Origin of the sequence: Salinisphaera dokdonensis CL-ES53, assembly GCF_040361215.1 — a bacterium.
Lineage (GTDB): Bacteria > Pseudomonadota > Gammaproteobacteria > Nevskiales > Salinisphaeraceae > Salinisphaera > Salinisphaera dokdonensis.
The window spans coordinates 171,790-402,475 of the sequence record NZ_APND01000003.1; the positions used below are offsets into that span (position 1 = coordinate 171,790).

The 230,686-nt window shown below is 63.2% G+C and carries 207 protein-coding genes and 1 riboswitch (1 of these 208 cut by a window edge); of the genes, 115 read left to right on the forward strand and 92 right to left on the reverse strand.

Translation table 11 applies throughout. The features are described from left to right. On the forward strand, positions 1 to 632 hold the 3' portion of the coding sequence (locus SADO_RS10395) for a GNAT family N-acetyltransferase (RefSeq protein ID WP_353111135.1). It extends 160 nt beyond the left edge of the window; only the last 632 of its 792 coding nucleotides appear in the window; its start codon lies beyond the left edge, outside the window; its stop codon occupies positions 630 to 632. Further along, on the forward strand, positions 568 to 1,392 hold the full coding sequence (locus tag SADO_RS10400) for a lysophospholipid acyltransferase family protein (protein ID WP_353111136.1): 825 nt from the start codon (positions 568 to 570) through the stop codon (positions 1,390 to 1,392). Before SADO_RS10395 ends, SADO_RS10400 begins: the two co-directional genes overlap by 65 nt. On the opposite strand, the gene phaZ is transcribed toward SADO_RS10400, so the two are convergent. The 3 genes from phaZ to SADO_RS10415 form a co-directional block, all read right to left on the reverse strand. After that, positions 1,343 to 2,329: a poly(3-hydroxyalkanoate) depolymerase gene (gene phaZ, locus SADO_RS10405; RefSeq protein WP_353111137.1), complete on the reverse strand. Its 987-nt coding sequence runs from the start codon at positions 2,327 to 2,329 to the stop codon at positions 1,343 to 1,345. The genes SADO_RS10400 and phaZ overlap by 50 nt on opposite strands. Before the next feature lie 114 nt (positions 2,330 to 2,443). Then, entirely contained in the window at positions 2,444 to 3,322 is an 879-nt protein-coding gene (locus SADO_RS10410; RefSeq protein ID WP_353111138.1) for an alpha/beta fold hydrolase, read from the reverse strand. Further along, on the reverse strand, positions 3,306 to 5,012 hold the full coding sequence (locus tag SADO_RS10415) for a PHA/PHB synthase family protein (RefSeq protein WP_353111139.1): 1,707 nt from the start codon (positions 5,010 to 5,012) through the stop codon (positions 3,306 to 3,308). The genes SADO_RS10410 and SADO_RS10415 overlap by 17 nt, the downstream gene beginning before the upstream one ends. Before the next feature lie 128 nt (positions 5,013 to 5,140). Here SADO_RS10415 and SADO_RS10420 point away from each other — a divergent pair, with 128 nt between their 5' ends. The 3 genes from SADO_RS10420 (at position 5,141) to SADO_RS10430 (ending at position 10,007) form a co-directional block, all read left to right on the forward strand. Next, complete coding sequence (locus SADO_RS10420; RefSeq protein ID WP_353111140.1) at positions 5,141 to 6,511, forward strand: YihY/virulence factor BrkB family protein; 1,371 nt, start codon at positions 5,141 to 5,143, stop codon at positions 6,509 to 6,511. Between the two features lie 46 nt (positions 6,512 to 6,557). Then, positions 6,558 to 8,213 (forward strand): AMP-binding protein, encoded by a 1,656-nt coding sequence (locus SADO_RS10425; RefSeq protein WP_353111141.1) that lies wholly within the window; start codon positions 6,558 to 6,560, stop codon positions 8,211 to 8,213. 132 nt (positions 8,214 to 8,345) lie between these two features. Beyond that, positions 8,346 to 10,007: an AMP-binding protein gene (locus SADO_RS10430; protein ID WP_353111142.1), complete on the forward strand. Its 1,662-nt coding sequence runs from the start codon at positions 8,346 to 8,348 to the stop codon at positions 10,005 to 10,007. 64 nt (positions 10,008 to 10,071) lie between these two features. On the opposite strand, the gene SADO_RS10435 is transcribed toward SADO_RS10430, so the two are convergent. The 5 genes from SADO_RS10435 to minC form a co-directional block, all read right to left on the reverse strand. Further along, on the reverse strand, positions 10,072 to 11,328 hold the full coding sequence (locus SADO_RS10435) for a putative manganese transporter (protein WP_353111143.1): 1,257 nt from the start codon (positions 11,326 to 11,328) through the stop codon (positions 10,072 to 10,074). A 105-nt stretch (positions 11,329 to 11,433) separates the two neighbouring features. Continuing rightward, positions 11,434 to 13,062: a GMC family oxidoreductase gene (locus SADO_RS10440; RefSeq protein ID WP_353111144.1), complete on the reverse strand. Its 1,629-nt coding sequence runs from the start codon at positions 13,060 to 13,062 to the stop codon at positions 11,434 to 11,436. Between the two features lie 35 nt (positions 13,063 to 13,097). Beyond that, the gene (minE, locus tag SADO_RS10445; RefSeq protein WP_353111145.1) at positions 13,098 to 13,364 is read right to left on the reverse strand and encodes a cell division topological specificity factor MinE; all 267 of its coding nucleotides are present in this window, start codon (positions 13,362 to 13,364) and stop codon (positions 13,098 to 13,100) included. Between the two features lie 3 nt (positions 13,365 to 13,367). Then, on the reverse strand, positions 13,368 to 14,174 hold the full coding sequence (gene minD, locus SADO_RS10450; RefSeq protein ID WP_353111146.1) for a septum site-determining protein MinD: 807 nt from the start codon (positions 14,172 to 14,174) through the stop codon (positions 13,368 to 13,370). 3 nt (positions 14,175 to 14,177) lie between these two features. Next, positions 14,178 to 14,951, reverse strand: a complete 774-nt coding sequence (minC, locus tag SADO_RS10455) for a septum site-determining protein MinC (protein WP_353111147.1) — start codon at positions 14,949 to 14,951, stop codon at positions 14,178 to 14,180. 120 nt (positions 14,952 to 15,071) lie between these two features. Between minC and SADO_RS10460 the strand changes: the two genes are divergently transcribed. The 8 genes from SADO_RS10460 to SADO_RS10495 all read left to right on the forward strand — a co-directional run bounded on the left by SADO_RS10460 (position 15,072) and on the right by SADO_RS10495 (position 27,976). After that, the gene (locus tag SADO_RS10460; protein WP_353111148.1) at positions 15,072 to 16,526 is read left to right on the forward strand and encodes a circularly permuted type 2 ATP-grasp protein; all 1,455 of its coding nucleotides are present in this window, start codon (positions 15,072 to 15,074) and stop codon (positions 16,524 to 16,526) included. 1 nt (position 16,527) lies between these two features. Further along, positions 16,528 to 17,454, forward strand: a complete 927-nt coding sequence (locus SADO_RS10465; RefSeq protein ID WP_353111149.1) for an alpha-E domain-containing protein — start codon at positions 16,528 to 16,530, stop codon at positions 17,452 to 17,454. Between the two features lie 59 nt (positions 17,455 to 17,513). Then, the gene (locus tag SADO_RS10470) at positions 17,514 to 18,575 is read left to right on the forward strand and encodes a zinc-binding metallopeptidase family protein (RefSeq protein WP_353111150.1); all 1,062 of its coding nucleotides are present in this window, start codon (positions 17,514 to 17,516) and stop codon (positions 18,573 to 18,575) included. A 49-nt stretch (positions 18,576 to 18,624) separates the two neighbouring features. After that, positions 18,625 to 19,494 carry a DMT family transporter gene (locus SADO_RS10475; RefSeq protein WP_353111151.1) on the forward strand — a complete coding sequence of 290 codons (870 nt, stop codon included), beginning with the start codon at positions 18,625 to 18,627 and terminating at the stop codon, positions 19,492 to 19,494. After that, positions 19,491 to 20,399 carry an alpha/beta fold hydrolase gene (locus tag SADO_RS10480; RefSeq protein ID WP_353111152.1) on the forward strand — a complete coding sequence of 303 codons (909 nt, stop codon included), beginning with the start codon at positions 19,491 to 19,493 and terminating at the stop codon, positions 20,397 to 20,399. Before SADO_RS10475 ends, SADO_RS10480 begins: the two co-directional genes overlap by 4 nt. A 95-nt stretch (positions 20,400 to 20,494) precedes the next feature. Beyond that, complete coding sequence (locus SADO_RS10485; RefSeq protein WP_353111153.1) at positions 20,495 to 22,966, forward strand: acyl-CoA dehydrogenase; 2,472 nt, start codon at positions 20,495 to 20,497, stop codon at positions 22,964 to 22,966. Positions 22,967 to 23,410: 444 nt separating this feature from the next. Beyond that, positions 23,411 to 26,956 (forward strand): Ig-like domain-containing domain, encoded by a 3,546-nt coding sequence (locus tag SADO_RS10490; protein ID WP_353111809.1) that lies wholly within the window; start codon positions 23,411 to 23,413, stop codon positions 26,954 to 26,956. A gap of 87 nt (positions 26,957 to 27,043) precedes the next feature. Continuing rightward, positions 27,044 to 27,976, forward strand: a complete 933-nt coding sequence (locus SADO_RS10495; protein WP_353111154.1) for an OmpW/AlkL family protein — start codon at positions 27,044 to 27,046, stop codon at positions 27,974 to 27,976. A gap of 140 nt (positions 27,977 to 28,116) precedes the next feature. Here SADO_RS10495 and SADO_RS10500 read toward each other — a convergent pair whose 3' ends face one another. The 7 genes from SADO_RS10500 to SADO_RS10530 are packed head-to-tail and all read right to left on the reverse strand — an operon-like array spanning position 28,117 to position 37,859. Continuing rightward, entirely contained in the window at positions 28,117 to 28,668 is a 552-nt protein-coding gene (locus SADO_RS10500; protein ID WP_353111155.1) for a PqiC family protein, read from the reverse strand. Next, entirely contained in the window at positions 28,665 to 29,648 is a 984-nt protein-coding gene (locus SADO_RS10505; RefSeq protein ID WP_353111156.1) for an MlaD family protein, read from the reverse strand. Before SADO_RS10505 ends, SADO_RS10500 begins: the two co-directional genes overlap by 4 nt. Next, on the reverse strand, positions 29,649 to 30,482 hold the full coding sequence (locus SADO_RS10510; RefSeq protein WP_353111157.1) for an ABC transporter ATP-binding protein: 834 nt from the start codon (positions 30,480 to 30,482) through the stop codon (positions 29,649 to 29,651). Positions 30,483 to 30,484: 2 nt separating this feature from the next. Beyond that, a complete protein-coding gene (locus SADO_RS10515; RefSeq protein WP_353111158.1) occupies positions 30,485 to 31,624 on the reverse strand; it encodes an MlaE family ABC transporter permease in 1,140 nt (379 codons plus the stop codon). Positions 31,625 to 31,655: 31 nt separating this feature from the next. Continuing rightward, a complete protein-coding gene (locus tag SADO_RS10520) occupies positions 31,656 to 33,221 on the reverse strand; it encodes an efflux transporter outer membrane subunit (protein WP_353111159.1) in 1,566 nt (521 codons plus the stop codon). Continuing rightward, positions 33,214 to 36,405, reverse strand: coding sequence for an efflux RND transporter permease subunit (locus SADO_RS10525; protein WP_353111160.1), 3,192 nt, complete (start codon positions 36,403 to 36,405; stop codon positions 33,214 to 33,216). The genes SADO_RS10520 and SADO_RS10525 overlap by 8 nt, the downstream gene beginning before the upstream one ends. Positions 36,406 to 36,407: 2 nt before the next feature. Next, the gene (locus SADO_RS10530; protein ID WP_353111161.1) at positions 36,408 to 37,859 is read right to left on the reverse strand and encodes an efflux RND transporter periplasmic adaptor subunit; all 1,452 of its coding nucleotides are present in this window, start codon (positions 37,857 to 37,859) and stop codon (positions 36,408 to 36,410) included. A 126-nt stretch (positions 37,860 to 37,985) separates the two neighbouring features. Here SADO_RS10530 and SADO_RS10535 point away from each other — a divergent pair, with 126 nt between their 5' ends. Continuing rightward, on the forward strand, positions 37,986 to 38,672 hold the full coding sequence (locus SADO_RS10535; RefSeq protein WP_353111162.1) for a TetR family transcriptional regulator: 687 nt from the start codon (positions 37,986 to 37,988) through the stop codon (positions 38,670 to 38,672). A gap of 13 nt (positions 38,673 to 38,685) precedes the next feature. Here the strand turns inward: SADO_RS10535 and SADO_RS10540 are convergent, their stop codons facing one another. The 6 genes from SADO_RS10540 to tkt all read right to left on the reverse strand — a co-directional run bounded on the left by SADO_RS10540 (position 38,686) and on the right by tkt (position 46,166). Next, positions 38,686 to 39,552, reverse strand: a complete 867-nt coding sequence (locus tag SADO_RS10540) for a SanA/YdcF family protein (protein ID WP_353111163.1) — start codon at positions 39,550 to 39,552, stop codon at positions 38,686 to 38,688. Between the two features lie 94 nt (positions 39,553 to 39,646). Next, on the reverse strand, positions 39,647 to 40,825 hold the full coding sequence (locus SADO_RS10545) for a vWA domain-containing protein (RefSeq protein WP_353111164.1): 1,179 nt from the start codon (positions 40,823 to 40,825) through the stop codon (positions 39,647 to 39,649). Between the two features lie 40 nt (positions 40,826 to 40,865). After that, positions 40,866 to 41,708, reverse strand: coding sequence for an AAA family ATPase (locus SADO_RS10550; RefSeq protein WP_353111165.1), 843 nt, complete (start codon positions 41,706 to 41,708; stop codon positions 40,866 to 40,868). A gap of 162 nt (positions 41,709 to 41,870) precedes the next feature. Beyond that, entirely contained in the window at positions 41,871 to 43,052 is a 1,182-nt protein-coding gene (locus SADO_RS10555) for a phosphoglycerate kinase (protein WP_353111166.1), read from the reverse strand. Positions 43,053 to 43,092: 40 nt separating this feature from the next. Then, entirely contained in the window at positions 43,093 to 44,100 is a 1,008-nt protein-coding gene (gap, locus tag SADO_RS10560; protein ID WP_353111167.1) for a type I glyceraldehyde-3-phosphate dehydrogenase, read from the reverse strand. Between the two features lie 74 nt (positions 44,101 to 44,174). After that, positions 44,175 to 46,166, reverse strand: a complete 1,992-nt coding sequence (gene tkt / locus SADO_RS10565; RefSeq protein WP_353111168.1) for a transketolase — start codon at positions 46,164 to 46,166, stop codon at positions 44,175 to 44,177. A gap of 503 nt (positions 46,167 to 46,669) precedes the next feature. On the opposite strand from tkt, the gene SADO_RS10570 reads away from it, so the two are divergent. Then, the gene (locus SADO_RS10570) at positions 46,670 to 47,713 is read left to right on the forward strand and encodes a ferritin-like domain-containing protein (RefSeq protein ID WP_353111169.1); all 1,044 of its coding nucleotides are present in this window, start codon (positions 46,670 to 46,672) and stop codon (positions 47,711 to 47,713) included. Between the two features lie 166 nt (positions 47,714 to 47,879). Then, a complete protein-coding gene (locus SADO_RS10575; protein ID WP_353111170.1) occupies positions 47,880 to 48,956 on the forward strand; it encodes a potassium channel family protein in 1,077 nt (358 codons plus the stop codon). Here SADO_RS10575 and SADO_RS10580 read toward each other — a convergent pair. Then, a complete protein-coding gene (locus tag SADO_RS10580; protein WP_353111171.1) occupies positions 48,928 to 50,097 on the reverse strand; it encodes a pyridoxal phosphate-dependent aminotransferase in 1,170 nt (389 codons plus the stop codon). The genes SADO_RS10575 and SADO_RS10580 overlap by 29 nt on opposite strands. Before the next feature lie 87 nt (positions 50,098 to 50,184). Beyond that, positions 50,185 to 50,332: riboswitch (FMN riboswitch) on the forward strand. Positions 50,333 to 50,412: 80 nt separating this feature from the next. Between SADO_RS10580 and ribB the strand changes: the two genes are divergently transcribed. The 5 genes from ribB (at position 50,413) to SADO_RS10605 (ending at position 54,906) form a co-directional block, all read left to right on the forward strand. After that, the gene (gene ribB, locus SADO_RS10585; protein WP_353111172.1) at positions 50,413 to 51,054 is read left to right on the forward strand and encodes a 3,4-dihydroxy-2-butanone-4-phosphate synthase; all 642 of its coding nucleotides are present in this window, start codon (positions 50,413 to 50,415) and stop codon (positions 51,052 to 51,054) included. Positions 51,055 to 51,127: 73 nt separating this feature from the next. Then, positions 51,128 to 51,946 carry a MerR family transcriptional regulator gene (locus tag SADO_RS10590; protein WP_353111173.1) on the forward strand — a complete coding sequence of 273 codons (819 nt, stop codon included), beginning with the start codon at positions 51,128 to 51,130 and terminating at the stop codon, positions 51,944 to 51,946. A 120-nt stretch (positions 51,947 to 52,066) separates the two neighbouring features. Beyond that, positions 52,067 to 53,017, forward strand: a complete 951-nt coding sequence (locus tag SADO_RS10595; protein WP_353111174.1) for an alpha/beta fold hydrolase — start codon at positions 52,067 to 52,069, stop codon at positions 53,015 to 53,017. Between the two features lie 9 nt (positions 53,018 to 53,026). Beyond that, entirely contained in the window at positions 53,027 to 53,923 is an 897-nt protein-coding gene (locus SADO_RS10600) for a metal-dependent hydrolase (protein ID WP_353111175.1), read from the forward strand. Between the two features lie 65 nt (positions 53,924 to 53,988). Beyond that, positions 53,989 to 54,906 (forward strand): metal-dependent hydrolase, encoded by a 918-nt coding sequence (locus SADO_RS10605; protein ID WP_353111176.1) that lies wholly within the window; start codon positions 53,989 to 53,991, stop codon positions 54,904 to 54,906. Between the two features lie 72 nt (positions 54,907 to 54,978). Here SADO_RS10605 and SADO_RS10610 read toward each other — a convergent pair whose 3' ends face one another. After that, on the reverse strand, positions 54,979 to 55,656 hold the full coding sequence (locus tag SADO_RS10610) for a TetR/AcrR family transcriptional regulator (protein ID WP_353111177.1): 678 nt from the start codon (positions 55,654 to 55,656) through the stop codon (positions 54,979 to 54,981). Positions 55,657 to 55,831: 175 nt separating this feature from the next. Here SADO_RS10610 and SADO_RS10615 point away from each other — a divergent pair, with 175 nt between their 5' ends. Then, positions 55,832 to 56,644: an SDR family NAD(P)-dependent oxidoreductase gene (locus SADO_RS10615; RefSeq protein ID WP_353111178.1), complete on the forward strand. Its 813-nt coding sequence runs from the start codon at positions 55,832 to 55,834 to the stop codon at positions 56,642 to 56,644. Between the two features lie 95 nt (positions 56,645 to 56,739). Here the strand turns inward: SADO_RS10615 and SADO_RS10620 are convergent, their stop codons facing one another. The 6 genes from SADO_RS10620 to fadI form a co-directional block, all read right to left on the reverse strand. Beyond that, positions 56,740 to 58,191, reverse strand: coding sequence for an NAD-dependent succinate-semialdehyde dehydrogenase (locus SADO_RS10620; protein WP_353111179.1), 1,452 nt, complete (start codon positions 58,189 to 58,191; stop codon positions 56,740 to 56,742). Between the two features lie 211 nt (positions 58,192 to 58,402). Continuing rightward, a complete protein-coding gene (locus SADO_RS10625) occupies positions 58,403 to 58,966 on the reverse strand; it encodes a thioredoxin family protein (RefSeq protein ID WP_353111180.1) in 564 nt (187 codons plus the stop codon). Positions 58,967 to 59,037: 71 nt separating this feature from the next. After that, positions 59,038 to 60,234 carry a CaiB/BaiF CoA transferase family protein gene (locus tag SADO_RS10630; protein WP_353111181.1) on the reverse strand — a complete coding sequence of 399 codons (1,197 nt, stop codon included), beginning with the start codon at positions 60,232 to 60,234 and terminating at the stop codon, positions 59,038 to 59,040. Between the two features lie 49 nt (positions 60,235 to 60,283). Beyond that, on the reverse strand, positions 60,284 to 62,530 hold the full coding sequence (locus SADO_RS10635; protein WP_353111182.1) for an acyl-CoA dehydrogenase: 2,247 nt from the start codon (positions 62,528 to 62,530) through the stop codon (positions 60,284 to 60,286). 48 nt (positions 62,531 to 62,578) lie between these two features. Next, complete coding sequence (fadJ, locus tag SADO_RS10640; RefSeq protein WP_353111183.1) at positions 62,579 to 64,834, reverse strand: fatty acid oxidation complex subunit alpha FadJ; 2,256 nt, start codon at positions 64,832 to 64,834, stop codon at positions 62,579 to 62,581. A gap of 58 nt (positions 64,835 to 64,892) precedes the next feature. After that, the gene (fadI, locus tag SADO_RS10645; protein WP_434547899.1) at positions 64,893 to 66,239 is read right to left on the reverse strand and encodes an acetyl-CoA C-acyltransferase FadI; all 1,347 of its coding nucleotides are present in this window, start codon (positions 66,237 to 66,239) and stop codon (positions 64,893 to 64,895) included. 186 nt (positions 66,240 to 66,425) lie between these two features. Between fadI and SADO_RS10650 the strand changes: the two genes are divergently transcribed. After that, positions 66,426 to 67,040: a TetR/AcrR family transcriptional regulator gene (locus SADO_RS10650; protein WP_353111184.1), complete on the forward strand. Its 615-nt coding sequence runs from the start codon at positions 66,426 to 66,428 to the stop codon at positions 67,038 to 67,040. A gap of 674 nt (positions 67,041 to 67,714) precedes the next feature. Then, positions 67,715 to 68,398, forward strand: a complete 684-nt coding sequence (locus SADO_RS10655) for a PEP-CTERM sorting domain-containing protein (RefSeq protein WP_353111185.1) — start codon at positions 67,715 to 67,717, stop codon at positions 68,396 to 68,398. A 129-nt stretch (positions 68,399 to 68,527) separates the two neighbouring features. Here the strand turns inward: SADO_RS10655 and SADO_RS10660 are convergent, their stop codons facing one another. Genes SADO_RS10660 through SADO_RS10670 form a run of 3 tightly spaced genes read right to left on the reverse strand, consistent with a single transcriptional unit; the run spans position 68,528 to position 71,912 of the window. After that, a complete protein-coding gene (locus SADO_RS10660; protein ID WP_353111186.1) occupies positions 68,528 to 70,099 on the reverse strand; it encodes a flavin-containing monooxygenase in 1,572 nt (523 codons plus the stop codon). Further along, the gene (locus tag SADO_RS10665) at positions 70,096 to 71,019 is read right to left on the reverse strand and encodes a ferritin-like domain-containing protein (protein ID WP_353111187.1); all 924 of its coding nucleotides are present in this window, start codon (positions 71,017 to 71,019) and stop codon (positions 70,096 to 70,098) included. Before SADO_RS10665 ends, SADO_RS10660 begins: the two co-directional genes overlap by 4 nt. A 32-nt stretch (positions 71,020 to 71,051) precedes the next feature. Further along, entirely contained in the window at positions 71,052 to 71,912 is an 861-nt protein-coding gene (locus SADO_RS10670) for an SDR family NAD(P)-dependent oxidoreductase (RefSeq protein ID WP_353111188.1), read from the reverse strand. A gap of 412 nt (positions 71,913 to 72,324) precedes the next feature. Here SADO_RS10670 and metK point away from each other — a divergent pair, with 412 nt between their 5' ends. The 3 genes from metK (at position 72,325) to metF (ending at position 76,021) form a co-directional block, all read left to right on the forward strand. Further along, positions 72,325 to 73,500, forward strand: coding sequence for a methionine adenosyltransferase (gene metK, locus SADO_RS10675; protein ID WP_353111189.1), 1,176 nt, complete (start codon positions 72,325 to 72,327; stop codon positions 73,498 to 73,500). 97 nt (positions 73,501 to 73,597) lie between these two features. Beyond that, the gene (ahcY, locus tag SADO_RS10680) at positions 73,598 to 75,022 is read left to right on the forward strand and encodes an adenosylhomocysteinase (protein ID WP_353111190.1); all 1,425 of its coding nucleotides are present in this window, start codon (positions 73,598 to 73,600) and stop codon (positions 75,020 to 75,022) included. Between the two features lie 123 nt (positions 75,023 to 75,145). Further along, the gene (gene metF / locus SADO_RS10685) at positions 75,146 to 76,021 is read left to right on the forward strand and encodes a methylenetetrahydrofolate reductase [NAD(P)H] (RefSeq protein WP_353111191.1); all 876 of its coding nucleotides are present in this window, start codon (positions 75,146 to 75,148) and stop codon (positions 76,019 to 76,021) included. Between the two features lie 90 nt (positions 76,022 to 76,111). Here metF and SADO_RS10690 read toward each other — a convergent pair whose 3' ends face one another. Next, positions 76,112 to 76,600, reverse strand: a complete 489-nt coding sequence (locus SADO_RS10690; RefSeq protein ID WP_353111192.1) for a MarR family winged helix-turn-helix transcriptional regulator — start codon at positions 76,598 to 76,600, stop codon at positions 76,112 to 76,114. Between the two features lie 209 nt (positions 76,601 to 76,809). On the opposite strand from SADO_RS10690, the gene SADO_RS10695 reads away from it, so the two are divergent. Then, positions 76,810 to 77,763: a D-2-hydroxyacid dehydrogenase gene (locus SADO_RS10695; RefSeq protein ID WP_353111193.1), complete on the forward strand. Its 954-nt coding sequence runs from the start codon at positions 76,810 to 76,812 to the stop codon at positions 77,761 to 77,763. Positions 77,764 to 77,805: 42 nt separating this feature from the next. Here SADO_RS10695 and SADO_RS10700 read toward each other — a convergent pair whose 3' ends face one another. Together SADO_RS10700 and SADO_RS10705 are read right to left on the reverse strand one after the other, a co-directional pair. After that, complete coding sequence (locus tag SADO_RS10700) at positions 77,806 to 78,408, reverse strand: DUF938 domain-containing protein (protein ID WP_353111194.1); 603 nt, start codon at positions 78,406 to 78,408, stop codon at positions 77,806 to 77,808. 10 nt (positions 78,409 to 78,418) lie between these two features. Next, entirely contained in the window at positions 78,419 to 79,114 is a 696-nt protein-coding gene (locus tag SADO_RS10705) for a class I SAM-dependent methyltransferase (RefSeq protein ID WP_434547900.1), read from the reverse strand. A gap of 38 nt (positions 79,115 to 79,152) precedes the next feature. Between SADO_RS10705 and SADO_RS10710 the strand changes: the two genes are divergently transcribed. The 10 genes from SADO_RS10710 (at position 79,153) to SADO_RS10755 (ending at position 90,650) form a co-directional block, all read left to right on the forward strand. Beyond that, positions 79,153 to 79,923: a metallophosphoesterase gene (locus SADO_RS10710; RefSeq protein WP_353111195.1), complete on the forward strand. Its 771-nt coding sequence runs from the start codon at positions 79,153 to 79,155 to the stop codon at positions 79,921 to 79,923. A gap of 508 nt (positions 79,924 to 80,431) precedes the next feature. Next, positions 80,432 to 81,214: a bifunctional hydroxymethylpyrimidine kinase/phosphomethylpyrimidine kinase gene (thiD, locus tag SADO_RS10715; RefSeq protein WP_353111196.1), complete on the forward strand. Its 783-nt coding sequence runs from the start codon at positions 80,432 to 80,434 to the stop codon at positions 81,212 to 81,214. Next, the gene (thiE, locus tag SADO_RS10720; protein WP_353111197.1) at positions 81,211 to 81,870 is read left to right on the forward strand and encodes a thiamine phosphate synthase; all 660 of its coding nucleotides are present in this window, start codon (positions 81,211 to 81,213) and stop codon (positions 81,868 to 81,870) included. The genes thiD and thiE overlap by 4 nt, the downstream gene beginning before the upstream one ends. Continuing rightward, complete coding sequence (hemL, locus tag SADO_RS10725) at positions 81,867 to 83,192, forward strand: glutamate-1-semialdehyde 2,1-aminomutase (RefSeq protein WP_353111198.1); 1,326 nt, start codon at positions 81,867 to 81,869, stop codon at positions 83,190 to 83,192. Before thiE ends, hemL begins: the two co-directional genes overlap by 4 nt. Before the next feature lie 17 nt (positions 83,193 to 83,209). After that, a complete protein-coding gene (locus SADO_RS10730; RefSeq protein WP_353111199.1) occupies positions 83,210 to 85,291 on the forward strand; it encodes a VTT domain-containing protein in 2,082 nt (693 codons plus the stop codon). 60 nt (positions 85,292 to 85,351) lie between these two features. Next, positions 85,352 to 86,314, forward strand: a complete 963-nt coding sequence (ftsY, locus tag SADO_RS10735; RefSeq protein WP_353111200.1) for a signal recognition particle-docking protein FtsY — start codon at positions 85,352 to 85,354, stop codon at positions 86,312 to 86,314. Between the two features lie 22 nt (positions 86,315 to 86,336). Further along, complete coding sequence (ftsE, locus tag SADO_RS10740; RefSeq protein ID WP_353111201.1) at positions 86,337 to 87,002, forward strand: cell division ATP-binding protein FtsE; 666 nt, start codon at positions 86,337 to 86,339, stop codon at positions 87,000 to 87,002. 4 nt (positions 87,003 to 87,006) lie between these two features. Next, the gene (ftsX, locus tag SADO_RS10745) at positions 87,007 to 88,005 is read left to right on the forward strand and encodes a permease-like cell division protein FtsX (protein ID WP_353111202.1); all 999 of its coding nucleotides are present in this window, start codon (positions 87,007 to 87,009) and stop codon (positions 88,003 to 88,005) included. A gap of 117 nt (positions 88,006 to 88,122) precedes the next feature. Beyond that, complete coding sequence (rpoH, locus tag SADO_RS10750; protein ID WP_353111203.1) at positions 88,123 to 88,998, forward strand: RNA polymerase sigma factor RpoH; 876 nt, start codon at positions 88,123 to 88,125, stop codon at positions 88,996 to 88,998. 32 nt (positions 88,999 to 89,030) lie between these two features. Beyond that, a complete protein-coding gene (locus SADO_RS10755) occupies positions 89,031 to 90,650 on the forward strand; it encodes an OpgD/OpgG family glucan biosynthesis protein (RefSeq protein ID WP_353111204.1) in 1,620 nt (539 codons plus the stop codon). Between the two features lie 18 nt (positions 90,651 to 90,668). Here the strand turns inward: SADO_RS10755 and SADO_RS10760 are convergent, their stop codons facing one another. The 3 genes from SADO_RS10760 to SADO_RS10770 all read right to left on the reverse strand — a co-directional run bounded on the left by SADO_RS10760 (position 90,669) and on the right by SADO_RS10770 (position 94,686). Then, the gene (locus SADO_RS10760; RefSeq protein ID WP_353111205.1) at positions 90,669 to 94,058 is read right to left on the reverse strand and encodes a mechanosensitive ion channel domain-containing protein; all 3,390 of its coding nucleotides are present in this window, start codon (positions 94,056 to 94,058) and stop codon (positions 90,669 to 90,671) included. Positions 94,059 to 94,187: 129 nt separating this feature from the next. Further along, on the reverse strand, positions 94,188 to 94,529 hold the full coding sequence (locus tag SADO_RS10765) for a hypothetical protein (protein WP_353111206.1): 342 nt from the start codon (positions 94,527 to 94,529) through the stop codon (positions 94,188 to 94,190). Further along, a complete protein-coding gene (locus SADO_RS10770) occupies positions 94,513 to 94,686 on the reverse strand; it encodes a hypothetical protein (RefSeq protein WP_353111207.1) in 174 nt (57 codons plus the stop codon). The genes SADO_RS10765 and SADO_RS10770 overlap by 17 nt, the downstream gene beginning before the upstream one ends. A 184-nt stretch (positions 94,687 to 94,870) precedes the next feature. Here SADO_RS10770 and SADO_RS10775 point away from each other — a divergent pair, with 184 nt between their 5' ends. Further along, positions 94,871 to 95,566, forward strand: a complete 696-nt coding sequence (locus tag SADO_RS10775; RefSeq protein WP_353111208.1) for a TetR family transcriptional regulator — start codon at positions 94,871 to 94,873, stop codon at positions 95,564 to 95,566. 117 nt (positions 95,567 to 95,683) lie between these two features. Here SADO_RS10775 and SADO_RS10780 read toward each other — a convergent pair whose 3' ends face one another. From SADO_RS10780 to SADO_RS10790, 3 genes are all read right to left on the reverse strand, one after another. Next, entirely contained in the window at positions 95,684 to 96,277 is a 594-nt protein-coding gene (locus SADO_RS10780) for a DUF2059 domain-containing protein (RefSeq protein WP_353111209.1), read from the reverse strand. After that, positions 96,246 to 97,997: an assimilatory sulfite reductase (NADPH) hemoprotein subunit gene (cysI, locus tag SADO_RS10785; RefSeq protein ID WP_353111210.1), complete on the reverse strand. Its 1,752-nt coding sequence runs from the start codon at positions 97,995 to 97,997 to the stop codon at positions 96,246 to 96,248. The genes SADO_RS10780 and cysI overlap by 32 nt, the downstream gene beginning before the upstream one ends. 70 nt (positions 97,998 to 98,067) lie before the next feature. Next, positions 98,068 to 99,909, reverse strand: a complete 1,842-nt coding sequence (locus SADO_RS10790) for an assimilatory sulfite reductase (NADPH) flavoprotein subunit (RefSeq protein ID WP_353111211.1) — start codon at positions 99,907 to 99,909, stop codon at positions 98,068 to 98,070. Between the two features lie 211 nt (positions 99,910 to 100,120). Between SADO_RS10790 and SADO_RS10795 the strand changes: the two genes are divergently transcribed. Next, positions 100,121 to 100,726, forward strand: a complete 606-nt coding sequence (locus SADO_RS10795) for a transglycosylase SLT domain-containing protein (RefSeq protein ID WP_353111212.1) — start codon at positions 100,121 to 100,123, stop codon at positions 100,724 to 100,726. A 48-nt stretch (positions 100,727 to 100,774) separates the two neighbouring features. Further along, the gene (locus SADO_RS10800) at positions 100,775 to 101,116 is read left to right on the forward strand and encodes a YqcC family protein (RefSeq protein ID WP_353111213.1); all 342 of its coding nucleotides are present in this window, start codon (positions 100,775 to 100,777) and stop codon (positions 101,114 to 101,116) included. An 8-nt stretch (positions 101,117 to 101,124) separates the two neighbouring features. On the opposite strand, the gene cyoE is transcribed toward SADO_RS10800, so the two are convergent. The 4 genes from cyoE to SADO_RS10820 are packed head-to-tail and all read right to left on the reverse strand — an operon-like array spanning position 101,125 to position 104,324. Further along, positions 101,125 to 102,048, reverse strand: coding sequence for a heme o synthase (gene cyoE, locus SADO_RS10805; protein WP_353111214.1), 924 nt, complete (start codon positions 102,046 to 102,048; stop codon positions 101,125 to 101,127). Next, complete coding sequence (locus tag SADO_RS10810; RefSeq protein WP_353111215.1) at positions 102,041 to 103,045, reverse strand: COX15/CtaA family protein; 1,005 nt, start codon at positions 103,043 to 103,045, stop codon at positions 102,041 to 102,043. The genes cyoE and SADO_RS10810 overlap by 8 nt, the downstream gene beginning before the upstream one ends. A gap of 14 nt (positions 103,046 to 103,059) precedes the next feature. Continuing rightward, positions 103,060 to 103,635, reverse strand: coding sequence for an SCO family protein (locus tag SADO_RS10815; RefSeq protein WP_353111216.1), 576 nt, complete (start codon positions 103,633 to 103,635; stop codon positions 103,060 to 103,062). Then, a complete protein-coding gene (locus SADO_RS10820; protein WP_353111815.1) occupies positions 103,632 to 104,324 on the reverse strand; it encodes an SURF1 family protein in 693 nt (230 codons plus the stop codon). The genes SADO_RS10815 and SADO_RS10820 overlap by 4 nt, the downstream gene beginning before the upstream one ends. A gap of 48 nt (positions 104,325 to 104,372) precedes the next feature. Between SADO_RS10820 and SADO_RS10825 the strand changes: the two genes are divergently transcribed. Beyond that, on the forward strand, positions 104,373 to 104,579 hold the full coding sequence (locus tag SADO_RS10825) for a twin transmembrane helix small protein (protein ID WP_353111217.1): 207 nt from the start codon (positions 104,373 to 104,375) through the stop codon (positions 104,577 to 104,579). 63 nt (positions 104,580 to 104,642) lie between these two features. Here SADO_RS10825 and SADO_RS10830 read toward each other — a convergent pair whose 3' ends face one another. The 8 genes from SADO_RS10830 to bioB all read right to left on the reverse strand — a co-directional run bounded on the left by SADO_RS10830 (position 104,643) and on the right by bioB (position 113,308). Then, positions 104,643 to 105,521, reverse strand: coding sequence for a cytochrome c oxidase subunit 3 (locus SADO_RS10830; protein WP_353111218.1), 879 nt, complete (start codon positions 105,519 to 105,521; stop codon positions 104,643 to 104,645). Positions 105,522 to 105,781: 260 nt separating this feature from the next. Next, the gene (ctaD, locus tag SADO_RS10835) at positions 105,782 to 107,419 is read right to left on the reverse strand and encodes a cytochrome c oxidase subunit I (RefSeq protein ID WP_434547901.1); all 1,638 of its coding nucleotides are present in this window, start codon (positions 107,417 to 107,419) and stop codon (positions 105,782 to 105,784) included. A 34-nt stretch (positions 107,420 to 107,453) separates the two neighbouring features. After that, a complete protein-coding gene (gene coxB, locus SADO_RS10840) occupies positions 107,454 to 108,944 on the reverse strand; it encodes a cytochrome c oxidase subunit II (protein WP_353111219.1) in 1,491 nt (496 codons plus the stop codon). Positions 108,945 to 108,987: 43 nt separating this feature from the next. Then, the gene (locus tag SADO_RS10845; protein ID WP_353111220.1) at positions 108,988 to 109,473 is read right to left on the reverse strand and encodes a DUF2244 domain-containing protein; all 486 of its coding nucleotides are present in this window, start codon (positions 109,471 to 109,473) and stop codon (positions 108,988 to 108,990) included. 64 nt (positions 109,474 to 109,537) lie between these two features. Beyond that, the gene (gene bioD, locus SADO_RS10850) at positions 109,538 to 110,221 is read right to left on the reverse strand and encodes a dethiobiotin synthase (protein ID WP_353111221.1); all 684 of its coding nucleotides are present in this window, start codon (positions 110,219 to 110,221) and stop codon (positions 109,538 to 109,540) included. Beyond that, positions 110,218 to 111,003, reverse strand: a complete 786-nt coding sequence (locus SADO_RS10855) for an alpha/beta fold hydrolase (protein ID WP_353111222.1) — start codon at positions 111,001 to 111,003, stop codon at positions 110,218 to 110,220. The genes bioD and SADO_RS10855 overlap by 4 nt, the downstream gene beginning before the upstream one ends. Further along, the gene (gene bioF / locus SADO_RS10860; RefSeq protein WP_353111223.1) at positions 111,000 to 112,208 is read right to left on the reverse strand and encodes an 8-amino-7-oxononanoate synthase; all 1,209 of its coding nucleotides are present in this window, start codon (positions 112,206 to 112,208) and stop codon (positions 111,000 to 111,002) included. The genes SADO_RS10855 and bioF overlap by 4 nt, the downstream gene beginning before the upstream one ends. After that, on the reverse strand, positions 112,205 to 113,308 hold the full coding sequence (bioB, locus tag SADO_RS10865; RefSeq protein ID WP_353111224.1) for a biotin synthase BioB: 1,104 nt from the start codon (positions 113,306 to 113,308) through the stop codon (positions 112,205 to 112,207). Before bioB ends, bioF begins: the two co-directional genes overlap by 4 nt. A 67-nt stretch (positions 113,309 to 113,375) precedes the next feature. Here bioB and SADO_RS10870 point away from each other — a divergent pair, with 67 nt between their 5' ends. Further along, the gene (locus SADO_RS10870; RefSeq protein WP_353111225.1) at positions 113,376 to 114,092 is read left to right on the forward strand and encodes a double zinc ribbon domain-containing protein; all 717 of its coding nucleotides are present in this window, start codon (positions 113,376 to 113,378) and stop codon (positions 114,090 to 114,092) included. A gap of 15 nt (positions 114,093 to 114,107) precedes the next feature. Here the strand turns inward: SADO_RS10870 and SADO_RS10875 are convergent, their stop codons facing one another. The 7 genes from SADO_RS10875 to SADO_RS10905 form a co-directional block, all read right to left on the reverse strand. Continuing rightward, complete coding sequence (locus tag SADO_RS10875; RefSeq protein WP_353111227.1) at positions 114,108 to 116,045, reverse strand: CASTOR/POLLUX-related putative ion channel; 1,938 nt, start codon at positions 116,043 to 116,045, stop codon at positions 114,108 to 114,110. Positions 116,046 to 116,094: 49 nt separating this feature from the next. After that, positions 116,095 to 118,230, reverse strand: coding sequence for an ATP-dependent DNA helicase RecG (gene recG / locus SADO_RS10880; RefSeq protein ID WP_353111229.1), 2,136 nt, complete (start codon positions 118,228 to 118,230; stop codon positions 116,095 to 116,097). Beyond that, a complete protein-coding gene (locus tag SADO_RS10885) occupies positions 118,208 to 118,603 on the reverse strand; it encodes a RidA family protein (RefSeq protein ID WP_353111231.1) in 396 nt (131 codons plus the stop codon). Before SADO_RS10885 ends, recG begins: the two co-directional genes overlap by 23 nt. A 683-nt stretch (positions 118,604 to 119,286) precedes the next feature. Beyond that, positions 119,287 to 121,449 carry a RelA/SpoT family protein gene (locus SADO_RS10890; RefSeq protein ID WP_353111233.1) on the reverse strand — a complete coding sequence of 721 codons (2,163 nt, stop codon included), beginning with the start codon at positions 121,447 to 121,449 and terminating at the stop codon, positions 119,287 to 119,289. A gap of 151 nt (positions 121,450 to 121,600) precedes the next feature. Continuing rightward, a complete protein-coding gene (gene rpoZ / locus SADO_RS10895; RefSeq protein ID WP_353111235.1) occupies positions 121,601 to 121,918 on the reverse strand; it encodes a DNA-directed RNA polymerase subunit omega in 318 nt (105 codons plus the stop codon). Between the two features lie 60 nt (positions 121,919 to 121,978). Beyond that, the gene (gmk, locus tag SADO_RS10900) at positions 121,979 to 122,596 is read right to left on the reverse strand and encodes a guanylate kinase (protein ID WP_353111237.1); all 618 of its coding nucleotides are present in this window, start codon (positions 122,594 to 122,596) and stop codon (positions 121,979 to 121,981) included. Between the two features lie 8 nt (positions 122,597 to 122,604). Then, positions 122,605 to 123,468 (reverse strand): YicC/YloC family endoribonuclease, encoded by an 864-nt coding sequence (locus SADO_RS10905; protein WP_353111239.1) that lies wholly within the window; start codon positions 123,466 to 123,468, stop codon positions 122,605 to 122,607. 168 nt (positions 123,469 to 123,636) lie between these two features. On the opposite strand from SADO_RS10905, the gene rph reads away from it, so the two are divergent. The 9 genes from rph (at position 123,637) to SADO_RS10950 (ending at position 132,661) form a co-directional block, all read left to right on the forward strand. After that, positions 123,637 to 124,359 (forward strand): ribonuclease PH, encoded by a 723-nt coding sequence (gene rph / locus SADO_RS10910; RefSeq protein WP_353111241.1) that lies wholly within the window; start codon positions 123,637 to 123,639, stop codon positions 124,357 to 124,359. A gap of 4 nt (positions 124,360 to 124,363) precedes the next feature. Further along, positions 124,364 to 124,981: an RdgB/HAM1 family non-canonical purine NTP pyrophosphatase gene (gene rdgB / locus SADO_RS10915; protein WP_353111243.1), complete on the forward strand. Its 618-nt coding sequence runs from the start codon at positions 124,364 to 124,366 to the stop codon at positions 124,979 to 124,981. After that, the gene (gene hemW / locus SADO_RS10920) at positions 124,959 to 126,146 is read left to right on the forward strand and encodes a radical SAM family heme chaperone HemW (RefSeq protein ID WP_353111245.1); all 1,188 of its coding nucleotides are present in this window, start codon (positions 124,959 to 124,961) and stop codon (positions 126,144 to 126,146) included. Before rdgB ends, hemW begins: the two co-directional genes overlap by 23 nt. Before the next feature lie 17 nt (positions 126,147 to 126,163). Further along, a complete protein-coding gene (locus tag SADO_RS10925) occupies positions 126,164 to 126,352 on the forward strand; it encodes a CPXCG motif-containing cysteine-rich protein (protein WP_353111247.1) in 189 nt (62 codons plus the stop codon). Between the two features lie 127 nt (positions 126,353 to 126,479). After that, positions 126,480 to 127,742, forward strand: coding sequence for a malic enzyme-like NAD(P)-binding protein (locus SADO_RS10930; RefSeq protein WP_353111249.1), 1,263 nt, complete (start codon positions 126,480 to 126,482; stop codon positions 127,740 to 127,742). A gap of 46 nt (positions 127,743 to 127,788) precedes the next feature. Further along, entirely contained in the window at positions 127,789 to 129,084 is a 1,296-nt protein-coding gene (locus tag SADO_RS10935; protein ID WP_353111251.1) for a citrate synthase, read from the forward strand. Positions 129,085 to 129,165: 81 nt separating this feature from the next. Then, on the forward strand, positions 129,166 to 130,431 hold the full coding sequence (locus tag SADO_RS10940) for a PqiA/YebS family transporter subunit (protein WP_353111253.1): 1,266 nt from the start codon (positions 129,166 to 129,168) through the stop codon (positions 130,429 to 130,431). Beyond that, positions 130,428 to 132,074, forward strand: coding sequence for an intermembrane transport protein PqiB (gene pqiB / locus SADO_RS10945; protein WP_353111255.1), 1,647 nt, complete (start codon positions 130,428 to 130,430; stop codon positions 132,072 to 132,074). The genes SADO_RS10940 and pqiB overlap by 4 nt, the downstream gene beginning before the upstream one ends. Continuing rightward, on the forward strand, positions 132,071 to 132,661 hold the full coding sequence (locus tag SADO_RS10950; RefSeq protein WP_353111257.1) for a PqiC family protein: 591 nt from the start codon (positions 132,071 to 132,073) through the stop codon (positions 132,659 to 132,661). The genes pqiB and SADO_RS10950 overlap by 4 nt, the downstream gene beginning before the upstream one ends. 119 nt (positions 132,662 to 132,780) lie before the next feature. On the opposite strand, the gene rho is transcribed toward SADO_RS10950, so the two are convergent. Next, entirely contained in the window at positions 132,781 to 134,040 is a 1,260-nt protein-coding gene (rho, locus tag SADO_RS10955; RefSeq protein ID WP_434547908.1) for a transcription termination factor Rho, read from the reverse strand. Between the two features lie 373 nt (positions 134,041 to 134,413). Then, the gene (gene trxA / locus SADO_RS10960) at positions 134,414 to 134,740 is read right to left on the reverse strand and encodes a thioredoxin TrxA (RefSeq protein ID WP_353111259.1); all 327 of its coding nucleotides are present in this window, start codon (positions 134,738 to 134,740) and stop codon (positions 134,414 to 134,416) included. A gap of 340 nt (positions 134,741 to 135,080) precedes the next feature. Between trxA and SADO_RS10965 the strand changes: the two genes are divergently transcribed. Next, positions 135,081 to 136,391 carry a DEAD/DEAH box helicase gene (locus SADO_RS10965; RefSeq protein ID WP_353111261.1) on the forward strand — a complete coding sequence of 437 codons (1,311 nt, stop codon included), beginning with the start codon at positions 135,081 to 135,083 and terminating at the stop codon, positions 136,389 to 136,391. A 71-nt stretch (positions 136,392 to 136,462) separates the two neighbouring features. After that, entirely contained in the window at positions 136,463 to 137,263 is an 801-nt protein-coding gene (gene cysQ / locus SADO_RS10970; RefSeq protein WP_353111263.1) for a 3'(2'),5'-bisphosphate nucleotidase CysQ, read from the forward strand. Positions 137,264 to 137,272: 9 nt separating this feature from the next. Here the strand turns inward: cysQ and SADO_RS10975 are convergent, their stop codons facing one another. From SADO_RS10975 to SADO_RS10985, 3 genes are all read right to left on the reverse strand, one after another. After that, positions 137,273 to 137,737 carry a universal stress protein gene (locus SADO_RS10975; protein WP_353111265.1) on the reverse strand — a complete coding sequence of 155 codons (465 nt, stop codon included), beginning with the start codon at positions 137,735 to 137,737 and terminating at the stop codon, positions 137,273 to 137,275. A 342-nt stretch (positions 137,738 to 138,079) separates the two neighbouring features. Further along, positions 138,080 to 138,715: a hypothetical protein gene (locus tag SADO_RS10980; RefSeq protein ID WP_353111267.1), complete on the reverse strand. Its 636-nt coding sequence runs from the start codon at positions 138,713 to 138,715 to the stop codon at positions 138,080 to 138,082. 30 nt (positions 138,716 to 138,745) lie between these two features. Beyond that, positions 138,746 to 141,124, reverse strand: a complete 2,379-nt coding sequence (locus SADO_RS10985; protein ID WP_353111269.1) for a penicillin-binding protein 1A — start codon at positions 141,122 to 141,124, stop codon at positions 138,746 to 138,748. Positions 141,125 to 141,465: 341 nt separating this feature from the next. On the opposite strand from SADO_RS10985, the gene pilM reads away from it, so the two are divergent. From pilM to SADO_RS11075, 18 genes are all read left to right on the forward strand, one after another. Next, positions 141,466 to 142,494 carry a type IV pilus assembly protein PilM gene (pilM, locus tag SADO_RS10990; protein ID WP_353111271.1) on the forward strand — a complete coding sequence of 343 codons (1,029 nt, stop codon included), beginning with the start codon at positions 141,466 to 141,468 and terminating at the stop codon, positions 142,492 to 142,494. Then, a complete protein-coding gene (locus SADO_RS10995) occupies positions 142,491 to 143,105 on the forward strand; it encodes a PilN domain-containing protein (RefSeq protein ID WP_353111273.1) in 615 nt (204 codons plus the stop codon). Before pilM ends, SADO_RS10995 begins: the two co-directional genes overlap by 4 nt. After that, complete coding sequence (locus SADO_RS11000; RefSeq protein WP_353111275.1) at positions 143,102 to 143,743, forward strand: type IV pilus inner membrane component PilO; 642 nt, start codon at positions 143,102 to 143,104, stop codon at positions 143,741 to 143,743. The genes SADO_RS10995 and SADO_RS11000 overlap by 4 nt, the downstream gene beginning before the upstream one ends. After that, entirely contained in the window at positions 143,740 to 144,249 is a 510-nt protein-coding gene (locus tag SADO_RS11005; RefSeq protein WP_353111277.1) for a pilus assembly protein PilP, read from the forward strand. Before SADO_RS11000 ends, SADO_RS11005 begins: the two co-directional genes overlap by 4 nt. A gap of 14 nt (positions 144,250 to 144,263) precedes the next feature. Further along, positions 144,264 to 146,387, forward strand: a complete 2,124-nt coding sequence (locus SADO_RS11010) for a type IV pilus secretin PilQ (RefSeq protein WP_353111279.1) — start codon at positions 144,264 to 144,266, stop codon at positions 146,385 to 146,387. A 46-nt stretch (positions 146,388 to 146,433) separates the two neighbouring features. Further along, positions 146,434 to 148,164, forward strand: a complete 1,731-nt coding sequence (locus tag SADO_RS11015) for an Ig-like domain-containing protein (protein ID WP_353111281.1) — start codon at positions 146,434 to 146,436, stop codon at positions 148,162 to 148,164. A gap of 45 nt (positions 148,165 to 148,209) precedes the next feature. Then, the gene (gene aroK / locus SADO_RS11020; RefSeq protein ID WP_353111283.1) at positions 148,210 to 148,740 is read left to right on the forward strand and encodes a shikimate kinase AroK; all 531 of its coding nucleotides are present in this window, start codon (positions 148,210 to 148,212) and stop codon (positions 148,738 to 148,740) included. After that, complete coding sequence (locus SADO_RS11025) at positions 148,737 to 149,258, forward strand: RDD family protein (RefSeq protein WP_353111285.1); 522 nt, start codon at positions 148,737 to 148,739, stop codon at positions 149,256 to 149,258. The genes aroK and SADO_RS11025 overlap by 4 nt, the downstream gene beginning before the upstream one ends. Next, positions 149,255 to 150,358, forward strand: a complete 1,104-nt coding sequence (aroB, locus tag SADO_RS11030) for a 3-dehydroquinate synthase (protein WP_353111287.1) — start codon at positions 149,255 to 149,257, stop codon at positions 150,356 to 150,358. Before SADO_RS11025 ends, aroB begins: the two co-directional genes overlap by 4 nt. 258 nt (positions 150,359 to 150,616) lie before the next feature. Continuing rightward, positions 150,617 to 155,074, forward strand: a complete 4,458-nt coding sequence (gltB, locus tag SADO_RS11035; RefSeq protein ID WP_353111289.1) for a glutamate synthase large subunit — start codon at positions 150,617 to 150,619, stop codon at positions 155,072 to 155,074. Positions 155,075 to 155,158: 84 nt separating this feature from the next. Then, complete coding sequence (locus tag SADO_RS11040) at positions 155,159 to 156,595, forward strand: FAD-dependent oxidoreductase (RefSeq protein WP_353111291.1); 1,437 nt, start codon at positions 155,159 to 155,161, stop codon at positions 156,593 to 156,595. 74 nt (positions 156,596 to 156,669) lie between these two features. Continuing rightward, the gene (gene pyrF, locus SADO_RS11045) at positions 156,670 to 157,398 is read left to right on the forward strand and encodes an orotidine-5'-phosphate decarboxylase (protein WP_353111293.1); all 729 of its coding nucleotides are present in this window, start codon (positions 156,670 to 156,672) and stop codon (positions 157,396 to 157,398) included. A gap of 116 nt (positions 157,399 to 157,514) precedes the next feature. After that, positions 157,515 to 158,561 carry a uroporphyrinogen decarboxylase gene (gene hemE / locus SADO_RS11050; protein WP_353111295.1) on the forward strand — a complete coding sequence of 349 codons (1,047 nt, stop codon included), beginning with the start codon at positions 157,515 to 157,517 and terminating at the stop codon, positions 158,559 to 158,561. A 227-nt stretch (positions 158,562 to 158,788) separates the two neighbouring features. After that, positions 158,789 to 159,724, forward strand: coding sequence for a 1-acylglycerol-3-phosphate O-acyltransferase, YihG family (yihG, locus tag SADO_RS11055; protein ID WP_353111297.1), 936 nt, complete (start codon positions 158,789 to 158,791; stop codon positions 159,722 to 159,724). Next, complete coding sequence (locus SADO_RS11060; protein WP_353111299.1) at positions 159,721 to 160,473, forward strand: SDR family NAD(P)-dependent oxidoreductase; 753 nt, start codon at positions 159,721 to 159,723, stop codon at positions 160,471 to 160,473. Before yihG ends, SADO_RS11060 begins: the two co-directional genes overlap by 4 nt. Before the next feature lie 3 nt (positions 160,474 to 160,476). Continuing rightward, complete coding sequence (locus tag SADO_RS11065; protein ID WP_353111301.1) at positions 160,477 to 160,668, forward strand: hypothetical protein; 192 nt, start codon at positions 160,477 to 160,479, stop codon at positions 160,666 to 160,668. A gap of 163 nt (positions 160,669 to 160,831) precedes the next feature. After that, entirely contained in the window at positions 160,832 to 161,689 is an 858-nt protein-coding gene (locus SADO_RS11070; RefSeq protein WP_353111303.1) for a cytochrome c oxidase assembly protein, read from the forward strand. Further along, on the forward strand, positions 161,686 to 162,291 hold the full coding sequence (locus tag SADO_RS11075; RefSeq protein ID WP_353111305.1) for an SCO family protein: 606 nt from the start codon (positions 161,686 to 161,688) through the stop codon (positions 162,289 to 162,291). Before SADO_RS11070 ends, SADO_RS11075 begins: the two co-directional genes overlap by 4 nt. Positions 162,292 to 162,315: 24 nt before the next feature. Here SADO_RS11075 and SADO_RS11080 read toward each other — a convergent pair whose 3' ends face one another. From SADO_RS11080 to SADO_RS11095, 4 genes are read right to left on the reverse strand one after another with little or no spacing between them, the layout of a single operon-like run. After that, positions 162,316 to 163,671 carry an MFS transporter gene (locus SADO_RS11080; protein ID WP_353111307.1) on the reverse strand — a complete coding sequence of 452 codons (1,356 nt, stop codon included), beginning with the start codon at positions 163,669 to 163,671 and terminating at the stop codon, positions 162,316 to 162,318. A gap of 18 nt (positions 163,672 to 163,689) precedes the next feature. Continuing rightward, positions 163,690 to 164,925: a class I SAM-dependent methyltransferase gene (locus SADO_RS11085; RefSeq protein ID WP_353111309.1), complete on the reverse strand. Its 1,236-nt coding sequence runs from the start codon at positions 164,923 to 164,925 to the stop codon at positions 163,690 to 163,692. Next, positions 164,915 to 165,700: a DUF1365 domain-containing protein gene (locus SADO_RS11090; protein ID WP_353111311.1), complete on the reverse strand. Its 786-nt coding sequence runs from the start codon at positions 165,698 to 165,700 to the stop codon at positions 164,915 to 164,917. Before SADO_RS11090 ends, SADO_RS11085 begins: the two co-directional genes overlap by 11 nt. After that, complete coding sequence (locus SADO_RS11095) at positions 165,693 to 166,949, reverse strand: NAD(P)/FAD-dependent oxidoreductase (protein WP_353111313.1); 1,257 nt, start codon at positions 166,947 to 166,949, stop codon at positions 165,693 to 165,695. The genes SADO_RS11090 and SADO_RS11095 overlap by 8 nt, the downstream gene beginning before the upstream one ends. Before the next feature lie 256 nt (positions 166,950 to 167,205). Between SADO_RS11095 and SADO_RS11100 the strand changes: the two genes are divergently transcribed. Both SADO_RS11100 and SADO_RS11105 read left to right on the forward strand, forming a co-directional pair. Continuing rightward, positions 167,206 to 168,177, forward strand: coding sequence for a malate dehydrogenase (locus SADO_RS11100; protein WP_353111315.1), 972 nt, complete (start codon positions 167,206 to 167,208; stop codon positions 168,175 to 168,177). A gap of 246 nt (positions 168,178 to 168,423) precedes the next feature. Next, the gene (locus SADO_RS11105) at positions 168,424 to 169,305 is read left to right on the forward strand and encodes an FkbM family methyltransferase (protein ID WP_353111317.1); all 882 of its coding nucleotides are present in this window, start codon (positions 168,424 to 168,426) and stop codon (positions 169,303 to 169,305) included. A gap of 130 nt (positions 169,306 to 169,435) precedes the next feature. On the opposite strand, the gene SADO_RS11110 is transcribed toward SADO_RS11105, so the two are convergent. The 3 genes from SADO_RS11110 to glpK are packed head-to-tail and all read right to left on the reverse strand — an operon-like array spanning position 169,436 to position 172,660. Continuing rightward, positions 169,436 to 170,296, reverse strand: coding sequence for a hypothetical protein (locus SADO_RS11110; protein ID WP_353111319.1), 861 nt, complete (start codon positions 170,294 to 170,296; stop codon positions 169,436 to 169,438). A 1-nt stretch (position 170,297) separates the two neighbouring features. Further along, positions 170,298 to 171,143: a hypothetical protein gene (locus SADO_RS11115; protein ID WP_353111321.1), complete on the reverse strand. Its 846-nt coding sequence runs from the start codon at positions 171,141 to 171,143 to the stop codon at positions 170,298 to 170,300. A gap of 17 nt (positions 171,144 to 171,160) precedes the next feature. Further along, positions 171,161 to 172,660, reverse strand: a complete 1,500-nt coding sequence (gene glpK / locus SADO_RS11120; RefSeq protein ID WP_353111323.1) for a glycerol kinase GlpK — start codon at positions 172,658 to 172,660, stop codon at positions 171,161 to 171,163. A 66-nt stretch (positions 172,661 to 172,726) separates the two neighbouring features. On the opposite strand from glpK, the gene SADO_RS11125 reads away from it, so the two are divergent. Both SADO_RS11125 and SADO_RS11130 read left to right on the forward strand, forming a co-directional pair. Continuing rightward, a complete protein-coding gene (locus tag SADO_RS11125; RefSeq protein ID WP_353111325.1) occupies positions 172,727 to 173,689 on the forward strand; it encodes an alpha/beta fold hydrolase in 963 nt (320 codons plus the stop codon). A 9-nt stretch (positions 173,690 to 173,698) separates the two neighbouring features. Beyond that, positions 173,699 to 174,520, forward strand: a complete 822-nt coding sequence (locus SADO_RS11130; protein WP_353111327.1) for a DUF547 domain-containing protein — start codon at positions 173,699 to 173,701, stop codon at positions 174,518 to 174,520. 30 nt (positions 174,521 to 174,550) lie between these two features. On the opposite strand, the gene SADO_RS11135 is transcribed toward SADO_RS11130, so the two are convergent. From SADO_RS11135 to arsS, 3 genes are all read right to left on the reverse strand, one after another. Further along, on the reverse strand, positions 174,551 to 175,318 hold the full coding sequence (locus tag SADO_RS11135) for an anti-sigma factor (protein WP_353111329.1): 768 nt from the start codon (positions 175,316 to 175,318) through the stop codon (positions 174,551 to 174,553). Then, positions 175,318 to 175,881: a sigma-70 family RNA polymerase sigma factor gene (locus tag SADO_RS11140; protein ID WP_353111331.1), complete on the reverse strand. Its 564-nt coding sequence runs from the start codon at positions 175,879 to 175,881 to the stop codon at positions 175,318 to 175,320. Before SADO_RS11140 ends, SADO_RS11135 begins: the two co-directional genes overlap by 1 nt. A 195-nt stretch (positions 175,882 to 176,076) precedes the next feature. Continuing rightward, entirely contained in the window at positions 176,077 to 177,036 is a 960-nt protein-coding gene (gene arsS, locus SADO_RS11145) for an arsenosugar biosynthesis radical SAM (seleno)protein ArsS (RefSeq protein ID WP_353111333.1), read from the reverse strand. 106 nt (positions 177,037 to 177,142) lie between these two features. Here arsS and hemB point away from each other — a divergent pair, with 106 nt between their 5' ends. From hemB to SADO_RS11195, 10 genes are all read left to right on the forward strand, one after another. Beyond that, entirely contained in the window at positions 177,143 to 178,147 is a 1,005-nt protein-coding gene (hemB, locus tag SADO_RS11150) for a porphobilinogen synthase (protein WP_353111335.1), read from the forward strand. 2 nt (positions 178,148 to 178,149) lie between these two features. Further along, positions 178,150 to 179,439: a glycosyltransferase family 4 protein gene (locus SADO_RS11155; protein ID WP_353111337.1), complete on the forward strand. Its 1,290-nt coding sequence runs from the start codon at positions 178,150 to 178,152 to the stop codon at positions 179,437 to 179,439. Beyond that, on the forward strand, positions 179,363 to 180,127 hold the full coding sequence (locus SADO_RS11160) for a class I SAM-dependent methyltransferase (protein WP_353111339.1): 765 nt from the start codon (positions 179,363 to 179,365) through the stop codon (positions 180,125 to 180,127). Before SADO_RS11155 ends, SADO_RS11160 begins: the two co-directional genes overlap by 77 nt. 525 nt (positions 180,128 to 180,652) lie before the next feature. Beyond that, positions 180,653 to 181,570, forward strand: a complete 918-nt coding sequence (locus SADO_RS11165; RefSeq protein WP_353111341.1) for a glycosyltransferase family 2 protein — start codon at positions 180,653 to 180,655, stop codon at positions 181,568 to 181,570. Positions 181,571 to 181,770: 200 nt separating this feature from the next. Continuing rightward, the gene (locus tag SADO_RS11170) at positions 181,771 to 182,361 is read left to right on the forward strand and encodes a lipopolysaccharide kinase InaA family protein (protein WP_353111343.1); all 591 of its coding nucleotides are present in this window, start codon (positions 181,771 to 181,773) and stop codon (positions 182,359 to 182,361) included. Positions 182,362 to 182,413: 52 nt separating this feature from the next. Beyond that, a complete protein-coding gene (locus SADO_RS11175; RefSeq protein ID WP_353111345.1) occupies positions 182,414 to 183,094 on the forward strand; it encodes a class I SAM-dependent methyltransferase in 681 nt (226 codons plus the stop codon). Between the two features lie 52 nt (positions 183,095 to 183,146). Beyond that, on the forward strand, positions 183,147 to 184,103 hold the full coding sequence (locus tag SADO_RS11180) for a glycosyltransferase family 2 protein (RefSeq protein WP_353111347.1): 957 nt from the start codon (positions 183,147 to 183,149) through the stop codon (positions 184,101 to 184,103). A 177-nt stretch (positions 184,104 to 184,280) separates the two neighbouring features. Then, positions 184,281 to 185,360, forward strand: a complete 1,080-nt coding sequence (locus tag SADO_RS11185) for a glycosyltransferase family 2 protein (protein WP_353111349.1) — start codon at positions 184,281 to 184,283, stop codon at positions 185,358 to 185,360. A gap of 6 nt (positions 185,361 to 185,366) precedes the next feature. Further along, complete coding sequence (locus SADO_RS11190; protein WP_353111351.1) at positions 185,367 to 186,125, forward strand: class I SAM-dependent methyltransferase; 759 nt, start codon at positions 185,367 to 185,369, stop codon at positions 186,123 to 186,125. Between the two features lie 1,039 nt (positions 186,126 to 187,164). Continuing rightward, complete coding sequence (locus SADO_RS11195; RefSeq protein WP_353111353.1) at positions 187,165 to 187,518, forward strand: hypothetical protein; 354 nt, start codon at positions 187,165 to 187,167, stop codon at positions 187,516 to 187,518. 12 nt (positions 187,519 to 187,530) lie between these two features. On the opposite strand, the gene SADO_RS11200 is transcribed toward SADO_RS11195, so the two are convergent. The 3 genes from SADO_RS11200 to SADO_RS11210 are packed head-to-tail and all read right to left on the reverse strand — an operon-like array spanning position 187,531 to position 191,239. After that, positions 187,531 to 188,661, reverse strand: a complete 1,131-nt coding sequence (locus SADO_RS11200) for a glycosyltransferase family 4 protein (protein WP_353111355.1) — start codon at positions 188,659 to 188,661, stop codon at positions 187,531 to 187,533. Further along, positions 188,658 to 189,899, reverse strand: a complete 1,242-nt coding sequence (locus SADO_RS11205; protein WP_353111357.1) for a glycosyltransferase — start codon at positions 189,897 to 189,899, stop codon at positions 188,658 to 188,660. The genes SADO_RS11200 and SADO_RS11205 overlap by 4 nt, the downstream gene beginning before the upstream one ends. Next, a complete protein-coding gene (locus SADO_RS11210; RefSeq protein ID WP_353111359.1) occupies positions 189,896 to 191,239 on the reverse strand; it encodes a glycosyltransferase in 1,344 nt (447 codons plus the stop codon). Before SADO_RS11210 ends, SADO_RS11205 begins: the two co-directional genes overlap by 4 nt. Here SADO_RS11210 and SADO_RS11215 point away from each other — a divergent pair. From SADO_RS11215 to SADO_RS11240, 6 genes are all read left to right on the forward strand, one after another. Then, positions 191,224 to 192,315: a hypothetical protein gene (locus SADO_RS11215; protein WP_353111361.1), complete on the forward strand. Its 1,092-nt coding sequence runs from the start codon at positions 191,224 to 191,226 to the stop codon at positions 192,313 to 192,315. The two genes, SADO_RS11210 and SADO_RS11215, sit on opposite strands and share 16 nt — an antisense overlap. Next, the gene (gene waaF / locus SADO_RS11220; protein WP_353111363.1) at positions 192,312 to 193,421 is read left to right on the forward strand and encodes a lipopolysaccharide heptosyltransferase II; all 1,110 of its coding nucleotides are present in this window, start codon (positions 192,312 to 192,314) and stop codon (positions 193,419 to 193,421) included. The genes SADO_RS11215 and waaF overlap by 4 nt, the downstream gene beginning before the upstream one ends. Then, a complete protein-coding gene (gene aroE / locus SADO_RS11225; protein ID WP_353111365.1) occupies positions 193,418 to 194,257 on the forward strand; it encodes a shikimate dehydrogenase in 840 nt (279 codons plus the stop codon). The genes waaF and aroE overlap by 4 nt, the downstream gene beginning before the upstream one ends. Positions 194,258 to 194,276: 19 nt before the next feature. After that, positions 194,277 to 194,774, forward strand: a complete 498-nt coding sequence (mntR, locus tag SADO_RS11230) for a manganese-binding transcriptional regulator MntR (protein WP_353111367.1) — start codon at positions 194,277 to 194,279, stop codon at positions 194,772 to 194,774. A gap of 54 nt (positions 194,775 to 194,828) precedes the next feature. Next, positions 194,829 to 195,479 (forward strand): deoxyribonuclease V, encoded by a 651-nt coding sequence (nfi, locus tag SADO_RS11235; RefSeq protein WP_353111369.1) that lies wholly within the window; start codon positions 194,829 to 194,831, stop codon positions 195,477 to 195,479. Between the two features lie 107 nt (positions 195,480 to 195,586). Beyond that, the gene (locus SADO_RS11240) at positions 195,587 to 196,156 is read left to right on the forward strand and encodes a hypothetical protein (RefSeq protein WP_353111371.1); all 570 of its coding nucleotides are present in this window, start codon (positions 195,587 to 195,589) and stop codon (positions 196,154 to 196,156) included. An 811-nt stretch (positions 196,157 to 196,967) separates the two neighbouring features. Here SADO_RS11240 and SADO_RS11245 read toward each other — a convergent pair. The 6 genes from SADO_RS11245 to hisI form a co-directional block, all read right to left on the reverse strand. After that, a complete protein-coding gene (locus SADO_RS11245) occupies positions 196,968 to 197,864 on the reverse strand; it encodes an ATP synthase subunit B family protein (RefSeq protein ID WP_353111373.1) in 897 nt (298 codons plus the stop codon). Positions 197,865 to 197,944: 80 nt separating this feature from the next. Then, entirely contained in the window at positions 197,945 to 198,721 is a 777-nt protein-coding gene (tatC, locus tag SADO_RS11250; RefSeq protein WP_353111375.1) for a twin-arginine translocase subunit TatC, read from the reverse strand. Then, a complete protein-coding gene (gene tatB, locus SADO_RS11255; RefSeq protein ID WP_353111377.1) occupies positions 198,718 to 199,119 on the reverse strand; it encodes a Sec-independent protein translocase protein TatB in 402 nt (133 codons plus the stop codon). Before tatB ends, tatC begins: the two co-directional genes overlap by 4 nt. Before the next feature lie 16 nt (positions 199,120 to 199,135). Next, entirely contained in the window at positions 199,136 to 199,441 is a 306-nt protein-coding gene (gene tatA / locus SADO_RS11260) for a twin-arginine translocase TatA/TatE family subunit (RefSeq protein ID WP_434547902.1), read from the reverse strand. Between the two features lie 26 nt (positions 199,442 to 199,467). After that, on the reverse strand, positions 199,468 to 199,809 hold the full coding sequence (locus tag SADO_RS11265) for a phosphoribosyl-ATP diphosphatase (protein WP_353111379.1): 342 nt from the start codon (positions 199,807 to 199,809) through the stop codon (positions 199,468 to 199,470). Next, positions 199,802 to 200,233, reverse strand: a complete 432-nt coding sequence (hisI, locus tag SADO_RS11270; RefSeq protein ID WP_353111381.1) for a phosphoribosyl-AMP cyclohydrolase — start codon at positions 200,231 to 200,233, stop codon at positions 199,802 to 199,804. Before hisI ends, SADO_RS11265 begins: the two co-directional genes overlap by 8 nt. Before the next feature lie 110 nt (positions 200,234 to 200,343). Here hisI and trkA point away from each other — a divergent pair, with 110 nt between their 5' ends. The 10 genes from trkA (at position 200,344) to SADO_RS11320 (ending at position 208,782) form a co-directional block, all read left to right on the forward strand. After that, positions 200,344 to 201,723: a Trk system potassium transporter TrkA gene (gene trkA, locus SADO_RS11275; RefSeq protein WP_353111383.1), complete on the forward strand. Its 1,380-nt coding sequence runs from the start codon at positions 200,344 to 200,346 to the stop codon at positions 201,721 to 201,723. A 15-nt stretch (positions 201,724 to 201,738) separates the two neighbouring features. Next, positions 201,739 to 203,208: a TrkH family potassium uptake protein gene (locus SADO_RS11280; RefSeq protein ID WP_353111385.1), complete on the forward strand. Its 1,470-nt coding sequence runs from the start codon at positions 201,739 to 201,741 to the stop codon at positions 203,206 to 203,208. A gap of 43 nt (positions 203,209 to 203,251) precedes the next feature. Then, entirely contained in the window at positions 203,252 to 203,578 is a 327-nt protein-coding gene (locus tag SADO_RS11285; protein WP_434547903.1) for a tetratricopeptide repeat protein, read from the forward strand. After that, positions 203,578 to 204,546: a homoserine kinase gene (locus tag SADO_RS11290; protein ID WP_353111389.1), complete on the forward strand. Its 969-nt coding sequence runs from the start codon at positions 203,578 to 203,580 to the stop codon at positions 204,544 to 204,546. The genes SADO_RS11285 and SADO_RS11290 overlap by 1 nt, the downstream gene beginning before the upstream one ends. Then, a complete protein-coding gene (gene dtd / locus SADO_RS11295) occupies positions 204,543 to 204,980 on the forward strand; it encodes a D-aminoacyl-tRNA deacylase (RefSeq protein ID WP_353111391.1) in 438 nt (145 codons plus the stop codon). Before SADO_RS11290 ends, dtd begins: the two co-directional genes overlap by 4 nt. 87 nt (positions 204,981 to 205,067) lie before the next feature. Further along, on the forward strand, positions 205,068 to 205,661 hold the full coding sequence (hisB, locus tag SADO_RS11300; RefSeq protein WP_353111823.1) for an imidazoleglycerol-phosphate dehydratase HisB: 594 nt from the start codon (positions 205,068 to 205,070) through the stop codon (positions 205,659 to 205,661). 30 nt (positions 205,662 to 205,691) lie between these two features. Continuing rightward, a complete protein-coding gene (gene hisH / locus SADO_RS11305) occupies positions 205,692 to 206,336 on the forward strand; it encodes an imidazole glycerol phosphate synthase subunit HisH (protein ID WP_353111393.1) in 645 nt (214 codons plus the stop codon). Positions 206,337 to 206,402: 66 nt separating this feature from the next. Next, on the forward strand, positions 206,403 to 207,146 hold the full coding sequence (gene hisA / locus SADO_RS11310; RefSeq protein ID WP_353111395.1) for a 1-(5-phosphoribosyl)-5-[(5-phosphoribosylamino)methylideneamino]imidazole-4-carboxamide isomerase: 744 nt from the start codon (positions 206,403 to 206,405) through the stop codon (positions 207,144 to 207,146). Further along, the gene (gene hisF / locus SADO_RS11315; RefSeq protein ID WP_353111397.1) at positions 207,143 to 207,928 is read left to right on the forward strand and encodes an imidazole glycerol phosphate synthase subunit HisF; all 786 of its coding nucleotides are present in this window, start codon (positions 207,143 to 207,145) and stop codon (positions 207,926 to 207,928) included. Before hisA ends, hisF begins: the two co-directional genes overlap by 4 nt. A 143-nt stretch (positions 207,929 to 208,071) precedes the next feature. Beyond that, entirely contained in the window at positions 208,072 to 208,782 is a 711-nt protein-coding gene (locus SADO_RS11320) for an SIMPL domain-containing protein (RefSeq protein WP_353111399.1), read from the forward strand. Between the two features lie 58 nt (positions 208,783 to 208,840). Here SADO_RS11320 and SADO_RS11325 read toward each other — a convergent pair whose 3' ends face one another. From SADO_RS11325 to def, 4 genes are all read right to left on the reverse strand, one after another. Continuing rightward, positions 208,841 to 209,407: a type 1 glutamine amidotransferase domain-containing protein gene (locus SADO_RS11325; RefSeq protein ID WP_353111401.1), complete on the reverse strand. Its 567-nt coding sequence runs from the start codon at positions 209,405 to 209,407 to the stop codon at positions 208,841 to 208,843. A 96-nt stretch (positions 209,408 to 209,503) separates the two neighbouring features. Continuing rightward, positions 209,504 to 210,841, reverse strand: a complete 1,338-nt coding sequence (gene rsmB, locus SADO_RS11330; RefSeq protein WP_353111403.1) for a 16S rRNA (cytosine(967)-C(5))-methyltransferase RsmB — start codon at positions 210,839 to 210,841, stop codon at positions 209,504 to 209,506. Continuing rightward, on the reverse strand, positions 210,834 to 211,760 hold the full coding sequence (gene fmt, locus SADO_RS11335; RefSeq protein ID WP_353111405.1) for a methionyl-tRNA formyltransferase: 927 nt from the start codon (positions 211,758 to 211,760) through the stop codon (positions 210,834 to 210,836). The genes rsmB and fmt overlap by 8 nt, the downstream gene beginning before the upstream one ends. A gap of 55 nt (positions 211,761 to 211,815) precedes the next feature. Beyond that, positions 211,816 to 212,337, reverse strand: coding sequence for a peptide deformylase (gene def / locus SADO_RS11340; RefSeq protein ID WP_353111407.1), 522 nt, complete (start codon positions 212,335 to 212,337; stop codon positions 211,816 to 211,818). A gap of 120 nt (positions 212,338 to 212,457) precedes the next feature. On the opposite strand from def, the gene SADO_RS11345 reads away from it, so the two are divergent. From SADO_RS11345 to SADO_RS11385, 9 genes are all read left to right on the forward strand, one after another. Next, a complete protein-coding gene (locus tag SADO_RS11345) occupies positions 212,458 to 213,603 on the forward strand; it encodes a LysM peptidoglycan-binding domain-containing protein (RefSeq protein ID WP_353111409.1) in 1,146 nt (381 codons plus the stop codon). A gap of 10 nt (positions 213,604 to 213,613) precedes the next feature. After that, positions 213,614 to 214,735 carry a DNA-processing protein DprA gene (gene dprA, locus SADO_RS11350; RefSeq protein ID WP_353111411.1) on the forward strand — a complete coding sequence of 374 codons (1,122 nt, stop codon included), beginning with the start codon at positions 213,614 to 213,616 and terminating at the stop codon, positions 214,733 to 214,735. A gap of 50 nt (positions 214,736 to 214,785) precedes the next feature. Next, positions 214,786 to 215,256, forward strand: a complete 471-nt coding sequence (locus tag SADO_RS11355) for a Smg family protein (protein WP_353111414.1) — start codon at positions 214,786 to 214,788, stop codon at positions 215,254 to 215,256. A 148-nt stretch (positions 215,257 to 215,404) separates the two neighbouring features. Further along, a complete protein-coding gene (locus SADO_RS11360) occupies positions 215,405 to 217,939 on the forward strand; it encodes a DNA topoisomerase I (RefSeq protein WP_353111416.1) in 2,535 nt (844 codons plus the stop codon). 67 nt (positions 217,940 to 218,006) lie between these two features. After that, complete coding sequence (locus SADO_RS11365; RefSeq protein ID WP_353111418.1) at positions 218,007 to 218,579, forward strand: L-threonylcarbamoyladenylate synthase; 573 nt, start codon at positions 218,007 to 218,009, stop codon at positions 218,577 to 218,579. Positions 218,580 to 218,596: 17 nt separating this feature from the next. Next, entirely contained in the window at positions 218,597 to 219,541 is a 945-nt protein-coding gene (gene hemF / locus SADO_RS11370; RefSeq protein WP_353111420.1) for an oxygen-dependent coproporphyrinogen oxidase, read from the forward strand. Between the two features lie 5 nt (positions 219,542 to 219,546). Then, the gene (locus tag SADO_RS11375) at positions 219,547 to 220,506 is read left to right on the forward strand and encodes a hydrogen peroxide-inducible genes activator (protein ID WP_353111825.1); all 960 of its coding nucleotides are present in this window, start codon (positions 219,547 to 219,549) and stop codon (positions 220,504 to 220,506) included. 46 nt (positions 220,507 to 220,552) lie between these two features. Next, positions 220,553 to 222,502: a transglycosylase SLT domain-containing protein gene (locus SADO_RS11380; protein WP_353111422.1), complete on the forward strand. Its 1,950-nt coding sequence runs from the start codon at positions 220,553 to 220,555 to the stop codon at positions 222,500 to 222,502. Between the two features lie 16 nt (positions 222,503 to 222,518). Continuing rightward, positions 222,519 to 223,742 (forward strand): multifunctional CCA addition/repair protein, encoded by a 1,224-nt coding sequence (locus tag SADO_RS11385; protein ID WP_353111424.1) that lies wholly within the window; start codon positions 222,519 to 222,521, stop codon positions 223,740 to 223,742. A gap of 10 nt (positions 223,743 to 223,752) precedes the next feature. Here SADO_RS11385 and SADO_RS11390 read toward each other — a convergent pair whose 3' ends face one another. The 3 genes from SADO_RS11390 to folB form a co-directional block, all read right to left on the reverse strand. Then, the gene (locus SADO_RS11390; protein ID WP_353111426.1) at positions 223,753 to 224,559 is read right to left on the reverse strand and encodes an undecaprenyl-diphosphate phosphatase; all 807 of its coding nucleotides are present in this window, start codon (positions 224,557 to 224,559) and stop codon (positions 223,753 to 223,755) included. A gap of 274 nt (positions 224,560 to 224,833) precedes the next feature. Then, entirely contained in the window at positions 224,834 to 225,337 is a 504-nt protein-coding gene (folK, locus tag SADO_RS11395; RefSeq protein WP_353111428.1) for a 2-amino-4-hydroxy-6-hydroxymethyldihydropteridine diphosphokinase, read from the reverse strand. Then, entirely contained in the window at positions 225,334 to 225,690 is a 357-nt protein-coding gene (gene folB / locus SADO_RS11400; protein WP_353111430.1) for a dihydroneopterin aldolase, read from the reverse strand. The genes folK and folB overlap by 4 nt, the downstream gene beginning before the upstream one ends. Positions 225,691 to 225,911: 221 nt before the next feature. On the opposite strand from folB, the gene SADO_RS11405 reads away from it, so the two are divergent. Next, positions 225,912 to 226,826 (forward strand): AEC family transporter, encoded by a 915-nt coding sequence (locus SADO_RS11405; protein WP_353111432.1) that lies wholly within the window; start codon positions 225,912 to 225,914, stop codon positions 226,824 to 226,826. Here the strand turns inward: SADO_RS11405 and tsaD are convergent. Next, a complete protein-coding gene (gene tsaD, locus SADO_RS11410; protein ID WP_353111434.1) occupies positions 226,823 to 227,860 on the reverse strand; it encodes a tRNA (adenosine(37)-N6)-threonylcarbamoyltransferase complex transferase subunit TsaD in 1,038 nt (345 codons plus the stop codon). The two genes, SADO_RS11405 and tsaD, sit on opposite strands and share 4 nt — an antisense overlap. Positions 227,861 to 227,968: 108 nt before the next feature. Here tsaD and rpsU point away from each other — a divergent pair, with 108 nt between their 5' ends. From rpsU to dnaG, 3 genes are all read left to right on the forward strand, one after another. Continuing rightward, positions 227,969 to 228,184 (forward strand): 30S ribosomal protein S21, encoded by a 216-nt coding sequence (rpsU, locus tag SADO_RS11415; protein WP_006915178.1) that lies wholly within the window; start codon positions 227,969 to 227,971, stop codon positions 228,182 to 228,184. An 87-nt stretch (positions 228,185 to 228,271) separates the two neighbouring features. Further along, entirely contained in the window at positions 228,272 to 228,715 is a 444-nt protein-coding gene (locus SADO_RS11420; RefSeq protein ID WP_353111437.1) for a GatB/YqeY domain-containing protein, read from the forward strand. Positions 228,716 to 228,869: 154 nt separating this feature from the next. Further along, positions 228,870 to 230,633, forward strand: coding sequence for a DNA primase (gene dnaG, locus SADO_RS11425; protein ID WP_353111439.1), 1,764 nt, complete (start codon positions 228,870 to 228,872; stop codon positions 230,631 to 230,633). The last annotated feature ends 53 nt before the right edge of the window (positions 230,634 to 230,686 follow it).

Consider the following 230,686-nt stretch of genomic DNA (forward strand, 5'->3'; position numbering starts at 1 on the left):
TGGAAACCGACGCGTTCGACCGCCACTGCCAGCATCTGCTCGTCCACGACAGCGCGAGCGGCGAGCTGCTTGCCAGTACCCGCCTGCTCGACGGCGATGTGGCTCAACGCCTCGGCGGCTTCTATTCCGAATCGGAATTCGAGATGGGCGCGGTGCTCGATCGCCCCGGTCGATTTCTGGAACTCGGGCGCACCTGTGTGGCCTCACATGCGCGCCAGGGTGCGGTGATCGCTGCACTGTGGTCGGGCGTGGGCGCCTTCGTGCGCGAGGGCAATTACTCGCACCTGATGGGTTGCGCTAGCATCGACGCCCGCGATGGCAGTGATCGCGCACACCGGCTGTTTGCCGGGCTGCGCGGCGCGGAGCTCTCTGACGCGGATGCCCGTGTCGTACCACGCCGTGTGCTGCCCAGCCCGCGCGGCGAAACATGCCAGTACGCGCGTCCCCCGCTGCTCAAGGCCTATCTGCGTCTGGGCGCGACCGTGGGCGGGGCCCCGTACTGGGACGAAAATTTTCATGTCGCGGACTTGTTCATGCATCTGCAAGTCGCTAACTTGTGCCCGCGATATGCGCGACACTTCCTTCACCGCCCCGCCGCGACCGCTGATCGGTCGCCTCTCGCTGTGCCTTAAAGGCCTGCGTCTGGCTGCATTGCTGCTGCTGGGCGTCATCCTGCTGCCCGCCGTTCCACTGATCGGCAACCGATCCTGGCATCTGGTTCGCTGGTGGCACGGACGCATGCTGCGCGTGCTGAATATCGAAGTGGAGATCGACGGCGAGCTGCCTGTGGGCCCGACGTTGATCGTTGCCAATCATTGCTCGTGGCTGGACATCATCGTGCTCGGCCACGCGTTCAATGCATCGTTCGTGTCCAAGGCCGAGATCGGCGGCTGGCCGCTGGTGGGCTCGTTTGCACGCGCTGCGGGCACGCTATTCCTAGCGCGCGGCGCCGGCAAGACATCCGAGACCTCGGAAAAAATCCGCTCGGTACTGGCCGCCGGGCGTTCGGTGCTGTTCTTCCCCGAAGGCACGACCACCAGCGACCCCCAGCCCAAGCGTTTTCACGCACGGCTGTTCGCGGCGGCAATCGACGGTGGCTACCCGGTGCTGCCAGTCGCCCTGCGCTATTGCGACGACACCACTCCGCCGGACATGCATCACGCGCTTGCGCCCTGGGTGAACGAGGCCTCACTCGGGCCGCATTTCAAGGATATGTTCCGGGTGCACGATATGCGCGCGCAGCTGCGTCTATGCGCGCCGATCGACCCGCGCGGCTTCGACCGCCGCAGCCTGGCCGAAGCCAGCTACATGGCGATCAGTCATCGTCAGTCCATGGCGGCGATCAAGGCTCGGCGCGAGGCAGCGGCTCGGCGGCCGCGGTCAGCGGCTTGAGCAAGCCGTCAGGCGCCAGATTCTGCGCCGCGTAGTAGTCCTGCCCATCAGTGCCATCGTAGCGGCGCTCGTTGATGAAGCGCTTGATCACCGCCGCGCTTTCGTTGGCCCGCACCAGCAGGAACAGATGCCCGCCGCCGCGCACGATGTGAAGATAGGACTTCGGGATCAGCCAGTAAAGCAGACGGATGTTGACCAGCGGCATCACCGGGTCATCGTCGCCGCCCATGATCAGCGTCGGGCAGCGCAGCCGGTGCAGGCGATGCACGCTGGTCCAGCCCAGCCCGGCGAGCAGCTGGTTGATATAGCCACGCTTGGACGGATCGGGTGAGAAATGGCCGTTGCGCTCGAGCAGTTCCGGGCGCCGGCGCATGAGCCCGCCGTAGAGCGCGGGCGCAAGCTGGGCCAGCGTTTCGTTCTTCTGGAAGCGGCGCGCATTGGTCAGTCGCTTGAGCACATTCGAGCGCGCCGGCAACGCCAGCATGCCGGTAGACGTGGCCGCGAGAACCAGCCGGTTCGTGCGTTCCGAAAAATCGAGCGCGAACTGCTGGGCCAGCGCGCCACCCCAGGACACCCCGGCGACGTTCACTGGCATGTCGTAGCCGAGCCGGTCGAGCAGCTTGGACGACAGCTTGGCCAGCCAGCGATAGCGATGCGGCAGGTTCAAGGCGGGTGAGTCGCCCGCTCCGGGCATGTCGAACACGATGACCTCGACATCGTCGAGCGCGTTGATCAGCGGCAGGGTCATATCGAGATTGGCGCCGATGCCATTGAACAGCAGCATGGGCCGTCCGCGCCCGCGCCGCACGCCGACACGCAGGCGCACGCCGTCCACATCGACAAACTCGACGTGCATCCGCGTGCGCCGGCGCAATACGCTCAGGCTGGGCGGCAGGCTGGGTCGCAATGCCGACTTATCCGCGACGACCGCGCTCACCGTATTCCTCGTGCTTCACTCCCGCTCCTCAGTACGTCCCGGGCGCTGGCCCGGGAACTACGATTTATGCCGCACTGCAATATACCGAGTCTTTCACACGGCTGCTTGCCGCGTCTAGAACGTACTGTCTTGATCGGCCGCGCTGAGGGCGAATTTAGATTCCAGAAACTCGTCGAGCTCGCGCACGACTTCGTCGGTACGTTCGAGGGCGAACCAGTGCCCTCCGCCACGAATGATCTTCAGGCGCGCCTGCGGCATCAGCAGCCCGAGTACACGCGCGTTCACCATCGGCACGATCGCATCGTCGTCACCGGCGATAACGAGCGTTGGCACGTTGAGCCGATGCAACCAGGGCAAGCTGCTGTACCCGGCCAGCGCGTAAAGCTGTGCGGCATAGCCGCGCCGCGTGGGCGTAGTCGCGCGCGCCATGGCAGTGGCTACTGCCCCGCATTCGTCGTTGCGGCGGCCGCCAAAGACCGTCCGTGCGTTCTGCCCGTCCGGCGCGACCGCGCTGAGCGCGCCCGGGCGCGCGAGACGCATGAGGCTTGCCACGCGACCAGGAAACATCAGCTGCCCGCTTGAAGTCGCTGCGAGCACCAGCCGCCGCACCCGGTCGCGGTGATCGTGCGCGAACTGCTGGGCGAGTAGTCCGCCCCAGCCTATGCCCATGATGTCGACGGCACCGGTCAGTTCGAGCTGGTCGAGCAGGCCCGCCAGTAGACGCGCAACACCCGACATGCGGCGAATGGAGCGCACGTCTGCCGAAGTGCCGATACCCGGCAGGTCGAAGCACAGCACCGGGCGATCGAGCGCCGCGACGAAATCATCCAGCACTTCGAGATTGGCCGCGAAATCGTTGCACAAAACCAGCGGCGTACGTGCATCGCGGCCCGCGTTAGCACCCTCGTCTGGGCCGGGCGAAAAGACGGTATGCAGCCGTTCGCCGTCGATGGCGACGTGCTCGATAATACGCCCCTCAGATTTGGCGGACATAGCGTCCCGGGGCAGGTTCGACCGGATCGTAGTCATCGTTGCCGTAGACCGTGGGTGCGGGGATTCGTTCGCCGCCGTGGCTTTCACACCAGCGCACCCAGGCCGGCCACCAGGACCCACGCTGCTCGTGAGCGCCCCGTCGCCAGGCCGCCGGGTCGAGGCTGTAGTCGTCGTTCACGTAGAAACGTGCGTTGTCGTCATCCGGCGGGCACAGGATCGACTGCACATGCCCCGCCGACCCGAGCACGAAGCGCATATTCGAGCGAAACATCTGCATGGATCGATAACAGGCCTGCCACGGCGTGATGTGATCGCGCGCGCCGGCCACCACGAACACGTCGCGGTCGATCAGCCGGATATCGATATCCACGCCGTCGATAGCGAAATCGCGGCCGCTGCGCAGCCGGTTGTTGCGATAGATCATCAGCAGGTCGGCATGCAGCGCGGCCGGCAGGCGCGTGGTGTCGCTGTTCCAGTACAGCACGTCGAAGGCCGGCGGCTCGTTGCCCAGCACGTAGTTGTTGACCACGAAATGCCAGATCAGCTCGTTCGGCCGCAGCCACGCGAAGGTGCGTGCCATGTCGGCGCCGTCGAGCACACCGGAGAACTGCGAGCGCGCCAGTGCGGCGGTGACGGCAGTCTCGTCAGCCACGCGGGCCAGCCGGCGGCTGCGCGGCGAATCGAGCATCGTGACCAACAAAGATAGACAAGCGATCTTGTCTTGCTGGCCCTGCCCGGCCAGCCACGCCGCGGTGACCGCGGCCGTCAATCCACCGGCACAGGCGCCGAGCAGTTTGACCGGCTGTTCGTCAGTGATCTCGCGCACGACTTCGATCGCGCGTGCCGTCGAGCGGACATAGGTCGCCAGATCCCAGTCGCGCTTGGCCGCGGTGGGATTCCGCCAGGAAATCGCGAACACCTGCTGGCCGGATTCCAGCGCGTGGCGGATAAAGCTCTTCTCGGGCGACAGATCGAGCACGTAGTACTTGTTGATCTGTGGCGGGCAGACAAGAACCGGCTGGGAATCGACCGTTTCGGTGCGCGGGCTATACTGAATCAGTTCGAAGACTTCGTTACGAAAGATCACCGCGCCTTCGGTCGTGGCCAGGTTGTGGCCGATACGGAATGCGGTCTTGTCCACTTGCCGGGGCAGGCCACGGTTGTGGCGCAGGTCCTCTAGCACATGGCGCACGCCGGACACGATCGAACCGCCGCGTGAACGCGCCGCGGCGTCGTAGAAACCCGGATGGGTCACAAAAAGATTCGTCGGCGCGCCGGCAGCGACCAAGTGCTCGGCCACGAACAGCAGGCGTCGACGCTGGTCGGCGCCTACACGCAGGCCGTGAACCAGTTCGAGCAGCGCGCTGGACCAGGCCAGATAGCCCTGCAGTACGCGCCGGAACACCGCGTTCTCCTGCCAGGCCGGGTCGGCAAAACGACGGTCGCTCGGATCCGGACGCAGCCGGGAACGGCCTACCGCAATGCGAGCCATTTCCAGCGACAGACTCGCCTGGGCACGCGCCACGGCTATCGGGTGCGCCGCCAATACCTTGAGCAGTTCGCCGCCCGAAGCGATCGCCTCGCCCCAGCGCGATCCCACGAATGCATAAGCGCCGGTGAGATCGCGTAGCGCGCGCGGCGAACTGTCGCCGCTGGGGCTTATATCCTGATCGGGGACTGCTGCTTCCATAAGGGGTCTGGTGTCAGGGGCCGGTGGGCAAAGCCCTTCGCGACGCGTCTATGGGCGTCAACCATACGAAACGGTATGGTCGACATGGTTACAATGCCGCTCGACCGACTTCAAGGGCAACTCAACGCATGCTCAGTGGGATAAGCAACCGCTTCAATACTGCCATCTGGCAGCCCGAACTCGAGGACATGAGCGCGCCCAGGCGTTGGGGCGTCACGACTGTCCGGCTCGGCCAGGTTCTGCTGCGCGATATCCAGAATGGCGAGATTACCATGCGCGCCATGGGGCTGGTTTACACCACCCTGCTGTCGCTCGTGCCCTTGCTGGCGCTTGCTTTCTCGATGCTCAAGGCCTTTGGTGTCAACGATGCACTGCGTCCGGTGCTGCATCGTTTTCTTGCGCCACTGGGCGCCCAGGCCGACGAGATTATCGAGAAGGTCGTCGGGTTCGTGGAGAACGTGCAGGTGGGTCTGCTCGGAGCGATCGGCGTCGTGATGCTGATGTATTCGGTGATCAGCCTGATCCAGAAAGTCGAGAACGGCTGTAATTACATCTGGCAGGTGCGCAAGCCCCGGTCGCTGGGTCGCCGGTTCACCGAATATCTGAGCGTGCTGATCGTCGGCCCGATCATCATCGTCGCAGCCAGCAGCATGACGGCGTCGCTGTCGAGCAATGCCGTCGTGGGCTATCTCGCGACGGTCGAACCGTTCGGCACCTCGCTCTACATGATCGGCCGGATCGTGCCCTACGTGCTCTACAGCATCGGCTTCACCTTCCTGTTCGCCTTCATGCCGAACACCAAGGTCAATATCCTGCCGGCGATCGGCGGCGGCGTATTCGCCGGCGTACTCTGGCAGACGGCCAGCCTGGGCTTTGCGCTGTTTGCCTCCAATGCCGGCAACGTCAACGCCGTCTATTCGAGTTTCGCGATCCTGATCCTGTTGCTGATCTGGCTGTACGTGTCCTGGCTGATCATGCTCACCGGATGCCGGGTGTCATTTCTGCTCCAGCACACGGAGCAACTGACCCGAAAGCCCTACCCGCCACGCCTGGGCGCAGCCGATCGCGAAGAAATAGCACTTCTGATGATGGGCCTGATCGGCTATAACTTCATGCAGGGCAACGCGCCGTGGCAGGTCGCGCGGCTATCGCGTTACCTGCGCGCCGCACCGGATCATGTCTATGCCATAGTCGATCAACTGGTGGCCAAGAACATGCTGATAGAAACGGGCGACACGACCGTGACACTGCTGCCGCGGCAGGATATCGAGTGCCTGAAGGTGAACGATATTCTCGAGGCAGTGCGCAGCGGTGATCCGGCGGCGGCGCCGAGCCCACGGGACGATCGGCTCCACCGGGAAGTGGGCCAGTGGATTTCACAGAGCGTAGAAGCAAGACGGAATACTTACGGGGCGCTATCACTCAGGGAACTGGTCATCGCCAGCATGCGTGACGGCGGACTACAGGACAGGGACAAGGGGAACCAGCCGGCGAGCTGACGGGGGGTCAGACACCGGCTGAACCAGATGCCGTTTGGGAGGGCACATGGAAAAGAACTGGTTCGAAAATTATCCAATCGGGGTTCGGAACACGATCGATACCGAGGCCTTCGGTTCGGTCGCCGCCATCATTGAGCACAGCTGCCGCCAGTACGCGGATCGCAACGCGTTCTCGAACATGGGAGCGACACTCACCTATGCCGGCATCGACAAGGAGTCGACCGCATTTGCTGCTTATCTGCAGCAGACTCTGGGCATGCGCAAGGGCGAGCGCATCGCGATCATGATGCCCAACTGCCTGCAGTACGCCACCGCCCTGTTCGGGGCGCTGCGCGCGGGGCTTATCGTGGTCAATATCAACCCGCTCTACACGGCGCGCGAGCTCGAGCATCAACTCAACGATGCCGAAGTCAAGACGCTGATCGTGATGGAAAATTTCGCCGCCACGCTGGAAAAGATCTACGACAGCGTACCGGTGGAGACGGTCATCACCACCCAACTCGGCGACATGCTCTCGCCGATCAAGCGCGCGCTGACCAACTTCGTGGTCAAGCGGGTCAAGAAGATGGTGCCGAACTGGAGTCTGCCCGGCGCGACCGACTTTCCGAGCGCTCTGGCAGCCGGTCATCGTCAGACCTTCGAGCCGGTGGATATCACCCGCGACGATCTGGCGTTCCTGCAGTACACCGGCGGCACCACCGGACCGGCCAAGGGCGCCATGCTCAGCCACGGCAACGTGGTCGCCAACGTCCTGCAATGCCAGGAATGGTTCAAGCCAGAGATGAGCTCCGAAGGCGAGCTGATCATTACGGCGCTGCCGATGTACCACATCTTCGCGCTGACCGTGAACACCCTGGTCTACTTCTCGGTCGGCGGCCACAACGTGCTGATCACCAATCCGCGCGACATGCCGGGATTCGTGAAGACGCTGAGCCAGTACCCGTTCTCGGCGATCACGGGCGTGAATACGCTCTATAACGGCCTGCTCAATACCGAAGGCTTTTCGGATCTGGATTTTTCCACGCTCAAGTTCTCGATGTCGGGCGGCATGGCCACCCAGCAGCCGGTCGCCGAGCGCTGGGCTGAAGTTACGGGCAAGCCGATCATCGAGGGTTATGGCCTGTCGGAAACCGCGCCGGTCGCGACCTGCAACGCGCTGAACGTCAAGAGCTTCAATCATTCTATCGGCATGCCAATGCCGTCGACGGATATCGACATCCGCGATGACGACGGCAACGCTCAGCCGATCGGCGAGCCGGGCGAACTATGCGTACGCGGCCCGCAGGTCATGCAAGGGTACTGGCGCAAGGACGAAGTCAACGCCGAGGCGTTCACCGAGGACGGCTTCTTTCGTACCGGCGACATTGCTCGCCAGGACGACCACGGTCTGTTCTATATCGTCGACCGCAAGAAAGACATGATTCTCGTGTCGGGCTTCAACGTCTATCCGAACGAGATCGAAGATGTGGTGGCCGGCCATCCCGATATTCTGGAGGCGGCCGCGGTCGGTGTGCCGGACGAGAAATCGGGTGAGGCGGTCAAGCTGTTCGTGGTCAAGAAGAACCCGGGTCTCACCGCAGAAACGGTGCGCGAATATTGCCGCGAGAATCTGACCGCCTACAAGGTCCCCAAGCACTACGAGTTCATCGAGGAAGTGCCGAAATCGAACGTCGGCAAAATTCTTCGCAAGGAATTGCGCTAAAAAACCGATAACCGCATCGAACCGGCCGCGATCACCGCCTCTCGCAGTGATCGCAGGCCGGGCTGATATACTTTTTTCATGCGTCAGCGCCCAAGTCGCGCTGACCAATACTGCAGATCATGAGGAGAATTCGTGGATAAAATCTGGCTGAACCGCTACCCCAAGGGCGTTGGCGCCGACATCGATACCGAGTCGACCGACACGCTCGTCAATATCATCGAGGATGGCTGCCGAGACTTCCGTGACAAGGTCGCGTTCAGCAATATGGACTGCGACCTGACCTACGGCGAGCTGGACAAGCTCAGCCGCGATTTCGCGGCCTACCTGCAGAACGACCTCGGCTTTGCCAAGGGCGATCGCGTCGCGATCATGATGCCCAACCTGCTCCAGTACCCGATTGCCCTGTTCGGCATCCTGCGGGCCGGCATGGTGGCGGTGAACGTCAACCCGCTTTATACCGCCCGCGAACTCGAGCATCAGCTCAGCGACGCTGGCGCACGCGCCATCGTCATTGTCGAGAACTTTGCCGCCACGCTCGAGCAGGTACGCGACAAGGTGGCGCTGGAAGCGGTGATCACGACCCAGATCGGCGACTGCCTGCCCACCATCAAGCGCACGCTGGTGAACTTCGTGGTCAAGCGCGTCAAGCGCATGGTGCCGAGCTTCAGCCTGCCCGGCGCGGTCACCTTCAACGACACACTCAAGAAAGGTGCCAGCGCGCAGTTCAAGCCGGCGGACGTCAAACCCGACGATATCGCCTTCCTGCAGTACACCGGCGGCACCACCGGCCTGGCCAAGGGCGCGACCCTGCTGCACCGGAACATGGTGGCCAACATCGCTCAGGCCGGGCAGTGGCTCGACCCGTGGACCGAGCGCGGCCAGGAAGTGATCATCACGCCCCTGCCGCTCTACCATGTGTTCGCGCTCACGGCGAACTGCCTGGTGTTCCTCCAGCAAGGCGGCAAGAACATCCTCATCACCAACCCGCGCGATATTCCGGCGCTGGCCAAGGAGTTCGAAAAACACCAGCCGACGGCATTCACTGGCGTGAATACGCTATTCAATGCGCTGGTCAACGACGAGAACTTCGCCAAGCTCGACTTCTCGCGCCTCAAGCTCACGCTGGGCGGCGGCGCAGCGGTACAGAGGGCAGTGGCCGAGAAGTGGAAGAAGATCACCGGTATCCCGTTGATCGAGGCCTACGGCCTGACCGAGACCTCCCCGGCCGCCTGTATTAACCCGCTCGATCTGGACGACTACAACGGCTCGATCGGCCTGCCGATTCCGTCCACCGAAGTGGTCATCCGTGACGACGACGGCAACGATCTGCCCACCGGCGAGCCCGGCGAGCTGTGCATCCGTGGCCCGCAGGTGATGCACGGCTACTGGAACAAGCCGGAAGAGAACGAGAAGACCTTCTTCCCCGACGGCTTCCTTCGCACCGGCGACGTGGCCAAGATGGACGAGCAGGGCTTCTTCTATATCGTTGATCGCAAGAAGGACATGATTCTGGTGTCCGGCTTCAACGTCTACCCGAACGAGATCGAGGACGTCGTCGCCCAGCATCCGAAGGTTCTCGAAGCCGCCTGTATCGGTGTCGACGACGAGAAATCGGGCGAAGCCGTCAAGATCTTCGTGGTCAAGAAGGAAGACAGCCTGACCGACAAGGAGCTGATCTCCTTCTGCCGCGAGCAGCTCACGGGCTACAAGGTACCCAAGCAGGTCGTGTTCATCGACGAACTGCCGAAGTCCAATGTGGGCAAGATCTTGCGCAAGGATCTACGCGACAAGTAGCACAGCCAGCATTACCGCTGGCAGAGGCCGCCGGTCCTTTCGGATCGGCGGCCTTTTTTTATGCCTAATAGCCAAGGGCGAAAGCGGTATAGCCGACAAGCAACGCCGGTATCGCCGAGTAGGCAGTCGCCAGAATCGCGGCCCGGGGCGTGAGCGCAATCGCCGGGAACAGCGCATCGCCGTCGTTACTGATCGCGTTGGCCAGCAACGCCGACATCGGGACCGCTCCGCTGAGATAAAGCGTCGTCAGCAGGATTTGCGGGCCACAGCCGGGAATGAAGCCCACGAGTACGCCGGCCAATGGCATCAAGGGCCCGGCGATCTGGAACCAGCTCTCAGGCTCGGCACCGGTGAAGGCCACCCCAAGCTCGAACACCAGGAAGGCGGCAATCACCCAGACGGTCACGAAATTGGTATCGGTACGGGCGCGGCGCGTCCAAGCCATCAGACCCCGCATCTCGACATTCGCACGCAGCGGTCCCCCGTCGCCGGGATTGGCCAGAGCCGAAACCGAAGAGGCTTCCTCCGCACGGGCCTGAGTGACATCCCCTATTCGGCCCGCCCACATCGCCAGCGCCAGCATGGCACCCACAAAACCCAGCCACGTCACGGGCTCGTAAACCGACCACGCGCCGAACCATGTGTTCGGCTCCTGCTGGAACGCGATAGCGAGCGCGAACGGCACACCCATCGCCCAGAGCGCCAACCAGCTGCGATCGAGCCAGCGAGGTGCCTCTACCCCGCTACTTCCACCCATTTTCAGAGTCGCGCTGCTGCCTTCCGGCGCGGCCTCGTGGCGCATGAAACGGGGGCCGTGGATCGCATCGACCAACCAACCGCACAGAATGGCGCACACCAGACTGATGCCCAGCACGACGCCGGCCGTCTGAGGCGCGGCCGCGATCAGCAGGAAGGCCGCATCGCCCATGGTCGCGACCAGAACGGCCACGAGCGCGCCGAAACCGATCCGACCGTTGACGAACTGGGTAACAATCACGATCGCCCCGCCGCAGCCCGGCAACATGCCCAACGCCGCGGCAATCGGCACCTGTGCGATCCCGGCATTGGCCAGACGCGTGTCGAGATTGATCGCGAATCGCTGCTCGATCGCGTAGAGCAGAAGCAGCGTGGCCGCGACGAACACGCTGACCTGCAGGTACGCCTCCGCGAGCGTGTCGCGCACGAGAAAACCGGTTTCCGTACCGCTCATCACGGCAGAAACCAGCAGTACCGGCACAATCCAGCGCCAGCCGCCGAGTGCCAGGAGCGCCGGAAAGCGCGTCCGTGCTTCGTATATAGCAGCCTGCGTCAATTCTTTCATCGGCGGCCCATGTTTAGCCTTGGCTAAGTCTTGAGGCCAAAGCTATACGAAGTCGCAGCGCCTGGCAAGCGCTGCGACGGCTACCGATTGACGAACAAGGTGCTGCTAGGCGGCAGCGTCTTCCAGAATCATGTCGGCGGCCTTTTCGGCGATCGCCGTGGTCGGGGCATTGGTGTTGCCGCCGACGAGCGTCGGCATGATCGACGCGTCCACCACGCGTAGGCCCTGCATACCGTGGACCTTCAGACGATCATCCACGACGGCTTCGTCGTCATGCCCCATGCGGCAGGTGCCCACGGGGTGATAGATCGTCTCGGCGCGTTCGCGGATAAACGTCTCGATAGCCGCGTCGTCCACCACGTCCGGCCCGGGCTCCAGTTCGCGGTCGCGATGCGCGGCCAACGGCGGCGCCTGCAGAATCTGGCGTCCGATCTTCACTGCCTTGACCAGTTGGGCGAGATCGTCAGGATGATCGAGATAGTTGGGATCGATCAACGCATCAGCCATCGGATCGGCACTTTTCAGGCCGATCCGCCCACGGGATTTCGGCCGCAGGTCACATATGCGCAGCGTATAGCCGTGGTGCTTGATCGTATTCCAGAGGTTGTGACCGTGATCCTGTTCAATCGTGGCGATGAAATGCAGCTGCAGGTCGGCGAGTTGATTCGACGGATCGCTCTTGGCGAAACCGCCGGACTCGGCCACGTTGCTGACGAGCTGGCCACGGCCATGCACAAAGTACTCGTAGGCCGCCTTGGGGGCGTCGACTAACAGGAATTTCGGGCTCAGGCGCAGGCTCAGCTTCGTCTTTTCGAGCTCGACGACGCTGACGTCCAGATGATCCTGCAGGTTACGGCCGACGCCTTTCAGCTCATGGATCAAAGGAATACCGTGCGGTTCGATCTCCTCCGCCGGCCCGACGCCGGAGAGCAGCAACAGTTGCGGCGAGTTGATCGCGCCGCCGCACAACAGCACCTCGCGCCGGGCGGTGAGCGTGCGATCGCCGCCAAACCAGCCTTTTTTGTAGGTCACGCCGGTCGCCCGCTTGCCCTCGACCAGAATCTTCTTGGCGCGGGCACGGGTGATGACCGTGAGATTCTTGCGATGCGCGACGGGGTGCAGGAAGGCGTCGGCATTACTACAGCGACGGCCATTGTCCTGCGCCACGCTGTACAGGCCGAAGCCTTCTTCGGTCGCGCCGCCGAAATCGTCGTTGCGCGGGTAGCCACAGGCCACGGCCGCTTCGACAAAGGTATGGCTCAGCGGATTGACATGGCGCAGCGAACTGACGCAGTAACCACCCTCGCCCCCGTGATACTCGCTCTCGCCACCCTCGTGCTTCTCCGACTTGCGGAAATAGCCGAGCATGTCGCGAAAGCCCCAACCGCGATTGCCAAGCTCTGCCCAGTGGTCGTAATCCCAGGCGTTGCCACGGGTATAGCACTGGGCATTGATCGAGCTGGAGCCGCCCAGCGTCTTGCCGCGCGGCCAGAACATCTCGCGCCCGTTCATGTTCTTCTGCGGCGCGGTGTAGTACGCCCAGTTGAACATCTTCGACCACATCAGACCGATGATCCCGATCGGGATATGGATCAGCGGGTTCCAGTCGCCCGGGCCCGCTTCCAGCATGCACACGGAAACATTCGGATCGGCGCTCAGCCGATTGGCAAGCACGCAGCCGGCGGAGCCGCCCCCCACGATGATGTAGTCGAACCCTTGCTCTTCCGTGGACATCGCGGCTCCTCCTGCCGTTTTATGTAGTGCTTGTTCTAGTGCTTGGCTTCTTCGGGCAGCGTGATGTTGAGCTCCAGCACCTCGAGATCGCCTTCGCGTTCGATCTCCATCTGCACGGCGTCATCGCCTACCTGCACGTACTTGCGCAGCACGGCCAGCAGATCCTGCTGCAGCTGCGGGAAGTACGCGGGATGATCACCACCGCCGGTGCGGCGATGGGCAACCACGACCTGAAGCCGTTCCTTGGCCGTCTGGGCCGAGGTCTTCTTTTCGTTATTACGAAATACGTCGAGCCAACCCATGGTCTACCTCCCCATCAGCCGGTCTAGAAACTTCTTCTTGGCCTGGGTGAACCGCATCGGCCGGTTCTCACCAAGAAAGCGCGCCACCATGTCCAGATAGGCCTGACCGGCGTCCGCGTTCTCTTCCATGGCCACCGGCATGCCGGAGTTCGATGCGTTGAGCACCTTTTCGGACTCCGGAATCACGCCGAGCAGCGGGATGCCGAGAATATCGTTGACGTCGTCCAGCGACAGCATTTCGCCCTTGCCGACACGGCTGGGCGCATAACGCGTCACCACAAGGTGTTCCTTGACCGGCTCGCCGCCTTCGATCGCACGCTTGGTCTTGCTCGAAAGCATGCCCAGCACACGATCGGAGTCACGCACCGAGGAGACCTCGGGGTTGGTCACCACGAGCGCTTCGTCGGCGTAGTACATCGCCATGATCGCGCCGGTTTCGATACCGGCCGGCGAATCGCAGATGATGTAGTCGAAATCCTCGGCAAGCTTGTTGAGCGTGCGCTCGACGCCTTCCTGGTTGAGCGCATCCTTGTCGCGCGTCTGCGACGCCGCAAGGATATAAAGCTTCTCGTGCCGCTTGTCGCGAATGAGGGCCTGCTTGAGGTTGGCCTCGCCGCTGATGACGTTGATGAAGTCGAACACCACCCGGCGTTCACACCCCATGATCAGGTCGAGGTTACGCAGACCGACATCGAAATCGATGACGACGGTCTTGTGCCCCCGCATGGCAAGTCCGGCTGCGAAAGAGGCGGCGGTCGTGGTCTTGCCGACCCCACCCTTGCCGGACGTGACGACGATGATCTTTGCCACTCTTTACTCCTGCAATTCGATGCTCAAGTTATCGTTTTCCAGACGTACTGCGACGGCTCTGGAACGTACCCCCTCTTCTATCGCATCGGCCACCTTGTAGCAGCCCGCGATCGCGACCAGATCGGGTTCGAAGCGACGGCAATAGATCCGCGCTTCGGTGTCTCCGGTGGCACCCGCCAAGGCGCGCCCCCGCAGTGCACCATAAATATGTATGTGGCCGTCCGCCAGCACTTCCGCGCCTTCGCTCACTGAAGTGGCGATAACGAGGTCCCCGCCGCGGGCGTAAATCTGCTGACCCGAGCGTACCGGCTTGGTCACCAGACGGGTGGGCGTACGTGGCGGCTCTTCGCGGCTGACCGGCGCTTCCTTGGCCGCCGGCGCCTCGTCGGTCGAGGCATTATCCGCGCCATTCGCATCGCTTGGCTCGCGCTTCTTCGCCGAATCGGCAGCAGCGGCGCCGCGTGCGGGAGATGCCATCACGCCCAGGCCGGCAGCCTCGGCAGCGCTGCGGGCCTGTGGGCCCGGGTCGAGAATACCGACCGGCACCATTCCAGCGCGGCGGATGATTTCGCTCACCTCGGCGAGGTCGGGCACCGCGTCGGGTATCGACAGCAACACCGGCATGTGTTCGAAAAATCCCGGCGCGCGCTCCAGCTGCGCCTCGATCTGACTGGCGATCCGGCCGCCGTCGGTTTCACGGACTTCGAGTACCGTGAGGGTCATCATCCGACCCTTGAACACGACGCCAGCATCGGCCGCGGTAGGTGTGTCCGCCATGCCCGAATTACTCTGAAAACAAGCCGGGGAGTCTAGCACGCTGCTTGCGCATTACGGTCTGTGTCTTGCATAGAAATATGCTTGGGGATCGACTACACAAAAAACGGGAAGAAGCTATTCATGAATGCACTGTGGCAGGACTATCGCAGTCCCGGCTTCTTCGACGAAGTCTTCGATGACTCGGGTACGCCCCGCCGGGCGGCGCAATCACTGGTACGCCATCTCGGCGAGTTCAATAACGAGGAGCTCGATAACCGGCGCATGGCAGCCGACCTGTCCATCAAATCGATGGGCATCACCTTCACCGTGTACTCCGAAGCCGGGATGATCGACCGGGCCTGGCCGTTCGACGTACTGCCACGCACCATCAGCCGCCGCGAGTGGGATCGCGTTCGCGAGGGCCTCCAGCAACGCGTAGCTGCGCTCAACCTCTTCATCGCCGATCTCTACGGCAAGCAGCAGATCATCAAGGACGGCGTCTTCCCGCGCGAGGTGCTCGCGCAGTCGGTGAATTTCCGCCCGGAGTGTGTCGGCATCCGGCCGCCCGGCGATATCTGGGCGCATATCTGCGGCTCGGACTTGGTGCGCGACGGCGCCGGGGATTTTTATGTCCTCGAGGACAACCTGCGCGTGCCCTCGGGCGTGTCGTACATGGTCGAGAACCGGCTGGTATCCAAGCGCGTTTTTCCCGAGCTGTTCGCCCAGACCGACATTCTCCCGGTCGACGACTACCCCAGCGAACTGCTGGACTCGCTCAACGCGCTATCGCCGCGCCAGGACGTCACGCCCAATGTCGCCCTGCTCACGCCGGGCGTATTCAATTCGGCTTTCTTCGAGCATGTCTGGCTGGCCGGCCAAATGGGCGCCGAACTGGTCCAGGGCAGCGATCTGTACGTGGATCGCGACGACTGTGTCTATTCGCGCACCATTTTCGGCCCGCAGCGCGTCGACGTGATCTACCGACGGGTGGACGATGCCTTCATCGATCCCGAGGCCTTCCGGGCAGATTCGATGCTCGGCACGCCCGGGCTGATGCGTGCCTGGCGGGCCGGCAACGTGGCGATTGCGAATGCACCCGGCGCGGGCGTGGCCGACGACAAAGTGGTCTATGCCTTCGTGCCGCAGATCATCCGCTACTATCTGGACCAGGACGCCAAGCTGCCGAACGTGCCCTCCTGGCTGTGCATGGAAGAAAAACAGCGCGACCACGTACTCGCCAACCTGGACTCGTTGGTGGTCAAGCCCGCCAACGAATCCGGTGGCTACGGCATGCTCATAGGCCCACGCTCCACGGCCGACGAACGCGACCAGTTCGCCCAGCTGATCCGGCGCAACCCGCGCAACTACATCGCCCAGCCCACGCTGGCGCTATCGACCGCGCCGACGCTGATCGAAAACACCGCGCGCCCCCGGCATGTCGATCTGCGGCCTTTCATCGTCTCGCGCCCCGGCGACGACGCCTACGTGACCATGGGTGGACTCACCCGCGTGGCGCTGCGCGAGGGCTCGCTGGTGGTGAACAGCTCACAGGGCGGCGGCAGCAAGGACACCTGGATCGTAGAGGACGAGGACTGACATGCTTTCACGAATTGCGCAGAACCTGTTCTGGACGGGCCGCTACCTGGAGCGCGCGGAATCCACCGCCCGCCTGATCAATGCCACCACCCTGCTGCTGCTGGATATGCCGCGCCAGACCGAATTCGACTGGCGTGCGCTGGTCGAGATCGTCGGCGCGGATGACCTGTTTGCCGAACGCTACCCGGACGACAGCGAAGCCAGCGTGATGCGCTTTCTCGTGGCCGATCGGGGCCACCCCGGCTCGATCGCGAGCGCGCTGGCCATGGCGCGCGAGAACCTGCGCAGCGCGCGCGATCTCGTGCCGCGCGAGGTATGGGAAGAGATCAACGGCCTGCACCTGTATATCGCCGACGAGGGCCAGCATGTAGAGCATCGGCTGGCCCGCTCGCGTGTGGTGGAGCGCGTCGTCCATGGCGCACGCCATATCGCAGGGATGATCGAGTCCGGCATGAGTCGCGATGCCGCCTACGACATGCTCAGCCTCGGGCTGTCCCTGGAGCGTGCAGACATGACGACGCGCATCATCGATGTGCGTAGCGGCGATCTGCTGGTCGACGAGAGCACCGATCTACGGCCCTACCAGACCGTGCAGTGGATCAGCGTGCTCAAATCACTGAGTGCATTCCAGATGTATCGCCGCCATGTACGCGTACGCGTCACTGGCCCGGGCGTCGTACGATTCCTGCTGGCGGATACCGCGTTCCCGCGCTCGGTGCGCTTCTGTCTGGAACGTGCCGGCAAGCGACTCCTGCGCCTGCCGATGCCCGGCAAATGCAGTACTTGTGTCGAAGACGCTATACATGTGCTCGGTAGTGCCGATCTGGGCACGCTCAAGGGCCATCGCCTGAGCGAGTTTCTTGATCGCATGCAGATCGAACTGAGCAACATCCACAACGCGATCCAGGCGCGATACTTCCAGCACTGAAATCACTCGGCGATACCTCTTTCGCCCTCATCTACCGCTTGCAGGACCCCCGAAACGCGATGCGCGACTTCTATTGCCAATGCGGCAACTCGATCTTCTTTCGCAACACCCGCTGCCTGGTCTGCCAGCGCCAGCTGGGGTTCGCGCCCGAAGCCCGGATCATGACCGCGCTCGAGCCGCTCGACGCCACGCGTTGGCAGGTGCCGGCTGCCGGCCGTATCGAGGGCCGCATCTATAGGCGGTGCCAGAACTACGCGCAGTACGACATCTGCAACTGGCTCGTGCCGGATGAGTCGCCGCATCATTTCTGTGCGTCATGTCGGTTGACCCGCACCATTCCGGACCTCGGGCCACCACGCCATCTCGAACTCTGGAATCGGCTGGAAAGTGCCAAGCGGCATCTGATCTTCAATCTCTACCAACTCGGCCTGCCGATCGTCGGCCGCGCAGAGGATCCCGATTTCGGCCTGGCGTTCGACTTCCTTGCCGACGCCGACGCCGAAACCGAGTTCACCGAGGCCCTGGCCGGGCGCGACCCGATCGCCACCGGTCATGCCAACGGCGTGATCACCATCAATATTGCCGAAGCGGATGATGTGGCGCGGGCGCGCATGCGGGAGCAGATGGGCGAGCACTACCGGACGCTGATCGGCCATTTCCGCCACGAGGTCGGACATTACTACTGGGCGCGCCTGATCGATGGCGGCGCGTGGATCGACGAATACCGCGACATGTTCGGCGACGAGCGCGCCGATTACGGCCAGGCCCTGCAGGCCCATTACGACAACGGCGCGCCACCCGACTGGCAGGAACGGTTCGTGACCCCCTATGCTTCGGCTCACCCTTGGGAGGACTGGGCCGAATCGTGGGCACACTATCTGCACATACGCGACACGCTGGACACCGCCACCGAATACCAGCTCGTGCGCTCGCCACCCTGGGAACAGGACCCGCGCGATTTCGACGCGCTGATGCATCGCTGGACCCATCTGGCGATCGGCATGAACGCAGTCAATCGCAGCATGGGGCTCGCCGATGCCTATCCGTTCGTGCTCAATGCCGGCGCGCGCGCCAAACTGGATTTCATCCATCGCGTGATCGAACCCTTCGAGACCGCCTGACGCCCCGCATTCATCCGGGCCCGGCCGCCCCGCTTTCGGGCAGCGCGGCTTGAGCCCGCGCCTGTTCGGCCTGGCGCTCACGGGCGCCGGCGTGCTGGTGCTCAGCCCGGATTCCATTCTCATCCGCCTGCTGGGCGCGGACGTGGCGACCACCCTGTTCTGGCGTGGCATAGCGATGGCCATCGGGCTCGGCGGTTTTCTGCTCATCCGCGAGCGCGGCCGAACCGCCGCGATTACCGCCCAGATGCGCAATCCGCTCGGCTGGGGACTGGCGCTGCTGTTCGCGCTGAGCAATATTCTGTTCGTGATCACCGTGGCGAACACCACGATCGCCGATACGCTTGGTTGCCTTGCCACCGCATCGATCTTCGCCGCGCTGTTCAGCGTGATCTTCCTTAAAGAACGAGCGCCGCTACGCACCTGGATCGCGGCCGCGGCCATTGCCGGCGGGCTGTTACTGATAGCGCTCGGCGGCGCCGGGAGCGTGCTCGGGCGTCTGACCGGCATTGCCACGGCGGTCGTGTTCGGCGCCACCTTCGTGGTCATGCGCGCGACCGGACGCGGCGATACACTGCCCGGTCTGGCACTCGGCGGTGCCTTGATCGCCTCGGCAACGGCCGTGTTCGCCGCACCGTTATCACTGTCCACCCAAGGGTTCGCGGCGCTTGCCGGCCTCGCCGTGGTGCTGCCTACGGCATTTGCGCTGATCGGCCAGGGGCCGCGCTACTTGCCGGCGCCGGAAGTCAGCCTACTGATGCTGCTGGAAACCGTGTTCGGCACGCTCTGGGCCTGGCTATGGCTCGCCGAAGTGCCCACCCGGCCGACGCTGCTCGCCGTGGGAATCATCCTCATCGCTCTCACATTGTTCTATTGGCGCCAGGCTGTGGCCGCGCGTCGTCTGCAGGAAGCCACCCCATGAGCCTGATCGACAACATCACTTTCCATACGCTCGGCGAATTGCGGTACGCGGTACGCGAAGCCGGCACCTCCGAAGGCGAACCGTTGGTGCTTCTGCACGGGCTGATGGATACGGGCGCGGGTTTCGATGCCCTCGTCAGCGCCATGGAGTCGCGCGCGCCGGGTCGGTATCGCTTTATTGCGCCCGACTGGCGCGGGCACGGTGATACGGCTGCCACGCACGACAGCTATTGGTTCCCGGCCTACCTGCTCGATCTGGAACGTCTGTTGGATGTCGTAGTGGGCCGCGGCCCCGACAATGCCGTCACCCTGGTTGCCCACAGCATGGGCGGGCAGATCGCCAGTCTCTACGCCGGCACCCGGCCCGAGCGCGTTTCGCAACTGATCACCCTCGACAGCCTGAACGTGCCCGACAGCGACCCGGCGAACGTGCCCGATCGTTATCGGCGCTGGCTGGACGCCCATGCCAATCCGCCCGCCACGAAGGTCTACGACGATCTCGACACCGCGATCTCACGGATCGGGCGGCGCTATCCCGAGCTGAGCGCCGACCAGACCGACTTCCTCGCCCGCCAGTGGACCGCCGAAGAAGATGCGGCCGGTCGTCGCCGCATGCGTGTCGACCCCTGGCATCGCGTCCCGTTGCCCTATGCCTTTCGTGCCAGCGAGGCGATGGCGCTGTGGGCCGAGGTGACCGCCGCCGTGCTGTGTATCGACGGCGGTGATTCGCCCGCGCGCTATTTCTGCGACGACGAGGAAATGCAGAAGCGTCGCGCCTGTTTTGCCGATCTGGAACGGGTCGTCGTCGACGGCTGCGGCCACATGCTACACCTGCAAAAGCCCGACGCCGTGGCCGCCGAGATCTGCGCATTTTTCGACACAGGCAGCCAGGCGAATAGCGTGTAGCACGAGAACCCGGCGTTTGCCCGCGCCTGGCGCGTGGCCTAGGCTGCGAGTGAAGTCCGACACCGGCCGGTGTGGCCCGGCCATGGAGCCCCGTCATGACCGCAGTGGTCTGGATCGTCGTATTCCTCGGCGCCTTCATCGCGCTGGCCTATCACCGCGTGAGTCTGAAAACGGCGACCGCAACCACCGCCCTGCTGCTTGCGGCCTGCACGCTTACCAGCACCGGCTGGATCGTCGGCATCGTGCTTTGGCTGGTCTTTCTCGCGATCGCGGTGCCGCTCAACGTCGACTCGATACGGCGGCCCTATATCACGCGCCCGGTGCTGGATATCTTCCGCGAGGTACTGCCGACGCTGTCCGCGACCGAACGAACGGCGCTCGATGCCGGCACCGTCTGGTGGGAAGGCGAGATGTTCTCTGGCGCACCCAACTGGCGCCGGCTGGAACGCCTGCCAGCGGCCGAGCTTTCAGCCGAAGAACAGGCGTTTCTCGACGGCCCGGTCCAGCAGCTGCTGGATCTCTGCGATGAATGGCAAATCACCCATGAGGACGCCGACCTGTCCCCCGAAGCCTGGCAGTTCATCAAGGAAAACAAGTTCTGGGGCATGATCATCCCCAAGCGCTACGGCGGCCTGGAATTCTCGGCCTATGCGCATTCCTGCGTGCTGGCCAAGGTCGGTAGCGGGCCGGCCGGCGGTACCGTCGGTCCGATCGTAGCCGTGCCCAACTCGCTCGGTCCCGCCGAACTGCTGATGCACTACGGCACGGACGCGCAGAAGGACCACTACCTGCCGCGGCTTGCGGTCGGCGAGGAAATCCCCTGCTTCGGGCTGACCAGCCCACACGCCGGCTCGGACGCCGGCGCGATTCCGGACAAGGGCGTGGTCTGCACCGGCGAATGGAACGGCGAGGAAATCCTCGGCATGAAGCTGACCTGGGAGAAGCGCTATATCACGCTCGCCCCGGTCGCCACGGTGCTGGGGCTGGCCTTCAAGATGTATGACCCGGACGGTCTGCTCGGCGGCGAGACCGAACTGGGCGTGACCTGTGCGCTCGTACCCGCAGACACCCCCGGCGCCCATGCCGGGCGGCGACATTTCCCGGCCAGCGCACCGTTCCAGAACGGTCCGACCTGGGGCACCGAGGTGTTCGTACCGCTGGATTACATCATCGGTGGCCGCGAAATGATCGGCCAGGGCTGGCGCATGCTCATGGAATGCCTGTCGGTCGGCCGCTCGATCTCGCTGCCCTCGGGTTCTACCGGCGATGCGATTTCCAACGCGCGTCTCACCGGCGCCTATGCCGTCGTACGCCGGCAGTTCAATGTCTCCATCGGCGAATTCGAAGGCATACAGGAAGCTTTGGCGCGTATCGGCGGCAAGACCTATGCCTGCGAATCCGTGCGCCGGTTTACGTCGAACGCGGTCGATCTGGGCGAAAAACCGTCCGTGGCCTCCGCGATCGCCAAATATCACGTGACCACCATGGCCCAGGACGTCGCCAAGGATGCGATGGATGTCCACGCCGGCAAGGCCGTCATGCTCGGGCCCGGCAATCCGGTGGCCCGCAGCTTCCAGGCCGCGCCGGTCAACATCACCGTCGAAGGCGCCAACATCCTCACGCGCAGCATGATGATCTACGGCCAGGGCGCGATCCGCTGTCATCCCTACGTGCTCGACGAAATCGAGGCCGCCAACAACCCGGATCGCGACACCGCGCTCGCCGATTTCGACGGCATCTTCTACAGCCACATCGGCCATGACCTTGCCGCGGCGGCACGGTCGCTCGTCATGGGGTTCACCGGCGGTCGCGGCACGACCGCGGGCAAGGTCGCCGAACTGGCGCCCTATTACCGGGCCATGAATCGCTACTCGGCCAACCTCGCCCTGCTTTCGGATATCGCGATGGCCACGCTGGGAGGCAGCCTGAAGTTTCGGGAAGCGCTGTCCGCACGTCTGGGCGACGTGCTGTCCCAGCTATATATCGCCAGCGCCACACTCAAACGGTACGCCGAAGACGGCGCCCACGCTGAGGACCTGCCGCTGGTGCAATGGGTGTGCGAAGACGCCTTTGCCACCATCGAATCACGCATGGCGGGCGTGATCCGGCACCTGCCGAACCGGCCCGCCGCCTGGCTCGCGGGCTTTCTCATATTCCCGCTCGGCCTGCATGCGCGCGTGCCTGGCGACGCGCTTGGTCAGCGCATCGCGCAGCTGTTGCAGACGCCCGGCAAGATCCGCGATCGCCTGACACCCCGCTGCTATATCTCGCAGAACGAATCCGAAGGTATCGCCCTGTTCGAGCGCGCCATGCAGGCCACGATCGGCTGCTCGGATCTCCTCGGGAAAATGACCAAAGCCCGCAAGGACGGCCGCATCACCGCCGACCACCCCCGCGATCAGATCGAGCAAGCGCTGGCGGCCCATGTGTTCGACGAAAGCGAGACCGAACGCATGCGCGAACTCTACGCGCTGCAGATGGCCGTCATAAGCGTGGATGATTTCGATCCCGCCGAAATGCGGTCCGTGCGCAAGAAAAACAACGACGACAGCTCCCGCGCCGCCTGATAAAAGCAGGGTTACGCGATTTCGCCCCGCGGCATCAGGCCGCGGAATCGATCGTGAATCAACGTTTTGGCGGGGCCTTTCGAAAAAACGTCTGAACCATGTCGCGAAAGCCGCTATCGCGAACGAGTTTGCGCGCAGCGACGCCTACACAAGCGCATCGTCGCATCAATGGCGTTCGTGATGCCGACCGCGGCAGTGAACCGATGGCGGGGTTTCGCGGGGAAAACCGTCCCGAAAACCCTGTAATTACGGGCCGCCGAACACGCAGCGAGACCTCCCTGCCCGATTGCTGCAATGCGACAGATTCCCATTGCATTCAATATTTTCCCGGCACGTGTGGCGTGCAGTTCGAATCTCGTTTATTGTCACGTACGGGGCATTCTAAAAAGAACGCGTGTCGCAATTGACACGCCACACAGCAAGGGAGACAAAGCCGTGCTATCGATGCATTCCCGTCGGATGCGTTGTGCCGATTCTGCTCAGAATTCGGACACCATAACGCCCGCCCGCGCCTACACCGCGCGCCATCCGCGCTCCGGTCGCCTCGCGGTCGCAGCACTTCTCATCGCGGCAGCGGCCGTTCTGCCCGCCTGTTCCAGCGGCGGCGGCGGCGACAATGGTGAGCCGAACCCGCGTGACGAAGTCACCGCAAGCGGACTGAACTTTACCTACCCGTTCAACGGCCAGCAGGATGTCGTACTCGATACCCAGATGGTCGTGAACTTCGATGGCGAAGTCTCCGGCCGCACCGAAAACGCGCTGGAACTACAAATCGATGGTGAGACTGCGCAGCCGCAGATCGCGGTCGAGCAGGATGAAGATCAGCCGAATATCCTGCGTTTGACCTACACAGGCGACCTGCAGCCGGCTCAGACCTATTCGGTCGTTGCTACGCGCAGCCTTTCCGGCGGCAACACCGCGTTCGCCGACGGCGACACATTGTTCCAGTTCACCACGCGTCCTGCCGAAGGGCGCCCGGCCGACAGCGACAACCTCGAGGTTGTGAGCACGACCCCGGGCGACACCAATCCGGTCACTGATCGTACGTCGATTGTCACGACGTTCAGTACGTTCCGCGTCATTCTGAACGAACCGGTCGACCCGGCAACCGTGGATGCCGAGAGCTTCACCGTCACCGGCGACAACGGTCCTGTGGAAGGCCGTATTACTGCGCTGGGTCGTTATCTGGTATTCGACCCGATCGACGATCTGGAAGCCGGCAACTACACGATCACGGTCGCCCCCTCCGTCACGTCGCAGTTCGGCAAGACCCTGACCAGCGCCTATACGGCAACGCGTAGCGTTATCGATCCGGGGGAGCTGATCAAGGCCAACCTTGAGCTCACCCCTTCGGAGGATAACGTCGGCGATCTGCCAGCCAACAGCCTTAACGGTCTGGCGATCAACAACGTCAACATCGACTCCCAGCTGATCGGCTCTAACGACCAGCCGGCAAGCGCTTCTCCCCAGCGTAATACCGTTCAGACCGAGCTTCCGAAATCCGGCGCGCAGGGCTTCGGCGATGTCATCCCGGCCACCATCCGCGCCGGCCAGAAGATTCAGCTGACCGGACTTCGTCTGTTTTTGAACGGCGATGTTGAAACCTCGATTAACCCGAGTGGCCCGATCGATGTCAACTTCATCAGCGACGTCGACGTGACCCTCATGTCGAACGACTACCGCAATATCGAAACCCCCACGGCGGTCCGTCTGCGTTTCGATCTGGGGATCGGCACGCTGATCACCACGCCTGCTGGCACGCCGGAAAATATTATTGAGTCACTTGCCAACGGCGTCTTCAACCAGAGTGCGCTGAACATTCAGGCGGCCGGTCTGGCGACCCCCATGCCGAATGGCGACCTTAAGATTGCAACCCTCGGCACGTTCCCGATCAACGTGAACCGTACCGACAATGCCACCGTGGATCTCGAGCTCACGTTGCTGCTGCCCAACGAGGCATTCGAAGAGCAGGACGAGCTACTTGAGGACGAAACTGCGCCAATCCTGACAGCCCAGTCGCCCAGCGCTTGCCTCTACGCCTTCGGCTCCCCCGCCTATAACGCTATTTACGCGAATAACGGCGCGGCGCCGACCGCACTTCCCGAACAGCTGTGCCTCGACGGCAACCCCGGCGATGACGACAGCGCCGCGATCAACAGCTTCCCGATCGACTCGAGCCCCGCAATTACCTTCAGCGAGCCGCTCGATCCGGATACTGTCAATGCGCAAAGCATTCAGTTCACGGGCGGCGGCGTTACCGTGCCCGCGACCTATCGTGTGGAAGGCTTCAGTGTCGTCATCGACCCGGTCAACCTGCTCGCACCGAGCACGCAGTATCAGATCACGCTCAACGGCGGTGACACGCTTCGGGATCTGGCCGGCAATCCGGTGAGTTTCGAAAACCCGCTCGGCCCGCGTCAGACAATTGCTTTCACTACCGAACCGTATGTCAATTCGAGCGCGACGCCGCCGCTGCTCGGGACGTTGTCGCCGGGCATTCCCTGCGCCCTGGAAGGCGGCGATTTCCAAACCAACGGCGACACCGCCGGCCATTGCGTAGGCGATGATCCCGGCGATGACTCAGCATCGGACAACTTCCCGGTCTTCGAACATCCGGCGAATGTCGCAATCGACGGCTTTTTCTCGAAGTTCGTGGATACCGAGTCCATCGTTCTCGCCGACGGCTGTCTCGTGGGCGGCACGGGGAACACCGTCACCAACGCGACCATCGCCATTCAGGAAATGGATGACACCGGCGCGTGCGTGGGTGTTGTGCCCGGCGAACTCGCGTTTTCCAATACGACGGGTACCAGCAGCGCCCTGGGTAGTGCGGGCGAAGGTATCTATACGCGCGCCTTCTCGTTCCGCCCGAGTGCACCTTTCGAAGAGGGCATGCGCTACTGGACGGTTATCTGTGGCACGGAAGGTACGGCCTGTACCACCGCCAATCAGATCACCGGCGTGGACGGCAATGCGCTCAATACCGATCCGTTGAATGGCACCGGTTCCACGGCCCAATCGGCGGCAACGCAGCCCGCGGGCGGGCCGACAATCATCATGCCGTTTGATGTAGTTGCGCCCACCGAGGACTATTACGCCAATCAGTTCACCCTGCCGGAGGCGGACACGAACGGTAACGGTCAATTCGACGACGCCGAAATCGCTCAACAGGCTAACCGCGCGCTTGTCGACTTGAGTTCGGGTGGCATCCCTATCGGCCAGTACCAGACGTATTTGTCGCTCACGCGTCCGATCGCGATCGGCGAGTCGGTCGACGGCTGTGAAGACGATCTGGGTGACTTCGGTGCGGATACGCTCTCGGTCGAAACTGACGCCTGCATTCAGGTTGCCTTGCTGCCGGGCGGCGTCAATTCCCTGACCAGTATCAATCTGGGCGCCGATGTCGTGAGCAATCTGCTATCCGGTTTAGGTGAGGACACAAGCCCCGTCGCCGACATCCCGGTTCTAGGACCCATTCTCGGCGGTCTTGGCACAACCCTCGGCGAGGTCACCGGGGTACTTCTGGACGGAGAAACCGGGTTACTACCCAACCTCCTAGACGGTTTAGGCCTTGCAGATGTGGCCGAACCGCTGCAGACCGGCCGCATTCTGCTGCGCTTCCCGAATGAGGAAGGTGGCGAGGACGGCGTGGCACAGTCGGGCTATATCGTCGAAAAATGCTCTGGCACGATCGCTGGCCGCGCATACGACTACGAGCCCTGCTTCGTTGCCAATCTCGACCTGATTGCGAACGCGCCGGATGCGCAAGTGCTGTCGGTCGATCAGCAGACGTTCACAACGGCCATCGTCGGTCCGGTGACATTCGAACAGAATGGCCGTCTGGTTATTTCGCTTCAGAATCTGGACGACATCACGCTGGACGCAACGGCGGTGATTCTGCCGGCTCAGGCGACGATCGCTCAGGGCAACCTGAACTTCCAGCTGGTCGGCTCACCCACCCACGGCGGCCGGGAATTCCCGGATCGCTAATCACTAGCGCTCGATGATCGATCCCGGCCGCGGGGCGCAGCCGGGATCCTGACTCTCTACAAGACAAACGAGACAAGGAGAAGGGAGATGATTCAGGACAACATGTCCGTACGTCGTGCGCTGGGGAAGCGAGCGGCCGTAGCGATTCTGGGCTGCGCCAGCCTGCTTGCCGCGGGCAGTGCCCTCGCTCAAGGCCAGATGCGCGACGACGATTCGTCCGATACCGTCGAGGACAAGGGCAGCCTGCTGCACCAGGTCTTTGAATATACGAAGAACAACAGCTATTTCCGTGTCGGCGTACTGCACTTCCAGTACTACGGCACCAGCTCGCGACTCAAGGTCGAAAACGCCCAGGGCCTGGCAGCCCAGGGCTTCGGGTCCGGTGAAAGCCGCCTGGACCACACGGGCTCGTCCACCGGCAACCTCACCACGCTCGGCGGTACCTTCGGTATGTATATTCCGAAGACGGGCAAGCATCTGGCCATGGAAGTCACGCTCGCGCCGCCGCTCAAGCTGGACTTCGAAGTCAGCAAGAATGCGATCGACGAATCGCTCGCGCCCGAAACGAATGGCGGCCTGCAAACAGGGATCCCACCGCTGGGTCAGTCCATCGGTACCCTCAAGGCCCTGCCCCCAAACCTGACGATCGTTTATCGGCCGTGGGTGGACACGATGTTCCAGCCCTATATCGGTGCCGGCGCGATGTATCTCTACACTTTTGACACCGACGTGAACAACGAAGTGCTCAACGCCTATGGCAACGAGCCGACGCTGAACCTGACCAAGCCGGTCGCCTGTGTGGGCCAGCTCGGCATGGACATGAAGCTGACCGAGAAGATGTTCCTGACAGCCGATGTGAAGTACGTCGGTTGTGCCGAGGTGGAAGCCAAGGTGAACAATATCGTGGTCAACGCGCCCAATCTCAGCCCGACTGTCGGGCCGATCAATGTGGGTACCGTGAGTTCGACAAACGACTTCAAGGCCGTGCTCTACCAGCTGTCGTTCGGTATGCATTTCTAACGCAGGCCTAGCCTGTAGCGAGGCCATAAAGAAAAAGGCCGCCCAGTTGGGCGGCCTTTTTTGTGTGCGCTCCTGCCGAATAACGCGACTATCGAGTTTCTCGACTCAACGCAGATGGGCGATCCGCGACGCCCGCCGTATCAGCCCGCCTTGGCGACAATTTCGAATGCAAGTTCCCGGACCGCATCCGACATGGCCTGACCGATCGCGGCCGCATCGCGTGGCCTGGCCGGCAATGCCTGCTGGATCACGGTGTTATCGCGAGCGACCACGGTTTCGGATTTCGATTGGGTGACCTTCCAGCGCGCAGCAAGCACCACCTGCCCGGACGGCTGGGGCTCGAAGGCATCGACCACGACATCCACTTCGTAATCGCGCCCGCGATCGTCCACCAGTTTTTCGTCGATGGTCTGCTGGAGCAGCCGTGTCATGGCCACCGGCAACCGCTCCGCCCATTTGGCATTCGGCATACGCGTAAGCACGTACTCATCGGTACGCAGCTGAATATCATAGTTGTCCAGATATTCCGGTACACGCACCCGGCGCACCTGCCAACTGCTCGCCTGGCTGTTCGCGCGGGCGGTCTGCGGCGGTGATAGCAAAACCTGTTGTAACGGCGGTACACCACTACAGGCCGCAGTGGTCGCCACGAACAGCGCAGTCACACCGCCACGCACTAGCTCTCTCATCATCGCTGGCCTCCACCGAAGAGCAAAGCGTTGGGGTCACGTTCGAGTGTCTCGGCAAATCGCCGCATGGAGGACGCACCGGCCGACAGATCCCGGATCGCGCTTTCCACGTCCTGGCGCGTACCCGAATTGGGGTCGGTCAGATCCTCTAGATTCTCCGAGAGCTGCTGCAGATTGGCGCTGGTCGCTTCGGCGTTGTCGAGCAGCCGCGTGAGCTGTTCGTCACGCGATTCGATCTGCGTGTTCACGTTATCGGTTAGCGCACGCACGCTCTCGAGCGTTTTTTCGAACTGGCGACTGTTCATGTAGACGGCATCACGCGCGGCCGCGATCGCCTCGCGCGTGGTCGTCGTGGTCTTTTCGAGATTCGGGCCCATGCGGTTGAGCAACTGATCCATGTCGTTGGCCAGAGTGACCACCGATTCCATGGTCTCGTTCACCGTTTCGAGCGTGTCCTTCCACGGCAGCCCGGTCACCGTATCCTTCAGCTGCTCGATCTCGGAGGGTACAGCCGGGATTTCCGTCAACTCCATGTCGTCGCGGTTGGCAACAAACCGCGGCTTCGTATCGGGTTGAAAATCCAGGTTCACGGCCAATTGCGAGGTCACGTAACTCCAGACGACGAGTTGCGCGCGCAAGCCGCGACGCACCAACTCCTCGGTGGTCACATCCGAGCTCGTCGGCGAGCCGTTCATCATGACCGTGTTGTTGCCGGCCATCTCGATCGTGACGCCGATACGCGCCTTGCCCACGTTCGGATCGAGCCGCAGCTGCACGTTCTTGACCGTGCCGACCTGCACGCCGCGAAACAGCACTTTCGAACCATTGCTTAGACCGAGCACGGACTGGTCGAAGAAGATGATCGCCTGACGGCTGTTGGATAGCAGACGATTGCCGCCGAGAGCGAGCACCCCCACGACGACCAGCGCGATCGCGCCGAACATGAACAGCCCGATTACGGTGTAGCTGCGATTGCTTGCCATCTAGAGAACCTCTGATCTGGCCGGAAACTCCGGACCGTCGCCCTCGGCGCGCGTGCTGGCGTCCAGCGACTGGCGATTGAGAAAGGCGCGCACACGCGCGTGTTCCGCGTTGTCCGCCAGTGCGCGCGGATCGCCGTGGGCGATCGCGCGGCGGCTTTCATTGTCGAGATAGATGCTGTCGTCGGCAATCGTGAAGATGCTCGGCAGCTCGTGGGTTACGGCGATCACACTCAGCTGCAGCGCGTCGCGCAGATTCATGATCAGCGAATCCAGCCGCTGCGACGTGATCGGGTCGAGGCCCGCGCTGGGCTCGTCGAGGAACAGATAGTCCGGATCCAACGCGATCGCACGGGCCAGGCCGGCCCGCTTCTGCATGCCGCCGGACAGCTCGCTCGGCATGCGCGACTCCTGGCCGGCCAACCCCACCAGCGCGAGCTTGAACGCCACCTGGTCGCGGATTTCCGCAGCACTCAGGCGCGTATGCAGCTGTAGCGGCAGCCCCACGTTTTCGCCGACCGTCATCGAACTCCAGAGTGCGGTGCTCTGGAACAGCACACCGATACGCCGTTGCAGCGCCCGGCGCTCGGCGACGTTCTCGGTCCAGAGCCGCTGGCCGTCGAAGGTGATGTCGCCCTGCGCCGCCTGTTCGAGATCGATCATGTGCCGCAGCAACGTACTCTTGCCGCAGCCCGACACGCCCATGATCACGAAGATGCTCGCCGGGCGCACATGAAACGACAGTTCATGCTGAACGACCGTCGAACCGTAGGCCAGCGTGAGGTCGCGCACGACCACACCGGAATCCGGCGGGCGCGTTCGATCGAGAACCGCCATCGCTAGACCCCCAACGCGTTGGTGCACAACGCAAAGATGGCGTCGATCACGATGATCCCGATGATCGACACCACAACGGTACGTGTGGCCGCGCGGCCCACTTCAGCCGCGTTGCGTCCCGCGCGCATGCCCAGATAACAGCTGGCGAGCGCGATGAGAATGCCGAAGCAGACAGCCTTCACGAAACCGATCACGAAGTGGCGCGCGGCGACGGCGTCCTGTAAACGGCCGAGAAAACTCGCCGGCGAGGTATCCAGCACCAGATCGGCGACGATCATGCCGCCGCCGATGCCGAGCGCGGCGGCGTAGAGAAACAGCAGCGGCATCATCAGCGTAAGCGCGGTGAGCCGCGGCAACACCAGAAACTCGAAAGGCGAGACGCCGATCATGCGTAGCGCATCGATTTCCTCGTTGGCCTCCATGGTGGCCAGATGCGCCGCAAACGTCGCCCCGATACGCCCGGCCATGATGAACGCGGTCATGATCGCCGCCATCTCGCGCGCCACCGCGATCCCGACAAGATCAGCCAGATAAAGGCCTGCCCCGAACGCCGCCAGCTGGACCGCGCCGACGAAACCGAGCACGGCGCCGATCAACAGGTTCACGATCGTGACTACCGGCAGCGAAGACGCGCCCGTTTCGCGCAGCAGCGCCATGAAATCCACCCACCGGGCCTGCGCCTTGCCGACGCTGAGCCGCGGCGTGGCCACGAAGGCGTTGCCGACCATCTCGGCGGCCCGGGCGAACGCTTCCATACGGTTGCGCCCCGCCACGCCCAGCCGCGTGAGCCAGTGCGCGCGACGGCCCGACGCCGCGTCCGCAGCGGGTGGGCGCGCAAGCGCGACCAGAGACGAAACGCTCGCCGGCAAGCCGGTGAACGCCACCGCGATCTCGCGGCTGTGCAGCCCCTGACTCACGGCATAGACGAGCGCGGCCACGCGCGGGTGCGCGCTTTCCAGATCGTGCCCTTCGATGGTTATCGGCGCTTCACTGTCGCCGCGCGCGGCAACCAGCTCGGCGACCAGACGCTGCGAGGTCGGCAATCGCGACGCGCCGCCCCAGTCGCCGCCCAGCACGAGAGCCGCGGCGCCGTTGCGGGATTCGATACGATAAAGCCGGCTGTGCGACGCGCTTTGCGGCACGGATTCTCGCGAGATCTCGAAGCGGATACCGCTATTCTGACACGGGCTGCGCGGCCGGTTCTTCCGACGCCTCCCGCGGCGTGTCTTCGTCGCTGCGGTAAACGTCTCGGGCGGCTTCGAGTTCATCGTTCAGCGAATCGCTGTTTTCTGTCCAGCCACCGCCGAGCGCCTTGAACAGATTCGCGGTCGCGGTGAAGCGATCGCGGATCGCCTCCGCCAGATCGAGCTGACTGTTGAACAGCTGACGCTGCGCGTCGAGCACCTCGAAATAGGCGGTACGGCCCACGTCGTAGCGCACGTTGGCGAGTTCCAGCGTCTCGCGGTAGGCATCGACCTGTCGCTGCACCGACTCCAGCCGGCGATCCGTGAGGTTCACCGCCACCAGCGCATCGCGCACTTCCGAAAATGCCTGGCGCACCGTCTGCCGATACATGATCTCGGCCGCATCCTTCTGCGCGATCGCGGTGTCGTAGTTCGCCTGTCGCCGCCCGAAATCGAAGATCGGCGCCGTGATCGCACCGGAAATGCTTTGTGTTTCGGAGTACGGCTCGAACAGATCGTCCACATCGAGCGCTTCGGTACCGATCATCGCCGTGAGGTCGAAAGTCGGAAAGAACCGCGCCTTGGCGACGCCGATGCTGGCGTTGGCCGCGATCAGTGACGCCTCCGCGGCGCGGATATCCGGCCGGCGCTCGACCAGCAACGAGGGCATGACGACCGGCAGATCTTCCGGCAGGTGCACGTCCTCGAACGAACCCGGCTCGACGTTCGATCCCGCCATGATCTCGCGCGGCGTATGGCCGGTAAGCACCGCGAGCGATGAGCGCAGCTCGCTGGCCTGCTGCTGCAGCGGCGGCAGCTGCGCCTGAGCGGTCTCTAGCAGGGAGCGCGTTTGCAGCAGCGTCAGCTTGTCGATCGCACCGTACTTGTAGCGCTGCTGATCCAGCTCCAGGCCCTTCTGTCGGGTCTTGATCGTCTCCTGGGTGACCCGGATCTGGCGCTCGAGCGCGCGCAGGGACATGTAGTTGGTGACCACGTCGCTGACCACGCCGAGACGGATCGAATCCTGCGTATACGCCGACGACAACAGCTGTGCGCGCGCCTGCTCACTGGCACGGCGCAGGCCGCCGAACACGTCGAGCTCGTAGCTGAGCGTGGCCGCGACCGAGAAGTAGTTGTAACGCTGCCCGGCCGCCTGGGTGGAACCCGAGCCCGAGGATGCGCCGCCGCCCGCACCACCGCTGCCGCCACTGCTCGCGCCGAGATAGCTGGTCTTCTCTCGTGCCGCCTGCGCCTGGCCCTGAATCGACGGAAACAGGTTGGCGTTGGCCAGACCCAACTGCGCACGCGCCTCGCGGAAACGCGCGGCCTGCAGGGCCACGTCGAGGTTGTCGTCCAGCGCGTCGTCAATCAGTTCGTTGAGGACCGGATCGCGATAGCGCGTCCACCAGTAGGCCATGGCGTCCTGCTGGGTCTTGCTCAGCAGCGTGGCATCGAGCGCCGAGTCCGGCAGATCCATCGTCGGGCGCTCGTAGTCCGGGCCGAGCGTACACGCCGACAGTCCGGCCACCGCAAGCAGCAGAATGGCCTTACGCATTGTCATGTCCCTCGTCGTTGGCGTTGCTCGTAATCTTGCCGTTGTCTTCATTTTTTCTCTTACGCCCAATCACGCTAGACACCTTTGCGCTGCCACGTTCCACAAGGTCGTAGAACATCGGCACGAACAGAATCGCAAAGAATGTCGCCGCGAGCATGCCGCCGATCACGGCCGTACCGATCGCGTTGCGGCTGTTCGCCGACGCGCCGGAGGCGATGGCCAGCGGCACACAGCCAAGGATGAACGCCAGCGACGTCATCACGATCGGCCGGAAACGCAGCTTGGCTGCCTCGTAGGCCGCAGCCGCGGGCGACTTGCCTTGATCGCGGCTGATCACGGCGAACTCCACGATGAGAATCGCGTTCTTCGCCGCCAGACCGATAAGCACCAGCAGACCGACAGAGAAATACAGGTTGTTGTCGATGCCCCGCAGCCACACCGCCACGAAAGCGCCGAGCGCCGCGAACGGCACCGCGGTAATCACCGCTAGCGGCAAGGTCCACTTCTCGTACTGCGCGGCGAGGATCAGGAACACCATGACCATGCCGAACAGCACCGCAATGCCCCCCGAGCCGGCGGCAGTTTCTTCCTGGTAGGCGGTGCCGGTAAAGCTGAGCTGGTAATCGTCGCCACCCAGCACGTCGGAAACCACCGACTGGATCGCCGCATTCGCCTGCCCGGAACTGTAGCCGGGAGCCGGCGAACCCATGATCTTGGCCGACGGGAAAATATTGAAACGCTCGACCACGTCGGCTGCGAGGCGCCGTTCCGTGCTGACCAGCGAGCTGACCGGAATCATGTCGCCCGTGGTCGTGGAACGCACGAACACCTTGGACAGATCCTCCGGCTTCTCGCGATACGGCGCGTCCGACTGGATATTGACCTGCCAGTTACGCCCCAGATAGGTGAACTGGTTGACATAGAGCGAGCCGAATGTCGCCTGAAGGGTCGCGAACAGCTGATCGATCGGCACGCCCAGCGTCTTGGCTTTCTCGCGATCGACATCGAGCTTGTAGCGCGGCACGTCCGTGGTGAGCGTGGTGCGCACCTGCGACAGCTCGGGCCGCTTGTTGGCCTCGGCGACCACGCGGTCGGCTGCGTCCTTAATCGCGTTGAAGTCGGCACCGGAGCGGCTCTGCAGATAGCCTTCGAAACCACCCGTGGTCGACAGGCCGATAATCGGCGGCGGATTGAAGGCAATGATCTGCGCATCGGGTATGCCGGCGCTGAGGCCGAATGTCTGGCCGACCAGTGAAAATGAATCCTGGCCCCCGCCGGTGCGTTCGCCCCAGTCCTCGAGCGTCAGAAAGGCAATGCCCGCGTACGTCCGGCGCGCGCCGGCAAGGAAGTCGTAGCCGGCAACGCCAACGATATCGGCGACGCCCGGCATGGCCTCGAGGCTCTGGTCGATGAGATCGTCGCGCACGTCCTCGGTACGCTGGAGCGACGCGGCCGGCGGCAGGGTATAGGTCGCGAAGATATAGCCCTGGTCTTCCTGCGGCAGCAGACCGCCCGGCACCTGGGTCGAAACCAGCCAGGTCGATACCAGCACGCCGACGAACAGCAACACACCGAACACGACACGCTTGAGCAACAGGTCGACACCCCAGAGATAGGCGCCGGTTGCCTTGTCGAACATCGCATTGAACTTGCGGAAGAACCAGTTCGGCTCCTTTTCGCGCGGCTTGAGAAACGCCGCGCACAAGGCCGGCGTGAGCGTGAGTGCCACCAGGCCCGAAATCGCGACCGAAACCGCGATCGTGATCGCGAACTGTCGGTACATTTGGCCGGACAGCCCGCCAAGAAAACCGACCGGAATGAACACGGCAGAAAGCACCAGCACGACAGCGATCACCGGGCCGCTGACTTCTTCCATGGCCTTGATCGCGGCCTGCTTGGGCGACTTGCCCTCCTCCTCCATGATGCGTTCGACGTTCTCGATCACGATGATCGCGTCGTCGACCACGATGCCGATCGCGAGAATCAAACCGAACAGCGTCAGCAGGTTGATCGAGAATCCGAGTGCGAACATGCCCGCGAAGGTGCCGATGATCGACACCGGTATCGCAAGCAATGGAATCAGCGTCGCGCGCCAGTTCTGCAGGAAAAGGAACACCACCAGCACGACGAGAATGATCGCCTCGATGAAGGTGTGTTCCACGTCGGTGATCGAGGCATCGACGAACTTGGTGGTATCGAACGGAATCTCGTATTCCAGCCCGTCGGGCAGGTTCGCGCCCAGCTCTTCCATGCGCGCGCGGATGCGCTCCACGGTGGCCAGCGAGTTCGCGCCCGGCGCGAGGTAGATCGCAAACGGGACCGCGGGATTACCCGAGAACGAGCCGCTGGTGCTGTAGCTCTGCGCCCCGAGTTCGACACGCGATACATCCCCCAGACGCAGCACCTGGCCGTTTTCCTCGGTGCGCAGGATGATGTCCTCGAACTGCTCGGCGTTGGAGAAGCGACCCTCGGTGCTCGCCGTATAGGTGAACGCAATCTCGTTGTCGTTCGGCATGCCGCCGAAGTTGCCGGCCGCGAACTGCGAGTTCTGCTCGGCAAGAGCGGCCTGCACGTCGGCCGGCGTGAGCTCATAGCGCGCCATCTTGCTCGGGTCGAGCCAGATGCGCATGGAATAATCCTGCGAACCGAACAGACGCGCATCGCCCACACCTTCGACACGCTTGAGCGCGTCGATGATGTTCACCAGCGCATAGTTGCTGATGTAGGTGGTGTCGTAGCTCTGGTCCGGCGAGAACAGCGTGAGCACGGTGAGAATGTTGCTCGAGCGCTTGTCGACCTGAACGCCGGTATTGCGCACCGTCTGCGGCAGCTGGGACAGCGCCGCCTGCACGCGGTTGTTGACGTTGATCGTGTTCTGGTCCGGATCGGTACCGATCGCAAACGTCACGGAGATTTGCAGCGTGCCGGCGTCGGAGGCCGTCGAGGTCATGTAGAGCATGTCCTGGACGCCGTTGATCTCCTGCTCGATCGGCGCTGCCACCGTTTCGGCAATATCCTCCGCGCTGGCGCCCGGATAGGTCGCCTGCACGACGACTTCCGGCGGCACCACGTCCGGATACTGCGAGATCGGCAAGCTGCGCATGGCCATCAGGCCCGCGAGCGTGATCACAATCGACAGAACGGTCGCGAATACCGGCCGTTCGATGAAGAAACGCGAGATCATGGTTAGCTGCCTCGACCGACGTTGGCGGCATACGCGTTATCGGCGGCGTAATGCCCATGCGCGCTGGTGCGCAGACGCGGCTGCTGCATTTTCTGCAGGGGCTCGCGCGGGCTCAGCCGAAGCCGTAGCGACGGATTGTCGATGCCGGCCAGCGCATCGCTTGCGGCGTCGTCATCATCCGAGGATGCCGACTCGCCCGTCGTCTGCTTGCCCGAATCGCCTTCACCGCTCTGCCCCTGGCCCGGGCTCTCGCCCTGGCCTTTCGGCTGGCTCTGGTTCGCACCCGCGCCATTGGGCGCATCTTCCGGTTTGACCTTGACCGAGGCGCCCGGCTTGACCTGACCCAGGCCGGAGACGATCACCTGCTCGCCGCCGGACAGGCCGGACTCGACCAGCCGGCCGTCTTCCGCCGCCGGACCCAGCGTCACCGACACCGGTTTCGCCTTGCCGTCTTCGACGATGAACACCTGTGTTTGCTGCTCGCCGTCCGAGACCGCGATATTCGGCACCACGATCGCGTTGTTGCGCGTATCCAGACGGATGCGTGCGCGCACGTACCGGCCCGGCATCAGCGCGTTGTTGGTGTTCTTGACCACCGCCCGCAGCTGCACGGTGCCGGTTTCCGGATTGATGGTGCTCTGGGTGAAGTCCACGACACCCTTGGCCGAAAACTCGCTGCCGTCGGGCAGGATAATCGTGGCCTCGCGCGTACGCTCGTCGGTGCTTCGGTTGCCCATGGCGGCGAGCGCGGTGCGACGCGCGATCGCATCGTCTTCGGGCAGCGCGAACAGAATCTGCACCGGGTCGAGCTGGGTGATCGTCGTGAGCTGCGTGCCGCTGCTCACCAGGGCGCCTTCGTCCACGTCGCGCAGGTTGGTCACGCCCGTCAGCGGCGCTTCGACCTTGGTGTAGCCGAGATCGATCTGCGCGGCGTCCAGGTTGGCCTGAGCCTGCTGCATCATGGCGCGCGACGTTTCCAGCTGCGACAGGGAATCGTCCCGCTCGGCTTCACTCACGGCATCGACTTCGTAGAGACGACGCACGCGATTCCATGTCCGCTGCGCCTGATTCAGGCTGGCCTTGGCGCTCGCCAGCTCGGCCTTGCGCTGGTTGACCACGGCCTGGAACGGCTTGGGGTCGATGGTGAAGAGCATGTCGCCCTTTTCGACGATCTCGCCTTCGTTATAGAAGCGCCGTTCGAGAATGCCCTCGACGCGCGCGCGAACTTCGACCGTCCGCCGGCCGCGCACGCGCCCCGGATATTCCGACATCACATCCACGGTGTGCGGAATCACCGTCTTCACATCCACCGGCACGGGCGGCTGCTGCTGTTGTTGCTGGCCCTGCGGGCTCTCGCCGCCGCAGGCCGCGAGCGCCACGGTCAAAGCGAGCATCCATGAAGCGCGCAGACCGAGCGAGCCGCCACGAGCGGGCGCTGAATACGAGTGACGCATAGAGGTCTTCCCCAGGAAACCGGAAAACTAGGTGAACATAGCATTAATCATACATACATTCGGGTATGTATGTAAGTGGCAATTTGCGCTACTATGAATTCACTAACATGGCCGAGTGACGACGGGATGGCACGCCGAACCAAGGACGAATCCGCACAGACGCGCGAACGCATTCTCGATGCCGCGGAAATCGAGATGCAGGCACGCGGCGTGTCGCAGACATCGCTCGATCGCATCGCCAAACGAGCACAAGTCACGCGTGGCGCCATCTACTGGCACTTCGCAGACAAGCGCGCCCTGCTCGAAGCCATGGTGTCGCGTACCCACCTCCCCCTGCGCGATCTGCGCCAGTGTTTGAGTCAGCACATTCCCGGCAGCGAGCCGCTTCGGCTGCTGCGCGAAATGATGCGCCACGGTCTGGAGCGGCTGGGTAACGATGCCCAACACCGCACCGTCTGCCATATCGTGATGCATCGTTGCGAAGTTACGGAACACGGCCACCCGGCCGATGCGGTCATGCGCGCGATGTTCGAGGATGCGCGTGCCGTGTTGCTTTCATTGTGCAACGAAATCGCCGAGCTCGGCCAGCTTCGCGACGGGCTCGATGCGCGCGACGCCACCCATATGATCATGGCGTTCATGTGCGGCAACTATGAGTGCGTGCTGCGCCACCCCGAGACCTACGACGCCACGCGCGACTGGACGCCAATGATCGACGCGCTGCTGCGCGGCGTCTTCGATACGCGTGAATTGCCCGACGTCGATCTGACGCCGGCGGCCCAGGAAGCGGTCTGCCGCGAGACCTGCGGCTGAGCACGCCGCGACGCTAGGGCGCCTGCGCCGAGTCGTCAGCCGCCGTGTCGTCGTCCAGGCCTTCCGACCGCGAGTCGCTATCCGCGGCGCCCTTTTCGTTCGATGCCGGGGGCGGCCAGCGCTGATTATCCGGCAGCGGTGTATTGAACAATGGCCCCATCAGCTGCTGGCGCACGAGAAAATCGAACGGCGCGACCGGCTCGATATCGATTGGCCGCTCGGGCCCGAGAAAACGCGGCCGCTTGGAAAGCAGAAACAGATCCACCACTGCCTTGAAGCGGGCGAGATATTCACGCGCCTCGGCACGCAGCGGCTGGCGCCGATCCTCCTGCGGCCTCGTGTAGGCCACCGCCCGCACGCCGTAGTGATGCGCGATGAACAGCGCGCGATAGTCGTGGTATCGCTGCGAAATCACCACGAAGCTTTCCAGACCGAAGATGCGTCGTGCCCGAACGATCGAATCGAGGGTTCGAAAACCGGCGAAGTCGAGCGTGAGCGCCGCGTCGGGTACGCCGAGCCCCCGCAACGCCTGGTACATCTTGCGCGGCTCGTTGTAAGTCCGATCCGGATTGGCGCCGGACACGAGCAGATGCCGCACATGCCCCGCGGCATAAAGCTCGGCAGCCGCCCGCATGCGATGCGTGAACAGCAGATTCTGATTGCCATAGCGCGTGTACGGGCTGGTGCCGAGCACCACGCCCACATCGTGAACGCCCAGCCGCGCCATGTCGTCGATGATCAGGTTTCGCGTGGCGGAGACGACCCAGGCATTGGCCGCCATGAACACGAGCAGCACACAGCCGACGCCCGTCAGCGCGAAGCGCGCGAGCCGGTTCACAGTCGAACCACTCGAGATTAAGGATCGGAAAAAGGCGGTCATGACGTCGCTACCGGCGTGCCGGGGCACGCAGAACATGGCGAAAGCCTAACAGGCCGGAAGTCACCCCGGGGTGACTTCCGGCCTGTCGCGCACGCTAGTCGGCCAGGCGGTCGATCGCGGCTTCCAGGCCGTCAAGCGTCATCGGATACATACGATCGCCCACCAGTTCACGGGTCATCTGGATCGAGGGCGTGTAGTCCCAACGCTCTCGTGGCTCGGGGTTGAGCCAGACCATGTCGGGGAAGCTTTCCATCAGGCGTTGCAGCCACACCGCGCCGGCTTCGGCGTTCCAGTGCTCGACCGAGCCACCGGGATAGGCGATCTCGTACGGGCTCATGGTCGCATCGCCCACGAAGATCGCCTTGTAGTCCGACGTGTAGGTATGACAAACGTCCCAGGTCGAATGCTGCTGCGTTCGGCGGCGGCGGTTGTCGCGCCACAACCCCTCGTACGGGAAGTTGTGGAAATAGTAGTACTCGAGATGCTTGAACTCGGACTTGGCTGCCGAGAACAACGACTCACATGTCGCGACGTGATCGTCCATCGAGCCGCCGACATCGAAGAAGATCAGCAACTTGACCGCATTGCGCCGTTCCGGGCGCATATGCAGATCGAGATAGCCTGCGTTCTTGGCAGTCGAACGGATCGTGCGATCCATGTCCAGTTCTTCGGCCGCGCCTTCACGGGCGAAACGGCGCAACTTGCGCAGCGCCATCTTGATGTTGCGGGTGCCGATTTCCTGGCCGCCATCGAGATTGGCGAACTCGCGTTTGTCCCACACCTTCACGGCGCGGCGATGGCGCGAGCTGTCCTGACCTATACGAATACCTTCCGGATTGAAGCCGTAGGCGCCGAACGGCGACGTGCCGGCGGTGCCGATCCACTTGCTGCCGCCTTCGTGGCGTTCGCCCTGCTCTTCCAGACGCTTCTTGAGCGTCTCCATGAGCTTGTCCCAGCCACCCATGGCCTCGATCTGGGCCTTCTGCTCGTCGCTGAGCTCGAGCTGCTTCATCTTCTCGAGCCACTCGTCCGGTATATCGGTGGTCAGATCCTCGGTCGCGGTCTGGATACCGTCGAAGTAATGGCCGAAGACCTGATCAAACCGGTCGAACTTGGTCTCGTCCTTGATCAGCGACGCGCGCGACAGATAGTAGAAGTTCTCCACGCTCATGCCGCCGACGTGATGATCCAGCGCCTCGAGCAGCGTCAGGTACTCGGTGACCGACGGCTTGAGGCCGGCATCGCGTAGCTCGTAGAAGAATTCGATCAGCATGACGAACGCCGGGCGCGGGTTGGATTACGCGCCGCGACCACTAGCGGCGCGTCATGAACGCGAGGCGCTCGAACAGATGGACGTCCTGCTCGTTCTTGAGCAGCGCGCCATGCAGCGGCGGCAGCGCGTCGCGGGCATTCTTGGAATGCAGCGCATCGGCCGGGATGTCCTCGGCCAGCAAAAGCTTCAGCCAGTCGAGCAATTCCGAAGTCGACGGCTTCTTCTTGATACCGGGTACGTCGCGCACATCGAAGAACAGGTCCATCGCATCGGAAAGCAGGTTCTTCTTGATGTCCGGGAAATGCACGTCGACGATCTCGCGCATCGTGTCCTTGTCCGGGAACGAGATGAAGTGGAAGAAGCAGCGGCGCAGGAAAGCGTCGGGCAATTCCTTCTCGTTGTTGGACGTGATGATGATGATCGGGCGATGACGCGCTTCGATGGTCTGGTGCGTCTCGTAGACGTCGAACGCCATGCGGTCGATCTCGCGCAGCAGATCGTTCGGGAATTCGATATCCGCCTTGTCGATCTCGTCGATCAACAGCACCGGCTGGGTATCGCAGGTGAAGCATTCCCAGAGCGGCCCCGGCACGATGTAGTTGGCGATATCGTGGACCTTCTCGTCACCGAGCTGCGAGTCGCGCAGGCGCGAAACCGCGTCGTACTCGTAGAGGCCCTGCTGCGCCTTGGTGGTCGACTTGATGTGCCACTGGTAGAACGGCTTGTCGAGCGCGACCGCGACTTCCTCGGCCAGCATGGTCTTGCCGGTGCCCGGCTCGCCCTTGATCAGCAACGGGCGCTGCAGGGTGGCCGCGGCATTGACCGCGAGCTTGAGATCATCGGTGGCGACGTAGCGTTCGGTCCCGGTGAATTGGGTGGTCATAAGCGGTTCGCTTGTTTGGGGTTCGCGCTCGAAGCGCGCAAACCACTAGTGTCGTGTAATTGAAACGGCTTTTCAATTTGAGCACAGCCGCGACAAGCCATTGTGTGCCTGCCGCCCGTGCGTGTTGAAAAGAGCGCGAGCGCAACGGCGCTCGCGCGTATATCAGCCCGCTGCGCGCTGCTCGAGCACGGCGATGGCTGGCAACGTCTTGCCTTCCAGAAACTCCAGGAAGGCGCCGCCGCCGGTCGAGATATACGAGACATCGTCCTCGATGTGGTATTTCTCGATGGCCGCGAGGGTATCGCCGCCGCCGGCAATGGAGAACGCATCGCTGCGAGCAATCGCCCGGGCCAACACGTGGGTGCCGCCGCCGAACTGATCGATCTCGAACACGCCCACCGGGCCGTTCCAGACGATGGTACCGGCATTCACGAGGATGTCGGCAAAGGCATCGCGGGTCGCCGGGCCGACGTCGAGGATCATCTCGTCGTCTTCCACTTCGGCAACCGGACGGACTTCAGGATGCGCCTCGGGCGAGACTTCGGTGGCCGCGATCACGTCCGTCGGCAGCGGAATATAACCGCCACGCGACTTGATCTCGCGATCGATCAGGCGGGCGGCACCGACCAGATCGGGCTCATGAAGCGAAGCACCGACATTGTGACCCGCCGCGGCCAGGAACGTATTGGCGATACCGCCGCCCACGATCAACTGATCGGCCACGTTGGCCAGGCTTTCCAGCAATTCCAACTTGCTGGATACCTTGGAGCCGCCGACGATCACGACCAGCGGCCGTTTCGGATCGCTGAGTGCAGCCTCCAGTGATTCGACCTCGGCCGACAACAGCGGCCCGGCACAGGCTACGGGGGCGAAGCGTGCCACGCCCTCGGTCGAAGCCTGAGCCCGGTGGGCCGTTCCGAAGGCATCCATCACGAACACATCGCACAGTGCCGCCATGCGCTTGGCGAGCGCTTCATCGTTGGCCTTTTCGCCCACGTTGAAACGCACGTTCTCGCACATGACGATCTCGCCCTCGCCCACCTCGACACCGTCGAGCCAGTCGGAGGCAAGCGGCACATCACAGTGCAGCAGTTCGGACAGGTAGCGGGCGACCGGCGCGAGACTGTGCTCGTCATCCGGCTGCCCTTCCTTCGGGCGACCGAGGTGCGACATGACCATGACGCGTGCACCGGCATCGAGTGCCGCCTTGATCGTAGGTACCGACGCCTTCAGGCGGCCGGCAGAACTGACCTCACCGTTGGCAAAAGGCACGTTCAGATCCTGGCGGATCAGCACACGCTTGCCGGCGAGATCGACGTCTTCCATCTTGAGCATGGCGCTCATGTCGCGCTCCTCGGTTGCTGTATTCGACTTGGCGACTGGATCAGCCGGCCTTGGCCAGCGCCAGCGCGGTGTCGAGCATGCGGTTGGAGAAGCCCCATTCGTTGTCGTACCAGGCGCAGATCTTGATCAGCTTGCCACCGGCGACCTTGGTCAGCGGCGCGTCGACGGTCGAGGAAACCGGGTCGTGGTTGAAGTCCTGCGACACCAGCGGCGCTTCGCTGTAGGCCAGCACGCCCTTGAGCTCGCCTTCGGCGGCTTTCTTGAGCACGGCGTTGACCTCTTCGATGCTGGTCTCCTTCGAGACCTGGGCGGTCAGGTCGACCATCGACACGTTGATCGTGGGCACGCGCACGGCGAAGCCGTCGAGCTTGCCGTTGAGTTCCGGCAGCACCAGGCCAACAGCCTTCGCGGCGCCGGTCTGGGTCGGGATCATGCTCTGGGTGGCGCTACGCGCACGACGCAGATCCTTGTGATAGACGTCGGTGAGCACCTGGTCGTTGGTGTACGAGTGGATGGTGTTCATCAGCCCGTATTCGATACCGAAAGCGTCATGCAGCGGCTTGACCACCGGCGCGAGGCAGTTGGTGGTGCAGGACGCGTTCGAGATGATCTTGTCGTCGGCGTTGATGGTTTCATGATTGACGCCGTAGACGATCGTCTTCATGTCGCCGGCCGGCGCGGAGATCAGCACCTTCTTGGCGCCGCCGTCGAGATGCGCGCTGGCCTTCTCCTCGCTGGCGAACAGACCGGTGCACTCGAGCACGATATCCACGCCCAGATCACCCCAGGGCAGATCGGCCGGGTTGCGCTCGGCGAGCACCTTGATCTTGTCGCCGTTGACGACGAGGTTGTCGCCTTCGATGGAGACTTCGCCCGGGAAGCGGCCGTGCGCGGTGTCGTACTGGGTCAGGTGCGCGTTGGCCTCGGCATCGCCGAGGTCGTTGATCGCGACGATTTCGATCTCGCTGTTGCGACCCGATTCATAGAGTGCCCGCAGCACGTTGCGCCCGATACGACCGTAACCGTTGATCCCGACTTTGACTGCCATAACTACCTCTCTGTCGAACTGGCCAATATACGAATGGCCTGAAGTACTGAAATGAATACGTGCGTGGCTGCTAACTAGCCCTGCACCTGTGCGTTGAGCGCCGCGGCGACCGCATCCGCGGTCAAACCGAATTCCGCATAGACCTGATCGGCCGGCGCCGAGGCGCCGAAATCGTCGACCCCGAGAACCTGTCCGGTCGGGCCGACGAATCGATACCAGGAATCGCTGACCCCGGCCTCGACCGCAACGCGCGCGGTCACGGCAGCCGGCAGTACCGATTCGCGATACTCGGCGCTCTGGGCGTTGAAGGCCTCCACACAGGGCATGGACACGACCCGCACGCCAGCCACCTGATTCGCCGCGGCGACAGCAAGCTCGAGCTCGGAACCGGTAGCGATCACGATGGCCTTGAGCTCGCCCTCGGCTTCGCGCAGGACATAGCCGCCATTGGCGATCGCGGCGACCTGCGCCGCATCGCGCGGCTGGTGATCAACGTCCTGACGCGAAAGTGCCAATGCGGTCGGGCCGTTTACGCGCTCGATCGCGGCCTGCCAGGCCACGGCGGTTTCCACGTCATCGCCAGGGCGCCAGACATGCAGATTCGGAATCAGACGCAGGCTGGCGATGTGCTCAACCGACTGATGGGTCGGACCGTCTTCGCCCAGGCCGATCGAGTCGTGGGTATAGACCAGAATATTGCGCGAGGCCATGAGCGCGGCCATGCGCACGGCGTTACGCGCATAGTCCGAGAACGTCAGGAAGGTCGCGCCGAACGGGGTGAAGCCGCCGTGCAGGCTCAGGCCGTTGGTGATCGCGGTCATCGCGAACTCGCGCACACCGTAATAAACATAGTTGCCGCTGTAGTCGGCAGCACTGATCGGCACATGGCCCTTGAAGTCGGTACCGTTGGATCCCGACAGGTCGGCTGAGCCGCCGATCAGCTCCGGCAGTTCCGCCGCATAAGCCTCGATCGCAGCCTTCGATGATTTGCGCGTGGCCGTGCGCTTGCCCTCGGCTTGCACCTTTTCAATAAAGGCGCGGCACAGCGCCGGCCAGTCGCGCGGCATGTCGCCGGCCATGCGGCGTTCGAACTCGGCCGCATCCTCCGGGTACTTGGCGGCATATGCAGCGCGCGCGTCCTGCCAGTTCTTTTCGGCGGTCGCGCCCTTGTCGTGCTTGTCCCACGCCGCGTATATATCGTCCGGCACGGCAAAGCGTGTCTCGTCCGCCCAGCCGATCTGCTGGCGGGCGGCGGCGATTTCGTCGTCACCCAGCGCCGCACCATGAACGCCGGCGGTGCCCTGCTTGTTGGGCGAACCCCAGCCGATCACCGTCTTGCAGCAGACCAGCGTCGGCCGGCCGGTTTCCTTCTTGGCCGTGTCGATGGCGATCTTGATCTCTTCGGCATCGTGACCGTCGACGTTGCGGATCACCTGCCAGCCATAGGCCTCGAAACGGGCCGGCGTGTCGTCAGTGAACCAATCCTGGACTTCCCCGTCGATCGAGATGCCGTTGTCGTCGTAGAACACGACGAGCTTGCCCAGGCCGAGCGTGCCCGCCAGCGAGCAGGCCTCGTGGGAAATGCCTTCCATGAGGCAGCCGTCGCCGGCAAAGCACCAGGTGTGGTGATCGACGAGCGTGGCGTCGTCGTGATTGAAGCGTGCGGCGAGCGCTGCTTCGGCCAGTGCCATGCCGACGGCGTTGGCCAGACCCTGCCCGAGCGGGCCGGTCGTGGTTTCCACGCCCGGCGTCATGAAGTTTTCCGGATGCCCCGGGGTTTTCGAATGCAGCTGTCGAAAGTTCTTGATGTCGTCGAGCGACACGTCGTAGCCGGTCAGATGCAGCGCGGCATACTGGAGCATCGACCCATGCCCGTTGGACAGGATGAACCGGTCGCGGTCCGCCCAATCCGGGTTGCCGGGATTCATCTTGAGATGGTCGTTGAAGAGCACCTCGGCGATGTCGGCCATGCCCATGGGCATCCCGGGATGGCCGGAGTTGGCCTGCTGGACGGCGTCCATCGACAGGATGCGAATGGCGTTGGCTAGATCACGACGGGCTGGCATCGACAATCCTCTGGCGCAGCTTGACAAAGGCCGGCCATTGTCTATTAAAGCGCCTGCCCCGGCAACACGGATTGCAGAGAGCACTACTCACCCGGGGCGCCCTTTTTGCCGTTGGACACCGCGGGCGCCGCGTTCGCGACGGGCCCTTTGGCTACCGATACAAACCATTTGACTTTGTTTTCATTCGACAGAAAACGATAAGCCAAAGCGATGATCCACGAGAAATAAAAATTATCGTTTTCAAGTCGTTGGGCCAAATTTCCCATTCAAACCTAGTAGCAGACCGATGAACGGCAGGGATGCGGCGATGCAGCATTCGCTAACTGCCATTCGGCAAAGGATTTTCCTGTGCTAGGTTCAACAAGCGGGTATCCGGGTTACCCACGGGAGATTCAGGTGCGAGGGCTCGATCGTTCAACTAGTCGACCCGGTTTTATGCGCACCGTGCCCGGCAGTCTCACAACGGCTGAATACTATAAATACTCAATGGAGGGCTTTCGGGCATGACCGACAAAACCAAAATCACAGAAAACACGAATGTATGGGACGCCAAAACCGGCGCGCCCGTCAGCAAGAGCCGTCGTAGCTTCCTTGCCAACGCCGGCATGTACGGCGTCGGTCTGGCCGGCAGCGCCATGCTCGGCGCCTGCAGCGACAGTGACAGCTTCGCCCAGAACGATGACGACCCCAACACCGTCGTCATCAACGGCCCGACCGATCAGGCCGTGCTGAATTTCGCGCTCAACCTTGAGTATCTGGAAGCAGAATACTATCTGCGCGCCCTGACCGGCTCGGGCCTGCAGGACGGCGACCGCGGCATGAATCCCGGGACCGTTCTGGTCAAGGACAACCCGATGGTCAACTTCCAAACGCCGCTGATCGAGCGCTATGCAGCGGAAATCGCGGGCGACGAATTGGCCCACGTGAAGTTCCTTCGCAGCGCGCTTGGGTCGGGTGCGGTCGCCGCGCCGCAGATCAATCTGCAGTCCTCGTTCAACACGGCGGCCTCCGCTGCGGGCCTGGGCGACAGCTTCGACCCGTTCGCGAACGAGCTCAACTTCCTCATCGGCGCGTTCATTTTCGAAGACGTGGGCGTGACCGCTTACAAGGGCGGCTCGCCGTTCATCCGTAACCGCACCTTCCTCGAAGCGGCTGCTGGCCTGCTCTCTGTCGAGGCTTATCACGCTGGACTGGTTCGCACCGTTCTTGAATCGCGTGGCGACGAGATCTTTACCGGCAGCACGACCGTGCGCGACGTCGTCGACAGGATTTCCGGCGCCCGCGACAGTGTCGACGGCGACGATGACCTTGACCAGGGTATCGGCGAGAACACGACCATCACGATCTACGGCACGGACTACCCATCCACCAACATTGTGCCGACCGATATGAACGGCCTGACGTTCTCGCGTAACCCGCTGCAGGTACACAACATCGTGTATCTCACGCCGATGGCGGTCAGCCCCAGTGAAGGCTCGGTACCCGAGACGGGCTTCTTCCCGATGGGCACCAACGGCACGCTGACTGCGAGCGCCGACAACAGCTAACCCTGCCGGGGAAGCTGCTTCGACACGCCAGCGTGTCGGTACAAGAGCCCCGGCCTCGGCCGGGGTTTTTTATGGCCTGCGAAAGGCGTTGGCTGTCGGCCCCTGCATGCTCACAACATCTACGGATGGCAGTCGGCGCGGGACCTTTTAGCATGTTCAGGAAAAGATGCTTCAGGCCACGATCCGCATGCTCGACAACCATCCCCTGCTCGCGCTTCTTGGCGCCGTGCTTGTACTTGCCGTCGCCTACGATGGCGCGCGTACAACGCTTTCGGCTTCGGCCTCGGGGCCGATCACGCGTCGACTGAGCGCGGTGCTCTGGGGAGCGTTGCTCTTCGTTCATCGCCGGCGTCCGCGTCACACCATGCTCGAGCGTGCCGGCACCTGGATAACCCTGTCGCTCATCGTGACTTGGGTGCTGCTGGCCTGGCTGGGCTGGGCGCTCGTGTTCTGCGCCACACCGGGGGCGGTTCAGAACTCAACCACGATGCTTTCGGCAAGCTTCTTCGACCGCGTCTATTTCGCGGGCTTCACGCTGACCACACTAGGCGTCGGCGATTTCGCACCCAAGGGAATCGTCTGGCAGCTATTGACCGTAATTGCCGCAGGCAACGGCCTGCTGCTGTTCACCATGTCGATAACCTACGCCATCCCGATCATCTCGGCGGCCACCGAGAAACGCCAGCTGGCGCTTGCGATCAACACCCTCGGCGAAAGCCCGCTGGCGATCTGCCGCAATACGGTCGGCGACGGCGACTTCGACGTGCTGCGCAGCCAGCTCGAGCAGATCGAGACCGCGATCGCCGATGCCGGGCAGAAGCATCTGGCCTATCCGATCCTGCATTACTTCCATAGTGCGGACACCATGACGGCCCTGCCGCTGGCACTGGCACGTCTGGACCAGACCCTGACCATTGTCGACCACGCAGCGCCTCAGCTACCGGCTGCGACACGTGCACGTATCGCCATCACCCAACGCACCATCGAGCGTTTCATGGCGACGCTGGAAAGCGCGTTCATCCGGGCGAGCGACCAACGACCGGATATACCAGATCTCGACGCCGTGACCGACCTGCCCTTTTTCGAGACCGACGCCCAAGCGCTGCAGAACCGGCTGGCCTCGCTCGAACGGCAGCCGTTGATGCATGCCTATGTGCGCGACGATGGCTGGCGCTGGGAAGCTGTCTGGGATGCGGAAAATGCCGACGAAGCCGCTACCGGCGAAGCGCCGCCGTCGCGTTGAGCGCAGCCAGGCGCGCCGCACCGGCTTCCAGCGTCGCATCGTTCTTGGCGAAGCACAGTCGCATCAGGCGACTCTCCGGCGGTGTTTCGAAGAACGGGCTCAGGGGAACGGCGGCGACACCGACCTCGCGCACCAGCCACTGCGAGAACGTGGCGTCGTCGACATCGCGGACCGCCGAGTAATCGACCAGCTGAAAATAGCCGCCCGGCACGTCCTGCAGCACCAGTGGCGTATCTGCCAGTAGTGCGCGAAAACGGTCGCGCTTGTCCTGGTAGAACGCCGACAGTTCCAGATGATGCTCCGGCTCGGCCTCGAGCATTTCTGCCAGCGCCCATTGCGCCGGTGCAAAGCTGGCGAAGGTCAGATACTGGTGAACCTTGCGAAGCTCGGCGGTAAGCGCGGGCGGCGCTACGCAATAGCCGATCTTCCAGCCGGTGCAGTGATAGGTCTTGCCGAAGGAGCTGATCACGAAACTGCGGGCCGCGAGTTCCGGGTGCCGCGACATGCTCTGGTGCAGCGCGCCGTCGAAGACCATGTGCTCGTAGACTTCGTCGGACAGGATCAATACCGACGTGTCGCGCAGCAGCGCGGCCAGTCGATCGAGATCGTCAGCTGTGAGCACCGCGCCGGTGGGATTGTGCGGCGAGTTGACGATCAGCATCCGCGTACGCGGCGTGATCGCATCAGCCAGGCGCTGCCAGTCGATCGAGAACTCCGGCTGCAGCAGAGGCATGCGCACGGCGCGCGCGTTCTGGAGCTCGATCGCCGGCACGTAGCAGTCGTAGGCCGGGTCGAGCACGATCACCTCGTCGCCGGCGCGCACGGTGGCGGCGATAGCGGCGAAAATCGCCTCGGTCGCGCCCGAGGTCACAGTAACTTCCGTACCGGGATCGGTTGACCTGCCGTAGAGCGCCTCGGTCTTGTACGCGATCTGCTCGCGCAGTGCGGCAACACCGATACCCGGCGGATACTGGTTGCGCCCGTCAGCAACTGCTCGGGCGAGCGCTTCGCGTAGACGCGCCGGCGGCTCGAAATCCGGAAAGCCCTGGCCGAGATTGATGGCCTCGCATTCCTGGGCGAGCTGGCTCATCACGCTGAAGATGGTGGTGCCGACCTGCGGCAGCTTGCTTTCGATCTGCATGGACGATCCGGCGCGGGAAACAACCCCGAATGCTAGCACTGCGGCGAACAGCGTCTGTCCGGCACGCATACGATCGGCTATACTCGCCGCCGTCTTCAGGGCGGGGTGCAATTCCCCACCGGCGGTATGTCGTTTACGACGAGCCCGCGAGCGCTTCGATCTCCCCGATCGAAGGTCAGCAGATCTGGTGCGATGCCAGAGCCGACGGTCACAGTCCGGATGGAAGAAGACGCATGGCGGCAAGCCGGTCTGGTTCCGGCGCACGCCTGAAGCGCCTGTCGCCCTGAAACGTTGACTCATTGCAGAGGACGTTTCATGTCTTACCACGACTTCAAGAATCATCCGCGGCTTGCTGCTGCCATCGCGGCCTACCGTGCCGGCGACCCGGTGCTGTTGCTCGACGACGCCGATCGCGAGAACGAAGCGGATATCGTTGCCGCCGCCGAAAACCTCAAGACCGAGACCATGGTCCGCATGATCCGTAACGGCAGCGGCATCGTCTGCCTGTGTCTGGATCAGGCCAGCGCCGATGCGCTCGAACTCGAGCCCATGGTGCGGGACAACCAGGCGCGTCACGGGACAGGCTTCACCGTATCCATCGAAGCCGCCGACGGCGTGACCACCGGCGTATCCGCAGTCGATCGCGTGCGCACCATTGCTGCTGCCCTCGCCTCGGTCGACGGCCCGCGCGAGATCGTCAGCCCCGGCCATGTCTTCCCATTGCGCGCGCGCGATGGCGGCGTACTGGAACGTCGTGGCCATACCGAAGGCTCGCTTGATCTGGCAGTCCTTGCCGGTCTGCGCCCGGCGTCGGTGCTGTGCGAACTCATGAACGACGACGGCACGATGGCCGGCAACGACGATATCCAGCGTTATGCCCAGGCCCATAACCTGCCGGTGCTGACGATCGAGGAAATCGCCGCCTACCGTGCCGAAAACACGGCGCGTTGCGCCTGATCTGCCACGTGCACAACGGCGTCATGACGCGGTTGCGGATGACGCAACCCCGACGGCCGGCTATCCTTCGGACATGAGACGCGTTTCCAGAAAATCACGTTCCGACACGACCGAGCCGGAAAACGAAGCTCCGGCGGCTGTCACGCCGCCGGAATTCTCGATCGATGCACTGGCCCGCGAGACGGGCAGCACGGTCCGCAACATCCGCGCCTATCAGGATCGCGGACTGTTGCCACCGCCCGAACGGCGGGGCCGCAAGGGCATCTACAACGATGCCCATCTATCGCGACTGCGCATCATCAATCGTCTGCTCGAACGCGGCTATACGCTGGCCAACATATCGGAGCTGATCGAGAGCTGGGAACGTGGCAACGACATTGGCCGGCTGCTGGGCCTGGAGACCGCGGTCGCCAGTCCCTGGACCGACGAAGTACCCGACTACATGACAATGCCGCAGCTGCTCAAGAAGTTTCGCGGCAACTTCTCGCGCACCGCCCTCAACAAAGCGATCGAGCTGGACGTGATCCGTCCGGAAGGCATGCGCTACCGCGTGCCGAGTCCGCGCATGCTGCATGCCGGTGCCGAGCTTGTGGCGGTCGGCATTCCCCTCGAAGAGATGCTCGACGTGGTTGCCTATCTGCGCCGCAACGTGGAACAAGCCGCCGACGAAATGGTGCGCCTGGTGGCCATCCACGTATTCGACAAGTACGGCGAGGGCCAGCTGCCGCCCAAGGACGATATGCCGGAACTCGCCGACCTGGTCTGGCGGTTCCGGCCGCTCGTGGAAATGGCGGTACTGCCCGAAGTGGCACGCGCCATGGGCAAGGCCGCGGACCAGCATCTGGGTGACCGCCTCGCCCTGCTCATGGAGCACCTGCACGACGCGCGTTAGCGCGGAAAACGTCGGTATGACGGGTTTCTTCATGCGCTGATGCCGCAGCGCAGCAACTCAGTTGCGCGGCACGACGCTTTGTGACACCGTCTGATGTAACGATTACATCAGGCGTGGCATATGCGCGATTCCAACGGCAACAACGAGGCACAGGACAAGGCTGTCTTCGTGCGCGGCGATGGTGTGGATATCGCCTGCCACGTGGCCGGCCCTAGCGGTGCACCCGTGCTCGTGTTCGTGCACGGCTATCCGGACAATCACGAAGTGTGGGACCGGCTGGTGACCGAGCTCGCCTGTGACTACCGCTGTGTACGCTACGACGTGCGTGGCGCAGGCGAGTCGAGCCGGCCCGCCCAGACATCCGCCTACACGCTCAATCATCTCGAAGCGGACCTGAAAGCCGTTGTCGACTGGGCCAGCCCCGACGCGCCCGTGCATCTGATCGGCCACGACTGGGGCTCGATACAGACCTGGGAGGCCGTCACCAACCCTGCCCTGGCCGAGCGGATCGCCAGCTACACGTCGATCTCCGGGCCCTGTCTCGATCATGTCGGCCATTGGCTACGCAGCCAGTGGCGGGACGACCGCGCCGGGCTGCTCAAGCAGATGCGCAAGTCCTGGTACATCCTCGCCTTCCACGTGCCGCTCGTACCCGGCTTGCTGTGGCACAGCGTGCTCGGCCGACGCTGGCCGGCAATCGCCAAGCGCATGGAAGGTCATGCGTTGCCGGAAAACCCGACCCAGACTCGCGATGGTGCGATCGGCATTCGCTTGTACCGCGCCAATATTCTCGAACGTCTGCGCCATCCGCGCGAGCGCTACGCTCAGGCTCCGGTACAGGTAATCACCCCACAGCGCGACCCGTTTGTCGGCCCGGGGTTCGTGGTCGGGCTCGAGCGCTGGGTGGAGTCGCTGACCGTCACCCCGATCGACGCCGCGCATTGGGCGATGCAGACCCACCCGCAGACGATTGCCGCGCACTGCCGCGAGTTCGTCGCCAGCCATAGCGAGAAGAAGCCGAGCACACCCCGACAAGAATCGACCGGTGCGCGTGCCCGCCCGCAAGCCTGAGGAGTTTTCATGAGCAAGACCACGGCCGACATCAACAGCGAATTCACCGGTTACAGCGGCCCCGTCATGCCAGAGCGGCGCGACCTGCATTTCCTGCCGCCGGGCGACCGCATCTGCAACTGGCATCAGGCCGGGCCGAACGTGACCCAGTTCATGAACGCCCTGAGCCTGTTCTTCCCTGCCGGCGAGCGCATGTTCATCGACGCCATACGCGCCTACCGCGACGACATACCGGACCCGGACCTGCGCAAGGCGGCCACCGCGTTCATCGGTCAGGAAGCGATGCACTCGCGCGAGCACATCGAATACAACCAGCTCATGGACGCGGCCGGTCTGCCGGCCAGCGAACTGGACGAACAGGTCTGGGCGCATACCGAGTACGTGAAAAAGCACAGCAGCAAGGTCACGCCATTGCTCATGACGATCGCGCTGGAACACTTCACCGCGCTCATGGGCGATACCTTGCTGCGTCATCCCGAGCAGATGGCCGGCTCGCAGGAAGACTACGAGCGCATGTGGCGCTGGCACGCACTAGAGGAAGTCGAGCACAAGGCCGTGGCCTACGACGTGTACGAGAAATGCGTCGGCCGCGGGCCGAAAGCCTATGCCATGCGCAGCGCCATCATGCTCACCACCACTGCCACCTTCTGGCCGCACGTGATCCTGTTCTATCGCCGCCTGGCCGCCGCCGACCCGGCATGTGTGAAGGCCGGCTGGCGCGGCCATCTGCATCTGGCGAATTTCATGCTCGGCCGGCCCGGTTACCTGCGCAAGCTGTTGCCGGAGTATCTGGCCTATTTCAAATACAGCTTCCACCCGTGGCAGCAGAACAATGCCGACCTTCTCGCCGAAATCGACGCACTCGTCGACGACGCCGAATCGGCCTACGCCAGCCAAAAGACCTGAACCCGCGACATTTTCGAACAACGCGCCGCAAGCGGCGCACCCATAACCCATCCAAGGAGGGCGACATGAGCAAGAACGCAACTGACATGGATAAGAACACGCGCCAGACCGAGCGCGAGATCCCGCACAGTGACAACGTCACGGTCATGCCCGAGCGGCGCGACCTGCACTTCCTGCCGCCGGCCGATCGCATCTGCGACTGGCATAAGGAAGGTCCGAACGTCACCCAGTTCATGAACGCCATGTCGCTGCTCTTCCCGGCCGGCGAGCGCATGTTCATCGACGCGGTGCGCAGCTATCGCGACGAGATTCCGGATCCGGATCTCAAGAAAGCCGCAACCGCCTTCATTGGCCAGGAGGCGATGCACTCGCGCGAACACATCGAGTACAACGAGCTGCTCGAGAAAGCCGGCCTGCCCGCTCACAAGCTGGACAACTTCACCTGGAATCTGCTCGAAGGCATCAAGGCCCGCACCTGGAAGTCGATGCCGCTGGCCGCAACCATCGCGCTCGAGCACTACACCGCACTCATGGGCGACATGCTGCTGCGCTATCCGGAAATGATGCAGGGCTCGCAGGAGGACTTCGAACGCATGTGGCGCTGGCACGCACTAGAGGAAGTCGAGCACAAGGCCGTGGCCTACGATGTGTACGAGAAATGCATAGGCCGTGGCCCGCGCAACTGGGCCGAGCGCAGCTTCGCGATGACGCTGGCAACCGCGCTGTTCTGGCCGGTGCTGATGACCTTCTACTGGCAGATGGCGCAGGCCGACGAGAACTGCCGCAAGCAGGGCTGGCGCGGCCATCTGAAGCTTGCCAACTTCATGTTCGGCAAGCCCGGCTTCATCCGCAAGATGCTTCCGGAGTTCGCCAGCTACTTCAAGTACAGCTTCCATCCCTGGCAGCAGAACAATGCCGACCTGCTCGCCGAGATCGACGGGCTGGTCGACGATGCCGAGGCCGCCTACGCCACTCATCACTAGGTATCGAACCTGACCGGAGATCGATTAAACGGCGCGGCCAACACCGCGCCGTTTTTCATGGGCGCTGCCCTTCTAGACCTCTCCTTCGCCGTCTAGGATCTGCTCCTGTGACTGACGCGCCATCGCCACATAAAGCGCAAGGCTCGACTCGACCACCACATCGAGCGCGTCCCGATAACCGTTGATCGTCCAGTACATAGCGATATGAATGGTCGAGCCGACCAGCCCGGTCGAAAGGATACGAGCGTCGGTACCACTGCCCTCGCCGAGCGCGAAGATGGCGCCGAGCAGCTCCTGCAACGTGCGGGTGAAGTTCTGTGTCGTTTCGCGATACAGCCGATCGATATCGCCACTGATCCCGAATATCTCGATCAGCAGGATTCGCGCCGTCCCGGGCTGGCGGTACATCGTGTCGAAGAACACATGCAGGCCCGCGCGCGCGGTCGCCTCGGGATCGAGTGGCGCGGCGTCGATGGCAGCAACGACGTCATCCTCCAGCCGCTTGACCAGCGTCTTGTAGACCTCGGCGAAAAGCACTTCGCTGTTTGCGAAGGACTCATAGAAATAGCGCTCGGTCAGAGCCGCTTCCCGGCACAGGGATTTCACCGTAGCGGCGCGAAAGCCGTCGCGGCCGAATACGGCAATGCCGGCCTCCACGAATTGTGCACGCCGCTTGCTGCGACGCTCGTCCAGGCTGCGCCCGCCGTAGGCACGTCCGCTAGAACGCGATGAAGAGGGTTGTGTCGTCATGCCGCCATATTGACATTATTCGCTGTCAAACGTAATTTGACATTACTCATTGTCACTTACTCGTCGTACTACTCGCGGCGCATGAGCGATCCTTGATGTCGAGCACTTCGTGCCATTGCGCGGCGGCGCGATAGCACGCCGAAGCCGATCGCCCTCAGCAGAAAAGGCAAAACCGATGAAGAACCTCAATAACAAAGTGGTGGTGATCACCGGCGCCGGCTCGGGCATCGGTCGCAGTCTCGCCGAGCAATGCGCGCGCCGCGGCGCCAAGCTCGCGCTTTGTGACGTCAACGCCGAGGGCCTGGCCAAGACGCGCGCGAACTGTGGCAGCGCCCCGGTTCTGACAGACACCGTCGATGTTTCGGACCGCGCCGCGATGGACGCCTTCCGCGATCGCGTGGTCGCCGAGTACGGACGTGTCGACCTCGTGGTCAACAACGCGGGCGTGGCCCATTCCCAGACCATCGAAAACACCAGCTACGAGGATTTCGAATGGATCATGGGCATCAACTTCTGGGGCGTGGTCCACGGCACCAAGGCGTTCATGCCGGAACTCAAGAAGAACGCCGGCAGCGCGCTGGTGAACATATCCAGCGTGTTCGGCATCATCAGCGTACCCACCCAGGGCACCTACAACGCCACCAAGTTCGCCGTGCGCGGCTTCACTGAAGCACTGCGCCACGAAACCGCCGACAGCGGCCTGCACGTCATGTGCGTGCACCCGGGCGGCATCAAAACCGGCATCGCCCACGCCGCGCGTTTCTATGTCGGGCCCGATGGCAGCAGCGATCAGTCCAAGACGGCGACCGAGTTCGTCGACAAGCTGGCACGCACGACGCCCGATCAGGCCGCCCGCAAGATCCTCTCCGATCTGGCCAAGAAGAGAGGCCGTTGCCTGATCGGGGTGGATGCCCAGATCATCTCCGCAATTTCGCGGCTCGTGCCGGTCAACTACTGGCGTCTCATGGGGCGCCTGATACCCAGCTGAGATCGGGCACGCAATAAAAAGCCGCGCAGATTCCCTCTGCGCGGCTTTTTTATGGCCTGTTAAGGCCGTTCAGAACCGTCTGGCCAAACGATCGATCAGATCGCAGCCGTGGTCACGAAACGCGTCTCGAGATATGACTCGATCGCCTCGCTGCCGCCTTCCGAGCCGTAACCGGAATCCTTCACACCACCGAACGGCGTTTCCGGCAATGCCAGCCCGAGGTGGTTGATCGAGATCATCCCGGCTTCGATCTCCTGGCCGATACGATGCGCCGTCTTCATCGACGACGTGAACGCATAGGCGGCCAGCCCGTAGGGCAGACGGTTGGCCTCGGCGATCGCCTCGTCCGTGTCCTTGAAGGTGCTGAACGCGGCCACGGGACCGAACGGCTCCTCGTTCATGATCTTCATCTCGGGGGTGAGATTGGTCAGCACCGTCGGCTCGAAGAAATAACCCGGGCCATCGGCTGCCTTGCCGCCGAGACGCACGTCCGCACCCTGGCTTTTCGCATCGTCTATCATGTCGCCGACCGCGCCCGGACGCCGATCGTGCACGAGCGGGCCCATACGGGTGTCGTCTTCCAGGCCATTGCCGACCTTGATCGAACCGGCCGCCTTGACGAACTGGTCCACGAATTCCTCGTACACGCCTTCCTGCACGAGGAAACGCGTCGGCGAGATGCACACCTGCCCGGCGTTCATGAACTTGCCGATGCTGGCCATCTTCACCGCCGCTTTCATGTCGGCGTCGTCGAAGATCATGGTCGGCGCGTGGCCGCCCAGTTCCATGGTATTGCGCTTCATGTGCGCACCGGCCATGGCGGCGAGATGCTTGCCCACGGCAGTCGAGCCGGTAAACGAGATCTTGCGGATCACCGGGTGCGGAATCAGGTATTCCGAAATCTCAGCAGGCACGCCGTAGACCAGGTTCACTACCCCGGCCGGTACGCCGGCATCCACATAACAGCGGATGAGTTCGGCGACCGAGGCCGGTGTTTCTTCCGGACCCTTGAGGATGATCGAGCAGCCTGCGGCCAACGCAATCGAGACCTTGCGTACCGCCTGGTTGAGCGGGAAGTTCCACGGCGTGAACGCCGCGACGGGCCCGACCGGATGCTTGCTCGCGATCTGCTGCACGTTGTCCGCACGCGCCGGGATCACACGACCATAGACGCGCTTGCCTTCCTCGGCGAACCAGTCGAGCGTGCCGGCTGCGCCCAGCGTTTCGCCGCGGGCTTCGGCCAACGGCTTGCCCTGCTCGATGGTCATCAGCCGGGCGATATCATCGGCGCGTTCGCGCAGCAGCGCCGACGCCTTGTTCAGGATCGACGCGCGCTTGACCGCGGGCGTGCTGCGCCACTGCTTGAAGCCGGCATCCGCGGCTTCCAGTGCCGCGTCCAGATCCGCCTGGCGTGCGTGGGCGTGGTGCCCAATAGTCTCCCCCGTTGCCGGGTTGATCACCGGCAGCGTGTCGCCGCCGGCCGCGGCTTTCCACTCGCCGTTGATCAACAGCGAGACATCGGGATAGGTCTGGGTATTGCCGGTCATGCTCTCTCCTCTAAACGCTTGGCGCCTGTTATAAACCGGTGCAAACCATACACCGCAAGCACCGTACGCGTCCCTCGGGCATAACCGTATCGATCCTCTGGGCGTTCAATAAGCGACAGCCGCTTCGCGCTGCCAGCTGCCCGCTCAGGGCAACATGAAACCCACGCAAGGAATGCCGCGCCTGCGAACAAGCGCGGCTTTGAGAGTCAGATCAGGCGGCCTTCCACTTGATGCTGCAGCCCTGGCTGGGAACCTGCACATCGGCCGGGATCATGTCACCGTCGAGCAGCGCGTCCAGGGACGCGCGCAGTTCGGCGCCGGTAACCGCAATGCCGTTTTTCGGCCGCGACTCGTCGAACTGTCCGCGATAGGCACATTTGCCGTCGGCATCGAAGACGAAGAAATCCGGCGTGCAGACCGCGTCGTAGGCCTTGGCGACTTCCTGGCTTTCGTCGTAGAGATAGGGAAAAGCGAACTCGCGGCTTTCCGCAAAGACGCCCATCTGCTCGGGGCCATCTTCAGGCCGCGTGCTGATGTCATTCGACGAGATCGCCACAAAACCCACGCCCTGCGGCTGGTAGTGGTTCGCCACCGCCACAACCTCGTCGATGAGGTGAAGCACGTAGGGGCAATGGTTGCAGATGAACATCACCACAGTGCCCTTCTCGCCGGCGACATCCGCGAACGAGACGGTCTGGCCGGACACCGTGTCCGGCAGCGAAAACTCGGGTGCTTTCTTGCCCAGCGGCATCATGGTGGAATCGGTGAGGGACATTCGCGTTCCTTGTCTGGTGTAATGCCTCGCAGTCTATCCATTCCGCCGGAACAGCCCCAAATCGCGAAGGGCTACCGGCGATTGAGCAGCCGCTCGTTATCCGCGCCCAGGGCGGGGCTTGGCGCCAGTGCGTCGCGCGCGCTGCCGTCGAACTGCAGCGGGCAGCCAAGCGCGTCGCCCTGCTGCATGCCGCGCGCCCGGGTCTGCTCATGCGCGAGTGCTTCTTCGAGCGTGAGCACGGGCGTGGTGCAGGCGTCGGCGCCGTCCAGCAGCGCCACCCAGGCATCACGAGGCCGGCTACGAAACAGCGCCGCCAAACCCCAGTGCACGGGCTTGGTGAGTACGCGCGCTCGACGCGGATCGGAAAGCGCGTCGCTGACTTTGTCCGCCCAGCCTGATGTTTTTCTAGCGGACGACGAGGGTCGCTTTTCGGCCGATTTTGGTTTTGGTGTTTGGCTCGACCCGCGCGCTTTATTCGGAGGCAACGGATTCAGTTTTGCGAGCAAACGCGCAAAGAATTTCGGCTCGAGCGCGCCGACCGCCAGATAGCGCCCGTCGCGACATTTATAGACACGGTAGTTGGGCAGCGCGCCGGTCAGGATGTCGGCCCCTCGCGGCTGGGTCTGTCCTAGATCGGCCCGCGTCGCCATGGCCACCGATTGCAGCGCCAGCGAACCATCGAGCATGGCCGAATCCACGAAACTGCCCTGCCCGCTCGCCCGTGCACCGATCACAGCCGACAGCACGCCCACGGCACAGGTCAGCGCGCCACCGGCCAGATCGGCGATCTGCACGTTCGATATACCCGGCGGCCCTCCGGCTGTGCCGTTCTGGTCGAGCACGCCGGACAACGACAGATAGTTCAGGTCATGCCCGGCCGCATCGCGCAGCGGCCCGGTCTGGCCATACCCGGTCAATGCCGTGTAAACCAGCTTCGGGTTGATCGCAGCCAGCGTGTCGTAACCGCAGCCCAAGCGTTCCATCACGCCCGGGCGGAACGATTCGATCACCACGTCGGCATCGGCAACGAGGCCCTTGAAGGCCTCGACGTCTGCCGCGTCGCGCAGATCCAGCGTGATCGAGGCCTTGCCGCGATTGACCTGCTCGAACAACGCCGGCGACAGGCTACGCGCGTAGTCGCCGCCGTCCGGGTCCTCGATCTTGATCACTTCGGCGCCCAGCTGGGCGAGCAGCTGCGTCGCATGCGGGCCCGGCAGCAGCCGGGTCAGATCCAGCACGCGCACGCCCTGCAGCAACGAATTGCTCATGCGCGCAGCCCTTCATGGGGATCACGAACGGCAACTCGAAACATAAGACCTACGCGGCCTTGCGGCGCGGGTCGCTCGGGTTGCTGACTGCACGAGCGAAGAATTCGTCTTCGTCGAACACATCGACTTCGATCGCCGCCAGGCGAGCCGTGCGGGCCGCATCGACACGCGCCGCCTCGTCCGCATCGAGTACCCCAGCTTCGAGAGCGGCCTTCGCCAGGGCGTCGGCATCGCCAGCCGGCAACCGTCCGTCCTTCTGTGCGGTCTTGACGCGTTCCAGCAGCGGCGCGACTTCATGCACCCGCGTAAAGGCATCGAACAGCCTGCCCACACCGGAATCCGGGTTTTCGGGCATGAAGATATCGGCGTTCAGTCGACGCGACTGCGCATCGATACGCTGGGACACGCCCGCCGAGGCCACAGCCATATGATCGTCCGGCAGACGGGCCAGACGATTGATCCGCAGCAATGGCAGCGACACAGCGCGCAGCACCTTGCCGAGCGGGCCGTCGAAGTTCTCGTAGATACCTTCGAACGCCTCCTGCACCTTGGCGAGACTCAGGCGCAACGAGTAATGCACCAGTGCCAGATCGGCCGGCTGGCGGCCTTCGGCCTCGAAGCGCCGCAGGGTCGAGAAGCCCAGCAGCATCCAGGCCAGCGCATCGGCATAGCGACCGGTGAGATTACCGCGCACCTTGAGTTTGCCGCCGACGAAGAAAAGTGCCAGATCGGTAAAGAAGGCAAATCGCGACGCGGCCCAACCAAGCTTCTTGTAGTAACGCTTGGTGGCCTTGTCGACGTCCGGCACGCGTACGAATGCGCCACGGGTGAGGCCATGGCCGAGCGTCCGGCCCATGTTCGCGAAGAAGTGGCCGATCCAGCCGCGCATGCCTTTTGAAAACGCCTTGGCGTCGTCGTTTTCGACCGCGTGAACGACATTGAGCGCATGCGGGTGGCACCGGATCGCGCCCTGGCCGAAGACCATGAGCGTACGCGTCATGATGTTCGCGCCTTCGACGGTGATCGCGACCGGTGCGCTGCAGTAACCGCGCCCGATGATGTTGTTCGGCCCCTGCATCACGCCGGCGCCCGAGAACACGTCCATCGCATCCGTGCCGCATTGACGCGCGAGCTCGGTCGTGTAGGCCTTCATCACGCCGGAAACCACCGGCGGGTTGATGCCGTCATCGACGGCCGTGCAACCGAAAACGCGCGCGCCCTCGGTCATGTAGGCCAGCGCGTTCAGACGGCCGATGGGCGTGGCCACCCCTTCCATGCGCCCGATCGGCAGGCCGAACTGCTGGCGCACCATGGAATAGGCACCGGTCACAGCGGACACCGTACGGATGCTGCCGATCGCGCTCGCCGGCAGCGACACCATGCGCCCGCCGGCGAGACTTTCCATGAGCATGCGCCAGCCGCTGCCGGCCATGTCACGGCCGCCGAGAATATTGTCGGCATTCACAACCACGTTCTCGCCGACGAGCGGGCCGTTGGGGAAAGCTTCGCCGATCGGCTCGTGCCGATCACCTTGTTTGAGCCCCGGCGTGCCGCCGTGAATGAGCACGACGGTGATGCCGGGCGCCTCGCCCTTGCCGAGCAGGTTGTCCGGATCACGCAGCACACAGGCCAGCGAGATCAGGTTGGCCACCGGCCCAAGGGTGATATAGCGCTTGCGGAAATTCAGCCGCAGGGAGACGTCGCCCTTGTCGTCGCGAAAGGCTTCGGCATCAGCTGTGATCGAGGCCGCGTCGGAGCCGGCGGTCGGCTCGGTCAGGCCGAAGCACGGCAGGTATTCGCCACTGGCCAGCCGCGGCAGGTAATGCTCTTTCTGATCATCCGTACCGTATTCGACCAGCAGCTCGGCCGCGCCCAGCGTGTTCGGGATTACGACGTAGGTCGAGAGAATGCCCGAATGCGGCGTCACCTTGGCCATGATCGCCGAGCGCGCCAGCGTGGAGAACTGCTTGCCGCCGTAAGCCTTGGGGATGATCAGGCCGAAGAAGCCCTGTTCGGCCATGTAGTCGACGATGTCCTGCGGCACGCGGCGGCTGAGCGCGATCTCGTTGCAGTCGGCGCGCGACAGCAATTCGTTGACCGGACCATCCATGAAGGCCTGCTCTTCGGCGCTGAGCCTGCCGTAGCGCGAATCGAGCATGCGGCGGAAATCCGGGTGGCCGCTGAAGAATTCCCCGTCGATCCACACGTCGCCGGCTTCAAGCGCCTGGCGTTCAGTATCGGAAATCCTGGGCAGGACGTTGTTGGCCTGCATCCAGTGCATGAGCTTTTCGAACATGGCTAGCCTCCGGGCTATGCGTAACGAGTCGGCGACAGGCGCCGCGAATCAGGAATAGAAGCGGCGATGGGATTCGGACTGCGCCTTGGCCATCGTCTTGAGAATCGGTGCCGGCTCGAAGCGCGGGCCGTGCTTGTCGGCCAGGGCGTTGAGCCGGTCAACGAACAGCGCCACGCCCATCGTGTCGATATAGCGAAAAGGCCCGCCGGTGAACGGCAGGAAGCCGAGGCCGAAGATCGCGCCGATATCGCCGTGCATGGGCTCGGTGATGATCTGCTCGGACAGGCAATGCGCCGCCTCGTTGGCGAACAGCAACGTACAACGCTCGACGATCTCGGCATCGTCGGGGCGGCGGCCGCCGTCACGCTCTTCCGCGAGCAGCTTTTCGAGCTCGGCGTTGACCGGCCGCTTCTCGCCTTTCTTCTTCTTCACCGTGTAATCGTAGAAGCCCTTGCCGGATTTACGGCCCAGATGGCCGGCCTCGATCATCTTCGCCGATGCGTTGGGGGCTGACATGCGCTCGCCGAAGGCGGCCTCGAGGATCGGCCCGACCTTCACGCCCACGTCTACGCCAACCTCGTCGAGCAGCGTCATCGGGCCGACCGGGAAGCCGTGATTGACCAGCGCCTCGTCGATCTGACGCACGCCCGCGCCTTCCGCGAGCAGCCGTGACGCCTCGTTCAGATAGGGAGACAGGGCCCGGGTGGTATAGAACCCCGGCCCGTCGCCCACCACGATCACGGTCTTGCCCTGGGCCTTGCCGAACGCGACCGCGGTGGCGATCGTCTTCTTGGATGTCTTCTCGGTGGCGATGATTTCGAGCAGCGGCATTTTCTCGACCGGCGAGAAGTAATGCAGGCCGATGACGTTTTCCGGCCGCTTGGCCTTCGCCGCGATCTCCGAGATCGGCAACGACGAAGTATTGGTGGCAAAAATGCAGTCACTGTTGCCACGCGCATCGGCCGCGGCTTCCACATCGGCGAGCATCGCCTGCTTGAGTTCCAGATCCTCGAACACGGCTTCGATCACCATGTCGCACGCACCGATACCGCTGTAGTCGGTGGTGCCGGTGACCTGGTAGCGACAGCGATCCGCCTGCGCCCGGGTCATCGCCTTCTTCGCGACCCGCTTGGCATAGAACGCGTTGATCTGCTGCATGCCACGGGCAAGGCCTTCATCGCTGACGTCCTTTAGACGGACCGGCAGACCGGCCTTGTCGATCGTGACCGCGGCGATGCCCGCGCCCATCAAACCGGCGCCGAGCACGCCGACCTGGCGCACTTCTCTGGGCTTCACATTCTTCGCGACAAAAGTCGCTTTCTTGAGCGCTTCCGTGGCGTGATAGACGTGACGCAGCGACTTGGACACTTCGGTCATCGCCAGCTCGCCGAACGCCCTGGCCTCGGCGGCATAGCCGGCCTTGACGCCCTTGGCATAGCCGGTCGCGACCACATCGATGATGCGTTCCGGCGCCGGGTAATGGCCGTGCGTCTTGGCGCGCAGCTGCTTGCGCGCCTGATCGAACAGCACGCGTCGCCCGGCGAAGTTATCTTCTAGCGCGGCAGCCGTGAGCCCCGCAACGCCCCCGCCGACACGCTCGCGCGCCCGACCGATCACCGAGGGCGAACTCGTCAGCGAGCGCTTGCCTGCAGAACGGGCCCGGCGAATGGCCTCGTCGAGCAAGGATTCCGGCGGGACGACGCCATCGACAAGTCCCAGTTTCTTCGCCTGGGCCGGGCGCAGCTTGCGGCCGGTAAGCATGAGATCGAGCGCGGCCGGGATACCCACCAGCCGCGGCAGGCGCTGCGTGCCGCCGGCCGCCGGCAACAGGCCGAGCATGACTTCCGGGACGCCGAGCGCGGTCGCCGGCGTATCCGCGGCAATGCGCACATCGCAGGCCAGCGCCATTTCGAGCCCGCCGCCGAGACAGCTGCCGTCGATCGCGGCGACGACCGGCACATGCAGTTTCGACAGCCGCTTGAAGCCGGCTTGACCTGCCAACGACAAGGCTTCGACCTCGGCGGCCGACTTCACCTGGCTGAACAGGCCGATATCGGCCCCGGCCATGAACGAACCGGGCTTGTCGGAGATCAGCACCAGGCCGATGATCTCGGTGTCGCGCTCGATCGCTTCGAGTACGCGGTCGAACGCGTCCGCGAATTCCGCCTTGATCGTGTTCTGGCTCGCGCCCGGTACGGCAAAACGCAGGACGGCGATACCGTCGTCGCGTTTTTCGAGTTTGAAGATGTCGTCGCCGGCCGGCGCGGAGGCCGCGGCCTGCTTCGTTGCTGTCGCTGTACTCATGTTCTGGTCGCTCTCGATTCTCAAAGGGGGCGTGAAGCCAAGGCGTCCGGGGCCTGCGCTAGTCTCGCTCGAGGATCATGGCGGCGCCGATACCGCCGGCAGCACAGGCGGTGGTCATCGCGAGTCCACCACCCCGGCGCTTGAGCTCATGCGCGGTCTGAATGAGGATGCGCGCGCCGGTGGCGCCGAACGGGTGGCCGAAGGCGATCGAACCGCCGTTGACGTTGAGAATGTCGCGATCGATCGTGCCGAGCGGGCCGCGGCCGGACATCTCCTTGAGATAGGTCTTGGATTCCATGCCGCGGATATTGGCCTCGACCTGGGCGGCGAAAGCCTCGTGCATGTCGATGAGCGTGAGATCGGATAGCGACAGGCCAGCGCGCTCCAGAGCCACCGGCGCGGCCAGCACCGGCCCCATGAGCAGATCGCGTTCCGGCGTCTTGGCCGCAAACGCATAGCTGCGGATATAGGCAAGCGGCTCGTAGCCCAGCGCTTTCGCGCGCTCTTCGCTCATCAGGATCATTGCCGCCGCGCCGTCCGTCAGCGGGCTGGCATTGGCGGCAGTCACGCTGCCCAGCTTCTTGTCGAATACCGGCTTGAGCTTGTCGTAGCCCTCGCGCTGGCTGTTCTTGCGCACCAGGTTGTCGTCGGACACCGGCACGGTCTTGCCGCCGGCGTTCACGAAGGCCGTCATGCGTTGTTCATCCAGCCGCCCGTCAGCCAATGCGGCTGCTGCGTTGCTATGCGACGCATGGGCCAGATCGTCTTGCTCGGCGCGGGTCACGCCCCAGGTCTTGGCCATCTGCTCGGCCGATTCGCCCATGGTCTTGCCGGTGGAGTATTCCGTGATCGACGGCTTGCGCGGAATCAGGTCCTTCGGACGCAGCCGCGACAACACCTTGAGCCGGTCGCCGTTGGTGCGTGCCTGGGAAGCGTCGCGTAGCGCATCCGACAGGCGTTTGGACAGCGGTACCGAGATATCGGAGGTCGAATCCGTTCCACCGGTCATCACGATATCGGCATGACCGAGCGCGATCGCGTCAGCACCGCTAGCAGCGGTCTGAAAACTGGTCGCACAGGCCCGGGTGATGGACCAGGCGTCGGTACGCGGGTCCATGCCGGAAGCCAGCACGATCTCCCGGGCGATGAACGGCGCCTCCGGCTTCATTACCGTCATGCCGAAAATGGCCTGCTCGATCTCGCTCGCGGCCAGGCCGGTACGCGCCAGCACTTCGGCTGCCGCCATCGCGCCCAGATCGACGGCGTCAGCGTCCCGGAAGGCGGTTGCGATACGGGCGAACGGGGTTCGCACGCCGGCCACGATAGCGATACGACCGCCCGGCCCTTTCATCGCCCAGGAATCCGATCGCCCCGTGCTTTGGGTGTTCGCGCTCTCTGCCGCCATGAGACTGTCCTGTTCGATTATTCAAAGACGTGTCGTAACACTGGTTACACTTGCTGCGCCGCACTAAAGCGACGTGGTTTCGCGTATTGATAGTCTTTGTCATCACTTGATGTCAACAATAACGGAAAACTAAATTTTCTTTTTGTTGTAGTGTAACCATATGTACACCCGCCGAATGCCCGCACGATGAGCGATCCAACAAAGACCTACCGGCCAGCAACCACGGCCGCCACCGCGGCTGCGCGCGAACGAATCGAGTCCGCTGCGCTCGATCTGTTTGCCGAACGCCCTTTTCACGAAGTCCGTCTGGACGAGATCGCGCGCGCCGCCCGCGCGTCGCTGCAGACCATTTATCGTCATTACGGGGACAAGCAGGCCCTGCTCGATGCTTGCGTGCTCAACTGGGCGAACGCGCTCGCCGCGCGCATGACCGACCATCTGGTGGGTATCGAGACGTACAAGGACCGGCTCAGGAAAGTGTTCTGGGTGGTGCTCGACTTCTTCGAGCAGCATCCAAAGGTCGCGCGCATGATCCTGGGCTCGGTCTACCCGGGCGCGATGCGCTACGACGTCACCGACGAACAGCGCCGGCTGACCAACCTGTTCATGGAAGTGCTGGCGGAGGGCCGCGAACGCGGCATTCTCAACGACCAGGTCAGCGAGGCAATCCTGCTCGACTATTTCTATGGCGTGCTCGCACGCCTGATCCAGATGCAGAACCTGCGCCAGCAGGAGCCGTCGCTGACCGACCAGGTCAACGTGCTGTTCGAGATGCTCTGGCGGGCGATTGCCAAACCGTAGACAACGCACCGAAACAGCCACCGATGGTTCAGGCAGTCGTTTGCGCATGCCGCGAGCGACTGCCCATGGGTCGGGCGACCACAGGCGCTCGAAGCGAAGTGTTGTCGGCCGTTCTTACAACACGCTCGTCGCGATGCGCGCAGGACACATACCAAGCATCCACTTTTACGTCGCTCGGCACATCCAGCCGCCGCGCGGACGGCGCCGATCAAGTATTGCCGAGAAAAATGCGCCTTCGTATGCCGATACGCCGGCGCACAAGAATGTTGAGAAAAAGACTTTCTCGACCCGCGAATCCGTCGATGCGCTGGCTCGACTATCGACCAAGGGCCTAATTCGCGCGATCTGCAGCACAGTTTGTGTCTGGAATTCTTTACAAAACCAGACTCGCCAGTCGGAAAGGATGACAGCGCATGTCACATAGGCAGTGGATATGCATGTGGCGTGACTGCTCCGATAGCAGGGCCTGTCCGAGCCTTCCTGTCAGCCACGGCGGCACTCGACTGTCGAAACCGACGACATCGCCTGTCGACAAATGTTACGCAATCGGGCTCGCGCTGCCTCAATCGCATTGCAAGTGATTGAGCTGCCTGCGATTCACCGCATGGCAAGACAATTGCTAACAGGGATCAGCCGCGCTCGTCGGCTCTTGCTCTAAACATTTGAGGATCTCCATGCTGAAATCATTCGCCACCGCGGCAGCGCTGCTCGCCGGCCTCGCCTTTACCGGCATCGCCTCCGCCACGCAGATCGACTTCTTCAATGCCGCGGGCGCTGACGTAAACTTCGGCCATCAGTCCACGTTCGATGATTTGCGCGTGCGGGCATTTCGCTACCGCGCGCCGTTCGCCCAGACCGATAACTACCGTGAACGGGATCTGTTCCAGTACAACGGCGATGGCCGATTTGCCGGCAGGCCGGACCGATACGGCGTGGGCGTGTCAGTCGATGCGAATCAGCGCAACGTGCTGGGCGTCAATGAATTTCTGGCCATAGATTTCGCTCGCTACGCGCGGAACAACGCCGGCTTCTTCGAGAACAATCTGCTGTTCACGATTGGCTCGCTCGACACCAACGATGTGGTCGATTTCTTTATCGGGCAGCCGAACCACGAAAGCTCGATCCTGTTCGGCTCGCTGAGCGGCGACGCGAACGGCCTCGGTTTTGGAACGTTCCAGATCGCCGGGAGCGAGTTCATGCGCCCGAACGGGGGCTTCAGCAACCTCTATCTCGTCGGAAATACCGGCGGCGTGGTGCTGCAGTCGGTCCGGGACCTGCCGGAACCGAGCCTGCTGGCCATGTTCGCTTTCGGCCTCCTCGGCCTCGGCTACGTGGCACGCAAGCGCAGGAACGTCTAACCGAAACCAACCGGACCAGCCTTGAATCCGGCGAAGCCGGGTCGCTCGCGACCCGGCTTTTCGTGACCCCATGCAACTCGCCCGGCACACCATAAGCGGCGCGCTGATCCCGACCGAGGGTGATGAGCGTCAACCGGCCACCGTTCGCGAGAACTCGGGGTTGTAGCGCCGTGCTTCATAGTCTTCGTTGACAAAACACGCCATCTGTTTCCTGTACTGGGTGGCGAAGCCCGGATACATGGTGGCGTTGAAGCCGTCCTCGGTGAGATACCAGCTCGAACACCCCGAGTTCCAATTAGTCTTTGCGAGGCGTTTTTGCAGCTCGACATTGTGCTTTGCCTGCGCCTCTTCGCGAACATCCAGTGCGCGTAGATCGTATTCCAGAATCGTGCTGATGCCCTGCACGATGTAGTCGATCTGCGGCTCCATATAAGAGAGTGCGGAATTGTGACCCGGCCCGGAATTCGGACCAAAGGTCATGAACAGGTTCGGATACCCCGAAACATTCACGCTCTTGTATGCCGTCGCACCGCGCGCCCATTCGTCGTCGAGCTGGCGACCATCCACGCCGGTGATCGGGAACGGTGCCGCGGCCTTGGGCACTGCGAAGCCGGTAGCGAAGACGATGCAATCGACCTGATGCTCGATGCCCTCGGCAGTACGAATACCCTTTTCGCAGATCTTGTCGATCGGCCACGTGTAGAGCTTGACGTTGTCACGCATGAGCGCAGGGTAGTAGTCGTTCGATATGAGCAGACGTTTGCAGCCGATACGATACTGCGGGGTGAGCTGGCGACGTACCCAGGCGTCCGGAACCTGTTGACGCAGGTAAGCCTTGGCCAAGCCTTCGAGTAGCCGCGTGACCGGCGTGTTCCAGATCACACCGCTGGCCATGGCCTCATGTGCATAGAACAGTGCATTGCGGAACGCGGTCTGGCTGGCGGGCAGTTTCTCGAACAGCGTCTTGTTCCAGTCGGGCGCTTCGTAATCCAGCCGCGGCAAAATCCAGGCCGGCGTACGCTGGAAGACCTTGAGGAAATCCACCTGCTTGGCGAGCTTCGGCACGATCTGGTTCGCGCTCGCACCGGTGCCGACTACGGCGACACGCTTGCCGTCGAAATCGTAGTCGTTGTCCCAACGGGCGCTATGGACAATCTTGCCGCCGAAGCGGTCGATGCCGGGAATGTTGGGCAGCGACGGGTTGGCGAGCGCGCCCTGGGCTGAGACCACGCAACGCGCGTAGACGTTTTGCTTGCCGGCAATATTGATCGTCCAGATGCCGCGCGCCTCGTCGAACTTGAGGCCTTGGACGTCATGCCGAAAACGCATCAACGGTCGCAGGTCGAAACGATCGACCAGGTGATGGATATAGTCGAGAATCTCAGCGCTGCCGGAATAGCCGCGCGACCAGTTCGGGTTCTGAGCGAAAGAGAACGAATAGAGGTTGGACGGGATGTCGCAGGCCGCACCTGGATAGGTATTGTCCCGCCAGGTACCGCCGATGTCGTCTGCACGTTCGAGAATCGCGATATCGGTGATGCCCTGTTCGCGCAGGCGAATGGCCGTGCCGAGCCCGGAAAAGCCGGCGCCAACGATGGCGACATCCAGCACTCGTGTTCTGCGTGCCGCAGGCGTCTTGCGCGCGGCCCCTGTCGTGGCCTGGGCCTTTTCCGGCGCCGCGTGACCGTTGACTGCACTCATGCCGCGCTCTTGTAGGTGAGTTCCTTGACCCAGGTCGGCACCGGGCGCAGCAACGCACGCGGGTAATAGTCTGTGAGCCGAACCATGGCATCGACCGGTACGTGATAGAGCTTGTTGCCCCGGTCGACCACCAGCCGGCCGTGGCGGCTGATCAGCTGGAACCACGGATTACGGCGCCCATCCTCGGTACGGCCACCGATACGTTCGTACTTCTTCATTGCCTTGTAGAGTTTTTCTTCCGGCAGCCCCATCGCGGCGACGTTGTCGCGCATGCGAGACAGCAACGGCAGGTAGGTTGCGATACCGACGATCAAACGCGGATTGAGCACGGTGCCCATGAAGTTTAGGCCCAGGCGATACGCCTTGCCGTGGCCCTGCATCTCGAGCACGTGGAAACCCACGCCCAGATGTCGGGATTCGTCATCGTTGATGCGCTTGAAGGCGTCGTGGCAAACCGGATCGTCGACCTGCTCCAGCAGGAAGGTACACAGCGCGCCGTCGAGGGCGACTTCCAGCATGGGGATCACCGACCCCAGCACTTCCAGCGGCATCTTGTCGGACTGGGTATCCAGCCAGTCAATTACCAGCCGCAGGTTGATGTTGGGCAGCGGAATCTCGTCTTCTTCGAGCATGCCCCAGCGACGCATGAGAGCCATCTCAGCGTTGGCGTGGCGCTGCTCCTCGGCATGGAAATAGGTATACATCTCCTTGAGCGTCGGGTCTTCGGCCTTGCGCGCCATCGCCGCAAAGCCTCGGGCGCCGACATGTTCGATCCACATCAGATCAGACATGAAGGCCTTGAGCTTGGGCCACTGTTCGTCGGTGATCAGCTCGGCGCCTGGAGCATCCCAGTCGATGTCGGCCAACGCCCACTGACTTGCCTTGACCTTGGCAAGCATTTTTTCGAGATCGATATCCATGCCGGTCTCCTCCCAGTATCAATTAGGACTACTTATTCAGCACCCGACGCGTGAGCGCGATCGGGCGTGTCGTTTGCGGCAAACCGGTTGATGAAACCGGCGCCCTTGGTATAGCCGGCGGGCAGCAGACGCTTGAGACGCCAGACCAGGCGCGCATCGAACTGCGGCAATACATAGAGATGGCCTCGATCGAGGCCGGCCAGCGCGCTCCTGACCACGCTTTCTGCCGGCACGCCGGTCCAGCGCATCAGGTTGTCGGCGATCTTCGACGATGACGCGCTGATCCGCCCGGCCTTCATGATGTTGGTCTGAACGAAGGTCGGGCACAGCGCGGTGACGCGGATGGGCGTGTCTGCCAGTTCGGCGGCGAGGGTTTCGGTGACGGCCAGCACGGCCGCCTTGCTCGCGTTGTAGGCGCCCATACGCGGCGCGGCTGCAAAGCTTGCGGTAGAGGCCACATTGATGATGCCGCCCCGCCCGGCCTCGCGCAGCCTCGGGGCAAACACGTGACAGCCGTGGATCACGCCCCACATGTTTATGTCGAGCACCCATTGCCAGTCCGCCATCGTCATCTCGCCGATCGCGTGACCTCCCGCGCCCACACCGGCGTTATTGATCACCAGATCCGCCGGGCCGCCGAACCAGTCTTCTGCCGTTTGGGCGAGCTTTTCCACGTCGCCGAGCTTTGTTACGTCACAGACGGTGGCCAGCGCGTGACCGCCCTCGGACTCGATACGCGCGACGGTCACTTCGGCCTGTGCCTGGTCGATATCCGAGCACACGACAGCACCACCACGGGCAGCCAGTTCGATGGCGAAGGCCTGGCCTATACCGCTACCGGCGCCGGTGATGACGGCGCGGGCGCCCTTGGAAAGTCGCTTGGATCGAAACATGACGCCTACCCCGATTGATTTCTGTCGTTTATCAGTGTGACATTACTTGATGTAACGGTACGTTGACCGAAAGAGAAACGCAATCGCCTTCAGCAGCGCGCGTCGATTCGCTGCGGAACGCAGTTTTCAACGAGCAGGGCCCGGGGAAGCCGGCGGCGCGGAGAGCCGGTTTCTGAACGAATCAGCGAGGGCGCTGCCTTAGGCAGCAACGGCAACTGTCTGCCACACATCACTATTCAGAGCCGTCCGGCCACAACATGGTGGCGATACGGCATTGGCCGCTCGCGCCCGCCCCGCCTGGATTCTCCGGCGTGGTGACGCGCGAAGCCGCCCGGTCATCGGTTTGTCATGGAAACCGGCGAAGGTCTTCCGTATACTCAAATCCGTTCATCCGGATAGAGAGATAACGTCTATGAGCCGACACCTGTTCACTTCCGAGTCCGTCACGGGCGGCCATCCCGACAAGCTGTCCGACCAGGTTTCGGATGCGATTCTCGACGCCTATCTCGCACAGGATCCGACTGCCAAGGTCGCTTGCGAAACCGCGACCAAGACTGGCCTCGTGATGGTCTTCGGCGAGATCAAGACCGACAGCGCCAAGAACGTCAACGTGCCGGTGGAAAAGATCGTGCGCGAGACCGTTCGTGACATCGGCTACACCAGTTCCGATATGGGCTTCGACGCCGATACCTGCGCGGTGATGAACGTGCTCGGCGAACAGTCGGCCGATATCAACCAGGGCGTGGACCGCGGCGATCCCAAGGAACAGGGCGCCGGCGACCAGGGCCTGATGTTCGGCTATGCCTGTGACGAGACCGACGTGCTCATGCCGGCACCGATCACCTATGCACATCGTCTGGCCCGTCGCCAGGCCGAGCTGATGAAATCCGGCAAGCTCGACTGGCTGCGTCCGGACGCCAAGTCCCAGGTCACCTTCGAATACGAAGACGGCAAGCCGGTGGCGATCAACGCGGTCGTACTCTCCACCCAGCATGACCCGGGCATCTCGCAGGCCGATCTGAAAGACGCGGTCCAGGAAGAGATCATCAAGCCGGTGATCGGTGAATGGCTCACCGACAACCCGACGATCCATATCAACCCGACCGGCAAGTTCGAAGTGGGCGGCCCGCTGGGCGACGCCGGCCTGACGGGGCGCAAGATCATCGTCGACACCTATGGCGGCATGGCTCGCCACGGCGGCGGCGCGTTCTCCGGCAAGGACCCGTCCAAGGTCGACCGCAGCGCTGCGTATGCCGCGCGCTATGTGGCCAAGAATGTGGTCAAGGCCGGCCTCGCGTCGAAGTGCGAAGTCGCGCTGTCCTATGCCATCGGCGTCGCTGAGCCGACCTCCATCTGGGTCGAAACCTTCGGCACCGGCAAGGTCGACGACGAGAAGCTGACCCGGCTCATTCGTCAGCATTTCGACCTGCGCCCCTACGGCATCCTCACGATGCTGGACCTGCAGCGCCCGATCTACTACCCGACCGCGGCCTATGGCCACTTCGGTCGCGAAGACGTGGATCTGCCTTGGGAGCGCACCGACAAGGCCCAGGCCCTGGCCGAAGACGCCGGTCTCCAAGCCGCCTGAACCGACCGAATCACTTTTCCCGGTCGCGGCCGGCGGCGCGCTTCAAGCGGCGCGCCGCGCCGTGACGTCAAACCGATTTCATCAGGAGTAACCGAACATGAGCACACCTGCCGAGAAGATCGAACAGGATTACGTTGTCGCCGACATCTCGCTGGCGCCTTGGGGCCGCCGCGAGATCGAGATCGCCGAAACCGAGATGCCGGGCCTTGTCGCCCTGCGTGAAGAGTTCGGCGAACAACAGCCGCTCAAGGGCGCGCGTATCGCCGGCTCCCTGCACATGACCATCCAGACCGCCGTGCTGATCGAGACACTCGTCGCCCTCGGCGCCGAAGTGCGCTGGGCGTCCTGCAACGTGTTCTCGACCCAGGATCACGCCGCTGCCGCGATCGCGGAAACCGGCGTGCCGGTCTATGCCTACAAGGGCGAGTCGGCCGAGGAGTACTGGGAATATGCGCACGCGATCATGGACTGGCATGACGGCGGCCTGCCCAATCTGATCCTCGACGACGGTGGCGACGCCACCACGCTGGCCACCTTCGGCGTCAAGGCCACCGACGATCCTTCGCTGCTCGACAACCCGGGCTCGAACGAGGAAAAGGCGCTGTTCAAGGTCATGAAGAAGCGCCTGGCGGAGCAGCCGGACTTCTACAGGAATCTCGGCAAGGCGATCACCGGTGTCTCCGAGGAGACCACCACGGGCGTGCATCGCCTGTATCACCTGGCCAAGGAAGAAGGCGGCCTGACCTTCCCGGCGATCAACGTCAACGACTCGGTCACCAAGTCAAAGTTCGACAACCTCTACGGCTGTCGTGAATCGCTGGTCGACGGCATCAAGCGCGCAACCGACGTGATGGTCGCCGGCAAGGTGGCCATCGTCTGTGGCTATGGCGACGTCGGCAAGGGCAGCGTGCAGTCGCTGCGTGGCCTGGGTGCGACCGTCTGCGTCACCGAGATCGACCCGATCAACGCCCTGCAGGCGGCCATGGAAGGCCTGCGTGTGGTGGATCTGGAAGATCCGGGTGTGGTCGAACAGGCCGATATCTTCGTCACTGCCACCGGCAACTACCACGTGATCAACCACGATCATCTCACGCGGATGAAGAACGAGGCGATCGTGTGCAACATCGGTCACTTCGACAACGAGATCGACGTGGCCTCGCTCGAGCAGTACGAGTGGGAAGAGATCAAGCCGCAGGTCGATCACATCACCTTCCCGGACGGCAAGAAGATCATCCTGCTGGCCGAAGGTCGTCTCGTGAATCTCGGCTGTGCCACCGGCCATCCGAGCTATGTTATGTCGAACTCCTTCACCAATCAGGTGCTGGCCCAGATCGAGCTCTGGAACCATCGTGACCGCTACGAGAACAAGGTCTACGTGTTGCCCAAGCATCTCGACGAGAAGGTCGCCAAGCTGCATCTGGCGCGGGTCAACGCCAAGCTGACCAAGATGACGCCGGAACAGGCCGACTATCTGGGCGTACCGGCCGACGGCCCGTACAAGCCGGACCATTATCGCTATTAAGGGCCGCGCGGCCGCCTGATAGCGCAGGCCAATGAAAGGACCCGGCCCGCGCAGCGCGTGGGTCGGGTTTTTTTATGCCGTGGCAGGTCGTTGGGGCCAAGCTACGGCAAGTGGATGGACTTCATGACGCATATCTCGCAGAACTCTTTCAGTATCGAATTCTTCCCGCCCAAGGGCCCGAAAGGCGCCGCACGGCTGGAAAAAGCACGCGCTGAACTGGCCACGCTGGGGCCGGATTTCTTCTCGGTGACCTTTGGCGCCGGCGGCACCACCCGCTCCGGCACGCTGGAAACGGTCCGACAGAGCATGGACAGCACCGGCATTGCCACCGCGCCGCATCTGTCGTGTATCGAAGGCACTCACGAATCGATCGGCGAACTGCTCGACAACTACAAGAACGCAGGCGTCGAGCGCATCGTGGCCCTGCGCGGCGACCTGCCCGAGGGCATGGAGCAACCGGGCGTGTTCAGCTATGCCAACGAGCTGGTCGCGCATATCAAGGAACGCCACGGCGACGCGTTTCATCTGGAAGTCGGCTGCTATCCGGAATACCACCCGCAGGCACCGACGCCGGCGGCGGATATCGACAACTTCGTGCGTAAGGTCGAGGCGGGCGCCGACTCGGCGATGACGCAGTACTTCTATAACGCCGACGCGTATTTCAACTTCATGGAAGAAGTCACCGCCAAGGGCGTGGATATCCCGATCGTGCCCGGCATCATGCCGATCACCGATTTCGGCCAGGTATCGCGCTTCTCGGCGATGTGCGGGGCCGATATCCCGCGCTGGATTCGCCAGAAAATGGAAGGTTATGGCGATGACAAGGCGTCGGTACAGGCCTTCGGCCACGAAGTTGTGACACGCCTGTGCGAACAGCTGCTGGCCGGCGGTGCGCCGGGCCTGCATTTCTACAGCTTGAACAAGGCGGCCCCGACTATGGGGCTGTGGCGGGAGCTGGGCTTGCCGGTACCCGAAGGCCGGTCCAGCCAGGCGGGCTGAATACCGCGCCTGTTATTGAGGTGGTCGCCGCGGCGTATGCTGCCGGCGACCGCCGCTTTTCCGCTGGCCCGCTCGAGGCGAGCCGCGCAATCAGGCGTCGTTGAGCTCGTCTCGCATGGCGTCGTTGAAACGCGCGGTCAGACGGGCGAATTCCTGACGCTCCTGCTCCGACCACTCGTCGAACGCCAGTTCTACCCGCTCCAGGCGCCGATCACGCACACGCGACGCGGCATCGCGGCCGGCATCGGTGATGGTGACGAAACCGCCACGCCGATCGTCCGGGTTGTCGAGCTTATCGACCAGCCCGGCCTGCTTCATCGCCGCCACCTGACGGGTGACGGTCGACGCGTCGAGATTGACCTGCTCGGCGAGCGCACCGACCGACTGGCGATCCTTGCGCTCCAGCAGGATCAGCAACAGGTAGTGCGCACGCTCGAGCCCGAAATTGAAGCGCCGGCGGGCGGCTTCCAAGCGGCGGACAAGAAACGCCAGCTCGTACTCCAGTGCTTCCACGGACGGGCAGTTCTTGGGCAGATGGTTACCCAACGACTCGTCGTTTTCTTCTGTCCTGCGGATCATGATTGATTCGTCAGCCTCGGTTGAATACCCGGAAGATGTCTAATTCCGCCCCCTTTCGGCGAACGCTTGCATCTTACACGATGTGTTCGAAAGATGATTCCACACCGTGCTCCACCGAGCGAAAGCGCCATGCAATCGCCGGCTGGCGCAGCGTTTTCGCCGCGCCTCGGTTACGATTACGCATTATATATCGAAATTAAGGAGTTGCGATGCAGGGCTGTTTTCTGGATGCCGGTTCCATGGGCGACGGCCTCACATGGTCGAGTCTGGAGTCCAGCGTCGAGTCATGGCACTGGCACCACAACACGACGCGCGAGACCGTTGCCGAGCGCCTGCAGGGTGTCGATATCGCGGTCACGAACAAGGTCGTGCTCGATGCGGAAACCATTGCCGGGGCCGATCGCCTCAAACTGATCTGTGTGGCGGCGACCGGCTTCAACAACGTCGACACCGCAGCCGCGGCCGAGCACGGGATTCCGGTGGTAAACGTCACGGGCTATGCCACGCCGGCCGTATCGCAGCACGTGCTCTCACTCATGCTCGCGCATGCCACACGCTGGGCCAGCTACGACGCCGCCGTGAAGCGCGGCGATTGGTCGGCAGGCCAATTCTTCTGCCTGCTGGACTACCCGATCGAAGAGCTGGACGGGCAGACCCTCGGCCTGGTCGGTCATGGTGAGCTGGGCCAGGCGGTGGCGCGTCTGGCCGAGGCGTTCGGCATGCAGGTGCTGGTCGCCGAACGCCCCGGTGCGACAACTGTGCGCGAAGGACGCGTGGCCATCGACGAGGTCTTCGAGCGCGCTGACATGATCAGCCTGCACTGCCCGCTTACCGAGGACACCCGGCATCTGATCAACGCGGATGCCCTCGCCCGGATGAAGAACTCGGCTTTTCTGATCAATACCGCGCGAGGCGCCATTGTCGACAGTGAGGCGCTGATTGAGGCATTGCGCAACGGCACGATCGCAGGCGCGGCCCTGGACGTTCTCGATCAGGAACCGCCGCCCGCTGATCATCCCCTGCTCGATCCGTCGATTCCGAACCTGATCGTGACCCCTCATACCGCCTGGGGCAGCCGCGGCGCGCGCCAGCGCATGCTCGAAGGCGTGGCGGCAAATATCGACGCGTTTCGTGCCGGCGAACAACGCAACCGGGTGAACTAGGCACGAAGAAAGCGGCGCGGCGTTCAGTCGCGCCGGGCTTCTTCAAGCGATTGACTTGCGCCAGATCAATAGACGGTTATCGCTTGGCATGGCGATATCGTCGACGAGCGACAGCCCGCCGCGGGTCGCGAGCGCATCGAGCGCTTCGATCTCGCGCAACCCCATCGCCGGATCACGCGCCCGCAGCGCCGCGTCGAAGTTTGCGTTACCGGGCTCCGGCGTGACGCCGGCGCGCAGAAACGGGCCATAGAGACAAAGCAGGCCGCCGGCGGCGAGCACACGACCCGCGCCGGCGAACAGCGCCTGCACGGCAGCCCAGTCCATGATGTGGGCCACGTTGGCACCATAGACCGCATCGAACGGGCCGGCCGGCCAATCGCCACGCACATCCAGCGCAAGCGGCGCCGGCAGATTGAGTTCCTTTCGATCGGCAAGTGCTGCGACCAGGCGCCGATGGTGGCCCGGCGCGTCGCTGGCCTGCCATACGATATCCGGCAGGCGCTCGCGGGCGTGGCGCGCATGGGTCGCATCACCCGCGCCGACTTCGAGCACGCGGCAGGCACCGCCCAACCAGGGAACCAGTGCATCGAATATCGGCCGCTTGTTGCGTTCGGCCGCGCTGTCGTCGCCTATATGAGTGCTCATCCGTGTCTGATCATCGCTTGCGCGCCAGAGTGAGGCCGTCGCCGATCGGCACCAGGCTGAGATCGATACGCTCGTCGCCGTGCAGATAGCGATTGAAGTCGCGGATCGCCTGCGTGTCGGTACTGCTGTCGTCGGGGTCGATCACTCGCCCGTGCCAGAGCGTGTTGTCGGCGATGATCAGCCCGCCGCCGTGCACGAGCGCGAGTGCACGCTCGTAGTAGTCGATATAGCCGGCCTTGTCGGCGTCGATGAACACGAAGTCGTACTGCCCGGCCATGCCGGCTGCGATCTCGTTATCGAGCGTGGCAAGGGCTGGCCCCAGCCGCAGTTCGATACGATCGGCAACGCCCGCGGCAGCCCAGGCCTGCTGCGCACGCTGTGTGATTTCAGCGTCGGTATCACAGGCCAGTAGTTGGCCGCCCGCTGGCAGGCTTTGCGCAATCCAGAGGCTCGAGTAGCCGGCATAAACGCCGATCTCGATGCCGCGCCGCGCACTCATCAGCTGTAGTACCAGGCTGATCAGCTGGCCCTGTTCCGGGTCGACCTGAAGATTGCCATTATCCTGAGCGGCGGTGACGCGCCGGTTGTCGGCCATCACTTCCGTCTCGCGCACGCTGGCATGGCGCAGATAAGTAAGCAGTTCGCTGTCGAACATGGGTTCTCCCCGCAGGCCGAGCCCGGCGCCCTGCCCGTAACGTGTCTTCATGGCAGCATACGCGCAAGCCGAGACCGGGTTAACCGCGTATGTCCAAACCGATCCACGTCGTTCATCTGACCGACTTTCACCTGCTCGCCGAGGCCGGCGCGCGCCTGCACGGCTGGGACGTCGAGCGCGCTTTCGACACCGTGCTGGACGACGCCCTGCAGCAGATCCCCGATGCCAGCGCGTTCATTCTCGGCGGCGATCTGGTCGACGATGAAACGGCAGTCGGCTACGCACGCCTGAACCGGCGACTGGCCACGCTCGATCGCCCGGTACTCGCCATGGCCGGCAATCACGACGATCCAATCGCCATGCAGAAGCAGTTGCGTTGCGCAGTCGTACACGGCGTTCTGACTATCGGCGGCTGGCAACTTGTCGCGCTCGATAGTCATATCGATGGCAGTGAAGCGGGCCGTATCGGCCCAGAGCAACTCGATCGGCTCGACGCGCAGCTGAGCCGGTCTGCCAATCCGACGGTGGTTTTCGTGCATCACCCGCCGTGCCCGGTCGGCAGTGCCTGGATCGATGCCATCGGCCTGGAGGACAGCGCCGCACTCGCCGCGGTAATAGAGCGTCACGCGCACGTCGGGGCGATCGTGTGTGGCCACGCCCATCAGCAGGCCACGCTTGAGTTCGCCAACCGGCCCTGCCTGATTACGCCGGCGACCATGCGCCAGTTCCTGCCAAGGTCCGAGACCTTTGCCGAAGACACGCTACAAGTGCCGGGCTACCGGGTACTCACACTCGGTGCCGATCAGAGCCTGAAATCCAGAGTCGCGCGTGTTGCTTTGGCACAAGGAGCCTGTGGATAAAACTGGGGAAGAATTGCGGACGCGCCACGCATTCCGGTCGACACGAACGACCCCAGCCTGGCCGGCTCGACAATAAAACGTCCATACCATTTAAATTCAGATGCTTAGGAAATACCGCAGTGTGACGTTTTGCGTCATATCAGACCTTTCGGGTACCGGCAACCGCGTTGACAATGTGCATAACCTGCATTTTGGAGCAGACACTCGTTGAGCAAATCAAGCTAAACAACTGAGCTAAAACGCTAAAGAACAGAAATGCACAAAAGCTGTGGATAAGTGTGTGGAAAGCACCCGCACGAGTGCCGTTAAAGGGCATATTCTCAGTAGTTTCCCCGAAGCGGCGATTTTGTAACCAGCTCGACACACTCTATTAAAATCAAAAACTTACAAATTTTACCCGCTACCTGAAAAGACAAGGGAAAAAATTTTCGTTCGTCGATAAACATGCCATTGCTTCACTGTGCATAAGGCTCTTGGCCGTACCGGCCCGATGTTAGACTCCGCAGCCATGAAAAGACCCAATATTCTGGTCATTGCAGGCCACGACCCGAGCGGCGGCGCCGGTATTCAGGCGGATATCGAGGCGGCGGCCGCGAATGGCGCCCACGCGGCCACCGTGATCACCCTGCTGACCTGCCAGGACACCACGAACGTGCATGGTGTAGAAGCGGTGGACACCGCGTTTTTCGCTCGCTGTCTCGACACCGCCCTGGCCGATATGCGCTTCGATGCCATCAAGATCGGCGTCGTCGCAAACGTGGAACAGGTCGAACGCATCGTGGCAGTGGCACGACAGCTACCGCATGTCCCGTTGGTGGTCGACCCGGTCCTGCGCGCGGCCGGCGGCGGCACGCTCGCGGATGACTCGGTCGGCCAGGCACTCAGAGACACGCTCTTCGCGCATGCCGATGTCGTTACACCCAACGCAGGCGAGGCACGCCTACTATGCGATGGTGACAACGATATCGACCGTTGCGGCGCGCGCCTGGCCACGCACGATACCTGTGCGCTGATTACCGGCGGCGACGAAGGCGACGGCGAGGTCATCAACCGCGAGTACGTGGCCGATCGTTCACCGGTCGCCCACGCCTGGCCACGTTTGCCGGGGGTCTTTCACGGCTCGGGCTGCACGCTTGCCAGTGCAATCGCAGCCCAGCTTGCCCACGGCCATGACCGCCCGACGGCCATCCGCCGAGCCCAGGCTTACGTCTGGCGCACGCTCGATGCCGCGTTCGCGGCCGGCCATGGCCAGCGTATTCCGGCCCGTATCCAGCCCACGCCCGACGCATGACGGTGCGCGGCGTCTACGCCATTTATGACCGCACAACCCTGGCCGACGATGCACTCGACCGGGTCGACGCGATACTCGATGCCGGCACGCCCTGGCTCCAGTATCGCGACAAACGCGATACGGCGCCGGACCACGCGCTGGCAAAGGCGCTGCGCGAGCGCACCCGCGCCGTCGGTGCCGCGCTCATCGTCAACGATGACTGGCGCCTCGCCCGGGATATCGGCGCCGATGGGGTCCATCTCGGCCAGAGCGACGGCAGCATTGCCCAGGCACGCATGGCACTTGGGCCGAAGGCGATCATCGGCGTGAGCTGCTCGGATCGTATCCAGCGGGCCCGCGACGGCATCGCCGCCGGCGCGAGCTATATCAGTTTCGGGCGTTTTTTCGACTCGCGTACCAAGCCGGACGCGCCGCCCGCCGCGTTGACGGTGCTCGGCGAAGCCCGCGCGCTCGGTGTGCCGGTGGTCGCCATCGGCGGCATCGATACGCACAATGCGGCCGATGTAATTGCTGCGGGCGCCGACCTGGTCGCGGTGTCCGGTGCGTTGTTCCACGCCCCAAACAGCAGCGAAGCCGCCCGGCAACTGGCTGCGCTATTTGATACGCAGCATGCCCGCGCGCCCCAGGGACATGACTTTTCAGGAGATCTTTTATGACTCAGACCGCGAACGCTCAATGGCAACGCCCCGGCCCCCGCTCGGCCGAACTGTTCGAGCGCGCCGCGCGTGTCACGCCCGGCGGCGTGAACTCGCCGGTACGCGCTTTTTCGGGCGTCGGCGGCACGCCGGCGTTCATCGACCACGCCAGCGGCGCGTATATCTACGACGTCGATGGCAATGAATATGTCGACTATGTCGGCTCTTTCGGGCCGATGATCCTCGGCCATGCCCATCCGGCCGTGGTCGAGGCCGTCCAGCAGCAGGCCAGCAAGGGGCTGTCCTTCGGGGCCCCCACGGGTCTGGAAACCGAGCTCGCCGAGCTGGTCTGCTCGATGGTCGATTCGATCGAATCGGTCCGCATGGTCAATTCGGGTACGGAAGCGGCGATGACCGCCCTGCGCCTGGCACGCGGGCATACCGGCCGCAAGAAAGTGATCAAGTTCGCCGGCAACTACCACGGTCATGTCGACGCGCTGCTGGTCAACGCCGGCTCGGGCGCGCTCACGCTCGGCATCCCCGGCTCGCCGGGCGTGCCCGAGGCCGTGGTACAGGACACGCTGGTCGCCACCTACAACGATCTCGACTCGGTCGCCGAGGCGTTCAAGGCGCACGGTGACGATGTCGCCTGCGTAATGGTCGAACCGGTCGCCGGCAACATGAACTGCGTGCCCCCGGAAGACGGCTTCCTGCAGGGCCTGCGCGATCTCTGCGACGAGTACGGCGCACTACTGGTCTTCGACGAGGTGATGACCGGCTTTCGCGTGCATCCCGGCTGTGCGCAGGCGCATTTCGGCGTCACTCCGGACGTCACCGCCCTCGGCAAGATCGTGGGCGGCGGCATGCCGGTCGGCGCCGTCGGCGGCCCGAGCAAAGTGATGGAAACGCTCGCGCCCACCGGCCCGGTCTACCAGGCCGGCACGCTCTCGGGGCATCCGCTGGGCATGGCTGCGGGCATCGCCACGCTGTCGCGGCTCAAGGATGGCAGCGTCCACGAAGCGATCGCACCCAAGCTGGACAGCCTGCTTCAAGGCCTCCAGCAGTGTGCCGACAAGCACGGCGTGCCTTTTCTTACCCAAAGAGTCGGTGCGATGTTCGGCATGTTCTTCACCGACGCATCGCGCGTGAGCCGCTTCGACGACGTGGCGGCCTGCGATACCGACAAGTTCGCGGTGTTCTTCCACACCATGCTCGATCACGGCGTATACCTTGCGCCGTCGGCCTTCGAGGCGGGATTCATCTCGCAGGCGCACGATGACACCGCGATCCAGCGCACGCTGGAGGCCGCCGACGCGGCCTTCGCCGCGGTCGCGCAAGCGTAGCGCCCGCCACGACCGGGATGGGGCACGACCTGCTCGAGACGTTGCTGGCTTGGGTCAGCACGCATCCCTGGGCTGCGCTGGCGCTGGTGTTCGTCATCGCGCTCGGCGAGTCGCTGTTCCTGTTCGGGCTGCTGGTGCCGGGCGCGTTGTTCATGTTCGCGTTCGGCGCCCTGATCGGCGCCAACCTGCTGCCACTCGGCGCCACCTTCGTGGCGGCCATTGCCGGCACCCTGCTGGGTGACGGACTCAGCTACGCGCTTGGGCGCCGCTATGTCGGCCATCTGACCGCGTTACCGGGCTTTGCCCGGGCGCCGGTTCTGGTCGCGCGTGGCGAACGCTTCCTCTCCGATCACGGCGGCAAGGCGATCATCCTCGGCCGCCTGATTGGCGCGCTGCGCCCGATCATGCCGACCGTCGCCGGCGCGGCCGGGCTATCGGTGACCCGTTTTCTGATCATGGACGTCATCGCCACCGCGATCTGGGCGCCCTGCTACATCCTGCCCGGCGTGGTGTTCGGCGCTTCGCTGGATCTCGCCGCCCAAGTCGCTACCCGTCTGGCCGTGCTGTTGCTGGCCGTCGTCACGATCATCTGGGCGACCACGGTGTCGGTACGTTTTCTGCTCGCCGGTGGTCGGGTGGCCACGCGCCGCTACGCTGGGCGACTGCTGGCGTGGAGCCGGCGCCATCGTCGCCTTGGGCTGCTCGGCCCGAGGCTGGCCGACCCGCGTCAGCCGGAGATTCCAGCGCTCGCCGTTGGCGCCGCCCTGCTCATGCTCGCCACCGGCATCGCCTATCTGCTGATGTGGGGCTGGCAACGACCGGTCTATCCGGGCCGGTTCGATGCGCTGACTTTCTATCTGGTTCAGAGCCTGCAGACACCGATTTCGGATCAGATCGCGTTTGCGATCGCACAGATGGGCTCGCCCCTGATCTATCTGCCGTTCGCGGCGGTGCTTGCCGGCGTGCTCGCATTGATGGGCAACGTGCGTGCGGCCGGGCACTGGGTAGTGGCGCTGGGTTTTTCGGCGCTGGTAGCGCTGATTCTGCGCTGGTGGCTGGCGATACCTGCGCCCACGAGCTATTTCCACGGCGGCGTGACCGACCCGCTCTTCCTCGCCGGCGGGGGTCAGGATCTGCTCCTCTGCGCGACCGTGTATGGCCTAGCCGGCATCATGATCGCTGCCGGCCGGCCGGAGACCGAACGCCCCTACTATCATTCGATCACGGTGGTCGGGGTCGTGCTGATCGCCCTGGCCCGTCTTTATTTGGGCCTCGACTGGGCAAGCGACCTGTTCATCGGCCTCACGATCGCCTTTGGTTGGCTGAACATGCTGGTCATCAGCTATCGCCGACAGCGGCCACAGCCCGTGCGCGGCAGGCAAGTGCTGAGCGTGCTGGCCGGTTTCGCTGTGGTGGCCGTGGTCGCCGGCATTCTGCCGGATACCACTTACCGCGCCTGGGCCCAGGCCGAGGCCGAACACACACCGCCGCTGGTGCGCGATTGGCCGGGCACCGGCTACGCCGGGCTCGACCAACGCATCAAGGATATCGCCGGGCGTGAAAGTGCGCCGCTCAACGTGCAGGCGGTCGGCACCATCGGCGAGCTACGCGGCGCCCTCGCCCATGCCGGCTGGCTCGGCGCGCCGCGCCTGGGGCTGACCCAGCCCCTGCGCTGGCTAGTGACGGACACCGGGATCGCAGAGCTGTCCGTGTTGCCCCGAATTCACGACGGTCGCCAGCCGAGCATCACTCTCGTACACGAGATACCGGCAACGGACGGAACGCAGGCGGACCCGATGCGCCGCCGCGTCCTGCGCCTGTGGCGCACCCATCGCCGCCGCGCCGAGGACGACCGCCCCCTATGGGTCGGCAGCACCGACATGCAGCAGGTCGAGCAGCGCCTGAGCCTCATGGCCACGGCCGCGGACCAGCGTCGCTACGACTGGGCGCTGCGGGCGTTGGCGGCGGATCTCGAGATCGCCGGACTGCCCTATCGACTCCTCGGCGCGAGCGACCAGCCGATCCTGCTCGTCGACCCACCCCTGACCGAGGTCGATGCTAAAGTAGCGCCCGATCAGCGCCGCCCGTTACAGCCGTGAACCCGACGGCTGTCACAGGCCGTTCGTTTCACTTTCAAAAACCGCAACGACGCAGACTCAATGGCCAACGATCCGAAGCCGCGCAAGACCTCGAAACTCAAGCAACCCGGCTTTCTCACCCGCATGCGGGCGAGCCTCAACAAGGGCGACTCGTGGCTGACCTATGACCTGCGCAATCTCCTGCCCGGCGAAACTGTCGATCAGGACGCGCTGGACGAACTCGAGACCCAGTTGTTGCTGGCCGATGTCGGCGTCGATGCCACCGGCCAGGTGATGAACCGCCTCCAGACCCTCTATGACGGCGGCCGCCTGCGTACCGGCAAGGATCTCGGCAAATCGCTGCGCGAACATCTCGGTGCGATTCTGACCCCTTGCGAAGAACCCCTCGAGATTCCGGACCACACCCGCCCCTACGTGATCCTGATGGTGGGCGTGAACGGCGTCGGCAAGACCACCACCATCGGCAAGCTGGCGAAGAAACTCCAGGACGCCGGCCAGTCAGTCATGCTGGCTGCGGGCGATACCTTTCGCGCTGCCGCGGTGGAGCAGCTCCAAGGCTGGGGCGAACGCAACAACGTGCCGGTAGTCGCCCAGGGCAGCGGCTCGGATTCAGCCTCGGTGGTGTTCGATGCCTTCTCGCGCGCCAAGGCGCGCGGCATCGACGTACTCATTGCCGATACCGCCGGACGTCTGCATACCCAGGGCCATCTCATGGATGAGCTCAAGAAGATCAAGCGCGTACTCGGCAAGCAGGACGAATATGCGCCGCACGAAGTGATGCTCGTGGTGGATGCGACGACCGGCGGCAACGCGCTGCAGCAAGCCGTGGCCTTCAACGAGGCGGTCGGACTGACCGGTATCACCATCACCAAGCTCGACGGCACCGCCTCCGGCGGCATCGTGTTTGCCATCGCCAAGCGGCTCGGCCTGCCGCTGCGCTTCATCGGCGTGGGCGAAGCGGTCGAGGACCTGGGCGTTTTCGAGTCCGAACATTTCATGGACGCCCTGTTCGACCGCAAGTGAGCGCTCGCGCGAAATAAAGCCCATGACCGATATCGTCGCCTTCAAGAACGTGATCAAGCGCTACCCCGGTGGCAAGATCGCGCTGGACGGGGTATCCCTGCATCTGCGCCGCGGCGAGATGGCGTTTCTGACCGGCCATTCCGGCGCCGGCAAATCGACACTGATGAAGTTGATCGGGCTGATTGAACGCCCGACCCGCGGTCAGGTGATCATCAATGGCACCAACCTCGCCAACGTCAGGCGGCGCCAGATACCGCGCTATCGCCAGCGTCTGGGCCTGATATTCCAGAACTACAACCTGCTGTTCGACCGTACCGTGTTCGACAACGTGGCTCTGCCGCTGGTGATTCGCGGACTCGGCCATGCGGATATCGCACGCCGGGTTCGCGCCGCGCTCGATACGGTCGGCCTGCTCACCCACGAGCGCAAGTTCCCGGTCACGCTCTCCGGCGGCGAGCAGCAACGGGTGGGTATCGCTCGTGCGGTGGTCGACCGGCCCTATCTCATCCTGGCCGACGAGCCCACGGGCAATCTCGACCCGGCGCTATCAGCCGACATCATGCGTCTGTTCACGCGCCTGAACGAGGCCGGCACCAGCATCATGATCGCGACCCATGCCATCGATCTGGTCGAGCGACTCGGCTATCGCCGTATCGTGCTCGACCACGGCCATCTCGAGGACGGCTAAAGCCATGGCGCGCAACAGCCAACCCAAGAGCAAGCCAGCCGTGAACAGCGCCCGGGCACGGCGTATTGCGACCAGCACCCTGGCAGCACCGGCCCAGGGCTGGGCCAGTGCGCATGCGCGCTGCCTGCTCGAAAGCCTCGGCCGCCTGCATCGGCGCTGGCTGGCCAGCCTGTTGACGGCGATGGTCATCGGCATCGCGCTGGCGTTGCCGACCGGGCTGTATGTATTCATGAACAATCTCGATACGCTCTCCCAGAGCTGGCAACGCGCAGTCCAGGCATCGCTCTATTTATCGGATGATGTCGATAACGAACGCGGCCAGGCGCTGGCCGACACCATTGGTGCGCGCGATAATGTTGCCGAGACGCACTTCATCTCGGCCCAGGCCGGCCTCGAGCAGTTCCGCGAGTCATCCGGCTTCGGCGCGGCGCTGGATGCACTCGATGACAACCCGTTGCCGTCCGTGATCGTGGTCACACCGCGGCCCGACATGCCACGAGCCGGAGTCGGCGAACTGCTGGTCGATCTCGAATCGCAGAGCGGCGTGGAACGCGCCGAGCTCGATCAGGCCTGGCTGGCGCGCCTGTACGCCATCCTGTCGGTGATCGAGCGCTCGGCCTGGGTGATCGGGCTGCTGCTCTCTGCCGCCGTGCTGTTCATCGTCGGCAACACGATCCGCCTCGATATCGAGAACCGGCGCGAGGAAATCGAGGTGATGAAGCTGCTGGGCGCATCGGATGCCTTTATCCGGCGACCGTTCCTTTATAGCGGCTTCTGGTATGGCTTGATCGGCGCAGTACTCGGCCTGATTCTGCTCGGCATATGCTTTCTGGCCCTGGGCAAGCCGCTGGGGGAGTTGACGCGTTCTTACGACGGCGCCCTCGAACTGCACGGCCTGAGCTTCAAGGGCGTCATGACGGTTCTTGCCACCGGCGTGACGCTGGGTTGGGCCGGCTGTGTGCTGACCGTAAATCGCCGTCTGGCGGCTATCGAGCCACGATAGGCGGAACCTAAGAATAATACGGCTGTCATATCGCCAGCCCTATAATCAGTCGCTCATGAGCCGCGTATTTTTGTTAGAATGGTGGCAACTAGCAAAAGTCCAAAGGAGGCTTTGCACATGGCTAACGATATTTCTCTCTCACCGGCCAAGATGAATTTGCCGACGCTTGCCTCGGGCAGCATCGACTCGTATCTGCAGGCGGTGTCGAATATCCCGGTTCTCGACGTCGATGACGAGCAGAAGCTCGCGCGCCAACTGCGTGACGACGGCGATATCCAGGCCGCCCAGAAACTGATTCTGTCCAACCTGCGTTTCGTGGTGCATGTCGCGCGCGGCTATTCGGGCTACGGCCTGCCGCTGGCGGACCTGGTTCAGGAAGGCAACATCGGCCTAATGAAGGCCGTGAAGCGCTTCGACCCGGACGTCGGCGTGCGCCTGATCTCGTTCGCGGTGCATTGGATTCGTGCCGAGATCCACGAGTTCATCCTGCGCAACTGGCGCATCGTCAAGGTCGCCACGACCAAGGCGCAGCGCAAGCTGTTCTTCAACCTGCGCAGCTCCAAGAAGCGCCTGGGCTGGATGAACAACAAGGAAGTCGAGACCGTCGCCAGCGATCTGGGCGTCAAGCCCGAGACCGTGTTGCAGATGGAGCGTCGCCTGTCGGGTGGCGATACGTCCTATAACTCGCTGCCGGGCGCGTCGGATGAAGACAGCTACGCTCCGGAGGATTATCTGTCCGCCGAAGACGGCTACGATCCGGCTTCCGACATCGAGAACGGCGACTGGCAGACCTATCAGCACGCGAATCTGTCGCGCGCGATGACCAGCCTGGATGATCGCAGCCGCGATATCCTCCAGAGCCGCTGGTTGCGCGAGGACGGCAAGATCGGCCTGCAGGAGCTCGGCGACAAGTACAGTGTCTCGGCCGAGCGCATCCGCCAGCTCGAGGTCGCCGCGATCAAGAAGCTGCGTGGCGCCATGGTGCCTGCCTAAACCGTATTCTGACGGCCTCCGGGCCAATTTATATGGAAACAGACCTCGGTAGACGACGCCTGCTAGTGTCCGCGACGGCACTTGCAGGCGTTTCTGCATTTTCCCCCCTGAAAGCCCTCGCCCAAGCCAAGCGCCCCGGCGACGGCGAGCCCTTCAGTTTCGATGCGTTGGTCGCACACGCGCGCAGCCTCGCGCAGAAGCCCTTCAGTGCGCCCCCGAAACGCTACGAAGAACTGCTCAACGATCTCGGCTATGAAGCCTTCATGGGCGTTCATACCCGCGAGGACGCCGCGCTCTGGGCGGACGACGACACGCCAGTGACGGTGGAGTTCTTCCATCTCGACCAGAACGCACGCGACCCGATCGATATCCATGTCGTGGAGGACGGACGTAGCCGTCGTCTCGCTTACGACGCGGATATGTTTCGCTACGAGGATCCCGAGCTGGGGGATCGGCTGCCGGACGACCTCGGTTTCTCCGGCTTCCGCCTCGTTGATCGCAGCGGCGAGGAATTGGAATGGCTGGCCTTCAAGGGCGCAAGTTATTTCCGTAGCCCGGGCGGCCTGAACCAGTACGGCCTCTCTGCACGCGGCGTATCAATCGATACCGGCTACGGCGAGGACGAGGCCTTCCCCCGCTTCTCCGCCTACTGGCTTGTGAAGCCGGCACCGGGCGACGAGGTCATCACCATCTGTGCCCTGCTCGAGGGCGAGCACGTGACCGGCGCCTACCGCATGCACGTAAGCCGGCCGGGCAACGTGATCATGGATATCGAATCCCGCCTGTTCCAGCGCGATGCTGTCCAGCGCCTGGGCATCGCGCCGCTGACTAGCATGTTCTGGTTTTCCGAAACCAACGCACGCCGCGGCGTGGACTGGCGCCCGGAAATCCACGATAGCGATGGCCTGGCGATGGCCACTGGACATGGCGAGCGCATCTGGCGTGCGTTGAGCAACCCGCCGCGCGTGCAGTACAGCGCCTTCCAGGACGAGAATCCGCAGGGCTTTGGGCTGCTCCAGCGCGATCGCGCCTTCGACCATTATCAGGATCCGGAAGTCGGTTTCGAGGATCGCCCCAGCCTGTGGGTCGAGCCCAAAGGCGATTGGGGCGCCGGCCATGTCGGCCTGCTCGAGCTGCCGACCGATGAAGAGGTCTACGACAACATCAACGCCTTCTGGGTCCCGCAGGACAAGGCCACGGCCGGGCACGAATGGCAGTTCGACTATCGCCTGCACTGGTGTGGCGACGAACCCTACCCACCCGGCCTGGCCCAGGTGGTTTCCACCCGTACGGGCCGTGCCGGCGGGCCGGGCACCTACAAGGATCAATCGGTTCTCGCGCGCAAATTCGTCATCGACTTTGCCGGCGACACGCTCGACCGGCTAACCGAAGACGCAGAGCCCGAACCGGTGGTCACCGCCACTCATGGCCGCATCGGCAACCCGTACGTTCAGCACGTCGAGGACACGGGGCGCTGGCGGGTAATTTTCGACTGGAAAGGCGAACTGCCGCCCGACGATACGCCGGTCGAGCTGCGCGCACGGCTTGGGCACAACGACCGTGTGCTCACCGAAACCTGGATGTACGCCTACTATCCGCAGGCGCTGCCACGGCGCCTGTCCGATAACGACGACGCGACCGGCGCCAGCTAAAGCCGACCCTGCCGCGCGCTAGCGCGTCGGCGTCGTCTCGGGCGACCCACCGGTATCGCCACCACCGCCCTGCCCCGATTCACGTTTCGCGCCGAGCACGTCGCCGAACGAGTCGTCGATCGAACGCAGGTGCAGATCCTGCTGCGGGAACGAGACCACCACGTCATTGGCCATGAACGCGGCATGCATGCGCTTGTAGATGGCATGCTGCAGCGGCAGCAGATTGTAGAGGTCGTGATAGAAGATGCGCGCTTCGTAAATCAGCGCGCTGTCGTCATAACCCACGAAGAACACGGTCGGCGCCGGATTCTCGAGCGCGACCGGCTCGTCCCGAATCACGTCCATGATCAGCTTCTCGGCGAGTTCGGTATCGGTATCCAGCGCCAGATGCACACGGATGATCAGGCGTGTGATGTCGTCGGTGAGCGTCCAGTTGATCACCGTTTCGGTAATGAACGTCTTGTTCGGAATCACCACTTCCTTGTTATCCCAGTCGGTGACCGTGGTCGCGCGAATACGGATACGCGAGACCGTTCCGGTGAGCGTGCCGACCGTGACCGTATCGCCCACCCGGACCGGGCGTTCGAACAGGATCACGATGCCGGAGACGAAATTGGCAAAGATCTCCTGCAAACCGAAACCCAGGCCCACGCCCACCGCAGCGACCAGCCACTGGATCGACGACCAGCGAAAGCCAATCAGTGCGACGGCGCCCAGCAGACCGATGATCACGATCGCATACTGAAACAGGGTCGCCATCGCATAGCGACTGCCGGCGTCCATGGAAAAACGCCGCAGCACGGTGATCTCGAGAAAGCCGGGCAGATTGCGTCCCGCCAGCGCCGTTACCACGCCAAGCGCGAGCGCCAGCAACAAGGCCCCGAGGGTGACTCTCGTGAGCTGGGATTTGCCGTCGACCTCGGTGGCGTATTGCCAGAGGGTGACGTTATCGAGCAGCTGCAGCGCCGGCAGCGTGTCGGACCAGATGACCCACAGCACGGCGACCGTGATCAGTGCGATCACCACCTTGATCAGACCGCGGGTCTGTTCGCTGATCTGCAGCAGATCGATCTCGAGCGTATCCAGATTCTCCGGCGTGCTCTCGCCGGCTGCAGCGGCCGCATCGCGGGTTGCACGTGCCTCGCGGGCCTCCTCACGTTTCTGCAGCGCGCGGGTCAGCGCCAGACGGCGTTCGGCTACCGTCAGCCAGCGCACTATGAGCGCATAGAGCACGAAGCAGCCGCCGAGCAGGCCGGCAGAATAGAAGAATCGGCTCTGGAGCTGCAGCGCCGTGTAGTAGTAACCCCAGCCGGCCAGGCCGAACAGCAGCAGCGGCACGCCCACCGCGATAGGCAGCCAGAGATAGCCCAGCCGCCAGTGCGATTCTTCCTCGGCGTTGATCACCCCGGCCAATTCGCCGCGCACTGGATGCAGTAGCCGCCACGAGAAATAGGCAATGATCAGTGAGCCCAGCATGAACGCGCCGCGGCCAATGGTTTCGCGCTTGGCGTCGTCGTCAAAGGCTTCGGTAAAGGTGACCAGAATGGTCGGCACGATCAACATGGCCAGCAACCAGCGCAACATGCGATGGAGGCCGTGGCGGGCCTCGTCACTCCACAGGAAATGGCTGTGCGCCAGACCGAATTTGCGACAGACCTGGGCAAATGGCTCCAGGAAAAGCGCGAGGATCGCCAGCTGCACGAACACCGACGACACGGCCTGTGTGAACGCACCGGATTCGTCGGGCGCTCGAACCACATAACCGGCAAGCAACAATACGGCCACGATCGGTATGAACAGCAATACCGTGATCAGTGCCGCACGCACGGTCAGCCAGGCGGTATCGCGCCGCACGTTGCCCACGGGCTCAGCCAGCATACGCAGGCGATGGCGCAGCGGCCGGCGTACGCCAAGCAGGCCGGCTATGAACACCAGGACCACGGACGCGACGATCGGTCGCGCCTGCGCCCCCACCGCAATCTCTGAAAACGCGCGCCGCCACGCCTGGGGATCGAAGGCCCAGGGTAGATCCTGAATGGTTCGCGGAAACCAGTCGAGCTGCATCAGGCTGAAGGACGGCAGCCAGAAAAGGCGCTCGTCTAGCAGACGATTGAAGGAATCGACGGTTTCCTCGTAGCGCTGCGACAGACCCCGCAGATCCCGCCCGATCTCGATGAACCGTCCCTCGGCGTCGATCAGCAGATCGAGAATATCGCGGCGTTGCTCGAGCAACGCGCGCAGCGAGTCGATCTGACCAGCCTGGAGTGCCGGCTCGCCTTCGGTGATCTCGGCTACGCGACGAGAGATATCCTCGAGTTCCACGCGCTGTTGCTGGAGTTGAAAACGCATCAACTCGGCCGAAGCGATCTCGGGGTCCGAGCCGCCGGGCTCGCCACGGGCCTCGAATATACTGGGCTTGGCCAGTTCGCGGCGCTGGGCACGCAACACGTCGCCCAGTGCTACGGAGGAGCCACCGATCTCGAGCTGGCGCTGCACCAGATTCAGGCGGCGCTGAATATCCTCGACGCGCTTACGCTGGCGTACCTGCCGGGTCGCCAGCGTTTCGCTCTCTTCGGTGGTCTCGGTGAGCTGATTGGCCAGCTCGACGTTTTTCTGGGCCGTGGACGCAATCGGCTCGACGGCCGTGCGCAGCTCGCTCAGTTTCGCCTGGCTGGCCGTGCGCAACTCGATGGCGGTTTCGTTCTGGCGGTCGCCGAGCGCCAACTGGAGCGCAGCCAGCAGCTCGGTGTCGTGGGCAAGCTGCGCCTCAGCGAGTGCGCGCCGGGCCTCGAGTTCGCGCTGGCGTGGATCCTGGCTGCTGAGTTCCTGTTGCAGTGTTTCGATCTGCGCGGTCAACGCCTCACGGCGTGCCGCCTTCTGCACCCGTTGTGCCTCGGCAAGCAGGCTGGACTGCCCATCGCCTGCGTCGGCGCCCGTATCGAGCATCTGCAACGCGGCGCGCGTGTCGGCGAGTTCATCGCGCGCGGCATCCGGGCGCTGGGCGAGCCGGGTCAGCTGATCGCGCAGATCGGCCAGGTTGGCCTGACTGTCGGCTAGTCGTGAGCTGGTGGCGTCCACGCGTGCCGACAAAGTGCCCCCGGAGGTGTCCGTCAGCGACTCCTGTGAAGGCGGCCTTTCGATCTGCTGCAGCTCTGCCTTGAGCTCGCGTATCCGCGTCGGGGCATCGGCCGCCCTTTCGCGCAGTTCCCTGGTGCGCTCACGCGCGTTACGCGCCGCCTCGAGCGAAGCGATCGATTGCTGGTAAGTATTGCGGACGCGGTCACGAACCGCGGACTCGACATCGTCACGGGCGCCAAGCGCCTCCACCCGTCCCCGCAGATCGCCGATCTGATCGTCGATCTCGCCATCGGCAAACTGGGCTTGCGCGGTTGCGGCGATCACAAGCATCAGCCCGGCGACTATCCAGGCCCTGCTTGAACGTATGAAACCCGCTACCGCCATTCGGCCCCCACACTGGATAACGCCGCGACTATTCGCCGCGCGATTCTACCCGCTCGTGCAGGGTGACGGCGAACGTCAGTCGCCGTCGCTCGAGTCGCCGCGCTTGTCGATCGAGCGGCGCGCACGGGCATCGTCGATGATCTCGAACACATCCGTGCCGAATTCGCCGATCTCGCGGTTCACGCCGCGCACTACGTCGTAGATGCTCGCGTCGTGCTCCGATGGCGCTGTGTCAGACGGGTCCGGGTCGGCAGCGGCGTTGCCATCTGTACTACGGTTCGTCTCGGAGCCACGCAGCTTGCGCGCCTGGACGCCCACATAGCCACTGATCAGGCGATGAACGTTCTCGACACGCGAAGCAGCCGAGTCGAGAGTCGACTCGGCCGAGTCCTTGAGTGTTTCAAGCAGCTTCAGCATAGACAGGCGCATCCGTGGATGTCTCAGACGTCAGCGTATTGCCTTTGCGACGATGCGGCAACGACATGCGCAGGATGCGCTTGACCACGCCACCGAACTGCTTGGCAAGCGCGCCGACAAAAGAACTACCGAGAAATTTCTTCACGACAGGCTTCATCGCCGCTTCCTCATGAAAGTGAACACGTGTACACTTTAGAGGTGCCGAAATACCCAAGTCAACACTTGTTCACAAGGAAATTCGGCAACGCGCCTGCGGCCCGTCACGCAAAGATTGATCAATCCACGTATTTTCATCCGGCGTACAAGCGGCTAAGGTCGCTTTCCATGTCAGCACCCCTTATATGTCCGCACACTCCCCGCCCGTGAACAGCAGCGAAGACAAGGCGTCATCGCGCCGCCGCCGGGGTGCACCACGCCGCGGAGAAGCCCGCGAGGCCCTGATGCAGGCGGCGCTGGAACTGGTCGCGAGCGAGGCGAACTTCTCCGCGATATCGCTGCGACGCATCGCGCGCCAGGCCGGGGTGGTGCCGACCGCGTTCTATCGCCATTTCGAGGATCTGGACGCGCTGGGTCTGACTCTGATCGAGGATACCTTTCGCTCGCTGCGCCAGATCTTGAGCGATGCCTCGCTATCCGCGCTGCCGCTCAAGGGCCTGGTGCGCTACTCGGTGGAACTGTTCGCCCATTACGTGCGCGATAACCGACTGCTGTTCCAGTTCGTCGTCAAGGAGCGCTTCTCCGGCACGGTGGCCATGCGCGAGGCGATCCATAACGAGATCCTGCTCGTGACCAATGCGCTGGCGGCCGACCTCGCCCGTTTCGACGAGTTCTCGCATATCTCGCAGGACGACCTGCGCACCATCTCGGATCTGGTGGTCAACACCGTGATTACGCTGTCCGAGCGTATTCTGGACGTGGACCCGGACAACGCCGAGGACGACGCCCTGATGCTGCGCGCCGAGAAGCAGCTGCGCCTGATCTTCATGGGTGTGGGGCGCTGGGAAAGCCGCCCCGCTGACACCGATACGACGGCATAGGTCAAGGCACAAGGCTCACCGGCGACGAATGCCGGCGCCACGCTCGAGCCAACCGCCGAAAACCGGTGCCCTCACGACGACGGCAGCGCGTGGCCGGCAGGCTACAGAAACTGCACGCTAATTCGTCGTGTTCAGCCGTGACTGCACGCGGTCCATGATCTCGGGCACGAGCGAAAGGCCCCATTCACGGCCCAACGCCAGCGACTCGGTCAGCAGTTCCGGCGACACCCGCACGAGCTTCTGGCCGACGGGCGACTGGTAGAACTCGACCAGCTGGTTGAGTTCGAAGATGTTGAAATGCTTCTCGTAGACTGGATAGAGCACTGAATACAGTGCGTCGCCCGATTCAATGCGTTCGCGGATGACCGATGTCGCTTCCTGGCGAATCACGCGCATGGTCTGCGGGTCGAGATCGGGTCGGAAAAGCGCGACGGCATTCGCCACGCGGTCGATGAACTGGCGCGAGAAGATCGCTTCCAGTTGCTCGGCGTCGGTGAGGCCGATCAGCTCACGGATCACGTCGTCCTTGCGGGCGGCGTTCGCGGTGGTCTGCTGAGTCGGGGCCGCGCCCTGCCCGGCGGCGGGCGGCGCGGTCTGGGCCTGACCGATCAGGGGCCAAGCGAGCATTGCCAATGCAAGCAGCGCGAGGCCAAGCCCCGCGCTGCGTAGAACCGGATAATCAGGCTGCTTCGGGCGAACCGACGTTTTCATGGAAGAATCGTCCTTCGGTGGTTTCGGCAATGATACCGGCCCGAATGACGAAATCACCGAACGGTTCGCCTTCATTACGCTCGGCGCCGTACTGCTCGATGATCGGGGTCAGCTCGGCCAGGATTTCCTCCTCGCCGATGTTCTCGCGATAGAGTTTGTTCAGGCGCTCGCCGTTGTAGCCTGCGCCGAGATACAGGTTGTACTTGCCCGGCGCCTTGCCGACAAAACCGATCTCGCCCAGGAACGGCCGCGCGCAGCCATTCGGGCAACCCGTCATGCGGATGACGATCGGCTGATCCTTGATGCCGGCATCGGTGACGATCTTCTCGATCTTGGTCACCAGCTCTGGCAAGTAGCGCTCGGACTCGGCCATTGCCAGACCGCAGGTCGGGAAGGCCACGCAGGCCATGGCGGAATGGCGCAGCGTCGAGTGCTTGTCGCCGTCGTCGAGGCCGTAGTGTTCGACCAGTTCCTCAACCTTGGCCTTGTCCTCGGGTTTGACGTTGGCAACGATCACGTTGTGGTTGCCGGTCAGCCGGAATTCGCCGGTATGGATCTTGGCGAGCTCGCGCAGGCCGGTCATCAGCTTGAGGCCGGCCGGGCCGTGGTACTGGCCGTAGTGGGCGTTGCCGTTATCGTCGAAATCGGCAATACGGCCGTTCTCGATGAACAGGGTCAGGTGCCAGTTGCCATTGTCGCCCTCGACCCAGCCTAGCGGATCGCCGTTGCGTTCGAAATTATATTCGCGCGCGGGCTTGAGCTTGATGCCCGCCCGTTCCTCGAGCTGTTCGTGAATCCAGCCCAGGCCGTGGTCGTCGATCGTGTACTTGAAGCGCGCATGCTTGCGGTTCGAGCGATCACCGTGGTCACGCTGGATCTTGACCAGTTCCTCGACCGCCTCGAGCGTGTTTTCGGGCGTGGCGAAGCCGATCACGGAAGCAAGGCGCGGATAGGTCGCCTCGTCGCCATGGGTCGAACCCATCCCGCCACCGATGGCGATATTGAAGCCGACCAGCTTGTCGTCTTCGACAATGGCGATGAGGCCGATATCGTTGGCGAACATGTCGACATCGTTTTCCGGCGGAATCGCGATCGCGATCTTGAACTTGCGCGGCAGATAGGTCTTGCCGTAGATCGGTTCGTGGTCCTCGCCCTGCGGCTTCTGCTGCAGAAAGATCTCTTCGTAGGCGCGGGATTTCCAGGCCAGATGCTCGGAGATCTTGATCGACCAATCGTGCACCTCGCGATGCAGGGCCGACAGGTCCGGGTTGGCTGTCGCCATCACGTTGCGGTTGACGTCACCACAGGCGCCACGCGCATCGACGCCGACCTGATAGGCGTCCTGCAACAATGGGCGCAGGTGCTTCTTGAGCACGCCGTGGTACTGGAAGGTCTGGCGCGTGGTCAGCCTCAGCGTGCCGTTTGCGTACCGATGCGCCAGCTCGTCGATCTTGAGCCACTGCTCACCGGTTACCACGCCGGCCGGTAGCCGCAGGCGCAGCATGAACTGAAAATGCGGCTCCAACTTGGAGTGCTTGCGCTCGGAGCGCAGATCGCGATCGTCCTGCTGGTAAAAGCCGTAGAACTTGGTCAGCTGGGTGTCGTCCTCGGCGATCGAACCCGTCAGTTCATCGGCCAGCCCGTCGGCAATGGTGCCGCGCAGGTAGTTGCTGGCGATCTTGATGTGTTCGACCGGGGAAAGTTCTTTGTCGTCGCTCATGGCTCTGGCTCGAAATCGTTGTTTCAGCGGCTCGCGCTGTCTATGGAGATGGCGTTAAAACGCGCTGCGATCAATAGACGTCGCGCTGGTAGCGCTTTTCCTTCTGCAGGTTCTTGAGATAGCCGGCAGCGCCCTCGGCATCGAGGTTGGCGTGTTCGCCGATCAGCTCTAGCAGCGCTTCATGCACGTCGTGGGCCATGGCATTGGCATCGCCACAGACATATACGGTCGCGCCGCGCTCGATCCAATCGAACAGCTCCTTGCCGGCGGCCCGGATCTTGTCCTGTACGTAGACCTTTTCTTCCTGGTCGCGCGAGAAGGCGACGTCCATGCGCGTGAGCAGCCCGTCCTTGCGCCAGCGCAGCCAGTCCGTCTGGTAATAGAAGTCGGTCAGAAAGTGCTGGGCGCCGAAGAACAGCCAGTTATCACCGCTCGCTTCGCGCTCCTCGCGCTCCTCGAGAAAGGCACGGAACGGGGCCACGCCGGTGCCAGGGCCAACCATGATGATCGGCGCATCGTCGTTCTCGGGCAGCTTGAAGTTCTTGTTGTGGTCGATATAGATCGGCAGCTGGGCGTCTTCGCTGCGATCGGACAGGTGGATCGAAGCCACGCCGTGGCGCGGACGTCCAGCGCTCTCGTAGCGCACGGCCGCAACGGTGAGATGAATCTCGTCGGGATTGGCGGCATGGCTGGAGGCGATCGAATACAGCCGCGGCGGCAGCTTGCGCAGCAGGCGCACGAAGTCCTGACCGGTGATGCCTTCGATCGGGTAATCCTCGACCACGTCGATGATGAAACGCCCGTGCATGTAGTCGGCCAGCGCTTCACGCTGATCTTCGGACAACAGCTTGTCGAGTGCCTCGTTCTGGGCCTGCACCGCATACTTTTCGATCAGCGGGCGCGTGAGCGTGGTGATCTCGTACTGGTGGGCCAACGCGTGCTGGAGCGTCACCTCGCCGTCGATACCGGTCACTTTCTCTTCCGGCGATAGACCCAACGCGGCAATCAGCTCCTCGACCACGGCCGGATCGTTCTCCGGGATGATCCCCAGCGAATCGCCCGGCTCCCATACCAGCCCGGATTCCTCGGTATCCATCTCAATATGATGGACTTCCTTGTCAGAGCCGCGGCCGTTGAGTACGACGTTTTCGAGCACCTCGGCCTGGTAGGGGTTCTTGCGCGAATACGTTTCGGCGGCAGGCGCAGCGGCCCCGCCTGCAGTGGGCATGGCGGTGACGGTCGGATGCGGCTGATCGCCGCCCCCGAGCTCTTCCTTGTACTTGTCGACTACGGTTTCAATCCAGGCTTCGGCGGCCTCGTCGAAATCCACGTCGAGATCGACACGGTCGGTCAGGCGCTTGCCGCCGAGTTTTTCCAGCTGCGCGTCGAAATCCTTGCCGGTCTGGCAGAAGTGTTCGTAGCTGGTGTCACCGAAGGCGAGCACCGAGAACTTCAGGCCGTCGAGCTTGGGCGCTTTCTTGCCGAAGATGAAGGCGTGCAGCTCCTCGGCATTGTCCGGCGGATCGCCCTCGCCGTGCGTGGACACGCAGACAATGACGTTCTTTTCCTTTTTCAGGTCCTTCGGCTTGTAATCGAGCATGTCGTGCGTGCTGGCATTCAAGCCGGCCGCCTCGGCGCGCTCGCGCAGGCTCTCGGCGATATCTTCGGCGTTGCCAGTCTGCGAACCAAAAAGAATGGTCAGCGGCTCGCTGGCCTCGCTCTGCGTCGCAGGCGCGGCGGCCTGTGCCGGCGCGGCGACTTCACCGGATGCCGTCGAGGCATTGATGCCCGACAGATAACCGCTGATCCACGTCACCTGCATCGGAGTGAGTGTTTCAATCAGCGCCGTGAGCTGCTGCGCCTGCTGCGCGTTCAGCGGGCTGGTATGTTCTTGAATTGGGGTCGCCTTCATCAACAATCCGCAAGTGGTGGGTTCGCCAGACCGTCGGCCTGCGACGGCGCAGAGTATCGGGCGATTACCTGCATGAAAACGTCTGTTTTTTTCTTTTCTTATAACTTTTTAACATATCTCAGCGGATATGGAGGCGACGTAACTCGGTGCCCGGGCGGCGCATTATAACCTGCACGGGCGCTGCGGTCTCAGCCTCTGCTACGCTTTACCCATGCATCGTCTCGTCCTGCTTGTATTCGCAGCCGTTTTGAGCGGCTGCGCCACGGCGCCGCCGCGCGCCACGGCCAATGTCTGCGATATCTTCTACGAAAAGGACGGCTGGTTCGATGCCGCCGATGCGGCCTACGACCGCTGGGGCGCGCCCATCCACGTACAGATGGCCATCATCTATCAGGAATCGCGCTTTGTCGGTGACGCCCGACCGCCGCGCAAGCGCCTGCTCTGGTTCATTCCCTGGACCCACATCACCTCGGCCTACGGGTACACCCAGGCACTCGACGGCACCTGGGACTGGTACAAGCGCGACAGCGGCAATGGCTGGGCGGATCGCGACGATTTCGATGATGCGACCGATTTCGTCGGGTGGTACATGGCCAAGAGCACCGCGATGCTCGGCATTTCAAAATGGGATGCCTATAGCCAGTATCTTGCCTACCATGAAGGCCAGACGGGCTTTAAACGCGGGACCTACAAACGCAAGGCCTGGCTGCGCAATACCGCGGGCAAGGTGAACGCGCGCGCCGGTCGCTATGCGACTCAGCTGCAAGGGTGTCGTGTGGATCTCGAAAACCCGAGCCCGTGGTGGTGGCCATTCTAGCCGTTGCCGGCCCCACCCCTGACTTTCGACCAACATAGACCATCGATCATGCCGCCAACGATTCCTCAGGTCCACGCCCTAGCCGATCAGATGCTTGCGATCGAACGGGCAATGCGCGACGCCGAGTTCTGGCACGACGAGGTGCCCTCGCCGGCCGCAATGGCCAGCCGCACGCCGTTCTGCGCGGACACGCTGAAATTCAGCGAATGGCTGCAGTTCGTGTTTATCCCGAAGATGCGTGCACTGATCGAGGACAACGCCGCCCTGCCCGGCGCCAGCGCAATCGCGCCGCTGGCCGAGGAAGCACTGGAGGAGCGTGCCGGCAAGCAGGCATTGGTCGACGAACTGCGTCGTTTCGACCGTCTGATCACCGGCAACGAATCAGCCTGAGGCGGGCTTCAGACGCCGAACACCACCGGCACGTAGTGGTCGACCAGCAGCGCGGTAAATAGCGCCATCAAATAGAGAATCGAATAGCCAAAGGTGCGCATGGCCAGGCCCTGCTTGGGCGCGTACTTCAGGCGGATCGCGTAGATCAGGAACCAGCCCGACAGCCCCACGGCGCTGAGCAGGTACAGCGGCCCGCTCATGCCGGTCACGAACGGCAACAGCGACACGATGAACAGCAGCACCGTATAGAGCAGCACCTGGGTGCGGGTGTATTCCAGCCCGTGGGTGACCGGCAGCATCGGGATATCGACTTCAGCATATTCCCGGTGCCGCTCGATCGCCAGCGCCCAGAAATGCGGCGGCGTCCAGATGAAGATAATCAGGAACAGGATCAGCGCATGGGCATCCACGGTACCAGTGACCGCGGCCCAGCCAAGCACCGGCGGCGCGGCACCGGCGGCCCCGCCGATGACGATATTCTGCGGTGTCGCGCGCTTGAGATAGACGGTATAGACGCCGGCATAGCCCACGAGCGTGACTAGCGTGAGCCAGGCGGTCAGCGGATTGACGAGCCACAAGAGCACGGCCATGCCTGCGAGCCCGATGGCCGCGGCGAAGCGCGCCGATTGCGCCATATCGAGATGGCCGGTCACCAGCGGACGCTTGCGCGTTCGCGCCATGCGCCCATCGGCCTTTCGATCGAGCATCTGATTCACAGCGGCCGCCGAGGCGGCCATCAGCCCGATGCCCAGCGTACCGAACAGCAGCGCATCGATCGGCACCATGCCAGGAGTGGCCAGAAACATGCCGACCATGGCCGTAAACACGATCAGCAGCACCACACGCGGTTTGCACAGCTCGTAGTAATCCGTCAGACGCTGCGACAGCGTCGGATGGTCGAGCGTAGCGCTCGAGCCGTGCCCGCTAGACATGATCGCGCGCTCTCCAGACTGCGTGATTGATCGCCATAAGCGTCAATAATAACAGGGCCGCACCGCCATTGTGGGCGACCGCCACGGCCAGCGGCAGGTGAAACACCACCACGGAGATGCCGATCGATACCTGCAGGCCCAGTGCGGCGACCAAAGTCATCGCCAGCCCGCGCCAGCGGCTATCCACCCGTGCCTGACGCCACAGCATCGCAGCAAGCGCCAGCAGCACGAGCGTTATGGCTACAGCCCCGAGCCGATGGACCCAGTGAATGGTCGCGCGCGGGATGCTGTCGAGGATGCCGTATTCGTAGTTGATGCCCAACCCGTGCCAGAGCGTGAACGCGGCACTGAAATCGGTCGGCGGCCACCAGTAGGTCTGGCAGGTCGGAAAATCCGGACAGGCCATGGCCGCATAGTTCGTCGACGTCCACGCGCCCAGAAATATCTGACCGATAAGCAACACGAGTGCGGCGCCCGCGGACATTCGAAGACCGGCTCGCCTTACCGTGCGATAGCCGCTGAACAGCGCCCCCTCTCGGAACAGACACCAGCCCAGAAGCGCGAACGTCGCCATCCCCCCCAGCAGGTGGGCGGTAACGATCAATGGTTTGAGCAACAGCGTGACTGTCCACATCCCCAGCAATGCCTGGAATATCACCAGCACCACCAGCACCCAGGGCAGCACACGCTGCTGGTCCGGGCTGCTACTGCCTTTGAGCGACACCAGCGCCATCGCAAGGATGAGCAGGCCCAGACCACCCGCGGCATAGCGGTGGATCATTTCCTTCCATGCTTTGGGGGCTTCTACCGGCCGGTGCGCGAAACGTTCGTTGGCCACGGCCACATCGGCTTCCGCGGTGGGTACATCCAGATGCCCATAGCAACCCGGCCAGTCCGGGCAGCCCAGGCCGGCATCCGACAGGCGCACGAACGCGCCGAGCGTGATCACCACAAAGGCCAGGCAGATCGTCAGCAGGTTGAGTTGAAAGCGCGACACGGTGAAAACCTCGACTAGCCTATATGCGAGAGCTTGAGCAGGTGCTTGATGTCCTTGAACAGCGCCCCGCCATCGCCGCCGGGCGGATAATAGAGCATCCAGTTACCCAACGGATCGATCAGATAGATCGTGCCCGGCACGAGCGCATCTTGGCTTTCGAAAGCGCTCGTGAGCTCGGCAAGCGGTGCACGAAAAGCCGTGAGGTCCGGCTGGCGTTCGATCTCGGGATGCGACTGCTCGATATCGGTCACCAGCACGCGCTGTACGCGCGCGGCACGCCGATGTAGTAACGCACGGATCTGGCGGGTCTTTTCCAGACTCTCGATACAGGCCTCGCCGCAGCCCCGCGGCGCCACCTGGAGAATCGTCCATTTCTGCTCAAACAATGCGCCGCTCTGGCGGGTCTCGCCGTCGGCGCTGGTAAGGACCACGTCGGGCAGACGCATCGCCGGATCGACGAGTTCGCCGCCGTTCGTGCCGGCCGCACCATAGGACAGCCCGTAGTAGAGCAGATAGGCCAGCGCGAGCGGCCCCACGAAAATCATGAACACACCCAGCAGCTTTAGGCGGGCGCGGGTCTGTGTCTTCATCGAATTCGCCTGATGTTGATGACGATAAAAATCACGGCGACTGCCGCCGCCATGGCAAACCACTGCAATGCATAGCCGTAATGCCGGACGGGCGGCATGCGAACGAGTTGGCGGTTCCAGTCGCGAACGAAACCGCGCGTGTCGGACGGGTCGAGCAAAAGCAATCCGTCCACTACCGCCCCGGTGTATTGACAATCCAACTGCTCGACCGCCGGATAGTTCAGCACCCGCGGCCAGCCGCTGACCTGGCACGCCGCACTATCACCCAGGCGCATGCCCGGCTCAGGCAAGTCCCGCCACAGTCCCGTCATGGTGACCTGAGTATCGGGCGCGGCCGGGTTCGGCGGCTCGGCACGACCTTTCGGCCCCAGCGGCACCCATCCGCGGTCGACGAGCACTCGTCGACCGTCTGACAGCACCACCGGCGTCCATACGCGATAACCGATGCGCTCGTCGTGGACCTGATTATCGAAAAGAATCTGCTGCGCCGCATCCATGCGTCCGCTCACCGTGTAACGATGACCATAGGCTGGCGCCGCACCATCACGGTTGGCCAGAGCCGCAGAGAAGTCGACAGGATCGCTTTTGCTCGCCGCCTGGCGCTGCGCTAGCATCTCCTGCTTGCTCTCGCCCCGCTCGACCTGCCACACGCCAAGAGTGGCCAGCAGGCCGAGACTTACGAGCAGCACCAATACACCCCACAAAGGGGGCGCGAAGCGATAGCGCCCTATGCGCATATGGTAAAGATTTTCATCGTCGTGTTTCTGATCGCCATTGTCGCGGCCCTCGGGGCGGGGCTGGTATTTCTCGTACGCGATACCGGCGACACGCGACGCACGGTGCAGGCATTGACCTGGCGAATCAGCCTGTCGCTACTGTTGATCGCCCTGCTGGTGATCGGCTATCTCACCGGTATCGTGCAGCCGCACAATCTCGGCCAGTAGTACGGCGGACTGCAAAGGCCGCGACTCAGGCGACAAGGCCGGGCCTGCGCCCGGCCATCGGCGTCAAAGAATGTAGACGAAGATGAACAGGCCGAGCCAGACCACGTCCACGAAATGCCAGTACCAGGCGACGGCTTCGAAACCGAAGTGATCATGTGAACTGAAGTGACCCTTCAGGCAGCGCAGCAGGATGATGATCAGCATCAGCGTGCCGAGCGTCACATGCATGCCGTGGAAGCCGGTAAGCATGAAGAAGGTCGAGCCGTAGATACCCGAGCCAAGCGTCAGGCCCAGATGCTGGTAGGCCTCGATGTACTCCTCGACCTGGTAATACAGGAAGATCACACCCAGCGTCGCGGTGGCGGCGAGACTGAGACAGAGCTTCCAGCGGTTGTCTTCCTTCAGGCCCCAATGGGCCCAGGTGATCGTCACGGATGACGTCAGCAACAAGAGCGTATTGATCAGCGGCAGATGCCAGGCGTTGACCGTTTCGAAGTCGCCGCCGATATTGCCCGGGCCGTTGGTTGGCCAGGCGCCCTCGTACTGCGGCCACAGATAGACGTTGGTGAAGAACTTCTCGCCCTCGCCGTTCAGCCAGGGCATGGCGATCATGCGGGTATAGAACAGCGCGCCGAAGAAGGCGGCAAAGAACATGATTTCCGAGAAGATGAACCAGCTCATCGCCCAGCGGTAGGTCATGTCCTCCTGCGGGCCGTACACACCACCCCGGTTCTCGTGCACGACGTCACGGAACCAGATGAACACCATCACCAGCACCATGGCCAGCCCTAGCGCCGACAGATACGGCGAAATGGTCGTATCGCCATTGAGCCAGAAGGCGCCGCCGCCCAGCGTCAGGAACAGTGCAACCGTGAGCATGAACGGCCACGGCGACGGTTCCGGTACGTAATACTTGTGGTGTTCGCTGGTATGCGTGGCCATAACACTCGTTCCTTGCTTTTACTTTCGCTGCTTCACGCCCGCTATTGCGGGTGGTCCGGCGAACCGGGCGTATCGCACGCCCCTGTATCTGTCCCATTCGGTATCGACCGCCACGCCTCGGGACGTGGCGACTACCGGCCTGACTACCTGGCCGCCATCTCGAAGAAGAAGGCGACGTAGACGCCGACCGCTATACCCGCGAGGGCGAGCGCCAGCAGCGCGTTCTTTCGTTTCGGCGACATCTGAAAGTACGCTCCAGCTTACGCCAGTTCACGCGGGTCGATCTTCGGCGGCTGCTCGAAGGTGTGGTACGGCGCGGGCGATGCCACCGTCCATTCCAGACCTCGTGCGCCTTCCCATACACGTCCGGTCGCCTTCTTCCCGGCGCCGCGCATGCACATGATCATGTTGTAGATGAATACGAACTGCCCGAGGAAGAACAGCAGTGCGCCCAGCGACGAGATCATGTTGAAGTCGGTGAACTGCACCGCGTAATCCGGGATACGACGCGGCATGCCGGCCAGCCCCAGGAAGTGCTGCGGGAAGAACAGTACGTTGATCCAGACCGCGCTCCACCAGAAGTGGAACTGGCCAAGCTTCTCGTTGTACATCACGCCGGTCCACTTCGGAATCCAGTAGTAGATCGCTGCGATGATCGAGAAGATCGCGCCCGGCACCAGCACGTAGTGGAAGTGCGCGACCACGAAGTAGGAATCGTGATACTGGAAGTCGACCGGGGTCAGCGCCAGCATCAGGCCCGAAAAGCCACCGATGGTGAACAGCACCACGAAACCGAGCGCGAACAGCATGGGCGTCTCGAAGGTCATCGAGCCACGCCACATGGTCGCAACCCAGTTGAACACCTTCACGCCTGTCGGCACGGCGATGAGCATGGTCGCGAACATGAAGAACAGCTCGGCCGAGACCGGCATGCCCACGGTAAACATGTGATGCGCCCACACGATGAAGCTGAGGAACGCGATCGAGGCCACGGCGTAAACCATCGAGTCATGCCCGAACAGCGCCTTGCGCGCGAACGTCGGGATGATGGTCGACACGATGCCGAAGGCCGGCAGAATCATGATGTAGACCTCCGGATGCCCGAAGAACCAGAAGATATGCTGGAACAGAACCGGGTCACCACCGCCGGCGGCATCAAAGAAGGTCGTGCCGAAGAAATGGTCCGTCAGCAGCATGGTCACCGCACCGGCAAGCACGGGCATGACCGCGATCAGCAGGTAGGCCGTAATCAGCCAGGTCCAGACGAACAGCGGCATCTTGAGCAGCGGCATGTCCGGGGCACGCATGTTCAGGATCGTGACCACGATGTTGATCGCGCCCGTGATCGACGAAATGCCGGCCAGATGGATGGCGAACACCATCAGAGGCAGCGCGTTACCGGTCTGCATGACCAGCGGCGGATACATGGTCCAGCCCGAGGCCGGCGCACCACCGGAAACGAACAGCGTGCCCAGCAGCATGGAGAACGCGAACGGCAGGATCCAGAAACCCCAGTTGTTCACGCGCGGCAGCGCCAGATCGGAACAACCGATCATCATCGGCACCATCCAGTTCGCAAGACCCACGAACGCCGGCATGACGCCGCCAAAGATCATCACCAGCGCATGCAGCGTGATCATCTCGTTATAGAAGCCGGGATCGACAAACTGGATGCCCGGCGCGAACAGCTCGGCACGGATCACCAACGACATCACGCCGCCGATGAACAGCATGGTCAGCGAAAAGATCAGGTACAGCGTGCCCAGATCCTTATGGTTCGTGGTGCCGATCCAGCGCTTCATCCACGGCCATACGCCATCGGCCAGCGTCACCGGCCCGTGGTGGTGATCGTCATGACCGTGATGGTCGTGGGTGCGGGTCGGATTGACAGTGCTCATCACAAACTCCTGGGGCGCCGGTGAGGCGGCCTACTTATCGCTGCTCGGCAACCTGGGAAGGCTGTACCACGTCGCCGGTTTCGTTACCGAACGCGTTGCGTTCGTACGTGACCACGGCGGCAATCTGCTTGTCGTCCAGTGTCCCCTTGTAGGGCGGCATGGCGCCCTTGCCTTCGAGGATCTGGGAAATATGGGCGGCGACATCGCCGGTGACGACGGCACTGCCCTTCATCGCCGGGAAGCCTGCGGCCGGCATGCCGCTGCCGTCCGGCTGGTGGCAGGCGGCGCAAAGGTTGCCGTAGACCTGCTCGCCCTGACTCATGAGCTCGTCCTTGGACATCTCGCCCTCACCGCCAGCGCTCTCGCTATCTGCGGCCGCCTGGTCGTCGCCAGATGCCTGCTCGCCGTTCGTGTTGCCCTCGGACGTGTTTTCGCCGTCCTCGGAATCGGGCTCGACGGATTCGTCATCGACCTTGGGGGAACCGCGGTCGGAGGATGCCTGCTCGGCGTCGGTTTCCTGCTGGTCTTCCGGGGCGCCGCCCTGGTCGTCCTGCTCGCCTTCGCCGACCAGCGTTTCGTCGGTCTGCTCGGGCTCGACTTCGCTACCGTCTTCCTCGCGCCCTTCCGTGGCATTGCCTTCGGTCGGGCTGCTGTCGGCTTCGGTCTGCGCCTGGGCATTGGCGGCATCGGTGCTCGGCTGGCCCTGGGCCAACTCCGAATCGCCGCCTGCGTTGCCGCCCTGCTCCGAAACCCACTGGTCGTATTCGTCTTGCGAAACCACCTTAACCACGATCGGCATGAAGGCATGACCACGACCGCACAGCTCTGCACATTGGCCGCGATAGGTGCCGGTCTCGTTGGCCTTGAACCACATGTCGTTGATGTAGCCCGGGATTGCGTCTTTCTTGCCGCCCAGATCCGGCACCCACCACGAGTGGATGACGTCGCCGGAACTCAGCAACAGGCGGACCTTCTTGTCCACCGGCACGACCATCGCCTTGTCGACGTTGCGCAGGTAATGCTCGACCGAGTTCGGGTCGACACCTGAATTCTTCTGGCGTGCCTTGTCGCTTTCGCGGTCGAGGCGGCTGAAGAAATGCACGCCTTGATCGACGTAATCGTATTCCCAGAGCCACTGATGCCCCGTGACGCGGATGGTCATGTCCGGGTCGCTGGAATCCTCGATCTGAAGCAGCGTGCCGGCAGCCGGGATGGCGACTGCGATGAGGATGATGAAAGGCACGATCGTCCAGGCGATCTCGACCACCGTGGATTCGTGGAAGTGCGAGGCCTCGAAGCCACGCGATTTGCGGTGCACGATCACCGAATAGAGCATCGCGCCGAAGACGCCGATGCCGATAACCACGCAGATCCAGAAAATCAGCATGTGAAGGCCGAAGACTTCACTCGTCAGATCGGTGACGCCCTCGTTCATGTTGAGCGTCCAGTCGGCGTAGGCGGGCGACACGAACAGTGCTCCCAGCGCCACCAGGCCCGATCGAGACAGAATGCTGATTTTATTCATAGTCACTCTCTATAAAACACGTTGCCGGCCTGCGTGCACGGCATCACGACAGCTCCGGCGCGGTTACCCACGCCTTAAGGCGCTCGGCAACCTCGGCACGCTCGTCCTCGGTCAGGCAGCGACCCAACTCACAGCCGCGGCCGTGGCGAGTCAACAGCAGGCGCGATGGACTGTTCCGGTATACGCCCGGACTCAGGCGTACCTGGGTCAGAAGGCGCGGAAACTCCCACCGTCTCTGCGGCTCGTCGAGACCGGCTTCGACCTCGATTCGATCCTCGTAAACCGATATGACTTCGCGGTAACCGTTATCGCGCATGCTCAAGAAAAGGCCCGTCCCGAGCGCAGCCATCTCCAGCCCTGCAAAAGGCCAGATGAGCCAGAGCCCGAAAACGGTCATGAACCCCGCGATCCCAAACGACACGGCACACATGCCGAGGAAGAACCACTGTGCCTGCGCGACTGTTAGCGACCCGTTCGGGGCGATGACCAGTCGGCGCATGTGTTCGGTGGTTTCCAGTCGGCTCGACATCCCGCCATGTCCTCCGGCCGAGAGTTTATGCGAAGCACTATTGCGCTGGCAAACAGTTAAGGCCTCATTCACGACCGCTTATACGCGCCAGCCATGGCTCGGGATTCAATGCCAAATCGAGCGGCGCGTCGCAGGCCACACGCGCGCACAACGGCTCGGCAATCATGCGTTCCAGGCAGGACACGTTGTCTTCGAGGCGCGGCTGTACCGGTGGCAGCGTGTTCGCCACCCATCCCACCAGCGGCGTTCGCGCCGCGATCGCGCGGGCGCTGAGTACCGCATGGTTCACACAACCCAAGCGCATGCCCACCACCAGCAGCGTCGGCCAGTCGTGGCTGCTCGCCCAATCGGCGAAGTCGGTACTGTCGGTAAGCGGCACATGCCAGCCGCCAGCGCCTTCAACCACGACCCAGTCGCTGGCCGCGGCGAGGCGAGCGTGGCCCGCATCCAGCAGGTCGGTATCGATAGTCACCCCCGCGTCGGCCGCCGCAATATGCGGTGCGATCGGGTCGGTCAGCGCAATCGGGTTGATGGCGTCGTAATCCCAGCCGGACGTACTCGCGCCCCACAAGGCCAACGCATCGTCGTTGCGCAGCCCGTCCGACGTGGATTCGCAACCGCTGGCAACCGGTTTGTAGCCAACCGCGCTATAACCCGCCGCGCGCAGGCCATGCAGCAAGGCGACCGCGACACGGGTCTTGCCGATGCCTGTATCGGTGCCGGTGACAAACAAGGTCCGCGCAGTCACGAATCGCGCTCAATCGGCGCCACGTCGGCGACAAATGCCCGAAGACGCTCGGCAAACGGTCGCTCATGCGAGATGAACGGCGCGTGGGCCGCGCGCTCGATGCCCCAGAAGTCGCCCTGCGGCATCTGCTCGGCCATCGCAGCCATGCCGTCCGGATGGGCAATCCGGTCGCGCGCGCCGGCAACCGCCAGACACGGCTTGTTGATAGCGCCCAGATGCTCCCGAAAATCCGCCTCGAACAGGATATCCAGGCCACGCTCCAGGCCGTCCAGCGCCGGCGGCTGGTCGATCAGGTCGTTACGCAGGCTGCGTACCGCCTTGGCCGCACCCGGCTCGCCGAGCACCTGCTGCATGAGAAACTCGCTCAGCGTGGTCGAGAAGTCACGCGCCAGTCCTGCCCGCGTCGCCTCGATCGCATTCGCCTTCATACCGTAGTCGTTGCCCGACTCGCGGATGAACCGCGCCAGCATCGCCACCAGTACCATGCCCTGGACCTGTTCCGGGTGCCGCCGCGCCGCACCGAGCGCCACGAGCCCGCCGAGCGACCAGCCGATATAGATCGCCGGCCTGCCAATCGTGTCCACGACCTCGTCGACCCAGTTGTTGAGCCCGGCCGCGCCCGGCGCGCTCTCGCCGTGCCCAGGCAGATCCACCAGGTGGCAACGAAAATCCGTTTTCAGCCGCGATGCCAGCGGCTCCCAGATACGGCCGGACAGCCCCCAGCCGTGCAGAAAGACCAGATCGGGGCCGCGTTCGCCGACGCGGCGTACATGCAGTGTCATGCCAATCGCTTTGCCGGCATGGCCGCCGACGCTGTCGAATCGATCAACACAGCCTCTAGCGCGGCCAGCAGCCCGTCAACCTGTTGTTCGTCATGGCCCGCCGTGAGGGTGATGCGCAGACGCGAGCTCCCGGGCGCGACCGTGGGCGGCCGGATCGCGCCGACCAGATAACCGCGCGCGAGCAAACCGTCGCTGGCCTCCAGCGCTGCGCTTTCCGCGCCGAGCACCAGCGGCTGGATCGGGCTATCGGAGGCCGCCACGGGCAAGCCGAGCTGTTCGGCGCCACGCCGGAACCGCGCGATCAGACGCATGAGATGCCGGCGCCGATCATCCCCGGCACGGGCCTGGGACACACCTTCGCGTGCCGCGGCCGCGAGCGCTGGCGGCGGTGCAGTCGAAAAGATCAGCGAGCGCGCCGTCTGAAGAATGGCTTCAATCACGTCGGCATCCCCGGCAACGAACGCGCCCGCCGCGCCCACCGACTTGCCGAGTGTGGCGAGCACCAGCGGCGCCGCGTCGCTACCGAGTCCTGCTTCGGCGACCCGTCCGGCACCTTCTGGCCCGAACACACCGAGGCCGTGGGCATCGTCAACCGCAAACCAGGCGCCCTGCGCGCCCGCGAGGTTCGCCAGATCGGCGAGCGGCGCGGTATCGCCGTCCATGGAGAACACGCTGTCGGTAACCAGCAGCCGATTGCCGCCGTCGCATGCCGCCAGCCGTGCGGCGGCATCTGCGGCGTCTGCATGCGCATAGACATGCTTGGCCGCGCCGGACAGACGCGCGCCGTCGATCAACGACGCATGGTTGAGTGCATCGGAGACCACATGATCGCCCTTGCCCAGCAAGGCGCTGATCACGCCGACATTGGCGGCATAGCCGGTAGCGAACACCAACGCCCGTTCGCGTCCTACCCAGTCGGCTAGCTCGGCTTCGAGTGCGGCGTGTTCGGCGTTATGCCCGGTGACGAGCTGGGACGCGGCGCTACCGGTGCCGACCGTATTCGATGCATCGGCCAGCCGCCGAGCCAGCGCCGGTTCCGCAGCGAGACCGAGATAGTCGTTGCTGCAGAAATTCACGCAGCACTGGCCGTCGGCCACGATCGTCGGCCCATGCGCGCCCTCGATCACGCGACGGCGACGGAATCGATCCGCCGCCCGCACTGCATCCAGCCGGTCGCGACAATGCGCGGCCAGCGACCGGGTCACGATGCACTGGCGGCTGCCGCGTTACGACCGGCCTTGTTCCGATCGGCCTTGTTCCGATCGGCCTTGTTCCGATCGGCCTGAGGCGCCGCTTCCGGACTCGGCGCGGTCGCCGGCTCGATATCGCTGTACTTGGGCGAGGCCTCGGGCGCCATGCCGAGCTTGGCCAGCAGGTCCAGATCCTTGAGGTGTGCGGGATTGGAGGTGGTGAGCAGCTGGTCGCCATAGAAGATCGAATTCGCGCCGGCCAGGAAGCACAGCGTCTGTACCGCTTCCGACATCTCCTCGCGACCGGCCGACAGGCGTACATACGACGCCGGCATCATGATCTTGGCCACCGCGATCGTGCGCACGAAATCCAGCGGGTCGATCGGATCCACGCCGTGCAGCGGCGTGCCCTCGACCTGCACCAGATTGTTGATCGGCACACTCTGCGGGTGCTCGGGCAGATTCGCCAGCTGGCGTAGCAGCTCGGCGCGATCCATCGGCGACTCGCCCATGCCGACGATACCGCCACAGCAGACCTTGATACCCGCATCGCGCACGTGCTCGAGCGTATCCAGCCGGTCGTCATAGGTGCGCGTGGTGATGATGTCTTCGTAGTACTCCGGCGAGGTGTCGAGGTTGTGGTTGTAGTAGTCCAGCCCCGCTTCCTTGAGCTTCTTGGCCTGCTGGGCCTTGAGCATGCCCAGCGTCACGCAGGTCTCCAGGCCTTCATCGCGTACGGCCTGAACCATGTCGATGACCTTTTCCAGATCGCGATCCTTTGGGCTGCGCCAGGCCGCGCCCATGCAGAAACGCGTGGCACCCGCCGAGCGCGCGCGCTGGGCGGCGTCGCGCACCTGCTCCAGCGGCAGCAGCGCTTCGCGCTCGAGGCCGGTATCAAAACGCACGCTCTGTGGGCAGTACGCGCAGTCTTCCGGACAAGCGCCGGTCTTGATCGACATCAACGTGGACAGCTGCACCGCGTTGGCATCGAAATGCGCGCGGTGCGCGCTCTGGGCGCGGAAGATCAGATCGGAAAACGGCAGCGCGAAGAGAGCAGTCACTTCTTCGGCGCGCCAGTCATGGCGAAGCGGCGCGGCACCGATGGATTCGGTCATGGCAATATCGGCTTGGAATTCGAACGCTAAGCTTTGGCCAGCCCCAACTGGCTGTCAAGCTGAAAACGTGTCTATTCTTGACGGATGGTTAAAAAGTGCGCAGATAGCCCTGTTCGGGCCACGCTGTCTTCTCTGCTCGGCACCCGCGCCGCTGCATCGCGAACTCTGCGCCGCGTGCCTGCACGATCTGCCGTGGCTGACTACTGCCTGCCGTCATTGCGCGCTGCCGCTGGCGACGAAGCGCGCCGGTGATACCTGCCCGGCCTGCCGTAGCCGTACCGCCTTTGACCGCGGTGTGGCTGCTTTCCATTACGCGCCGCCGATCGACTGGTTGGTCACGCGGCTCAAGTTCCAGGGCCGACTGAACCATGCGCGCCTGCTCGGCGATCTGCTCGCGGCGCATATAGTCGACCCATCCAAGGAACAGACCATCGACCCACCTGAGGCGCTCGTCCCGATTCCCCTGCATGCCGCAGGCTATCGACGACGCGGATTCAATCAGGCCGAACGAATCGCGACACGGTTGGGGCCCGCGCTGGGCGCGCCGATCCGCGCGGGCGTCCTGCAACGCGTGCGCGACACCCAGCGCCAGAGCCAGCTACCGGCCAGTCAACGCGCCGCAAACGTGCGCGATGCGTTCGAAGCCGCGTCCAGGCTCGACGACGCCCATATCGCGATCGTGGACGACGTGGTCACCACCGGCCATACCGCGACTGCGGTCGCCCGTACACTGCGTGCTGCCGGCGCGGCACGGGTCGACCTGTACTGCGTGGCACGAGCGTAATCGCCCCGGTTCGTCTTAGGCGATCGCGAGCACCACCAGTTCGTCTCCCGCAATCAGCTCGATGGGCGACTGCTTGTCCTTGGGGTTGAGAATCAGCCGCGGCATCGCCTCGTCACGGCGATGCAACGTACCCAGCAGCACTTCGCCGTGTGCCGAGCGCGCATGGCGCAGGGCCTCGAAGCTCTCGGCCTTGCCGTCCAAGCCCAGCCGATCCACATGCCGGAACTCGATTTCGGCGCCGCCGGCGCTGAACAACTCTTCCATGACCCAGTGCAATTCGCGGCGCAGCGCGACCTGGGTGAGCATGCTCGCCTGCAGATCCGGCGATACCAGCCGCTCGACGTTGGCCTGGTCGAACAGATTGGCGTTGTCGGTGGACATCGACTCGACCACCACGCTCGGCTTGACCTCGGCGCTTTCGAGCACCTGCGAGAGCACGAGATAACCCAGCAGCATGCGCGCGTCGGCCGCATCAGCCGAGCCCAGCCAGTCGCTGGCCACCAACACCACGCTGTCGTAACCGGACACATCGAGACGGGTCATCTCGTACTGCGAGGTCAGGTCCCCCTCGATGTGACGCACCCGCGCATGCTCGAGCATCACGCCCTTTCGGCGCAGCATCGTCTCGCGCTCTTCGGTGCCCAACAACGAGAATACGTCGACCTCGACCCGCTCTCGCGTATAGGCATCGAATTCGGCCAGCAATGACGGCACCTTCTGGTTCCAGCCCAGCACAAGCACCCGGCGACGCCGCGTATCCGTTTCACCCGCGAGCGATTCGTGGGTACGACCGGTCGCACTGCTGTCGGATTCACGCGTCGGCTTGCAGTCCTCGAAATCGCGGGCGATGAAAGCCAGCCTGTCCTGTTCGGCGACTGTCAGATCGTTATCCGCATAGAGCGGCAGCAAGGTGCCGTCGCGGGCCACGCCCAGTAGCACGGCGTCCGCGAAACAGGTCGCGACCTCGATCAGGCGCTTGCCGACCAGCTCCGGGCATTCACGCACGAAGATCTGCTGACCACCGCCGCTGAGCAGCTCGTTGTACACATGCGACAGGCCGCGGTGGCGCGTGTTCTGGGCCAACAGACGGCTGATGATCTGGGGCGTACCGATGAACTCGGCGGGACCGGGGTACGCCCGGCGTGCGGTCTCGAGACGGTCGGCGTCGAATATCTCGGCGACTACCAACGGCATATCCGCGGCCTCCGTATCGTCATCCGCGTGCGCGGCGCTCATCAGCGTCTTGATCGTGAGCTCGTCCGGCGAACTGCCGGCTTCGAACTCGCGCGTGGGCAGCAGGATGACGGCCGCGTGCAGGTAATCGACCCGACGCAGATGATCCAGGCGCAGCGGCGTGCCCGAGCGCAGCGTGACCTGTCGCATATTGAAACTGCGACCGAGCTTGTCGCGGATTTCCTGTGCCAGTGCTGGCGTGACCCGCTCGGCAAGAATCACGATATGCAGACTGCGCCCGCCGTGACGGCTCAGAAAACGCGCGACCCGCCCTTCCGACTGCACCAGATCTTCGACCATGCTGGCAGTACGGTTATTCCAGCCAAGAATGAGCACGTGGTTGTTCTTGGCGATCGGCGTATAACCGGCTTCCAGCGTCTCGATCGTATCGTTGAGCCACTGCGTCATGGTCGCGATCAGCGCGCCGACGAAAAGCACCACGCCGGCTACCGTGAGCAACGACGAGACCACGCGCAGCACGCTGCCTTCGTCGTCACCGAGATAGCCGGAGTCGGTCAGCCGAAGAAACGCCCACCAGATCGCAGAACCGGGATCGTCATAGCTCTGGCCGGTCGGCGCGTTATAGACAAGCAGCCCGGCGCCGAGTGCGATCAGGCCCATGGCCACAGCGATCACCATCAGCCGCGAGAAAGGCCCGCGCAGGATGAACTGCTCGAGCTGGAACTGGACGAGATTGCGAATACGGGCCAGAAGCTTCATGCATATTTCCTGGAACAGGGGCGATCGATCATACGTTGCGTCGCGGCGCCTAGACGCCCGCGTAGCCGCCACCGCCCCCGGCCCAGCGCTCCACGAGCAGCTCGGCCTCGCGCGGGTGATAGGCAAGCACATCATCGGCGACGGTCAGCGCCCGCTCGACCCAGACGCCGTCGCGTACCAGATCGGCGATACGGAAACTCGCCGCGCCGGTCTGGCGGGTCCCGAGCACCTCGCCGGGGCCGCGCAATTCCAGATCGGCGCGGGCGATGGCAAAGCCGTCGCCGGTGTCGCGCAACACGGACAACCTCCGGCGCGCGGTTTCTGACAACGGCGGCTGATAGAGCAGCACGCAGTGGCTCTCAACCGAGCCGCGCCCCACCCGGCCGCGCAGCTGATGCAGCTGGGCCAGACCCAGTCGTTCCGCGTTCTCGATGATCATCAGCGAGGCGTTGGGCACATCCACACCGACCTCGATCACGGTGGTGGCCACCAGCACGTCGATATCGCCGGCCTTGAAGGCATTCATCGCCTTCTGCTTCGCGGCCGGCTTCATGCGGCCGTGGGCGAGCGTGACGTGTACGCCCGGCAACGCCACCGACAGCGCCTCGGCTGCGGCTTCGGCGGCCTGAGCTTCGAGCTTGTGGCTGGTCTCGATCAGGGTGCAGACCCAGTAGACCTGCCGACCATCGACCACCGCACGGCCGATGCGCTCAATCACTTCATCGCGGCGGGTATTGGGCACGGCAACGGTAACCACCGGCGTACGCCCCGGCGGCAGTTCGTCGATGATCGACGTATCCAGATCGGCGTAGGCGCTCATCGCGAGCGTGCGCGGGATTGGCGTCGCAGTCATGATCAACTGATGCGCGCTCAGGCCGTGGCGCGCGGCCTTGTTGCGCAGCGCCAGGCGCTGGTCGACGCCGAAACGATGCTGCTCATCGATCACACACAAGCCGAGTCGCCCAAAATCCAGCGATTCCTGAAACAACGCGTGCGTGCCGACCACGACCGCCGGTTCGCCGTCATGAATAGGCGCCAGCAGCGCGTCGTCACGCCGGCGGCGGCCTGTCACCAGCAGCACCATTACGCCCAACGGTTCGAGCCAACCAGACAGATTGGCGTAGTGCTGCTCGGCGAGCAGTTCGGTGGGCGCCATGAACGCGGCCTGCCAGCCGTTTTCGATCGCGGTGAGCACGGCCGCCGCGGCCACCACGGTCTTGCCCGAGCCGACATCGCCCTGGATCAGGCGCAGCATCGGATGCCGCGTGGCCATATCCGCCAGAATCTCGCCGATCACGCGCCGCTGGGCGTTGGTCGGCGCAAAACCCAGCTGTTCAAACAACGGGGCCAGACCGCTGCCCGCATCGCCCAGCGCAGGGGCTTTTTCCGTCTTGATCTGCCGGCGGCGACCACGCAGGCTCAGCTGGTGGCCCAGCAACTCCTCGAAAGCCAACCGCGTCACCGCTGGATGGCTGCCTTCGATCAGCGCACCCAGATCCTCGCCCGGCGCGGGCCGGTGAATGGTACGCAAAGCGGCCGCCACATCCATGACCGGGCCACCAGTCGACAGCTCGGCTGCAATATCGGCCGGCAGCGCATCCGGCCAGAATCCGGGCACCTCGAGTAGCGCCAACGCCTGAGCCGCCATATCGCGCAGCCGGCTCTGGGTGACGCCGGAGGTGGCGGGATAGACCGCGCGCAATTCGGGGACGAAATCATGACCGGCCGATTCGTCTTCGACGATCTGATATTCCGGGTGCACGATCTCGATGCCGTAGGCCCCCGCACGCGGTTCACCGAACACCCGTAACCAGGTGCCCGGCGCGAACTTCGCCTGTTGGGCCGGCGCAAAATGAAAGAACCGCAGCCAAAGCCGGCCGCCGCCGTCGCTCGTGGTGACCAGCAGACTGCGACGCCGGCCGTGGCGAATCTCGGCGGCATCGACCCGCACCACCGCAATCACCGGCAGGCCATGCGGCACCATCTCGGCAACCGGAGTGGCCCGGCTGCGGTCCTCATAGCGCAGCGGTCGATGCAGCAGCACATCGCCGATGCATTCAATACCGAGCGTGACGAGCTTATCGGCCAGCTTCGGTCCGACGCCTTCCAGGCGCCGGCAGGAGTCGCTCGCCTGACGTCGCGCCGCGGGTTGCGGCGCCGCCTTAGCCGAGCGCGAGGATGGCATCGGCCTCCACGCCCGCGCCTTTCGGCAATGCCGCAACCCCAACAGCAGCGCGCGCCGGGTAAGGCTTGTCGAGCTTACGCTCCATGACCTTGTTCACGGCACCGAAATTGTCCATGTCGATCAGGTAGATATTGAACTTGACCACATGCGAAAGCGTGCCGCCCGCGGCCCGCGCAACGGCTTCGATGTTGTCGAACACGCGCTCGATCTGGGCTTCGATATCGCCCTCGACGAGATCGCCCGTTGCCGGGTCGAGCGGGATCTGACCCGAGATATACACCGTGTCGCCGGCCTGCACGGCCTGCGAGTACGCGCCGATGGCATCCGGCGCTTCCTTGGTGTTGATGATCTGGTGGCTGACAGGTTGAACCATGATGTTGACGCGATTGAAATCGTGGCCGTCATTGTCCCACAGCGCACCGCGGCCTTGGCAGCCGGTGCTTGAATTACAGGCAGACCTCAACCCGGCTGGATGTACGAGAATGCATTGAAGCGGGCGCGAAAATCCGCGGAATGTCGATAGGTCTCGCAGCGGACCCGATTGGTGCCACCCTGCGACCGATGGGCCTCGACGCCGCCCCAGCCCGCGAAACGCATCTTTTCGCTCGCCTCATCGACCCGACCGAACTACCAGCTGTCCCGCGCCGGGACCGATAGCGTGACCACGCGATGAAACGGGCATTGCTGCTCATCCCGTTCGAGGGTCGGGCCCTCGACGGTATTCATCGAGGTCATAGCAAAGCTACATGCAGAAGACCCAGCACGCGTCGATGTCGTCGGCCATAACTGCGCGCACTTCCGCAAGCGTCGCATTCTCGGGCCCATCGATATCGATCTAGCGCCCGGCGGGCGTCTGCAGCGCCTCGGTGATCGGACGCAGGCTGCACCTACACGATGTAGTAGCCGTAGCGAGACACCGCCGCACGGTAATCAGGCCCAGTCCAAGGGGTCGACATCGGGCGCGCCACCGAGCGACTTCTCCGCAGAGCTTTCGACGCCAGCCGCCTGGAGAACCTTGAAATAGAGCGCCAAAAACGGATTCTGCATAGAGACCGATCAGCAGCGCTCGACCCGCTCCACGGCATTGATTCGCCGAAGCCGGCGGATCACATTGGCCAGATGGTGGCGGTCGCGTACGTCGATGAGAAAACGGATGGTGATCAGCGCGCCGCTGCTTTCGGGGAAGGTGATGTTCTCGATATTGCAATCGGCGTCCGCGAACTTGGCCGTGAGCGTGGCCAGCAGGCCGCGCTGGTTGCTGGCGGTCACCCGTAGCTCGACGTCGTAATCGCCGGTGACATGGTCCGCCCAGGTCAGTTCGACGCGATCGGCCGAGGCGCCCTTGCGGGTGGAATAGGCACAGCCGAAGCGATGCACGACCAGCCCGCGCCCGAGGCTTGCCTGGCCGTGGATCGCGTCACCCGGCACCGGGTGGCAGCATTTGGCGAATTCGACCACTAGCCCTTCCGTGCCTTCGACCGCCAGCGGCTTGGCGCGACGACCCTTGGCTACCGGCGCATCGCTGGCCAGGAAATGGCGCGCGACCAGCGGCGCCAGCCGCCGGCCCAGGCCTATGGCCGCGTAGAGCGCCGGCAGGCTCGGCTCCTCCATCTCTGCTAGGCCGCGATCGATATCGCTGCGCGACAGGCGGCGCAACGACAGCCCAAGATCCGTGAGCGACTTGTCCAAAAGGCGTTCGCCCAAACGCTGCGCCTTGTCTTCGCGCTGGTTCTTCAGATAGTTGCGTACGCCCGTTCGGGCCTTGGCGGTCTTGAGAAAATGCAGCCAGGCCGCGTTCGGACGCGCATGCTTGGCGGTGATGATTTCGATCGTCTGGCCGGACTGAAGCTGACTGTTGAGCGGCGCGAGATGACCTTCGATGCGTGCGGCCACGCATCGATCGCCCAGCTCGGTGTGCACCGCGTAGGCAAAATCCACGCAGGTCGCGCCCTTGGCCAGGCGCATGATCTTGCCCTTGGGCGTAAAGACGTAGACCTCGTCGGGAAACAGGTCCATGCGCAGGTTGTCGACGAAACGCAGCGAGTCGCGTTCGCCTTCGTGCATCTCGGCCAGATGACCGAGCCACTCCTCGGCGTCGAGATTGCCGAGCTTGCCGGCCTTCTCGCCAAGCTTGTACTGCCAGTGCGCGGCGATGCCGGATTCGGCGATCTGGTCCATCTCGCGGGTGCGGATCTGGACCTCGAACTTGATCCCGCCGCGCGCCATCACGGTCGTGTGCAACGACTGATAGCCGTTGAGTTTCGGATTGGCGATGAAATCGTTGAACTGCTCGGTGATCGGCCGGTAACGGTGATGGACAATCCCGAGCCCGCGATAGCACTCGTCCACGGCATCGACGATCACACGCACGCCATAGAGATCGAACACGTCGAGGAAACGCCGATGCTTTTCGCGCATCTTGCGGTAGATGCTGTACAGGTTCTTGCGCCGGCCCTTGACCATGGCGCCGATGCCCTCGGCCGCCAGCGCGCGCGATAGCGTTTCCTCGATCTCGCGCAGCAGGCTGCGCCGGTCGCCGGTCACCGAATGGCTGGCGCGCCGCAGCACCTCGTAGCGGCGCGGATACATATTGGCAAAGCCGAGCTCCTCGAGCTCCTGGCGCATGCTGTTGATGCCCAGGCGACGCGCGATCGGCGCATAGATCTCGAGCGTTTCGCGGGCGATCGCCGCCCGTTTCTTAACGGTCATGCCTTCCAGCGTGCGCATGTTGTGCAGCCGGTCGGCGAGCTTGACCAGGATGACGCGGATATCGTGCGTCATCGCCAGCATCAGCTTGCGAAAGCTCTCGGCGGTGGCCTGTTCGCGACTATGGAACTGGGCCTTGTCGAGCTTGCTGACGCCATCGACGAGATAGGCGACTTCCTTGCCGAAACGCTTCGAGACTTCCTCGCGCGCCGCGTCGGTGTCTTCGATCACGTCGTGCAGGATCGCGGCGATCAGCGTGGTCGCGTCCAGGCGCATCTCGGCCAGGATTCGCGCGACCGCGAGCGGGTGATAGATATAAGGCTCGCCGGTCTTGCGAAACTGGCCGCGGTGCTGGTGCTCGCCGAACTCATAGGCGGCGCGCACGCGCGCGATCGACGGCTCCGGCAGATAACTCTCCAGATGCTCGGCGAGCGTATCGATCCCGAATTCACGCGAGATGCGCGATGTCCGGATACGCGTTTGTAGGCGGTTGATCCCGCTGGTCAGTTCCATGCCTCAAGACTACTGCTAAATGCCCGTTCTGACGACTGCCAGGACTTGCGCCGTAAATACGGCGCGACTCGAATCGCAGGCATAAAAAAAGGCCGCTGTCTCCAGCGACCCTTCTCAATGCTCCGCTGCGCCTGCTGGCGCGCCGAAATCTTTATTCGGCGTCGGCGTCTGCAGCGGGCTTGGCTTTCTTCTCGCCTTCGGCCTCGAGCTCTTCCTCGCTCGGCTCGGCCGGCTGCGGGGCGTCCATGCCGGTGGTGAGCGGCGGCAGGTCCGGCTCTTCGAGAATCGAGATGTCGATTTCGCCGGCTGCGATCTCGCGCAGCGCCATGACCGTGGGCTTGTCGTCTTCCCATGGCAGGCGCGCGTTGGCGCCGCGGGCGAGCTGACGCGCGCGCTTGGCCGCGATCGTGGCGAGCTCGAACTTGTTGTTTACATGCTCAAGGCAGTCTTCGACGGTAACTCGGGCCATGACGGTACTCTCGCGACGAGGGGGCAAACCGCGTAGTGTAACGACTTGTACCGCTCGCGGCTAGGCCCGTGACGGCGTATTTTCCCCGGGCGCGCCGGCAGCAAGGAATATCTGTTCCAGCTGGTCCAACGCGTCGTCGAAATGATCGTTCACGATCTGATGATCGTATTCGTCGGCACGTGCGAGTTCGTCGTCGGCTTCGGCCAGACGGCGTGCGATCTGGGCCTCGTCGTCGGAGGCACGCGCGCGCAGCCGGCGCTCGAGTTCGTCCCGCGACGGCGGGCGGATAAAGATCGTGATTGCCCCATTGGCGCGCTCGCGCACTTGCTGCGCGCCCTGCCAGTCGATGTCCAGCACCACATCCTGGCCGTGTGCGAGCCAACGCTCGGTTTCGGCGGCCGAGGTGCCGTAGTAGCGATCGAATACCCGTGCGTACTCGAGGAACGAGCCGCTTTCGATCATGGCCTCGAAATCGGCCATGGGTACGAAGTGGTAGTCCTCGCCGTCCACTTCACCCGCGCGGGCGTCGCGCGTGGTGTAGGACACCGAGAACCGGGCCTTGCGGCCGCGGCGCGCCAGGCGCTCGATCAGGGCATGGGTCAGGCTCGTCTTGCCGGCGCCGGAGGGCGCCGAAATGACATAGAGCTGACCGCGGGATGGATGTGCGGATTCGTTCACGCGCGTCACTACTCGATGTTCTGGACCTGTTCGCGCATCTGTTCGATGAGCACTTTCATTTCCACCGCGTGAGCGGTGAGCTCGGGATCCTGTGACTTGGAACCCAGCGTATTCGCCTCGCGATTGAATTCCTGCATCAGGAAATCCAGGCGTCGACCGATCGGCTCGCTTTTGTTCAGAGCCGCCTCCAGCGCCTCGACATGGCTGTGCAGGCGATCGATCTCTTCGGCCACGTCCATGCGCTGGGCGGTGAAGATCAGCTCCTGCTCCAGGCGCGCCGGATCGGTTTCCGTATCCAGCTCCTCGAGCCGACCGCGCATCTTGGCGTACCAGCTGTCGCGCACCTGCGGTACCCGCTCGGCTGCCGCGTCGGCATGTTCGCGTACCTTGCGCGCACGCTCGACCAGCATCGCTGCCAACCGGCTACCCTCGTCGTCGCGCATGGATTGCAGCTGGGCGAGTGCATCCTCGAGCGCGGTCAGCGCATCGCGATGGACCGCTTCGACATCCGGCTCCGATTCGCGCTGCACGCCCGGATAGGTGAGCAGGCGCAGCGCATCCGGCGCCTGACAGTCGATCACCGTCGAGCGCACCTGGGACAGGGCTTCGCCGAGCGCTTCCAGACGCTGCTCGTCGATCTCGATGGTCTGGGCGTTGTCAGCGGTCTGCAGCTTGGCCGACACATCGACCTTGCCACGCGATAGCACACGCGAAATCGCCTCACGAATCGCGGGCTCCAGCGCGCGCAGCGGCTCGGGCAGGCGCAGATGGATATCGAGAAAGCGGTGGTTGACGCTGCGCAGTTCCCACACGAGTTCGCCCCAGTCGCCCTGGGTCTGGCTGCGTGCGAAACCGGTCATGCTGCGGGTCATCGGCTGAGTCCGTCCGTTGTATGGCACCGAGCTAGGCGGCGCAGTATCGCACAGGCATGGGCGGGTGACGCCACGCCCTTTCAGCCAGCGCGGACGCAAGCGGCCCGGCTGGCAGGCCACTGTTACACTCTGCGGCCTCATACATTCGACGATGAAAGGCCAGAAACCTTGACCACGCGACCCAGCGGACGAGCCGCCGACCAACTGCGCGACGTGCGCTTCGAACGCAACTTCACCAAACACGCCGCCGGCTCCGTGCTGGTGAGCTTCGGCGATACGCGTGTGATCTGCACCGCGAGCGTCGAGGAACGCGTGCCGCCGTGGCTGCGCGGCCAGAACACCGGCTGGCTCACGGCCGAGTACGGCATGCTCCCGGGCTCCACCGGCAGCCGCAATGGGCGCGAGGCCGCACGCGGCAAACAGGGTGGCCGCACCGTCGAGATCCAGCGCCTTATCGGGCGCAGCTTGCGCGCAGTCGTCGACATGAACGCGCTGGGCAGCCGCACCGTGACCGTCGACTGCGACGTTATACAGGCCGATGGCGGTACCCGCACTGCCTCCATCACGGGCGGTTATATCGCTCTGGTCGACGCCATGGACACGCTGGTCAAGTCCGGCAAGCTCAAGAGCAACCCGATCCACGGCCAGATCGCCGCGGTGTCGGTCGGCATCTATGAAGGCATGCCGGTGCTCGACCTCGACTATGCCGAGGATTCCCAGGCCGAGACCGACATGAACGTGGTCATGAACGAGGCCGGCGGCTTCATCGAAATCCAGGGCACGGCCGAAGGCCATGCCTTCGCGCGCAGCGAACTGGACGCGCTGCTCGGCCATGCCGAAAAAGGCGTCGGCGAACTGATCGCCGCACAGCGGGCCGCCCGCGAGAGCTAGACGGATGAGCGCATCGCCACAGCGCTGGGTGCTGGCCTCCGGCAATGCCGGCAAGCTCGCCGAGATGCGCAGCCTGCTGGCCACGCTGGATATCGCGCTGGTCGCACAGAGCGAATTCGACGTGCCCGATGCCGAGGAAACCGGCATCGGGTTTGTCGACAACGCCCTGCTCAAGGCCCGTCATGCGGCAGCACACACGGGCCTGCCGGCGATCGCAGACGACTCCGGGCTCGCTGTCGATGCGCTCGACGGCGCGCCCGGTGTCTACTCGGCACGCTATGCCGGCACTCACGGCGACGATGCCGCCAATAACGCCAAGCTGGTCGCCGCGCTCGACGGGGTGGCAGACGGCCAGCGCGGCGCGGCGTTCCATTGCTGCCTGGCGGCAACACTCGGCGCCGAGGATCCGGTGCCGGTGATCGCCCATGGCACATGGCGCGGGCAGATCCTGTCAGCGCCTCGCGGCGAACACGGCTTCGGCTACGACCCTTTGTTCTGGGTCGCCGAGGAAAATGCGAGTGCGGCCGAAATGCCGGAAGCCCGCAAGAATCAGATCAGTCATCGCGCCCGGGCGATGCAGCAGCTCGTCGAGCAACTGCGTGACCGTGGCCACGGCGGCTGAAACCTCGCATCTGGCGACCGCACGGCGCGATGCCGTGCCCCTGTCGGTGTACGTCCATCTGCCGTGGTGCGTGCGCAAGTGCCCCTATTGCGATTTCAACTCGCACCGGGCACCGACAGACCTGCCTGAAGACGCTTATATCGAGGCCCTGCTCGCCGACTGGGCACTCGCCACGGTCGACGAAAACCGGCCGATCGAAACGGTATTCTTTGGCGGCGGCACGCCCAGCCTTTTTTCTGCGGCCGCGATCGGTCGCGTGCTCGACGCGCTCGATAGCCGGCTCGGCCTGGCGCGCGACTGCGAAATCACGCTCGAAGCCAACCCCGGCACCACCGAGCACGATCGTTTTGCCGACCTGCGCGCGGCGGGCGTCAATCGTCTGTCACTGGGCATTCAGAGCCTCGACGAGGACTGCCTTACCGCACTCGGCCGAATCCATGGCGCTGGTGAGGCGCTGACCGCGATCGACGATGCCCGCGCCGGCGGCTTTGAAGCCATGAACTGCGATCTGATGTTCGGCCTGCCGGGCCAGGACATGGATCGAGCGATGTCCGATATCGACCAGATCATCGCCCGCGATCCCGGTCATATCTCTTATTACCAGCTCACGCTTGAGCCCAACACGCCCTTCTATCGCCAGCCGCCAGCACTGCCCGAGGAAGACACCGTGGTCGAAATCTTCGAGCAGGCCAGCGAGCGTCTGCGCGCGGCCGGCTATGCGCAATATGAAGTATCGGCCTGGGCTAAACCGGACGCGGCCTGCCGGCACAACGACAACTACTGGCGCTTCGGCGACTATCTCGGCATTGGCGCCGGCGCCCACGGCAAACGCACACGTGCAGACGGCGCCATCGAGCGCACCGCGCGCCAGCGCTGGCCAACCGGCTACATGACGGTGGCCGGAAAACCGGCGTCGATCGCGGAAACGCGCCTGCTGGATGCCGACGACGCCCGCTTCGAGTATCTGCTCAATGGCCTGCGCCGGCGCGCCGGCGTCTCGCGCAGCGAGTACGAGCAGCGCACCGGCCTGGCCTGGGCAGCGCTCGGCGAGGCGCTGGCCGAGCCGATCGATCAGGGACTTGTCGAATTCGACGCGCAGGGCCTGCGCGCCACCGACCACGGGTGGCGGTTTCTGGATACTATCCTCGCTGCCCTGCTGCCCTGATCGAGGACACCCGCCCGATGCTCGAGGAAACCACCGTCATCTGCCCCTACTGCGGCGAGCCGATCACGCTTCTGGTGGATTGTTCGGCGGGCGATCAGCGCTACACCGAAGACTGTTTCGTGTGCTGCCAGCCTATTGAAGTCGTGGCAGAAATCACCCCGGATGGCGAGCTTGCGCAGGTGCAGGCTCTACCTGAAAACAGCTGAACGCGAGCCGAGTCGCTAGTCGCACGGCGAGTGCGCCGGTATACTCGGGGATTCGTCGATAACCACCCGGGCGCCGCGAGCCGCGCGTCAACGGGTTCCTCTGCCGGAAAGCAAAGCCGCAAACTGCATGGCCGATTACTCGCGCAAACAGGAAGCTCTGGACTACCACGCAAAGCCCAAGCCCGGGAAACTTGCGATTTCGGTCACCAAGCCCTTCACCACCTATGGTGAGCTCTCGCTGGCCTATACGCCCGGCGTGGCCGAGCCGGTGAAGGCAATCCAGAACGATCCCGAAGATGCCTTTCGCTATACATCCAAGGGCAATCTCGTTGCGGTGATCACCAACGGTACGGCCGTACTCGGCCTTGGTGATACCGGCGCGCTGGCCAGCAAGCCGGTAATGGAGGGCAAGGCGGTACTTTTCAAGAAGTTTGCGGACGTGAATGTCTTCGATATCGAAGTCGACGCCAACGATCCCAAGGATTTCATCGATACGGTGATGCGTATTGCGCCGACATTCGGCGGCATCAACCTCGAGGACATCGCCGCGCCGCACTGCTTCGAGATCGAGAAGACGCTGATCGAGCGCCTCGATATCCCGGTCTTTCACGACGACCAGCACGGCACCGCGATCATCGTGGCGGCGGGCCTGATCAACGCGCTGGAATTACAGGGCAAGCAGCTCGCCGACGCCAAGATCGTGTGCATGGGTGCGGGTGCGGCCGGCGTGGCGTCGATGAACCTGCTGCTGGAAATGGGCGCACAGCTGGACAATGTGTTCATGTGCGATCGCAAGGGCGTGATCCATTCGGACCGCGACGACCTGTCCGAGCAGAAAGCCCAGTTCGCCACCAAGACCGATCTGCGTACCGTCGACGACGCCATGAAGCAGGCGGACGTGTTCATCGGTCTTTCCGGCCCGGACACGGTATCCAGGGAACAGATCGGCATGATGCCGGCCAAACCGGTGGTGTTCGCGCTGTCGAACCCCACGCCGGAAATCCTGCCCGAGGACGCGCGCAGTGTGCGCGACGACCTCATCATGGCCACCGGCCGCAGTGATTATCCGAACCAGATCAACAACGTGCTGGGCTTCCCGTATATCTTTCGCGGCGCGCTGGACGTGCGCGCCCGGCGTATCAACATGACCATGTGTGTCGCCGCGGCACGCGCGATGGGCGAGCTGGCACGCCAGCCCGTACCCAACAGCGTGCTCGAAGCCCACGACCAGGACGCGATGTCCTTCGGGCCGGACTACATCATTCCCAGCCCGTTCGACCCGCGCCTGATCGATTTCATTCCGCCCGCCGTGGCCCAGGCCGCCGTAGACACCGGCGTGGCACGTACCGCATACCCTTCGCATTATCCGCAGCCGGTGGTCGAGGCCTGAACGGGCCCGATATCGGACATGACGGACTAAACCCGGGAGATCGTAGATGACGAGCGAAGCTTTCAAGATCAGCAATCCGCAGGACGACAGCAGCACCGAGTTGCCGCTTGTCGACGGCACGCTCGGTACGCCGGGTGTGGACGTGCGCGGCCTGAACACGAAACAGGGCGTATTCACCTACGATCCCGCGTTCACCGCCACCTGCAGCTGCAAGTCCGATATCACCTTCATCGACGGTGAAAACGGCATCCTCATGTATCGCGGCTATCCGGTGGACCAGCTGGCCGAGCATTCGAGCTATCTCGAAGTGTGCTATCTGCTGCTCAACGGCGAACTGCCGAACGCCACGGAGATGGAAGACTTCCGCCACGCGATCACGCATCACACGATGCTCAACGAGTCGCTGGTGAAGTTCTACGATGGCTTCCATTACGATGCCCATCCGATGGCCATCCTCACCGGCATCGTCGGCTCGCTGTCGGCCTTCTATCACGACACGACCGATATCCGGAATCCGGAGCATCGCGAGATCTTCGCGCATCGCATGATCGCCAAGATGCCGACAATTGCCGCCGCAGCCTACAAGCACTCGATCGGCCAGCCGAAGATCGGCCCGAAGAACCATCTCGACTACGCGGCCAACTTCCTGCGCATGTGCTTTGCCGTGCCGGCCGAGGAATACGAAGTCGATCCGGTCGCCGCCAAGGCGCTGGACGTGCTGTTCATCCTGCACGCCGACCACGAGCAGAACGCGTCCACGTCGACGGTGCGTATGGCCGGCTCCACCGGCGCCAACCCGTACGCCGCAATCTCCTCAGGCATCGCGGCCCTCTGGGGGCCGGCACACGGCGGCGCCAACGAAGCTGTGCTGAACATGCTCAACCAGATCGGCGACGTGTCGCAGGTGCCGAAGTATCTGGAGAAGGCGAAGGACAAGAACGATCCGTTCCGCCTGATGGGCTTCGGCCATCGCGTCTACAAGAACTTCGATCCGCGCGCCAAGATCATTCGCGGCTACTGTCACGAAGTGCTCGAGCACTACGGCATGCAGAACAACAAGCTCTTCGAGCTTGCTCTGGAACTCGAGCGTATTGCCCTGGAAGACGACTACTTCGTCGAGCGCAAGCTCTACCCGAACGTCGATTTCTATTCCGGCATCATCTACCAGGCGCTGGGTATTCCGGTGAACATGTTCACGCCGATGTTCGCCATCGCGCGCACCGTCGGCTGGGCCGCCCACTGGTCGGAAATGATGGCCGATCCGGGCATGCGTATCGCGCGGCCGCGGCAGGTCTATACCGGCTACAAGCTGCGCGACTACGTCGATATCAACAACCGCTAACCAGCGGCAGAAGAAAGCGGGCTGCGGCCCGCTTTTTTTTGCCCTGCATCCGAACCGCGGCGCCCGGACTATCGTCACTCGATGAATGCCCAACCCTTCGCTACCACCGATCGTATCGCGCTATGCCGCGAATGCGACTGGGTGATGCGCATGCCGCCGCGCGCCGAGGGCGAAGCCGCGCACTGCCCGCGTTGCCATCATCACGTGGCCGGCGCTGCGCAACGCGACATGCAGCGACCGCTGGCCTGGTCGCTGGCCGCATTGATCATGCTGGCACTGGTTTTTGCTTTTGATTTTCTAAGCTTCTCGACCCAGGGCATCGGCCATACGATGTCGTTTGTCGATGCGGCCGGCGCGCTCGCCGGTTACGACTACCCGAGCCTCGCGGCGCTGCTGATGTTTACTACCGTCGGGCTACCGGGGCTTTATCTACTCACGCTGGCCTATCTGTGCGCAATCGCCCGCAAGGGGCCGGGCAATCCGTTCGCTATCCATCTCGCGCGGCGGTTACGCCCACTCGAGCCGTGGATGATGTCCGACGTGTTCATCGTCGGCGTGCTCGTCAGCCTGATCAAGATCGTCACGCTGGCCGATATCCGGATCGGGCCGTCGTTCATTGCGTTCTGTATCTATGCAGCCTTGCTGCTGCGCACGCTCACGCTTGTTGACTGGATCAGTCTGTGGGACCGGCTCGCGCCGCTCCCCGCCCGCGCATCCACCACGATCGAGACCGGTCGTACCGGCGCAAGCCAGCAGCTCGTCATCTGTCGCGGCTGCGAGACGCCGTTCCACGTCAGCCGACGTCACGACTGTCCGCGTTGCGGCCGGCGCCACCCGCACTACGGTTTCGACCGCATCCAGCTGACCTGGGCGCTGCTGGCCACTGCGACGATCCTGTATATTCCGGCCAATATCTACCCGATCATGTCGACGACCAGTCTTGGCTCCACGGACCCGCAGACCATCATCGGCGGCGTGCTGCATCTCGTACATACCGGCTCGTGGCCGATCGCGCTGGTGATCTTCGTGGCCAGTGTGGTGGTCCCGATCAGCAAGATCGTGGCGCTAGGCTGGCTGTGCCTGGCGGCGAGCTACGGGTGGCATGATGATTCACCCACCCAGATGCGGCTCTACCGACTCACCGAGAAGGTCGGCCGCTGGTCGATGATCGATGTGTTCGTGGTCGCCGTGCTGGCCGCCCTGGTCCGTGCCGGCTCGCTGATGGCCATAGAGCCGGGGCCGGCGGCCTTGTCGTTCGCGGCCGTCGTGGTCATGACGATGGTCGCGGCGCTGACCTTCGACACACGACGTCTGTGGGGCGACACCTTCAATGCGGATAGTGCATGAGCAATGACCCGAACACGGCTGTAACCACCCCGCCACGCCGCTGGCGTATTTCGCCGGTGTGGCTGATACCGCTGGGCGCAGCGTTGATCGGCCTGTTTCTGATCTACCAGAACATCATGTCCCGTGGTCCGGAAATCACCCTTGCAGTGGATACGGCCGAGGGCCTCGATGCCGGCAAGACGCTGGTGAAGGTCCGTAGTGTCGAAGTCGGCCATGTCGTTGACGTACGTCTGGCCGACGACTACAACGGCGCGGTCGCGACCGTACAGATGAACCCCGATACCGCCGACCTGCTCGTCGGCGACAGCCGCTTCTGGGTCGTCAAGCCGCGCGTCGGTCGCCAGGGCATCAGCGGGCTCGGCACTATTCTCTCGGGGGCGTATATCCAGCTTCAGCCCGGCCAGGGCGACAAGGCCCGGCGCGAATTCGCGGTCAGCGATACGCCGCCGGCGCGTTCGCCGGATGAACCCGGCGTTGCCGTTACCCTCACAAGCGACGGCGACAACTCGCTCGCCGTGGGCGATCCGATCATCTATCAGGGCCAGACCGTGGGTCAGATCGAATCCGGCGAATTCGCTGTCGACGAACAACGCATGGAGTATCGGGTATTCGTACGCGAGCCCTTCGCGAAACTGGTCACCCGTACGACGCAGTTTTGGCTGCGATCGGGCATCGACTTTCATCTCGGCTCGGACGGCGTGGACGTGCAGACCGGTTCGCTGCAAAGCATTCTGGCCGGCGGCGTGACCTTCGGGCTGCCGGATGGCGTAGAGCCGGGCAAGGCGGTCGAGCAGGATCAGGCCTTCAAACTCTACCCGACCCGCAACGCGGCCGCGCAGGATCGCTTCGACGACAAGATCAAGTACGTCATCCTGCTCGACGACTCCGTGCGCGGGCTCAATCCTGGCGCGCCGGTGGAGTATCGCGGTCTGCGTATCGGCACGGTGGAGAAGGTGCCCTACTTCCGCGACGACTTCGATCTCGGTCAGTTTTCGAGCTTCAAGATTCCGGTGTTGATCTCGATCGAGCCACAGCGTCCGGCCAACAGCTGGGCCGACTGGAGCGATGAACAGTGGCGCGACAACAACCGCCGCTTCTTCGCCAATGGCCTGCGCGCAACGATCAAGTCCGGCAATCTCCTGACCGGGGCGATGTTCATCAACCTGCAGTTCGAGAACAACGCAGAAGACTATGACCCGAAGGTGATCGGGCCGCATGAAGTGTTCCCGAGCGTGCCCAGCAGCATCACCAGTATCCAGACCCAGCTGTCGGCTCTGATGGACAAGCTCAACGCGCTCGATATCCGGCCGATCGCCAACGACCTCAAGCACACGCTCGAGACCTCGAACGCGACCCTCGACCAGCTGCATCGCGCCACGCGCAATATCAATGGCCTGCTCGAGTCCGAGGACACACGCGAACTGCCGCGCACGCTGCGGGTCACCCTGGGTGAACTCCAGCAGACGCTCGACGGCTTCCAGCAGGGCGCGCCGGCCTACGGCGAATTCAATCGCTCCCTGGACCGCCTCAACCGTGTGCTCGACGACGTCGCGCCGCTGGCCCGTACGCTGCGCAACGACCCCAATGCCCTGATCTTCGGCCCTGCCGAAGGCAAGGATCCAACTCCGAAGGCTGCCCGATGAAACCGATTCGTCTTGTTCTTCTGTGTGGCGTGCTGACAATGACGGGCTGCGCGAGCAGCGGCAATGCGCCGGCGATGTTCCTGCTCGACCAGCATCATTCTCCGGCCGAGCCACAGTCCGCGACAAACGAAGACGGCGTGCTGGTTGTCGAACCCGTGCGCATTTCGCCGTATCTCGACGAGAGCGGCATCGTCTACCAGACCACTGCCCATCGAGTTGCCATCGCCAACAACAACCGCTGGGCCGCGCCGCTGGCCGGCCAGTTGCGCGATGCACTGGAGTCCGAGTTGGCTGCCGCGCTGCCCGGCATTCGTGTACAGCAGCGCAGTGACGCCGATCGGGCGGACTTGCGCCTGGCCACCCGCGTCGATGCATTCATGGGCCATTACGACGGTCACGCCCATATCGCCGGGCACTGGCAGCTTATGGATGCCAATGGCGCAACGCTGCTACGGGAGCCGTTCCAGCGCCGCGTTGCTCTCGAAGAAGACGGCTACGATGCGCTGGTTGAAAGCCTGTCCAGCGGCTGGCGTACCAACGCGCGTGAACTGGCGCCGCGTATCCGCGCGGCCATGAATAGCCGCTAGCTGGGGGCTACGAGCCAAAGCCGGCGGCGGCTCTTCGCCGTTCTCGTCGGACATTCATACAGCGCATAAAAAAAGCGGGCCGAAGCCCGCTTTTCTTTGGCTACCTGGAGCCTTTGCGCCTAGCGCTTCATCGAAGCGAAGAACTCGGCGTTGGTCTTGGTCTGCTTCATCCGATCGATGAGCAACTCCATGGCGGCCAGGTCGTCCATGCTGTGCAGCAGCTTGCGCAACACCCACATACGCTGGAGCTCGTCCTGCGGCACCAGTTTCTCCTCGCGGCGCGTGCCGGAGCGATTGACGTGGATGGCCGGGTAGATACGCTTCTCGGCAATACGGCGGTCCATATGGACTTCCATGTTGCCGGTACCCTTGAACTCCTCGTAGATGACCTCGTCCATCTTCGAGCCGGTCTCGACCAGCGCGGTGGCGATGATGGTCAGGCTGCCGCCCTCTTCCACGTTACGCGCAGCGCCGAAGAAGCGTTTGGGCTTCTGCAGCGCGTTGGCATCGACACCGCCCGTAAGCACCTTGCCCGACGAGGGTGCGGTGGTGTTGTAGGCGCGAGCCAGACGGGTGAGCGAGTCGAGCAGGATGACCACATCCTTCTTGTGCTCGACCAGGCGCTTGGCCTTCTCGATCACCATGTCGGCGACCTGCACATGGCGTGAGGCCGGCTCGTCGAAAGTCGACGACACGACTTCGCCGCGCACGCTGCGCTCCATCTCGGTGACTTCCTCGGGCCGCTCGTCGATGAGCAGCACGATGAGATGACAATCCGGATGGTTGGTCGCGATCGACTGGGCGATGTTCTGCAACATCATGGTCTTGCCGGCCTTGGGCGGCGAAACCACCAGTCCGCGCTGGCCCTTGCCGAAGGGCGCGACCAGATCGATGGTGCGGGCCGTGATGTCCTCGGTGGAGCCGTTACCGAGCTCCATATGCAGCCGTTCGGTCGGGAACAGCGGCGTGAGGTTCTCGAACAGCACCTTGCCCTTGGACTTCTCGGGCGGGTCCTCGTTGATCTCGTCAACCTTGAGCAGCGCGAAGTAGCGCTCCGATTCCTTGGGCGGCCGGATACGGCCGCTGACCGTGTCACCCGTTCGCAGCGAGAAACGACGGATCTGGCTGGGCGACACATAGATATCGTCCGGCCCGGCCATATAGGAGGATTCACTGGCGCGCAGAAAACCGAAGCCATCGGACAGGGTTTCCAGAACGCCATCGCCGTAGATGCGCTCGCCCGATTTCGCATGCGCCTTGAGCATGGCGAAGATCAGGTCCTGCTTGCGCATACGGGTCAGGTTCTCCAGACCCATTTCCTGCGCCATCTCCATCAACTCGGCGGCTGTCTTCTGCTTCAGCTCGCTGAGATTGAGGATCGGCCCATCACCGGCGGCACCGGCGTAGGCTTCGAACTCAGCCTCGTCGATGTCCTCGTTCGGCGGGTTGTTCGGCCCCTTGTTCGGACCGCCACCCTTGCCGCGATTGCCGTTGTTGTTCCGGGGCTTGTTGCCACCCCCGTTGCCACTATTGGGATTCTTACGACGCCGGCCGCGGCGGTTGTTACCACCACCGTTACCACCGTTGTTGTTATTGGAATCCTTGGACTGGCGTTCGTCGACTGTTTCTTCAGACACGGCTATCTATGAGTTGCGGCGAAATCGTCATGGCGCGGTCTCGCAGTGGGCGGGCGCGTGATCCGTTGCGGATCAAACGAAAGCCGCCGGCATTGAGCCGGCGGCGGTATCGGGATCAGATGTGCTGATCTACGAATTCGGTCAGCTGGGTCTTGGAGACGGAGCCGACCTTGGTTCCGGCTACTTCGCCGTCCTTGAACAACATCAGGGTGGGAATACCCCGGATGCCGTAACGCGGCGGCGTGTTCGGATTGTCATCGATATTGAGCTTGGCGACCGTCAGGCGACCGTCGTACTCATCTGCAATCTCGTCGAGCACGGGGGCGATCATCTTGCACGGACCGCACCACTCAGCCCAGTAATCCACCAGCACGGGACCGGAGGCAGACAGCACATCGCTGTCGAAGCTGTCATCACTGACTTTGACTATGTTTTCACTCATGGGCGTCCTCGGAAATCGAACGGGACAAAAAGATTCACGCCTGCCTGGGGACCAAGCAGTGCGTTACTGAAACTGGTAATTAAGGGCGCGAAATGATGTTTGCAAGCTGCGCGAAAGGTCGCGGCCCGACAACCGTGAAGATCACAAGCTGTTATAGTGCGGGCTGCAAAAAACAGTGCCGGAATGCGAGTCGACCCGACTCGGGCAGTGCAGCGAATATCCGTATTCGCAACGTTAATGGCTATTGGAGCCTAATTCGGCGCGTTTTTCAACCCCCGATTATCGGGCCATGTATCGTCTTGCCAGAAAGCGATACTGCTCACCTTTTCCAAAGGCCATCATGACCGAAACCGCAACCGCCGCCGAATCTGCCCAGCAGAAGATGCTCACCGACACACGGCTGGACTCGCTCGGGCTACACGAGACCATTCTCGCCGGCCTGACCACCCGGGGTTTCTCCCACGCCACGCCGATCCAGGCGGAGACCCTGCCGCTCGCACTCAAGGGTGCGGACATTGCGGGCCAGGCGCATACGGGCACCGGTAAAACAGCTGCCTTCCTCCTCGCCACCCTGCACCGCCTGCTCAAGGACAATCCCGAGCCGAGCGAGCATGCGCCCAAAGAGGCGAGTCAGCCGCGTGCGCTGATCCTGGCGCCGACGCGCGAACTCGCGGATCAGATCTACAAGGACGCCTTGCCGCTGGCTGCCGATACGGGCCTGAAATGCGTGGTCTGCTACGGCGGTACCGGTTACGAGGAACAGCGTCAGGCGATTCAGGACGGTGTGGATATCCTGATCGGCACCCCGGGTCGCTTGATCGACTATTACAAGCAGAAGGTCTACACGCTCAAAGCCATCGAGGTGGCCGTACTCGACGAAGCCGATCGCATGTTCGATCTCGGTTTCATCGACGATATCCGCTACATGTTCCGGAAAATGCCGGCGCCGGAGAACCGCCAGAACCTGTTGTTCTCGGCAACGCTGTCGCACCGCGTACTGGAACTGGCTTATGAGCACATGAACAGCCCGACGCTCATTCGCACCGACACGGAAACCGTGAACATCGGCGCGATCACGCAAAAGCTCTATCACGTGTCCAAGGACGACAAGCTGGCGTTGCTGGTCGGTACGCTGCGCCGGGTCGATAACGGCCGTACGCTGATCTTCATCAACACGAAGCGCACCGCGGAATTCATCGAGGACGGCCTGAACGCCAACGGCTTCACCGCCGCGACGCTTTCCGGCGACGTCGCCCAGAACAAGCGTCTGCGCCTGCTCGAGGACTTCAAGCAGGGCAAGCTGCCGATCATGGTGGCCACCGACGTGGCCGCTCGCGGGCTACATATTCCGGACGTGACCCACGTCATCAACTACGATTTGCCGCAGGACGCTCAGGATTACGTGCATCGCATCGGTCGCACCGCGCGTGCGGGCAACACCGGCGACGCAATCTCCTTCGCCTGCGAGGAATATGTCTATTCCCTGCCCGATATCGAAGACTACATCGAGCACAAGATCGAAGCCGAGATGCCGCACGGCGAGGCCTTTGCCGACGACGTGGTGATTCCGGCCCGCCGCCCTCGCAAGCCGCGTGGCGGGGGACGCCGTAATGGCGGCGGCAATCGCAAGCCGCGCTCGCGTCGCAGCTAGCTCGGCGGAACGAACGCGGGCCGCCAAGCGAATCGGTATGATGCGGGTCCGAATTTCCTTACACGCATGCCATGGAACTGACCCGCGAGCTGCTTGATAACGTCTGCGATATCGCTGTCGAGGCCGGCCAGAAGACCCTGCCGATCTATTACAGCGACTTTGACGTAGAGACCAAGGCCGACGATAGCCCGCTGACCCAGGCCGATCTCGCGGCCCATCGCAGTATCCATGCCGCGCTGTCCGCGCTGACGCCGGACACGCCGCAGCTTTCGGAGGAAGCGGCGGATATCGACTTCGCGACCCGTCGCGAGTGGTCGACCTACTGGCTGATCGATCCGCTCGACGGCACCAAGGAATTCGTGAACAAGAACGACCAGTTCACGATCAATATAGCGCTCATAGTCGATCACGAGCCGGTTCTCGGCGTGGTCTACGCGCCGGTGCTGGATACACTCTGGTTTGCGGCCCGCGCGATTGGCGCGTTCCGCCAGAAAGGCGACCACGCGCCGCGCCAAATCTCTACCGTGACGGTAGATGCCGCAAAGCCACGAGTTCTGGTCTCGCGCTCGCACCGTTCGACCAGCATTGATGCCCTGCTCGAACGCATGCCCGATTACGAGCCGGTGACCATGGGATCGTCACTCAAATTCTGCGTGATCGCCGATGGCGACGCGGATTTCTATCCGCGGCTCGGGCCGACCAGCGAGTGGGATACCGCGGCCGGTCATGCGGTACTCGCGATAGCTGGCGGCCAGATCGTCGATGTGGCCGGTGAGCCGCTTCGTTACAACGAAACCGAAAGCGTGCTCAACACACACTTTCTCGCGTTCGGTGACACCGCTCACGACTGGCGCGCCTACCTGCCGGAATAGCCCGGCCGGCTACGGCGCGGCCACGTCCTCGCTCTCGCCCGGCGCCTGCACCACCAGCAGGCTGCAGCCCAGCCGGTCCAGCAGTGACGCGCCTACCGACCCCTGCCACCAGCGCGCCAGCACGCCGCGGCGCTGGTGGCCCACAACGACCAGATTCACCGCCAGATCGTCGGCCAGCTTGGCGATCTGGTGCGCTGGCTCGCCTGCCCGCAAGTGGCCTTCGGCGTCCACGCCGCGATCCTTGAGCAGGCTGACACCCTCGGCGAGTATCTGCTCGATACGTTCGCGCTCGGCTTCGTACATGCTTTCCGTGTAGAACCCCTCGGCCGCGGCGACCGCGCCGGTCAGCGGCACTACCGCCAGCAGATGCACTTCCACCTCGCCGGAACCCAGCAGTGGCAGCGTGCGTCGCAGCGCGATGCGCCCACATTCACTGCCGTCATAGGCGAGCAGAATCTTCTCGAAGTTTTCCATGCAATACCCCCATCCAGGCTGCGAATGCGATAGCCGCTACGAACAGCATACCCAGAACCATGAAGGAATCGCGAAGGCGCGATGTCAAGACGCTTCGCACCTGCATATAGACCACGGCGCCCGCGGTAAAAACCCGACACATCGATGCTCGCCAGCCAATGGAATGGACAGTTGCTTCAGTGGCAACACGAACGCACCCACGATGTCGCTGCTCAGCCGCGCTCAATCGACCGCGCCCGCGCGCGGCATGGGCCCGATCTCCGCTCGCGCAACAGCGAGGGGTATAAAAGTGCGGACGCTAATCTAGAAGGATAGATGACTCGTCACGCGCCCGCCGTGATCTCAGAGTGCGGCGAGGCGCTCGCGAACATCTTCGTCGGCGATCACGCGTTCCACCTGCGCCGGCGTCGCTCGTGTCATCGGCCGGCCGTCGACCAGGCTGCGCGGCGCCTCTCGAATTTCGGTTGCCCCGAACAGCGTCGCCTCGAAGCCATGGTCGCCCGCAACAAAACGGAATGCCGGATAGAAGCGGTGCTCGTCGCGACCCACGCGGTAACGCCGCTCGACGATCTCGTAGGGAATGCCCTGCTCCTGCAAGAAGAAGTCGAACGCCTCGGATTGCTCGGCGAACACATGTAGCTGGATATCCGAATTGGCGTCAGCAAGCCCGGAGAGCACGTCCCCCACGAGCCGCGGCTTGAATGCAGCGAACAACGTCATCGCCTGCAACGCGGCCTCGCGCATCGCCCGTAGCTGTGCCGGCTGCTGATCCCCGGCGAAGAGCCGCTGGTGCTCGGCCAGTGCGGACTCGATTTCGCTGTTCTTGGGCAACACGCTGTTACGGACGTCGATCCCCAGGTGCTGGGCCGCTTTTTGCTTGGCGACACGAAAATCCCGGATACCCTGCTCGGCCATAAGCCGTGCTGCCAGCTGCGCCATGTGCTGACGCTGGGCCGCCTGCTTGCGCGCACTTGCCATGAGCTAACCTCTTCGACGCGGGTTGCGCGCCTAGAACAGTTGTTCGACTTCGTTCGACGGCGCGTTCTTGCCCGAACGACGCGCTTCTTCGAGCGAAGGCACATTGTTGGGCCGGAACGTTTCCGAGACACCGCCACCACCGATTGCACGCTGACCCGACTCCGGATCGATGCTCACCGTGACGAGATCAGCCGGGCGCCGCGGTATGGCCTCTGGCGTGCCATCGAGCGCGACGCGCATGAAATCGATCCACATCGGCAGCGCCGCTTGGCCGCCGGTCTCGCTATTGCCCATGGGCGTGAGCTTGTCGAAACCGACCCAGCTGATGCCCACGAGATCGGCATTGAAGCCGACAAACCAGGCGTCGATCTGGTCGTTGGTCGTGCCGGTCTTGCCGGACAGATCCGAACGCCCCAGAGACATGGCACGTCGGCCGGTGCCGCGCTTGATGACATCACGCATGATGTCGCCGACCAGCCATGCATTACCGGCGTCGATCACCCTTTCCGCCAGACGCGAGCTGTCCTGCTTGCCGCCGGTACGCTGGAGTGCCGCGCAGTTGCTCGTGCTTGCACAGGCGACTTTCGGCTCCGCCTCGAAACGCACTTCACCGCGCCCATCCTCGATCTTGGCAATGTAGTACGGCTTGACCTGGAAACCGTCGTTGGCAAACACGGCATAGGCCTGCGCCATCTGCAGCGGCGAGAACGACGCACTGCCCAGCGCCATCGACAGATTGCGCGGGATCTGGTCTTCGGGCAGACCGAACTTGGCGATATGGTTCACGGCATTATTGATGCCGATGCTGCGTAGCAAACGAATCGACACCAGGTTGCGCGAATGCACGAGGCCCTCACGTAGCCGGGTCGGGCCATAAATGCGACCACTGTAGTTCTGCGGTCGCCAGGCATCGCTGAGGTCCGGACTGTCGTACACCACCGGTGCGTCGTTGATGAGCGAGGCCGGCGTGAACCCGTTGGCGAGCGCGGCCGAATACAGGAATGGCTTGAACGACGACCCCGGCTGACGCTGCGCCTGTACCGCGCGGTTGTATTTCGACAGCGAGAAATCGAAACCGCCGGCCAGTGCCTCGATACCGCCGGTGTGCGGATCGAGCGCGACCATGGCGCCCTGCACCTCGGGCACTTCCGCCAGCGTCCAGGCTTTCGCCTTGTCCTTGCTGCCCGTATAAGCCAACCGGACGACATCGCCGCGCGCGACCAGTTTGCTGGCCGGGTCGTTACCGCCTAGCCAAGGCATCTGGCCCGCGTCGAGATTGATCTCGCCGTAGCGCTCGGTCATGAGCGTGGCGCTCCGGCGGCCAACGTTCGTAACCACCGCGGGCACCAGCCCGCCGGCCGCGTTCATGCCTTCGAGCGCTGTCTTGAGCGCGTCGGCATCGTCGACCGTGGTCGTTTCGAGCGTCGCTTCCGGGCCATGCCACTGGTGGCGTTCGTCGTAGGCCAGCAGCGCACGGCGCAATGCCCGATTGGCACCGCGCTGACGTTCGGAGTTCAACGTGGTGGTGACATCGAAACCCGAGGTATAAGCCTCGTCGCCAAAGCGAGCCACCATATCCTGGCGCACCATTTCCGCCACGTAGTCGGCTTCGTAGCGATCATCCGCGACCTTGGCGGTCGCGGTAATCGGCGCATCAAGCGCTTTTTCATAGGTGGCATCGTCGATCTCGCCGAGCGCATGCATGCGCGACAGCACGTAGTTACGGCGCTCCTTCGCGCGCTCCGGATTCGACATCGGGTTGTAGCGTGACGGCGCTTTCGGCAGGCCGGCGATCATTGCCACCTCAGCCACCGAGAGCTCATCAAGCGGCTTGTGGTAGTAGACCTCGGAAGCCGCGCCCACACCATAGGAACGATTGCCGAGATATATCTTGTTCAGATAGATCTCGAGAATCTGCTCCTTGGTGAGCTTCGACTCCAGCCGCAGCGCAAGGATTATCTCCTTGATCTTGCGAACGTAGGTCCGATCCCGCGTGAGATACAGATTGCGCGCCAGCTGCATCGTGATGGTACTGCCGCCCTGGGTCTTGCGACCGGTAGTGGCCAGTACGTAAACCGCGCGAGCGATGCCCTGATAATCGACGCCCGGGTGCTCGAAGAAGCGGTCGTCCTCCGCCGCTATGAAAGCCTGCACCATCTGCGGCGGAATCTCGTCATAGGTGCGCGGCAGCCGTCGCTCGAGGCCGAACTCGCCGATCAGCTTGCGATCAGACGTATAGACACGCAGCGGCTCGTTGAGCTCGGGATCGCCGATATCACCGGCCGAGGGCAGCTGCGGACCGAAGTACAGATAAACCCCGCCGACGACGCACACCGCCAGTGTGGCAGCCGACAACAACCCGGCAAGCAGGAACACGAGAATACGCAGGGCGCGAGGCATCGCTTTCATCGAAAATCCGCGGCTCGCGGGCCGCTGGCCGGAAAAACTGCGGTCATGATACCGGCGCCGACTTTTTTTTGCCTGTAGTCGTTGCGGATTTCGAAACTGCGGCCGATAAACAATAGACGCGCGGATTCAAACGCTTAAACGGCAAATAGCAATTGCCAACCAACGCGCCAGGAGTATAGTTGTACCCGGTATTTCGCGCCGCGGTCCGCAGGATGGGCCGAGGGAACGGTACACGGGGGTGTGCCGCAAGCCTGGATGGCGGCGAGAGATAGCCGATCAGGGGGAATCGGATGGGGCTATTCGAGCAATTCTTTAAGTCGAGAACTCGGCCGTTTCTCGGCGTGGACATCAGTTCCAGTCGTATCAAACTGCTCGAACTCGACGGCAAGCCGGGCGCCTATCGCGTGCTCAGCTACGCCAGCGAGGCGCTACCCGCGGGTGCGGTAGCCGATGATCAGATCATGAATCCCGAGGCGGTGGCCGCGACCATGAGTCGCGCCCTCGAACGCGCCGGCACACGAACCCGTGACGCCGCGATTGCCGTGTCGGGCCCCACCGTGATCAGCAAGATCATCGACATGCCGGCCGACCTGTCCGACGAGGACATGGAGCAGCAGATCGGCTTCGATGCGGAGCAGTACATTCCGCACGCCATCGAAGAGGTCAACCTCGACTTCCATGTACTCGAACGCGATCCCAACAACGCCGACGTCAATCGCGTATTGCTCGTGGCTTGCCGGCGCGAGAACATCGAGGCCCGGATTGGCGCCCTCGATATGGCAGGGGTGAAGGTACAAGCCGTCGATGTCGAGGAATATGCGCTCCAGAACGCCTCTACGCTCCTTGTAGAGCAGACCCAGACGCTCGGCCCGAACGCTAGTGTCGCCGTATTCGACATCGGCGCTCATCAGACGCGGCTGAGCGTGCAGCACCATGGTCGACACGTGTATTCGCGCGAGCTCTCCTTTGGCGGGCATGCGCTGGCAAGCCGGCTGATCGAACGCCACGACCTCAAGGACGCCGACCAGCTGCGAGCACGCCTGCGCACCGGAGAACTCGATGGCGCGGCGATCGCCGGAGACGTCACGGACTTTGCCGAGCGACTCGCCGGCCAGATCGACCGGGCACTGCAGTTCTATATCTCGGCTGCTTCGAGTGACGAGGCCATTGATCAGGTGATTCTGGTCGGTGGCGCGACGCTCTATCCTGGCCTGGAAGCCGCCATTGGCCGCCATATGTCGCGGCCGGTCAGTATCGGCAATCCGCTGGCCGGAATGCTCGCCAGCAGTCGCGCACGACGCAACCACGTGGATCAGGAAGCCCCGGCCCTCATGGTCGCCGCCGGACTCGCCTTGAGGTCGATTCGATGAGCGCATTGGTTCGTATCAATCTGCTGGACTGGCGTGCCGCCGCGCGCGAGCGCAAGCGCAAGCGTTTTCTGACGCTGCTCGTACTCACCGCGCTCGCCAGCGTGGTCGTGGTCGGCGTCATCCCGATGCTGTACTACAACCACCTGATCGACGTGCAGGAATCGCGCAACCGCTATCTCGAAAGCCAGATCGCCATTGCCGACCGGCAGCTGGTCGAGATCCGGGCGCTGCAGAAAACGCGGGACAGTCTGATCACCCGCATGCGCATCATCGAAGAGCTGCAGCAATCACGCTCCGGCATCGTGCACTACTTCGACCAACTGGTCGCCACACTGCCGAACGGCGTCTATCTGAACTCGCTCGTGCAGAAAGGCAATACCACCACTCTGAACGGTGTGGCCGAGTCCAACGCCCGCGTATCGGATTACATGGTCAACCTCGACGACGCCGACTGGTTCGCAGACCCTCGCCTGATCGTCATCAAGTCCAGCGAAAGCGGGCCGCAGCGATTCGCTGACTTCACCCTGACCGTCAAGGGCGAGACCCCACAGGCCAGACCAGACAGCGAAAACGTCGGGCTTTCCAACAACACGACGGCGCCGCGCTCATGAGAAGCCTCAGCGAATATATCGAGGAGCTGCGTAGCCTCGACCAGCACAATATCGGCAGCTGGCCCACGTGGGCCTACGGCCTGGCGATCCTGCTGGTCTCGGCCATCATCATTGGTATCGGCACGTGGTATTTCGTGTTGCCCAAACAGGAGATGCTCGAACGCGTCGCCCGCAAGGAGCCCGAACTCAAACAGACCTTCGAGACCAAGCAGCGACTCGTCGCCAACCTGGACGCATACCGGGATCAACTGGAAGCCATGGAGCTGCAGTTCGGGGCCCTGCTCCAGCAACTGCCCAGCCGGACAGAAGTCCCCAGTCTGCTATACGACATTTCCCAGACCCGTATCGCGAGCGGGCTCGAAGAAGAGCTGTTCAAGCCGCGCCCTGAAAACCCGCAGGATTTCTACGCGGTGCTGCCCAATGACCTGATCGTGACCGGGACCTATCACGAGCTCGGCCGTTTCGTTTCCGGCGTCGCGGCCCTGTCTCGCATCGTCACGATCCAGGATATCGAGATCGAGCCGATCACAGAGGGCGAGGATTCCGGCGAACTGCGCATGAGCATGACCGCCAACACCTACCGCTATCTGGAAGACGCGGGCGCCACGGCGTCCGGCAGCGGGAGCAAGGCGAAATGAGGCGCATCAAGCGAGCAACCATCGCCGGCCTGTGTCTGATCGTCGCCGGCTGCGGCGCCGACAATGACGACCTCCAGGACTTCGTGGCGCAAGTGAAGGCACGCCCCGCTGCGCCGATCGAGCCGATTCCCGAAATCGCGCCCTATACGCCCTACACGTATCGACCTGAGGAGCGACGGGCGCCGTTCACGCCCACCGCACCACGTCGAGATGTCAGCAGCAATAGCGATATTGCACCCGATCAGAATCGTGACCGCGAGCCTTTAGAGAGCTTCCCTCTCGACGCGCTGCGTCTGGTAGGCACGATTTCGCGCTCGGGCGTTACGTACGCCCTCATACAGGCGCCCGACGGCGTCATCCATCGCCTGAGACCCGGCAATCATCTTGGCCAGAACTATGGTCGGATCGACGGCATTTCCGAAAACGGTGTCCTTTTGACCGAAATCGTTCCGGACGGACTCGGCGGCTATATCCGTCGCCCGGCAACGATCGCCCCCTCGCGGTGAAAGAGAAGCAGACTATGAGCAGACCGATTGCACGCATTTCCTCGCTGACGCACCGGTTGCACCGGCGCTGGCTGGTCCTTGCCTTGCTGCTCGCCGGCGTGACGAGCGCCCATGCGGCCACCAACACGCTCACTGCGATCGACGCTACTGCGGCAAGTAACAGCGAGGTCAATATTCGCCTCACGCTGGCAGGGGCCGCGCCGGTGCCGTCCGTTTTCACGGTCAACGAGCCTGCCCGCCTATCCATCGACCTGCCGGGGACGGATCTCGGCGTGACCGAACGCTACCAGCGCATTGATGAGGGCCCGGTCCAGGCCATTGCTCTCGCCGCTGGCGAGAACCGTACACGGGTGGTGGTCGAACTCGAGAGCATGACCGATTACCGCATCAATCGGCAGGGCAATGAGATCGTCATCGGTATTGGCGGCAGCGCGAACGCGCAGTCTGACTCACAGGCACCGGTCACTCAGGCTTCCGTGCGCCCGGCCACGCCGGTTCGCCCCATGACTGACAGCGACTACCAAGCCCAGACCGCGTCGGTACAGGGCCCGCAGGTACGAGATATCGACTTCCGCCGCGGCGAGAACGGCTCTGGCCGGATCGAGATCCTGCTCGACGGCGTGAATTCCGCTGTTGACGTGAGCGAGCGCGACGGCCAAGTGATCGCCAACCTGCCCGGCGTCTCGCTGCCCACGGCACTCGAGCGCCGCCTGGACGTGCTCGATTTTGCGACACCAGTAAAAACGATCGACGCGCTCGGCCGCGACGGAGGCACACGGCTGGTAATCACTCCGGTGAGCGGCGCCGATTTCGAGCAGATCGCTTATCAGACCGGCGACCGCTTCTATATCGAACTTCAGCCGTTGACCGCCTCCGAGCAGGCGGAACGCGAAGAAGCCGAGCCACGCTATACCGGCGAACGCATCTCCCTGTCTTTTCAGAACATCGATGTTCGGGCCGTGCTTCAGATCATCGCCGATGTGGCCGACGTAAACATGGTCGTGTCCGACAGCGTGACCGGCAATATGGCGCTGCGTCTCGAAGACGTGCCATGGGATCAGGCGCTGGACATCATCATGCAGTCCAAAGGCCTAGGCATGCGTCGCGAGAACAACGTGATCACGGTGGCTCCGCTCGCCGAAATTGCTGCCCGCGAGCAGGCCGAACTCGCCGCCCAGCAGGCCACGATCAATCTGGCGCCGCTACGCTCCGAAATCATCCAGATCAACTATGCCCGTGCCGGCGAGCTCGCCGCGCTGCTGCGCAGCACCACGGGCGAGCTGTCACTGCTGTCTGCCCGCGGCCAGGTGACCGTCGACGAGCGCACCAACAGCCTGTTGGTCAACGAAACTCGCGAAAAGCTCGACGAGATTCGTCGCGTGATCAACCGGCTCGATATCCCGGTCCGCCAGGTGCTTATCGAGTCCCGCATTGTGGTCGCCAATCGCGAGTTCTCCCGCAACCTGGGCGTATCGTCTTCCGGCACAGACAATGCCGCGTTCGAGTCATCCACGGACGGCAACTATCTAGCGAACACGGGCTATACGATTAATCTGCCGGTCACCAATCCGGCCGGCACGATCTCCACAAGCATCATCGGCGACACCTTCAATCTAGATCTGGCGCTTTCGGCACTCGAATCCGAGAATCGCGGCGAAATCATTTCCGCGCCGCGTGTCATCACCGCGAACGCCAAAGAAGCCAAAATCGAGCAAGGCGTAGAGATCCCCTACCTCGAAGCCGCATCCAGCGGTGCAGCCACGGTGGAATTCAAGGAGGCGGTGCTCGGGCTGACTGTCACGCCTCAGATCACGCCGGATGAACGCGTGATCATGGATCTCTACGTCACCCAGGACACGCAAGGTGACACGATCAACGTCCAGGGCGGCGGCAGCGTACCGTCGATCAATACGCGCAGCCTGACCACGCAAGTGCTTGTCGATAACGGGGAAACCGTCGTTCTCGGCGGCATCTACGAGCAAGAGAACCGGGACGTCTCCGATCGTGTCCCGATCCTCAGCGAGATCCCGCTGCTCGGCGTCCTGTTTCGCGGCACCCAGCGTCAGCGCGACAAGCGCGAACTGCTGCTGTTCGTAACACCAAAGATTCTCAAGGACACCCTGTCCTTGCAGCGCTAATACGCGCACCGCTTGTTAATAAAAGAAATAGTTGGGGACTGGACCGATGACTGTGTATAGCATTCGCAACCTGCTGCTCGCGACTACTGTCGCGTTCACCGTCGCCGCTTGCGGCGGCTCGACTTCCGGGAGCGATGACGACGGTGGCTCGTCCGGTAATTCGGGCGGCGGGAGCACTCCTCCTACGAGCGGCGATGACAGCTCTTCGGACACCCCACAACTCGGGTCTTTAGAGGGCAACGGAGAATTTAGCGCCGGCGTTATCAGCTCCGACCGTTCATCGGTACCTGCCGGGCAGACGGCTACTCTGGCCGTAGTCCTCGTCGACGGCGACGGCGCGCTACTTACCGACGCCACGTCCGTATCCTTCACTTCGCCTTGTGCAAGCAATGGCACTGCCGAACTTGAACCCGAAATCGTGGAGAACACCACGGGCCGCATTAGCACGACTTATACCGCACGCGGCTGCGACGGCACGGATATTGTTACGGCAACTACCGTGGTGGATGGGACCACACTACGGGCTTCCGTGAGCCTTGATACCGAAACCGCGCCCCCAGGCTCGATCCTGTTCGATGGAGCGGAGCCAAATGCTATCGGGATTCAGGGAACAGGCGGCACGCTGCCAGAGCAATCGACGATATCGTTCGTCGTCACAAACACCACGGGCGGGCCCGTGCCCAACCAGCAGGTAAATTTCAGCCTCAATACACAGGTCGGCGGCATCGAGCTCAGCAACAATCAGGCGACGACCGACTCCAACGGACGCGCGTCAACGACCGTGTCGTCCGGAACTGTAGCCACCTCCGTGCGGGTGACGGCACAAACCGTAAACGTCGCCGGCCAGACTTTAAGCGCACAGTCGAACGCTCTATCGATCACCACCGGCATCCCAGACAACGACAGTTTCACGATTGGCGCAGAAACGCTCAATATCGAAGGCGGTGACAGGAACAACGTGACCACCGAGGTGACCGCTCTTCTCGCCGACCGCTTTAACAATCCCGTGCCGGATGGCACCGCGGTCAGCTTTCAGACAGAAGGCGGATCAATCGGCGGAAGCTGCTTGACCACTGATGGGCAGTGTTCGGTGACGCTACGCACACAGAATCCGCGCCCCGCAGACGGTCGCGTAACCGTTCTGGCGACCGCCATTGGTGAGGAAAGCTTTACGGATACCAATGGTAACGGCCGTTTCGATAGCTCTGACGTATTCCCTGCGCAAAATGACCTGCCCGAAGCATATCGGGACGACAACGAAAACGGTGCGCGCGACGGCAACGAGCCATTCGTGGACTTCGGCGCGGGCGGGAATGGCGACGACAACTACAGCCCGGCAAGCGGCAGTTTTACCGGTGCGCTGTGTAACAGCGGCTGCGACAATGCCAGCGAAAACACCAGCCTGAACGTACGTGACAGCGTCGTAGTTGTATTTTCCGGTTCCACCCTTAATATAACGACGCAGCCGTCATCGATCGATCTGGATGGCGGCCTGCAGACGGTAACAGTCTCGGTCCTGGATGAGCGCGGCCAAGTAGCGCCGGCGGGCACGACGGTAAGTGTCGAAGCCACGCAAGGCTCTATCGTAGGCGACGCCAGCTTTGAACAAGCCAGCGACAGTTCTGATCCCGCTCAGAACGACGAGGCCGGTCGCTTTGTGTTCCGGCTGGAACCCGACAGTGAGCCTGGCTCAGGCGTGTTCCTGATTACCGTGACCACGCCCAGCGGTGTAATAAGCCGCGGTTCGGCACCGATAAGCCAAGATAGCGCGCCCTGATCCCGAGAGGCCGCCAATCTTATAAATAGGTATCATCATAGGTCTATGGCAGCTAATCCAAACATCTATCTAGTCGGCCCGATGGGCGCTGGCAAAACGACGATCGGCCGGCGTATTGCCGAGATCAAGGGCATGTCGTTTGTCGACTCCGACCATGAGGTCGAGAAACGCACTGGCGTCGATATCTCCTTCATCTTCGACATGGAAGGAGAGGACGGCTTTCGCAAGCGCGAGCGCGAGATGATCGCTGAGCTCAGCGAACAGCCGAACACGGTGATGGCCACCGGCGGTGGCGCGGTGCTGGATGAATCCACCCGTGATCTGCTTTCGGCGCGTGGTGTGGTGGTTTATCTCGAGACTTCTCTCGAGCAGCAGCTCGCTCGTACGCGCAAGGCCAACAATCGCCCGCTGCTGGAAGGCAGCGAGGATATCGAGGCTACGCTGTCGAAGCTTATGGAAGAGCGCGACCCGCTTTACCGCTCGATCGCCGACGTCGTAGTTGCCACCGGTGAGCAGCAGGCGCGCCGACTGGCACGCGAGATCGTCGAGCAGCTCGAGGCCATCGGCACGGCGTGACCGATAGCGGCGCAAGCGGCGGCCCGATCTACGCTGGCTTCTGGATTCGCGTGTGGGCATCGATCATTGATTCGATGCTGCTGCTCATCATCGTGCTGCCGCTGCTGCACATGATCTACGGCCAGGCGGTGCTTGCATCCGACGGGCCGCTGATTCTCGGCCCGGCCCATGTGCTGGTTAGCTACGTGCTTCCAGCGCTGGCAATCATCGCCTTCTGGGTCTACCGCGAAGCCACGCCCGGCAAAATAGCGATCGGTGCGCGCATCGTGGATGCCCGCACCGGCGAGCATCCGCACACAAGCCAATTTGTAATCCGCTACATCGGCTATTTCCTGTCCTCTTTCCCTCTCGGGCTGGGGCTGATCTGGGTAGGTATCGACAAGCGCAAGCAGGGTTGGCACGACAAGATCGCCGGCACCGTAGTGGTGCGCGATCGTGGCCGGCTAGTCGGCGCGAATTCGGATGACGGGGCGCGCCCGTCTACTTCCTCCATCGAAGAAGGACGCTGGCAGGCATGACCCGCGATAACGATCCCCAGGCCGCACTGCGTGTCGATCTCGGCAACCGAAGCTACGATATCGACATCGCCCCAGGCCTGATCGGCCAATCACGATCCTATGCCGACGCGATTCGCGGCGAACGCGTGCTGGTCGTCACTAACGAGACGGTCGGCCCACTCTACGTCGGCGCCGTCAGTGCGGCCCTGGCTGAATCGCACCAGGTCGATACGCTCGTGTTACCGGATGGTGAGCAGTACAAGACGTTAGACACGCTGGAAAAGATCTACGATCGCCTGCTCGAAGGCAGCTATGGCCGCGACGCAACAATCGTCGCGCTTGGCGGCGGCGTAATCGGCGATATTGCCGGCTTTGCGGCCGCCAGCTACCAGCGCGGTATCGATTTCGTGCAGGTACCGACCACCCTTCTCGCCCAGGTCGACTCTTCCGTGGGGGGCAAGACCGGCGTCAATCACGCATTGGGCAAGAACATGATCGGCGCCTTTCACCAGCCCACGCGCGTGCTGGCAGACGTCGACGTGCTGGAAACCCTGCCGGCGCGCGAGTTCGCTGCCGGCATGGCCGAGGTTATCAAGTACGGGCTGATCCGCGACGCGGCGTTCTTCGACTGGCTCGAAGCCAACATGGACGCGATCAACGCGCGCAAACCGGAGCTGCTGATCGAGGTGATCCGCCGCTCCTGCGCCAACAAGGCCGAGGTGGTCGCCGCCGACGAGCGCGAATCCGGCCAGCGGGCGCTGCTCAATCTCGGTCATACCTATGGCCACGCGTTGGAGGCCGAGTTGGGCTACGGGCAATGGCTGCATGGCGAAGCGGTGGCTGCGGGCATGTGCATGGCCGCCGATACAGCCCGTCGCCTCGGTTGGCTGGATGACGCCCAGTGCGAACGTATCGAACGCGTGATCGTGGCGGCTAACCTGCCGGTCGCGCCGCCACGCGAACTTGAGCGCGCGCGCATCCGCGCCCTGATGGGCCGCGACAAAAAGGTCGAAGCCGGTACACTGCGGCTCGTGCTAATGCGCGATATCGGTAGTGCCGTGGTTACAAGCGACTACGGTGATACGCTCGATGCGACGCTCACGCGCTATTTCGATCGATAGATCGATACCAGGGTGGCCCGCGCTGGCGCGCTTCATGCGTGTCGATTGATTGCGCCCGGACCGCCTTTTATACTTTTAGCTAACATTGGTACGCCCCCGGCGTCCGATCCGGTCGCCCGCATCATGGCGACCCGTTGCACCGTATAGTGTGACCATCCCTGCGGCACCGGCCGCGGCACACGATTCCGATACGGCATTCGGCACAGGGAATCGCCCCCCGAACGCGCCGAAGCTGACCCGAGGCGAGGAAAAAAGACAATGCATCAGTTGAAAGGCGGACTCTATTCTCCAGAGTTCGAGAAGGACTCCTGCGGCTTTGGCCTGATCGCCAATATGGACAACCAGCCAAGCCATTGGCTGGTCGAGACCACGATCGGCGCGCTCGAACGATTGACCCATCGTGGTGCAGTTGCGGCCGACGGCAAGACCGGCGACGGCTGCGGCATCCTGATGAAAAAACCGGATGCTTTCCTGCGCCTGATCGCGGACGAAGCCGGCATCGAGCTGGCCGACCACTACGCCAGCGGCATTGTCTTCCTGAATCCTGATCCGGACCTGCGTGACGCGGCCAAGGCAGAACTCGCCCGCCAGCTGGAGAACGAAGGCCTCGAGATCGCCGGCTGGCGCGAGGTACCGATCGACCCCGAGAACGCCTGCGGCACGGAAGCGATCAACACCCTGCCCTACCTCGAGCAGGTATTCGTCAACGCGCCGGCCGATATGGATCACGCGCTGTTCGAATCCAAACTGGTGTTCTCGCGCCGACGCACCGAGAACGCCCTGCCTGACGACCACGTGTTCTATGTGCCGTCGCTGTCGGCGCATGTGCTGTCGTACAAGGGCATGGTCATGCCCAGCTATCTGCCGGTGTTCTACAAGGACCTGGCCGACGAGCGCCTGGAAACCTCGCTCTGCGTGTTCCACCAGCGTTTTTCGACCAACACGCTCCCGCAATGGCGTCTGGCCCAGCCGTTCCGCTACCTCGCCCACAACGGCGAGATCAACACGGTCACCGGTAACCGCAACTGGTCGACCGCGCGGGCGAACAAGTTCGTCTCAGACAAGCTGCCCGAGCTGGAATCGATCCTGCCGCTGGTCTCGACCACCGGCTCGGACTCGCAGAGCCTCGACAACATGCTCGAGATCCTGCTCGCCGGCGGCATGGATATCTTCTATGCCATGCGCCTGCTGATGCCGCCGGCCTGGCAGAACGTCGATTACATGAGCGCCGATCTGCGCGCGTTCTACGAGTACAACTCCATGCATATGGAGCCATGGGACGGCCCGGCCGGCATCGTGCTCACCGACGGCCGCTATGCCGCCTGCTGCCTCGATCGCAACGGGCTGCGCCCGGCGCGCTATGTGATCACCAAGGATCGCCACATCACCCTGGCCTCCGAAATCGGCGTTTGGGACTACAACCCGGCCGACGTGGTAGCCAAGGGTCGTCTCAAGCCCGGCGACATGATCGCCGTGGATACGGAAAACGGCGAACTGATCAAGCCGCAGGAGATCGACCAGCAGCTGGCCAGCCGCGCACCGTACAAGCAGTGGCTCAAGAAGAACGCCCGTATGCTCGAATCGCGCCTGTCGGACACGCGTGATGAAGCGTGGATGGAACGCGATCAGGTCAAGACCTACGAAAAGCTCTTCCATGTCTCGTTCGAAGAGCGCGATCAGGTGCTGCGCCCGCTGGCCGAAGCCGGCCAGGAAGCCACCGGCTCGATGGGCGACGACACACCCTTCCCGGTGTTGTCGCGCGTGGACCGCGTGATCTACGACTACTTCCGCCAGAAGTTCGCCCAGGTCACCAACCCGCCGATCGACTCGCTGCGCGAGCGGATCGTGATGTCGCTGGAGACCTGCTTCGGCCGCGAGCGCAACGTATTCGAGGAGAACGAGGAACGCGCCAAGCGCCTCGTCGTCGACTCGCCCGTGCTATCGACCGGCAAGTACCGTCGGCTGCTATCGCTCGACGACGCAGACTACGCACATACGATCATCGATCTGAACTACGACGCCGGCACCGCGCTCGACGACGCAATCGCCGCGATCTGCGATCAGGCCGTGGCCGCGGTCAAGGACGGCACCACGGTGCTCGTCCTCTCGGATCGCGAGATCGAACAAGGCAAGCTCCCGATCCAGGCCTTGCTGGCCACGGGCGCCGTACATCATCGCCTGACGCGCGAGAATCTGCGCTGCGATGCCAATCTCGTGATCGAGACCGCCAGTGCCCGCGATGCGCATCATTTCGCCTGCCTGATCGGCTATGGCGCGAGTGCGATTCACCCGTACCTGGCCTATGAATGCCTGAACGATCTCGTGCGCTGCGGCCAGATCGACAGCCGCAACCCGGATGAGCTCTGTGCGACCTACCGCAAGGGCATCAACAAGGGGCTGTACAAGATCATGTCCAAGATGGGCATTTCCACGGTCACCAGTTACCGCGGCGCCCAGCTGTTCGAGATCGTCGGCCTCGACCGGGAAGTGACCGATACCTGCTTCACCGGCACGGTCAGCCGTGTCGCGGGCGCGGGCTTCGCCCATCTGCAATCGGATATCGCGCAGCTGGCCCAGAACGCCTGGAACCCGCGCGTCGCCATCAATCAGGGCGGCCTGCTCAAGTTCGTGCACGGCCAGGAATACCACTGCTATAACCCGGACGTAATCGCCACGCTGCACGAAGCCGTAAGCACCGGCGAGTACGCCAAGTACCGTGAGTACGCGGACATCGTTCAGGGCCGGCCGGTCTCCGTGCTGCGCGATCTGTTCAAGCTGCGCGACGATATCCGGCCGATCGATATCGACGAAGTCGAAGACATCAAAGACATCACGCCGCGTTTCGACTCGGCCGGCATGTCCCTGGGTGCCCTGTCACCCGAAGCCCACGAATCCTTGGCCACGGGTATGAACCGCATGGGCGGTCGCTCGAACTCCGGCGAAGGCGGTGAGGACGCGGCGCGCTTCGGCACCGAAAAGATGTCGAAGATCAAGCAGGTCGCCTCCGGGCGTTTCGGCGTGACGCCGCATTATCTGGTTAACGCCGAAGTGCTGCAGATCAAGATCGCCCAGGGCGCCAAGCCTGGCGAAGGCGGCCAGCTGCCCGGCCACAAGGTCAACGAGATGATCGCGCGGCTGCGCTATTCCAAGCCCGGCGTGGCGCTGATCTCGCCGCCGCCGCATCACGATATCTACTCGATCGAAGACCTGGCCCAGCTGATCTTTGACCTCAAGCAGGTCAATCCGCAGGCGCTGGTGTCGGTGAAGCTGGTCTCCGGGCCCGGTGTGGGCACGATCGCAGCCGGCGTGGCCAAGGCCTATGCCGACCTGATCACCGTTTCCGGCTACGACGGCGGCACGGGCGCCAGCCCGCTGACGTCCGTGCGCTATGCCGGCACGCCGTGGGAACTCGGCCTGTCCGAGACCCAGCAGACGCTGCGCGCCAACGGCCTGCGCGAAAAGGTGCGGGTGCAAACCGATGGCGGCCTCAAGACCGGCCTCGACGTGATCAAGGCCGCGATTCTTGGCGCGGAGTCGTTCGGTTTTGGCACCGGCCCGATGGTCGCGCTCGGCTGCAAGTACCTGCGCGTCTGCCATCTCAATAACTGTGCGACGGGTGTCGCCACACAGAACGAGATCCTGCGCGAGCGCCACTACATTGGCATTCCCGAGATGGTGCAGAACTTCTTTGGCTTCATCGCCCAGGAAACCCGCGAGCTGATGGCACAGATCGGCGTGCGGTCGCTCGAGGAGCTGATTGGGCGAACCGATCTGCTAGAGATACTGCCCGGCGAAACGACCAAGCAGCAGGGTCTGGACCTGGCACCGATCCTCTCAGACGGCGGCCTGGCCAGCGACGTGCCCACGCACTGCATCGATCCGCGCAACGAGCCGTTCGACAAGGGCGAACTGGCCGAGCAGATGGTCGCCGATACGCTCGACGCGATCGAGAACAAGTCCGGCGGCACGTTCGAATACGAGGTACACAACAACAACCGCTCGCTGGGCGCGCGACTGTCGGGCGAGATCGCCCGTCGCCACGGCAATCTGGACATGGAAGACGCGCCGATCACGCTCAAGCTCACCGGCACCGCCGGCCAGAGCTTCGGCGTATTCAATGCCGGCGGCCTGCATCTCGAGCTCGAAGGCGATGCCAACGACTATGTCGGCAAGGGCATGGCCGGCGGCCGGATCGTGATCCGCCCGCCACGCGCGTCGCAGTTCGTGGCCCGTGAAGCCGCCATCATCGGCAACACCTGCCTGTATGGCGCCACCGGCGGCACGCTGTATGCCGCCGGCATGGGCGGCGAACGTTTCGGCGTGCGCAACTCCGGCGCCACCGCGGTCGTTGAAGGCATCGGCGATCACGGCTGTGAATACATGACCGGCGGTTGTATCGTCGTACTCGGCCACACCGGTGTGAACTTCGGTGCCGGCATGACCGGCGGCCTGGCCTATGTGCTCGACGAAAAGCGTGAATTCGTGGATCGCTACAATCACGAACTCATCGATATTCATCGCGTCGTATCCGAGAACATGGAAGCGCATCGCCACTATCTGCGCGACATGATCGAGGCTTATGTGGACGCCACCGACAGCGCTTGGGGCCAGGAAATTCTCGAGAACTTCCGCGACTACGTCGGCCAGTTCTGGCTCGTGAAGCCGAAGGCCGAAAGCGTGGACACGATTCTCGATACGCTTAATCGCGCGGCCTGATCGCGCGGGAAAGCAAGGGGGCCGCGCCGCGCCTGTCGATTACGACAGGCGCGGCGCGGGCTGCGTAACGACAAAAGGTTAGCAATGGCAAAGAATCATTTGCAGTTTCTCGACACGCCGCGCCAGGACCCGAAAAAGGTCGAGGTGCCAGTCCGGATTCACGAGTTCGCCGAGATCTATGGCCAGTTCGACAAGGAAACGGCCTCGCAGCAGGCCGGGCGCTGTATTTCCTGCGGCAATCCCTACTGCGAATGGAAATGCCCCGTCCACAACTACATTCCGAACTGGCTGAAGCTGGTCAACGAAGGTAACCTCTTCGAAGCGGCCGAGTTGTCGCATGCGACCAATACGCTGCCGGAAATCTGCGGCCGTATCTGCCCGCAGGATCGCCTGTGTGAAGGCGCCTGCACGATGAACGACGGCTTCGGCGCGATCAGCATCGGCTCGGTCGAGAAATACATCACCGACGAGGCCTTCAAGCAGGGCTGGCGTCCGGATGTATCGAATGTCGAGTGGACCGACAAGAAAGTCGCCGTGATTGGCGCCGGCCCGGCGGGCCTGGGTGCCGCCGATATTCTCGTGCGTAGCGGCGTCAAGGCCGTGGTGTTCGACAAGTACCCGCGTATCGGCGGCCTGCTGACGTTCGGCATCCCGCCCTTCAAGCTCGAAAAGGACGTGGTCGAAACGCGCCGGGAAGTCATGGAAGGCATGGGCGTGGAGTTCCGGCTCGGCGTCGAAGTGGGCAAGGACGTCCAGATCGAAGACCTCATGGAAGAATACGATGCGGTCTTCCTCGGCATGGGCACCTACACCTACATGAAGGGCGGTTTCCCCGGCGAGGATCTGGAAGGCGTGCATGAAGCCCTGCCGTTCCTGGTCGCGAACATCAATCGCGTGCTGGATCTGGAGAAGAACCCGCGCGATTTCATCGACATGAAAGGCGAGCGCGTGGTGGTGCTCGGCGGCGGCGATACCGCCATGGACTGCAACCGCACGTCCATCCGCCAGGGTGCCAAGCAGGTCATCTGTGCCTACCGCCGTGACGAAGAGAACATGCCTGGCTCCGCGCGCGAGTTCCAGAACGCGCGTGAAGAAGGCGTGGAGTTCATGTTCAATCGCCAGCCGGTCGAGATCGTCGGCGACACCAAGGTCGAGGGCATCAAGGTGGTCACCACCAAACTGGGCGCCCCCGACGAACGTGGCCGTCGCCGCCCCGAGCCGGTGCCGGGTACCGAGGAAGTGATCGACGCGGATCGCGTGATCATCGCCTTTGGCTTCCGCCCCAATCCGCAGGAATGGTTCGACAGCCACAGCGTCGACATCGACGACGGTGGCCGCGTGATCGCGCCCGAGAAGGGCCGCTTCAAGCACCAGACGACCAACCCGAAGATCTTTGCGGGCGGCGACATGGTGCGTGGCTCCGACCTGGTGGTCACGGCCGTGTTCGAAGGCCGCGAAGCCGCCAAGGGTATTCTCGACTATCTGCAGGTCGGCGCCGGCGAATCCGGCAACGCGGCCTGATCGCCCCGTTCTGCTCATGGCGGGCCGGCCGGCCCGGCCCGCCATGAGCACCGATTGCTGACCGGAGCGTGCACGTGTCCGCCATCCCCGATACCGATCGCCTCATCTTCGCCCTCGACGTGCCCGATGCCGACGCGGCACGGGCGTTGGTCGATACGCTCGGCGACGCAGTGACCTTCTACAAGGTCGGCCTCGAACTGGCGATGGCGCCGGGTTATTTCGAGCTGGTCGACTGGCTCAAGGCCCGTGGCAAGAAGGTGTTCGTCGACGTAAAGCTGTTCGACGTGCCGGCCACTGTCGCGGCCGCCGTGCGGCGTCTGTGCGCGCGCGATATAGATTTCATTACCGTGCACGGCAACCAGCAGGTCATGGAAGCCGCTGCAGCGGCGCGCAGTGGTAACTCTCGGATTCTGGCTGTCACTGCCCTCACGAGTCTCGACCAGGGCGATCTCGACGACATGGGCTTTGCCTGCGATATCGAGTCGCTGGTGCTTTCGCGTGCCAAGCGTGCACTCGAAGCCGGATGCGATGGCGTCATCTCCTCCGGCATGGAAGTCGCAAACCTGCGCGCGCACGCGCCGGACAAGCTGATCGCAATCACGCCCGGCATCCGTCCGGTCGTCAACGACGAACGCCCACCGGACGATCAGAAACGCGTAATGACGCCGGCGGCGGCAATCAGCGCCGGCGCGGATTATCTCGTCGTCGGCCGGCCGATTCGTGACGCGGCCGACCCGTGCGCGGCCGCCCGCGCTATCCAGACCGAGATCGCCGCGGCGATCGCCGAGCGCGCGAACGGCTGACCGGCCGCGCTTCGGACAGCGTGCATCGCTATCGCCGCGGTGCACCCAGCCGTTAAACTGCGCGCAATTCTTTTCATGGGCGTCGCCGTGTTGCGGCGTCTCGGCACGAGTTTGCTATGTCTCACGATCGCCTGCTCCGCGCGCTACGGCGCGAACCCGTCGATGTCACGCCCGTCTGGCTCATGCGCCAGGCCGGGCGCTATCTGCCGGAGTATCGCGCGCTGCGGGAAAAAGCCGGCAGCTTCATGGATTTGTGCCAGAACCCGGAACTGGCATGCGAGGTCACGCTTCAGCCACTGCGCCGGTTCGAACTCGACGGCGCCATTCTGTTCTCGGACATCCTGACGATTCCGGAAGCCATGGGTCTGGGCCTGCATTTCATCCCCGGCGAAGGCCCGAATTTCCATCACCCGGTTCGCACGCCCGAAGACATCGCGAAACTGTCGATGCCGGATATGGAAGACAGCCTGGGCTACGTACCGGCCGCGGTGCGCCTGATCCGTCGCGAGCTGGACGGCAAGACGCCGCTGATCGGTTTCGCCGGCAGCCCCTGGACGTTGGCGACGTATATGGTCGAGGGCGGCCCGTCCAAGACCTATCAGCACATCAAGGCGTTGATGTACAACGCGCCCGAGGCGCTGCATCAGCTCATGGACCTGCTCGCCCGGTCGGTCGCGGCCTATCTCAACGCCCAGATCGCGGCCGGCGCCCAGGCAGTGCAGATCTTTGATACCTGGGGCGGCGTGCTGACGCCTTCGGCCTATCAGGAATTCTCGCTGACCTACATGCAACGCATCGTCGAACAGCTGCAACCGGCGCCCGACGGCAGCACCGTGCCGGTGATCCTGTTCACCAAGGGCGGCGGGCCGTGGCTGGAATCCATGGCGGCGACGGGCTGTCATGCGCTGGGTCTGGACTGGACCATCAACATCGACGAGGCGCGCGAGCGCGTCGGCGACAAGGTCGCCCTGCAGGGCAATCTCGATCCGGCGATGCTTTACGCGCGTCCGGAGATCATCCGCCATCACGTCGGTGACGTGCTGCAGCGCTTCGGCGATCACCCGGGGCATGTATTCAACCTTGGCCACGGCGTGACGCCGCAGGTGAATCCGGATCATGTGGCTGCTCTGGTCGATGCCGTGCACGAGCTGTCGGCGCGCTGATCCACGCTCTCTCGCTGCTTGAGAGGCACCTCGACTACACCCGCAGAGCGGGCCGGTTTACGCTCAAGGCTTCGCAGGCAGCAAGCACTTAGTGTCGCGGGCTCGGTTAACGCCGGGCCAGATAGCGCCTTGCGGCGCGCCATCCATAGGCTGCCCTGCTTGGCCCTGCCATCGGCAACCGTTACATTGCCCGCATCATCAATCGGGCAGGACATACACCGATCCTCATGAAGCGCGCACTGGAAAACATTCGCGGGGCCCTCGCGATTCTCGGCATGGTCCTTGTGACCCTGGCCTGGTTCATTCCCCTGCTGCCGGCCAGCCTGGTGAAGCTGCTCGCGCCCTGGCCATCGGTCCGCAAGCCGGCCACGCGCGTCGTGCTGTGGATCGCGGTCCGGTGGGCACGCGGCATCAACGCCTCGATTCTGGGCATGGGCCGTTCGCGCGTGACTTTCGATCAACAGGTGCCCGACGATCCGGACGGGCGCTACGTGGTGATTGCCAACCACCAGTGCTGGGCTGATGTGATGCTGCTGTGTCACGTGATCGAACCGCAGCTGCCGTTCCCGCGTTATTTCATCAAGGAACAGCTGCGTTGGCTGCCCGTCGTGGGGCTGGCCTGCTGGGCGCTCGACTTCCCGTTCATGAAGCGCCATACCCCGGCCCAGGTCAGAAAGAATCCGGCCCTTCGGACGCAGGACATGGAAACCGTACGCCGCTCCTGCGCGGTGTTTCGCGACCAACCGGTCTCGATAGTGAACTTTGCCGAAGGCACGCGGGCAAATGCCACCAAGCGCAAGGCCGTGAATTCGCCCTACCAGACCCTGCTGCCCCCGAAAGCCGGCGGCACTGCTTTCACGCTCAACGCCATGCACGGCGTACTCGACGGCGTGCTCGACATGACCTTTGCCTACGTCAATCAGCCCGAGCCCAAGTTCTGGGACGTGCTGTGCGGGCGCGTGCCGGAGATCGTGATCCGTATGCGGCGCCTCGATGTGCCGAGTGATCTGCTGATTGGCGACTACATGGGCGATCCCGACTATCGCGCCCGTTTCAAGCGCTGGCTCGCCCAGCGCTGGGCGGAAAAGGACGTGGAGGTCACCGCACTCCAGGACCCCAGCCGGTCGGCGACCCGTTTTTCCGAAACCGAGAGCAAACGATGAGTGCAAAACGCGTCGTCTGGATCACCGGCGCCAGCTCCGGCATCGGCGCGGCACTCGCCGAAGAAATGGCGCAGAACGGCTGGCAGGTCGCCGCCAGCGGGCGCAACCCGGACCGCTTGGCCGCTGTTTGCGCCCGGGCACCGGAGGCTATCCGCGCCTTCGAGCTCGATGTGACCGATGTCGAAGCCAACGCATCTGTCGCGACCGCCATCGAAAACACGCTCGGACCGATCGATCTGGCCGTATTCAATGCCGGGGTCGGCAGCGGTTTCTCCGTGGACCGCTACGACGCGAACGACGTGTTCGATCGCATGCGGGTCAACTATGGCGGCGCGGTCAACGGCATCGGCGCCGTGCTGCCCGCCATGCTCGAACGCGGCGCGGGCCATATCGCGCTTACCGCCAGCGTGGCGGGTTTTCGCGGACTGCCGGGTGGTGGACCCTACTCAGCCTCCAAGGCGGCGATGATCGCGCTCGCAGAGAGCCTCAAGCTGGATCTGACAGGGCGCGGCGTCGACGTCAGCGTGATCACGCCCGGTTTCGTGCGCACGCCCCTCACTGACAAGAACCGTTTCCCCATGCCGTTCATCATCGGCGTGGACGACGCGGCACGGCGCATGCGACGCGGTCTGGAAGCGCGCCGCTTCGAGATCACATTCCCACGGCGGCTGTCCTATTTCCTCAAGTTGCTGCAGCGGCTACCGTATGCGCTGTACTTTCCGATTATCCGCCGTGTCGCGGGGCTATAGCGCATGAACACCATCGTCTGGATCATCATCGTCATCGCGCTCGTCGTTGCGGGACTCGGGCTGCTGCAGTGGGTGCGCCGCCAGATCGCGGCCAGCCGCGAGGATCTCAAGCACGTCGATCGCAGCAAGCTGCGCGATCTCGACGAGGACGCCTGGGCCGAGGAAGAACGCAAGGACGACGACTGGAAGCGCTGAGCGCGGCCCAGCCGCAACCGGCCGACCGACGAAGTCCCCGGAGACATCCGGCCTTTACGCGCGAACGTAGTCAGCGCGGTACACGGTGTGCGCCATCCCATCCTCGCGCCGGCCCGACCTTGCCATCGTTAACCGACCGTTCAACGAATTTCGCCGCCACTGCATGACTGACGAGATCATCCGCTGGATCACGCCCTGGGAGCCTCAGCCGTGGCTGATCGTGCTCTTCGCCCTGGTGGCAGCCTGCTATCTGCGCGGCCTCGCCCGTCGTCGGCGCCTGCGTGACACGCTGCCCGCCCTGGCGTTCCTACTCGGGCTCGTATCCATGTATGCCGTCATGCAGACGCATGTCGACTATTACGCGCAGTACATGTTCTTCATCCACCGCGCGCAGCATCTGATCCTGCACCATCTCGGCCCGTTCCTCATCGCCCTGTCGATGCCGACGGCGATACTGGCAGCCGGCGCACCGGCGTGGCTGAACCGCGGCATGCGCGGGCTCGGCACACTGCCTCCGATCATGTGGAGCTATCGTTTCGTCCAGCATCCGCTGATCAGCGCGGTGCTGTTCGTCGGCCTGATCTATTTCTGGCTGACGCCGTCGATCCATTTCACCGCCATGCTGTCGGCGCGCGACTACTGGCTGATGAACCTGTCGATGGCAGCCGACGGCCTGCTGTTCTGGTGGTTCATGCTCGACCCGCGGCGGCCGGGCACCACCCGTACCACCTATTCCACCGGCCTGCGCATCATCGTGCTGTGGGCGGTCATGCCGCCGCAGATCGCGCTCGGCGCCTATATCGCGCTGGCGCCGGACACGGTCTACGACGTCTATGCCGTCTGCGGGCGGGCCTTTCCGATCTCGCCCATCGTCGATCAGCAACTCGGCGGCCTGATCACCTGGATACCGGCCGCGATGATGAGCGTCATCGCCACTCTCATTTTGCTGCGCTTCGGCTTCGTGCACGATCGCAGCCCGGGAGCCACTGCCGGCCCGTCTACCAAGGAGTCTCCGACATGACCGCCCACTTTTTCCGTCGCCACACGTTCGCGGGCCTGATGTGCGCTGTTCTGTTGCTGGCCGGCTGCGGCGGCGAGCCGGAATACACCGCGCACGACATCACCGGCGTAATGCCGGATCTCGCCTTCGAGCTGACCGACGACCGGGGCGAAAAGGTGACCGAGGCCGACTACGATGGCCGGCTCAAGCTGCTGTTCTTCGGCTACACCAACTGCCCGGATATCTGCCCGGCCACCATGTCGCGTATCCGCGCCGCGCTCGGCGGCCTGGATGACGACACGCGCAACGACGTGGACGTGCTTTTCCTGAGCGTCGACCCCGAACGGGACACGCCAAAGCGACTCAAGCAGTACACCTCCAGCTTCGGCGACGAATTCGTCGGCCTGACAGGCAACCAGGATCAGCTCAAGACGTTCACCAAGCGCTACCGGGTGACCTACGGCTACGGCGAGCCGAACGACAACGGCTTCTACCTCGTCTCCCACAGCAGCGCGATCTTCGTGTTCGGCCCCGATGGCCGCTCGCGGCTGCTCGTCAACCAGACCGAGACGGTGGACGAACTCACGGCCGACCTGAAGAAACTACTGGCCGACCTCGAATAGCTCGGCGCGACGGAATCAGGCGCGCTAAGATCGGTCGCGGGCAGCGCGGCCGATGTTTTCCTGCAGCTCGGCATGGCGACGCCGATCGAGCGGGAAATTCCACATCATCGCGACCACACCCAGCTTGATGATCACCGGCAACAGGCCGTAGAGCACCGCCAGAGTCCACAGCGCCGTCGCGTCGTTGTCCTGCGAGGCATCGAAGCCGGCCAGCCAGAGCACCGGATAGGCGATGCCCAGCGCGATCGCAAACGCCAGCTTGGTCGCCATGCCCCAGAGCCCGAAATAAAGGCCGGCGCGGCCGTCGCCGCCGGCGGCCGTATCCTCGTCGATCACGTCGGCCTGGATGGACGCCGCGATCGCCTGATCGACGCCGAGACAGGTTCCGCCCAGCACGCAGATGATGCCGTAGCCTAGATAGCTGCCCTCGCCCAGCGTGAGCGTGAACACGAACACCAAGCTGACCCAGAGCATCGACGCACACCAGAGCCGGTGCTTGCTCCAGTTACGCCCGATACGCAGCCAGATCGGCAGACCCGCGACCGCAGACAGGAAATAGATCGCCAGAAAAATACCGCCGGTGACTTCGCTGCCGCCGAGAATGGCGGTAACGAAGAACAGAAAGAGTGCGGCTGGCAGGCCGTTGGCCGCACCGTTGAACAGATAGGCGATCAGCAGGCGCCGGAACGGCGCGTTGCGCGCCAGTAGCTGCGCACTTTCGCGCCAGCGGATACGCGAGGCATTTTCGCCGGCCGGCTCGGCCACGCGCCAGAGAAACAGCGCGGTGGCGATCGGCAGCGCCACGACAAGAAACACCGCGATCGCAGCGAGCCCTGCCCCGGCGCCGCCGGCCACGCGCTGGGTCAGTGCCGGGAGCATGATTGCGATCAGCGTGCCCAGCACGAAGAAGCCCTCGCGCCAGGCGGTGATGCGCGAACGCTCGTCGTAGTCGCTCGACAGCTCCGCACCCAGCGTCGTGTACGGAAGATAGATCAGCGTCCAGCCGAGATAAGCCAGGATGCTCCAGACGAGCAGATAGGCGGCGCCCGCGTTATCCGGCGGAATGAACAGGAACCACGCTGCGAGCATGAGCAGCGGTGTGCCGGCCGCGATCCACGGCCGCCGGCGCCCGAAACGCGTCTGCAGTCGATCCGAGGCGCTGCCGATCAGCGGATCGGACACCACGTCGAAAAGGCGTGCGACGAAGATCAGGATGCCGACAATGCCGGTATTCAGACCCGGCATCTGGGAATAGAACGGTGGCAGATAGACCACCAGCGGCAGGCCGAGCGCGGCCAGCGGCAGACCAAGAATCCCGTAGGCGCCCAACCGATCCAGCGCCATGCGCGGACTGCTCATGCCATCGTCACCTTGGGCCATTCAACTCGATTCTGCCGCTCACTCACGTTCGAGCGCGATCTGCATGAGGTCGATATTGCCGGAGGTAAAACCGGCCGCGCAGTAGGCAAGATAGTAGCGCCACATGCGAAAGAAGGATTCGCCCCGGTCGGCGATGATCGACTCACGCGCCGCCCATACCGCTTCGTCCCAGCGCATGAGCGTGCGGGCGTAGTCCGCGCCGTAGAAATCGCTCTCACGAGTGAATAGTCCCTGCTCGGCCGCCTTCGCCTGAAAGATTTCCGGCGAGGCCAGCATGCCGCCGGGAAAGACATATTCCTGAATGAAATCGACGTTGGCGCGATAATAGTCGAAGCGATCATCCTCGATGGTGATCGCCTGGATCGCGGCCCGCCCGCCGGGTTTCAAGGCTTGGTAAATCGCCTTGAAATAGGTCGGCCAATAGGCCTCGCCGACGGCTTCGTACATCTCGATCGAAACTACGTGATCGTAGGTGTCGGTGACGTCGCGATAATCGCGCAGTTCGAAGCACACGCGATCGCTCAGACCGGCTTCTCGGGTTTTCTCTTCGGCAAAGCGCAGCTGTTCGGTGGACAACGTCAGGCCGGTGACATGGCAACCCCCGTGCTCGGCGGCATAGCGGGCGAAACCGCCCCAGCCGCAGCCGATCTCGAGAATATGATCGCCGGGCTTGGCATCCAGGCGTTCCAGAAGCCGCGCGTACTTGCGCTGCTGGGCGTCGGCCAGTGGCTCGTCGGCACGAGCGAAGATGGCGCTGGAGTAGGTCCAGGTCTCGTCGAGCCACTGGGCATAGAAATCGTTGCCGAGGTCATAGTGATAAGCGATGTTGCGCTTGGATCCCGCCTTGGAATTACGCCGCAGGCGATGGCGTACCGCGCTGATCAGAGTGTAGATATGCTGCAGGCGCGAGAAATCCGGCTCGAGCGCGTCCTCGTTGAGGTGCAGCAGATAGATCAGCGTGGCCAGATCGTCGGTGTCCCATTCGCCGGCCATATAGCCTTCGGCAAAGCCGATCGAGCCCGCCTTGAACAGCCTTGTGACCATCGCCGGCGTGTGGATACGCAGCGCCGCCGATTGGCCGGGCCGTTCGCCTGCAAAGACCGCCAGCGAACCATTGGGAAGCGTAACCTCCAGTCGGCCGGTATGCAGGCGATCCAGACGCTTGACGACCTGGCGCTCGCGCCAGTTGGTCGGCTCGCCGACCTGCTGTGTCGCGCCGTCGGACCGGCTCAGGGCTGTTGTTTCATGAGACATTCGGTTTGTTCTGGTCTGGTTTCTTTTGGAATACGGCGCCACGCAGCCAGAGCTTGAGCGCCTGCCAGTGGATCGCCGCCGTCACCTTCATTGTCATGAACGGTACGCGCGAAACCGCCTTAAGGATGTTTACCGTGGTCAGCGCTCGCCGCTCGCCGGTAAGGGTGGTGGCAATACGCAGCTGCTTTTCCTGATCCGCCCCATCCGTTTGGAACAGCCGAATGCCCACGCCGAGCCGCTCGCCTGGCTCGGCAAAATGGAACCGGTAAGCACCGCTGCGATCGATGAAAGGCGAGACATGGAAGGCTTTCGCCTTGTCCTGCGCCGCGCGCCAGGGGATGGCGGCGCCCTGCTCATGCAGGACGTAGAAATGATGCTCGCCAAAGGTGTTGTGGACCTCGACGACAATCGCTCGCAGCGTGCCATCACTATGTTCGCAATAGAACACGCTGATCGGGTGGAAGCCGTAGCCGAATACGCGCGGCATAGTCAGCAGCTGCACGCGCCCGCCAGCCAGATCGACGCCGTGCTCGTCTAGCAAGCCGTCTAGCCATTCGCGCAGATTCTGATCGGCGCGATGCGCGCCGTGGTCGGCGTCGTTGAACGACAGCACATTGAAACGGTTGCGCGAGATCAGAGGCGAAGCCGCGCAGGCGTCATCAATGGCGTCGATATCCAGCAACAGATAGAAACTGCGGTACACGAAGCGATATCGCGGCGCGCCGGGACGCCGGTGCCTGACCTGGCAGCGATAGAGTGCCCCGTGGCTACCCATGCCACGGGATCGTTGCGCCCAGCGACCGCGACACACGTACCGCCGACGCCAGGCCGTCCTCGTGGAAGCCATAGCCCGTCCACGCACCGCAGAACCAGGCGCGATTCACACCTTGGATCTCGTCCAGACGCCCCTGGGCCGCAATCGCGTCGCCGTCGAAGATCGGGTGATCGTATTCGATCTCGCGGATGACATGACGCGGATCCGGCTCGGTCAGCGGATTGAGCGTGACCATGTATTGCCGATCTCCAGCAATCGACTGCAGGCGGTTCATCCAGTAGCTGACCATCACGCGCTGATCATCAACGGTGTCGCGATCCGCGAGGTAGTTCCAGGACGCCCACACGCTGCGGCGACGCGGCATCAGCGACGTGTCGCTGTGCAAGATCGCGCGGTTGGGTTGAAAGCTGAACGCCGACAACAATGTGCGCTCGTTCGAACTGGCATCGACCAACATCTCGCGCGTCTGGTCGGCATGACAGGCAAAGATGACGCTATCGAACGTCTCCACCTCGCCGGTGGCGGTCTCGATATGGGCGCCCTGCTCGTCGCGGCGCACGCGCACCACCGGCGTCGCCAGACGCAGCCGCCCGCCCAGGCGCTGCGCGATGGCCTGCACATAGCGCTGACTACCACCGACGACCGTCTTCCACTGCGGCCGGTTGGTGAGCTCCAGCAAGCCATGGTTGTCGAAGAAACGCATGAACGGGCCGACCGGAAAATCGCGCATATTGGCCGTCGGCGTGGACCAGATGGCCGCCGCCATGGGCAACAGATAGCGCGCGGCAAAAGCATCGCTGTAGTTGTTGCGATCCAGAAATTCGCCCAGCGACATCGAAGGCAAGGCGTCGGTGGCGATCAGATGGCGTGCCTGGCGGTTGAATCGCACGATATCCGCGATCATGCGCCAGTGGCGGCTATCGAGCAGCCGGCTTTTCTGGGCGAAAAGCGTACGCCAGCTGTCACCGGCCCATTCGACCGCGCCGCGGCCGATCGACACCGCGAAAGACATATCGCTATCGGCGGTGGGCACATCGAGCTCGGCGAGTAACCCTTCGAAATTCGGATAGTTGCGGTCGTTGAGCACGATGAAGCCGGTATCCACAGGCTGATCGCCCGCCATGACCGTGTTGGCGTGCCCACCGGCCCGATTAGCCGACTCGAACACCGTGACGTCCGCCGTGCCATCCAGCAGCCAGGCCGCACCCAATCCGGCAATGCCGCTGCCTACGATAGCGATTCGCTGCATGTGGTCCCTTTGTTTGAAGCGCACGCGCAAGCCGAGAACCGTGATTACGGTCTGTGGGCCTGCATGGATGCTTTTTTACCCGTTTTTGTGTTTCGGCTATGCTCTGCAGCGACTTTTGACATGGTGTCGCCACTCACGGCCCGGCCGCGTTGCGACGGTCAGTCTAACGAAATCCGGCATGATCGCCTTTCGCAAGGCGCCACGGCCTGGCTTCAACACTCGTTCATCGTCAGAACATTTCCTCCAAGGAGCAGCCATGAAAGAACCCGTTCGCGTAGCCATTACCGGCGGCGCCGGCAACATCAGCTATTCGCTTATCTTCCGTATCGCCGCGGGCGACATGCTGGGGCCCGACCAGCCGGTGATCCTGCAGCTGCTCGAGATTCCGCCCGCTATGGATGCGCTCAAGGGCGTGATCATGGAGATCAACGACTGTGCCTTTCCGCTGGTGCACGGCATTTCCGGCTCGGACAAGCCGGAAGAAGCGTTCAAGGACGCAGACATCGCCCTGCTGGTCGGCTCCAAGCCGCGTGGCAAGGGCATGGAGCGTTCGGATCTGCTCAAGGCCAACGGCGACATCTTCTCGGTCCAGGGCAAGGCGCTGAACGACAACGCCTCCAAGGACGTCAAGGTGCTGGTGGTCGGCAACCCGGCCAACACCAACGCCCTGATCGCAGCCGCCAACGCGCCGGATCTGGATAACAAGCAGTTCACGGCGATGATGCGCCTGGATCACAACCGCGCTCTGTCGCAGCTGGCCCAGAAGACCGACAGCCAGGTCACCGACATCGACAAGATGATCGTCTGGGGCAACCACAGCGCGACCCAGTATCCGGATATCAGCCAGGCCACGGTCAACGGCAAGCCGGCCCTCGATCTGGTCGATCGCGACTGGTACGAGAACGACTTCATCCCCACCGTGCAGAAGCGCGGCGCGGCGATCATCGAAGCCCGCGGTGCCTCGAGTGCTGCCTCGGCCGCCTCGGCCGCCATTGATCACGTGCGCGACTGGGTGAAAGGCTCGGACGGCATCGTCTCCATGGGCATCCCGTCCGACGGCAGCTACGGCGTCGAGGAAGGCATCATGTTTTCCTACCCCGTCATCTGCAAGAACGGCCAGTATGAAATCGTCCAGGATCTCGAGATCGACGAATTCAGCCGTGGCCGCATGAAGACCACTGAAGAAGAGTTGCGCAGCGAGCGCGAGGCTGTTGCCGCACTGCTCTAGACCGTGACGTCAGTCGCGGCATGCAACGCTTCTTCTGCGTGCCGCGACTGGCTCTCCTCGCCGCCGTGGCTGGCCTAAGGCTTACAGCAATCGCATGAACTCATCGCGGGCACTGCGATACTTGCTTGCGCAGGCAATTGCCGATGATGCCGCTGCAGGCCTCTCGGGAACCCATCTACCCCTCTGGACGCCCTTTCGGCCGACGGCATTGAACGACGGCCGACTGTATTGTCGAACGAAACCGTGATGCTTCTACTCATGCGCTTGCTTCGGCAACTGCCCCTTACTCTACGTCGTGGCGCGTTCCGCGCCCTGAACATTCTAGTCGACGTCGACGCTCGGCTCGCCCGCCACGAGCGCGAGCAATACCGCTACCGCGATCTGAATATAACCGTGGACCTGCGCGACCAGCTCGGTCGCGGGATGATTGCCGACGGTTTTACCGAGACACCGTTTCTGCGGCTGGCTGAGCGGTTCTGTACCGCTCGCGGTGGTTGTTTCCTGGATATCGGTGCCAACCTCGGCAACTACTCGCTCGCGCTGGCGCCGCATTTCCAGAAAACGCTGGCGTTCGAGGCCAATCCTGCGACCTACGAACTGCTCTCGCAGAACGCCAGAGCCAACCCGCAACTGCGAATCACCCCCGTTGCGATTGGCCTCTCGAGCGAAGCAGGCACACTGGAGTTCTATCCGAACGATGCCGGAAACTCGGGCGCCTCGGGATTCGAAAAACCACGTGCAGGCAGCACGCCGGTACGCCTGGAAGTCGCGCCTGGCGATGCCTTCGCAGGCCAGTTCGAGGCCCGGGTCGGTGCGATCAAGATCGATGTCGAAGGTCACGAGCTGGAGGTGATACGCGGCTTGAAGACCACGATCGCACGCGATCGGCCGATCATCTTCATGGAATGGCTCACTACCACCATGCAGGAGAAAGGCGGCTTCGAAGCGCTCAATGCGTTGCTGCCCGGCTACGATCTGCTCGTGCCATGCGCGCGTACTCGCCGTCATCCAGAAGGCAAGACCAACGCGCCGCGCCACCGCTTGAACGATTTGATCGCACTGGCGCCGCCATACCGCGACAAGTACAACCTGCTGTTCTGCGTGCCCAGAGCCGACCACCCCGAGTGACTGCTCGCCGCTTCGACCTCGCGAACACCACAACTCGCTTGGTGTGGAGGAGATTGCCGCTCGGCACTGCCTGGACGAAATCTAACGGCCAGCGCCCGGTGCTCGACAACCGGCTAGTCAGGAGGCTGCGCTAGGCGCCGCGGCCGAAGCTCTCGGGCATGCGCTCGACGCCCAGCCGCTGCGATAGAAAATTCCGAAGCTCGGTTTCGGAATGCTTCCTGATCATGCCATTGGTGATATGCACGAAGCGCGGAATGACCTCATCCACGGCGAGCATGTCCGGCAATAATGTGAAGTCATCGCCGGGCATATGCAGCACATCGCCCTGCTGCGCGACGATCGCGAGCGACTGCTGATCAAATTCGTATTGACCGCTTCTGAGCAGTCGGAGCCATCGACGATAAACCGGCAACGCGCGCCGGGTTTCCGCAAGGATCAAACCGCTGTGAAATGCGCCGTCATAAGGCTTGCGATCCGGGTAGCAGAGTACCGGAGCCGTATCCAGCAACGGCCGCATGGTGCGATACCACGGCGCGATGGGCCCCGTAACCACCAGATCGGTATCGATGTACAGGAACTCGCGGGTGGGCATCCATTCGGCAAGCAGCAGCTTGCAGCTCTTGGCGACGAGACGCGGACGAACCGGCGGCACGACAATCGTGCAGACGTTGTCTTCTCCTGCGAACGCCCGCGGATCGTCGGTGACGATATAGACGGGCCCCTTGAACTGGCCACACCCACGTAGCGACCGAAGCATTGTCAGTCCCCAGTCGCGATACTTCGCCCCCAGAGCCACAGCCCCTACGGCGAGTTCGGGGCAATCGGCATCAGGCGTTGTACGGCACTCGGTCGGCGACCCGTACTGCTTGCCGAACCTGAGCTTGGCGCGCCACCATAGATCGCGGCGGCGATGGCGCAGCTGTTTGCTGACCGGCCGCTTCTCTATATCGTCGACCGCCGAGTTCACGGCACACGATTCTTCAGTGGGCATCTCAGGCGTCCGGCCCGAAGCTTTCCGGAATTCGCCTCAGCCCGACCACCTCACGCAGATAGGTCTTGATCTCCGCGGCGCTATAGCGCCGGATCATCCCGTTCGTCACGTGCACGAAGGTGCCGGGTGCCTCCTGGCTGCTGACCTCGCTGTCCTCGCCCAGAATCTGATGCAGGAATACCAGCTCGTCGTCGTCAAACAGCGCGATATCTTCATCGCTACCGATAGACAGGAGCGATTCCTGATCGAACATGTAGCGCCCCGTGCGGATCAGCTTGAGCCACTGATCGAAGAATGGCCGAACCCGCTCGCGATCAGTGAGCATAAGTCCACCGTGGTAGGCGCCGGCGGTCGGCATGCTGCAGGTGTAGAGCACGAGCGGCTTCTGATCCAACTTGACGCGTGCGCGGTCGTACCAGGGCTTGAGCGGGCGCGCGATGACCACGTCTGCGTCGATGTAGAGCATCTTCGGCTCGAACACCCAGTCCAGCAGTAGCTGCTTGCAGCTTTTCGCGACCAGCCGATAGCGCGTATAAGGCACTTTGACGGTCAGCACGTTCTCAAGGCCCTCGAACGGCCGGGGGTCTTCGGTGACGACGTACACGGGCCCGTGAAAGTTACCGACGCCGCGCAGCGAATCGATCATGCTCAAGCACCAGTCGTGATACTTGGGCAGGATCGCAATCGCTGTGATGGCCAACCCCGGAAAGTTGGGGTCCTCGGTACCGCCTTCGGCAGGAAACACGCCTTCTCGCTGCAGTTGCCTGCCCCACTGCCAGTCTCGCCGGCGATGCCGCAGGCGCTGGGAAATGGAGCGAGAAGGTTTGAGGTGCTCGGGTTTGGCCATGCTCAGCTTCCAGAAGATTAAGTCGTCGTTCCGTCACCACAACGCACGCGCGCCACGGCCTCGCGCCAGCCTTCGTACAGCGCGTCCACTTCCGCGGCTGGCTTTTCGACCTCGAAATGCCGCTCGGAACGCCATAACTCGCCGATCGCGTCGAGCGAATCGTACAGGCCGACCTGCAGGCCTGCCAGATACGCGGCGCCGAGTGCGGTGGTTTCGATCACGTCCGGGCGCTCGACCGGCGTCTGCAGAATGTCTGCAAGGCAGCTGCAGACCAGGTCGTTCGCGGCCATGCCGCCGTCGACACGCAGTTCGCGCGGCGGCTCGGCATCGTCGCCAATGGCGTTGACCAGATCGCGGGTCTGATAGCAGGTCGACTCCAGCGCCGCACGCACGATCTGTTCGATCCCGGTATCCCGCGTCAACCCAAGAATGGCGCCGCGTGCTTCCGGATCCCAGTACGGCGCGCCCAGGCCGGTGAACGCCGGCACCAGATACACGCCGCCCGTATGTTCGACCGACGAAGCGAGCGCCTGGGTCTGCTCGACCTTTTCGAACATGTGCAACGCGTCGCGTAGCCACTGAATCGCCGCACCGGCAACGAAGATCGAGCCCTCGAGCGCATAGGTTGTCCGGCCGTTGATCCGGTAGGCGACCGTGGTCAGCAGCCGGTGACGCGATACCACGGCCTCCTCGCCTACATTGAGCATGAGAAAGCAGCCGGTGCCGTAGGTCGACTTCGCCATACCCGGCTTAAAGCAGGCCTGCCCGACCAATGCGCCCTGCTGGTCGCCGACCATCGCGGCGATCGGAATTTCGGCGCCCAGCGTGTCCACGGTACTGGTGCCGAAATCGCTCGACGTATCGCGTACTTCCGGTAACAAAGCACTCGGGATATCGAAGAACGCGAGCAGCTCGTCATCCCAGGCCTGATCGCGGATATTGAACAGCAATGTACGCGACGCATTGGTGGCATCGGTCGCATGGACTGCGCCACCGGTCAGATGCCAGAGAAGCCAGCTGTCGATCGTGCCGAACGCGAGTTCGCCTGCCTCGGCGCGGGCCCGCGCGCCGTCCACGTTGTCCAGAAGCCAGCCGATCTTGGTGGCAGAGAAATAGGGATCGAACAGTAACCCTGTCTTTTCCTGCAGCCAGCCTTCGGTCTGTTCGTCGGCCAGTTGGCGGCAGCGTTCGGCCGTGCGGCGATCCTGCCAGACGATCGCATGATGAATCGGCTCGCCCGTTTCACGGTCCCAGACCACGGTGGTTTCGCGCTGATTGGTAATTCCGCAGGCCGCGATTTCGTCCGGTTTCAGGCCCGCCTCGGCGATGGCTTCGCGAGAAACGGCGAGCACATCGGCGAGAATCTGCTGCGCGTCGTGCTCGACCCATGCTTCGGCCGGGAAATACTGCTTGAACTCGCGCTGGGCGCGGCCCCGGATATGGCCCTCAGCGTCAAACACGATTGCACGGCTGCTGGTCGTGCCCTGATCGATAGCGAGCAGGTGATTCGGGCGCATTGGCGGCTCACTCGTTTTATGGAAGGATGCAGCTTCCGTGGTGCAAGCCATAAAGGTCAACCAGTGATGTACGAATCCCAGCAGGTCAGCGCCGAAGGCGGCACCCGCCTGGTGGCTTATCACTGGCCAGCGACCATTCGATCTCGCGCGTCGCTGGTGATTGTTCATGGCATGGCCGAGCATGCGCGCCGCTACAGTCGGTTCGCCGAACGACTCGCCCGGCGCGGCATCGATGTGCACGGTTTCGACCTGCGTGGCCACGGTGCGACCACGCGCTCGATCGATCACGGATTCATGGGCGATCGCACGACTTGGGATGTGTTGATCGACGACGTGCAGCGCATCCGTCGCCGCGCCCAAGAAACCAACAACGGCCCGGTATTCCTGTTCGGTCACAGCCTCGGTTCGTTCATCGCGCAGGCCGTGCTTCAGAAGCACGGTCACGATTATGCAGGCGCGATTCTGTGTGGCGTGGATATGCCCAATCGCACGCAATCGCGGCTGGCGGCCTGCTTGGCGCGCCTCGAAATCGCGCGCATGGACACCACCGGATCGAGCGACCTGCTGCAGCGCCTGATCATCGGCCCCTACGATCGTCGCCTGAAACGGCACCTCGGCGACAACCGCGATAATGGATGGTTGTCGAGCGATAGCGCTGCCGTCGACGCTTACGAAGCCGATCCGGATTGTGGCTTTGCCCTGCGTGCCGGCACCTGGCATACGGTCCTGCGCGGCATCGTGCGGAGTCATGGTCCCCATGCACGCCGGCGCATACCCGTAGGCCTTCCGCTACTGCTGATCGCCGGCGGCAATGACCCCATGGGCCAGTTCGGTCGCGGGCCCGAGCGCCTCGCCCGTGCGTTCGAAGGCGACGGGCAAACCGACCTGGAACTGCGTATCTACGAAGGCCTACGGCACGAGTTGCTGCACGAGCGAGCGGCGGATACGGTGACCGAAGATATCCGCGCCTGGATCGAGAGCCGAATTGGCACTGCGCCAGTCGACGATCGACCGCGCGCTCTTACCTGAGGATCTTTCATGCGTCTGCATGTGTTGGCGATTGCCGCCCTGAGTCTTGTTGTGCCGGCCGCCTTCGCTGCGCCGTCGGCCGATCTCTGGCCGCGCTGGGAGGCTCACGACGAAAGCGCGACGCAGACAATCGATCACAGTCGCTACGACGCGTTTCTGCAGAAATACGTGGCGCCGCACGCTCAGGGGCCGAACGGTGTGCGCTACGCCGAGGTCACCGACGCGGACAGCCATGCACTCGACGACTATCTCGAGGCGCTCCAACAGATCGATATCGATGCTTACAGCCGCCCGGTACAGCGTGCCTACTGGATCAACTTATACAACGCCAAGACGCTCGATCTCGTGATCGAGAACTACCCTGTCGATTCGATCCGCGATATTGGCGGCGGCATCTTCACGTCCGGCCCGTGGAAGAAAAAGCTGCTGCGGGTAAACGACGAGAAACTCAGCCTCAACGATATAGAGCACCGTATCCTGCGCCCAATCTGGGGTGACGGCCTGACCCATTACGGTGTGAATTGCGCGTCGATCAGCTGCCCGAGCCTGCGCGCGAAAGCGTATACCGCCGACAACCTGTATTCCGAACTGCGTGCGAACGCGCGGGACTACGTGAACAGCGCGCAAGGCGTGACCATAGATAATGGTCGTGTGACCGTATCGACGCTGTATGACTGGTACGCGGGCGACTTCGGACGCACGAGCCGCGGAGTCGTGAGCCACTTGCGCCAATACGCTGCCCCCGGCCTATCCGCGCGCCTCGACATGCTGGGCCGTATCGACGACTACGCCTATGATTGGGCGCTCAACGATGAACGCAATATCCAGTAACGGCTCGAACCAGGCGCCGGCACGCCTCGCCTAGCTCGTACGCCGCGCGATGCGGGACGTCCACATGAGCTTGCCGCTGGGCCCACTCGCCTGGTCGTTCGCACCGGCATCCTCCATGGACACCATCAGCCGCGCGGGCCGATCCATGGACTTCGCGACCTTGTCCGGCACCGTCATCTCGTGATCGCCGTGCGTGTTCGGCCACTTGCCGAGCAACACCGGGCCACCGTCGTCCGGCTTGAACCACAGGCGCAGCACCTTGCCCTCGGGCACGTCGTAATCGCCCATCGCAACCACTTTCATCTTGTGGCTGTCTTCGCGTGCGGTCACGTGCCAGCTCATGCCGGTCGGCTCGTCGTAAACCACACTGGCGTAAGCCGCCTGCGGTGCTTGCTCGACGGCATTGCCGCCGCTATTCGAACCCGTGAACAGCAGGCCGGCCATGACGATCGCTGCAACCGATGCCGCAATGGCAACGCCGCGCCAGATCGGCCCGGCGCTATCATTTGCAGCCGCACGGCCCGGCTCGACTACAGGCGCGCTGCTTTGCGCGGTGCGATCGATGCGGGCCATACCCAGTTCCCGAGTCACACCATCCCAAACGGCGGCCGGCGGCTCGACGGGCTCGAGCGCCAAACCGAGCGCGCCAAGACGATGCTCCCAGTAGGCGAGCTCCGCGCGCGCCTCGGCGTCGTGCATAAGCAGCGTATCGAAGCGGCTGCGCTCGCGGGCATCGAGCGTGCCGAGCACGTACTCCGCCGCCTGCAGGGTGCGTTGTTCCTGTTCGGACTCGGCCATTACGTACGCTCCGCCAGGCATTCGCGCAGGCGCATCAAGCCGCGCCGTATCCAACTCTTGACGGTGCCCAGGGGCGCGTCAAGCCGTTCGGCAAGCTCCTGATGGGTCAGTCCTTCGTAATAGGCGAGCAGCACGCTGTCGCGCTGCTGTGGTTGCAAGGTTTTCAAACAGACTCTGATCGCATCGAGCGATTGCTGGTTTTCATTTTCTTCAGGCGGCGACAAGGCCTGCTCGTCTTCAAGCAGTGTTGCCATCATGTCCGGCTCCTCCGGCATGGCCACTTCCGGGCGCTTGCGTCTGAGCACATCCAGCGCGCGGTATCGGGCAATCGACAACAACCATGTCAGCGGCGCTCCCCTTTCCGGCGCGTAGGTATCGGCTTTTTGCCACACGCGCACATAAGCATCCTGAAGCGCGTCCTGTGCGCGCTCCGGGTTACGCAGGATACGCAGCAATAGCGAATACAGTTGCGAAGAGGTCGCGGCATAGAGCCGCTGGAAAGCCTGTTCGTCGCCTCGCGCGGTGGCAGACAGCCACTCGGCCAGCTGTTCTCTTTCTGCCATCAGCTATGCGCCCGCCGTCGCTGACAGGCACAACGCATCATGTCCGCAGTGTGTAGGGACATGCGGCGCGTCGAAACGACATGCATGGACGCTGGCGCTACTCATGGATGGACTCGCTATCCGTTTATCGGAAGTAGTTTGGCGGTAAAACCGGTCCGACTCAATCCGGGCCGGCGCCGGGCAAGGAAGACGTGCTCAGTTCAGCGCACCGCCACAGCTGCTGCCCTGGCCGGCCGTGCAGCCATAGCAGTGATCGCCGATGGCGATCGCGCGTTGCTCGAAATCGGTATCGATCAGTTCGCTCAGGTGAACCGCATCACCGCCGCCGAGCGGCATGTCGAGCATCTGATTGAAATCGCAGTCGTAGACATAGCCCCGCCAGCCCACGCTGATCAGACCGCGGCACATCACGCTGGCCACGTTCTCGCTGCGATGGGCGCCGCGCAGCAGATCCATGTATTCGCCCATGCGCTTCTCGCGCAGGAGCATGTGCGCGTACCGCTTGATCGGCATGTTCGCGATCGTGAACAGGCTGTCGAACGCGATTCCGAACTTGTCGTCCAGAAAGCGCTTGTAGTCGTCTTCGAGCGTTTCCTGCGGCGGGGGTAGCGTGGGCGAAACCGGGTTGTAGACCAGATTCAGCGCCAACCCGCTATCAGGCTTGCCATAGCCCACCGCGTTGAGCTTCTGCAACGCGGCAATACTGGAGTCGAACACGCCCTTGCCACGCTGGGTATCCACGTTGTCGGCCGTATAGCACGGCAACGAGGCAATCACTTCGACCTCATGATCGGCAAGAAACTGCGGCACCCAGTCGTAGCCCGGCTCTTCTATGATGGTCGGATTGCAGCGATCCATCAGATGCACGCCCAGCGCCTTGGCTTCAGACATGAAATCGCAAAACAGCGGGTGCATCTCCGGCGAGCCGCCGGTGACGTCGAGATTGCGGATACCCTGCGCCTGGATAAACTCCAGCGCGACATCCATGGTCTCGCGATCCATCATTTCCGTGCGTTTGGGCCCGGCCTCCACATGGCAATGGGTACAGGCCAGATTGCACAGATAACCCAGGTTCATCTGCAGCGTATGCAATGCATCGCGGCGGATTCGCGGGAAATCGGTACCGGGTGTAGGGATGCTGCTCGTCGTGCGCATGACGTTCGCCTCGCGCTTGATTCGGTTGCACACGATCTTAGCAGGAGTTGAAAGCGCCGACTCTGGCACGCATGTAATCCGCATTGATTCCGCAGGGCTTATCGTCATGCCGCATAGTTTTCCCGGACACTACCCCGCCACGCGCCTGCGCCGAGGCCGAGCTCATGACTTTGCACGCCGGCTCTCGCGCGAAACGAAGCTGTCGGTGGACGACCTGATCTACCCGATCTTCGTCACCGAGGGAGAGCCGGTGAACGTGACCGCCATGCCCGGCGTACAGCGTCATACGCTCGACGGATTGATGCGCGAGATCACCGATGTCGTCGCACTCGGCATCCCCGCCGTCGTGCTGTTCCCAGTCATCGATCCAGACAAGAAAACACCGGACGCCGAAGAAGCTGCGAACCCCGACGGCCTGATCCCGAAGGCCGTACGAGCCATCAAGCGCGAGTTTCCCGAACTCGGCGTGATGACCGACGTCGCTTTGGACCCCTACACCAGCCATGGGCAGGACGGCGTGATCGATGGCGACGGCTACGTCCTGAACGACCCGACGGTGGATATCCTGGTGCGCCAGACACTGGCCCATGCCGATGCCGGTGTGGATATCGTCTCGCCTTCGGACATGATGGATGGCCGCATCAAGGCCATGCGTGCTGCGCTCGAGCAGAACGGGCATGTAAACACCATCATCATGTCTTACGCCGCCAAGTTCGCTTCGAGCTTCTACAATCCCTTTCGCGAAGCGCTCGGATCTGCCGGCAATCTAGGCAAGGCCGACAAGCGCACCTACCAGGTCGACCCGGCCAACACCGACGAAGCCCTCCGCGAGGTCGCGCTCGACCTGAAAGAAGGCGCCGACATGGTGATGGTCAAGCCCGGCATGCCCTATCTCGACATCATTCATCGAGTGAAGGAGACCTTCGGCGTGCCGACCTTCGCCTATCACGTGTCCGGCGAGTACGCGATGCTCAAGGCCGCGATCCAGAACGGCTGGCTCGACGAACGCGCGGCGGTGCTCGAATCCCTGGGCAGCTTCAAGCGCGCTGGCTGCGACGGTGTGCTCACTTATTTTGCGAAGGATGCGGCGCGCTACCTCGCATCTAATTGATCATGCCCGAGTCAGAGAATGCCCCGCCGGCTAATCTAAGCGGGCATGGAAATTCGAAAAAGCGCTTGGGAGTAGCAGCGCGCGCTCCGCGCGTTCTTGTAGTCGTACGCGGCTTCCCCGAGCTATCGGAAACTTTCGTTTTTGATCATGTCGCAGGCCTCGCACGCCGAGGGTTCGACACCTATGTAGCAGCCTCGAAACCAGACCCAGCATATTTTCAGATGCGTGTTGGGCAAAATACCGACAATATAAAAATGGTTGCCGGTTATCGCGGCATAACGAAGTTACGCCGATACGCTAAGTTTCTATTTCGACACCCGTCCCTCTTGTTCGACCGGTTCGCGCGAGACAGGGCTGCGTTTGCCGACAGTCTTCGAACGGTGATTCAAGAAGTACTCCCAGACGTCATTCATGCCCACTTCGGAACCAACGGCGTTTCCGCAGCACTTGCTGTACCGCGCGATCCGATACCGATCCTAGTCAATTTCCACGGTTTTGACTTTACAACCCTACCCAAAAAATTCGGGTGGAACGCATATCGAAAAATACTAAACTCTCGGCCCAACACTCATGCGATCGCACATTCTGACTTCGCCGAGCGGCGTCTCAGCGCACAGTTGACTGTTCCCATTCATCGAATACGTCTAGGCGTGGATGCCGCGCTTTTCAATCCACCTGCGAAAAAGGCGTATTGGAACGAAACGATAGAGCTACTCCTCGTCGGCAGACTTGAGTGGATCAAGGGACAACACACCGCGATCGAAGCACTCGCCGTGGCCCGAGCTGACGATCCCCACCGAGAGTATTACCTCACTCTCGTCGGAGACGGGCCGATCAGAACTCGGCTGCATTCGCTCGTTAAGCGTTTGGGGTTGGACGATGTTGTGACATTTACTGGGGCAATGCACTCGGCGCAGGTGGCTGAACAGATGCGCGCTAGCGACATACTCTTAGTACCTTCGCAGCCAAGCCCACAAGGCGCCCGGGAAGCCTTCGGACGGGTCGCCATCGAAGGCATGGCCGCTGGCCTGCCGGTTATCGGAACGCCCGTTGGTGGTCTGCCTTCAGCAATTGGCAAAGCTGGCATCCTTACCCAAGGTACTGATCCTGTATCGGTCGCAAAGGCTATCAGGGCAGGTCTCGCGCGTTCACCCGATCATTGGCGCGAGGTAGCGCAGTCACGCGCCAGACAGTTCTCGATAGAGAAGATGTGGAATGAATACAGCGCTCTTACTCATTCGGCAGCTGCGCTTCAGACTAAAGCTGAAATTAGATCCGCAGATTGCCACTGAACCTGCTAGAACGGCGCGGCGGCTGGCCGATATACGCCTGAACTGGGCCTACCTATGGGCCGCGCCTTATGTCGTAGGGAAACAGATACTGGATCTCGGGCCGGAAACCTGGGCGGGCGACACTATTGCAGAGTGCGCGAGCCGAGTTGATCGGCTTACGACGCCAAACGCCTTGAGTCCTAAACTCAGCAATGAGCTACCAAAGGCGCAGTATTCGACTGGCGTCGCGTACCGTATACCCTTCCCGTCTCAGTACTTTGACGTCGTCATCGCGTTCCGATCTACCGACGTTCTTCAAAACGATTCTGAGTGTCTCAAGGAACTTCGACGGGTCTTGCGGCCTGGCGGCTATGTTCTGCTTTCGACACCGAACCCCAACCGGCGATCCGTTACATTTTCGAGTTGTCACCAGAACACGATGGTGAATACCGAATTCGAAACGCAATCGCTACCGTCCTCGGCCCGCGATATATTCAATCAAGTTGAACTATGCGGCCTATTTGAGGACGAAATGGTGCGTACTCCTCACACCCAACGCTCGTTCGCTGACACGGTGCAGCCCTGTAAGGACTTCATGCTTAGCGATGAGGCCGAGGCGAGACTGAATTTCTTCATCGGTTATGAAGACCTTGCCGACTGCGTTGAACTGTTTGCGATATGGGAGAGGGCCGAATCATGCGAGCCCTGAACTTGCGAAGCCTTAGACAGCTTGACCAAGCATGCTATATCGACTTGGAGAGCGGAAAAGCGATGCTCGGAACCGGAGCGAAGCTCAGTGTTATTAAAATTCAGGTCTTGCATTCATAAATTGCGTTCACCGAACCGAAACGCCGGAATGTTCCCGAGGCTCTTGGGACAACCGACGCTCACGCCGAGCTGGTCAACGATTTCGAGACTTCTTACCTGCGTAAACGGCCAACTGCCACCAAGCCGGCAGCCAAGTCGCCTCCGCACGCCAGTAGTACGCTCGAACCCTTGTAGCCGTATCGAAGTCCGATTTCGATCGGGCGTCAACCCGGGCCACGTGTGGAACTCGCCAGACAATCACTCTATCTGCCGACGCCTGCGCCCACCGCGATAACCAGTCAAACTATTAAAAGGCCTTGAAAGCGAATAAGCCCGGAACCACGCCAACTAAGCCGCTGGTTACGCGCTAAAGCGTTGCTTGTATTTGCCAGCGCATCGACTGGAAACCCGAAACAGAAGCCGACCCATGGATATATCCGTAGTGCTTGCAACTCGAAATCGTGCTTTGCAGCTGTCCGAAACGCTTGAGTACTATCGGAAACTCAACACAGAGAACATCCACTGGGAGCTTTTGGTTACCGACAACGGAAGTACCGACGACACTCTCAACGTCCTTAAAAGTGCCGCATCTGATCTTCCGCTTTCGGTATTCGAATGCCCTGAGCCCGGCAAGGCGGCTGCAGTCAATCTCGCGTTGGAACACGCAAGCGGTGCGCTGATCGTATTTACTGACGACGACATCCTTCCCGACGAGAACTGGTTGCTTGAGTACGCTACCGGGCTGAGACGTTGGCCGAACGAGGCAATTTTCGGTGGCCAAATAGAGCCGCGCTTCGAGCCCGGAACCTCGGCATGGATAGCATCGCCCGATTTCCCGTTGGCCCGTGTCGCCTATTCACACTACAAACCGGCGGACAGCGAACAAAAGGTCTCTACCGCGCCCTTCGGAGGCAATTTCGCTGTCAAACGTACCGTATTGATGGACGCCAGGTTCGACGCCGAAATCGGGCCGAGGCCGGGTTCATACCGTATGGGTGTAGAGACCGAGCTACTGACGCGACTCGCTAAGAACGGATGGGATTTTGTCTATCTCGACCGAGCCTTCGTGCAGCACGTTATAAGACCCGAGCAGACCACGGAACACTGGTTGCTGAAACGCGCATACAATGCTGGGCTCAGCCGCGGGCGAAATCAGCGTTCGAGCGGCAAGGGCCCGCCGATAAGCGCGGCAAGTCTAGCCTACGAGAGCATCCGTCTAGGCCTTAAGTACCAGGTGCAACGCATGTTTGCGGATGAGCAGTCGCGCCTACGCACTGGCGTTCGTTGGCAGCAGGCACGCGGCGAACTACAGGCAAGAAAAGACATGAGCCATCCAGGCGAGTAAGCCATCGTGCAGGTGACCGGACTCGCCTGCGCTAAACTGGATGTTTTTAGGCTTCCACGATATTCATGTCACTTGATGCGTCCAGCGCGCCCAGCAGGCTCCCAGTATCCGACGCACGCTGGCGGCTTTCCCTAGATCGCGATTTTCGCGTGCCAGGGCAGGCTTCCAGCTGGCAGCTACTGCACCGCGGGCCGCATTCCATGATCTACCAGTTGCCCGATGACGCGGGCGCGGCAAAATTCATCATGCCGCGTAGCCTGCCACGCGACGCGGTCCGCAAGTACTTCAATTGCCAGGCAAAACGCGAGTTACAAGGCAGCCGGGAATTAGCCGCAATCGGCTTACAAGTACCCCGTACGTTTGGCTGGGGCATGACGCCTTCCCCCGCTGCCCGGTACGAGTCGGTTCTATTCATGCAGATGCTGCCGTCATTTGTTTCCGGCCTGGATTTCATCCGCACAGAAACCAATATAGAGCGACGACAGCGGTTTCTTCAGCGTCTAGCTCGACAGCTGGCGCGGCTCCACGGCAATGGCTACGTGCATCGGGATTGCCACTTCGCCAACATCTGCCTCGTCGACGACGACACGCTAATATGGATCGACAACGATATTCGCAAACCGGTTCGACGTGCTGAACGAGCAAAAGGGCTGTCGAAAGCACTTGCCCTTCTTAAAAGCACAGCGCGAAGCGATCTCAGTGATCACGAATGGAAGTCCTTCACTCAATGGGTTCGCAACGCATTGGCGGACTGGCCCGTAGGAGAACACCTCATCAATGAAGTTTTCTAAAGCCGCGAAACAGCTCGAGGGCACGCCGCATATCAGCCGGCATTCAGCCCGCGTGCTCTATGATTTTCTTCTTACAGAGCAACCTGTCAATTGCCTTGAACTCGGTTTCGCTCATGGCGCAAGCAGCGGATATATCGCGGCCGCGCTCGACGAACTCGGGCGGGGCCACTTGACCAGCGTGGATCTTGATTCCAGTCGTGACTTCGACATCACGATAGAGAAGACGCTTGCAGGACTCGGACTCGAGGAAATCGTATCGATTCATCGAGAAACTAATTCCTATAACTGGTTTTTGAAAAAGGCAATCGAAGCCCAGACCAAGGATGAACGCTGCGAGCCCTGTTACGACTTCATCTTTGTCGATGGCAGCAAGAACTGGACCATTGACGGCCTGGCATTCTTCCTGGCCGACAAGCTGCTTCGTGAGGGCGGCTGGATTCTGTTCGACGATTACGGATGGCGTTATGCGGATGCATTAGCCAAGGGCAAGGCCGCAGGCGACGGCGTAAGTATTCGCGACTTGTCCGACGACCAGATCGACGAGCCGAATGTGGCTGCAATATTCAATCTACTCGTTGCACAACACCCGGAATACGGGAACTTCAAGGTGCAGGACCAGTCTTGGGCATGGGCCCAGAAAGTCCGAGGCCAACGCGAGATCAAGCACGAGCGCAAGTCCACGCTCAAGAGCCGCCTGCGCCGCCTCAAGCCTACTCCGCGACGGGCGCCATAGGCGTGAGAAACCCCCTCCAGCGACCTGCCCGGAATTGACCACGAACTCTCATATGCGCGATGCAGCCACGGTAGACGTAAGCGTCGTAATCACTACCCGCAACAGGGCAGATCTGCTGAAAGCGAGTCTGGATACGCTGGGCTCGGTGGACACCCCCTCTTTCGCCTGGGAGCTGCTGGTAGTCGATAACGGGAGCAACGACCACACCCGCAACGTCCTCGAGCAGGCCAGGACAATGCTGCCTCTGGAGATATTGACGGTCGTCCGTGCCGGCAAAACACGCGCCCAGAACGTTGCCGTAGCGCATGCCCGCGGCAAGCTGGTGGCATTCAGCGATGACGATGTGGTGTTCGACCCCGCGTGGTTGAACGAGCTCGCCAGCGCCGCAGCGCGCTGGCCAGACGCGAGTATATTCGGCGGTCAGATCGATATTGCATTGCCAAGCCAGGTGCCGGAATGGTTACAGGGTTCAGAAATGCGACCACTACTGGAACGGCTGTGCGCTCGGTATGCGCCCCGTGTCGATGAAGGAGAAACCGATCAAGCGCCTCTGGGGCCAAATATGGCGATTCGCGCTTGTGCGTTAACCGACGTTCGGTTTGACGAGAACGTCGGCCCCGACGGCACACATGATTATATAAAAGGCGGTGACACGGACTTATGTCACGTGCTTGCCGAGCGGGGGCATCGCTTCGTTTATGTACCTAAAGCACGCATTATTCACCACGTACGTGAAGGGCAACTGGAGCTGTCGTCGATAATCGAGGGTATGTTCCGACGCGGACGCAAGAACGCCTATCTCAATCCGAAGCCAGCTAAAGTCCTCATAGGGCACGCGCCCGTTTCGCTTTGGTTCGCCCTAGCCCGTCAGTGGTTGCGATATCTGGCTTGCCGGTCACTATCCACGCACACGCGCTACAAAGTCGGCAGCAAGCTTTTTTTTCGACGCGGCTATCTTTACCAATACCGGCTCCAGCAAAAGGCACTCAAATCCGGGCAGCGCAGCTAGATTCCAGCGGGCCCGTAACACGCCAAGCGATTACACAGTCCTGTGATCCCGCTCATCGGACCAAGCCTATGTGCCGCTGGACGTAGTCAATTCACTCGTGTATTTCTGGAAAGAGCTATATTTTCAGCACGAACGCCATACAGAAAACTAGGGATTCGGGTTCACTAAAGCCGTTTTATGTCGCCATTAACGAATAACGAAAAAAATTATCATACCGAGGCAACGCAAGCGGGCTATTCGGACGCTCTCGACGTTAGCGTGGTGTTCGCAACGCGCGATCGGGAATCGCAGCTTCAGCAGACTCTGCACGCCTATCGCGGCCTCAACACCGAGGGCCTCTCTTGGGAATTGATTGTTGTCGACAACAACAGCAGCGACGGCACGTCTCGCACGCTGGCCTCGGCCCAGAAGGATTTGCCGCTTACACCGTTGTTCGTCGAGCAGGCGGGGCAGAACTGCGCCCGGAACGAAGCGCTTACTCATGTAAGAGGCAGACTGGTCGTATTTACCGATGACGACGCGTTGCCGCATCAAGACTGTCTCAAGTCTTATCTCGCGGCCGCCGATCGCTGGCCAAACGAAGCTATCTTCGGCGCGCGTATCGAACCCCGGTTCCCGCCGGGCACACCGGCGTGGATACGCTCCCCCGACTTCCACTTCGCCTCGACCGCTTTCGCGCGCTATCAACCAGCTGAACACGAGTGCCTCGTTTCGCGCCACCCTTACGGCCCGAGCTTTGCGGTACGCCGCGAGGCTCTCTGCGAGCACCTCTTCCCGACGCATCTGGGCCCTCGCCAGGGTTCCTACGCCATGGGTGGTGAAGGCCACTTTCTGCGTCGACTCGCTGACGAAGGTTGGGGCTACGTCTACGTTCCCAGCGCCTATGTCGAGCACGTCATTCGCCCTGAACAGGTAGAACCCCGCTGGCTTGTAAAACGAGCTCATAACAAGGGACGGGGGCAAGCCCACCTACCATCCAGGAAGCGTCCTCGGCGCGTGTTCTGGCGTGGCGTATCTCTCCGTCTCTGGCTGGCCACAGCGCGGGCCGGCTTTCGATACTACGCACTTGCCCCCTTGGTTAAACCTCATGTACGCGCCAATTTTGGCATTCAGTACGAGTTGCGGCGCGGCGAGCTCCAGGAACGATTGAGCCAACGCTCCAGAGCGAAAGCGACCAACCGAGGGAGCGCCCCTGCTGACGGCGCAGGGCCATCGAGCGATGTAAAGTACCGTTCTTCCGAAACATCACGATCCTAAAAAGACATGACCGAGCCCCAGCCGTACGTACAGTCGTTTTACGACGACCGCCATAGACAGACGCTCTACTCTGCGGAACGGGTGCTTGAATGCTTGGACCCCATCCTCCCTGACATCAAATCAGCAGTCGATATCGGGTGTGGCGTCGGCACGTGGCTATCGGTACTTGAAGCGCGCGGTGTGACAAAGGTGCAGGGCTATGAAGGGCCTTGGGTGGATGAATCACTGCTGCAGATTCCGGTCGAGTGCTTCGAGAAACGGGACCTAACTCAGCTTATTCCGGCCCCGACCGAGCGATTTGATCTCGCCCTGTCCCTGGAAGTCGCAGAGCATCTACCGCCCGAAAGCGCCTCCACGTTCGTTGAATCGCTTACAAACCAAGCCGATTTCATCGTGTTCTCGGCGGCCATTCCCCATCAGGGCGGCCGTCACCATGTAAATGAACAATGGCTGGAGTACTGGCTTCAGCTATTCGAGGCGCATGATTACATCGGCCTGGACGTGGTGCGTCGCACGCTCTGGGATGACGAGCGCATCCAACGCTGGTACCGCCAGAACGTAATTCTGGTAGCCAAGAGAAGCCGTGTAGATTCGCTTACATTGCCCAATTCGCCTGACGCTCTAAGGCCGCTTTCGTTGGTCCATCCACGCAGCCTCGAAGATCGAATTGCTGCTTACGAGCGGGCCAGAACAAAGGCCCAGTCGCTGTCCGGTTCCTGGAAGCTGTTCCGGCGCGCTGTGCGCCGCAGTTTGAAGGGAGCCTAGACGCAGCAACCACTATCGAACAGCATGAATACCTCTTTGGGGCGCCCGCTTTCCTTCAACGATCAAGCCGGCCTTGGCCCTTCTACTCGGGCCACTTACCAGGCGGCCAGCAAGCTGACACTGGGCACCAAGCTTTGCCCGCACTCAGTTCGTCAGATGGATGCACGATTGGAGCCATCAGGACCTCACGGCTCGAACGGCTTGCTCGCAAGCAACCTTGAATACCCAACACATGATCGCGCTGACCGCGCGACCATCAAGGGTCAGAGATTGGAATCAGTATTTGTAACGCAGTACGCGACTCACTGCGATTACTAAAAAACTCTTCAGTTAAACGACACTTTATAGTGCCATTGAACTGACCTATCACGCTGCATAACCCCCTTCGCCAACTGAAAGCACGGCTTCTGCAGAACCACTGGCCCCTGCGCGTTACTCGAGTGCTGCCCCACACCAATCAGAGCGCTCTAGGCATCGAGATAGTTGCGTGAATCGGTTCGCTCACCAGCCGCCTAACCGCGCAACCGCGCGTATTCGTAACCGAAAAACGCTATGGTCGTACCACGGCTAGTTTGACCGACGGCTAAAGTAATACCGAGCCAGCAGGGCCACGCGAGATATGTTTAGAAGCGCCGCCCCGTAAATAATCAGCTAATTTAAAGAACGGCACACTATTCGGCCAGCGAGGCGCGTACTTATCATACTTTCTAGCATCATCGCCGCTAACGACCGGTGGCTGTTCCATACGGACGACGGTTGGGACGTGCAACGGATCCGAAATGCGGCAAATGCGCCGGCGGCGAACCAAGGCCCATTCGCGGCTATTACGACGCACGCCGATCCGGGTTCTCCGGATGCAGCCAAGCTCATTCGTCCACGCAGTCTGCCGCGAGACGCTGTACGGAAATATTTCCGGTGTCAGGCGAGGAGAGAATTTGATGCCGCCCGGGTCCTTCTAAAATGGAATGTACCGAGCATTCCGGTCCATGGCTGGGGACTCTCACTTGCCCCTTGGGCACGATATGAATCCGTATTGCTTATGGATTATTTACCGGATTGCCTCAATGCACGACGGTATCTTGAATCGAAACACGACTTGGGGCTGAAGTGGCATTTTCTGGAAGGTATCGCGCGCGATGTCACGAACATCTATGCACGTGGGTATCACCACAACGACTGCCATTTGGGTAACGTGCTCGTCGATACCGATGGCAATCGCATGTGGGTCGACAACGAACTACGTCGCATCAAAGGCGAAGCGGAACATTCGAGCCATTTCGAGCAGACACTTGATCTGCTGGACCGTTCGATGAAACAGGCACTGCCCGACGGCATGAAGAAAGAATTCAGAGCGCGCTGTCGGGAACGACTCTCACAAAAAATGGTGGACTAAACATCGCTATGGTTATAGCGAACCCGACTCGTAGACGGCCAAGGTCTGGGTGAAGTTAGCATCCGCTGTGTTGACCTTAGCTTCTCTCAGGAGCTGTTCCACGGACTTTTTCCGAGTATCGGCGTCACGAATCAGTTCGGCCAGCTGCGCACGGATATTGGCCGCATCGGGCCCGCCCGGCAGCGCGTCGTAGAGCGCGCGGGGCAATAGCTCGGTCGCGCCGACTCGTCGGCTTGTCACTAGCGGCACCCCACAGGCCATGGCTTCCTGAACGCTCTGCCCAAATTCCTCGATGCGAGCCGGATGCACGCAGATATCGAGCGCATGAAAATAGCGCTGCGGCTCACGGGTATGGGCGACGAAGCTAAATCGATCGGCGATGCCCAGTGCCCGGGCGCGCTCGACGAACGCCGACGCCCCGCCCTGCTTGCCCAGCACGAGAACCCGGCTTGCCCGCTGCAGCGAGGACTCGAGGCCCGCATAAGCCTCAAGCAGGATATCGAGGCCGCGCTTGCGATAGTCGCCCGAGGTGACCAGCCCGATCAGCACCTCATCATTACAGCCCAGTTCGGCACGAACGGTGTCTCGATAACGCGCCTGGTCAGCGTGATTGAACTGCTCCGGCCGGTAGCCCGGGTAGATGATCGGCAGGCGGTCGCGCGCGACGCCGTAGCGTTCCACCAGGTCATCCTGCATAAGCTTTGAGTTACAGATACAAAGCTTGAACCCGTCGACCTCAAAAATCCGGTCGTGGATCTCGGCAAGCGTGCCCCGAGCATCGAGCGCCCGACCCTCGACGACTTCGTGGGCCAAATGAAGGCAGTTGTGCATGGACAGCACATGCTGACGATAGTGATGCCCATGCCCGGCAACGAAATCATAACGTTCGCGGTCGATCACCTTCTGCGAACGGGCCGCGAACCAGCGCCATTTGTAACGACTGAGTAACGGCACGCGTCGAACACGCACGGCCCGGCCCATTTCTGGCGTAACCCCGCCCTTGTGCACCTTCTCGCCAATCAGGTCGACATCGTGGCCGAGCGCCCGAAAATAGCGTGCATGGTCGGCGATCGTGTTGTTGGTGCCGCCGATATCGCCAATACCGCGAAAAACGATGGCGATCCGCTTGCCTGCTGGCGTCATGGACGCGCTCCCGGGTCGAGGCGGCCAAGATGAACGAAGGCATCGATGGATGCGAGCGCTTCGTGTACGTGATCGTCGAACACGAATCGCCGGGCGACGGCCGCGATCGCCTGCGTACTCATCGCCCGGTAGCGATCTGCGTCATCGAGACAGGCCGCGATGGCACGTGCGAGCTCATTCGGATCGACAACCTTGGGTGTATCGATGGTATCGGAAACCGGATCGTAGACATAAGGTGGTAGATCTTCTTCACCACCACCGAGCTCGCGATAATCGGAAAGCGACCGAGTGGGTTTGACGCACAGACCGGTTACACCGTCGTCGATGACTTCCACAAGGCCATCGACCGCGGCCACCACGGCGGGTATTCCGTAGGCGCCCGCCTCCACCGCGATCTGGCCGAACGGCTCGCGCAAGGCCGGATGCACGAGCAGATCGATGCGCTGGTAGAACGCTGGCATCTCAGCGACCAAGCCTTCGAAAATGACATGGGCCCCCACGCCCAGACGCTGGACTTCACTTTGAAGACGCTGCGTTTCCGGGCCGTCGCCCGCGATGCGCAGACTCGCGTCCCAGCCCTGCTCGCGCAGCAGCGCCAGGGCATGAATCGCCAACGCGACGCCTTTTATCGGTTGCAGGCGAGCAACGACGCCCAGCACGACTTGTCCGCTGTTCGGCAGTCGGCGCGGCTCGATCGCCTGCGCTGGTAGCAAGGAGGGCCGCAAAGCGTTGTGAACCACGCGGATCTGGCCTCGATACTCCCAGCGCAATTCAAGCATCCGCCTCGCGGCGTAGCTGTTGCAGATGATTGCCGGCACCTCGGCCAAAAACCGCCGCTTGTCTTCGCTGTCGCCCGCGAACCAGCTCGCGCCACGTTCCCAGTAGATCGTGCGTTCCGCGCCCGCCGCGGCCAGCGTGTCGAGGCTGTCGCGCAGACGATTCCAGATCACCACGGCATCGGGTTGCTGCGTCGCCACCAGCCGGCGCTGTCGCCCGGCCCGCAACGAAGCCGGCCATTTCGGCAGTTTGAAGCGGCCGGCATATTTTTCGAACGTCACCGCCGCCTGCGAGGCTTCGAGTCGGGCCCGAATCAGCGGATGTACACGCCGGCCGCAGGCGACCACGTTATGGTTAGATACGCCCTGCTCACGCGCCACACGTACGAACTCCACGAACTGCTGCTCGACGCCGCCGGCGCCGTCCAGGCTCACGTAGTGCAGCAGACGATCGAGCTTCACGGTGCAGGCTCGAGGGTGCCGGTTGCGTGGTATTCGCGCACCGCAGCCATCACTTCATCGACATGCTGATCAAAATCAAAGCGGGTGGCGACATCATCGATTGCAGCGTGGCTCATTCTGGAAAAGCCCTCGGCGTCCTTGATCACTGCCATTACCCCCTTCGCCAGCGCCGCGGGCTCGCAGACACGCGGCGGTTGCACCGTGTCGAGATCCGGAACATAGACCACCGGCGGCAGACCATCCGTCACACCACCCAATTCGCGATAGCGCGCCAGGTCCGCAGTTGGCGGCACACAAGCGCCGGTCACGCCGTCCGTCACGACTTCGGGCAGTCCATCGACCGCCGTGCAAACGACCGGGCAACCCATGGCGCCAGCTTCTGCGGCCACAACACCGAATGGCTCGCGCAACGCCGGATGCAGCAGCAGGTCGATTTCGGAGAAGAACATCGGCATATCCTTGACGACGCCGAGAAAGCGCACCTTGCTTGCGATCCCGAGCGACTGCGCAAGTGACTCGAGCGCTGTCCGCAATGGGCCATCACCTGCAATCGAAAGTGTCGCGTCGACACCATGCCGATGCAGTTCCGCCAGCGTATGCAGCGCCAGACAGGTGCCCTTGACCGGCACGAGTCGGCTCGCCACGCCGATATGCAGCGGACGGTTGCGCGGCAGGTGCTTGAAATCAGTCACGACATGGCGGCTGCGCATGCCATTGAGACAAACCCGCACGATGCCTTCATAACCCCAGCGCAACTGCAGCATTCGGCGCGCAGCCTGCGAATTACAGATCAGCGCTGGCAGGCGGGATAACACGTCGGCCTTGGCGTCGTCGTCGCCGGCCAGCCAGGCCGACCCGTGTTCCCAGTAGAGACAACGCCGCGCGCCCAAGGCATCCAGCACACGCGGCTGCTGGTCGAGCCGGTTCCACAACAGCGCAACATCGGGCTCCATGTGCCGCCCCAGCCATCGATAGCGCGACCGGCGCAGTGCGCCCGGATGCTGGCCGAGCTTGAAGCCCAACAGCTTCTTCTCGTAGCGCCAGTCCTCAAAATTAGGCAGCAAATCACGGTGATGCGCATGAACTTTAGTGCTACAGGCCACGACCGACTGCTGTACCCCGTGACGACGTGCCGCACGCGCAGCGAATGACGCAAACTGCTGTTCTACGCCACCAAATCCGCTCAAGCTCACATAGTGGGTTAGCCGGAGTTCTTGGCGGACCTTCTTGCGCCCCATAAAATAATCTCTGATAGATTCTCGCGATGCCGCAGGCAGGGGCGCGCCTGAAGCGCACTTGTAAACGTACAAGCTGTTTCCCAACCATGCCCCGCGCGCCATTCATCATAGGGCGCAAGCGCGCCGCCACGCTCGACGAAGGACCGCGCAACGAGATGACAAAAACAGGGTGGATTATAGCAATCGTGGGGCTGGCGACCGCGACATTCGCGCTCGCCACAGGCTGTAGCCTGGGCCTCGAGTCAGGCTTCTGCTCCGACGGAATCGCCACGATTGCCCCACTTATCGTCGACGGCAGCGGCGAATTCAAGCTCACCGAAGTAGTATCGCTCATCGCATGCCTGCTCGGTTTGCTGGTTGCCTACAACGCCTATATCGACGGCCGCCCACATACAGTCCGACTGGCAGCACTGTTCGCCATATTCTTTACCATCGCACTGATCGGCGAGAACAACCTGATGCGGGACGATATCCGTCCGCAATTCCTCCTCGTGCTATTGATTTGGCTATCGGTCGAACTCGTGATCGCGCGAGCGTTCGGCGCGATACTGCTGCTCGTGATCGGCACCATCGTGCCCGCACTAGGCCAGCTGGGCGATCACACCACGCTGATCGAATTCGAGAATCTGTTCGACACCCCGGTTTCCGATACGAAACTCGCCTCGTGGGCGAATACGTTCGGCGCGCTCGAGGAACCGCTCGAACTGGCCGGCTGGCTATTGTTTGTCTCCAGCGCTGTGCTGGCGCTCGATGTGCGGCCGATTGCCCGAGATCGTTACCGCCTGGCGCTGCTGGCAGTCGTCGCCATGGTCGCAATCGCGGTCGGCAATTCCATGCTGCATTTAAGCGATAATGACACCTACGAAGGCTATCGCAAGATAGGCCTTTTCACTTCGGTGGCTGGCGTCGCCTGCATCGGCGCAGCGCTTTTGTTGCGCCACGGCAAGCAGGGGGCTCTGCCACGCGCTTATTGCGCGTTGTGCATCATCGTCACGTATTGGGTCGCGGTGTATGCGCCCTCGATTTACACACATGAACACAGCCAGACCATGAGCTCGTGGCTGTGGATCTTTCCGGTGTTTTACGGGTATTACCTGCTCGTCACTTTCCGACGCGCATACGTGCGCGCCGCAGCTCAGACTCCGCAATCGACACCGGCGGAATATTCACCGACATGAACCGAGACGCGAGCCCGCAAGGCCAACGTATCCTCGTCATCGGCCCCAGCTGGATCGGCGACATGGTCATGGCGCAAAGCCTGTTCATGCTGCTGCGTGCACGCCTGCCCGACGCCCGGATCGATGTGCTCGCGCCCAAGTCTACCGGCCAGCTGACCGCGCGCATGCCCGAGGTGGACACGTCGATCGACATGCCGATCGGCCATCGCGAGTTCGCGCTCAGAACACGGCGCGAGACCGCCAACATGCTGCGTAGGAACAGTTACGACCAGGCCATCGTCCTGCAACGCAGCGCCAAGGCCGCGCTCGTACCGTGGCTGGCGGGTATTCCGCAGCGCACCGGCTATCGCGGCGAGATGCGCTACGGCCTGATCAACGACGTACGCACGCTCGACGAGGCCCGCTATCCGCGCAAGGTCGAACACTACGCCCTGCTCGGTCTGGCTAAGGACGGCGATGCACTCGGCGAGCTGGTACTGCCGAAGCTCGCGATCGATGCTGATCGCCGCGAGCAACTGATCGCCAGTCACGGCCTCGATACCGCGCGCCCCGCCATCGGCTTTGCGCCGGGCGCGGCCTACGGCGGCGCCAAGCAATGGCCGGCGACCCATTTCGCGCGTCTCGCCGGCGAGCTGGATCGGCGCGGCATCGCGACCTGGATATTCGGCAGCGGCGCGGATCGCGAGCTCGCCGCGCGTCTGACCGCCGCGGCGCCGCGTCATGGCGTGAACCTGTGCGAGCGCACCTCTCTGATCGATATCGCCGATATCGCCTCGCTCACCCACGCGTTCGTTGGCAACGATACCGGCGTCATGCATCTGGCGGCGGCCGCCGCGCCGCGAGTGCTCGCCATCTACGGCTCGACGGACCCGGACTATGCCCCGCCACTGGCGCCGGCCGAGGGCCGCTTCTGGCTCGACGTGGCCTGTTCGCCCTGTCGCGAACGCCAGTGCCCGCTCGGCCACAACGCATGCATGCGCGATATTCCAGTAGCCGACGTCCTGCGCGCCTGTCTTGATCCTGAGGCGCGCGATCTTCGCTCGCTGCATTCCGCGAGTGGCACGGCCCAACCCATTCCAGCTGCTGAACCAAAGAGCCCGTCATGAGCGAACATCTAGACCGCTATGCCGTGATCGGCCATCCCGTCGAACACAGCCGCTCGCCGCAAATCCACGCCGCGTTTGCGCGCCAGACTGGCGAAGCCTTGGTGTACGACCGGCTGCCCGCAGCGCCGGACGCCTTCGTGAGCGCCGTCGACCAATTCTTTGCGGATGGCGGGGCCGGCCTCAACGTGACGCTGCCCTTCAAGGGCGAGGCAGCCGAACGCGCCGAGCAACTGACCGATCGCGCCGAGCGTGCCGGTGCCGTCAACACACTCGCGCGCCGCGACGATGGCCAACTGATCGGCGACAACACGGATGGCATCGGCCTGCTGCGCGATCTGACCGCGAACCTGGCACCCGTGCAGAACGCCCGAATTTTGATCCTCGGTGCAGGTGGCGCTGTACGCGGCGTGGTTCCCGTACTGCTGGGCGAACGCCCCACCAAACTTTGCGTGGCCAATCGCACTGCGGCCAAGGCCGAGGCGCTCGCCAATGATTTCACCGATCTCGGGAATGTCAGCGGCTGCGGGCTCGCGGAACTGACCGGCGACTGGGACATCGTGATCAATGCGATATCGGCCGGCCTCACCGGCGAGATGCCGGAACTGCCCGATACCGTGCTCGACGGCACAACGGCGGCCTATGACATGGTCTATGCGGACGAACCGACGCCGTTCTTGCGTTGGGCTGCCGCGCGCGGGGTGCAGAACCGCCGCGACGGCTTCGGCATGCTCGTCGAACAGGCGGCCGAGTCGTTTCATCTCTGGCGCGGCGTACGCCCGAAAACCGCCGACGTGATTGCCGAACTGCGGCCCGGCGGCAACCAGTACGCACCATAACCGTTATAATCGGGCCGTCATGAGTGCACACGAACCGGTTCAGAATCTCGATCACGTTCTACGCGGCGATACCTCGGGCGAGCTCCTCGACCCAAAAGTCCACGCGCGTCAGTACAGTCATGTGCGCAAGGCGCATGAAACCGAGCTGGTGGAAGACTACGTCGAGCTCATCGCCGACCTGATCGATGCCAAGGGCGAAGCCCGCGCGGTCGAGCTGGCCCAGCGCATGGGCGTGACCCAGGCCACGGTCGGCAAGATGATCCGGCGCATGACCGATTCCGGCCTGGTGACCAGCGAACCCTATCGCTCGATTTTCCTGACCGACTACGGCAAGCAGGTCGCTGCCGAGTCGCGTGACCGGCATATCGTGGTACTGCGCTTTCTGCGCGCGCTCGGCGTTTCCGAAGCCACGGCGCGCAAGGATGCCGAAGGCGTGGAGCACCACGTGAGCGCGGAGACGATCGATATCATGCGCGACTTCGTCGAACGCAACGGCGACACCACCGCCCCCGACTGATTCGTGCAGCCCGCGGCGCATATCACCACGAGCGAACTCAAAGGCCGCCCTGTCGTGGCCCATGACTGGCCGCACGACGCGCCTTCCTGCCGCCGGATTCAGCAGGCGCTGGCTGAACGCGTCGATACGCAGGACGATCTTCCGCCAGTGCAGACTATTGGCGGAATCGACATCGGCTTCGAGGATGGCGGCCGAACCACCCGCGCAGCAGCCGTCGTGCTCGACGCCGAAACCCTGGAGGTACGCGAGAAAGCATTGGCACGCGTGCCCACCCGAATGCCCTATATCCCGGGCCTGCTCTCGTTCCGCGAGATCCCCGGCGCGCTGGCTGCGCTGGAGCAGCTTTCCGCCCTGCCCGACCTGGCACTGGTGGACGGCCACGGCATCGCCCATCCGCGTCGGCTGGGTGTCGCCACCCATCTTGGCCTCGTGACCGGATTGCCGACGATTGGCGTTGCCAAGAAGCGGCTGACCGGCCAACACGATGATGTACCGAATGAGCGCGGCGCCTGGGTGCCACTGCTCGATAAAGACGAAACGATCGGCGCCGTTCTGCGGTCGCGGGTCTCCGTTAAGCCGATCTTCATCTCCGCGGGGCATCGTGTGAGCTTGGAAAGCGCCTTGGCGTGGACGCTCAAGGCACTGACACGCTATCGACTACCGGAGACCACGCGCGTCGCAGACAGGCTCGCATCCAACCGTTGAACGTGATTTTCGCGGTTTTTTGCAATTTTTGAGCGCATTCTGCGGCACTGATAGGCTTACGCACGGTCTCAGACAGTCCCAACGACATTCGCACAACGGATTAACCTATGATCAAACGCGCAACAACCATCATGGCCCTGACGCTCGCAGCGCTGACGTTCGGCGGTATGCCGGGCATCGCCACGGCGCAGGACGGTGCTTCTGCCGATCAGCAGCAGGCCCAGCAGCTCATGCAGGAGTACCGCCAGAAGGCGTCGAAGCTCCAGCAGATCCACAAGGAAACGATCCAGTCCAACCCGGAACTGGCGCAGCAGCAGCAGGACTTCGAAGAGAAGGTCCGCGCCGCTGTTGAAGATCAGGGCTATGACGTCGAGAAGGGCCAGCAGCGCGTTCAGGAAATGGCGCAGCAGCTGCAGTCCGGCGACCTTAGCGATTCCGAGCGCAAGGCCGTGATGAAGGATTTCCAGGCCGAGCGCCAGCAGATGGTTCAGGCGCGTGACTCCGCCCTGCAGGATCCGGAAATCAAGTCCGCCGGTGAAGAACTCCAGAAGGACACGATGGCCGCCATGAAGAAGCAGGACGGTCAGACCGACCAGCTGCTCAAGGACATGGACTCGCTGCGCGGCAAGCTGCGCGCCAACATGCCCGCCGGCGCCATGCAGGGCAACAACGGCTAGACCGTTACCCTGAAAGCGCCCGAACAGCCCGGCCGTCGCGCCGGGCTTTTTTATGGGCGCTCCAGACGGATTGGCGCGCGACCAGCAACCGGTTACTCACTACGCGAAAAAAACCGACGTCGCCAGCCTTGATGACATCGAACAAGCATGCCCCGCCCGCTTACCGCTCGACCCAGGCCATGAGGTCTCGCGTAGGAACAGCAGCCCGCCTTCAGCGCCCCGGCATTCGTCGTGAGTGTCATTCCCCACACTTACTCGCAGAAGCCTACAGAGAACCGCAGCCCTCGCTCGCGCGGCCCAGCGGATTCGCGTGCCCGGCGTTCGTTCCTGGCCAAGAACGTGCTACCAACCGCCAAACCGTGCGCATACAGGTGACGAGTCGACTGCGGTGCATGGCATCGCGTGTCGATGTGCCCCGAGTACGCTCTGAACGGGCGCCCTAGCCCTTAAGAGCTATCACGCCTGCCTGCAGAGCGCTTCCGTAAATTGCTCTGCGCCAGCGCCCGCAACGCCCTGCCAATATCTCATGCGCCAGGCGAGGCCTGATGATCCATTCTGGATGACGCACGAACATGCCATGTTCTGTAGTGCGGGCACGTACACGCAAAGAGACAACGAACGACTGGATCACCGCGTTAAATCGAGGCCCCAAAACTACGACGTGAAGGATCGGCCACAATCGCGTTCAGGCTCCAGCGGCGCGCCCCATCAGGCACGCATAAAAAAAGCCCCCGCGCCACGTACGGCGCAGGGGCTGCTCTTGGTCCAGACGCCGCGTCTTGCGGCGCTCAGCCATCAAGTAGTTGGACCGTTAGTTGGCATTGATCCGCGCATCAGCGTCTGCACCAGCTTCCACGCCGGTGCCGTAGCCACCCGACTGCGGCTGCGAGCGGGTCGAGTCGACCGCGCCGTTCACACGCGAGCGTGTTTCGCCATACGCTTCGCCGCTCTGGTTCTGCATCTGGCCGCGGGCACGCTCCTGCATGGTCGATGCCTTGTCGCGCGCCTGATCGCGCTGCATTTCGGCTTCGCTACGGGCCTGACCGACACCGCCACGAGCGCGATCCTGCATCTGCTGCGCTTTGCTCTGGGCACGTTCGCGCTGGACCGCGGCTTCGCTACGCGTGTTGGCGCCGACGTCCGCGCCGGTATTGGCGCTGGCGTTCGCATTCGTGCGGCTGTTGGCACTGGCACCATTGACAGCGCCGGTGACGCCACCGACAGCACCCGAAACGGCGTCACCAGTCTGCGACTTCACGCGGTTGGCTGTATTACCGGCGCTTTCCTTCAGCTTGCGCGAGCCATCGCGCATGATGGTGTAGGTCTCGCCGCCCGATACCGCCGGACCCACGCTGCCCGAGCCGGAACTCTGGGCCTGTAGACCGGCTTCGAACTGCTCGCGAGTGATGCCGTGGGGCGTGCCTTCCTTGGCACGATCCTCGATCGTTTCACTGGTGTCGAGCGAGTCGTACAGGGCGGACACGCTCTCGTTCGCCGAAGCCTCGGCGCGGCTGAGCACGCCGTCGCCGTTGCGATCGAGCGCGTTGAACTGGGTGTTTGCCGAGGCGCTGGTGTTCACGCGGGCCTGGTTGCCGACTGCGTTGACGCCGGCATCAACGCCGACACCCGTGGCGGTACTGCCCTGCGCGGCCATGCCGGCCCCTGTGACCATGGCAAGACCGAGTGCGATTGCGGTTTTCTTCATCATGACGTGTATCCGATACAACGTGAAAACGTGGGCCCACCCTAGCCCGTCGCACTGAATCGGTACTTAACGTCGGTCGGGTTTCAGTCGTCGCGCGCCCGCTCGTCCTGCTGGGCCTCGACTTCGCGCATGCCCGGCACGAAGATCCGCGCCATCCAGATCCCGATCTCGTAGAGCAGGTAAACAGGCACCGCCAGCAGCGTCTGCGAGATCACGTCGGGCGGGGTGAGCACCATGCCCACGGCGAACGCGCCGACCACCACATAGGCACGGTAGCTGGCCAGCTGACGCGGGGTCACGAACCCGGCCCAGACGATCAGAAAGATTGCCACCGGCAGCTCGAAAGCGATGCCGAAGGCCATGAACATGCCCAACACGAAATCCAGATAGGCCGAGATATCGGTCATCACCGCCACGCCGGTGGGCGCGACCGAAATGAAGAAGCCGAAGACCACCGGAAAGACGGCGTAGTAGGCGAACGCCATGCCCAGATAGAACAGGCCGGTGCTGGAGATCAGCAGCGGCGTGACCAGGCGGCGCTCCTGGGCATACAGACCGGGCGCCACGAACATCCAGATCTGGTACAGCGTCCACGGCAGCGACAACGCGATGGCGAGCAGCATGGACAGCTTGAACGGTGCCAGAAACGGTGCAGCGACACCCGTGGCGATCAGACTGTTGCCTTCCGGCATATGGGCCAGCAGTGGCCCGGACAAGAAGGTAAACAGATCGCGGGCGAAATACGCCAGCGGCAGAAAAATGATCAGGATGCCTATGACGATACGCAGCAAGCGCGTACGCAACTCCAGCAAATGCGCAATCAGCGGCTGTTCCTGGGCGTCATACTCTTGCTGGCTCATGCGCTGGGATCGTTGCGGTCGTTATCGCGGGACTCGGGCCGTGCAGCATCCGCAACCGGATTCGCGGGTTGCTCCGCCGATGCGCCGGTCGATTTGTCGCGGGTCTGCTCGGTCTTCATGCCCGACTGCGGCTTTTCGGGCGCCAGCGGATCACGGATCGACGAGACCGTATTCTTGGTATCGGACTCGATCTGCTCACGGGTGCGTCGAACCTGCGAGCGGATATCGTCGACGTTGACCTCGCGCTCCAGCTCGCTGGTCAGCCCCCGTACATAGCCCTTGGCGCGCCCGACCCAAGTGCCCAGCGTACGCGCGACCACAGGCAGGCGCTCGGGACCGAGCACGATGAGACCGATCACCGCGATGACGGTCAGTTCCCAGAAACCGATATCGAACATTCCGGATCAGTTCCGATCAGTCGCGTTCTTCTTCGGCTTCATTCTTCTTGGCATTGCGCTGCTGCGCCTCCTCGACCGGGCCGGTATTCGGCTTGGTCTTGCCAAGCTCGTCGATGACCTGCGGGTCTTCCGGGCGCTTGCGCGCGTCCTTGGTGGTTTCGTCGGTTTCGTTTTCCGCGTCGCTGTCCTTCATCGCGCCGCGGAAATCCTTGAGCGCCGAGCCCAGATCACCGCCGAGATTGCGCAGCCGCTTGGTGCCGAAGATCAGCACCACGATGACCAGAAGGATGAGGAGCTGCCAAATGCTGATACCGCCAATCATGATTACCTCGTCTGTTCGTAACCGGCTTAGTTAGCCGATGAGTCGCTTTGGCCGCGCCCGGCCTTTTCCTCGATACCGGAGACGCCGAAACGACGCGCCAGCTCCGCCTGCACGGCGGATGCATCCAGACCCCGGGACTGCAGCAGCACCATGGTGTGAAACCACAGGTCGGCCACTTCGTGGATCAGATGCTCGTCGTCATCCGCGCCCGCGGCCTCGACCACTTCGGCGGCCTCCTCTGTGATCTTTGCCGAGATCGCGTCCACACCACCCGCATAAAGCGACGCGGTATAGCTTTTCGCCGGATCGCCGTCGCGCCGTTTGGCGAGCGCGGCGTCGAGACGACCAAGGATATCGGAATTACTCATGCAGACCGTACATGTCTTTGGGGTCCACGATCACCGGGTCGCGCGTGACCCAGCGACCATTGTCGTAGACCTGGAAGAAACAGGATTCGCGGCCGGTATGACAGGCCACACCTCCGACCTGTTCGACTCTCAGCAACAACGCGTCGTTATCGCAATCGAGACAGACCTCGGCGACGCGCTGGAGATTGCCCGACGACTCGCCCTTGCGCCAGAGCTTGCCACGCGAACGTGACCAGTAGGTTGCAAGACCACTCTCGATGGTCGCAGCGAGCGATTCGCGGTTCATCCAGGCCAGCGTGAGTACACGCTGGGTATCGACCGACTGGGTGATGGCCGGCACGAGCCCCTGCTCGTTCCAGGCCACGCGTTCGAGCCAGTCGGGTTGGGGCTGGCTATTGGTGTTTTCGGTGTTGTCCTTGCTCACGGTAAGGATCGCTTGGGCAGAATGCCGTCATCCTACGCGCTTGAGGCACGCAAACACAGGCCGTAAGTCACTGTTGCAAGTCGGGGGTGCGCGCTCTACTGTTGCGGCGCATGAAGATCATCATTCTGGGGGCCGGCGAAGTCGGCGCCACGCTGGCGGAGAATCTGGCCCACGAGGCCAACGATGTCACGGTCGTGGACACCGATGAAGCCCTGCTGCGCCCGCTGCAGGACCGGCTCGATATTCGGGCGGTGCACGGCTATGCCGCGCATCCGGACATCCTGCGCAGCGCAGGCGCCAACGATGCCGACATGATCATCGCGGTTACCGCGACGGATGAAGTCAACATGGTGGCCTGCCAGATCGCCTACACGCTGTTTCATACGCCGACCAAGATCGCGCGTATTCGGGCGTCGGAATACCTGCTCGAGAACCGACTGTTCCATCAGGATGCAATCCCGATCGACATGAGCATCAGCCCGGAGCAGCTGGTGACCGACTACATCAAGCGCCTGGTGCAGTATCCGGGCGCGCTGCAGGTGGTCGATTTCGCGGAAGGACGCGTTCAGGTCGTGGGCGTCAAGGCTTATTACGGCGGGCCCCTGGTAGGCAAGGAATTGCGCGCGCTGCGCGAGCATTTGCCGCAAGCCGACACCCGCGTAGTGGCAATCTATCGGCGCGGCAAACCGATGATCCCGGAAGGCGACACCGTCATCGAAGCCGACGATGAAGTGTTCTTCGTCGCCGCCCGGCGCAATATCAAGAAGGTGATCAGCGAACTGCGCAAGATCGACCGGCCGGTCAAGCGGATCATGATCGCCGGCGGCGGCAACATCGGCCTGCGGCTGGCACTGGCGCTGGAAAATCACTGCCAGGTCAAGATCATCGAGAACAATCCGGCACGCGCCGGCTGGCTGTCGGAGAAGCTCAACCGCTCGATCGTGCTCAAGGGCGATGCCGCCAACGAGTCGCTGCTGGTCGAAGAGAATATCGAGTCGGTCGACGTGTTCTGCGCGATCACCAACGATGACGAGGCCAATATCCTCTCGGCGATGCTGGCCAAGCGGCTGGGCGCGCGCAAGGCGATGTCGCTGATCAATCGGCTGGCCTATGTCGACCTGATCGAATCCTCCGGCACCCAGATCGATATCGCGATCTCGCCCAAACAGTCGACCATCTCGGCGCTGCTGGCCCATGTGCGCCGGGGTGATGTGGTGCGTGTGCATACCCTGCGCCGCGGCGCGGCCGAGGCGATCGAAGCCATCGCTCACGGCGAGCGCGAAAATTCGCGCGTGGTGGGCCGGCGTATCGACGAGATCAAGCTGCCGCGGGGAACCACCATCGGCGCCATCGCGCGCGGCGAGGAAGTGCTGATCGCCCATCACGACACGGTGATCGAGTCGGGCGATCACGTCATGCTGTTCATCATCGAAAAGAAGCAGACCGCCGAGGTGGAAAAGCTGTTCCAGGTCGGCGTCTCCTACGTCTAGGGCAAGAACCACAGCATGGATCTGTCCCTGAACTATTATTTCGCGGTCGTGCAGCGGGTGCTCGGCCTGCTGCTGATGATCTTCTCGACCAGCATGCTGGTGCCGATGGTCATGGGCCTGGCGTACGGCGACGGCGAGGCGGATGCCTTCGCCATCGGTTTCGTGATCACTCTTTTCACCGGTTTGGTCACATGGTTGCCGGTGCGTCACGTGCGCCGCGAGCTCAAGATCCGTGACGGCTTCCTCGTCGTCGTGCTGTTCTGGCTGGTACTGAGCCTGTTCGGCGCGGTGCCGCTGTACCTCGCCGAACGTCCGGATATCAGCGTCACCGACGCAGTGTTCGAAGCGGTCTCCGGCCTGACCACCACGGGTGCCACCGTGCTCGTCGGCCTCGACACCCTGCCCCATGCGGTCCTGTTCTGGCGCCAGCTGCTGCACTGGATGGGCGGCATGGGCATCATCGTGCTGGCCGTGGCGGTGCTGCCCATGCTCGGCGTCGGTGGCATGCAGCTTTATCGTGCGGAGACGCCAGGGCCGATCAAGGATTCCAAACTCACGCCGCGTATCCGCGAGACGGCCAAGGCGCTCTGGTATCTGTACCTGTCGCTGACGGCGCTGTGTGCGCTGGTGTTCTGGCTTGCCGGCATGAGCGTGTTCGATTCGGTCAGCCACGGCTTTTCGGCGATCGCGACCGGCGGCTTCTCCAACCACGATCTGTCGCTCGGCCACCACGACGACGCCATCATCGAGATCGCGGCCATCGTCGCCATGGTTGTGGGGTCGATCAGTTTCGGTATGCATTTCGCGGTCTGGCGCAGCGCCAACCCGCTGACCTACTGGCGCGATTCGGAGACGCGCACTTTCCTGCTCATGGTAGTTGGGGCGACCACGCTCGGCAGTATCGTGCTGCTGGTTGCCGGCACCTATGTGTCGCTGCCCAACGCGGTGATCAAGTCGATGTTTCAGGTCGTGTCGATCGGTACCACCACCGGCTTCACCACCACCGACTACTCGCTGTGGCCGAGTTTTCTGCCCATGTTCCTGCTGCTCGGCAGCTTCGTGGGCGGCTGCGCGGGGTCTACAACCGGCGGCATGAAAGTCGTGCGCTTCATCCTCCTCGCCAAGCAGGGCACGCGCGAGATCAGCCGCCTGGTGCACCCGAATGCCGAGATCCCGATCAAGATGGGCGGCAAAGTCATCCCGGACCGCGTCATCCAGGCAGTCTGGGGCTTCTTCGCGGTCTATATCACCGTGTTCGTGGTGATGTTCCTGGTGCTGCTGGCGACCGGTCTCGACGAGCTCACGGCGTTCTCTGCGGTCGCCGCATCGATCAATAATCTGGGTCCGGGCCTTGGGGAGGTCTCCTCGAACATGGCGAGCCTGCCGGGCATCGCCAAATGGGTGCTGTGCATGGCAATGCTGCTGGGTCGGCTTGAGATCTTCACCCTGCTGGTGATCCTCACTCCGGCCTTCTGGCGCCGCTAGCGTCTTCAAATACGGGCTATATCGGTACACTGTGCGCATGCCGATGAAAGACCAACTCGAGTCGCTGCTCGCTTCCGGCGAGGACAACGCCCTGCTGCGTTTTTCCCTGGGTGAACTGCTGTTCAAGGACGGCGAGCACGCCCGCGCCGCCGAACACCTCGCCGAAGCCGTGGCCCACGATCCCGACTACTCCGCTGCCTGGAAGCTCTACGGCAAGGCGCTGGTAGAGAACGGCGACCTGGTCGCCGGTATCGATGTGCTCGAGCACGGCATCACCGTGGCCGAGGCGCGGGGTGACAATCAGGCCGTGCGCGAGATGCAGGTCTTTGCCAAACGCGCGCGCAAGCGCCTTGACGAGCGCGGCGCCTGATGTCGGTTTATACCCGTGTCACCGAAGACGACCTGCGCCACCTGCTGGCCGATTACTCGGTCGGCGAGCTGGAGGATTTCCGCGGCATCTCGGCGGGTATCACCAACACCAACTATTTCGTCGATACCACGACCGGCCGCTGGGTACTGACCCTGTTCGAGCAGATGGATAACGGCTCGCTGCCGTTCTTCATGCAGCTCATGGATCATCTGGCCGGCCACGGCGTGCCGGGCGCGCATCCGCTGGCCCGTAACGACGGCGGATTTCTCAGCGAAGTGCGCGATCGCCCCGCCGCGCTCGTCTATCGCCTGGCCGGCGCGAGCGTCACCGAACCCCAGTCGCGTCATTGCGGCTCGCTAGGCGGGGTGGTTGCAGAAATGCACCGGGCCGTGCGCTCCTTTGGTGAAAGCCAGCGCAATCCGCGCGATCTGGAATGGATCGCCGGCGCGCGCGATCGCCTTTCGGATCGCCTCGATGCCGACACCGCGACCCTGCTCGACGACGAGATCGCGTATCAGCGCGAATGTATCGACACCGTGTACGCCGGTCTGCCCGAAGCAGTGATCCACGCCGACATGTTCCGCGACAACGTATTGTTCGACGACGAACGTGTGTCCGGCGTGATCGACTTCTATTACGCCTGCCACGATTACCTGCTGTTCGACCTGGCCGTGATCTGCAACGACTGGGCCTTCAACGACGCCGGCGCCTATATGCCCGAGCGCTGGCAGGCCTTCATGAACGCCTACGACCGCCGACGCGCGCTCACTGACGCCGAACACGCGGCCTGGCCGGCCATGTTGCGGGCCGCCGCTCTTCGGTTCTGGGCCTCGCGGCTGATCGACTATCACTTCCCGATGGACGGCGACGTGACCCATATCCACGACCCCAGCCCGTTCGAGCGCCTGCTGCGCGCCCATCGGGACGCCGCGCCCGCGCTCGACGGCGGGATCGCCGCCCGCTCGTGATCGCGCTGATCCAGCGCGTGACCGAGGCCAGCGTCGCGGTCGACGGCGAGACGGTCGCCGCGATCGGGCCCGGTATTCTGGCCCTGGTCGCCGCCGAGCCCGACGACGACGACAAACGCGCCGCCCGGCTTGCCGAACGTGTGCTGTCCTATCGCATCTTCGCCGACGACAGCGGGCGCATGAACCAAAGCGCGGCAGACACCGGCCACGCGGTGCTGGCCGTACCCCAGTTCACGCTCGCCGCCGATACCCGGCGCGGCAACCGGCCCGGCTTTTCGACGGCGTGCCCGCCCGATCGCGCCCGCGAGCTGTTCGGCCGATTCGTTGCCACACTCACGTCGCGCCACGACCGTATCGATCAGGGCATCTTCGGGGCCGACATGCAGGTCGCGCTGGTCAACGACGGCCCGGTCACCTTCTGGCTGCAGGCCTGACAAGCCGCCGGCCGCGGTCATTCGCGTTGCCTGGGCAATGGGCGTATTATCCCGCGTTCCGGGGTGATCCAACGCATTGCACAGGCCATGACAGCGCGCCGCGCCACGATCTCACGCAAGACCAACGAAACCGATATCTCGGTCACGCTCGACCTGGATGGCAGCGGCGTATTCAACGCCGATACCGGCGTCGGTTTCTTTGATCACATGCTTCATCAGATCAGCCGCCACGGCCTGATCGATCTCGACGTGTCCGCCACAGGCGATCTGCATATCGACGACCACCACACCGTGGAGGATGTCGGCATCTGCATCGGCCAGGCCCTGCGCGAGGCGCTCGGCGACAAGCGGGGTATCACGCGCTACGGCCATGCCTATGTCCCGCTCGACGAAGCCCTGTCGCGGGTGGTGATCGATCTGTCCGGCCGGCCCGGGCTGTTCTTCGAGGCCACGTTTACGCGCGACAAGATCGGCACTTTCGATGTCGAACTCGTGCGCGAGTTCTTTCAGGGGCTTGCGAGCGCTGCCGCGATCACGCTGCATATGGACGCGCTCAAGGGCGACAACGCCCATCACGTGGCGGAAACGCTGTTCAAGGCCTTCGGCCGCGCACTGCGCTTGGCCGTGTCGGCGGACAGCCGCACGGGCGACGCCACGCCGTCCACCAAGGGCAGCCTCTAACCCTCCTTTTTCTCTTTCGCGTTCAATCTTATGGCAACCGTCGGCATCATCGACTACGGGATGGGCAATCTGCACTCGATTGCCAAGGCGCTGCGTTACGTGGCGTCGGACGAACAGATCGAGGTCAGCTTCGACCCGGATGCGCTGTCGCGCATGGACCGGCTTGTGCTGCCGGGCGTCGGCGCAATCGGCCATTGCATGGACGAACTGCACCGTCTCGAGTTGGACGACATGCTGCGCGAGCAGATCGGCAAGAAGCCGCTCATGGGCGTGTGTCTGGGCATTGAGGCATTGATGGGGCACTCGGAGGAATCCGGCGGCGTGGAATGCCTGGGAGCCTTTCCCGGCGATACCGTGCATTTTGCCGCTCCCGATGCGCAGCCCGACGGCGTGCGCCGCAAGATTCCACATATGGGCTGGAACCAGGTCCGTCAGGAGCGCCACCATCCGCTCTGGAAGGATATCGCGCCCGCAAGCTGGTTCTATTTCGTACACAGCTACTACGTCGTGCCCGAGGACGAGCGGCATGTCGCCGGAACGACCGATTACGGCGTGCGTTTCGCCTCCGTGATCCTGCGACCGAACGTGTTCGCCGTACAGTTCCACCCCGAAAAAAGCCAGTCCGCGGGCCTGCAGCTGCTGGCCAACTTCCTCGAATGGGACGGTTCGGCCTGAGCCGACGCCTGAACACAGATTAAAGCCGCTTCGATCACACCCAAGCCGTAGAAGAGGATTACCGGCGTGCTACTCATACCTGCGATTGATATCAAGAACGGCCAGTGCGTACGTCTGCGCCAGGGCCGCATGGACGACGTCACCATCTTCGACGAAGATCCGGTCGCGGTCGCCCAGCGCTGGATCGATGAAGGCGCGGACCGTATCCACGTGGTCGATCTCGACGGTGCCAAGGCCGGCTACCCGGTCAACGACCGTGTGATCGGCGAGATCGTGACGGCCTGCGGCGACATACCGGTGCAGGTCGGCGGCGGCATTCGCGACGAGTCCGCCATCGAGACCTATCTCGAACGCGGCGTGGAATACGTCATTCTCGGCACGCGCGCCGTCGCGGAGCCACATTTCGTGGCCGATGTCGGCGTCGAATTTCCGGGCCATATCATCGTCGGCCTTGATGCCAAGGACGGCATGGTCGCCACCGACGGTTGGTCGAAGCTATCCCATCACACGGTCGCGGATCTCGCCCAGCAGTTCGAAGAGGACGGCGTGGTCGCCATCATCCATACCGATATCAGCCGTGACGGCATGATGCAGGGCGTGAACGCCGAAGCCAGCCGTGCGCTGGCCGCCGAGCTCACGATTCCCGTGATCGCCTCCGGCGGCGTGACCAATATCGACGATATCGAAGCGCTGCTCGCGGTCGAGAGCGACGGCGTATCGGGGGCGGTCATCGGCCGGTCCCTCTATGAAGGCACGCTGGATTTCGCCGCGGCACGCAAGCTGGTCAACGACCGCAAGAGCGCCAAATGACATTAGCCAAACGCATCATCCCCTGCCTCGATATCGACAAGGGGCGCGTGGTCAAGGGCGTCAAGTTTCTCGAGATCAAGGACGCCGGTGACCCGGTCGAGATTGCGCGCCGCTACGACCAGCAAGGGGCGGATGAGTTGGTGTTTCTGGACATCACTGCCAGCCACGAAGACCGCGGCACCCTGATGGACGTGGTCGAACGCGTGGCCGGCGAGGTGTTCATCCCGCTGACCGTCGGCGGCGGTGTGCGCACCCTGCCCGATGTGCGCCGCCTGCTCTCGGCCGGCGCCGACAAGGTCTCGATCAACACCGCTGCGATCTCGGATCCGAACTTCGTCTACGAGGCCGCCTATCGCTATGGCTCGCAGTGCATCGTAGTCGCACTGGACGCCAAGAACGTGGCCAAGAAGCACGAAGCCCCGCGCTGGGAGATCTTCACCCACGGCGGTCGCAAGTCCACCGGCATTGACGCCATCGAATGGGCCCAGAAACTCGTCGCGCTCGGCGCCGGCGAGGTACTGCTCACGAGCATGGACAAGGACGGCACGAAGTCGGGCTTCGATCTCAAGCTGACGCGCGCGATATCCGAGGCGGTCGATGTGCCTGTAATCGCGTCCGGCGGCGTGGGTAGCCTGGAAGACCTGCACGACGGCCTTGAGATCGGCACCGCCGACGCGGTGCTGGCTGCCTCGATCTTCCACTTCGGCACCTATACGATCCAGCAGGCCAAGGGCTTTCTCGCCGAGCGCGGCGTGGTCGTACGCGACCCGATCTATCGTTAGAACGTCATGCGGGCGGGCCGCTGCCGCATTGAGCGGCGGCGCGGCGCGCCCGACTCACGCTTTCAGCGAGCCGCAAGCTTTGGGCTTCGATACTCTGTGAAATCAACGCGCCGATGCGCGCTGCACTTACCGGGTATCTCGGGATGAAGAACAATATCCTCGCCGCGGCAGTTCTCGGCGTATTGCTCGCCATCGGTCTCGTGGTCGGCGGCAGTTATCTCAAGAGCGCGGCGATCCAGTGGAAATCCGCCGAGCGCACGGTCACCGTAAAAGGCCTGGCGGAACGCGAAGTACGCGCCACGCTCGCGCTCTGGCCGCTGCATTTCACCGTCACCGGCGATGCGCTTGATGAAGTACAGCAGCGGGTCAACCAGCAGGCCGGCATCATCCGCCGCTTTCTGACCGATGCCGGTTTCAAGCCCGAAGCGATCACCCTGACCTCGCCTGAAGTCACCGATCGCTACGCCAACAGCTATGGCAACCAGCGCCCGCCCAGCCGTTACTCGGCCGAGGCCACGATGTTGGTTCGCACCCAGGCTATCGACAAGGTCAAGCAGGCCATGCCGCGGGTCGGCGAACTGATCGGCCAGGGCGTGGTGCTGTCACCGAACTACAACTACCGGACCGAGTTCCTGTTCACCGAGCTCGAAGACATCAAGCCGGAAATGATCGCGGTCGCCACGGCTGATGCGCGCAAGGCCGCCAAACAGTTCGCCGAGGATTCGGGCAGCCGGGTTGGCGCTATTCGGTCAGCCTCGCAGGGCTACTTCTCGATCAGCGATCTCGACAGCTATACGCCGGATATCAAGCGTATCCGTGTGGTGACCACCATCGATTACGCGCTGGAAGATTAGCGCGCACAAAAAAGCCCGGCCGAGGCCGGGCTTTCTCGATCGTCTTCAAGCGATCGTTTTACGTCGTCTGTTCCTCGTGCTTGCCTTCCGCGATCTCCTCGATGACCTTCGCACAGAAGGCATCCAGATCGTCGGGCGTGCGGCTGGTCACGAGTGCTTCGTCGCAGACCACTTCACGATCGACCCAGGTCGCGCCCGCGTTCTTGAGATCGGTCTGGACCGACGGGAAGGACGTCAGCGTACGGCCATCGACCACACCGGCTTCAATCAACACCCACGGCGCATGGCAGATCGCGCCGACCGGCTTGTGCTGGGCGAAGAAATCACGCACGAACTGCACCGCCTTGTCGTTGGTGCGCAGCGTGTCCGGATTGGCCAGGCCACCCGGCAGAACCAGCGCGTTGTAATCGCCGGCCGAGACCTGATCGACGGTCTTGTCGACGGGCTTCGGATCGCCCTTGGGCTCGCCGCCGCTTTCGCCCTGGATCTCGCCGGACTCGAGCGAAACCAGCTCGACCTCGGCGCCCGCAGCCTTGATTTCGTCCCACGGCTGAGTCAGCTCGGAATACTCGAAACCGTTGGTGGCAAGGAATGCGACCTTCTTACCGTTCAATTCGTCGCTCATCACAACTCCAATTGGTTGAGGAATCACTACCCAGCCAATGGTGCGGTTGTGCGCAATCGATTCAACTCCGTATTGCTACGGAACCTCTGCGACCGATCAATCCGCAGCGCGCTCGAGCACTGCGTAGTAGAAGCCATCAAAGCCGTGCATGCCGGGCGCGAGACGCCGACCGTGACGCTCCGCAAATCCCCAGCGGGCATCGATCGCTACCTCACGCGCGTTCTCGGTTTGCGCCAGAAACGCAGCAATTACGTCGACGCCCTCGGCGCGCAGGATCGAGCAGGTGGCGTAAACCAGCCGCCCGCCCGGTGCGAGCGTGCGCCAGAGCGCCTGAAGCATGGCGAGTTGGCGTTCGGCGGCGGCACTGATGTCCGCAGGACGACGCAGCCATTTAATGTCCGGATGGCGGCGAATCACGCCGGTGCCGCTGCAGGGCGCGTCGAGCAGTATGCGATCGAACAGGCGGCCATCCCACCAGGTGTCGGGCTCGGCCGCATCGGCCACTTCGACCCGCGCACTTCGCCCGACACGCGTGAGCGTCTCGTCGAGTGTCTGCAGTCGCTCCGCGTCGATGTCGAGCGCCAGCAGGTCGATATCCGCACGCTCGAGCAGATGCGCGCTTTTGTTGCCCGGCGCCGCACAGGCATCGAGTACGCGATCACCATTACGCGCGCCGAGCAGCACCGTCGCCAGCTGCGCCGCACCGTCCTGTATCGAGACCCGGCCTTCGTCGAAGCCCGGCAGGTCTCGGGCTGCGACCGGCGTATCCAGAGTGAGCACACTGTCGCAGACACGAGCGGCCCTGCTCGTCAGCCCGTGGGCTTCCAGGGCACGCATGGCAACGAAACGATCGCCAAACCGGGCGTTCGTGCGTAAATGCATCGGCGCCGGGCGATTGCCGCCCTCGAGTACGCCCGGCCACTGACTGCCCCAGTCGGCCTGAATACGCTCGACCAGCCAGTCCGGATAGCTGTAGCGAACGCCCGGTGTACGGTCTTCAACCGCCTTGCCCGCATCGCGCTGATGGCCGCGCAGGATCGCGTTGACCATGCCGCGCGCCTTGCCGAGTTTTAGCAAGGCACTCGCAGCGACGCTGGCGTGCACGGCTGCATGCGGCGGCACGCGCATCGATTCCAGTTGATATATCCCCACCAGCAGCAAGGCGCGCAATAGCGGCTGCGGCTTGCGCGACAAGCGCGGCGACAGCAGCGCATCCAGGCGGCGGTAGTCTCGCAACACCCCATAGGCCATGGCCGATACAAGGCCGCGGTCGTTAACGCCAAGGTCCGCAGATATCCCGGCCAGCGCGGCATCGAGACTGCGCCTGTCGTCCATGACCGCAGCCACGGCACGGGCTGCGCAGGCACGTGACTCAGCGCCTTCAACAGACTCGTTATCGGCGTGCTTTCGCGTAGGGCGTCGCCGGTTACTCAAAACGACAGCCCACCCAGTCGCGGCCGTTGACCGCGGCGGCGGCATCCATGCGTTTCTTGCCCGGTAGCTGTAGCTCGTGCACCCGTAGAACCCCGGCGCCCGTGGCGATATCGATGCCCTTCGGACTGGCGGCAACCACCGTCCCCGGCTCAGCATCGCCGGCCTCGCCGGGTGCGGTTGCGGCACGCCAGAAGCGCACCGGCTGGCCGTCGAGCCGGGCGTGGGCTACCGGCCAGGGCACGAAGGCCCGAACGGCCCGCGCGATTTCGTCCGCGCGTAACCGCCAGTCGATAGCGGCCTCACCTTTTTCGAGCCGGCGCGCATAGCAGGCCTGCGCGTCGTCCTGCGGCTCGGCGCTGACGCCCTCCGGGAGCCGACCGAGCAGATCAGCGAGTTCACGCGCGCCCAGATCGGCAAGCCGGTCGTGCAGCACGCCGGCGTTGGTGTCGCCATCGATCGGTACGGCCCGCCGCACGATCATCGGCCCGGTGTCCAGCCCGGCTTCCATCTGCATCAGCGTGACGCCGGTTTCGCTGTCCCCGGCCAGAATCGCACGCGCGATCGGTGCCGCACCGCGCCAACGCGGCAGCAGCGAGGCATGCACGTTGATGCAGCCGTGTTGCGGGAGTGCCAGCACCTTCTTGGGCAGCAGCAGCCCATAGGCAACGACAACCATCAGATCAGGCTCAAGCGCAGCGAGCTCGGCGAAAGCGTCGGCGCTCTTGAGCGACTCCGGCTGCTGTACCGGCACGCCCAGCTCGAGCGCGCGCTGTTTGATCGGCGAGGTCGCGAGTTTGCGCCCCCGTCCCGCAGGTCGGTCCGGCTGGGTGAGCACACCCACCAGGCTGTGACCGCTGGCGGCAATCGCGTCCAGGCAGGGCAAGGCAAATTCGGGCGTCCCGGCGAACACGATATTCATGGGGCAGGATTCATCGGACGAGATTTATTGGATCAGGCATTCGCTGGGCAGGACCCTATTCGTCGTTGGCGGCAGGCGCGCTCTGGCGGGCGGCCTTGGCGAGCTTTCGCCGGATACGCTCGCGCTTTAAGCGCGACAGCTGATCGATATACAACCCGCCATCGAGATGCGCGAGCTCGTGCTGCACGCACTGGGCAAGCAACCCTTCGGCGTCCATTTCGTAACGCTCGCCGTGGCGATCCTGGGCGGCGAAGCGCAGGCGCGTATAACGCTTTACCTTGTCGTAGTGCTCGGGCACCGAGAGACAGCCCTCGTCGACGGTCTCCAGATCCTCCTGCCAAAGAATCTCCGGGTTGCACATCACGATGCGCTCGTCGCGATCGTCGGAGCAGTCCATGACCGCGACACGGCGCGTATCGCCGACCTGCGTGGCGGCCAGGCCGACGCCTGGCGCGTCGTACATGGTCTCGAACATGTCGTCGATGAAAGTCGACAATGTGTCGTCGAAAACAGTCACCGGCTGGGTGTTTTCGCGCAGTCGCGGATCGGGGAAATGCAAAATTTCGAGAATCGCCATATTCTGTCGGTGGTCAGCGTTGCAAATGGGGGCCGGCCATCAAGAAAAAGCTTTTGATGGCCGATAACAAAGCACGCGGCATGGCCCGTACCGGCGGTATTAATTGGGGGCGCGTCCTGGATGCGAGAGTATAACGATTTGAAACTGGCCATGAAGCAGGCAGGCGTCAGCCTTGCGCTTGCTGCAGGCGTTCTGGCCGCCGGCTGTGCACATCAGCCACCGGTGACCGATTCACAGCAGACCGAAGCGCCACCGGCCAAGCCGTTACCGCCGCGCAATGCACCCGTCGCGCGCGAAGCCGCTATCGCGAGCCAGATCCGTGCGGACGCACCGCTGCGTTACGTGGTCAAGAAAGGCGACACGCTCTGGGACATCTCCGGCTACTACCTGCGTGATCCCTGGTACTGGCCGCAGCTGTGGTACGCCAATCCGGACATCGCGAATCCGCATCTGATCTATCCGGGTGACGTGCTCATTCTCACCAGAGGGCCGGATGGTGCGTTCCAGCTGCGCCGGGCCGGGACCGAGCGGCTGTCGCCGCGGATACGTGAAGGCTCGCTCGAGTCCATCGCAACGATCCCGTTCGATGCCATTCGCGCGTTCATCACTGGCCCGCGCCTGGTCGACGCGGAAGAACTTCAGAAGGCGCCTTATGTGGTGTCGTTCATCGACGAGCATCTGATCGGCGGCAAGGGCACGATCAGCTATATCCGCAATCCCGCGAATCAAGGCTACGCCGCCGAAAACTACAGCCTCGTCCGTGATGCAGGCCCGTACAAGGACCCCGACACCGGCGAAATCCTCGGTCAGCAGGCCGTGCCCGTCGGCGAGATGCGGATCACCGATTTCGACGCAGTCGCCACCGGCATCATCACCAAGAGTCATCGCGAAGCGCTCGTCGGCGATCGCCTGCTGCCGCTGGAAACCGAAGATCTGGTCCACGATTTCTATCCGCATGCCCCGGATCGCAACGTTGAAGGCCGGATCATCTCCGTCTACGACGGTGTGTCGGCGATCGGCCAGTACCAGGTCGTCACGCTGAGCATCGGCAGCACGGATGGCATCAAACGTGGTCATGTGCTCGATATCTTTGAAGCGGGACGCCTCGTCCTCGACCCGGTCGAAGGCGGCCAGGTGCGCCTGCCGGAACTCCAGTCCGGTCAGCTTCTGGTCTTCAAGACCGACGCGCACGTCAGCTTCGCGGTGATCATGCGAGCCAAGCGCGCGGTGCATATCGAAGACTTCGTGCGCACCCCGCAGCGCTGATCGGGCACCCGTGAGTGAACGGGACTGGCTGCGTCTGGCCTGCACACCCGGCGTCGGGGCCACGCTCGGCGCCCGTCTGATCGAACGCTATGGCACACCGGCACGCATCCTCGCGGCCGGTGATGCCGCCTGGCGTGAGCTCGGCATTCCGCGCGCGGCACGCGACACGCTTGCCACGCCCGACAATGCGCGGGTCGACGAAGCCGAGCGTTGGCTGGATCGCGACGACCACCATTTCATTACGCCCGAACATCCACACTACCCGGCTGCTCTGGGCGAGCTCGTGCCACCCCCGTCATGGCTTTATGCACTGGGTGACACAGAACTGCTCACGTACCCGGCCATCGCCATCGTGGGCAGCCGCAACCCCACAACGGCCGGACTCGAGGCTGCACGCGAGTTCGGTGCAGCGCTGGCCGGCGCGGGCCTCGTGGTGGTCTCGGGCCTGGCACGCGGCATCGATGCAGCTGCTCACGAGGGCGCCCTGTCCGCCAACGGCATGACCATCGCCGTCTGTGGCACCGGTCTGGACCGTGTCTACCCGGCCATGCACAAGGATCTGGCCGAACGCATCGCCGCCAGCGGCCTGCTGCTTTCCGAATTCGGGCTCGGCACCCAACCGGCGCGCGGCAATTTCCCGCGGCGTAACCGCATCATCGCCGGGCTGTGTACCGCCACGCTTGTGGTCGAGGCCGCGCGTGCGTCCGGCTCGTTGATCACCGCCCGCATGGCCAGTCAGGCCGGTCGCGACGTGTTCGCCCTGCCCGGCTCGATCCACAATCCGCTCGCGCGCGGCTGCCATCAACTGATCCGCGATGGCGCAAAACTGGTCGAAACCACCGACCACATCCTCGAGGATATCGCCGGCGTGCTGGACGGCTATCGCCTCATCCGCAGCGACAGCGATGACAGCGGCAAAAACGAGCGTGATCCACGCTCTAGCCCGGCCGAGGACGACGACCACGCCACCCTGCTCGCCGCCATCGGACATGCCCCGGCACGCGTCGACGAGCTGGTCGCACGCACCGGCTGGTCGGCGGATGCGGTATCATCAACGCTGCTCATCCTGGAACTTCAAGGCCGTGTGCTTGCCGGCCCCGGCGGCGCCTATACCCGCGCCAGCGGCGGTTGATCGCGGGCCATGACCGACCGGAACGGTTCATACACGACGGATCTGCGCCGATGAACGAAAACCTGCTCGACGTGCTGCTCTATCTGTTCGAGAACTTCTCTCTTGCGGATGCCGAACACATGTCCAGCGTGCGCGACGATCTCGGCGACGCCGGTTTCTTTCCGGACGAGATCGACGACGCCTTTGCCTGGATTCGCGCCACCGACCCGGACGGCCAGGCGATGGCAGTAGCGCCCAGCGACGATGCCATCCGCGTCTACGCCGACCGCGAGATGCATGTGCTCGATGCGGAGTGCCGCGGCTATCTCGCCCAGCTCGAACAGGCCGGCGTGCTGAGCGCGACGGCCCGTGAGATCGTCATTGATCGCATGATGGCGCTGGCGGAAGACGCCTTCGAAGGTGCCGATATAGAACAGCTCAAATGGGTGGTGATGATGGTGCTGTCTTCCAGCGGCCAGGATCAGGCCTATGCCCGCATGGAAGCGATGATTCACGCCGAATCGCCCGGCGCGAGTCACTAGCCCGAAAGACGTCAGTCGAGGTGACACGCCACGTCACTTCGCCGCCCTGAAAGTTGACGTTGAACGGTCGCGCGTGCTTCAAAGGCTGTGCTAGTGTGCTGCGCCCTGCGCCCAAGTGCAGGCCCCATTCTTCAAGTAGCGTGAGCCGATGAGTCGTAATCTCGTCATCGTGGAATCGCCGGCCAAGGCCCGGACGATCGAGAAATATCTCGGCAAGGACTACGAGGTCCTGGCCTCGTATGGCCATGTGCGCGACCTCGTGCCCAAGGAAGGCGCGGTCGATACCGAGCACGACTTCGCCATGCGCTACGACGTGATCGATCGCAACGCGAAGCACGTCGAGAAGATCGCCCGCAGCCTGAAGAAGTCCGACGCGCTTCTGCTCGCGACTGACCCGGATCGCGAAGGCGAAGCCATTGCCTGGCATCTGCTCGAGCTGCTGCGCGAACGCGGCCTGCTTGACGACAAGACGGTCCAGCGGGTGGTCTTTCACGAAATCACCAAGAAGGCTGTCGGTACCGCGGTCGATAACCCGCGTGAGATATCCAGCGATCTGGTCAACGCCCAGCAGGCCCGGCGCGCGCTCGACTACCTGGTGGGCTTCAATCTGTCGCCGCTTCTCTGGCGCAAGGTTCAGCGCGGCCTGTCCGCCGGCCGTGTGCAAAGTCCGGCCCTGCGCCTGATCTGCGAGCGCGATGCCGAGATCGAGGCCTTCATACCCGAGGAATACTGGAAGATCGAAGCGCAGGTCGAGAAGGACGCGGCCGCATTCAGCGCTCGCCTGTATCAGCTCGACGGCGAAAAGGTCAGCCAGTTCACGGTCAACAATCAGGGCAGCGCGGACACTGCCTTCGAGACGCTCACGAAGGCCGCCAACGGCCAGTTGCGTGTCGCCAAGGTCGATCGCAAGGAACGCAAGCGCAATCCGGCGCCGCCGTTCACGACCTCGACCCTGCAACAGGAAGCCGCACGCAAGCTCGGCTTCACCGCCAAGCGCACCATGCGCACGGCCCAGAGTCTGTATGAGGGCGTGTCGATCGACGGTGCCGAAGCCACCGGTCTGGTCACCTATATGCGGACCGACTCGGTCAGCCTGGCGGCCGATGCCGTCGCCGAACTGCGGTCGATGATCGGCAAACGTTATGGCGACAAGAATCTGCCGGACGCCCCGCGTACCTTCAAGACCAAGTCCAAGAACGCGCAGGAGGCCCATGAGGCTATCCGGCCGACCGAGAGCGCTCGGATTCCGGACGAGATCAAGTCCAACCTGACCAGCGATCAGGCTCGTCTTTACGAGCTGATCTGGCAGCGCACCGTCGCCAGCCAGATGGTCCATGCCCTGTTCGACACCGTGGCCGCGGATCTGGCCACCAGCGGCGACGACAAGCACCTGTTCCGTGCCTCCGGCCGCACCCTGCGCGAGCCCGGCTTCCTGTCGGTCTACAAGGAAGGCAAGGACGACGACAAGGGCGACGACGACGCCGACAAGCGGTTGCCGCATCTCGAGGAAGGCGAACTGCTCAAGCTCGCCGAGATTGTGCCGACCCAGCATTTCACCGAGCCACCGCCGCGCTTCACTGAAGCCGCGCTGGTCAAGACGCTCGAGGAATACGATATCGGTCGTCCGTCGACCTATGCCTCGATCATCTCCACGTTGCAGGATCGCGAATACGTGGAGATGGACGGCAAGGCCTTCATGCCGACCTCGCTCGGCAAGATCGTCAACAAGTTCCTGACCGACCACTTCACGCGCTATGTGGACTACGAGTTCACCGCCAACCTCGAAGATCGGCTCGACGCCGTCTCCCGTGGCGAAGAACAGTGGCAACCGTTGCTGCGCGAGTTCTGGGATCGCTTCTCCGAGCAGATCGAATCCAAGCAGGATCTGTCTCGCGAGGAAGTCGCCCAGGCACGCGAACTCGGCACCGACCCGAAATCCGGCAAGCCGGTGATCGTGCGGATCGGCCGTTTCGGGCCGTTCGTGCAGATCGGCTCCAAGGACGACGAGGAAAAGCCCAAGTTCGCCGGCCTGCGCAAGGGCCAGGACATGGACAAGATCACCCTCGACGAGGCGCTGTATCTGTTCAATCTCCCGCGCGAACTCGGCGAGACGCCCGAGGGCGAGCCGATGGTGGTCAGCATCGGGCGCTTTGGTCCTTACGTTCGCTACGGCAAGAAATTCGCCTCGCTCAAGGAAGACGACCCGTACACCGTGTCGAAAGAGCGCGCGCTTGAAGTCGTCGCCGAGAAGAAAGAGGCCGACGCCAAGAAGCTGATCAAGCACTTCGAGGCCGAGGGCATCAAGGTCCAGCACGGACCCTTCGGCGTCTACATCACCGATGGCAAGAAGAACGCCAGCGTGCCCAAGGATCAGGAGCCCGCGGATCTTACCCTGGAGCAATGCCAGGAGATCATCGCCAAGGCCCCGGAAAAGAAAAAGCGCGGAAAGAAAGGCGCAGCCGCCAAGAAGACGACAGACAAGGCGGCTTCGAAGAGCACGGCCAAGAGCACCACTACCAAGAAGGCCAGTGCCGCGAAGACCAGCAAGGCCAAGAGCACGACCAAGAGCAAGTCCACGACTGCCGCCAAGAAGCCTGCCAGCAAGAGCGCGGCCGCAAAGAAACGGGCCGCGAAGTCGGCCAGCAAGTCGAACGGCAGCGGCTCGGGCAAGTCGCAGTCCTGATCCGCGCGGTGAGTGACCTGCCCCGCTGCCGCGCCGTGACGGCCTCTTGCGACTGCGCAGGCAGATCATGAGCGGGTCGCACACGCGTCTGAGCCCGCACCGTCTGCGCGCGGCGGCACGCATACTCACCGCCGGCGGGCTGGTTGCCCACGCCACTGAAGGCGTGTGGGGCCTGGCCTGCGATCCGCTCAACCCGCGCGCCGTACTGCGACTGCTCGCGCTCAAGCGGCGCGACGTGAAACGCGGCCTGATCCTGATCGGCGCCGAAATCCAGCATCTCGATCTGTTCGTCGCATCCGGGGCAGACGATGCCTGGGCTCGCGCCGTCGAAAGCTGGCCCGCGCCGATAACCTGGCTGTTGCCGGCCGCATCCGGCACGCCGTGGTGGCTGACCGGTGAGCACGACAGCATTGCCCTGCGCCAGACTGCCCATGCCGACAGCGCCGCCCTGTGCCGCGCCTTCGGCAGCGCGCTGGTTTCCACGAGCGCGAATCGCAGCGGCCGCCCGCCGGTGCGGAACGCCTGGCAGGCCCGGGCCCGCCTCGGTCACGGCGTGGATTTCATCGCCGGGGGCGTACCGGACGCGCCCGGCCGCCCGAGCACGATCCGCGATGCCCGCGACGGCCGTACCCTTCGCTAAAGCTGATCACGACTGATATGAACACCGCCGGGATCGATACCGACCGCGTCATCGACTGGTTCCGCGACCTGCAGAACCATATCTGCGAGCGTCTCGGCGCTTTCGAGCCGAATCAGGAATTTCATGTCGACGCCTGGCAGCGCCCGGCCGGTGGCGGCGGCGATACGCGGGTGCTCGCCGATGGCGACACCTTCGAGCGCGCCGGGGTGAATTTCTCCCGCGTGACCGGCGACAACCTGCCCGCCTCGGCCTCGGCACGCCGACCGGAGCTGGCCGGGCGCTCGTTCATCGCCAGCGGGGTGTCGGTGGTTGCCCACCCGAAGAACCCTTACGCGCCGACCGCGCATGCGAACGTGCGGTTCTTCGTCGCCGAGAAGGACGGCGCGCCGCCGGTCTGGTGGTTTGGCGGGGGGTTCGATCTCACGCCGTATTATCCGTTCGAAGAAGACGCTATCGCCTGGCACGAGGCCGCGCATCACGCTTGCGCGCCCTTTGGCGAAAATCTCTATCCGCGCTTCAAGCAGTGGTGCGACGAGTATTTCTATCTACCGCACCGCGAAGAGACACGCGGCATTGGCGGACTGTTCTTCGACGATTTCGACGAACTCGGCTTCGAGGATAGCTTCGCGTTCATCCGCAGCGTGGGCCAGGCTTTCGTTGATGCCTACATGCCCATCGTCGAGCGTCGGCGCGACCACGCATACGGCGCGCGCGAGCGCGATTTCCAGCTGTATCGGCGCGGGCGCTATGTCGAGTTCAATCTCGTCTACGACCGCGGCACGCTGTTCGGCCTGCAGTCGCGCGGGCGCACCGAGTCCATCCTGATGTCGATGCCGCCGCTGGCATCGTGGCAGTATGGCTACAAGCCCGAACCGGCCAGCCCCGAAGCCACACTCTACGAGGACTATCTCAAACCTCGTGACTGGCTCGGCTGTGCCACAGAAGAACAAGACCGGTCTTGATGCATATCACGCTTACCGAATTGCGCTATCTGATCGCGCTCGACAAGGAGCGCCACTTCGGCCGCGCCGCCAAGCGCGCGTTCGTCAGTCAGCCCACGCTGTCCGTCGCGGTCAAGAAGCTCGAGGGCGAGCTGGGCGTGACCGTGTTCGAGCGCAACCGCGGCGAGGCGCGGGTGACGCCGATCGGCCGGCGCATCATCGAGCAGGCCTATCGCGTGCTCGGCGAAGTCAGCGCGCTCGAAGCGGTGGCCGAACAGGGCCGCGACGAACTCGCCGGCCCGCTGCGCCTGGGCGTGATCTATACGGTCGGCCCCTATCTGCTACCGCACTTGATCCCGGCCCTGCGTGAAGCCACGCCGGACATGCCGCTGATCATCGAAGAGAACTTCACCGGCACCCTCACCCAGCAGTTGCGCAACAACGAGCTGGATGCGGTGATCATCGCCATGCCCTACGACGTTGCGGGCCTGTCGACCTGGGCGCTTTATGACGAGTCGTTCGTCGTGGTCATGCCGCAGAAACATCCCTGGACTGCGCGCGAGAGCATCGACGCCAACGATCTTGCCGACGAGGATCTGTTGCTGCTCGGCCCCGGCCATTGTTTCCGCGACCAGGTCCTGTCGCTCTGCGATGACTGTCGCGATCGTGAGCGCGAACGCCAGCCACAGGCCGGTTCCAGCCTCGAGACCATCCGTCATATGGTGGCCAGCGGGCTTGGGGTGACGGTACTGCCGCGGTCCTCCATTCCGGGACTGTCGGAGGAATCGCGCCTGCTGGAGACACGGCCCTTCTCGGGCGATACGCCCACCCGCCGTATCGCCGTGGCCTGGCGCAAGAGTTTTCCGCGTCCGCGCGCAATCAACAGTCTGCGCAAGGCGATCATGCAGTGCGACCCCAGCGGCGTGACGCTGTTGCCCGAAGAATCGGCCGAGAACATCGACGAAGAGGCTTTCGTCGAGCTCTGAACCCGGTCAGCTTCGCGGCTACCGGCGTGCGTTACACTCCGTCGCTGTGAATCGTTTCAACGCCATCACCGCCATGCGCCTGTTTTCCACGGCCGCTCTGTTGCTGCTTGCCGGCACCAGCCTTGCCGCGACGACCGCTCAGCGCGACGCCTTCCGCGATGCACTGGCCGCCGCCCAGCAGGGTCGGCTGGACAGCGTGCCCGGTCTGCGCGCGCAGTTGCAGGGCTACCCGCTCTACGACTATCTCACCGCGGCCGACCTGCGCTATCGCCTCGATACCGGCGCGAACACGTCCTTGGATGGCCGCATCCAGTCCTTCGTCAACGCGCACCCCGACCTGCCGCCCGCCGAAAGCCTGCGCCGCAACTGGCTACCGAGCCTGGCGCGCCGCGAACGCTGGTCGACGCTGCTCGACAACACGCGCGACAGCGATGGCAGCACGGCGACCTGTCGTGCCGTTAATGCTCGAATCAAGCTCGGCCAGGCACCGACCGACGCCGCTCTTGATCTATGGCGAGTCGGCCGCAGCCGGCCCGATGCCTGCGACCCCGTCTTCGCCTGGCTCGAAGAACGCGGCCTGCGCGGGCCCGACGAGATCCTGCGCCGTGCGCGGCTGGCCGTACTCGAAGGCCAGTTCGGCCTGACCCGCTATCTGGGCCGCAAACTGCCTGCCAATGTCGCCGCCCGCACCGACCAGTGGCTCGGCGTGGCCGAGACGCCGGCGAACCTGAGCTACAGCCAGCCCGGCCTCGACGGCGATATCGCCGTCTATGCCTTCAAGCGGTTGGCTCTTCGCAATCTCGACAAGGCCTCCGATCTGCTCGCGCCGCTGGTCGAACGCCTCGGCCTCGACGCCGAACAAAGCCATGAGATGAAGCGCTACGTCGCCCTGCTCTACGCGCAGGAGCACAAGCCGCAGGCGCTGGTCTGGTTCGCGCGTATGGATCATGCCCGCATGACCGAGGACGACCACGCGCTCGGCTGGGAGATCCGTGCGGCGGTCTATCAGCAGCGCTGGCCGCTGGTGGTCGATGCCATCAACGACCTGCCGCCGGCCATCGCCGGCGAAGAGGAATGGCGCTACTGGCATGCCCGCGCGCTCGAAGAAATGGGCCGCACGCAGCAGGCTCGCGCGATCTACGCGCCGTTGGCGCGCGAGCGCTCCTACCACGGCTATCTCGCCGCCGACGCGCTGGGTCAGGACTACAGCCTCAACGAACGCCCGCTGAGCGTGGATGCCACCGCCCGCGGCCGGGTTGAAGGCAAGCCCGCACTTGCACGCGCCCGCGAACTGCGCGCGCTCGGCATGGATCATCAGGCCGGGCAGGAATGGAATGCCGTGATCGACGGCCTCGATCAGGCCGCGCTCGCCCAGGCCGCGCGTATCGCCCACGACTGGGGCTGGCACTCGCGCGCGATCATCACTTTGGCGAAGTCGGACTACTGGGACGATCTGGATATCCGCTATCCCACGCCCTACGACAACGCCGTGCGCCAGTTCGCGAACGACAACGGCCTCGACCCGGCCTATGTATTCGCGATCATGCGTACCGAGTCGCTGTTCCAGCCGGAGATCCGTTCTTCGGCCGGCGCGGTGGGGCTGATGCAGCTGCTGCCGGGCACGGCGCGGCTCGTGGCACGCCGCATGGACGCCGCGCGCCCGTCGAGCAGCGCGCTGACGGTGCCCGAGATCAATATCCAGCTCGGCACCGGTTATCTCGCACAGATGCTCGAGCGCTGGGACGGCAATATCGCCATGGCGAGTGCGAGCTACAACGCCGGCCCCGGACGTATCGAACGCTGGCTGCCCGACGAGACGATGGATCCGACCATCTGGGTCGCCAACATCCCGTATACCGAGACCCGCAATTACGTCCAGCGCGCGATGTCGCACATGACCGTGTTCCAGTCGCGCCTGAACGAACGAATCGTGCCGCTGGATGAACGTATAGACGCCGTGCAGCCGCGCTACGGCGACGAAACCGCCAACCGATAAGGAGCCGCACGCGGACATGGAGCGTTATCTGGTCGGCGGCGCGCTGCGCGACGAATGGCTAGGGCTTGCGGTATCGGACCGCGATTGGGTGGTCGTCGGCGCCAGCCCCGAGGACATGGTCGAGCGCGGCTATCGCCCGGTCGGCCGCGATTTCCCGGTCTTTCTCGACCCCGAAACGCATGAGGAACACGCGCTTGCGCGGACCGAACGCAAGAGCGGGCGTGGTTACCACGGCTTCGTGTTCCATACCGGGCCCGACGTGAGGCTGGAGGACGACCTTACCCGTCGTGACCTGACGATCAACGCAATCGCACGAGCCGATGACGGCACGGTCGTCGATCCCTGCGGTGGCCGCTCGGATCTGGAAGACCGGGTGCTGCGCCACGTCTCGCCCGCTTTCGTCGAAGACCCCGTCCGCCTGCTCCGCCTGGCGCGCTACTACGCCCGCTTCGCACCACTGGGCTTTCGGGTGGCCGACGAGACGATGGCGCTGCTGCGCGAGATGGTCGCCAGCGGTGAAGTCGATCACCTGGTACCCGAGCGAGTCTGGGCCGAGACCGAGCGCGCGCTCATGCACGACGAGCCGCAGCTGTTCTTCTATCTGCTGCGCGAGTGCGGCGCGCTGGCGCGTCTGTTCCCGGAGCTCGATGCCCTGTTCGGGGTGATCCAACCGGTGCGCCATCATCCCGAAATCGATTCCGGCGTGCATACCCTGCTCGTGCTCGGCCAGGCCGCAGCCGCCAGCGCGCCGCTCGCCGCGCGTTATGCTGCGGTCTGCCACGACTACGGCAAGGCGCTGACCCCGGCGCATGTGCTACCCGGCCATCGCGGCCACGAAGCCGCCGGCGTGCCGCTCGCCGATCAATGCAGCGCACGTCTGGGCGTGCCGAAGGCATTGCGCGATGCCGCCGCACTGGTCGCGCGTTGGCATACGCATGTGCATCGCATGCACGAGCTGCGGCCGGCGACCATGCTGGAACTCTTTGAAAGCATCGACGCCTTCCGACGGCCGGAACGCCTGGACGTGCTGATCGCGGTCTGCGAGGCCGACGTACGTGGCCGGCTGGGTTTCGAGCAGCGCGGCTACGATCAGCCACTCATCGCACGCGCAGCGTTCGCTGCCGCCAACGCCATCGATGCCCGGCCGATCGCCGAATCCGGCCTGCGCGGCCCCGAGATCGGCAAGGCCCTGCACGAGCAACGCGTCGCCGCGATCGCCAGCGCCATAGGGCGCCGCTAGCGGTTCGAAATCAGCCGGACCAACCGAAGATCGCGAACAGCGAGATACCGAGCACCACGCGATAGATCACGAACGGCATCATGCCCACCGACTGCAGCATGCGCAGGAAATAATGGATGGCGGCGAATGCGCTCACGCCGGCGAGCACCGCAGCCATCGCCATCGAGCCCCAGGCATCCTCGAGCGGATTCTGAAGCAGCAGCATGGTCTCGAATGCGATCGCCGCTGTGGTAATCGGGATCGCCAGATAGAAAGCCACGCGCGCGGCGGCTTGGCGGTTCAGACCGAAGGCGCGACCGCCGAGGATGGTCATCCCGGAACGCGAAGCGCCGGGAATCAGGGCGACGGCTTGAGCGAAACCGATCGCCAGATAGGCACGCCAGCCGAGTTGCTCGGGCTCGCGCTTGCATGGTGCGCGCATGTCGACCCAGCCCAGCAACAGTCCGAAAACAATACTGGTCGTGGCAATGATGCCCGGCACACGCAGCATCTCCTCGCCCATCAGCCCGATGATCCCGCCGAACACGATCGCCGGGACCGTAGCCAGGATCAGGCCCCAGGCCATGGCCACTTCGCTGTCGCGCCGACGCGCGGTCATCGACTGCACCCAGGCCTGCCAGAGGCTGGCCACGTCGGTACGGAAATAGGCGAGCACGGCAACGAGCGTGCCGAGATGCATGGCGAGATCGAAACCCAGACCCTGGTCGTCCCAGCCGAGGAAATGCGGCACCAGAATCAGATGCGCAGAACTCGAAATCGGCAGAAACTCGGTGATGCCTTGCACGACGGCAAGCACCACCATCTGATACCACTCCATAGACCAATCCGGGCAGGAATCTGAATTAGAGATATTTTTCGCGCGAGCGAGAGGCCGCCACGATGGGGCGGCACTATAGCGCGCAAGCCGTTATTTGTCCGTTAGCAGGCGACGGTTCGGCGCCAAATCGGGGCGTCGAGAGCCGATTCCCCCGGTGCAACCTGCACCGCCGACATGGCGCTCGCGTGACACGGCTCGACTGCAGACAGGACAGCCTGGCTTCAGACTTGCTGTTTTATGCACTACGGCCTGTGCACGCCATGCGCATCTGTAACTACAGGGACAGCTGTGCGTCGGCGTCCAGCGCCACGGCCTCGAGCGGCAGGTCGCGCGGCTCGAACGCGGCCCAGAGCTCTTGATAGGTGCGCTCCACCGTGGGGTGGCGCGCCTCGGGCGCAAGCTCGGCGAGTGGCCGCAGAACGAAAGGATATTCGAGGATATCCGCGCGGGGCAGGCACAGCGTTTCATCATCCTGGATGCGGTCACCGAACAGCAGCAGGTCGATATCCATGGTGCGCGAGGTCCGGCGCACCGTGCGGTCGCGCCCACAGGCGGCTTCGATATCGCGCAGCTGGATGTGCACGGTGTCGAGGTCGCTGACCGTGTCGAACGCCGCGACCAGATTCAGGAAATCGGCGCCCTCGAAGCCGACCGGCGGGCAGCGGTAGATCGGCGACAACCGCAGCGCGCCGAATGTGCGCTCGAGCAAGTCCAGGGCGAGGCGAACATGGGCATGCGGCGAGACGTTGCTGCCGATGCCGACGAAAACCTCACTCATGCCTCGCGTTGCCGGAAGATCCGCACCCCGACGCCGGCAGCCTGCGGCAGCGCGCCCGGCTTGTTGATCCGGACGGCAACCTGCGGCACGTCAAACTCGGCAAGCAGCACGCGCGCGGTTTCCTCTGCCAGCGTCTCCACGAGTTTGAACTGGGCCGCGGTCACGAACTCGGCCACGCGGTCGGCCACAGCCTTGTAGTCGAGGGTCTGCGCGACGTCGTCGTCGGCCGCCGCATCCCGCGTGTAGAAACCGATATCGAGATCGATATAAACCCGCTGGGGCGAAGCACGTTCCCAGTCGTACACCCCGATGATCGTGTCGACACCCAACTGCTCGATGAAAATCGTGTCCAAGCCGCCTCCCAAATAACGACCTGCAGGCCGCCCGCGGCGGGTGACCCGTGTGGCTATGCTGATTGCGCGAGCTTAGCACTGCAATGACCCGCCCCGGGTCGGCTTTCGATCTCTCTGTCTCCAGCCGGCGCGCCCAATCGAGCGGGCGAGCCTCGTCCGGCACGGGATCGACGCCATTATGCGCATGCGATACTGGCGCGCCCGTTTTCGATATCGCACCGATGCTCGTCGTCCAGTCCGCGCTCGCCCCGCTTTTTGCGCTCATCGCTCTGGGCGCGCTGCTTGGCTGGCGAGATTATCCCGGCGGCGATTTCTGGCCGCGCGCAGAACGCCTGATCTACACGCTGCTGTTCCCGGCACTGCTGATCGCCACGCTCGCCGGCGCCGACATGCAACGCGTGGCGCTGCTGCCGCTGGCAACGGTGGTGCTGGGCCCACTCCTGCTGTTCGCCGCATTGTTATGGGCAGCTCGTTCACGTCTGGGGCTCGATGCCGCCGCGTTCACGTCGCTGTTCCAGGGGGCGCTGCGCTTCAACACCTATGTGGCCCTGGCCGGAGCTGCAGCGCTGCATGGCAGCAACGGCCTCCTAGTCGCCGCAGTCGCTATCGCACTGCTGGTCCCGACCATCAACGTATTCTGCGTACTGTGCTTTGTTGCCTCCGGTACGCTCGGCCGTGCCGGGATCGGGCGCAGCCTGCGCGAGCTGCTGCGCAACCCGTTGATCCTCGGCTGCGCCATCGGCATCGCACTCAATATCAGCGGCATGGGTCTGCCGGCCATCGCCGAGCCCACGCTGGAGTTGCTCGGACGCGCCGCGTTACCGCTCGGCCTGATCACGGTGGGCACCGCTTTGAGGCCCGGCGCGCTCTGGCGCAGCGGGCGCGCGTTCTGGCTATCTGCCGCCATCAAGCTCGCGGCTTTACCAGCCACGGCACTAGCCTTGGCCCGGTTAATCGACCTCGACGGCCAGACCACGCATGTCGCCCTGCTGTTCATGGCAGTGCCGACAGCCACCTCCGCCTACATCCTGGCGCGCCAACTCGGCGGAGACAGCGAGCTGATGGCCGCCGTGATCACGGGCCAGACCCTGCTGGCCATGCTCACGCTGACCTTCTGGCTGAGCGTGGCCGCTTAGGCTACCGACCGCGCGACCGGCGGCTCGAGCGTATCCAGAGGCCAGCGCGCGGCCGCCTCCGCCGGCGCAATGCCCCGCTTCATCTCGCTGGCCCGGAGGCTACCCACCAGCGCAATCATCGCCGCGTTGTCGGTACAGAACTCGGCACGCGGGAAATGAATCGAGAAACCATCGCGGGCGGCGCGATCGGCGAGCGCGGCGCGAAGACAGCGATTCGCGCCCACACCGCCAGCCACGACCAGCCGCCGTGCGTCGCTGGCCTTTAGCGCTCGTGCGCACTTGGCGACCAGCGTATCCACCACCGCCTGTTCGAAGCTGGCGGCAATATCGGCCGCCGCGGCGCGGGTGTCCGGCGCGGCCTTGACCGCCAGCATTACCGCGGTCTTGAGCCCCGAAAAGGAGAAATCCAGGCCGGGCCGTTTCAGCATCGGCCGCGGGAAGGCATGTGCATCGCGCCGGCCTTCGGCGGCAAGTGCCGCCAGCGCCGGCCCGCCGGGATAGCCAAGCCCCAGCATCTTGGCGCATTTGTCGAACGCCTCGCCGACCGCGTCGTCCAGGCTTTGGCCCAGCAGACGATAACGACCTACGCCGTCAACCTTCACCAGCAGGGTATGCCCGCCCGACACCAGCAGCGCGACGAAGGGAAAGTCCGGCGCATCGTCTTCCAGCATGGGCGACAGCAGATGGCCTTCCATATGGTGTACGCCAAGCACCGGCAGATTGCGGCTCATCCCCAGTCCGGCGGCAATCGAGGCGCCGACCAGCAATGCGCCCACCAATCCGGGCCCACGGGTATAGGCGATACCGGTGAGCTCGGGCGTGCCGGCCTCGGCAATCACGCGCTCGACCAGCGGCAGCGTTTTCCGGATATGATCGCGCGATGCGAGCTCCGGCACGACGCCGCCGTAGTCGGCATGCAGAGCCACCTGACTATGCAGCGCATGGGCCAGCAGACCACGCTCGCTGTCGTAGATCGCAGCCGCGCTCTCGTCGCAGGAACTCTCGATACCGAGGATGACGTTTTTTCTTTGCAAAAGGGACCCGCAGGGATTAGACTTCATCGCCTTATTCTAGCCGCCGGGTCTCGGATATGCCCATGGCTGGTTTGAACACCACTGAATTTTCCGGAGAGTGATTGCTCAATGCCTAGCGTACGCGTCAAAGAAAACGAACCTTTCGAAGTCGCACTGCGTCGCTTCAAACGCAGCTGCGAGAAAGCGGGCGTTGTCACCGAAGTACGCCGTCGCGAGTTTTTTGAAAAGCCCTGCCAGACCCGCAAGCGCAAGCGCGCAGCGGCGGTCAAGCGGCATGCCAAGAAGCTCCAGCGCGAGCAGCAGCGCTTTACGCGCCAGTACTGATCGCGGCTTAAGACCGACGCATGAAACAGCGGCTTCAGGGCCGCTGTTTTTGTTTGTCAGGAAGATATCTTCGACAGGAGAACGCGCTTGAGCCTTAAAGCACAGCTTCAGGACGACATGAAATCCGCGATGCGCACCCGCGACAAGGAACGCCTTGCCGTGATCCGCATGCTCATGGCCGCGGTCAAACAGCGCGAAGTCGACGAGCGCAGCGAGTTGGCCGACGCCGATGTGCTCGCCGTGATCGAGAAGATGGTCAAACAGCGTCGCGATGCCGAGCAGCAGTACCGCGACGCCGATCGCCCCGAGCTGGCGGACGCCGAAGCCGCCGAGATAGCGGTGCTCGAGCATTATCTGCCGACCCAGCTCGGCGAAGCCGAGATCGACCAGGCCATCGAAGCCGCGATCACGGAAACCGAGGCGACCTCCATGCGCGATATGGGCAAGGTCATGGGCGTGCTCAAGCCCCGGCTGCAGGGCCAGGCCGACATGGCCGTGGTCAGCCAGCGCCTCAAGACCCGGCTGCAGTAACCGAGACTGATCCGGCGCTTGCCTGCCCCGCCCGAATCGGGGACGCTTCGACTGGCCGGTGGGCCACCCGATACCCGCGCGTTGGCGCGATCGGGCCGCGATGTCCCTCGGTCGCGCCGGCACACTGCTGCGCTCTAGAGAGGTTGGATCGCCAATGGCGCGCATACCGCAGGATTTCATCGACCAGTTGCTCGAGCGCACGGATATCGTGTCGCTGGTCGATGCGCGCGTGTCACTGAAAAAAACCGGCCACGAATACGCCGCCTGCTGCCCGTTCCACGACGAGAAATCCCCCTCGTTCACAGTCTCGCCGACGAAACAGTTCTATCACTGCTTTGGCTGCGGCGCGCACGGCACCGCGATCAGCTTTCTGATGGAGTATGACCGGCTGGAGTTCCGCGACGCCGTCGAGGTGCTGGCCCATAACGCCGGCCTGGAGCTGCCCAAGGACGCACAGGACAGCGCCCCGGCCGGCCCACCGCGCGACCCCCTGTTCGATGCGATGACGCTGGCCGACCGCTACTTCCAGTCCGAGCTGCGACGTACGCCCGACGTCATCGAATACCTCAAGAACCGCGGCGTGAGCGGCGCGATGGCCAAGCAGTACGGCCTCGGTTACGCGCCGGATCGCTGGGACGCGCTGACCGGCCAGCTGCGCGACCGCCAGGCCGCCGAACGCGCCGGGCTGATCATCGAGCGCGACAGCGGCGGCTTCTTCGATCGTTTTCGCAATCGATTGATGTTTCCGATTCGCGACACGCGCGGGCGCACCATCGCCTTCGGCGGGCGCACCCTCGGTGACGACAAGGCCAAGTACCTGAACTCGCCCGAGACGCCTCTTTTCCACAAGTCGGATCATATGTACGGCTTGTTCGAGGCGCGCCAGGCGATGCGCGAACTGCCGCGCCTGCTTGTGGTCGAGGGGTATATGGATGTGATCGCCCTCGCCCAGCACGGCTTTCCCAATGCCGTGGCCACGCTCGGCACGGCTACCACCGAATCACATCTGACCACCCTGTTTCGGCATACTCAGGAAGTGGTGTTCTGTTTCGACGGTGACGCCGCCGGCGTACGCGCCGCCCGCAAGGCGCTCGACCAGAGCCTGCCAGTGATGCGCGGCGCCCGGCGCGTGAAGTTCCTGTTCGTGCCCGACGGCGAGGATCCGGACTCCATGGTGCGTGGCGAGGACGGGGCGGAACGCTTCCAAGCCGCTATCGACGCGGCGCGGCCGGCCTCTGCTGTGCTGATCGATGCACTGACCGATGGTGTATCGCTGGATTCGCCGGACGGGCGCGCCACGCTCATCGAACAAGCGCGCCCATACGTCAACGCCCTGCCGCCCGAGGCCTTTCGGACCGAGCTGATTGGCGAATTGGCCAGCCTCGCTCGACTGCCCGCGGACGACCTGCGTGCCATGTACGCCAGTGCGCCTTCAAAGAGCGGGGCGACGGCCGATAAAGCTTCTACAGAACAAAAGACTAGAGTAACGCCGGTGAGCCGTGCGATGAGTCTGCTGTTTGCCGATCCCGCGCTGGCCGGACACGTTTCGGACCCCGCCGCGCTGCGCGAAAGCGACAGTCCGGGTACGGCGATTCTGGCGCAGGCGATTGAGTTTTTCGCACGCACCCCAAGTGTATCGGTATCGCAATGGCTAGAGCGCTATCGCGATCATCGGTTTTTCAACCGGTTACAGGAACTGGCAGCGACCACACCGCCTGGCGACGACGAAAGCCGTGCGCGGGAGTTCGATGAAGCAATCGCGCATCTGGGCGCGAAGACAGCGTCCCAGACGTCGCTGAGGCAGCGTTACGACGCGCTGGTGGCGGCCCAAGCGCGCGGTCCGCTGGACGGTGCCGAAGCGCAGGAATTGAAGGAATTGCATCAGAAACTCTGGAGTCTTCGTCGCAAGTCCGACTGATCTTCAAGCCGACGGTGAGGTTCGAAAGTCGCCCTCGGTAGTTCGAATTGTTA

What these genes read in the sequence shown, in the direction of transcription:
- SADO_RS11360 (WP_353111416.1), top strand. Translation starts at nt 215,405, where the DNA reads ATGAGTCGTAATCTCGTCATCGTGGAATCGCCGGCCAAGGCCCGGACG.
- SADO_RS11200 (WP_353111355.1), bottom strand. Translation starts at nt 188,661, where the DNA reads ATGACGCCAGCAGGCAAGCGGATCGCCATCGTTTTTCGCGGTATTGGC.
- SADO_RS11010 (WP_353111279.1), top strand. Translation starts at nt 144,264, where the DNA reads ATGAGCAGACCGATTGCACGCATTTCCTCGCTGACGCACCGGTTGCAC.
- SADO_RS10755 (WP_353111204.1), top strand. Translation starts at nt 89,031, where the DNA reads ATGGAAACAGACCTCGGTAGACGACGCCTGCTAGTGTCCGCGACGGCA.
- fadJ (WP_353111183.1), bottom strand. Translation starts at nt 64,834, where the DNA reads ATGAGTACAGCGACAGCAACGAAGCAGGCCGCGGCCTCCGCGCCGGCC.
- SADO_RS10555 (WP_353111166.1), bottom strand. Translation starts at nt 43,052, where the DNA reads ATGAGCGCCATGCTCAAGATGGAAGACGTCGATCTCGCCGGCAAGCGT.
- SADO_RS10890 (WP_353111233.1), bottom strand. Translation starts at nt 121,449, where the DNA reads ATGGAACTGACCAGCGGGATCAACCGCCTACAAACGCGTATCCGGACA.
- SADO_RS10520 (WP_353111159.1), bottom strand. Translation starts at nt 33,221, where the DNA reads ATGCGTAAGGCCATTCTGCTGCTTGCGGTGGCCGGACTGTCGGCGTGT.
- SADO_RS10505 (WP_353111156.1), bottom strand. Translation starts at nt 29,648, where the DNA reads ATGGCAAGCAATCGCAGCTACACCGTAATCGGGCTGTTCATGTTCGGC.
- SADO_RS11385 (WP_353111424.1), top strand. Translation starts at nt 222,519, where the DNA reads ATGGAGCGTTATCTGGTCGGCGGCGCGCTGCGCGACGAATGGCTAGGG.
- ctaD (WP_434547901.1), bottom strand. Translation starts at nt 107,419, where the DNA reads ATGAGCACTGTCAATCCGACCCGCACCCACGACCATCACGGTCATGAC.
- SADO_RS10965 (WP_353111261.1), top strand. Translation starts at nt 135,081, where the DNA reads ATGACCGAAACCGCAACCGCCGCCGAATCTGCCCAGCAGAAGATGCTC.
- SADO_RS10650 (WP_353111184.1), top strand. Translation starts at nt 66,426, where the DNA reads ATGAGCGATCCAACAAAGACCTACCGGCCAGCAACCACGGCCGCCACC.
- ahcY (WP_353111190.1), top strand. Translation starts at nt 73,598, where the DNA reads ATGAGCACACCTGCCGAGAAGATCGAACAGGATTACGTTGTCGCCGAC.
- SADO_RS11155 (WP_353111337.1), top strand. Translation starts at nt 178,150, where the DNA reads ATGCCCGAGTCAGAGAATGCCCCGCCGGCTAATCTAAGCGGGCATGGA.
- SADO_RS10465 (WP_353111149.1), top strand. Translation starts at nt 16,528, where the DNA reads ATGCTTTCACGAATTGCGCAGAACCTGTTCTGGACGGGCCGCTACCTG.
- SADO_RS11060 (WP_353111299.1), top strand. Translation starts at nt 159,721, where the DNA reads ATGAGTGCAAAACGCGTCGTCTGGATCACCGGCGCCAGCTCCGGCATC.
- SADO_RS11355 (WP_353111414.1), top strand. Translation starts at nt 214,786, where the DNA reads ATGAACGAAAACCTGCTCGACGTGCTGCTCTATCTGTTCGAGAACTTC.
- SADO_RS11090 (WP_353111311.1), bottom strand. Translation starts at nt 165,700, where the DNA reads ATGGGTAGCCACGGGGCACTCTATCGCTGCCAGGTCAGGCACCGGCGT.
- SADO_RS11040 (WP_353111291.1), top strand. Translation starts at nt 155,159, where the DNA reads ATGGCAAAGAATCATTTGCAGTTTCTCGACACGCCGCGCCAGGACCCG.
- aroK (WP_353111283.1), top strand. Translation starts at nt 148,210, where the DNA reads ATGGCAGCTAATCCAAACATCTATCTAGTCGGCCCGATGGGCGCTGGC.
- SADO_RS10795 (WP_353111212.1), top strand. Translation starts at nt 100,121, where the DNA reads ATGCATCGTCTCGTCCTGCTTGTATTCGCAGCCGTTTTGAGCGGCTGC.
- SADO_RS10985 (WP_353111269.1), bottom strand. Translation starts at nt 141,124, where the DNA reads ATGAAAGCGATGCCTCGCGCCCTGCGTATTCTCGTGTTCCTGCTTGCC.
- fadI (WP_434547899.1), bottom strand. Translation starts at nt 66,239, where the DNA reads ATGGCGGCAGAGAGCGCGAACACCCAAAGCACGGGGCGATCGGATTCC.
- hemB (WP_353111335.1), top strand. Translation starts at nt 177,143, where the DNA reads ATGCCGCATAGTTTTCCCGGACACTACCCCGCCACGCGCCTGCGCCGA.
- cysQ (WP_353111263.1), top strand. Translation starts at nt 136,463, where the DNA reads ATGGAACTGACCCGCGAGCTGCTTGATAACGTCTGCGATATCGCTGTC.
- SADO_RS11215 (WP_353111361.1), top strand. Translation starts at nt 191,224, where the DNA reads ATGCCCCGCGCGCCATTCATCATAGGGCGCAAGCGCGCCGCCACGCTC.
- SADO_RS11280 (WP_353111385.1), top strand. Translation starts at nt 201,739, where the DNA reads ATGGATCTGTCCCTGAACTATTATTTCGCGGTCGTGCAGCGGGTGCTC.
- SADO_RS10525 (WP_353111160.1), bottom strand. Translation starts at nt 36,405, where the DNA reads ATGATCTCGCGTTTCTTCATCGAACGGCCGGTATTCGCGACCGTTCTG.
- SADO_RS11105 (WP_353111317.1), top strand. Translation starts at nt 168,424, where the DNA reads ATGCTTCTACTCATGCGCTTGCTTCGGCAACTGCCCCTTACTCTACGT.
- SADO_RS10420 (WP_353111140.1), top strand. Translation starts at nt 5,141, where the DNA reads ATGCTCAGTGGGATAAGCAACCGCTTCAATACTGCCATCTGGCAGCCC.
- SADO_RS11390 (WP_353111426.1), bottom strand. Translation starts at nt 224,559, where the DNA reads ATGGAGTGGTATCAGATGGTGGTGCTTGCCGTCGTGCAAGGCATCACC.
- SADO_RS11125 (WP_353111325.1), top strand. Translation starts at nt 172,727, where the DNA reads ATGTACGAATCCCAGCAGGTCAGCGCCGAAGGCGGCACCCGCCTGGTG.
- SADO_RS10600 (WP_353111175.1), top strand. Translation starts at nt 53,027, where the DNA reads ATGAGCAAGACCACGGCCGACATCAACAGCGAATTCACCGGTTACAGC.
- SADO_RS10700 (WP_353111194.1), bottom strand. Translation starts at nt 78,408, where the DNA reads ATGAGCACTCATATAGGCGACGACAGCGCGGCCGAACGCAACAAGCGG.
- aroB (WP_353111287.1), top strand. Translation starts at nt 149,255, where the DNA reads ATGACCCGCGATAACGATCCCCAGGCCGCACTGCGTGTCGATCTCGGC.
- SADO_RS11325 (WP_353111401.1), bottom strand. Translation starts at nt 209,407, where the DNA reads ATGAGCGACGAATTGAACGGTAAGAAGGTCGCATTCCTTGCCACCAAC.
- SADO_RS11015 (WP_353111281.1), top strand. Translation starts at nt 146,434, where the DNA reads ATGACTGTGTATAGCATTCGCAACCTGCTGCTCGCGACTACTGTCGCG.
- SADO_RS10575 (WP_353111170.1), top strand. Translation starts at nt 47,880, where the DNA reads ATGCTTCAGGCCACGATCCGCATGCTCGACAACCATCCCCTGCTCGCG.
- SADO_RS10775 (WP_353111208.1), top strand. Translation starts at nt 94,871, where the DNA reads ATGTCCGCACACTCCCCGCCCGTGAACAGCAGCGAAGACAAGGCGTCA.
- SADO_RS11195 (WP_353111353.1), top strand. Translation starts at nt 187,165, where the DNA reads ATGGATTATTTACCGGATTGCCTCAATGCACGACGGTATCTTGAATCG.
- SADO_RS11065 (WP_353111301.1), top strand. Translation starts at nt 160,477, where the DNA reads ATGAACACCATCGTCTGGATCATCATCGTCATCGCGCTCGTCGTTGCG.
- SADO_RS10885 (WP_353111231.1), bottom strand. Translation starts at nt 118,603, where the DNA reads ATGGTTCAACCTGTCAGCCACCAGATCATCAACACCAAGGAAGCGCCG.
- SADO_RS10480 (WP_353111152.1), top strand. Translation starts at nt 19,491, where the DNA reads ATGAGCCTGATCGACAACATCACTTTCCATACGCTCGGCGAATTGCGG.
- SADO_RS11140 (WP_353111331.1), bottom strand. Translation starts at nt 175,881, where the DNA reads ATGGCAGAAAGAGAACAGCTGGCCGAGTGGCTGTCTGCCACCGCGCGA.
- SADO_RS10855 (WP_353111222.1), bottom strand. Translation starts at nt 111,003, where the DNA reads ATGACACTGCATGTACGCCGCGTCGGCGAACGCGGCCCCGATCTGGTC.
- SADO_RS10435 (WP_353111143.1), bottom strand. Translation starts at nt 11,328, where the DNA reads ATGAAAGAATTGACGCAGGCTGCTATATACGAAGCACGGACGCGCTTT.
- glpK (WP_353111323.1), bottom strand. Translation starts at nt 172,660, where the DNA reads ATGCGCCCGAATCACCTGCTCGCTATCGATCAGGGCACGACCAGCAGC.
- SADO_RS10620 (WP_353111179.1), bottom strand. Translation starts at nt 58,191, where the DNA reads ATGACCGGCAATACCCAGACCTATCCCGATGTCTCGCTGTTGATCAAC.
- SADO_RS10930 (WP_353111249.1), top strand. Translation starts at nt 126,480, where the DNA reads ATGGCCGATTACTCGCGCAAACAGGAAGCTCTGGACTACCACGCAAAG.
- SADO_RS10530 (WP_353111161.1), bottom strand. Translation starts at nt 37,859, where the DNA reads ATGCGTCACTCGTATTCAGCGCCCGCTCGTGGCGGCTCGCTCGGTCTG.
- SADO_RS11210 (WP_353111359.1), bottom strand. Translation starts at nt 191,239, where the DNA reads ATGGCGCGCGGGGCATGGTTGGGAAACAGCTTGTACGTTTACAAGTGC.
- SADO_RS10765 (WP_353111206.1), bottom strand. Translation starts at nt 94,529, where the DNA reads ATGCTGAAGCTGCTTGAAACACTCAAGGACTCGGCCGAGTCGACTCTC.
- SADO_RS10710 (WP_353111195.1), top strand. Translation starts at nt 79,153, where the DNA reads ATGTCCAAACCGATCCACGTCGTTCATCTGACCGACTTTCACCTGCTC.
- SADO_RS10635 (WP_353111182.1), bottom strand. Translation starts at nt 62,530, where the DNA reads ATGTTCGAAAAGCTCATGCACTGGATGCAGGCCAACAACGTCCTGCCC.
- SADO_RS11290 (WP_353111389.1), top strand. Translation starts at nt 203,578, where the DNA reads ATGTCGGTTTATACCCGTGTCACCGAAGACGACCTGCGCCACCTGCTG.
- SADO_RS10825 (WP_353111217.1), top strand. Translation starts at nt 104,373, where the DNA reads ATGGTAAAGATTTTCATCGTCGTGTTTCTGATCGCCATTGTCGCGGCC.
- SADO_RS10625 (WP_353111180.1), bottom strand. Translation starts at nt 58,966, where the DNA reads ATGTCCCTCACCGATTCCACCATGATGCCGCTGGGCAAGAAAGCACCC.
- SADO_RS11365 (WP_353111418.1), top strand. Translation starts at nt 218,007, where the DNA reads ATGAGCGGGTCGCACACGCGTCTGAGCCCGCACCGTCTGCGCGCGGCG.
- hisH (WP_353111393.1), top strand. Translation starts at nt 205,692, where the DNA reads ATGGCAACCGTCGGCATCATCGACTACGGGATGGGCAATCTGCACTCG.
- SADO_RS10490 (WP_353111809.1), top strand. Translation starts at nt 23,411, where the DNA reads ATGCATTCCCGTCGGATGCGTTGTGCCGATTCTGCTCAGAATTCGGAC.
- SADO_RS10905 (WP_353111239.1), bottom strand. Translation starts at nt 123,468, where the DNA reads ATGACCCGCAGCATGACCGGTTTCGCACGCAGCCAGACCCAGGGCGAC.
- ftsE (WP_353111201.1), top strand. Translation starts at nt 86,337, where the DNA reads ATGACCGATATCGTCGCCTTCAAGAACGTGATCAAGCGCTACCCCGGT.
- SADO_RS11405 (WP_353111432.1), top strand. Translation starts at nt 225,912, where the DNA reads ATGCTCGTCGTCCAGTCCGCGCTCGCCCCGCTTTTTGCGCTCATCGCT.
- waaF (WP_353111363.1), top strand. Translation starts at nt 192,312, where the DNA reads ATGAACCGAGACGCGAGCCCGCAAGGCCAACGTATCCTCGTCATCGGC.
- SADO_RS11180 (WP_353111347.1), top strand. Translation starts at nt 183,147, where the DNA reads ATGCGCGATGCAGCCACGGTAGACGTAAGCGTCGTAATCACTACCCGC.
- SADO_RS11005 (WP_353111277.1), top strand. Translation starts at nt 143,740, where the DNA reads ATGAGGCGCATCAAGCGAGCAACCATCGCCGGCCTGTGTCTGATCGTC.
- aroE (WP_353111365.1), top strand. Translation starts at nt 193,418, where the DNA reads ATGAGCGAACATCTAGACCGCTATGCCGTGATCGGCCATCCCGTCGAA.
- rpsU (WP_006915178.1), top strand. Translation starts at nt 227,969, where the DNA reads ATGCCTAGCGTACGCGTCAAAGAAAACGAACCTTTCGAAGTCGCACTG.
- SADO_RS10975 (WP_353111265.1), bottom strand. Translation starts at nt 137,737, where the DNA reads ATGGAAAACTTCGAGAAGATTCTGCTCGCCTATGACGGCAGTGAATGT.
- gltB (WP_353111289.1), top strand. Translation starts at nt 150,617, where the DNA reads ATGCATCAGTTGAAAGGCGGACTCTATTCTCCAGAGTTCGAGAAGGAC.
- SADO_RS10980 (WP_353111267.1), bottom strand. Translation starts at nt 138,715, where the DNA reads ATGGCAAGTGCGCGCAAGCAGGCGGCCCAGCGTCAGCACATGGCGCAG.
- hisF (WP_353111397.1), top strand. Translation starts at nt 207,143, where the DNA reads ATGACATTAGCCAAACGCATCATCCCCTGCCTCGATATCGACAAGGGG.
- SADO_RS10760 (WP_353111205.1), bottom strand. Translation starts at nt 94,058, where the DNA reads ATGCTTGTGATCGCCGCAACCGCGCAAGCCCAGTTTGCCGATGGCGAG.
- SADO_RS10510 (WP_353111157.1), bottom strand. Translation starts at nt 30,482, where the DNA reads ATGGCGGTTCTCGATCGAACGCGCCCGCCGGATTCCGGTGTGGTCGTG.
- ftsY (WP_353111200.1), top strand. Translation starts at nt 85,352, where the DNA reads ATGGCCAACGATCCGAAGCCGCGCAAGACCTCGAAACTCAAGCAACCC.
- SADO_RS10730 (WP_353111199.1), top strand. Translation starts at nt 83,210, where the DNA reads ATGGGGCACGACCTGCTCGAGACGTTGCTGGCTTGGGTCAGCACGCAT.
- SADO_RS10595 (WP_353111174.1), top strand. Translation starts at nt 52,067, where the DNA reads ATGCGCGATTCCAACGGCAACAACGAGGCACAGGACAAGGCTGTCTTC.
- rdgB (WP_353111243.1), top strand. Translation starts at nt 124,364, where the DNA reads ATGAGCGCATCGCCACAGCGCTGGGTGCTGGCCTCCGGCAATGCCGGC.
- SADO_RS10790 (WP_353111211.1), bottom strand. Translation starts at nt 99,909, where the DNA reads ATGAAGGCGACCCCAATTCAAGAACATACCAGCCCGCTGAACGCGCAG.
- SADO_RS10660 (WP_353111186.1), bottom strand. Translation starts at nt 70,099, where the DNA reads ATGAGTGCAGTCAACGGTCACGCGGCGCCGGAAAAGGCCCAGGCCACG.
- SADO_RS10925 (WP_353111247.1), top strand. Translation starts at nt 126,164, where the DNA reads ATGCTCGAGGAAACCACCGTCATCTGCCCCTACTGCGGCGAGCCGATC.
- SADO_RS10950 (WP_353111257.1), top strand. Translation starts at nt 132,071, where the DNA reads ATGAAACCGATTCGTCTTGTTCTTCTGTGTGGCGTGCTGACAATGACG.
- gap (WP_353111167.1), bottom strand. Translation starts at nt 44,100, where the DNA reads ATGGCAGTCAAAGTCGGGATCAACGGTTACGGTCGTATCGGGCGCAAC.
- SADO_RS10770 (WP_353111207.1), bottom strand. Translation starts at nt 94,686, where the DNA reads ATGAAGCCTGTCGTGAAGAAATTTCTCGGTAGTTCTTTTGTCGGCGCG.
- SADO_RS11160 (WP_353111339.1), top strand. Translation starts at nt 179,363, where the DNA reads ATGAATACAGCGCTCTTACTCATTCGGCAGCTGCGCTTCAGACTAAAG.
- SADO_RS11240 (WP_353111371.1), top strand. Translation starts at nt 195,587, where the DNA reads ATGATCAAACGCGCAACAACCATCATGGCCCTGACGCTCGCAGCGCTG.
- ribB (WP_353111172.1), top strand. Translation starts at nt 50,413, where the DNA reads ATGTCTTACCACGACTTCAAGAATCATCCGCGGCTTGCTGCTGCCATC.
- SADO_RS11070 (WP_353111303.1), top strand. Translation starts at nt 160,832, where the DNA reads ATGACTGACGAGATCATCCGCTGGATCACGCCCTGGGAGCCTCAGCCG.
- SADO_RS11185 (WP_353111349.1), top strand. Translation starts at nt 184,281, where the DNA reads ATGTCGCCATTAACGAATAACGAAAAAAATTATCATACCGAGGCAACG.
- SADO_RS10590 (WP_353111173.1), top strand. Translation starts at nt 51,128, where the DNA reads ATGAGACGCGTTTCCAGAAAATCACGTTCCGACACGACCGAGCCGGAA.
- recG (WP_353111229.1), bottom strand. Translation starts at nt 118,230, where the DNA reads ATGCCATCCTCGCGCTCGGCTAAGGCGGCGCCGCAACCCGCGGCGCGA.
- SADO_RS11135 (WP_353111329.1), bottom strand. Translation starts at nt 175,318, where the DNA reads ATGGCCGAGTCCGAACAGGAACAACGCACCCTGCAGGCGGCGGAGTAC.
- SADO_RS10400 (WP_353111136.1), top strand. Translation starts at nt 568, where the DNA reads ATGCGCGACACTTCCTTCACCGCCCCGCCGCGACCGCTGATCGGTCGC.
- SADO_RS10630 (WP_353111181.1), bottom strand. Translation starts at nt 60,234, where the DNA reads ATGAGCAATTCGTTGCTGCAGGGCGTGCGCGTGCTGGATCTGACCCGG.
- SADO_RS11100 (WP_353111315.1), top strand. Translation starts at nt 167,206, where the DNA reads ATGAAAGAACCCGTTCGCGTAGCCATTACCGGCGGCGCCGGCAACATC.
- metK (WP_353111189.1), top strand. Translation starts at nt 72,325, where the DNA reads ATGAGCCGACACCTGTTCACTTCCGAGTCCGTCACGGGCGGCCATCCC.
- dnaG (WP_353111439.1), top strand. Translation starts at nt 228,870, where the DNA reads ATGGCGCGCATACCGCAGGATTTCATCGACCAGTTGCTCGAGCGCACG.
- SADO_RS11115 (WP_353111321.1), bottom strand. Translation starts at nt 171,143, where the DNA reads ATGGCCAAACCCGAGCACCTCAAACCTTCTCGCTCCATTTCCCAGCGC.
- SADO_RS10545 (WP_353111164.1), bottom strand. Translation starts at nt 40,825, where the DNA reads ATGCTGATCGAATTCTTCTACGAGCTACGCGATGCCGGCCTCAAGCCG.
- SADO_RS10570 (WP_353111169.1), top strand. Translation starts at nt 46,670, where the DNA reads ATGACCGACAAAACCAAAATCACAGAAAACACGAATGTATGGGACGCC.
- coxB (WP_353111219.1), bottom strand. Translation starts at nt 108,944, where the DNA reads ATGAATAAAATCAGCATTCTGTCTCGATCGGGCCTGGTGGCGCTGGGA.
- SADO_RS10800 (WP_353111213.1), top strand. Translation starts at nt 100,775, where the DNA reads ATGCCGCCAACGATTCCTCAGGTCCACGCCCTAGCCGATCAGATGCTT.
- SADO_RS11085 (WP_353111309.1), bottom strand. Translation starts at nt 164,925, where the DNA reads ATGTCTCATGAAACAACAGCCCTGAGCCGGTCCGACGGCGCGACACAG.
- SADO_RS11000 (WP_353111275.1), top strand. Translation starts at nt 143,102, where the DNA reads ATGAGAAGCCTCAGCGAATATATCGAGGAGCTGCGTAGCCTCGACCAG.
- SADO_RS10580 (WP_353111171.1), bottom strand. Translation starts at nt 50,097, where the DNA reads ATGCAGATCGAAAGCAAGCTGCCGCAGGTCGGCACCACCATCTTCAGC.
- SADO_RS10995 (WP_353111273.1), top strand. Translation starts at nt 142,491, where the DNA reads ATGAGCGCATTGGTTCGTATCAATCTGCTGGACTGGCGTGCCGCCGCG.
- SADO_RS10610 (WP_353111177.1), bottom strand. Translation starts at nt 55,656, where the DNA reads ATGACGACACAACCCTCTTCATCGCGTTCTAGCGGACGTGCCTACGGC.
- rpoH (WP_353111203.1), top strand. Translation starts at nt 88,123, where the DNA reads ATGGCTAACGATATTTCTCTCTCACCGGCCAAGATGAATTTGCCGACG.
- SADO_RS10845 (WP_353111220.1), bottom strand. Translation starts at nt 109,473, where the DNA reads ATGTCGAGCCGACTGGAAACCACCGAACACATGCGCCGACTGGTCATC.
- SADO_RS10540 (WP_353111163.1), bottom strand. Translation starts at nt 39,552, where the DNA reads ATGACCGCCTTTTTCCGATCCTTAATCTCGAGTGGTTCGACTGTGAAC.
- SADO_RS10500 (WP_353111155.1), bottom strand. Translation starts at nt 28,668, where the DNA reads ATGATGAGAGAGCTAGTGCGTGGCGGTGTGACTGCGCTGTTCGTGGCG.
- arsS (WP_353111333.1), bottom strand. Translation starts at nt 177,036, where the DNA reads ATGCGCACGACGAGCAGCATCCCTACACCCGGTACCGATTTCCCGCGA.
- mntR (WP_353111367.1), top strand. Translation starts at nt 194,277, where the DNA reads ATGAGTGCACACGAACCGGTTCAGAATCTCGATCACGTTCTACGCGGC.
- hemF (WP_353111420.1), top strand. Translation starts at nt 218,597, where the DNA reads ATGAACACCGCCGGGATCGATACCGACCGCGTCATCGACTGGTTCCGC.
- SADO_RS10415 (WP_353111139.1), bottom strand. Translation starts at nt 5,012, where the DNA reads ATGGAAGCAGCAGTCCCCGATCAGGATATAAGCCCCAGCGGCGACAGT.
- fmt (WP_353111405.1), bottom strand. Translation starts at nt 211,760, where the DNA reads ATGAATATCGTGTTCGCCGGGACGCCCGAATTTGCCTTGCCCTGCCTG.
- SADO_RS10665 (WP_353111187.1), bottom strand. Translation starts at nt 71,019, where the DNA reads ATGGATATCGATCTCGAAAAAATGCTTGCCAAGGTCAAGGCAAGTCAG.
- pqiB (WP_353111255.1), top strand. Translation starts at nt 130,428, where the DNA reads ATGAGCAATGACCCGAACACGGCTGTAACCACCCCGCCACGCCGCTGG.
- tatC (WP_353111375.1), bottom strand. Translation starts at nt 198,721, where the DNA reads ATGAGCCAGCAAGAGTATGACGCCCAGGAACAGCCGCTGATTGCGCAT.
- SADO_RS10695 (WP_353111193.1), top strand. Translation starts at nt 76,810, where the DNA reads ATGCAGGGCTGTTTTCTGGATGCCGGTTCCATGGGCGACGGCCTCACA.
- ftsX (WP_353111202.1), top strand. Translation starts at nt 87,007, where the DNA reads ATGGCGCGCAACAGCCAACCCAAGAGCAAGCCAGCCGTGAACAGCGCC.
- yihG (WP_353111297.1), top strand. Translation starts at nt 158,789, where the DNA reads ATGAAGCGCGCACTGGAAAACATTCGCGGGGCCCTCGCGATTCTCGGC.
- SADO_RS10690 (WP_353111192.1), bottom strand. Translation starts at nt 76,600, where the DNA reads ATGATCCGCAGGACAGAAGAAAACGACGAGTCGTTGGGTAACCATCTG.
- hemL (WP_353111198.1), top strand. Translation starts at nt 81,867, where the DNA reads ATGACTCAGACCGCGAACGCTCAATGGCAACGCCCCGGCCCCCGCTCG.
- SADO_RS10485 (WP_353111153.1), top strand. Translation starts at nt 20,495, where the DNA reads ATGACCGCAGTGGTCTGGATCGTCGTATTCCTCGGCGCCTTCATCGCG.
- SADO_RS10535 (WP_353111162.1), top strand. Translation starts at nt 37,986, where the DNA reads ATGGCACGCCGAACCAAGGACGAATCCGCACAGACGCGCGAACGCATT.
- trxA (WP_353111259.1), bottom strand. Translation starts at nt 134,740, where the DNA reads ATGAGTGAAAACATAGTCAAAGTCAGTGATGACAGCTTCGACAGCGAT.
- SADO_RS10815 (WP_353111216.1), bottom strand. Translation starts at nt 103,635, where the DNA reads ATGAAGACACAGACCCGCGCCCGCCTAAAGCTGCTGGGTGTGTTCATG.
- hisB (WP_353111823.1), top strand. Translation starts at nt 205,068, where the DNA reads ATGACAGCGCGCCGCGCCACGATCTCACGCAAGACCAACGAAACCGAT.
- SADO_RS10460 (WP_353111148.1), top strand. Translation starts at nt 15,072, where the DNA reads ATGAATGCACTGTGGCAGGACTATCGCAGTCCCGGCTTCTTCGACGAA.
- SADO_RS11190 (WP_353111351.1), top strand. Translation starts at nt 185,367, where the DNA reads ATGACCGAGCCCCAGCCGTACGTACAGTCGTTTTACGACGACCGCCAT.
- SADO_RS10550 (WP_353111165.1), bottom strand. Translation starts at nt 41,708, where the DNA reads ATGACCACCCAATTCACCGGGACCGAACGCTACGTCGCCACCGATGAT.
- metF (WP_353111191.1), top strand. Translation starts at nt 75,146, where the DNA reads ATGACGCATATCTCGCAGAACTCTTTCAGTATCGAATTCTTCCCGCCC.
- hemE (WP_353111295.1), top strand. Translation starts at nt 157,515, where the DNA reads ATGTCTCACGATCGCCTGCTCCGCGCGCTACGGCGCGAACCCGTCGAT.
- SADO_RS10780 (WP_353111209.1), bottom strand. Translation starts at nt 96,277, where the DNA reads ATGAAAACGTCGGTTCGCCCGAAGCAGCCTGATTATCCGGTTCTACGC.
- SADO_RS10705 (WP_434547900.1), bottom strand. Translation starts at nt 79,114, where the DNA reads ATGAAGACACGTTACGGGCAGGGCGCCGGGCTCGGCCTGCGGGGAGAA.
- SADO_RS11095 (WP_353111313.1), bottom strand. Translation starts at nt 166,949, where the DNA reads ATGCAGCGAATCGCTATCGTAGGCAGCGGCATTGCCGGATTGGGTGCG.
- SADO_RS10425 (WP_353111141.1), top strand. Translation starts at nt 6,558, where the DNA reads ATGGAAAAGAACTGGTTCGAAAATTATCCAATCGGGGTTCGGAACACG.
- folK (WP_353111428.1), bottom strand. Translation starts at nt 225,337, where the DNA reads ATGAGTGAGGTTTTCGTCGGCATCGGCAGCAACGTCTCGCCGCATGCC.
- tkt (WP_353111168.1), bottom strand. Translation starts at nt 46,166, where the DNA reads ATGCCAGCCCGTCGTGATCTAGCCAACGCCATTCGCATCCTGTCGATG.
- cysI (WP_353111210.1), bottom strand. Translation starts at nt 97,997, where the DNA reads ATGAGCGACGACAAAGAACTTTCCCCGGTCGAACACATCAAGATCGCC.
- SADO_RS10495 (WP_353111154.1), top strand. Translation starts at nt 27,044, where the DNA reads ATGATTCAGGACAACATGTCCGTACGTCGTGCGCTGGGGAAGCGAGCG.
- SADO_RS10615 (WP_353111178.1), top strand. Translation starts at nt 55,832, where the DNA reads ATGAAGAACCTCAATAACAAAGTGGTGGTGATCACCGGCGCCGGCTCG.
- SADO_RS11170 (WP_353111343.1), top strand. Translation starts at nt 181,771, where the DNA reads ATGATCTACCAGTTGCCCGATGACGCGGGCGCGGCAAAATTCATCATG.
- thiE (WP_353111197.1), top strand. Translation starts at nt 81,211, where the DNA reads ATGACGGTGCGCGGCGTCTACGCCATTTATGACCGCACAACCCTGGCC.
- minC (WP_353111147.1), bottom strand. Translation starts at nt 14,951, where the DNA reads ATGGCGGACACACCTACCGCGGCCGATGCTGGCGTCGTGTTCAAGGGT.
- rpoZ (WP_353111235.1), bottom strand. Translation starts at nt 121,918, where the DNA reads ATGGCCCGAGTTACCGTCGAAGACTGCCTTGAGCATGTAAACAACAAG.
- SADO_RS10670 (WP_353111188.1), bottom strand. Translation starts at nt 71,912, where the DNA reads ATGTTTCGATCCAAGCGACTTTCCAAGGGCGCCCGCGCCGTCATCACC.
- cyoE (WP_353111214.1), bottom strand. Translation starts at nt 102,048, where the DNA reads ATGTCTAGCGGGCACGGCTCGAGCGCTACGCTCGACCATCCGACGCTG.
- SADO_RS11080 (WP_353111307.1), bottom strand. Translation starts at nt 163,671, where the DNA reads ATGGCCCAAGGTGACGATGGCATGAGCAGTCCGCGCATGGCGCTGGAT.
- SADO_RS10470 (WP_353111150.1), top strand. Translation starts at nt 17,514, where the DNA reads ATGCGCGACTTCTATTGCCAATGCGGCAACTCGATCTTCTTTCGCAAC.
- trkA (WP_353111383.1), top strand. Translation starts at nt 200,344, where the DNA reads ATGAAGATCATCATTCTGGGGGCCGGCGAAGTCGGCGCCACGCTGGCG.
- def (WP_353111407.1), bottom strand. Translation starts at nt 212,337, where the DNA reads ATGGCGATTCTCGAAATTTTGCATTTCCCCGATCCGCGACTGCGCGAA.
- SADO_RS10605 (WP_353111176.1), top strand. Translation starts at nt 53,989, where the DNA reads ATGAGCAAGAACGCAACTGACATGGATAAGAACACGCGCCAGACCGAG.
- SADO_RS10410 (WP_353111138.1), bottom strand. Translation starts at nt 3,322, where the DNA reads ATGTCCGCCAAATCTGAGGGGCGTATTATCGAGCACGTCGCCATCGAC.
- SADO_RS11165 (WP_353111341.1), top strand. Translation starts at nt 180,653, where the DNA reads ATGGATATATCCGTAGTGCTTGCAACTCGAAATCGTGCTTTGCAGCTG.
- SADO_RS11265 (WP_353111379.1), bottom strand. Translation starts at nt 199,809, where the DNA reads ATGAGTAATTCCGATATCCTTGGTCGTCTCGACGCCGCGCTCGCCAAA.
- SADO_RS11110 (WP_353111319.1), bottom strand. Translation starts at nt 170,296, where the DNA reads ATGCCCACTGAAGAATCGTGTGCCGTGAACTCGGCGGTCGACGATATA.
- SADO_RS10830 (WP_353111218.1), bottom strand. Translation starts at nt 105,521, where the DNA reads ATGGCCACGCATACCAGCGAACACCACAAGTATTACGTACCGGAACCG.
- SADO_RS11285 (WP_434547903.1), top strand. Translation starts at nt 203,252, where the DNA reads ATGAAAGACCAACTCGAGTCGCTGCTCGCTTCCGGCGAGGACAACGCC.
- tatA (WP_434547902.1), bottom strand. Translation starts at nt 199,441, where the DNA reads ATGATTGGCGGTATCAGCATTTGGCAGCTCCTCATCCTTCTGGTCATC.
- SADO_RS11245 (WP_353111373.1), bottom strand. Translation starts at nt 197,864, where the DNA reads ATGATGAAGAAAACCGCAATCGCACTCGGTCTTGCCATGGTCACAGGG.
- SADO_RS11320 (WP_353111399.1), top strand. Translation starts at nt 208,072, where the DNA reads ATGAAGAACAATATCCTCGCCGCGGCAGTTCTCGGCGTATTGCTCGCC.
- SADO_RS10440 (WP_353111144.1), bottom strand. Translation starts at nt 13,062, where the DNA reads ATGTCCACGGAAGAGCAAGGGTTCGACTACATCATCGTGGGGGGCGGC.
- tatB (WP_353111377.1), bottom strand. Translation starts at nt 199,119, where the DNA reads ATGTTCGATATCGGTTTCTGGGAACTGACCGTCATCGCGGTGATCGGT.
- SADO_RS11345 (WP_353111409.1), top strand. Translation starts at nt 212,458, where the DNA reads ATGCGAGAGTATAACGATTTGAAACTGGCCATGAAGCAGGCAGGCGTC.
- SADO_RS10935 (WP_353111251.1), top strand. Translation starts at nt 127,789, where the DNA reads ATGACGAGCGAAGCTTTCAAGATCAGCAATCCGCAGGACGACAGCAGC.
- SADO_RS11130 (WP_353111327.1), top strand. Translation starts at nt 173,699, where the DNA reads ATGCGTCTGCATGTGTTGGCGATTGCCGCCCTGAGTCTTGTTGTGCCG.
- SADO_RS10940 (WP_353111253.1), top strand. Translation starts at nt 129,166, where the DNA reads ATGAATGCCCAACCCTTCGCTACCACCGATCGTATCGCGCTATGCCGC.
- SADO_RS10655 (WP_353111185.1), top strand. Translation starts at nt 67,715, where the DNA reads ATGCTGAAATCATTCGCCACCGCGGCAGCGCTGCTCGCCGGCCTCGCC.
- thiD (WP_353111196.1), top strand. Translation starts at nt 80,432, where the DNA reads ATGAAAAGACCCAATATTCTGGTCATTGCAGGCCACGACCCGAGCGGC.
- minE (WP_353111145.1), bottom strand. Translation starts at nt 13,364, where the DNA reads ATGGGTTGGCTCGACGTATTTCGTAATAACGAAAAGAAGACCTCGGCC.
- SADO_RS11075 (WP_353111305.1), top strand. Translation starts at nt 161,686, where the DNA reads ATGACCGCCCACTTTTTCCGTCGCCACACGTTCGCGGGCCTGATGTGC.
- bioB (WP_353111224.1), bottom strand. Translation starts at nt 113,308, where the DNA reads ATGACCGAATCCATCGGTGCCGCGCCGCTTCGCCATGACTGGCGCGCC.
- SADO_RS10875 (WP_353111227.1), bottom strand. Translation starts at nt 116,045, where the DNA reads ATGAAGCTTCTGGCCCGTATTCGCAATCTCGTCCAGTTCCAGCTCGAG.